This is a genomic window from Haemophilus sp. SZY H35, assembly GCF_018829705.1.
Classification (GTDB): domain Bacteria; phylum Pseudomonadota; class Gammaproteobacteria; order Enterobacterales; family Pasteurellaceae; genus Haemophilus; species Haemophilus haemolyticus_K.
This window is the reverse complement of the sequence record NZ_JAHKJZ010000002.1, coordinates 173,015-403,700: the sequence shown is the minus strand read 5'-3', so window position 1 is coordinate 403,700 and position 230,686 is coordinate 173,015. Positions and strand designations below refer to the sequence as shown.

Annotated in this window: 220 protein-coding genes, 1 tRNA gene, 1 other RNA gene, 3 pseudogenes, 1 riboswitch and 1 other annotated feature (1 of these 227 only partly in view); of the genes and pseudogenes, 146 read left to right on the top strand and 79 right to left on the bottom strand. The window is 37.6% G+C overall.

The window, feature by feature from the left end; all coding sequences use genetic code 11:
• The 16 genes from glnA to rfbB all read left to right on the top strand — a co-directional run.
• Positions 1-544, top strand: partial view of a glutamate--ammonia ligase gene (gene glnA / locus KP710_RS05555; RefSeq protein WP_111407961.1) — the 3' portion only. It extends 875 nt beyond the left edge of the window; 544 of the gene's 1,419 nt are visible here — the last part of the coding sequence; the start codon falls outside the window, past its left edge; its stop codon occupies positions 542-544.
• Between the two features lie 170 nt (positions 545-714).
• Complete coding sequence (locus KP710_RS05550; protein ID WP_111407960.1) at positions 715-1,833, top strand: LPS O-antigen chain length determinant protein WzzB; 1,119 nt, start codon at positions 715-717, stop codon at positions 1,831-1,833.
• Positions 1,834-1,852: 19 nt separating this feature from the next.
• Positions 1,853-3,319, top strand: coding sequence for a flippase (locus KP710_RS05545; protein ID WP_048952741.1), 1,467 nt, complete (start codon positions 1,853-1,855; stop codon positions 3,317-3,319).
• On the top strand, positions 3,319-4,428 hold the full coding sequence (gene glf / locus KP710_RS05540; protein WP_048952742.1) for a UDP-galactopyranose mutase: 1,110 nt from the start codon (positions 3,319-3,321) through the stop codon (positions 4,426-4,428). Before KP710_RS05545 ends, glf begins: the two co-directional genes overlap by 1 nt.
• A gap of 11 nt (positions 4,429-4,439) precedes the next feature.
• Entirely contained in the window at positions 4,440-5,555 is a 1,116-nt protein-coding gene (locus KP710_RS05535) for a glycosyltransferase family 4 protein (protein WP_065422541.1), read from the top strand.
• Positions 5,548-6,348: a LicD family protein gene (locus KP710_RS05530; protein ID WP_048952743.1), complete on the top strand. Its 801-nt coding sequence runs from the start codon at positions 5,548-5,550 to the stop codon at positions 6,346-6,348. The genes KP710_RS05535 and KP710_RS05530 overlap by 8 nt, the downstream gene beginning before the upstream one ends.
• Entirely contained in the window at positions 6,341-7,318 is a 978-nt protein-coding gene (locus KP710_RS05525) for a glycosyltransferase family 2 protein (protein ID WP_111407959.1), read from the top strand. The genes KP710_RS05530 and KP710_RS05525 overlap by 8 nt, the downstream gene beginning before the upstream one ends.
• 23 nt (positions 7,319-7,341) lie before the next feature.
• On the top strand, positions 7,342-8,334 hold the full coding sequence (locus KP710_RS05520; protein WP_048952745.1) for a glycosyltransferase family 2 protein: 993 nt from the start codon (positions 7,342-7,344) through the stop codon (positions 8,332-8,334).
• Between the two features lie 4 nt (positions 8,335-8,338).
• Positions 8,339-9,586, top strand: coding sequence for an O-antigen ligase family protein (locus KP710_RS05515; RefSeq protein ID WP_140476331.1), 1,248 nt, complete (start codon positions 8,339-8,341; stop codon positions 9,584-9,586).
• 1 nt (position 9,587) lies between these two features.
• Positions 9,588-10,295 carry an IspD/TarI family cytidylyltransferase gene (locus KP710_RS05510; protein WP_111407668.1) on the top strand — a complete coding sequence of 236 codons (708 nt, stop codon included), beginning with the start codon at positions 9,588-9,590 and terminating at the stop codon, positions 10,293-10,295.
• Positions 10,296-11,318, top strand: coding sequence for an alcohol dehydrogenase catalytic domain-containing protein (locus tag KP710_RS05505; RefSeq protein WP_048952748.1), 1,023 nt, complete (start codon positions 10,296-10,298; stop codon positions 11,316-11,318). It begins immediately after the preceding gene.
• A complete protein-coding gene (locus KP710_RS05500) occupies positions 11,306-11,722 on the top strand; it encodes a beta-1,6-N-acetylglucosaminyltransferase (RefSeq protein ID WP_215770976.1) in 417 nt (138 codons plus the stop codon). Before KP710_RS05505 ends, KP710_RS05500 begins: the two co-directional genes overlap by 13 nt.
• Before the next feature lie 159 nt (positions 11,723-11,881).
• Positions 11,882-12,274, top strand: coding sequence for a hypothetical protein (locus KP710_RS05495; protein ID WP_215770975.1), 393 nt, complete (start codon positions 11,882-11,884; stop codon positions 12,272-12,274).
• Positions 12,267-13,688, top strand: a complete 1,422-nt coding sequence (gene wbaP / locus KP710_RS05490) for an undecaprenyl-phosphate galactose phosphotransferase WbaP (protein ID WP_048952750.1) — start codon at positions 12,267-12,269, stop codon at positions 13,686-13,688. Before KP710_RS05495 ends, wbaP begins: the two co-directional genes overlap by 8 nt.
• A 23-nt stretch (positions 13,689-13,711) precedes the next feature.
• Positions 13,712-14,812, top strand: a complete 1,101-nt coding sequence (locus tag KP710_RS05485) for an acyltransferase family protein (RefSeq protein ID WP_111407667.1) — start codon at positions 13,712-13,714, stop codon at positions 14,810-14,812.
• A gap of 99 nt (positions 14,813-14,911) precedes the next feature.
• Complete coding sequence (gene rfbB / locus KP710_RS05480; RefSeq protein WP_111407666.1) at positions 14,912-15,934, top strand: dTDP-glucose 4,6-dehydratase; 1,023 nt, start codon at positions 14,912-14,914, stop codon at positions 15,932-15,934.
• Between the two features lie 120 nt (positions 15,935-16,054).
• Here rfbB and hrpA read toward each other — a convergent pair whose 3' ends face one another.
• Genes hrpA through KP710_RS05465 form a run of 3 tightly spaced genes read right to left on the bottom strand, consistent with a single transcriptional unit; the run spans position 16,055 to position 20,790 of the window.
• Entirely contained in the window at positions 16,055-19,966 is a 3,912-nt protein-coding gene (gene hrpA / locus KP710_RS05475; protein WP_111407665.1) for an ATP-dependent RNA helicase HrpA, read from the bottom strand.
• Positions 19,963-20,337 carry a DUF423 domain-containing protein gene (locus tag KP710_RS05470; protein ID WP_106013945.1) on the bottom strand — a complete coding sequence of 125 codons (375 nt, stop codon included), beginning with the start codon at positions 20,335-20,337 and terminating at the stop codon, positions 19,963-19,965. Before KP710_RS05470 ends, hrpA begins: the two co-directional genes overlap by 4 nt.
• A complete protein-coding gene (locus KP710_RS05465) occupies positions 20,338-20,790 on the bottom strand; it encodes a DUF441 domain-containing protein (RefSeq protein ID WP_106013946.1) in 453 nt (150 codons plus the stop codon).
• A gap of 132 nt (positions 20,791-20,922) precedes the next feature.
• Here KP710_RS05465 and KP710_RS05460 point away from each other — a divergent pair, with 132 nt between their 5' ends.
• The gene (locus KP710_RS05460; protein WP_215770996.1) at positions 20,923-22,785 is read left to right on the top strand and encodes a monovalent cation:proton antiporter-2 (CPA2) family protein; all 1,863 of its coding nucleotides are present in this window, start codon (positions 20,923-20,925) and stop codon (positions 22,783-22,785) included.
• A gap of 79 nt (positions 22,786-22,864) precedes the next feature.
• Here KP710_RS05460 and tal read toward each other — a convergent pair whose 3' ends face one another.
• From tal to KP710_RS05440, 4 genes and pseudogenes are all read right to left on the bottom strand, one after another.
• A complete protein-coding gene (gene tal / locus KP710_RS05455) occupies positions 22,865-23,818 on the bottom strand; it encodes a transaldolase (RefSeq protein WP_065265422.1) in 954 nt (317 codons plus the stop codon).
• A gap of 123 nt (positions 23,819-23,941) precedes the next feature.
• Positions 23,942-24,808, bottom strand: a pseudogene (locus tag KP710_RS05450) (VirK/YbjX family protein).
• Positions 24,809-24,966: 158 nt separating this feature from the next.
• Positions 24,967-26,964: a transketolase gene (tkt, locus tag KP710_RS05445; protein ID WP_111407664.1), complete on the bottom strand. Its 1,998-nt coding sequence runs from the start codon at positions 26,962-26,964 to the stop codon at positions 24,967-24,969.
• A gap of 111 nt (positions 26,965-27,075) precedes the next feature.
• Positions 27,076-27,714: a YtjB family periplasmic protein gene (locus KP710_RS05440; protein ID WP_111407663.1), complete on the bottom strand. Its 639-nt coding sequence runs from the start codon at positions 27,712-27,714 to the stop codon at positions 27,076-27,078.
• Between the two features lie 56 nt (positions 27,715-27,770).
• On the opposite strand from KP710_RS05440, the gene serB reads away from it, so the two are divergent.
• From serB to ispC, 6 genes are all read left to right on the top strand, one after another.
• Positions 27,771-28,715 (top strand): phosphoserine phosphatase, encoded by a 945-nt coding sequence (gene serB, locus KP710_RS05435; RefSeq protein WP_111407662.1) that lies wholly within the window; start codon positions 27,771-27,773, stop codon positions 28,713-28,715.
• 17 nt (positions 28,716-28,732) lie between these two features.
• Positions 28,733-29,224 carry a YajQ family cyclic di-GMP-binding protein gene (locus tag KP710_RS05430; RefSeq protein ID WP_005629625.1) on the top strand — a complete coding sequence of 164 codons (492 nt, stop codon included), beginning with the start codon at positions 28,733-28,735 and terminating at the stop codon, positions 29,222-29,224.
• An 83-nt stretch (positions 29,225-29,307) separates the two neighbouring features.
• Entirely contained in the window at positions 29,308-30,189 is an 882-nt protein-coding gene (gene hslO, locus KP710_RS05425) for an Hsp33 family molecular chaperone HslO (RefSeq protein ID WP_111407661.1), read from the top strand.
• A gap of 173 nt (positions 30,190-30,362) precedes the next feature.
• On the top strand, positions 30,363-31,979 hold the full coding sequence (gene pckA / locus KP710_RS05420) for a phosphoenolpyruvate carboxykinase (ATP) (RefSeq protein ID WP_046939458.1): 1,617 nt from the start codon (positions 30,363-30,365) through the stop codon (positions 31,977-31,979).
• Positions 31,980-32,129: 150 nt separating this feature from the next.
• Positions 32,130-32,687 carry a ribosome recycling factor gene (gene frr / locus KP710_RS05415; RefSeq protein WP_005632773.1) on the top strand — a complete coding sequence of 186 codons (558 nt, stop codon included), beginning with the start codon at positions 32,130-32,132 and terminating at the stop codon, positions 32,685-32,687.
• 109 nt (positions 32,688-32,796) lie between these two features.
• A complete protein-coding gene (gene ispC / locus KP710_RS05410) occupies positions 32,797-33,984 on the top strand; it encodes a 1-deoxy-D-xylulose-5-phosphate reductoisomerase (protein WP_111407660.1) in 1,188 nt (395 codons plus the stop codon).
• Between the two features lie 108 nt (positions 33,985-34,092).
• Here ispC and KP710_RS05405 read toward each other — a convergent pair whose 3' ends face one another.
• Positions 34,093-38,607 (bottom strand): S6 family peptidase, encoded by a 4,515-nt coding sequence (locus tag KP710_RS05405; protein WP_140450228.1) that lies wholly within the window; start codon positions 38,605-38,607, stop codon positions 34,093-34,095.
• Between the two features lie 130 nt (positions 38,608-38,737).
• Entirely contained in the window at positions 38,738-40,633 is a 1,896-nt protein-coding gene (gss, locus tag KP710_RS05400) for a bifunctional glutathionylspermidine amidase/synthase (protein WP_111407659.1), read from the bottom strand.
• Positions 40,634-40,861: 228 nt separating this feature from the next.
• On the opposite strand from gss, the gene yedE reads away from it, so the two are divergent.
• From yedE to KP710_RS05370, 6 genes are all read left to right on the top strand, one after another.
• Positions 40,862-41,920 (top strand): YedE family putative selenium transporter, encoded by a 1,059-nt coding sequence (gene yedE / locus KP710_RS05395; protein WP_111407658.1) that lies wholly within the window; start codon positions 40,862-40,864, stop codon positions 41,918-41,920.
• A 103-nt stretch (positions 41,921-42,023) separates the two neighbouring features.
• Positions 42,024-44,372 (top strand): ribonuclease R, encoded by a 2,349-nt coding sequence (rnr, locus tag KP710_RS05390; RefSeq protein WP_111407657.1) that lies wholly within the window; start codon positions 42,024-42,026, stop codon positions 44,370-44,372.
• A gap of 55 nt (positions 44,373-44,427) precedes the next feature.
• Complete coding sequence (gene rlmB, locus KP710_RS05385; protein WP_111407656.1) at positions 44,428-45,171, top strand: 23S rRNA (guanosine(2251)-2'-O)-methyltransferase RlmB; 744 nt, start codon at positions 44,428-44,430, stop codon at positions 45,169-45,171.
• Between the two features lie 211 nt (positions 45,172-45,382).
• Positions 45,383-45,925, top strand: coding sequence for a shikimate kinase AroK (aroK, locus tag KP710_RS05380; RefSeq protein ID WP_048952768.1), 543 nt, complete (start codon positions 45,383-45,385; stop codon positions 45,923-45,925).
• A gap of 20 nt (positions 45,926-45,945) precedes the next feature.
• Positions 45,946-47,034 (top strand): 3-dehydroquinate synthase, encoded by a 1,089-nt coding sequence (aroB, locus tag KP710_RS05375; RefSeq protein WP_048952769.1) that lies wholly within the window; start codon positions 45,946-45,948, stop codon positions 47,032-47,034.
• 1 nt (position 47,035) lies between these two features.
• Complete coding sequence (locus KP710_RS05370; protein ID WP_111407655.1) at positions 47,036-47,890, top strand: Dam family site-specific DNA-(adenine-N6)-methyltransferase; 855 nt, start codon at positions 47,036-47,038, stop codon at positions 47,888-47,890.
• On the opposite strand, the gene KP710_RS05365 is transcribed toward KP710_RS05370, so the two are convergent.
• Positions 47,880-48,209 carry a DciA family protein gene (locus KP710_RS05365; protein WP_048952771.1) on the bottom strand — a complete coding sequence of 110 codons (330 nt, stop codon included), beginning with the start codon at positions 48,207-48,209 and terminating at the stop codon, positions 47,880-47,882. The two genes, KP710_RS05370 and KP710_RS05365, sit on opposite strands and share 11 nt — an antisense overlap.
• A gap of 78 nt (positions 48,210-48,287) precedes the next feature.
• On the opposite strand from KP710_RS05365, the gene secM reads away from it, so the two are divergent.
• From secM to mutT, 3 genes are all read left to right on the top strand, one after another.
• Positions 48,288-48,590, top strand: a complete 303-nt coding sequence (secM, locus tag KP710_RS05360; protein ID WP_048952772.1) for a secA translation cis-regulator SecM — start codon at positions 48,288-48,290, stop codon at positions 48,588-48,590.
• Positions 48,591-48,714: 124 nt separating this feature from the next.
• A complete protein-coding gene (secA, locus tag KP710_RS05355; protein ID WP_111407654.1) occupies positions 48,715-51,420 on the top strand; it encodes a preprotein translocase subunit SecA in 2,706 nt (901 codons plus the stop codon).
• Between the two features lie 64 nt (positions 51,421-51,484).
• Complete coding sequence (gene mutT, locus KP710_RS05350) at positions 51,485-51,895, top strand: 8-oxo-dGTP diphosphatase MutT (RefSeq protein ID WP_111407653.1); 411 nt, start codon at positions 51,485-51,487, stop codon at positions 51,893-51,895.
• An 82-nt stretch (positions 51,896-51,977) separates the two neighbouring features.
• Here the strand turns inward: mutT and holA are convergent, their stop codons facing one another.
• The 4 genes from holA to yggU form a co-directional block, all read right to left on the bottom strand.
• Entirely contained in the window at positions 51,978-53,012 is a 1,035-nt protein-coding gene (gene holA, locus KP710_RS05345; protein ID WP_111407652.1) for a DNA polymerase III subunit delta, read from the bottom strand.
• Entirely contained in the window at positions 53,012-53,515 is a 504-nt protein-coding gene (locus tag KP710_RS05340) for an LPS-assembly lipoprotein LptE (RefSeq protein WP_111407651.1), read from the bottom strand. The genes holA and KP710_RS05340 overlap by 1 nt, the downstream gene beginning before the upstream one ends.
• A 95-nt stretch (positions 53,516-53,610) precedes the next feature.
• A complete protein-coding gene (gene leuS / locus KP710_RS05335; protein ID WP_111407650.1) occupies positions 53,611-56,196 on the bottom strand; it encodes a leucine--tRNA ligase in 2,586 nt (861 codons plus the stop codon).
• Positions 56,197-56,323: 127 nt separating this feature from the next.
• Positions 56,324-56,611, bottom strand: coding sequence for a DUF167 family protein YggU (gene yggU / locus KP710_RS05330; protein WP_111407649.1), 288 nt, complete (start codon positions 56,609-56,611; stop codon positions 56,324-56,326).
• A 152-nt stretch (positions 56,612-56,763) separates the two neighbouring features.
• Between yggU and uppS the strand changes: the two genes are divergently transcribed.
• The 13 genes from uppS (at position 56,764) to KP710_RS05265 (ending at position 69,052) form a co-directional block, all read left to right on the top strand.
• Positions 56,764-57,483 carry a polyprenyl diphosphate synthase gene (uppS, locus tag KP710_RS05325; protein ID WP_111407648.1) on the top strand — a complete coding sequence of 240 codons (720 nt, stop codon included), beginning with the start codon at positions 56,764-56,766 and terminating at the stop codon, positions 57,481-57,483.
• A 21-nt stretch (positions 57,484-57,504) separates the two neighbouring features.
• On the top strand, positions 57,505-58,371 hold the full coding sequence (locus tag KP710_RS05320) for a phosphatidate cytidylyltransferase (protein WP_111407647.1): 867 nt from the start codon (positions 57,505-57,507) through the stop codon (positions 58,369-58,371).
• Positions 58,372-58,380: 9 nt separating this feature from the next.
• Entirely contained in the window at positions 58,381-59,712 is a 1,332-nt protein-coding gene (rseP, locus tag KP710_RS05315) for a sigma E protease regulator RseP (RefSeq protein WP_111407646.1), read from the top strand.
• Positions 59,713-59,733: 21 nt separating this feature from the next.
• Positions 59,734-62,115, top strand: coding sequence for an outer membrane protein assembly factor BamA (gene bamA, locus KP710_RS05310; RefSeq protein WP_048952782.1), 2,382 nt, complete (start codon positions 59,734-59,736; stop codon positions 62,113-62,115).
• 105 nt (positions 62,116-62,220) lie between these two features.
• Positions 62,221-62,814, top strand: coding sequence for an OmpH/Skp family outer membrane protein (locus KP710_RS05305; RefSeq protein WP_111407645.1), 594 nt, complete (start codon positions 62,221-62,223; stop codon positions 62,812-62,814).
• Between the two features lie 15 nt (positions 62,815-62,829).
• Entirely contained in the window at positions 62,830-63,855 is a 1,026-nt protein-coding gene (lpxD, locus tag KP710_RS05300; protein ID WP_111407644.1) for a UDP-3-O-(3-hydroxymyristoyl)glucosamine N-acyltransferase, read from the top strand.
• Positions 63,856-64,000: 145 nt separating this feature from the next.
• Positions 64,001-64,405 (top strand): 3-hydroxyacyl-ACP dehydratase FabZ, encoded by a 405-nt coding sequence (gene fabZ, locus KP710_RS05295; RefSeq protein WP_065265486.1) that lies wholly within the window; start codon positions 64,001-64,003, stop codon positions 64,403-64,405.
• A gap of 14 nt (positions 64,406-64,419) precedes the next feature.
• Positions 64,420-65,208, top strand: a complete 789-nt coding sequence (gene lpxA / locus KP710_RS05290; RefSeq protein ID WP_065265399.1) for an acyl-ACP--UDP-N-acetylglucosamine O-acyltransferase — start codon at positions 64,420-64,422, stop codon at positions 65,206-65,208.
• A 66-nt stretch (positions 65,209-65,274) separates the two neighbouring features.
• Entirely contained in the window at positions 65,275-66,447 is a 1,173-nt protein-coding gene (lpxB, locus tag KP710_RS05285) for a lipid-A-disaccharide synthase (RefSeq protein ID WP_065265398.1), read from the top strand.
• Entirely contained in the window at positions 66,440-67,045 is a 606-nt protein-coding gene (gene rnhB / locus KP710_RS05280) for a ribonuclease HII (protein ID WP_065265397.1), read from the top strand. The genes lpxB and rnhB overlap by 8 nt, the downstream gene beginning before the upstream one ends.
• Before the next feature lie 27 nt (positions 67,046-67,072).
• Positions 67,073-67,666 carry a molybdopterin adenylyltransferase gene (gene mog, locus KP710_RS05275; RefSeq protein ID WP_048952787.1) on the top strand — a complete coding sequence of 198 codons (594 nt, stop codon included), beginning with the start codon at positions 67,073-67,075 and terminating at the stop codon, positions 67,664-67,666.
• Position 67,667: 1 nt separating this feature from the next.
• The gene (gene glnB, locus KP710_RS05270) at positions 67,668-68,006 is read left to right on the top strand and encodes a nitrogen regulatory protein P-II (RefSeq protein WP_005627040.1); all 339 of its coding nucleotides are present in this window, start codon (positions 67,668-67,670) and stop codon (positions 68,004-68,006) included.
• On the top strand, positions 68,006-69,052 hold the full coding sequence (locus tag KP710_RS05265) for an AI-2E family transporter (protein WP_065265396.1): 1,047 nt from the start codon (positions 68,006-68,008) through the stop codon (positions 69,050-69,052). Before glnB ends, KP710_RS05265 begins: the two co-directional genes overlap by 1 nt.
• A 39-nt stretch (positions 69,053-69,091) precedes the next feature.
• Here KP710_RS05265 and priA read toward each other — a convergent pair whose 3' ends face one another.
• Positions 69,092-71,284, bottom strand: a complete 2,193-nt coding sequence (priA, locus tag KP710_RS05260) for a primosomal protein N' (protein WP_111407643.1) — start codon at positions 71,282-71,284, stop codon at positions 69,092-69,094.
• A gap of 84 nt (positions 71,285-71,368) precedes the next feature.
• Here priA and trmB point away from each other — a divergent pair, with 84 nt between their 5' ends.
• From trmB to acrB, 13 genes and pseudogenes are all read left to right on the top strand, one after another.
• Entirely contained in the window at positions 71,369-72,109 is a 741-nt protein-coding gene (gene trmB, locus KP710_RS05255) for a tRNA (guanosine(46)-N7)-methyltransferase TrmB (protein WP_111407642.1), read from the top strand.
• A 117-nt stretch (positions 72,110-72,226) separates the two neighbouring features.
• A complete protein-coding gene (locus tag KP710_RS05250; RefSeq protein WP_065265393.1) occupies positions 72,227-72,571 on the top strand; it encodes a YggL family protein in 345 nt (114 codons plus the stop codon).
• A 188-nt stretch (positions 72,572-72,759) separates the two neighbouring features.
• Complete coding sequence (gene napF / locus KP710_RS05245) at positions 72,760-73,302, top strand: ferredoxin-type protein NapF (RefSeq protein WP_065265392.1); 543 nt, start codon at positions 72,760-72,762, stop codon at positions 73,300-73,302.
• Positions 73,286-73,570, top strand: coding sequence for a chaperone NapD (locus KP710_RS05240; protein WP_252346374.1), 285 nt, complete (start codon positions 73,286-73,288; stop codon positions 73,568-73,570). Before napF ends, KP710_RS05240 begins: the two co-directional genes overlap by 17 nt.
• A 40-nt stretch (positions 73,571-73,610) precedes the next feature.
• Positions 73,611-76,103, top strand: coding sequence for a nitrate reductase catalytic subunit NapA (gene napA / locus KP710_RS05235; protein ID WP_065265391.1), 2,493 nt, complete (start codon positions 73,611-73,613; stop codon positions 76,101-76,103).
• A 106-nt stretch (positions 76,104-76,209) separates the two neighbouring features.
• Positions 76,210-76,773 (top strand): nitrate reductase cytochrome c-type subunit, encoded by a 564-nt coding sequence (locus KP710_RS05230; protein WP_048952793.1) that lies wholly within the window; start codon positions 76,210-76,212, stop codon positions 76,771-76,773.
• Positions 76,774-76,784: 11 nt separating this feature from the next.
• Positions 76,785-77,387, top strand: a complete 603-nt coding sequence (locus KP710_RS05225; protein ID WP_065265390.1) for a NapC/NirT family cytochrome c — start codon at positions 76,785-76,787, stop codon at positions 77,385-77,387.
• 153 nt (positions 77,388-77,540) lie between these two features.
• Complete coding sequence (ftsN, locus tag KP710_RS05220) at positions 77,541-78,365, top strand: cell division protein FtsN (protein ID WP_111407641.1); 825 nt, start codon at positions 77,541-77,543, stop codon at positions 78,363-78,365.
• 35 nt (positions 78,366-78,400) lie between these two features.
• Positions 78,401-79,861, top strand: a pseudogene (locus KP710_RS05215) (DUF3413 domain-containing protein); the annotation flags it as partial.
• A gap of 197 nt (positions 79,862-80,058) precedes the next feature.
• The gene (locus KP710_RS05210) at positions 80,059-81,051 is read left to right on the top strand and encodes an amidohydrolase family protein (RefSeq protein WP_111407640.1); all 993 of its coding nucleotides are present in this window, start codon (positions 80,059-80,061) and stop codon (positions 81,049-81,051) included.
• 195 nt (positions 81,052-81,246) lie between these two features.
• Positions 81,247-81,810, top strand: coding sequence for an efflux transporter AcrAB transcriptional repressor AcrR (acrR, locus tag KP710_RS05205; RefSeq protein ID WP_111407639.1), 564 nt, complete (start codon positions 81,247-81,249; stop codon positions 81,808-81,810).
• Positions 81,811-81,841: 31 nt separating this feature from the next.
• Positions 81,842-83,038, top strand: coding sequence for a multidrug efflux RND transporter periplasmic adaptor subunit AcrA (acrA, locus tag KP710_RS05200; RefSeq protein WP_065265386.1), 1,197 nt, complete (start codon positions 81,842-81,844; stop codon positions 83,036-83,038).
• 19 nt (positions 83,039-83,057) lie between these two features.
• A complete protein-coding gene (gene acrB / locus KP710_RS05195) occupies positions 83,058-86,135 on the top strand; it encodes a multidrug efflux RND transporter permease subunit AcrB (RefSeq protein ID WP_065265385.1) in 3,078 nt (1,025 codons plus the stop codon).
• A gap of 75 nt (positions 86,136-86,210) precedes the next feature.
• Here the strand turns inward: acrB and proB are convergent, their stop codons facing one another.
• A complete protein-coding gene (gene proB / locus KP710_RS05190; protein WP_065265384.1) occupies positions 86,211-87,314 on the bottom strand; it encodes a glutamate 5-kinase in 1,104 nt (367 codons plus the stop codon).
• Between the two features lie 100 nt (positions 87,315-87,414).
• On the opposite strand from proB, the gene folA reads away from it, so the two are divergent.
• A complete protein-coding gene (gene folA, locus KP710_RS05185; protein WP_065265383.1) occupies positions 87,415-87,903 on the top strand; it encodes a type 3 dihydrofolate reductase in 489 nt (162 codons plus the stop codon).
• Here the strand turns inward: folA and tadA are convergent, their stop codons facing one another.
• The 6 genes from tadA to ampD all read right to left on the bottom strand — a co-directional run bounded on the left by tadA (position 87,904) and on the right by ampD (position 92,577).
• The gene (tadA, locus tag KP710_RS05180; RefSeq protein ID WP_111407638.1) at positions 87,904-88,437 is read right to left on the bottom strand and encodes a tRNA adenosine(34) deaminase TadA; all 534 of its coding nucleotides are present in this window, start codon (positions 88,435-88,437) and stop codon (positions 87,904-87,906) included.
• Positions 88,437-89,288, bottom strand: coding sequence for a thymidylate synthase (locus KP710_RS05175; RefSeq protein WP_065265381.1), 852 nt, complete (start codon positions 89,286-89,288; stop codon positions 88,437-88,439). Before KP710_RS05175 ends, tadA begins: the two co-directional genes overlap by 1 nt.
• Positions 89,289-89,297: 9 nt before the next feature.
• Entirely contained in the window at positions 89,298-90,101 is an 804-nt protein-coding gene (lgt, locus tag KP710_RS05170; protein ID WP_252346373.1) for a prolipoprotein diacylglyceryl transferase, read from the bottom strand.
• 8 nt (positions 90,102-90,109) lie between these two features.
• Positions 90,110-90,907 (bottom strand): sulfite exporter TauE/SafE family protein, encoded by a 798-nt coding sequence (locus KP710_RS05165; RefSeq protein ID WP_065265379.1) that lies wholly within the window; start codon positions 90,905-90,907, stop codon positions 90,110-90,112.
• Positions 90,901-91,497 carry an RNA pyrophosphohydrolase gene (gene rppH, locus KP710_RS05160; RefSeq protein WP_065265378.1) on the bottom strand — a complete coding sequence of 199 codons (597 nt, stop codon included), beginning with the start codon at positions 91,495-91,497 and terminating at the stop codon, positions 90,901-90,903. Before rppH ends, KP710_RS05165 begins: the two co-directional genes overlap by 7 nt.
• Before the next feature lie 525 nt (positions 91,498-92,022).
• Positions 92,023-92,577 (bottom strand): 1,6-anhydro-N-acetylmuramyl-L-alanine amidase AmpD, encoded by a 555-nt coding sequence (gene ampD / locus KP710_RS05155; protein WP_065265377.1) that lies wholly within the window; start codon positions 92,575-92,577, stop codon positions 92,023-92,025.
• Between the two features lie 114 nt (positions 92,578-92,691).
• Here ampD and ppdD point away from each other — a divergent pair, with 114 nt between their 5' ends.
• From ppdD to KP710_RS05135, 4 genes are read left to right on the top strand one after another with little or no spacing between them, the layout of a single operon-like run.
• The gene (gene ppdD, locus KP710_RS05150) at positions 92,692-93,132 is read left to right on the top strand and encodes a prepilin peptidase-dependent pilin (RefSeq protein WP_046938705.1); all 441 of its coding nucleotides are present in this window, start codon (positions 92,692-92,694) and stop codon (positions 93,130-93,132) included.
• Entirely contained in the window at positions 93,129-94,523 is a 1,395-nt protein-coding gene (locus KP710_RS05145) for a GspE/PulE family protein (protein ID WP_065265376.1), read from the top strand. Before ppdD ends, KP710_RS05145 begins: the two co-directional genes overlap by 4 nt.
• Positions 94,520-95,737, top strand: a complete 1,218-nt coding sequence (locus KP710_RS05140) for a type II secretion system F family protein (protein ID WP_065265375.1) — start codon at positions 94,520-94,522, stop codon at positions 95,735-95,737. The genes KP710_RS05145 and KP710_RS05140 overlap by 4 nt, the downstream gene beginning before the upstream one ends.
• A complete protein-coding gene (locus tag KP710_RS05135; RefSeq protein WP_065265374.1) occupies positions 95,737-96,426 on the top strand; it encodes a prepilin peptidase in 690 nt (229 codons plus the stop codon). The genes KP710_RS05140 and KP710_RS05135 overlap by 1 nt, the downstream gene beginning before the upstream one ends.
• 259 nt (positions 96,427-96,685) lie before the next feature.
• Here the strand turns inward: KP710_RS05135 and era are convergent, their stop codons facing one another.
• The 5 genes from era to grcA form a co-directional block, all read right to left on the bottom strand.
• Complete coding sequence (gene era / locus KP710_RS05130; RefSeq protein WP_065265373.1) at positions 96,686-97,594, bottom strand: GTPase Era; 909 nt, start codon at positions 97,592-97,594, stop codon at positions 96,686-96,688.
• Positions 97,591-98,274 carry a ribonuclease III gene (gene rnc / locus KP710_RS05125; protein WP_005628729.1) on the bottom strand — a complete coding sequence of 228 codons (684 nt, stop codon included), beginning with the start codon at positions 98,272-98,274 and terminating at the stop codon, positions 97,591-97,593. The genes era and rnc overlap by 4 nt, the downstream gene beginning before the upstream one ends.
• Position 98,275: 1 nt before the next feature.
• Positions 98,276-99,325 carry a signal peptidase I gene (lepB, locus tag KP710_RS05120; RefSeq protein WP_065265372.1) on the bottom strand — a complete coding sequence of 350 codons (1,050 nt, stop codon included), beginning with the start codon at positions 99,323-99,325 and terminating at the stop codon, positions 98,276-98,278.
• A gap of 8 nt (positions 99,326-99,333) precedes the next feature.
• Complete coding sequence (gene lepA, locus KP710_RS05115; RefSeq protein ID WP_065265371.1) at positions 99,334-101,130, bottom strand: translation elongation factor 4; 1,797 nt, start codon at positions 101,128-101,130, stop codon at positions 99,334-99,336.
• A 159-nt stretch (positions 101,131-101,289) separates the two neighbouring features.
• Positions 101,290-101,673 carry an autonomous glycyl radical cofactor GrcA gene (grcA, locus tag KP710_RS05110; RefSeq protein ID WP_005628746.1) on the bottom strand — a complete coding sequence of 128 codons (384 nt, stop codon included), beginning with the start codon at positions 101,671-101,673 and terminating at the stop codon, positions 101,290-101,292.
• Between the two features lie 290 nt (positions 101,674-101,963).
• Here grcA and ung point away from each other — a divergent pair, with 290 nt between their 5' ends.
• Positions 101,964-102,650 carry a uracil-DNA glycosylase gene (ung, locus tag KP710_RS05105; protein ID WP_215770974.1) on the top strand — a complete coding sequence of 229 codons (687 nt, stop codon included), beginning with the start codon at positions 101,964-101,966 and terminating at the stop codon, positions 102,648-102,650.
• Here ung and priC read toward each other — a convergent pair.
• Both priC and KP710_RS05095 read right to left on the bottom strand, forming a co-directional pair.
• Positions 102,638-103,216 (bottom strand): primosomal replication protein PriC, encoded by a 579-nt coding sequence (priC, locus tag KP710_RS05100; RefSeq protein ID WP_065265369.1) that lies wholly within the window; start codon positions 103,214-103,216, stop codon positions 102,638-102,640. The genes ung and priC overlap by 13 nt on opposite strands.
• Before the next feature lie 29 nt (positions 103,217-103,245).
• On the bottom strand, positions 103,246-104,598 hold the full coding sequence (locus KP710_RS05095) for a Na+/H+ antiporter family protein (RefSeq protein ID WP_065265368.1): 1,353 nt from the start codon (positions 104,596-104,598) through the stop codon (positions 103,246-103,248).
• Positions 104,599-104,701: 103 nt separating this feature from the next.
• Positions 104,702-104,824, bottom strand: a sequence feature (His leader region).
• A gap of 116 nt (positions 104,825-104,940) precedes the next feature.
• Between KP710_RS05095 and KP710_RS05090 the strand changes: the two genes are divergently transcribed.
• The 6 genes from KP710_RS05090 to KP710_RS05065 all read left to right on the top strand — a co-directional run bounded on the left by KP710_RS05090 (position 104,941) and on the right by KP710_RS05065 (position 109,718).
• Entirely contained in the window at positions 104,941-105,096 is a 156-nt protein-coding gene (locus KP710_RS05090) for a hypothetical protein (RefSeq protein WP_165818733.1), read from the top strand.
• Positions 105,097-105,213: 117 nt separating this feature from the next.
• On the top strand, positions 105,214-106,167 hold the full coding sequence (locus KP710_RS05085; RefSeq protein ID WP_165818742.1) for an ABC transporter permease: 954 nt from the start codon (positions 105,214-105,216) through the stop codon (positions 106,165-106,167).
• The gene (locus KP710_RS05080) at positions 106,160-107,119 is read left to right on the top strand and encodes an iron chelate uptake ABC transporter family permease subunit (RefSeq protein ID WP_065265366.1); all 960 of its coding nucleotides are present in this window, start codon (positions 106,160-106,162) and stop codon (positions 107,117-107,119) included. Before KP710_RS05085 ends, KP710_RS05080 begins: the two co-directional genes overlap by 8 nt.
• A complete protein-coding gene (locus tag KP710_RS05075; protein ID WP_065265365.1) occupies positions 107,110-107,871 on the top strand; it encodes an iron ABC transporter ATP-binding protein in 762 nt (253 codons plus the stop codon). Before KP710_RS05080 ends, KP710_RS05075 begins: the two co-directional genes overlap by 10 nt.
• 10 nt (positions 107,872-107,881) lie before the next feature.
• The gene (locus tag KP710_RS05070; protein ID WP_065265364.1) at positions 107,882-108,790 is read left to right on the top strand and encodes a siderophore ABC transporter substrate-binding protein; all 909 of its coding nucleotides are present in this window, start codon (positions 107,882-107,884) and stop codon (positions 108,788-108,790) included.
• A gap of 46 nt (positions 108,791-108,836) precedes the next feature.
• The gene (locus tag KP710_RS05065) at positions 108,837-109,718 is read left to right on the top strand and encodes an alpha/beta hydrolase (RefSeq protein ID WP_083071917.1); all 882 of its coding nucleotides are present in this window, start codon (positions 108,837-108,839) and stop codon (positions 109,716-109,718) included.
• 68 nt (positions 109,719-109,786) lie between these two features.
• Here KP710_RS05065 and KP710_RS05060 read toward each other — a convergent pair whose 3' ends face one another.
• A complete protein-coding gene (locus KP710_RS05060) occupies positions 109,787-110,074 on the bottom strand; it encodes a YfcZ/YiiS family protein (RefSeq protein WP_065265362.1) in 288 nt (95 codons plus the stop codon).
• A 135-nt stretch (positions 110,075-110,209) separates the two neighbouring features.
• Here KP710_RS05060 and KP710_RS05055 point away from each other — a divergent pair, with 135 nt between their 5' ends.
• The 5 genes from KP710_RS05055 to tsf all read left to right on the top strand — a co-directional run bounded on the left by KP710_RS05055 (position 110,210) and on the right by tsf (position 114,832).
• Entirely contained in the window at positions 110,210-111,649 is a 1,440-nt protein-coding gene (locus tag KP710_RS05055; protein WP_243583122.1) for an outer membrane protein transport protein, read from the top strand.
• 75 nt (positions 111,650-111,724) lie between these two features.
• The gene (locus tag KP710_RS05050) at positions 111,725-112,264 is read left to right on the top strand and encodes a methylated-DNA--[protein]-cysteine S-methyltransferase (RefSeq protein ID WP_111407636.1); all 540 of its coding nucleotides are present in this window, start codon (positions 111,725-111,727) and stop codon (positions 112,262-112,264) included.
• Positions 112,261-112,926, top strand: a complete 666-nt coding sequence (gene mutH, locus KP710_RS05045) for a DNA mismatch repair endonuclease MutH (RefSeq protein WP_111407635.1) — start codon at positions 112,261-112,263, stop codon at positions 112,924-112,926. Before KP710_RS05050 ends, mutH begins: the two co-directional genes overlap by 4 nt.
• 199 nt (positions 112,927-113,125) lie before the next feature.
• Positions 113,126-113,848 (top strand): 30S ribosomal protein S2, encoded by a 723-nt coding sequence (gene rpsB / locus KP710_RS05040; protein WP_111407634.1) that lies wholly within the window; start codon positions 113,126-113,128, stop codon positions 113,846-113,848.
• 132 nt (positions 113,849-113,980) lie between these two features.
• Positions 113,981-114,832: a translation elongation factor Ts gene (gene tsf / locus KP710_RS05035; RefSeq protein ID WP_005645732.1), complete on the top strand. Its 852-nt coding sequence runs from the start codon at positions 113,981-113,983 to the stop codon at positions 114,830-114,832.
• A gap of 227 nt (positions 114,833-115,059) precedes the next feature.
• Here tsf and KP710_RS05030 read toward each other — a convergent pair whose 3' ends face one another.
• Positions 115,060-116,628, bottom strand: a complete 1,569-nt coding sequence (locus KP710_RS05030) for a phosphoethanolamine transferase (RefSeq protein WP_111407633.1) — start codon at positions 116,626-116,628, stop codon at positions 115,060-115,062.
• Positions 116,629-116,843: 215 nt separating this feature from the next.
• On the opposite strand from KP710_RS05030, the gene pyrH reads away from it, so the two are divergent.
• The 5 genes from pyrH (at position 116,844) to KP710_RS05005 (ending at position 121,650) form a co-directional block, all read left to right on the top strand.
• Positions 116,844-117,557, top strand: coding sequence for a UMP kinase (gene pyrH, locus KP710_RS05025; protein WP_111407632.1), 714 nt, complete (start codon positions 116,844-116,846; stop codon positions 117,555-117,557).
• Positions 117,558-117,768: 211 nt separating this feature from the next.
• On the top strand, positions 117,769-118,716 hold the full coding sequence (gene accA / locus KP710_RS05020) for an acetyl-CoA carboxylase carboxyl transferase subunit alpha (protein WP_005639260.1): 948 nt from the start codon (positions 117,769-117,771) through the stop codon (positions 118,714-118,716).
• A gap of 72 nt (positions 118,717-118,788) precedes the next feature.
• Positions 118,789-119,655 carry a pyridoxal kinase gene (pdxY, locus tag KP710_RS05015; RefSeq protein WP_111407631.1) on the top strand — a complete coding sequence of 289 codons (867 nt, stop codon included), beginning with the start codon at positions 118,789-118,791 and terminating at the stop codon, positions 119,653-119,655.
• On the top strand, positions 119,655-120,953 hold the full coding sequence (gene tilS, locus KP710_RS05010) for a tRNA lysidine(34) synthetase TilS (protein ID WP_111407630.1): 1,299 nt from the start codon (positions 119,655-119,657) through the stop codon (positions 120,951-120,953). The genes pdxY and tilS overlap by 1 nt, the downstream gene beginning before the upstream one ends.
• A gap of 79 nt (positions 120,954-121,032) precedes the next feature.
• The gene (locus KP710_RS05005) at positions 121,033-121,650 is read left to right on the top strand and encodes a MarC family protein (RefSeq protein ID WP_065265355.1); all 618 of its coding nucleotides are present in this window, start codon (positions 121,033-121,035) and stop codon (positions 121,648-121,650) included.
• Between the two features lie 66 nt (positions 121,651-121,716).
• On the opposite strand, the gene znuB is transcribed toward KP710_RS05005, so the two are convergent.
• The gene (gene znuB / locus KP710_RS05000; protein ID WP_065265354.1) at positions 121,717-122,502 is read right to left on the bottom strand and encodes a zinc ABC transporter permease subunit ZnuB; all 786 of its coding nucleotides are present in this window, start codon (positions 122,500-122,502) and stop codon (positions 121,717-121,719) included.
• A complete protein-coding gene (gene znuC, locus KP710_RS04995) occupies positions 122,502-123,308 on the bottom strand; it encodes a zinc ABC transporter ATP-binding protein ZnuC (RefSeq protein ID WP_065265353.1) in 807 nt (268 codons plus the stop codon). The genes znuB and znuC overlap by 1 nt, the downstream gene beginning before the upstream one ends.
• A 177-nt stretch (positions 123,309-123,485) precedes the next feature.
• Between znuC and mepM the strand changes: the two genes are divergently transcribed.
• Together mepM and KP710_RS04985 are read left to right on the top strand one after the other, a co-directional pair.
• Entirely contained in the window at positions 123,486-124,928 is a 1,443-nt protein-coding gene (gene mepM, locus KP710_RS04990) for a murein DD-endopeptidase MepM (protein WP_065265352.1), read from the top strand.
• A 122-nt stretch (positions 124,929-125,050) separates the two neighbouring features.
• Positions 125,051-126,007 (top strand): sigma 54-interacting transcriptional regulator, encoded by a 957-nt coding sequence (locus KP710_RS04985; RefSeq protein WP_065265351.1) that lies wholly within the window; start codon positions 125,051-125,053, stop codon positions 126,005-126,007.
• Between the two features lie 11 nt (positions 126,008-126,018).
• Here KP710_RS04985 and hflX read toward each other — a convergent pair whose 3' ends face one another.
• From hflX to gloA, 5 genes are all read right to left on the bottom strand, one after another.
• Complete coding sequence (gene hflX / locus KP710_RS04980) at positions 126,019-127,380, bottom strand: ribosome rescue GTPase HflX (protein ID WP_215770973.1); 1,362 nt, start codon at positions 127,378-127,380, stop codon at positions 126,019-126,021.
• A 14-nt stretch (positions 127,381-127,394) separates the two neighbouring features.
• On the bottom strand, positions 127,395-127,670 hold the full coding sequence (gene hfq / locus KP710_RS04975) for an RNA chaperone Hfq (protein WP_005641641.1): 276 nt from the start codon (positions 127,668-127,670) through the stop codon (positions 127,395-127,397).
• Positions 127,671-127,761: 91 nt separating this feature from the next.
• Entirely contained in the window at positions 127,762-128,730 is a 969-nt protein-coding gene (gene rluC / locus KP710_RS04970) for a 23S rRNA pseudouridine(955/2504/2580) synthase RluC (RefSeq protein ID WP_140578398.1), read from the bottom strand.
• Between the two features lie 49 nt (positions 128,731-128,779).
• On the bottom strand, positions 128,780-129,448 hold the full coding sequence (rnt, locus tag KP710_RS04965; protein WP_140578399.1) for a ribonuclease T: 669 nt from the start codon (positions 129,446-129,448) through the stop codon (positions 128,780-128,782).
• Between the two features lie 73 nt (positions 129,449-129,521).
• On the bottom strand, positions 129,522-129,929 hold the full coding sequence (gene gloA, locus KP710_RS04960) for a lactoylglutathione lyase (protein ID WP_005634145.1): 408 nt from the start codon (positions 129,927-129,929) through the stop codon (positions 129,522-129,524).
• 232 nt (positions 129,930-130,161) lie between these two features.
• Here gloA and pgtP point away from each other — a divergent pair, with 232 nt between their 5' ends.
• Positions 130,162-131,490, top strand: a complete 1,329-nt coding sequence (gene pgtP / locus KP710_RS04955) for a phosphoglycerate transporter protein PgtP (RefSeq protein ID WP_005634143.1) — start codon at positions 130,162-130,164, stop codon at positions 131,488-131,490.
• A gap of 68 nt (positions 131,491-131,558) precedes the next feature.
• Here the strand turns inward: pgtP and cmoA are convergent, their stop codons facing one another.
• Positions 131,559-132,284 carry a carboxy-S-adenosyl-L-methionine synthase CmoA gene (gene cmoA, locus KP710_RS04950; protein WP_049381649.1) on the bottom strand — a complete coding sequence of 242 codons (726 nt, stop codon included), beginning with the start codon at positions 132,282-132,284 and terminating at the stop codon, positions 131,559-131,561.
• 184 nt (positions 132,285-132,468) lie between these two features.
• Here cmoA and aspS point away from each other — a divergent pair, with 184 nt between their 5' ends.
• The 9 genes from aspS (at position 132,469) to ruvB (ending at position 140,312) form a co-directional block, all read left to right on the top strand.
• Positions 132,469-134,235 carry an aspartate--tRNA ligase gene (gene aspS / locus KP710_RS04945; protein WP_215770972.1) on the top strand — a complete coding sequence of 589 codons (1,767 nt, stop codon included), beginning with the start codon at positions 132,469-132,471 and terminating at the stop codon, positions 134,233-134,235.
• A gap of 63 nt (positions 134,236-134,298) precedes the next feature.
• Positions 134,299-134,694 (top strand): hypothetical protein, encoded by a 396-nt coding sequence (locus tag KP710_RS04940; RefSeq protein WP_215770971.1) that lies wholly within the window; start codon positions 134,299-134,301, stop codon positions 134,692-134,694.
• A gap of 275 nt (positions 134,695-134,969) precedes the next feature.
• A complete protein-coding gene (locus tag KP710_RS04935) occupies positions 134,970-136,238 on the top strand; it encodes an NRAMP family divalent metal transporter (protein WP_215770970.1) in 1,269 nt (422 codons plus the stop codon).
• A 101-nt stretch (positions 136,239-136,339) separates the two neighbouring features.
• Complete coding sequence (gene nudB, locus KP710_RS04930; protein ID WP_215770995.1) at positions 136,340-136,792, top strand: dihydroneopterin triphosphate diphosphatase; 453 nt, start codon at positions 136,340-136,342, stop codon at positions 136,790-136,792.
• A gap of 12 nt (positions 136,793-136,804) precedes the next feature.
• Positions 136,805-137,545: a YebC/PmpR family DNA-binding transcriptional regulator gene (locus tag KP710_RS04925; RefSeq protein WP_048952842.1), complete on the top strand. Its 741-nt coding sequence runs from the start codon at positions 136,805-136,807 to the stop codon at positions 137,543-137,545.
• Positions 137,546-137,561: 16 nt separating this feature from the next.
• Complete coding sequence (locus KP710_RS04920; RefSeq protein WP_215770969.1) at positions 137,562-137,996, top strand: ACP-like domain-containing protein; 435 nt, start codon at positions 137,562-137,564, stop codon at positions 137,994-137,996.
• A gap of 51 nt (positions 137,997-138,047) precedes the next feature.
• On the top strand, positions 138,048-138,620 hold the full coding sequence (ruvC, locus tag KP710_RS04915) for a crossover junction endodeoxyribonuclease RuvC (RefSeq protein ID WP_215770968.1): 573 nt from the start codon (positions 138,048-138,050) through the stop codon (positions 138,618-138,620).
• Between the two features lie 62 nt (positions 138,621-138,682).
• Complete coding sequence (gene ruvA, locus KP710_RS04910; RefSeq protein WP_204713822.1) at positions 138,683-139,297, top strand: Holliday junction branch migration protein RuvA; 615 nt, start codon at positions 138,683-138,685, stop codon at positions 139,295-139,297.
• Positions 139,298-139,304: 7 nt separating this feature from the next.
• Positions 139,305-140,312 carry a Holliday junction branch migration DNA helicase RuvB gene (gene ruvB, locus KP710_RS04905; RefSeq protein ID WP_065265343.1) on the top strand — a complete coding sequence of 336 codons (1,008 nt, stop codon included), beginning with the start codon at positions 139,305-139,307 and terminating at the stop codon, positions 140,310-140,312.
• 7 nt (positions 140,313-140,319) lie between these two features.
• Here the strand turns inward: ruvB and KP710_RS04900 are convergent, their stop codons facing one another.
• From KP710_RS04900 to KP710_RS04875, 6 genes are all read right to left on the bottom strand, one after another.
• Positions 140,320-140,754, bottom strand: coding sequence for a SoxR reducing system RseC family protein (locus KP710_RS04900; RefSeq protein ID WP_215770967.1), 435 nt, complete (start codon positions 140,752-140,754; stop codon positions 140,320-140,322).
• Entirely contained in the window at positions 140,748-141,521 is a 774-nt protein-coding gene (locus KP710_RS04895; protein ID WP_215770966.1) for a class I SAM-dependent methyltransferase, read from the bottom strand. Before KP710_RS04895 ends, KP710_RS04900 begins: the two co-directional genes overlap by 7 nt.
• Positions 141,503-142,594 (bottom strand): tRNA (uridine(54)-C5)-methyltransferase TrmA, encoded by a 1,092-nt coding sequence (gene trmA, locus KP710_RS04890; RefSeq protein ID WP_215770965.1) that lies wholly within the window; start codon positions 142,592-142,594, stop codon positions 141,503-141,505. Before trmA ends, KP710_RS04895 begins: the two co-directional genes overlap by 19 nt.
• 143 nt (positions 142,595-142,737) lie before the next feature.
• Positions 142,738-143,073: a MaoP family protein gene (locus tag KP710_RS04885; protein WP_215770964.1), complete on the bottom strand. Its 336-nt coding sequence runs from the start codon at positions 143,071-143,073 to the stop codon at positions 142,738-142,740.
• 61 nt (positions 143,074-143,134) lie between these two features.
• Positions 143,135-143,752, bottom strand: a complete 618-nt coding sequence (gene dsbA / locus KP710_RS04880; protein ID WP_215770963.1) for a thiol:disulfide interchange protein DsbA — start codon at positions 143,750-143,752, stop codon at positions 143,135-143,137.
• 12 nt (positions 143,753-143,764) lie between these two features.
• Positions 143,765-144,031, bottom strand: a complete 267-nt coding sequence (locus tag KP710_RS04875; protein ID WP_215770962.1) for a YihD family protein — start codon at positions 144,029-144,031, stop codon at positions 143,765-143,767.
• Positions 144,032-144,095: 64 nt separating this feature from the next.
• Between KP710_RS04875 and mobA the strand changes: the two genes are divergently transcribed.
• The 12 genes from mobA to KP710_RS04815 all read left to right on the top strand — a co-directional run bounded on the left by mobA (position 144,096) and on the right by KP710_RS04815 (position 157,142).
• Positions 144,096-144,692 (top strand): molybdenum cofactor guanylyltransferase MobA, encoded by a 597-nt coding sequence (gene mobA / locus KP710_RS04870; RefSeq protein ID WP_215770961.1) that lies wholly within the window; start codon positions 144,096-144,098, stop codon positions 144,690-144,692.
• 2 nt (positions 144,693-144,694) lie between these two features.
• Positions 144,695-146,494, top strand: a complete 1,800-nt coding sequence (locus KP710_RS04865; RefSeq protein ID WP_140526566.1) for an ATP-binding protein — start codon at positions 144,695-144,697, stop codon at positions 146,492-146,494.
• 152 nt (positions 146,495-146,646) lie between these two features.
• Entirely contained in the window at positions 146,647-148,086 is a 1,440-nt protein-coding gene (locus KP710_RS04860) for an alanine/glycine:cation symporter family protein (RefSeq protein ID WP_106014003.1), read from the top strand.
• Positions 148,087-148,161: 75 nt separating this feature from the next.
• A riboswitch (PreQ1 riboswitch) is annotated at positions 148,162-148,206 on the top strand.
• A gap of 1 nt (position 148,207) precedes the next feature.
• Complete coding sequence (gene queC / locus KP710_RS04855) at positions 148,208-148,891, top strand: 7-cyano-7-deazaguanine synthase QueC (RefSeq protein WP_106014004.1); 684 nt, start codon at positions 148,208-148,210, stop codon at positions 148,889-148,891.
• A complete protein-coding gene (gene queD / locus KP710_RS04850; RefSeq protein ID WP_106014005.1) occupies positions 148,884-149,309 on the top strand; it encodes a 6-carboxytetrahydropterin synthase QueD in 426 nt (141 codons plus the stop codon). The genes queC and queD overlap by 8 nt, the downstream gene beginning before the upstream one ends.
• Complete coding sequence (locus tag KP710_RS04845; protein WP_106014006.1) at positions 149,310-149,945, top strand: 7-carboxy-7-deazaguanine synthase QueE; 636 nt, start codon at positions 149,310-149,312, stop codon at positions 149,943-149,945.
• Between the two features lie 174 nt (positions 149,946-150,119).
• Positions 150,120-150,875 (top strand): Nif3-like dinuclear metal center hexameric protein, encoded by a 756-nt coding sequence (locus KP710_RS04840; protein WP_106014007.1) that lies wholly within the window; start codon positions 150,120-150,122, stop codon positions 150,873-150,875.
• A gap of 106 nt (positions 150,876-150,981) precedes the next feature.
• Positions 150,982-153,162, top strand: coding sequence for a DNA helicase II (gene uvrD, locus KP710_RS04835; RefSeq protein ID WP_111407613.1), 2,181 nt, complete (start codon positions 150,982-150,984; stop codon positions 153,160-153,162).
• An 88-nt stretch (positions 153,163-153,250) separates the two neighbouring features.
• Positions 153,251-154,252, top strand: coding sequence for an ABC transporter permease subunit (locus KP710_RS04830; RefSeq protein ID WP_164994225.1), 1,002 nt, complete (start codon positions 153,251-153,253; stop codon positions 154,250-154,252).
• Between the two features lie 14 nt (positions 154,253-154,266).
• A complete protein-coding gene (locus KP710_RS04825) occupies positions 154,267-155,154 on the top strand; it encodes an ABC transporter permease subunit (protein ID WP_111407612.1) in 888 nt (295 codons plus the stop codon).
• A 9-nt stretch (positions 155,155-155,163) separates the two neighbouring features.
• The gene (dppD, locus tag KP710_RS04820; RefSeq protein ID WP_111407611.1) at positions 155,164-156,156 is read left to right on the top strand and encodes a dipeptide ABC transporter ATP-binding protein; all 993 of its coding nucleotides are present in this window, start codon (positions 155,164-155,166) and stop codon (positions 156,154-156,156) included.
• A gap of 2 nt (positions 156,157-156,158) precedes the next feature.
• Positions 156,159-157,142: a peptide ABC transporter ATP-binding protein gene (locus tag KP710_RS04815; RefSeq protein WP_111407610.1), complete on the top strand. Its 984-nt coding sequence runs from the start codon at positions 156,159-156,161 to the stop codon at positions 157,140-157,142.
• A gap of 28 nt (positions 157,143-157,170) precedes the next feature.
• On the opposite strand, the gene KP710_RS04810 is transcribed toward KP710_RS04815, so the two are convergent.
• Entirely contained in the window at positions 157,171-157,977 is an 807-nt protein-coding gene (locus KP710_RS04810) for a DNA ligase (RefSeq protein WP_111407609.1), read from the bottom strand.
• A gap of 206 nt (positions 157,978-158,183) precedes the next feature.
• Here KP710_RS04810 and lpcA point away from each other — a divergent pair, with 206 nt between their 5' ends.
• The 5 genes from lpcA to artM all read left to right on the top strand — a co-directional run bounded on the left by lpcA (position 158,184) and on the right by artM (position 161,714).
• Positions 158,184-158,768: a D-sedoheptulose 7-phosphate isomerase gene (lpcA, locus tag KP710_RS04805; RefSeq protein WP_065265332.1), complete on the top strand. Its 585-nt coding sequence runs from the start codon at positions 158,184-158,186 to the stop codon at positions 158,766-158,768.
• Between the two features lie 125 nt (positions 158,769-158,893).
• On the top strand, positions 158,894-159,625 hold the full coding sequence (gene artP / locus KP710_RS04800) for an arginine ABC transporter ATP-binding protein ArtP (RefSeq protein ID WP_048952863.1): 732 nt from the start codon (positions 158,894-158,896) through the stop codon (positions 159,623-159,625).
• Between the two features lie 17 nt (positions 159,626-159,642).
• A complete protein-coding gene (locus tag KP710_RS04795; protein ID WP_046950422.1) occupies positions 159,643-160,362 on the top strand; it encodes a lysine/arginine/ornithine ABC transporter substrate-binding protein in 720 nt (239 codons plus the stop codon).
• A gap of 3 nt (positions 160,363-160,365) precedes the next feature.
• Positions 160,366-161,031 (top strand): arginine ABC transporter permease ArtQ, encoded by a 666-nt coding sequence (gene artQ, locus KP710_RS04790; protein ID WP_048952864.1) that lies wholly within the window; start codon positions 160,366-160,368, stop codon positions 161,029-161,031.
• A complete protein-coding gene (gene artM, locus KP710_RS04785) occupies positions 161,031-161,714 on the top strand; it encodes an arginine ABC transporter permease ArtM (RefSeq protein ID WP_111407608.1) in 684 nt (227 codons plus the stop codon). Before artQ ends, artM begins: the two co-directional genes overlap by 1 nt.
• A gap of 425 nt (positions 161,715-162,139) precedes the next feature.
• Here the strand turns inward: artM and KP710_RS04780 are convergent.
• From KP710_RS04780 to KP710_RS04735, 10 genes are all read right to left on the bottom strand, one after another.
• Positions 162,140-162,215: transfer RNA gene (locus KP710_RS04780), tRNA-Lys, on the bottom strand.
• 155 nt (positions 162,216-162,370) lie between these two features.
• Complete coding sequence (gene pal / locus KP710_RS04775) at positions 162,371-162,832, bottom strand: peptidoglycan-associated lipoprotein Pal (RefSeq protein WP_048953946.1); 462 nt, start codon at positions 162,830-162,832, stop codon at positions 162,371-162,373.
• Between the two features lie 24 nt (positions 162,833-162,856).
• Positions 162,857-164,140: a Tol-Pal system beta propeller repeat protein TolB gene (gene tolB / locus KP710_RS04770; protein WP_111407607.1), complete on the bottom strand. Its 1,284-nt coding sequence runs from the start codon at positions 164,138-164,140 to the stop codon at positions 162,857-162,859.
• A 41-nt stretch (positions 164,141-164,181) separates the two neighbouring features.
• Positions 164,182-165,369: a cell envelope integrity protein TolA gene (tolA, locus tag KP710_RS04765; protein ID WP_140450230.1), complete on the bottom strand. Its 1,188-nt coding sequence runs from the start codon at positions 165,367-165,369 to the stop codon at positions 164,182-164,184.
• Positions 165,370-165,383: 14 nt separating this feature from the next.
• Positions 165,384-165,803, bottom strand: a complete 420-nt coding sequence (gene tolR, locus KP710_RS04760; protein WP_005634116.1) for a colicin uptake protein TolR — start codon at positions 165,801-165,803, stop codon at positions 165,384-165,386.
• Positions 165,804-165,867: 64 nt separating this feature from the next.
• Positions 165,868-166,554, bottom strand: coding sequence for a protein TolQ (tolQ, locus tag KP710_RS04755; RefSeq protein ID WP_111407605.1), 687 nt, complete (start codon positions 166,552-166,554; stop codon positions 165,868-165,870).
• A 17-nt stretch (positions 166,555-166,571) separates the two neighbouring features.
• Complete coding sequence (gene ybgC, locus KP710_RS04750) at positions 166,572-166,982, bottom strand: tol-pal system-associated acyl-CoA thioesterase (RefSeq protein ID WP_111407604.1); 411 nt, start codon at positions 166,980-166,982, stop codon at positions 166,572-166,574.
• Positions 166,983-167,060: 78 nt separating this feature from the next.
• Complete coding sequence (gene ybgE / locus KP710_RS04745) at positions 167,061-167,354, bottom strand: cyd operon protein YbgE (protein ID WP_111407603.1); 294 nt, start codon at positions 167,352-167,354, stop codon at positions 167,061-167,063.
• Positions 167,355-167,464: 110 nt separating this feature from the next.
• A complete protein-coding gene (gene cydB / locus KP710_RS04740) occupies positions 167,465-168,601 on the bottom strand; it encodes a cytochrome d ubiquinol oxidase subunit II (protein WP_111407602.1) in 1,137 nt (378 codons plus the stop codon).
• A gap of 14 nt (positions 168,602-168,615) precedes the next feature.
• The gene (locus tag KP710_RS04735) at positions 168,616-170,181 is read right to left on the bottom strand and encodes a cytochrome ubiquinol oxidase subunit I (RefSeq protein WP_111407601.1); all 1,566 of its coding nucleotides are present in this window, start codon (positions 170,179-170,181) and stop codon (positions 168,616-168,618) included.
• A gap of 454 nt (positions 170,182-170,635) precedes the next feature.
• On the opposite strand from KP710_RS04735, the gene KP710_RS04730 reads away from it, so the two are divergent.
• The 5 genes from KP710_RS04730 (at position 170,636) to pdxH (ending at position 175,401) form a co-directional block, all read left to right on the top strand.
• A complete protein-coding gene (locus tag KP710_RS04730) occupies positions 170,636-170,923 on the top strand; it encodes a DUF5339 domain-containing protein (RefSeq protein WP_048953940.1) in 288 nt (95 codons plus the stop codon).
• A gap of 92 nt (positions 170,924-171,015) precedes the next feature.
• Positions 171,016-171,531, top strand: coding sequence for a molybdopterin-guanine dinucleotide biosynthesis protein MobB (gene mobB / locus KP710_RS04725; RefSeq protein WP_111407600.1), 516 nt, complete (start codon positions 171,016-171,018; stop codon positions 171,529-171,531).
• Positions 171,528-172,916, top strand: coding sequence for an MDR family MFS transporter (locus tag KP710_RS04720; protein ID WP_111407599.1), 1,389 nt, complete (start codon positions 171,528-171,530; stop codon positions 172,914-172,916). Before mobB ends, KP710_RS04720 begins: the two co-directional genes overlap by 4 nt.
• 153 nt (positions 172,917-173,069) lie before the next feature.
• A complete protein-coding gene (locus KP710_RS04715) occupies positions 173,070-174,713 on the top strand; it encodes an ABC transporter substrate-binding protein (protein WP_048953937.1) in 1,644 nt (547 codons plus the stop codon).
• A 55-nt stretch (positions 174,714-174,768) separates the two neighbouring features.
• Positions 174,769-175,401: a pyridoxamine 5'-phosphate oxidase gene (pdxH, locus tag KP710_RS04710; RefSeq protein ID WP_111407598.1), complete on the top strand. Its 633-nt coding sequence runs from the start codon at positions 174,769-174,771 to the stop codon at positions 175,399-175,401.
• A gap of 86 nt (positions 175,402-175,487) precedes the next feature.
• Here pdxH and KP710_RS04705 read toward each other — a convergent pair whose 3' ends face one another.
• The 3 genes from KP710_RS04705 to KP710_RS04695 all read right to left on the bottom strand — a co-directional run bounded on the left by KP710_RS04705 (position 175,488) and on the right by KP710_RS04695 (position 177,872).
• Entirely contained in the window at positions 175,488-176,033 is a 546-nt protein-coding gene (locus KP710_RS04705) for a YggT family protein (RefSeq protein ID WP_215770994.1), read from the bottom strand.
• Positions 176,033-176,980, bottom strand: a complete 948-nt coding sequence (gene corA / locus KP710_RS04700; protein WP_005629627.1) for a magnesium/cobalt transporter CorA — start codon at positions 176,978-176,980, stop codon at positions 176,033-176,035. Before corA ends, KP710_RS04705 begins: the two co-directional genes overlap by 1 nt.
• Positions 176,981-177,272: 292 nt before the next feature.
• Entirely contained in the window at positions 177,273-177,872 is a 600-nt protein-coding gene (locus KP710_RS04695) for a YajG family lipoprotein (protein WP_048953934.1), read from the bottom strand.
• Positions 177,873-177,964: 92 nt separating this feature from the next.
• Between KP710_RS04695 and KP710_RS04690 the strand changes: the two genes are divergently transcribed.
• The 10 genes from KP710_RS04690 to mnmA all read left to right on the top strand — a co-directional run bounded on the left by KP710_RS04690 (position 177,965) and on the right by mnmA (position 187,122).
• Positions 177,965-178,276, top strand: coding sequence for a BolA family protein (locus KP710_RS04690; protein WP_140450034.1), 312 nt, complete (start codon positions 177,965-177,967; stop codon positions 178,274-178,276).
• Positions 178,277-178,568: 292 nt separating this feature from the next.
• Complete coding sequence (locus tag KP710_RS04685) at positions 178,569-179,912, top strand: Na(+)-translocating NADH-quinone reductase subunit A (RefSeq protein ID WP_140450032.1); 1,344 nt, start codon at positions 178,569-178,571, stop codon at positions 179,910-179,912.
• A 2-nt stretch (positions 179,913-179,914) separates the two neighbouring features.
• A complete protein-coding gene (locus KP710_RS04680; protein WP_005636872.1) occupies positions 179,915-181,150 on the top strand; it encodes an NADH:ubiquinone reductase (Na(+)-transporting) subunit B in 1,236 nt (411 codons plus the stop codon).
• Positions 181,143-181,928, top strand: coding sequence for a Na(+)-translocating NADH-quinone reductase subunit C (locus KP710_RS04675; RefSeq protein WP_111407593.1), 786 nt, complete (start codon positions 181,143-181,145; stop codon positions 181,926-181,928). Before KP710_RS04680 ends, KP710_RS04675 begins: the two co-directional genes overlap by 8 nt.
• Entirely contained in the window at positions 181,928-182,557 is a 630-nt protein-coding gene (locus tag KP710_RS04670; protein ID WP_005633380.1) for an NADH:ubiquinone reductase (Na(+)-transporting) subunit D, read from the top strand. Before KP710_RS04675 ends, KP710_RS04670 begins: the two co-directional genes overlap by 1 nt.
• A 3-nt stretch (positions 182,558-182,560) precedes the next feature.
• Positions 182,561-183,157: an NADH:ubiquinone reductase (Na(+)-transporting) subunit E gene (gene nqrE, locus KP710_RS04665; protein WP_005633378.1), complete on the top strand. Its 597-nt coding sequence runs from the start codon at positions 182,561-182,563 to the stop codon at positions 183,155-183,157.
• A 10-nt stretch (positions 183,158-183,167) separates the two neighbouring features.
• A complete protein-coding gene (gene nqrF / locus KP710_RS04660; protein ID WP_005636875.1) occupies positions 183,168-184,403 on the top strand; it encodes an NADH:ubiquinone reductase (Na(+)-transporting) subunit F in 1,236 nt (411 codons plus the stop codon).
• A 144-nt stretch (positions 184,404-184,547) separates the two neighbouring features.
• Entirely contained in the window at positions 184,548-185,588 is a 1,041-nt protein-coding gene (locus KP710_RS04655; protein ID WP_048953932.1) for an FAD:protein FMN transferase, read from the top strand.
• Positions 185,589-185,590: 2 nt separating this feature from the next.
• Positions 185,591-185,851, top strand: a complete 261-nt coding sequence (nqrM, locus tag KP710_RS04650) for a (Na+)-NQR maturation NqrM (RefSeq protein ID WP_005633372.1) — start codon at positions 185,591-185,593, stop codon at positions 185,849-185,851.
• 116 nt (positions 185,852-185,967) lie between these two features.
• Positions 185,968-187,122, top strand: coding sequence for a tRNA 2-thiouridine(34) synthase MnmA (gene mnmA / locus KP710_RS04645; protein WP_106014025.1), 1,155 nt, complete (start codon positions 185,968-185,970; stop codon positions 187,120-187,122).
• 45 nt (positions 187,123-187,167) lie between these two features.
• Here mnmA and rplS read toward each other — a convergent pair whose 3' ends face one another.
• Genes rplS through rpsP form a run of 4 tightly spaced genes read right to left on the bottom strand, consistent with a single transcriptional unit; the run spans position 187,168 to position 189,153 of the window.
• Complete coding sequence (gene rplS, locus KP710_RS04640; protein ID WP_005626422.1) at positions 187,168-187,518, bottom strand: 50S ribosomal protein L19; 351 nt, start codon at positions 187,516-187,518, stop codon at positions 187,168-187,170.
• Positions 187,519-187,554: 36 nt separating this feature from the next.
• The gene (trmD, locus tag KP710_RS04635) at positions 187,555-188,295 is read right to left on the bottom strand and encodes a tRNA (guanosine(37)-N1)-methyltransferase TrmD (protein ID WP_048953930.1); all 741 of its coding nucleotides are present in this window, start codon (positions 188,293-188,295) and stop codon (positions 187,555-187,557) included.
• Positions 188,296-188,332: 37 nt separating this feature from the next.
• Entirely contained in the window at positions 188,333-188,860 is a 528-nt protein-coding gene (gene rimM / locus KP710_RS04630) for a ribosome maturation factor RimM (RefSeq protein WP_065265330.1), read from the bottom strand.
• A gap of 44 nt (positions 188,861-188,904) precedes the next feature.
• Positions 188,905-189,153, bottom strand: a complete 249-nt coding sequence (gene rpsP, locus KP710_RS04625) for a 30S ribosomal protein S16 (RefSeq protein ID WP_005626429.1) — start codon at positions 189,151-189,153, stop codon at positions 188,905-188,907.
• Between the two features lie 310 nt (positions 189,154-189,463).
• On the opposite strand from rpsP, the gene KP710_RS04620 reads away from it, so the two are divergent.
• Together KP710_RS04620 and nadN are read left to right on the top strand one after the other, a co-directional pair.
• Positions 189,464-190,243, top strand: coding sequence for an amidohydrolase family protein (locus KP710_RS04620; protein ID WP_048953928.1), 780 nt, complete (start codon positions 189,464-189,466; stop codon positions 190,241-190,243).
• A gap of 24 nt (positions 190,244-190,267) precedes the next feature.
• Positions 190,268-192,079, top strand: a complete 1,812-nt coding sequence (gene nadN / locus KP710_RS04615) for an NAD nucleotidase (protein ID WP_048953927.1) — start codon at positions 190,268-190,270, stop codon at positions 192,077-192,079.
• A 228-nt stretch (positions 192,080-192,307) separates the two neighbouring features.
• Here the strand turns inward: nadN and KP710_RS09415 are convergent.
• Positions 192,308-193,065 (bottom strand): annotated as a pseudogene (locus KP710_RS09415) (transposase); the annotation flags it as partial.
• A 310-nt stretch (positions 193,066-193,375) separates the two neighbouring features.
• On the opposite strand from KP710_RS09415, the gene KP710_RS04605 reads away from it, so the two are divergent.
• Genes KP710_RS04605 through fecE form a run of 4 tightly spaced genes read left to right on the top strand, consistent with a single transcriptional unit; the run spans position 193,376 to position 197,005 of the window.
• The gene (locus KP710_RS04605) at positions 193,376-194,266 is read left to right on the top strand and encodes a Fe(3+) dicitrate ABC transporter substrate-binding protein (protein WP_106014026.1); all 891 of its coding nucleotides are present in this window, start codon (positions 193,376-193,378) and stop codon (positions 194,264-194,266) included.
• Positions 194,266-195,255, top strand: coding sequence for an iron-dicitrate ABC transporter permease FecC (fecC, locus tag KP710_RS04600; RefSeq protein ID WP_065265328.1), 990 nt, complete (start codon positions 194,266-194,268; stop codon positions 195,253-195,255). Before KP710_RS04605 ends, fecC begins: the two co-directional genes overlap by 1 nt.
• Positions 195,255-196,238: a Fe(3+) dicitrate ABC transporter permease subunit FecD gene (gene fecD, locus KP710_RS04595; protein WP_106014028.1), complete on the top strand. Its 984-nt coding sequence runs from the start codon at positions 195,255-195,257 to the stop codon at positions 196,236-196,238. The genes fecC and fecD overlap by 1 nt, the downstream gene beginning before the upstream one ends.
• Positions 196,238-197,005, top strand: a complete 768-nt coding sequence (fecE, locus tag KP710_RS04590; RefSeq protein WP_215770960.1) for a Fe(3+) dicitrate ABC transporter ATP-binding protein FecE — start codon at positions 196,238-196,240, stop codon at positions 197,003-197,005. Before fecD ends, fecE begins: the two co-directional genes overlap by 1 nt.
• 65 nt (positions 197,006-197,070) lie before the next feature.
• Here the strand turns inward: fecE and clpB are convergent, their stop codons facing one another.
• The 3 genes from clpB to ssrS all read right to left on the bottom strand — a co-directional run bounded on the left by clpB (position 197,071) and on the right by ssrS (position 200,545).
• Positions 197,071-199,638, bottom strand: coding sequence for an ATP-dependent chaperone ClpB (gene clpB, locus KP710_RS04585; protein WP_048953922.1), 2,568 nt, complete (start codon positions 199,636-199,638; stop codon positions 197,071-197,073).
• A gap of 128 nt (positions 199,639-199,766) precedes the next feature.
• Entirely contained in the window at positions 199,767-200,330 is a 564-nt protein-coding gene (locus KP710_RS04580) for a 5-formyltetrahydrofolate cyclo-ligase (RefSeq protein ID WP_106014030.1), read from the bottom strand.
• 17 nt (positions 200,331-200,347) lie between these two features.
• Positions 200,348-200,545, bottom strand: a non-coding RNA gene (gene ssrS, locus KP710_RS04575) — 6S RNA.
• Between the two features lie 184 nt (positions 200,546-200,729).
• Here ssrS and yaaA point away from each other — a divergent pair.
• The 3 genes from yaaA (at position 200,730) to pfkA (ending at position 203,152) form a co-directional block, all read left to right on the top strand.
• Positions 200,730-201,506: a peroxide stress protein YaaA gene (gene yaaA, locus KP710_RS04570; protein WP_048953920.1), complete on the top strand. Its 777-nt coding sequence runs from the start codon at positions 200,730-200,732 to the stop codon at positions 201,504-201,506.
• Positions 201,499-202,080, top strand: coding sequence for an HI_0983 family protein (locus KP710_RS04565; protein ID WP_048953919.1), 582 nt, complete (start codon positions 201,499-201,501; stop codon positions 202,078-202,080). Before yaaA ends, KP710_RS04565 begins: the two co-directional genes overlap by 8 nt.
• A 106-nt stretch (positions 202,081-202,186) precedes the next feature.
• Positions 202,187-203,152, top strand: coding sequence for a 6-phosphofructokinase (gene pfkA / locus KP710_RS04560; protein WP_048953918.1), 966 nt, complete (start codon positions 202,187-202,189; stop codon positions 203,150-203,152).
• 87 nt (positions 203,153-203,239) lie between these two features.
• Here the strand turns inward: pfkA and KP710_RS04555 are convergent, their stop codons facing one another.
• Positions 203,240-204,010 carry a M48 family metallopeptidase gene (locus KP710_RS04555; RefSeq protein ID WP_048953917.1) on the bottom strand — a complete coding sequence of 257 codons (771 nt, stop codon included), beginning with the start codon at positions 204,008-204,010 and terminating at the stop codon, positions 203,240-203,242.
• A 140-nt stretch (positions 204,011-204,150) separates the two neighbouring features.
• On the opposite strand from KP710_RS04555, the gene mtr reads away from it, so the two are divergent.
• Complete coding sequence (mtr, locus tag KP710_RS04550; protein ID WP_106014031.1) at positions 204,151-205,407, top strand: tryptophan permease; 1,257 nt, start codon at positions 204,151-204,153, stop codon at positions 205,405-205,407.
• An 85-nt stretch (positions 205,408-205,492) separates the two neighbouring features.
• Here the strand turns inward: mtr and ychF are convergent, their stop codons facing one another.
• The 4 genes from ychF to KP710_RS04530 all read right to left on the bottom strand — a co-directional run bounded on the left by ychF (position 205,493) and on the right by KP710_RS04530 (position 209,399).
• A complete protein-coding gene (gene ychF / locus KP710_RS04545; RefSeq protein ID WP_215770959.1) occupies positions 205,493-206,584 on the bottom strand; it encodes a redox-regulated ATPase YchF in 1,092 nt (363 codons plus the stop codon).
• Between the two features lie 47 nt (positions 206,585-206,631).
• Positions 206,632-207,216, bottom strand: a complete 585-nt coding sequence (gene pth / locus KP710_RS04540; RefSeq protein ID WP_106014032.1) for an aminoacyl-tRNA hydrolase — start codon at positions 207,214-207,216, stop codon at positions 206,632-206,634.
• A 126-nt stretch (positions 207,217-207,342) separates the two neighbouring features.
• Entirely contained in the window at positions 207,343-208,650 is a 1,308-nt protein-coding gene (locus KP710_RS04535) for an MFS transporter (RefSeq protein WP_111407592.1), read from the bottom strand.
• Positions 208,651-208,697: 47 nt separating this feature from the next.
• Positions 208,698-209,399, bottom strand: coding sequence for a 7-cyano-7-deazaguanine/7-aminomethyl-7-deazaguanine transporter (locus KP710_RS04530; RefSeq protein WP_215770958.1), 702 nt, complete (start codon positions 209,397-209,399; stop codon positions 208,698-208,700).
• 209 nt (positions 209,400-209,608) lie between these two features.
• Between KP710_RS04530 and KP710_RS04525 the strand changes: the two genes are divergently transcribed.
• From KP710_RS04525 to purN, 3 genes are all read left to right on the top strand, one after another.
• The gene (locus tag KP710_RS04525; protein ID WP_215770957.1) at positions 209,609-211,840 is read left to right on the top strand and encodes a FepA family TonB-dependent siderophore receptor; all 2,232 of its coding nucleotides are present in this window, start codon (positions 209,609-209,611) and stop codon (positions 211,838-211,840) included.
• A gap of 381 nt (positions 211,841-212,221) precedes the next feature.
• Entirely contained in the window at positions 212,222-213,259 is a 1,038-nt protein-coding gene (purM, locus tag KP710_RS04520; RefSeq protein ID WP_111407589.1) for a phosphoribosylformylglycinamidine cyclo-ligase, read from the top strand.
• Positions 213,260-213,357: 98 nt separating this feature from the next.
• Positions 213,358-213,996 (top strand): phosphoribosylglycinamide formyltransferase, encoded by a 639-nt coding sequence (purN, locus tag KP710_RS04515; RefSeq protein WP_111407588.1) that lies wholly within the window; start codon positions 213,358-213,360, stop codon positions 213,994-213,996.
• A 32-nt stretch (positions 213,997-214,028) separates the two neighbouring features.
• Here purN and cpdA read toward each other — a convergent pair whose 3' ends face one another.
• A complete protein-coding gene (cpdA, locus tag KP710_RS04510; RefSeq protein ID WP_111407587.1) occupies positions 214,029-214,853 on the bottom strand; it encodes a 3',5'-cyclic-AMP phosphodiesterase in 825 nt (274 codons plus the stop codon).
• A gap of 9 nt (positions 214,854-214,862) precedes the next feature.
• Complete coding sequence (nudF, locus tag KP710_RS04505; RefSeq protein ID WP_106014038.1) at positions 214,863-215,495, bottom strand: ADP-ribose diphosphatase; 633 nt, start codon at positions 215,493-215,495, stop codon at positions 214,863-214,865.
• Positions 215,496-215,871: 376 nt separating this feature from the next.
• On the opposite strand from nudF, the gene acpP reads away from it, so the two are divergent.
• The 5 genes from acpP (at position 215,872) to hflC (ending at position 220,650) form a co-directional block, all read left to right on the top strand.
• The gene (gene acpP, locus KP710_RS04500) at positions 215,872-216,102 is read left to right on the top strand and encodes an acyl carrier protein (protein ID WP_005627318.1); all 231 of its coding nucleotides are present in this window, start codon (positions 215,872-215,874) and stop codon (positions 216,100-216,102) included.
• Positions 216,103-216,306: 204 nt separating this feature from the next.
• Entirely contained in the window at positions 216,307-217,638 is a 1,332-nt protein-coding gene (locus tag KP710_RS04495; RefSeq protein ID WP_111407586.1) for an anaerobic C4-dicarboxylate transporter, read from the top strand.
• Between the two features lie 60 nt (positions 217,639-217,698).
• Positions 217,699-218,406: a 4'-phosphopantetheinyl transferase family protein gene (locus KP710_RS04490; RefSeq protein WP_111407585.1), complete on the top strand. Its 708-nt coding sequence runs from the start codon at positions 217,699-217,701 to the stop codon at positions 218,404-218,406.
• A 121-nt stretch (positions 218,407-218,527) separates the two neighbouring features.
• Positions 218,528-219,763 (top strand): FtsH protease activity modulator HflK, encoded by a 1,236-nt coding sequence (gene hflK, locus KP710_RS04485; protein ID WP_165818740.1) that lies wholly within the window; start codon positions 218,528-218,530, stop codon positions 219,761-219,763.
• The gene (hflC, locus tag KP710_RS04480) at positions 219,763-220,650 is read left to right on the top strand and encodes a protease modulator HflC (RefSeq protein WP_005639909.1); all 888 of its coding nucleotides are present in this window, start codon (positions 219,763-219,765) and stop codon (positions 220,648-220,650) included. The genes hflK and hflC overlap by 1 nt, the downstream gene beginning before the upstream one ends.
• A 43-nt stretch (positions 220,651-220,693) precedes the next feature.
• On the opposite strand, the gene KP710_RS04475 is transcribed toward hflC, so the two are convergent.
• From KP710_RS04475 to KP710_RS04455, 5 genes are all read right to left on the bottom strand, one after another.
• Positions 220,694-221,128 carry a methyltransferase family protein gene (locus KP710_RS04475; protein ID WP_111407583.1) on the bottom strand — a complete coding sequence of 145 codons (435 nt, stop codon included), beginning with the start codon at positions 221,126-221,128 and terminating at the stop codon, positions 220,694-220,696.
• A 63-nt stretch (positions 221,129-221,191) separates the two neighbouring features.
• The gene (nagE, locus tag KP710_RS04470; protein WP_111407582.1) at positions 221,192-222,655 is read right to left on the bottom strand and encodes an N-acetylglucosamine-specific PTS transporter subunit IIBC; all 1,464 of its coding nucleotides are present in this window, start codon (positions 222,653-222,655) and stop codon (positions 221,192-221,194) included.
• Between the two features lie 88 nt (positions 222,656-222,743).
• Positions 222,744-223,871: an N-acetylneuraminate epimerase gene (locus tag KP710_RS04465; RefSeq protein ID WP_165818739.1), complete on the bottom strand. Its 1,128-nt coding sequence runs from the start codon at positions 223,869-223,871 to the stop codon at positions 222,744-222,746.
• Positions 223,872-223,994: 123 nt separating this feature from the next.
• Positions 223,995-225,845: a TRAP transporter large permease subunit gene (locus tag KP710_RS04460; protein ID WP_215770956.1), complete on the bottom strand. Its 1,851-nt coding sequence runs from the start codon at positions 225,843-225,845 to the stop codon at positions 223,995-223,997.
• A gap of 72 nt (positions 225,846-225,917) precedes the next feature.
• On the bottom strand, positions 225,918-226,904 hold the full coding sequence (locus tag KP710_RS04455; protein ID WP_139989066.1) for a sialic acid TRAP transporter substrate-binding protein SiaP: 987 nt from the start codon (positions 226,902-226,904) through the stop codon (positions 225,918-225,920).
• Between the two features lie 275 nt (positions 226,905-227,179).
• Between KP710_RS04455 and KP710_RS04450 the strand changes: the two genes are divergently transcribed.
• Genes KP710_RS04450 through nanA form a run of 4 tightly spaced genes read left to right on the top strand, consistent with a single transcriptional unit; the run spans position 227,180 to position 230,561 of the window.
• Positions 227,180-227,866, top strand: a complete 687-nt coding sequence (locus KP710_RS04450) for a putative N-acetylmannosamine-6-phosphate 2-epimerase (protein WP_215770955.1) — start codon at positions 227,180-227,182, stop codon at positions 227,864-227,866.
• Positions 227,867-227,910: 44 nt separating this feature from the next.
• On the top strand, positions 227,911-228,813 hold the full coding sequence (locus KP710_RS04445; protein WP_215770954.1) for an N-acetylmannosamine kinase: 903 nt from the start codon (positions 227,911-227,913) through the stop codon (positions 228,811-228,813).
• A complete protein-coding gene (locus KP710_RS04440) occupies positions 228,806-229,672 on the top strand; it encodes a MurR/RpiR family transcriptional regulator (RefSeq protein ID WP_118776840.1) in 867 nt (288 codons plus the stop codon). Before KP710_RS04445 ends, KP710_RS04440 begins: the two co-directional genes overlap by 8 nt.
• A gap of 10 nt (positions 229,673-229,682) precedes the next feature.
• Positions 229,683-230,561 carry an N-acetylneuraminate lyase gene (nanA, locus tag KP710_RS04435; RefSeq protein WP_215770953.1) on the top strand — a complete coding sequence of 293 codons (879 nt, stop codon included), beginning with the start codon at positions 229,683-229,685 and terminating at the stop codon, positions 230,559-230,561.
• Positions 230,562-230,686 lie beyond the last annotated feature (125 nt).

Below are 230,686 nucleotides of genomic sequence, written 5' to 3'. Positions count from 1 at the left end.
TGCAGGTCTTTCTGAAACCGCGCTTTATTACATCGGCGGTATTATTAAGCACGCTAAAGCATTAAATGCCTTCACCAACCCAAGTACTAACTCATATAAACGTTTAGTACCAGGCTTTGAAGCACCAGTTTTATTAGCTTACTCTGCAAGTAACCGTTCTGCATCAATCCGTATCCCGGCAGTAACCAGCCCGAAAGCAATCCGCATTGAAGCACGCTTCCCTGATCCAATGGCAAACCCATATCTGGCTTTCGCTGCATTATTAATGGCTGGCCTTGATGGCGTAGTGAACAAAATTCACCCAGGCGATGCAATGGATAAAAATCTTTATGATCTTCCACCGGAAGAATTAAAAGATATTCCAGCGGTAGCAAGCTCACTAGAAGAAGCGTTGAATTCATTAGAAAAAGACCATGAATTCTTAACGCAAGGTGGGGTGTTTACTAAAGACTTTATTGAAGCATTTATTAATATTAAACGTAAAGAAGTAGAGCGTTTAAATATGACACCACATCCAGTTGAGTTTGAGATGTATTATTCTTAATTAATATAAATAAAAGGATCTCATTAGTACAGGAAGTGCAGCTAATTTTAGCCGCATTTTTCTTATAAATGTATTAGAACTTTACAATATCTTTACGTAACTTTTATTGTTAATAAGAGTTATATTCTGTAAAATTATAAAAAATAAAATATTTAAAATAAGGCATAAATATGAATGATATTAATTATCAAAACAATAATGAAATAGATTTAATCGAGCTAATAAGAACATTATGGAATAAAAAGATTTGGATTTTACTATCGGCTTTTTTGGGTACCGCTATTGCGGGTGTTTACGCATTTACTGCGAAAGAGCAATGGACCTCAACAGCTATTATTGTTGCACCACGTTTAACTGATTTAGGTAATTTATTACCTACACGCGCAGAATATGCTCGTATCATTGGTGATGGTGATTTTTCAGCTGGGAAATTATCTGATTCTCTTTACGGACAATTTAAACATTTCTTACTTTCTAACGATTTAAAACGTCAATTCTTAGAGCAATCTGAGTGGGTTAAAAACTACACCAAAGATATGACGGAAGAACAAAAAAGAAAATATATTGAAGAAACTGTTTCAAAATATCTTATTGTTCACGAAGTGGACCCTAAGAAAAAAGATTTAACTGAATTAGATAAAATTGGTTTAAAACTCACCTTCTCAGCAGAAACTCCAAAAGATGCACAACTTGTATTAGGGCAATACGTTGAATTTATAAACCAATATTTATTAAACCAAACTAATCAAGAATTTAAACTCGGCTTTAACTTGCGTTTAGATGCTTTAAAATTTGCTAAAGAGCAAATGGAAGAAAGTTTAACCGAAACTAAAACGGTTCAAGTAGAAAACTTAACAAATGCGTTAGATATTGCAAAAAAAGCAGGAATTAAAAATTTCTCAAGAGGAAATAATAACATTTCTGTACCAGAATATATGTTAGGAGATGCTCGTTTAAATATCTCTGATTCTAAACTAGCAGACGGTACATATTTATTTATGCTTGGTGAAAAATACCTGCAAGCTCAATTAGATATTGCCAAAAACAGCCCGGTTATTTACCCAACCAACTATTACAGCACAGAAAGACAGCTTGCTAAATTAACAAAATTAGCACCGCAGTTGGAATCTGTTCAAGAAGTAAAAGCGTATCATTATTTAAGCTCGCCGGATTATCCTGTAATAAAAGATAAACCGAAAAAAGCATTAATCTTAATGATTGGTTTATTGATTGGTGGGTTTATTTCAACAATCTCTATTATTTTAGCGGAATTATTTAGAAGAAAATAAAGAAAAAGTGGGAATGTAAATGGTTAAATACAAGTCAGTCAAATTTAATTTCATTATGAATTTTATTTTGACTCTATCCAACTTTATTTTCCCACTTATTACCTTTCCTTATGTTTCACGTATTTTGCAAGCATCGGGATTAGGTAAGGTTGGATTTGCAACTTCTATCATTGCTTATTTTAGTATGATTGCAATGATGGGCATTCCTACTTATGGTATTAAAGCCTGTGCTAAAATTAGGGATGACAGTTATAAATTAACAAAAACAGTTTATGAATTATTAATATTAAATACCATTTTCTTAGCGTTTTCCTTAACCTTATTATTACTATCTGTTATTTTTATTAATAAATTCTATATCGATAAAGAGCTATATATTATCCTAGCATTCTCAATGTTATTTAATGTATTAGGTATTGAATGGTTATACAAAGCTTTAGAACAGTATTCCTATATTACTATTCGTTCAATCTTTTTTAAAATAGCCTCACTTATTTTACTTTTTGTCTTTGTTAAAGAAAGTAACGATATACTCCCTTACGCAATGCTAACTGTGTTGGCATCAGTTGGGGCAGGAATATTAAATTTTTATAATCTAAGAAAGATTATTACATTATATAAAATCACATTTAAACAGTTAGAGATAACAAAACATATAAAACCTTCATTCACATTTTTCTTATTGACAATATCAATTACGATTTATGTTAATCTTGATTCGATCATGCTTGGTTTCATGACAAGTGATGATAATGTTGGCTACTATTCAGCAGCGGTAAAAATTAAACAAATTTTAGTAACTCTTGTAACGTCATTAGGTGCAGTAATGTTACCAAGATTAGCCTTTTATTATGAGCAAAAGCGCTTTGATGAGTTTAAAGATCTTGTTAAAAATGCACTAGGTTTTATTCTTATTGTATCATTACCATTAACGATTTATTTTACGTTATATGCTAAAGATGCCATTTTACTATTATCAGGTGAATCATTTTTAGCTTCAGTTGAACCCATGCAAATCATTATGCCAACAGTGTTTCTTATTGCATTATCTAACTTAATGGGATGGCAAATTTTAGTTCCGATGGATAGAGAGAAGCAGATTGTATTCTCTACAATTATTGGAGCGATAGTTGGCGGTATAATCAATATTTTTGCTATTCCTTATCTGGGTGTTAATGGAGCTGCAATCGCAAATTTATGTGCAGAATGTGCAGTTGTTGTTGTTCAAATTATTTTATTAAGAAAGTTCATTTTCCCTATTTTAGCTAAAATAAACATCTGGAAAATGTTAATAGCATTGTTTATTTCAACAGGCGTAACTTTGTTAATACCATTTAACTCAAATGAAATTATTAACTTATTATTATCATCAATTTTATTTTTTGGTAGTTATCTAATAAGTTTATTGATTTTAAAAGAACCAATGGTATATCAAATTTTTTCATCTGTTTTAAACAAAATTAAATTAAAAAGGAATGCATTGTAATGTCAAATTATGATTATTTAGTTGTTGGTGCGGGATTATTCGGAGCTGTTTTTGCAAGAGAAGCAGCATTAGCTGGCAAAAAAGTAAAAGTGATTGAAAAGCGCGGTCATATTGCAGGAAATATTTACACTAAAGAGGTGGAAGGGATCCAAGTTCACGAATATGGGGCTCATATTTTTCATACGAGCGATAAAGAAATTTGGGATTATGTAAATCAATTTGCAGAATTTAACCGCTATACGAATACTCCTATCGCAAATTATAGAGGTGAAATTTATAACTTACCTTTTAATATGAATACCTTTAATAAATTATGGGGTGTCGTCACACCAGCAGAAGCACTGGCAAAAATTGAAGAGCAAAGACAGGTATTAAAGGAGAAAGAACCTTCAAACCTTGAAGAGCAAGCAATCTCCCTAGTGGGTACTGATATCTATAACAAATTAATTAAAGACTATACAGAAAAACAATGGGGTAAGCCTTGTTCTGAACTCCCTGCTTTTATTATTAAGCGTTTACCTGTTCGATTAACTTACAATAATAATTACTTTAACGATACTTATCAGGGTATTCCTATTGGTGGTTATACACAAATAGTCGAGAAAATGCTCTCGCATCCAAATATTGATGTGGAAACAAGCGTCGATTTTTTTGCAAATAAAGAAGACTACTTAGCAGCTTATCCGAAGATTGTTTTCACCGGTATGATTGATGAGTTTTTTGATTATCAATTAGGGGAATTAGAATACAGAAGTTTACGTTTTGAAACAGAAACCCTAGATATGGAAAATTATCAAGGCAACGCCGTAGTGAATTATACCGATTCAGAAACGCCTTATACCCGTATTATTGAACATAAACATTTTGAATTTGGTACACAGCCTAAAACAATTATTACTAAAGAACATTCAAAAACATGGCAAAAAGGTGATGAGCCTTATTATCCTGTAAATAACGAAGAAAATAATCGCTTATACGCACAATATACAAAATTGGCTGAAGAGCAGAAAAATGTCATTTTTGGTGGACGTTTGGGGATGTATCGCTATTTTGATATGCACCAAGTGATTGCGGTAGCGTTAAAAGCAGTAAGAACCGAATTAAATTAATTGGATTTTTAATGAAAAAAATATCAATACTACACTTATCCCAAGTATCTGGCGGCGGCGTAGAAAAGTATATTAAACTATTCCTAAAATATTCAAATAATGAAAAGTTTGATAATTATCTTGTTGCTCCTAACTTAGATAATTATAAAGAATATAAGATAAAAAAATCTTTTGAATTTAATACAAATCAATCCTTTTCTATCATTCAATTGCTAAAAAATGTACTCTTTATCAGAAAAATTTTTAAAGAAATTAAACCTGATATAGTGTATTTACATAGTACTTTTGCAGGTGTAATAGGAAGGCTAGCTGCTGTGGGTTGTAATTGTAAGGTTGTTTATAATCCTCATAGTTGGTCTTTCAAAATGGACATATTATCTATTAAGAAATTATTCTATAAATCTATTGAATTTTTCTTATCTTTCTTTACTGACAAATATATTTTGATTTCTAAATCAGAATATGAATTAGCCAAAAATATTTGTTTTAATAATAGAAAATTAGAGATCATTTATAATGGTATAGAAATTAATGAAAGACACAATGAAATCAAGGAACTGTCGGCTTCATTAAGTGGTATGTATGTAATAGGGATGGTTGGACGTATTTGCGAACAAAAAAATCCCTTATTTTTTGTAGAATTTGCTAAAGAGCTTTATAAATTAAGGAAAGATATCTTTTTCATTATTGTTGGTGACGGTGAACTTAAAAAAGAGATTGAAAATAAAATTGTTGAATATGGAATGGAGGATCATTTTCTAATTACAGGGTGGGTGAATAACCCTAAAGATTATATTGAATTATTTGATCAAGCGGTTTTATTTTCAAAATGGGAAGGTCTATGCTTATCTATTGCAGAATATATGTTAGCAAGGAAACCTATTTTAGCTACAGATATTGGTGGAATTAATGATTTAATTCAAAATAATGTTACTGGGTTGTTAATTAATAACTTTAATCTAAATGATGCGGTAATAAGTTCATTAAAAATAAGAGAGAATGAAAAACTATCATATAACATATCGAAAAATGCTTATGATTTAGTTATTAATAAATTTTCTATTGAGAAACAAATGGGAAATATTGAAAATTTATTCTTTAATATGTTGGAAAAAGAAAATGAATGATTTAAAAAAAATACAGAAAATTGAGTTAGATATGCTAAAAGTATTCCATTCCATTTGTATAGAGAATAAGCTTCGTTATTATGCTGTGGGGGGGACTCTATTAGGAGCAGTTAGACATAAAGGATTTATCCCATGGGATGATGATATTGATCTTGCAATGCCGAGATCTGATTTTGAAAAATTTATAGAAATAGCGCATGAGGTATTACCTGCTAACTTAGGTTTGCATAGAAGCAAATTAAATTTAAATACATTACAGTTAGTTAATAATAAAACATGTGTAAAAAAAGGAAAAATTGAAACTCCAATATACTTAGATATTTTTCCTTTCGATGGTTACCCATCAAAAAAAATTAATAATATAATTTATAAATATAAGATCTTATTTAGAAGAATGATGTGCAAATTATCTGTAATTAATTTGCTTTCAGACAGGGATCGGGGAACGCTAGAAAATTTAATAGTTTTTCTAGGTAAATTATTTAATACTAATAAATTATTAAATTCAGATAAGCAATTAAATAAATTACAAGAGTTAATTAAGAATTATTCTTATGATACTTCATTTCTAGTTGGAAATATTCTAGGTAGATACAGAGAAAGAGAAATTGTAGAAAAAAGAATAATTGGGGAGGGAAAATTATTAAGATTTGAAGATACTGAGATATTTGTACCTGATGATTATTCAAAATATCTTACAAAAATATATGGAGATTATATGAAGTTACCTTCTTTTAAGGATAGAACTACACAGAATTTAAAAATAGTTTTTATCGGGGAATCATATGAGTAATATTTTAGTAAGTATTATCGTTCCTGTATATAATGTAGAAAAATATTTAGCCTTCTGTGTAGAAAGTTTAGTTAAGCAAACTTATAAAAATATAGAAATATTACTTATTGATGATGGCTCTACAGATAAGTCTGGAAAAATTGCAGATGAATGGGCAGAAAGAGATTCAAGAATAAAAGTCTTTCATAAAGAAAATGGTGGTTTATCAGACGCAAGGAATTTCGGTGTGCGTCATGCATCTTCAGATTGGATTATGTTTATTGACTCTGATGACTATTATGAATTATTTGCAGTAGAATATCTCGTTAGAATTAAAGAAAAATATAATGCGGATTTAATCGCTACTGCATTAAAAGGAGTATCTAAACACAATTCTTTTGAAAATAGAGAAATAACTGAACGCGATATATCTGATGCTTTGCATATGAGCAAATATCAAGCTTTGGAAGAGATGTTTTACTCTAAACGTTTTTCTTCTTCGGCTTGTGGAAAACTTATAAATAAAGAGCTTCTCTTACAAAATGAATATCCTAAGGATAAATTATTTGAAGATATGGCAACTACTTACAAACATATTCATAATGCTAAAAATATTTATATTGCACCAATAAAAATTTATGGATATTTTAAGCGAGAAGGTAGTATTGTTAACAGTAAGTTTAATGAAAAATATCTTTATATTTTAGATATAATAAATGATATTCATTCTTTCTTAAATAAAGAATATAATGATAATAGCATAAAGAAAGCGGCTAATGTAAGAAGTGTTTTCCTGTTATTGGAACTTGGAAATACCTTGCTTCGTTCAGGAATGTATGTTGATTTGAGAGATATTAGAGAGAGAATATGGCGTTATAAATACGATTTCTTTGTAAATAGTAGGGTTTCATTGAAAAACAAAATAAAATCGCTACTTTTTCTCTTTTTTCCAACGTTTTATAACTATATTAGAGTTAAATTATTAAATTAATTATAGGTTTAGAGTTATTAATTATGAATAAAGTTTTGACAATTACCGTCCCCTCCTATAATGCAGAAAATTATCTATTAGAGACAATTCCAACAATGTTATCAGTTTCTAATCCAGAAAAATTAGAAATTATCATTGTCAATGATGGGTCTAAGGATAATACATTAGCTGTTGCACAACAGTTAAAGGAAAATTATCCTGAAACTATCGTAATTGTTGATAAAGAGAATGGTGGTCATGGTTCTACTATTAACGCAGGCATTAAAATTGCGACAGGCAAATATTTTAAAGTCGTTGATGCTGATGATTGGATAGAATCTAAAAATCTAAATGAGCTTATCGGCTATTTAGAAAAATGTAATGATGACGAAGTAATATCCCCATTTGTTAAAGTATATACCGATAAAAATACTGAAGAAGTTTATTCGTATAAGCCTAAGTTAAATCAAAAAACTTATCAATATGATGATTTCTTATCTGAGATAAATGAATTGCCTAAGATGCATGCGATTTGTATAAAAACAGAAATCTTGCAGAAGAATAATATTCATATCGATGAGAACTGTTTCTATGTAGATCTAGAATATAATGTATTTCCTATACCTTATATTAAAACTATTTCATACTTTGAATTGCCTATCTATCGTTATAGATTAGGCTCCCCAATACAAAGTGTGAGTATGTCTAGCTATATAAAAAATATAAAAATGCACGAGAAAGTTCTTTTTTCTTTAATTCATTTTTATAATTCTTATCAAAATATCTCTAAAGTGCAGAAGAATTTGCTTGAAGATTTAATATCTAGTGTTGTAACAACCCAGGCGAATATCTTTTTAGCGAGAGATGACATTAATCAAGCCAAGAAAGAATTTATCGATTTTGAGAAAAAATTAGAAAATGCGAATAATATCTTTGCTAGAAAAAGTATTGGACGTAAGTTGCGTATAGTTCGGGGTTCTAAATATCTATTATTTTCTTTAATTAGTTTAATTTATAAGCGAAAATTAGCATTGTAATATGATGAGTAGAAAACTATCTTCTTTTCTAGAATATTTGTTTTTCTTATTGATAGTAATATCAACAAGAAGTATTTTTATTCATCTTTTAGATGGGGCACATAATGATAGAATAGTAAAAATACTTATCTTAATTGTATCAATGTTTATATTATTATTAAATATTAATAGCTTAAGATTAGAAAAAAAGTCCTTGCTAGGGATTGTGCTGTATTATATAGTATCCGGAGCTTTACTTTTTTATAATGTTCTTATAATAAAAGATGGAATATTGGCTTTTATATTTAATATTATTCTTTTATTACCTATCTTTTGGATTGTTTGTAGAGTATTTTATTTGAATAATAGACTTGTCTATTTATTGCATAAATACTCTGATATTGTTTTTATTATAGCTTCAATTTCATTATTTTTTTGGTTAGCAGGGAGTCTTCTAGATATTATTGAACCAAATTCCTATTTAACTTCAATTTGGGCGGATGAAGATGGTAGGCTAATTAATGGGTATTATTATCTATATTTCGAAACTCAAAAAATTAACCTATTGGGCTTTGAAGGCTGGCGTAATACTTCAATTTTTGTTGAAGGTCCCATATTTAATATTGTTCTTTTAGTTGCGTTTGTTAATCTACTTTTCTTAGATAAACGGAGTAAAAAAAGTATCAATATAAAAGCCTTGATTATTCTTGTTAGTATTTTTAGTGTGTTATCTACAACAGGAATATTCTTATCTATCTTTATATTATTATATAAATTCTACTTTAGGAATAAACTAACCAGAAAGAGAATACGTCTCTTACTTTCATTAAGTCCTGTATTACTTTATGCAACTATATTATTTCTTTATAACCTTGCATTAGATAAAGCGCAAACAGGTTCCGCATCCATGCGTGTTGATGATATTCATGCAGGTATAATAGCTTGGTTAGATAGCCCTATTGTTGGAAATGGTTACACCCATTTAGAAGCGATTTTTAAATATATGAATATGTCTATCCGACCTAATACAGGTTATAGTAATGGGATTTTAAGTACTTTAGTGCAAGGTGGGATAACATTATTTTTGATTTATTTCCTTCCTTTTATCTTGCTTTTTATTAAAAAAGGAAGAGATATGAAATTTGTTATTATTATGTGGTTTGTTATTATGTTTAGTACTATTATTGATAACACACCATTATTTTTATTTCTATGTGCTTTATCTTATTCTGTTTGCTTTGCAAAGAATGATATTAAAAAATTAGGATATTAATATGATCTACGCTGGAATTTTAGCGGGTGGTAAAGGCACTCGTATGGGTATTACAGATATGCCAAAACAATTCTTAGAATTAGGTACCAAGCCAATTCTAATTCATACTGTTGAAAAATTTCTTCTTGTACCTGAGTTTGAAAAGATTGTACTGGGCGTTCACCCTGATTGGGTAAGCTATACTGAAGATCTTATTGATAAATATTTGAGTGCACATACCGAACGTATTTTAGTTACTGAAGGTGGAGTTGATCGTAATTCGACTATTGAGAATGTGATCAATGCCATTAATGCACGTCGTCCTATTACAGATAAAGATATCATTGTGACACACGATTCCGTTCGCCCATTTTTAACATTAAAAACGATTCGGGAAAATATTGAGCTCGCTCAACAATATGACGCTGTTGATACCGTTGTGGAAGCCACAGATACGATTGTAGAAAGCAAAAATAATACGTTTATTACGGATATTCCTGAACGTAAATATTTATATCAAGGGCAAACGCCTCAGTCTTTTAAATGCCAAGAGTTTCTATCGCTTTATCACGCACTTTCTGCAGAGCAAAAAGAAATTTTGACCGATGCTTGTAAAATCTTTGTTATCAGTGATAAGCAAGTTGCTTTGGCGAGAGGCGAATATTCCAATATTAAAATTACGACGATTACGGATCTTAAAATTGCACGTGCGATGCTAGAGGAGGCGTAAATGCTAAATCAAGTTTTTCAGCTTGTTCGTCCTAAAAATATCATGATTAAATATGAAGATATTTCAGTTAATCAAAATGATAAGGTATTAGTTCGCCCTCTTTATATGGCATTGTGTCATGCAGATCAGCGTTATTTTCAAGGAAAGAGAGAACCGAGTATTCTAGCGAAAAAGTTGCCGATGGCGTTAATTCACGAATCTTGCGGTATAGTTGTTTCTGATCCAACCAAAACATTTAGTGTTGGACAAAAAGTGGTGATGATTCCTAATCAACCTCCAGAAGCAAGCGATGAAATTTTCTATGAAAATTACATGAAAGGAACAAAATTCCTTTCTAGCGGTTTCGATGGATTTATGCAAGAAGTTGTGCAACTTCCTCCTGATCGCCTTGTAAAATATGATGACATAGATGATACCGTTGCGGTTATTTCAGAGTTTGTAAGTGTGGCTGCTCATGCGGTTGAACGTTTTAATTGCATTTCTCATCCTGTTAGAGAACAGGTGGTAATTATTGGCGACGGTAGTTTATCCTATGTGACAGCAACGGTGCTTAATGCGTTATTCCCTAAAATTAAAATCACCGTAATTGGGCGTAATCACGAAAAGTTGAGTATGTTTAATTTTGTAGATAAAACCTATTTAACTAGTGAAATCCCTGAAGATTTTTCTTTTGATCACGCTTTTGAATGTTGCGGTGGTACAGGGAGTGAATATGCCATTGACGATATAATTAAATATATTAAACCGCAAGGTACAGTCATTTTGATGGGCGTAAGTGACAATAAAATTGCCGTAAATACACGTGATATTCTGGAAAAAGGGTTAACTGTTGTAGGTTCATCGAGATCTGGACGTACAGATTTTGAAACCGCAATAAACATAATGGCAAATAAACGTCTTCAAAATCGTTTTAAAAATATTATTTTTGAAGATAAACCTGTTCAAAATATCAATGACATTTATCGTGTTTTTGATACCGACTTAACAACATCCTTTAAAACTATTTTCAAATGGAAAGTATGATTAAAAATAAGCATGCTTATTTAATTATTGCTCATAATAAATTTGAACAGTTAGCATTTTTAGTTTCTCTATTGGATTATAAATATCATGATATTTATATTCTCGTAGATAAAAAGTCTAATTTTTCTGCTGAAGTTAAAAATAAGATTACTAAGGTGGCGAAAGAGTCAAATATCTATTTTTCTCAAGAATGCACTATTCATTGGGGCGGGTATTCTCAGATTGAAGCGGAAATGAAACTCTTTTCTTGGGCATTAGAATCTAATGATTATAGCTATTTTCATTTGTTGTCAGGTGTAGATTTACCCTTAGCAAGTAATGATGAAATTTATTCTTTCTTTGAAGCTAATCCTGAAAAAATTTTTTTGTCGTTAGTGAGTGAAGAAATCGCCCTAAAGAATTGAGTTGATGAACGCGTAAAATATGCTCATTATTTCTCTAATATAGGTTCAAGAAGTACGAATAATAAAGTTATAAGAAAAGCAATTAGTCTTTATAGAAAATTAGAAATCACTATTCAAAAAGCACTTAGGATCAATAGGTTAGATAAATACCGAATCGAAGTGGACTATGCGTCCAATTGGCTATCAATAGATCTAGAGAGTACACAATTATTAGTTAAAAATCAGGCTTTAATTAAAGATATATTTTATTACTCTGTTTTTGGTGATGAGATATTTATACCAACAATGATAAATAAATTAAACTTACAACATAAAATTTATTCGCCTATTCGCTTAAAAGATCAACCTGAAGATTTTCAGGGGAACCTTCGTTATATTAATTGGTGGGATGGGGCTCCGCATACTTGGACAGATAGCGAATCAGATAAAGCTCAGCTTTTATTTGCGAAAAAGAGCGGTCATTTTTTCTCAAGAAAATTTGATTTGGATAAGTATCCTAGTATGAAAAGCTTTATTTTAGAATTAACAAATAAAGGTAATGCCAATGACTAAATGGACACAGATTACATTATCAAAGATTATTCTTTTTTTTAGTGATTTTTTATCTTTGTTTTTACCTATTTTATTAATCTTCCCACTGCTTAACTTCTTTGGCGCAGGGCATAGCTATTTCCCTAGTGAACAATCAGATGAATATATTTATATTCATTTAGTTATGTCACTTTGTTGTGTTTCTTGGTTCTGGTTGCGATTAAGACATTATACTTACCGTAAGCCATTTTGGTTTGAATTAAAGGAAGTGATTCGAACACTAATCATCTTCTTTATTATTGAACTTGCCATTGTTGCACTCTCTAAACTCTATGTTTCTCGAACATTTTGGGTATTTACTTGGTTAATCATTTTTATTCTATTCCCAACAGCTAGAGTCTTAATGAAAAAACTCTTGCTAAAGTGGGGAATTTATAAAAAAGAAACGATTATTATTGGGGATGGAGAAAGGTTAAGAGAAGTTTATCAAGCACTAATCACAGAATCTTATCTGGGATTTGATATTAGATATATTGTTTCTCCCAACTTGATAATCAATAAAAAAACAGGGCAAGTTGAAGTAGTCTCTGATAATTTGGATGTGATTTCGTATTTATCCTTAGATAAAGAAACCGTTCAGTTTGTTCTTACTTTAAATGATGAAGATAAATTATATGCTTGGTTAAGATACCTAGCAAAAAATAATTATCGTTCAATCTCTGTTATTCCAAATGTTGCGGGGATTCCATTATATAGCACAGATATGTCGCTATTATTTAGTCACGAAATGTTATTTATGAGAATAAATAATAATCTGGCGAAACGTTCATCAAGAATATTAAAGCGTACTATGGATATTTTTGGATCTTTAGCCATTATCACTATGCTTTCTCCTGTTCTTCTTTATCTCTATTATACAGTTAAAAAAGATGGGGGTAACGCTATTTATGGACACCCTAGAATTGGTCGAAATGGTAAAACATTTAAATGTTTAAAATTTAGATCAATGGTAGTTAATTCAAAAGAAGTCTTGGAAGAACTATTAGCAAATGATCCTGAGGCAAGAGCAGAATGGGAAAAGGATTTCAAACTAAAAAATGATCCACGCATTACCAAAATTGGGGCATTTATTCGTAAAACCAGCTTAGATGAATTACCGCAGTTATTTAATGTATTAAAAGGAGAAATGAGCTTAGTAGGTCCACGCCCTATTGTTGCTGATGAGTTAGAACGCTATCAAGATGATGTAGATTATTACTTAATGGCAAAACCAGGCATGACAGGGCTATGGCAAGTAAGCGGGCGTAATGATGTGGATTATGATACCCGCGTTTACTTCGATTCTTGGTATGTAAAAAACTGGTCACTCTGGAATGATATTGCTATTTTGTTTAAAACGGTAAATGTTGTTTTGAAAAGGGACGGGGCTTATTAGATACTTATTTCGGGAAAATAAAAGTGAAATCATTAAATCTTAATTATATAACACGCTTAGATCATTTACGATTCTTTGCTGCTCTACTTGTTGTTCTTGTCCATATGAAAGGTAATATCAATCTTCTACCTGAAGATACTGGCTTGTTAGGGGCTTTTTCTTCATTGAGCGGTTTTATCAAAAACTGGATTTTTAATGGTTCAGCTGGCGTAAGTTTGTTTTTGGTATTAACGGGGTTCCTCTTCTGTTTAATTAGCGATTTAGGTCATAAGAAAATCAAGTATTCAGGATTTATTTATAATCGTATATTAAGAATATTTCCTATGATGGTTCTGTTAGTCTTTGTTGTAATTACAGCAAGTCGACAAACTTCCACACCCATGGATATTTTTAGGATATTAACATTGCAGCTTAACACTGGACATGAATATACAGGGTGGGGGCACCAGTTTTACCCGAGCGGACCAATTTGGACGATTGGTGTCGAATTCCAATTTTATCTGTTATTTCCTTTTCTTGCTTTATTCTTATCTAGATTTGGTGTCAAGTACTTACTTGGTCTTATATTATTAATAGTATTGATTAAATTCAATCTGGTCGTTCTAAAAGGAGGGGCAATTTATTCTAATTTATATCACTCTATTATTGGTCGTTTAGATCAATTTCTTATAGGAATGTTATTTGCAATAATATATAAAACAAGATTAGTTCAATCTATAAAAAATAATAACGTTATATCACTATTGTTATTAATCTTATCATTGCTAATATTATCGCTAAGTTTTGGTAAAAGAAGTTTCTTATCCTTTACTATTGAAGCTATATGTTGGGGGGGAGTGATTATTTCTTATTTATCTATGAGTCTGTTTAATTCTAAGATCTTAGATAATGTTTTGGCAAGGTTAGGTGAGTTAAGCTTTTCAATTTATTTATTACATCTACCTATCATTGGGATGCTTGATGAAATCCTTGATAGAATATTTTCGTATTCACCTCCAACTACATTAATTGACCTATTTATTGCTTTTATATGGAAGGTACCAATTGTCATTATGATTGCTTTTTTAACTTTTAATGTTGTTGAAAAACCATTTATGTCATTGCGAGTTAAATATACTTCATAATTGGAGAGGTTTTATGATGAAAGAAGTAAGGTTTTCATTTTTACTATATAGTTTCTATAACCTAGTTATAGGTACATAGGGTACTTTCTCTTATAAAAAATGATAAAAAAACTCTTAATCACCGGCGGTTCTGGCTTCATCGGTTCCGCCCTTATTCGATATATCATTAACCATACTCAAGATTCTGTTATCAATATTGATAAACTAACTTATGCAGCAAATCAGTCAGCTTTGAAAGAGGTAGAAAATAACCCTCGCTATACTTTTGAGCAAGTTGATATTTGTGATCTTAAGGCGATAGAAAGTGTTTTTGAGAAATATCAGCCGGATGCAGTGATGCATTTGGCGGCAGAAAGTCATGTCGATCGTTCTATTACGGGAGCAGCTGATTTTATTCAAACCAATATTGTTGGTACTTATACATTGTTAGAGGTTGTTAAGAATTATTGGCATACCTTAGACAAAGCTAAAAAAACGACCTTTCGATTCCATCATATTTCTACAGATGAAGTGTATGGGGATTTATCCTTTTCTGAACCGGCCTTTACTGAACATTCCCCTTATCATCCGAGTAGTCCTTATTCCGCCTCAAAAGCAGCAAGTGACCATTTGGTTCACGCTTGGCATCGCACTTATGGTTTGCCGGTGATTATCACAAACAGTTCTAATAACTATGGGGCTTATCAGCATGCTGAAAAACTTATCCCTTTAATGATTTCAAATGCTGTGATGGGAAAGCCTTTGCCAATTTATGGTGATGGGCAGCAGATTCGTGATTGGTTATTTGTGGAAGATCATGTTCAAGCTTTATATTTAGTTTTGACAAAAGGTCTAGTCGGAGAAAACTATAATATTGGTGGAAATTGTGAAAAAACAAACCTTGAAGTGGTTAAAACAATTTGTCAATTACTCGAAGAACTTGCACCAAATAAGCCTAATCACATTAAGTATTACGAAGATTTAATGACTTTTGTAAAAGACCGACCTGGTCATGATGTGCGATATTCATTGGATTGTTCTAAAATTCATGCAGAATTAGGTTGGCAACCACAAATAACCTTTGAACAAGGACTTCGTAAAACAGTAGAATGGTATTTATCGGATAGTTATTATGTTAAATAGGTTTTCTAATTAAATAAATGAACTATATTTCCAGATAGGTACTATTTGGATAGTAAGATTGTAATTCAGTAAAATAGAGTGATTACATATTGTTTATATTATTTCTATGAGTATCTTTATTTATATTTCTCTCATTATATTCAAAATTCTTTTATCTGATATCTGATACTTCGTTCCTAATTGCTGCGCAAATAAGTTCACACGTAATTCCTCGATCATATAACGAATTTCCGCAACTTCATCAGAAATCGGTTTAGATTTCGGTAATTTGGCAAGAAGCTGTTGGTAGGCTTGTTGTACTTGTTCCACGCGTAGCATCGCTGCACGATCTCGATTTACATCTTGAGCCAGTTTATCAATACGTTTATCAACGGCTTGCAGATAACGCTGTAAATCTGGTAGACGATTGTAACCGCTCTTTTGTACAAAACCTGGATACACCAAGCCTGAAAGTTGTGATTTGATGTCGGATAATGCGAATGCCATAGTGAAATCCATTTTGCCTTTTAAACGTTGGTTTAAGGCATGGTTAAGGGATAGGATTTGCTCCACTTTCTGCGCAATATCCACGGTCACTTCGTTAAGGTTTTCTCGAACGAAATCACGCAATTTTTCAAAGCCTGCTTCATCCCACACAAAACCACCAAAATCGGCAATCAGTTTATCCACGGCACAAGCGATGCAGTCATCAATTAAATCTAACACGCGACCAAACGGGGTAAAATACAGCCCCAATTTGGCTTTATTCGGCAATTTTTCATGTAGATATTTAATCGGAGACGGTACATTGAGTAGCAACAAGCGGCGCAAACCTTGTTGCATTGCCACTGCTTGCTCAAGCTCTGTTTCAAACAGTTTAATACCTACCGCATCTTTTTCATCTACGATGGCCGGGAACGCTTTGACGCTAAAACCACGCTGTTTTTGTTCGTAACATTGTGGTAAATCTGCAAAACTCCAAATATGCAGCCCGCTTTGCTCAATACCATCATGTGCCACAGCAGAAATACTTTCCTGTACACGATCTTTTAAGTTAAATTTCAGCTCGTCCAAATTCATGGATTCGGCAATTTTCTTGCCATTTTCATCCACCACACGGAACGTCATTTTCAAATGGCTTGGAATTTGTTCCCAATTCCAATGTTCCGCCTCTACGGTGACGCCCGTCATGCGACGTAATTCATAAATTAGCGTATCTAATAACGGTTTCTCCAATGGCACGGCTCGACTTAAAAAGGCTTGGGCGTAATTAGGTGCAGGCACAAAGTTCCGGCGATAAGATTTCGGCAGAGATTTAATAAGCGCAATCACCAGCTCTTCACGCAAGCCTGGAATTTGCCAATCAAAGCCGGTCATTTCCACTTGGTTGACCAATGGCAACGGAATATGAACCGTCACCCCGTCCGCATCGGTACCCGGTTCAAATTGATAAGTTAATTTGAGTTTTAAATTGCCTTGATGCCAGAAATTCGGGAAATCCAACTTGCTCACCTGTTCAGCATCATCATTAATCAAGAATGAGCGTTCAAAATTAAGCAGCTCGGGATCTTGTTTTTCCGCCTTTTTCCACCAGGTATCAAAATGTTTTTGCGACACCACGTCAGTGCTAATACGCTGATCGTAAAACTCAAATAAAGTGCGCTCGTCCACCAAAATATCGCGGCGGCGACTTTTATGTTCCAGTTCCTCAACTTCTCGAATCAGCTGCTGATTTTGTTTGAAGAATTTGTGCTTTGTGTTCCAATCCCCTTCCACTAAGGCTGATTGAATAAAGATCTCGCGACTCACCGTTGGATCAATAGAACTGTAATTCACTGGTCGCGCAGCCACAATCGGCACACCGTAAAGCGTGACTTTTTCATCTGCAATCACCGCCCCACGAGATTTCGACCAACGAGGTTCAGAATAGGATTTTTTCGTTAAATGCTCAGCAAGTGGCTCAATCCATTCCGGCTCGATTTCCGCTACCATACGCCCCCAAAGTTTGGAGGTTTCCACTAACTCTGCTGCCATCACCCATTTCGGTTGTTTTTTGAAAAGCACAGAATTGGGGAAAATTGCAAAATGGGCATTACGTGCACCAAGATATTGTTGTTTCTCCGCTTCTTTTAAACCGATATGAGAAAGCAAGCCGCTTAAAAGTGCGGTATGAATTTGCTGATATTCTGCTTTTTCGGAATTAATCGGCAAGCCCATTTCACGCACGGCAAGGCGAATTTGTTGATAAATATCCTGCCATTCGCGAATGCGCAGATAATTTAAAAAATCCTTTTGGCACTGACGGCGGAATTGGTTTTTCGTCAATGCTTTTTGCTGTTCTTGTACATAATTCCAAAGATTCAAGAACGCCAAGAAGTCCGATTTTTTATCGGCAAAGCGGCGATGTTTTTCATCGGAAGCCTGTTGTTTTTCTGTTGGACGTTCACGCGGATCTTGAATGGATAACGCAGAGACGATGATCATCATTTCATAAACGCTGCCAAAATCGACCGCACTTAGAAGCATTTTAGCAAGGCGTGGATCGACTGGAAGTTGGGCAAGTTGGCGACCGATTCTTGTTAATCGACGTTTTTCACACGATTTGGTTTGAATGGTTTCAAACGCCCCCAACTCTTCCAACAACTTCACACCATCTTGAATATGCCGTTTATCCGGCGCATCAACAAACGGGAAAGCTTCAATATCATCCAAACCCAATGCCGTCATTTGCAAAATAACGGAGGCTAAATTGGTGCGTAGAATTTCAGGATCGGTAAACTCCGGACGAGAATTAAAATCATCTTCCGAATAAAGACGAATACAAATGCCTTCGCTCACCCGTCCGCAACGCCCTTTCCGCTGATTGGCGGAGGCCTGTGAAATCGGCTCAATAGGCAAGCGTTGTACTTTGGTGCGGTAACTATAACGAGAAATGCGTGCTGTACCTGGATCAATCACATATTTAATGCCTGGCACGGTTAATGAGGTTTCCGCCACGTTGGTGGCTAATACAATACGATTTAATCCGCTTGGATGGAAAATTTTATTCTGTTCTTGCGCAGACAAGCGAGCAAAGAGCGGTAGAATTTCCGTGTGTTTTAGATTTTGTTTTTGTAAAGCTTCGGCCGTATCGCGAATTTCTCGCTCGCCGTTCATAAAGATCAAAATATCGCCTCGACCTTCTGCTTGCAGTTCATCCACCGCATTGAGAATGCCTTGTAGCTGATCTTGATCGTCTTCTTCCACTACGGGACGATAACGCACTTCAACAGGATAGGTTCTGCCCGACACTTCGATAATCGGCGCGTTATTAAAATGTTTAGAAAAACGTTCCACATCAATGGTGGCGGAGGTGATAATGACTTTTAAGTCCGGACGACGTGGCAGAAGCTGTTTCAGATAACCGAGAATAAAATCGTTGTTCAAGCTACGTTCGTGTGCTTCATCAATAATCAGGCAGGAATATTGATTGAGGAAACGATCCGTTTGAATTTCAGCCAGCAAAATCCCGTCCGTCATCAACTTGATTTGGGTGTTATCGCTAATCAGATCGTTAAAACGAACCTTATAACCAACTAAACCGCCAAGCTCCGTTTCCAGTTCTTCCGCAATACGCGCAGCCACAGAACGCGCGGCAATACGGCGTGGTTGAGTATGACCAATCATGCCCAAATTGCCGAAACCTAATTCCAAACACATTTTCGGCAACTGCGTGGTTTTACCCGAACCGGTTTCCCCTGCTACCACAATGACCTGATGTTCAGAAAGCAGTTTTTGAATTTCTGCTTTGCGTTGGCTAACCGGCAAACTCTCTGGAAAAACAATCGGATGTTTAACCGCACTTTTACGATTTTCTACACGTAATTGAGCCTGTTCAATCTGCAGTTGGATTTCAGCGGCAACAGCTTGTTGAGCCTCTTGGCTTTTAATTTTTCCAATACCATGAATGCGGGCGGATAAACGACGTTTATCCACCAGCATGATGTCATTTAATTGAGAAAAAAGAGATTGTTGTAAAGGAGTTAATGTGTGTTTTACCGATCTGTTTTTCATAGCGATTTACTTTTGAAACTTCCGTAAGCTAAGCTAATCCATCCGATTAAAAATAAAGTCCCGCCAATAGGCGTAATCCACACGATTACATTGCTTGCTCCGAAAGCGAGGGCGTATAAACTTCCACTAAATAATAAGGTTCCAATTAACCAAGAAGACATGGATAATCGGGCGAATTTTTTGTCACGTAAAGCAGATAATGCAACGGCAAGTACTGTAATAGTATGGAACATTTGATATTTTAAACCCGTATCAATCCATGATAATGCTTTGGCTTCTAATACATGGCTTAAGCCATGAGCTGCAAATGCGCCTAGTGCGACGCAGAAGAATCCGCTTAAAGCGGCAAGAGTAAGGTATTTGTTTTTCATTTAAATTTTCCCTAAAAGTAAAGCTAATATACCTGCAGCAATAAGTGGACCAACGGGTATGCCACCAAAGAAAGATACGCCGATAACCGTACCAATCATAAGCCCTGTGACGAGAACGGGTTGATTTGTCATTAAGTCAACACCTTGGCCTGCAAGCCAGGCTACAAAAATACCAACGCCGATAGAGGAAAACATTTTCCAGTGAATAAAGGCAGAAAGTTCAGGCAATGGAATTTTCCCTGACACTAAAGGGCTGAGGACACCGAGGGTTAAAACCATAATTCCCAGTTTTAAACCATATTGATCGATCCAAGGAATATACTGTGATAAAAAAGTTTGCTGCATAATGAGCAAGACGGCAGCAGAAATTGTGATTGCGCTATTATGGCTGAGTAATCCGAGAATAATTAAAATCACCAATAATAAGGCGACGATATTAAATTGTAACGTCATAAGTAAAAGTGCGGTTAAAAGTGGTGAAGAATTATAGCAAGTTTAGATAATTGATGTGTTCTTTATTTCAATAAAACAGGCTAAAATACAAGCTACATTTCAGTTTTATTGAGCGTTTTTATGTCGAATACTATTGAGCATCTAGCTAACCATGAACTCATCAAAACCGTTATTTTACTCGCTTCCAGTGTAACCATTGTACCACTATTTAAACACCTTGGTCTTGGTAGTGTGTTAGGTTATTTGGTGGCTGGTTGTCTAATTGGGCCTTCTGTATTTGGCATAATTCAAGATCCTGCTGCAGTGGTGCATTTGGCTGAACTTGGTGTGGTAATGTTTTTATTTATTATTGGTCTTGAAATGCACCCTGAACGCCTTTGGGCAATGAGAAAAGCAATTTTTGTACGTGGTTTTTTGCAAGTGGGATGCTGTGGTGCATTACTTACTTTAGCTGGAATTTATTTGCTCGATTTACCAAAAGAAGTCGCGTTTATAGCAGGCATGGGATTTACACTTTCTTCAACTGCTATTGTGATGCAAACTTTGGAAGAACGTTGTATTACCAGCACATCTAAAGGTCAGCGAATTATTTCGACTTTAATTTTTGAAGATATTGCTATTGTACCATTATTGGCATCAGTGGCGTTTCTTGCGCCTCATTCTGAAGAAAGCACTCATACCGATTGGATGTCAATCGGCATAGCATTAGGCGCGGTAATCGGCTTGATTGTTGCGGGTAAATGGTTAATGAATCCGTTATTCCGATTAATTTCTAAAGCACATATTCGCGAGATGATGACAGCAGCCGCTTTATTAGTTGTACTTGGCGCGGCATTAGCCATGGAAATAGGTGGACTTTCAATGGCAATGGGGGCATTTGTAGCGGGCGTTATGCTGTCAGAGTCTTCGTTCCGCCATCAATTAGAAGCGGATATCGAGCCATTTCGTGGTTTATTGCTTGGCCTGTTTTTTATGGGCGTGGGTATGTCATTGGATTTGAGGTTAGTGTTTAATCACTGGTTATTACTACTCGGAATTGTATTCCTTTACATTATTGGCAAAGGGCTTTCCGTTTATGTCGTTGCCCGAATCACTCGCTTAGAACATAGAGAAGCAGTAGGAAGAATGTCACTCTTGGCGCACGGTGGTGAATTTGCTTTCGTACTTTTCTCTGCCGCAACAACAGCAGGCGTAATGAGCAACCATGAAAACGCTACTTTTACTGCAGCGGTAATTATTTCCATGTTGTTTTCTCCATTTATTACACAAATTACTCGTAAATTAGCGCAATGTGGAGAGAGAAAATCGGTGACTCAACCAGATACGAGCGATCTGTCGCCTATTGATGATTTAGAAGATAACGTGCTTGTAATTGGTTTTGGGCGTTTTAGCCAGATCGTATGTCAAACATTATTAATCCGTGGCATCAGCGTTTCAGTGATTGATCGTAATATAGAAAATATCCGTGCTGCGGCAAAATTTGGTTTTAAAGTCTATTATGGTGATGGTATTCGTTTGGATGTACTTTACGCCGCTGGAATTGAAAAAGCTAAATGTGTGGTGATTGGTATTAATGATACAGATCGCATTGAAACGATTGTGAGCCAACTTAAAGGGGCTTATCCAAACTTGCCGATTTTAACCCGCACTTATGATAGAAAAACGACCGTGAGCCTAATTAAGCAAGATGTGGATTTTATTGTGCGTGAAACTTTTGAATCCGCCATTGCGCTTAGCCAAGCAACATTGATGAAACTTGGCATTGATAAGATTGAGGCTGATGAAGTCATTAAAGAAGTGCGAGCATTGGATCAAGAACGTCTAAATGAGGAGGTTCTGCATGGTTTTTCTAATGAAATTGTGAAAAAGTATTGGACGCCAAAACCTTTTATTAAACCTTATGCTGATGCTCAGGCTTTAAATGATGAAACGGCAGAATTGTTAATCGATGAGGATGATTTACATCAAGACAGAGAAGAAACAATACAGAAATAATTTATTTTTAATTTTTCAATAAAAAACTCGCCATATATGGCGAGTTTTGACATAAAGATATGTTAGCACTTTCATGCAACTAAAGTTTTGCTGAAAGCATGGTTTCCAATTTTTCTTGATCAACAGCAAATTTACGAATACCATCTGCTAATTTTTCAACAGCCATAGCATCGCTGTTATGTTGCCAGTAGAACTCAGCTTCTGTTAATGGTTGTGGTTTCGCTTTTACTTCGCCTTTGTATTCTAGTTTGCGTACAAGTGCGGTTGAATTTTCTTGTAATTCTTTCAGTAATGCTGGAGCAATAGTTAAACGATCACAACCTGCAAGTTCAGTAATTTCACCTACATTACGGAAGCTTGCGCCCATCACAACGGTGTTGTAGCCATATTCTTTGTAGTAATTATAGATTTTGGTAACAGAAATAACACCTGGGTCTTCTGCTGGCGCATATTCTTTTTTATCGGAGTTTGCTTTGTACCAGTCTAAAATACGGCCTACGAATGGAGAAATTAAGTAAACGCCTGCTTCTGCACAAGCACGAGCTTGAGCTTCAGAGAATAATAAGGTTAAGTTACAGTTGATGCCTTCTTTTTCAAGGATTTCTGCAGCACGAATTCCTTGCCATGTTGATGCAATTTTGATCAGAATTCGATCATTTGAAATACCTGCAGCATTGTAAAGTGCAATTAATTTACGTGCTTTTTCAACTGTTGCTTGCGTGTCATAAGAAAGACGGGCATCCACTTCAGTAGAAATACGTCCTGGAACGATTTTTAAAATTTCTAAACCAATGTTTACCGCTAATTTATCTTCTGCATCAATGAGTTGTTGGGATTTGTCATTGCTTTGTGCTTTTGCATAAGAAACAGCTTCGTCAATAAGTGGTGAATATTGTGGTAGGGCAGATGCACTTAAAATTAAAGATGGGTTAGTTGTTGCATCTTGTGGTTGGTATTTTTTTATGGCCTCAATATCGCCAGTATCAGCAACCACAACGGTCATATTACGAAGTGAATCTAATTGAGTTGTCATCAGTCTCTCCTATTCAAATGAAATGGAATAAATAATCTCAGCTACGATAGCATAAATTTATGACGAAAAGGAAAAATTTTTCAATAGAAAAAATAGGTGCAGACATTGATCTGCACGGAAGATTTACATTTGAAGTTTATTTTTAAGTGTGGTTTCAATTTCATCTAACATAGCATAACGTTTACGATACATTGAGCGTTTTTTACTTGGAACATCGTCTAGGTTTGTATCTCTAATAAGAGGTAACATCCAATAATTTTTTCGTTCACCACCAGCTTCTGAAAATATGGCGTCATAATCAACCACAAAATGTTTACTTTGAACAAAGCGAGATTTGTTTTGGTATTTTTGAGGAATACCATAAAGTTTGTCATAGCCTAATATTTTTGTGAGCGATTTCATTATTTCAACCATTAGATAGGCTGGGCGTAATCCGTGGCAAGTTTTAGTGAGTTGTTTTACCATTTCTTTAGCGCCTTCAAAATTTGGGCCTTGCACAACAGAAATAAGCAATGCCTCCTCTAACTTCCCAAATGTGAGTAGATAAACTTCAGTATCAGTGGGTTTATAACGTAACTCTAATGTCCAAAAACCTTCCATTGGTTGGTGATTGCTTAGCATGAATAGCAATTCAAAATCAGGAATAATTTCACCAAAAGAAATTGGGGTTTCTAAAATAGAAGGAGATAGGTTTGATAATTTTTGTGGTACAAATAGAAAATTATCACAAATGGTTGATAAACGTTTTTGGGTATTGAAACGTTTATCTAAAAAACGATGAACTAAGGGATAGCTATAATTGGGACGTTGTGTTAGCAAGCTAATCAGAACTGGAGTTTGATTAACGAAGGCTTCAAATTTTTTTATTGTTTAACAATGTAAGAGTGAACGAAGACGATAACGTAAACGTTTTGCTGCATAAGATTTATTAGGTCTATCAGGATAAATCAATTCGGCTTTAGGCCACTGATATAAGGTTGGTACAGTCATGTGGATTCCTTAAAAGTGCGGTCAAAAATAAATGATGAATACCGATCCGCAAAATGCAATGAATTTTGACATAATTTTGGAAATATTGCTATTTGATATGAAGTTTAGGAAAATCAAAAGCGGCCAGTTTTTGCTGACCGCTTTTTATCATGAGGGAATTATAAAATCTCTTTCGCTTTCTCTACCACGTTTTCAACAGTGAAACCAAAGAGTTTGAATAATTGATCAGCAGGTGCTGATTCGCCGAAGCTATTCATGCCTACCACATGACCTTCAAAGCCAACGTATTTATACCAGAAGTCGGCAATACCCGCTTCAATCGCAACACGTTTAGTTACTGCTGCAGGTAATACGCTTTCACGGTACGCTGCATCTTGTTTATCAAAACGGTTAGTGCTTGGCATAGAAACGACACGTACTTTTTTACCTTCACCGGTTAATACATCCGCTGCTTTCACTGCTAATTCCACTTCAGAACCTGTCGCGATGAAAATTAATTCAGGTGTACCTTCGCAGTCTTTTAATACATAAGCGCCACGTTTAACGGCATCTAATTGTGCAGAAGTGCGGTCCATTTGTGCAAGATTTTGACGAGTGAAAATTAACGCACTTGGACCATCTTGACGTTCAACCGCTTGTTGCCATGCAATGGCTGATTCCACTTGGTCACATGGGCGCCATGTTTCAAGGTTTGGAATTAAGCGTAGTGATGCAGTTTGTTCCACAGGTTGGTGAGTTGGACCATCTTCACCTAAACCGATAGAGTCGTGAGTATAAACGAATAATGAGCGTTGTTTCATTAATGAAGCCATACGCACCGCATTGTGTGCATATTCGTAGAACATTAAGAAGGTTGCGCCGTAAGGAATGAAACCGCCGTGCAAGGCAATACCGTTCATAATGGCAGACATACCAAATTCACGAACACCGTAGTTGATGTAGTTACCACCTACGTTTTCATGCGCACGAATCGGTTTAGAACCACTCCATAACGTTAAGTTAGAGCTTGCTAAGTCTGCAGAACCACCTAAGAATTCAGGTAACACATGAGCATATGCTTCGATTGCATTTTGTGATGCTTTACGGCTTGCAATACTCGCTGGATTTGCTTGTAATTTTTCAATGAACGCTTTAGATTCTGCCGCCCAGTTTGCTGGTAATTCACCGTTTACACGACGTGTAAATTCTGCGGCAAGTTCTGGATATGCTTTTGCATAAGCAGCAAATTTTTCTTCCCAAGATTTTTCTGCTGCAGCTCCTTTCTCTTTTGCAGACCATTCAGCATAATATTCAGCCGGAATTTCAAATGGTGCGTAATCCCAGTTTAAGGCTTTGCGGGTCAATGCAATTTCTTCATCGCCTAATGGTGCACCGTGACAATCGTGTGACGCTGATTTATTTGGTGAACCGAAACCAATGATCGTTTTACAAATAATTAAAGTCGGTTTTTCTTTTTCTGATTGTGCAAGTACAACAGCCTGACGAATTTGTTCTGCATCATGGCCATCCACATTACGGATTACTTGCCAGCCATAAGCTTCAAAGCGTGCTGCGGTATCATCGCTGAACCAACCATCTACATGACCATCAATTGAAATGTTGTTGTCATCGTAGAATGCGATTAATTTACCTAGGCCTAATGTTCCCGCTAAAGAGCAGGCTTCATGAGAAATCCCTTCCATTAAACAGCCATCACCTAAAAACACATAAGTATGGTGGTCTACGATTTCATGGCCTTCACGGTTAAATTGGCCTGCTAAGGTTTTCTCAGCAATCGCCATACCCACTGCATTAGTGATACCTTGACCTAAAGGACCGGTTGTGGTTTCCACACCTGGTGCATAACCATATTCTGGGTGGCCAGGGGTTTTAGAATGTAATTGACGGAATTGTTTTAAATCTTCGATAGAAATATCATAGCCAGTTAAATGCAAAAGGCTATAAATCAACATAGAACCATGGCCGTTAGAAAGTACAAAACGATCTCGGTCAGCCCATTTAGGATTGGTTGGATTGTGTTTTAAAAAGTCGCGCCATAATACTTCGGCGATATCCGCCATCCCCATCGGTGCACCAGGGTGACCAGATTTAGCTTTTTGCACAGCATCCATTGATAAGAAACGAATTGCATTGGCTAATTGTCTACGAGTTGCCATTTTGTTCTCCTGTTATAATTCGCTTTGAAAAAATAATCTTGCGCATTCTACCTTATTTCTGAAGGAAATTTAGCAAAAATCCGCACTCAATTTAATAGTTTGTGACAATAATCAAATTCTATGGCGACGCTGGTGAAAACGCGTGCTACTCGATTTTGCTTTCAAATTTACCGCACTTTTTTTCTCTTTGGATTTGCGGTAAGTCCGTCGATAGTGACTTAAAAAATAATGAATAGAGCTTGCCATCACCGCGCCAAGTAAAAAGACAATAATGAGTTCACCATATAATTGATGAAAAATTTGATTGATTTTTGATTGGTTAGATTGCGTATATTGAGCATCAATGGTGACACGTAAAAATCCTTTAATGCCACTTTGGGCGTAAAGTGGCTCTACAATTTGTTGATTGTTTGCATCCGGTGAATTGCGCATTTCGCGACTTTGAGCCAGTAATTTTCCTTCGCCATCATATAAGCTCGCATCTAAAATAAAGTCTTCTTTGACTATTTGATCAAGATTGTCCGTTAATTGCTCTGTTTTAGCATTGTTTGTGAGTAAAACTGAAAATAAATTGGCTTGTTGACGAACCAAAATATGTGAGATATTCGCCACTTGGTTTACGCTCGCAAATTGTGAACTTAGCTTAAATTGTTTTACACCAAATAAGATAACGCCAAGTGCAGTTAGGCTTAGCACAATAATCGTTGCAAGCATGGTTGATTTGATTAGTTTTTCTTTAATTATTTGCACTTTTTCAACTCACATCGGTTAAAATCTTTTCAGTCGCCACAATTTACAGGATTTTTATGCAAATTCAACGTTTCGAAAGCATTACACAAAAATACCCACAATTTCCTACCGCACTTTTAGTTAACGAGGAGCCTATACAGAATGGGGAACCTTTTATCTTATACGGCACAAAGTTGGACATGACTAATCTGGAAAAATTTCAACAAAAGTGCGGTCAAAATTTTCAGATTTTTGATGTTTGGATGGTAGAGCAAAATATTGTCGTTTTATTGAAAGGCCAGTGGTTTGTTGATTTCGTTAACTTTGCTCATGATGTTGAAGTGGATATTGCTAAATTAGATTTTAGCCCTAAATTGTCTCAGGCTGGGTTATTGGTGATGGATATGGATTCTACCGCTATTCAAATTGAGTGTATTGATGAAATTGCGAAACTAGCGGGTGTTGGCGAACTTGTTTCTGCGATTACGGAAAGCGCAATGAGAGGCGAATTAGATTTCGAGCAAAGTTTGCGTCGTCGAGTTGGTACATTAAAAGGTGCGCCAGAAAGCATTTTGCAGCAAGTTAGAGAGAATTTACCGCTAATGCCTGGATTGGTTGAAACGATCGAGACTTTACAGAAATATGGTTGGAAAACCGCAATCGCTTCAGGCGGATTTACTTATTTTGCGGATTATTTGAAAGCCTTATTGCAGCTTGATTTTGCTGCATCAAATCAATTTGATATTGAAGATGGAAAACTCACTGGCTTAGTTAAAGGCGATGTGGTTGATGCCCAATACAAAGCTAAAACATTGCAACGTCTGTTAGAGAAATACGGTATTGATTCACAATATTCTATTGCTATCGGAGATGGGGCAAATGACTTGGCAATGATGAATGTAGCCGGGTTAGGCGTTGCATTCCATGCTAAACCTAAAGTGCAACAACAAGCGCAAATTGTGGTAAACTTCGCCGACTTAACCGCACTTTTATGCCTTTTAAGTGCTAATGATCGAATTTAATAAAATGGGAGAAGACTATGCCATCTTTTGATATTGTTTCTGAAATTACTTTACATGAAGTCCGTAATGCAGTGGAAAATGCAAACCGAGTGCTTAGCACGCGTTATGATTTTCGTGGTGTAGAAGCGGTAATTGAATTAAATGAAAAAAATGAAACGATTAAAATCACCACAGAATCTGATTTCCAACTTGAGCAATTAATTGAGATTTTAATTGGATCTTGTATTAAACGTGGTATTGAGCACAGTTCTTTAGATATTCCTGCAGAAAGCGAACACCACGGTAAACTTTACAGTAAAGAAATCAAACTTAAACAGGGTATTGAAACAGAGATGGCGAAGAAAATTACTAAATTAGTAAAAGATTCTAAAATCAAAGTTCAAACTCAAATTCAAGGTGAGCAAGTGCGAGTGACAGGTAAGTCACGCGATGACTTACAGGCAGTCATTCAACTTGTTAAAGGCGCTGAATTAGGTCAACCATTCCAATTTAATAATTTTAGAGACTAGGATATAGTTATTAAGGTTTAAACTCATAGAAGTATGCAAAATTACCGCATATTTTTCAATGTATTATCGATGAGAAATAGTTAATGACAGAACAGGAAAAACATATTCAAGACAATGACAAGCTTTACCGTTATCTTTTCCAAAATCGTGCGGTTCGTGGGGAATGGGTTCGCTTAAATAAAACATTCACTGATACATTAAATACCCATCACTATCCTAAAGCAGTACAGGATTTATTGGGTGAAATGATGGTGGCGACTAATTTGCTTACTGCCACACTAAAATTTGACGGCAATATCACCGTACAAATTCAAGGCGATGGTCCATTACGCTTAGCATTAGTAAATGGCAATGATCAACAACAAATCCGCGCCCTTGCTCGAGTGGATGGCAACATCACTGAAAATATGAGTCTGCATAATATGATTGGTAAAGGCGTATTGGTCATTACTATTGCACCAAAAGAAGGCGAACGCTATCAAGGTGTAATTAGCTTGGATAAACCGACGATCACAGAATGCTTAGAAGATTATTTTGTACGTTCAGAACAGCTTCAAACTCAATTAATTATTCGTACTGGTGAATATGAAGGAAAACCAGTGGCAGCAGGTATGCTATTACAGATTATGCCTGATGGTTCTGGTACACCAGAAGATTTTGAGCATTTAACTACGCTCGCAGCAACAATAAAAAACGAAGAATTATTTGGTCTCCCTGCAGAAGAGTTACTCTATCGTTTGTATCATGAAGAAACCGTCAATCTTTATCCAGCACAAGATGTACAATTTTTCTGTGGCTGCTCTGCTGAGCGTTCTGGTTCTGCATTACTGCTCATCTCTGATGAAGAAATTGACGAAATATTAGCCGAGCATAAAGGCAGTATTGATATGCAATGTGAGTGCTGTGGCACACACTACTTTTTTAATAAAGAAGCAATTGAAAAATTAAAATCAACAAAACTTTAAAAACAATCCCGACGCCATGTCGGGATTTTTGATCTACATCATCAATACACCTAAAAATAGGTAATGAAGAGCTATAATTTTTCAAAAATGAGATCTAGTTAACATTTTTTTGCATTGACATTCTTTAGAATAGGCGACAGTTAAATTTTAATCTTAAATATTAGAGGTGACTTATGACAGACTTAAACAAAGTAGTAAAAGAACTTGAAGCTCTAGGCATTTATGACGTAAAAGAAGTTGTCTACAATCCAAGTTACGAGCAATTGTTCGAAGAAGAAACCAATCCAGGTTTAGAAGGCTTTGAAAAAGGTACTTTAACTACGACTGGTGCAGTAGCTGTAGATACTGGTATCTTCACTGGCCGTTCACCAAAAGATAAATATATCGTGTTAGATGAAAAAACCAAAGATACTGTTTGGTGGACATCTGAAGCAGCAAAAAATGACAACAAACCAATGAATCAAGCTACATGGCAAAGTTTAAAAGACTTGGTGACTAACCAACTTTCTCGTAAACGCTTATTTGTGGTTGATGGCTTCTGTGGCGCTAGCGAACACGACCGTATTGCAGTACGTATTGTCACTGAAGTTGCATGGCAAGCACACTTTGTGAAGAATATGTTTATTCGCCCAACTGAAGAACAACTCAAAAATTTTGAACCAGATTTCGTTGTAATGAACGGTTCTAAAGTAACCAATCCAAACTGGAAAGAACAAGGTTTAAATTCAGAAAACTTCGTTGCCTTCAACTTAACTGAGCGCATTCAATTAATCGGTGGTACTTGGTACGGCGGTGAAATGAAAAAAGGTATGTTCTCAATGATGAACTACTTCCTACCACTTAAAGGTGTAGGTGCAATGCACTGCTCAGCTAACGTTGGTAAAGATGGCGATGTAGCTATCTTCTTCGGCTTATCTGGTACAGGTAAAACAACACTTTCAACCGATCCAAAACGTGAATTAATCGGTGACGATGAACACGGTTGGGATGATGTGGGTATCTTTAACTTTGAAGGTGGTTGCTATGCGAAAACCATTCACCTTTCAGAAGAAAATGAACCTGATATTTACCGCGCTATCCGTCGCGATGCATTATTAGAAAACGTGGTTGTTCGTGCAGATGGTTCTGTTGATTTCGATGATGGTTCAAAAACAGAAAATACCCGCGTGTCTTATCCAATTTATCACATCGATAACATTGTAAAACCAGTTTCTCGTGCTGGTCACGCAACTAAAGTTATTTTCTTAACTGCAGATGCATTTGGCGTATTACCACCAGTATCTAAATTGACACCAGAACAAACTAAATACTACTTCTTATCAGGTTTCACTGCAAAATTAGCAGGTACTGAACGTGGTATTACTGAACCAACTCCAACTTTCTCAGCATGTTTCGGTGCAGCGTTCTTAACCCTTCACCCAACTCAATATGCAGAAGTGTTAGTAAAACGTATGCAAGCAGCCGGTGCTGAAGCTTACTTAGTGAATACTGGTTGGAATGGTACAGGCAAACGTATCTCAATCAAAGATACTCGCGGAATTATTGATGCAATCTTAGATGGCTCAATTGAAAAAGCTGAAATGGGCGAATTGCCAATCTTCAACTTAGCAATTCCTAAAGCATTACCAGGTGTAGATTCTGCAATCCTAGATCCTCGTGATACTTACGCAGATAAGGCACAATGGCAATCAAAAGCTGAAGACTTAGCAGGCCGCTTTGTGAAAAACTTTGTTAAATATGCGACTAACGAAGAAGGCAAAGCTTTAATTGCAGCTGGCCCTAAAGCTTAATTAAAAATACTAAAAATATTAACCGCACTTTGGGTGACTGAAGTGCGGTCATTTTTTATCTGTTTTCAAGCTGATAAATGTATTCAAAAATTGACAAAAATCCAGTAAAATCACTGCGTTTTAACTTTCGTCAATTAAAAGGACAATGCAATGCTTAACCAAATTAAAAAAGATGCTCAAGATCGTATGGAAAAAAGCCTTGAAGCATTAAAAGGCCATATTTCGAAAATCCGTACAGGTCGTGCACAACCAAGTCTACTTGATGCAATTCAAGTGGAGTATTATGGTGCAGCGACGCCACTTCGCCAATTAGCAAACGTAGTGGCAGAAGATGCACGTACTTTAGCTGTAACTGTTTTTGATCGTTCTTTAATTTCTGCGGTAGAAAAAGCAATTTTAACCTCAGATTTAGGTTTAAACCCATCTTCAGCGGGTACCACAATCCGTGTTCCACTTCCGCCATTAACAGAAGAACGTCGTCGCGATTTAATCAAAATTGTAAAAGGCGAAGGTGAACAAGGTAAAGTTGCGGTTCGTAATGTGCGTCGTGATGCGAATGATAAAATCAAAGCATTATTAAAAGACAAAGAAATTAGCGAAAACGAACAACATAAAGCAGAAGAAGAAATCCAAAAAATCACAGATATTTACATTAAAAAAGTAGATGAAGTATTAGCGGATAAAGAAAAAGAATTAATGGATTTCTAATCATAAAAAATGCGAAAGGCAGACAGTTTTGTCTGCCTTTATTTTATTAGGTATGCGAATTTAGACGTACCAATGAAAATATAATCAACAAAAGTGCGGTAAAGATTCTATGCAAAAACAAAACATTGTCATTCTTGGTTCAACGGGATCGATCGGTAAGAGTACCCTTTCAGTTATCGAAAATAACCCTCAGAAATATCATGCATTTGCACTCGTAGGCGGAAAAAATGTAGAAGCAATGTTTGAACAATGCGTAAAATTCCGACCGCACTTTGCGGCTCTTGATGATGTAAATGCGGCTAAAATTTTACGTGAGAAATTAATTGCACATCATATTCCAACAGAAGTGTTGGCAGGACAACAAGCTATTTGTGAACTTGCTGCACATCCAGATGCCGATCAGATAATGGCATCGATTGTTGGTGCAGCAGGATTGTTACCGACTCTTTCAGCAGTTAAGACTGGTAAAAGGGTATTACTGGCAAATAAAGAATCTCTGGTAACCTGCGGACAGCTTTTTATTGATGCCGTAAAAAACTATGGTGCGAAGCTTTTACCAGTAGATAGTGAACATAATGCTATTTTTCAATCATTACCGCCAGAAGCACAAGAAAAAATCGGTTTTTGCCCACTTTCTGAATTAGGTGTAAGTAAAATTATACTCACCGGTTCTGGCGGGCCATTTCGTTACATACCACTCGAACAGTTTGCTAGTATCACACCAGAACAAGCAGTTGCGCACCCTAATTGGTCTATGGGTAAAAAAATCTCTGTCGATTCAGCTACAATGATGAATAAGGGCTTGGAATACATTGAGGCTCGCTGGCTTTTCAATGCAAGTGCGGAAGAAATGGAAGTCATTATTCATCCACAATCAATTATTCATTCTATGGTACGTTATATTGACGGCTCAGTCATTGCTCAAATGGGAAATCCAGATATGCGTACACCAATTGCAGAAACTATGGCATACCCTCACCGCACTTTTGCCGGAGTAGAACCTCTCGACTTCTTTAAAATTAAAGAGCTGACCTTTATTGAACCTGATTTTAATCGCTATCCAAATTTAAAACTCGCTATTGATGCCTTTGCTGCAGGTCAATATGCGACAACAGCAATGAATGCAGCTAATGAAATTGCCGTACAAGCATTTTTAGAGCGTCAAATTAGCTTTATGGATATTGCAAAAATTAATGAGCGTACTATTGAGAAGATTACACCGCAATCTATTCAATATATTGACGATGTATTGGAAATTGATCATTTAGCGAGAAAGATTGCTGCAGAACTAATATAAAAGTGTGATGTTGCGTTTATATTCTTATTATGGATAGAGTTTGTTTACTACTACTAATAAAAAAGTACGGCAAAACATAGCCGTACTTTTTTTATTTACTAGATAACGCTACCAAGTAAAACCGACCTTTAATGAAGCAAATTTCTGTGGTGCCACATCAGAGCCCTTAAGTATTCCAACATTTGTGCTAATATTCCACTGTTTCATCTGCGCATTAAAACTAAGTTCATGAGTAAAATAACGCCCGAATTGTTGTTTTAATGCAACATCATTGACACTTAATATACCATCAAGGGCAAGTTTTTGTTGAGTGGCATCATAGTAGTTGCTTGAGAAACTTGGGGTGAATTTTACACCATTTATATCAAAGGTTTTATCTAACATTATACCTGCTCGGTAAGTAGTTAAATGTAACGTTTTACTGTTGATATTGGCACCATCTAATTGGTAGTTTGTGCTAGATAGACGGTAGTAGCGCATACCAACTGAAGGTGTGACGTGAATTCCCGAGTCCAAAGAAGCCCCAATATTTCCGCCTGCACTCAAAATATTACGGTGGAACGTTTGGTTTTCTTCGTCAAATTTTACATTGTTACGGCTGCGTCCATAACCTAAGTCAAAACTTGCAAAGACACCATTATTCCACTCACCTTTAACAAAACCATTTATGCCTGTTAGTCGGCTTGTACCCGATACATTTTCATCAAACTCATTATTCGCACGAGAATGAGAAAGCAGCGCACCAATTTGTATGGTCGAATTTAATGCCTGTGCTACACCGATTTGAGTTAAAGTTAAATTTTGCTTATATGGTCGATTATAGTCGGAGCGATAAGTTCTCTGACTTGCTTCCGTATTCACCCAAACATTCGATTTATCTTGGCTTAATAAATGACGATCTAAATTTCGTCCAATTTGTAATACCGAATTAACGTTTGAAGAAAGCTCTGATAAAGCCGTATTGGAATAACGACTGATCAATTGAGCCTGTACAGGTATTGCCACATCTTCAGGTATCTCACCTAAGAAATGATTAATATCACCTAAAGTTGCATAAGTATCTTCAAGCGCATTAACGAGAGAACGTATAGCTTGATCTAAATTTTCTTGCGCAAAATGAACCGCACTTTCATCACCTGATGCTTTAGCATGTTCTAATGCTTGTTGAGCAAATTCTACTTGTTCAATATTTGCATCAAGTTCCGCTTCAAAAGCCACTAGATCACTATTATTTGCGACTTTAGCAACTTTTCGACATACATCAGATGAAAGCCCTTGGGCTGTGCAAAGTTTTTGCGCTTGTGCAATTTTATTTGCATAACCCACTTGTAAACGATTTAATTCTGCTTGCAAATTACCTTGTTGAGATGAAAGTGAATTAACTTCATTTTTTATCGAATTAACACCATTAAGTACCGAAGATACTTGTTGCGTATAATAATTTGCTTGAGAATTAAGGTTGCGATATTCATTACGTTGATTTTCTAATTTAGACTTATATTGCGTAAATTGCTCATATAATCGTCGACGTTTAATAAAACGGATACGAGGCGTACGATTGTATTCATTAAAAGCATTATCAATTTGATTATTGGTTTGGTTTATATCTGAAAGCAATCGTGCAACATGTGATTTATAAGTATTTTCTTTTGCTTTCACATCCTCGTATTGAGCATTTAATCGATTTAGCTCTTGTTGTTTTTGATTAAGTAATTGGTGCACTTTCTCAAATTCACGCTGACTATTTGCAATAAGTTGCTCGTTACCTTGAAAAGACTGTTCAGCCTCACGCAATGGGTTATATAGTCGATAGTCATTGTTGCGATTAGCTAGAATATAACGATATGCCCCTAAATCAATATAACCATTTTCAAGCGCAAAGCGAGCTTGCCCTATTCGCTGATTTGGATGATTTAATTTAACAAGGCTTAATGGATTTACTTCATTAGGTTCTTTACCCGTATTTTTTACAGAAAGGATATAAGAACCCGAGGCAAGCCCATTTACTGTAATATGATCGCCTCTACGTTCCGCCACATTCGTTAAGAAACGGAAGTGACCATTCCCTGTCAATTTGCCATTAATTGTTAACTCATTAAATTGAATCCAACCACGATAGTTTTTATTTACATCATCATAATTGGCATTTAATGTGATCTGGCTATTAGGTAAAAGCTCTAAATTTCCTACTGTACTATTTCCGTTGAGTGACCACTGGCTATTAGGTTGTAAGTAAATTTGTGTCGTAGGGGCTGCATTAATACGCCCAACTAAATGCGCTTTACCTAAATTAAGCTGGCTATTATTTTTTAAATCAATGTTACCGAATACAACTGTAACAGGCATACTATTAAAAGCTAAATGCCCTAAAGTCTTATTCTCAGAACAAGCTGTGTAACCTGTATAAGATGCACGAATGCATTCATTGGATTTACCTTGGGTAAAACCTAGCTGAATTTGGGCTTGATGTCGAGCGTTGAAATTTCCTTCTAGTAAGCTTACATTACGACTACTTTCTAGTTTTGCATTGCCTGAAACATTAAATTCACGCGCTTTGAATTGGCGATTAATCCAACTATTTTCATCTATAACTTCTTTTTTGTTTAAATGATCATAAGCGTGAGGAGTAGGAATGCCTGAAAGTACTAAGTGCCCTGCTGATACGTTTAAATTACCATTTAAATTCGTACCGCCGTTCAATACAAGCACACTATTGTAATAGTTAGGGTTGTAATTAAACGTTAACGCACCGTTATAACGTTGAGAATCATACTCGCCAAGGAAACCACTAAACGTATCTAAACGTTTTTTCGAATTTTCTTTTTCGACCGCGTTTCTTATAACTTTTTGTTTGTCGTTACCTAAAAATTCCCAATCATTGGCGGTTGTCATATCCAAAGGGAAATAAGCTCGAGGATTTTTCCCATCTTTTAGACGGAAATAATCTAATCGGTTATTTCTGTGGATGTTTTTATATTCATAAAGCGCAAATGAAGTGGTTGGTTCCTCTCCCCACTTTACCCATTCTATGTTTTGAGCTGTTACATCATTACGACCAATTACATTAATTTCAGCGGCGTAAGTGCGGTGATTATTGACAATTTTTGCACCGTCATCAGTATTTTGAATACGATGAAAAGTAAGCGAATTTCCATTAACATCTAATCGCCCACCTCGGAAACCAAAGTAAATATTGTCTGGATTGACCTGCTTATTATTGGCAAGAATAACCGTTCCTCGGCCACTTGTTATCCCAACTTGATTAAAAGCTTGCTGCTGTCCATTAAACGGCTTTTGATCAAGTACTACAGTTCCATCGCCTACACTAATATCACCTAGGTTTTTGCCTTGCCCATCAATATAAAGTGTGCCTGAACCTAATTTTGAAAGGCGGTCATTAATAGGATTTTTTACACGCCAATGAACTGTTTTATCACCGTTGACGACAATTCCCGCTCCTAGCCAAGTCGTATCATTATTTTCTGCGCGAACAATGGCATTTTGATTGAAGTATAAAGCCCCCGCACCTTGGTTAATACTATCTTTAAGGATTAGAGTTGAACCATCACCACCTTGGAAATGAATAGTCTTACCGTTATCTAAAGAAGGGCGTTGCGTATTTTGATCTAATGATTTTTTAGATGAACTTTCTAATGCTAAATGAATATTTTCAGTACCATTTTTTAATACACTATCGCCATTACCTAAATTCCACCATTGAATCTCTTTGGCACGAAATGGAATCTGAATCTCATCGTTCTGAAAAGCTTGTGCTATGACATCAGGTTGAATAATCGTATAAATGTTCTCTGTGCGATCATAATTTGCAAAAGTAGATAACACCGCTGCTAATACCCAGCGTTTCTCTTTAGCATCATAAGCAAATAGTGGTGAGCCACTATCACCAGGCAAACCATAAGTTGCTAATCCATCATAAATATCACCATTGAATAACACCCAATTATCCATTGATGAGCGCGGTGTAAGTGGTATACCACCTGTAAGATAGTTGTATGCTGAGGTTAAAGACGTTTTTTCCTTGCCATCTTTACTTCTTAAATATTGACGTCCAGAACCTACTCGTACAAAGTACGGATAACGATTTTTATCTAAAAAAGCGCCATTATGTGGCCCTGTTTTTTTAGCATTATCAAAAGCAATATTATTTAGAGGTATCGGTGCAACTTCGGTCACTAATTTATGTAACCGAGGGGCGTGAAAATCCAATCTGCTATGATTATTTCGCTCTGTAATAAGATAATTAAAATAATGACTATCTGAATTATTGCCACTATCACCAAATTGTACAGAACCATAACCTGAGTTATGTTTTACACTGGCGATATACTGAGGATTAAACAAGGTTGCAATACCACTTACCCTATTTGCCACATGTAAATCAGGCATAGGTAAATTAGGTAATACAGTTGCAATCTTCTGACCTTGTTTATTAAAAACGGGAATATTGCTAGAACCGACTGAAAATTGTCCTTTATTTTCAGCAAAATCGCGGAAGAATTGGTAGTCCACATCATTACGGACCATTGAGGCTTGCGCGTAAGAATTCGCAAAAGCAAGACTTAATGCCAAAAGTGTTGGACGAAACAAATTGATTTGATGCATTATGGTTGCCTTATAACTTATAAATAGAAAAATATAAATTCGAGTAAAGTGCGGTAAAAATTCCGTAAATCTTTAAAAATTAGATCCGTTAATTTTACCCTATTTTCGTAGGTAATGCACGGTAACCTGATTATTTCTTTTGTCCAAAAAATACTTTATCCTTCAACACCCTCAAAGGCTGCATATCACTATTTCCCATGATGACACGACTCGAATCAGAACGTAGGCAAGTGCCACCATAATGCCCTCCCACGGTAAAAGTACAGATTTGCAAATATTGATCTTCCACTTGCGGTAAGCACCAAAGCTGTTGATAAATACTATCTTGCTGACCAAACTGCCCATCGGTTGTATCCAGCGTAGAATTATTTTCACCAATCAATTTAACATTATCACCTCGACGACCTGCAATTGGTTTTTGTGCGTAGCCGTTTTGGATTAAATTTGGTGTGAGATGAAAACTTGCCTCTAATAAATAACGATGATTAGGGAATAAAGACCAAAGCACAGGCAAAATCGCCTTATTACTTGGAATTGCCGTCCAAAGTGGTTCATAAACCAACACTTCTGGGCGAAGTAGTACATCAATTAACCGTACTTTATCTTCAGGATAACCAGTGCGAATAGGTGGTGCGACTTCCATTCCTGTTGCATCTTCACGAAGTTGTTCCAGCATAGTTTCCCACGCCCATGTTTTCCAAACGGTTTGAACTTGGTTATTTTCATCATCAATCAGGCGACCACGATTATCCCAATGCAATCCTTCTGTGCCGTGAATAATTTTAGCTTGAAATCCCGCTTGTACCAATGCTTGTTGCATAAACATAGCGTGGTAATCTTCTTCATCATCGTGATCTTGCAAAATATGAACTAATTTTGAGGCTTGACTATGTTGCCAACAATCAGCTAACGCATTACGTAAACCATCGGATGGATTTTCCCCCAATACGCCACCAGCTTGTTTTGCCCAACGATTCATAATATCGCCTGCCTCAGCATGGCAAGAAGCTGAATCTGCATTATATTCATAGACTTTCAAACCTCGTTTACTCATACAAAAATCTAAACGACCTGTAATCGTCTGATAACGGCGATTTTGCCAAGAAAGCCTTAAGCGTGGCCAAAGGAGTTTCGGAATATTGAAATACTGCAACAGATTATCATCTTTAAGTACCTTGTCTGTCGCATGCAAATACATTAAATGCAGTTCATTAGTGGCGTGAATTAATTCCTGTTGAGCACTTTCAGACATAGCAAAATAGCGATATTGATCAGAATGGCTCACTTTATGTCCGCTCATTGCCTTAATATATGCTGCATCAAATGGCTCATTTTCATTTAACCATTTCCCATTAAATTGACCGTGATTGTCAACATGATGAGCTTGTAACCGAAGTGCGGTGGATTTTGGGAAAGGTTGGGGTTCTGAAAATTCAGTATCGTTTGTTTGAATCATCCAGCCAAGAATTTTAGTATCATCAAAAGTATCTTGTAGAAAATAACCTTGTTCTGAAACAATCATCGGCAATTCACGCGTCCATTGCTGACCACTTGGCAAGCGGGAATGAATTACATTTTGCTCGGCGATTCTAACGCTATCAGGCAACACCTCGGTGATAATTGCCACATGCCCCGTGTGTTTAAATTCTCCCCCTTCTTGCCAAATTAATAAGGAACCTGCTTGAGGTTTACGTTTACAACCATTAGAAAATGCCTGCAAGGGCAACAAGGCATCGTTCACCACTTGGCGTAAAAAACGTAAAGAAAAGATCTCGTACGCCATACCAACATCGGCAAACACAACGCCATGATTGAGATATAAATAACGACGTGCAAATTCCACACACTGCCATTTATAGCCCATATATTCTCGCCCTAGATAACTCCGAAATGCAGCATCATTCGGGAACTCTTTATCATCTGCAGTATTGTAATCTGAGGAATAAATTGCCACGCCACCAGGTGCATATCCAAGCAAGCTACCAAAAGGATCGTGGGTAATGATATTGGCTGAACGTTCTGTCATAGTATCTTCCGAGTAAAAAATGAACGTAGTTAGTATAGATCTTTTATTTTCATTACGGAAATCAATAAAAATTTTACCGCACTTTTTTCGTGGCAAATTTTTGATTTATCTCATCTTTTCATCAAAACATTCTTTACCATTTAACTTCTTAGATTAAAATGAACGTGCTTTTCGAGTATTCGAGAGTACACAATTTAGTTTAACTTTAGATATCACAAGGGTTTCATTATGAAAGGATCAAAATGGCCTGTGGTTGCAGGTGCTGCACTTGGTATCATCGCTCCACTACTTACTTATAGCGGAAATCCTGGTAATATGGGATTCTGCGCAGCCTGTTTCTTACGCGATACAGCTGGCTCCATTGGCTTACATCAAGCCGCTCCACTTCAATATATTCGCCCAGAACTCATCGGATTAATTTTCGGTGCATTAGTGAGTGCGTTATTTGCAAAAGAATTCCGTGCTCGTGGTGGTTCATCGCCATTCATTCGCTTAATTTTAGGGGCATTTGCCATGATTGGTGCACTAACATTCTTAGGCTGCCCATGGCGGGCATATTTGCGTTTAGGCGGTGGCGATTTATCTGCAATTGCCGGTATTGTCGGTTTATTTGTCGGTGTACTAGGTGGAATTTTCTTTAGTAATCGAGGATTTTCTCTCGGCAAATCAAAAGAACAAGCTCCCATCAGTGGATGGATTTCTGTCATTATTGCGGGTTTATTACTTATTGGTGTTATCACACAATTTAGTTTTGGCGAAGGCTTACCCCTTTATTTCTCACAAAAAGGCCCTGGCACACAACATGCATTTTGGGCATTATCTTTAGCAGGCGGGCTAATCATAGGCGTATTAATGCAAAAATCACGTTTCTGCTCAATTGGCGCATTCCGTAATTTTATTCTATTCCGTGATTCTTCGTTATTGAACGGTGTCATCGCTTTAGTGGTATTTGCTACTATTACCAATGCTTTACTTGGTCAATTCCATTTAGGGTTTGAACAACAACCTGGTGCACATAATCAATATCTTTGGAACTTCCTCGGCATGGCTCTTTGCGGATTATGCTTCTCCCTTGGCGGTGGTTGTCCTGGCAAACATTTAGTTCATCTTGGTGAAGGCGATAATGACTCCGCTATTTTTGTACTTGGTATGCTTTTAGGTGCAGCCGCTGCACATCGCTTAAGCCTTGCTGCTTCAGGCTCTGGCATTGGTGAATTCACGCCTTATGCTTTAGTTCTTGGATTTATATTCTGCGCCTATATTGGCTTTACAAAAAAATCGGCTTAACTCACTTTCTATCTGCACTCATCACGAGTGCAGATTTTCTTTTCCTTGCATTATCCCCCTTACAGTGTCAAACTCTCCGCACTTTTTAAAACTGTAAAAAATAATGACAAAAAAACGTAAAAACTTAATCAACCAAGATCCGCATTACAAACGAGAATTGGAAAAATACGGCAATCCAATCCCGAGCCGTGAATTCATTTTAAGCGTTATTCGAGACAATAATGCACCGATGAATCGGGATGAAATTTTGACCGCACTTTCCATTCGAAATGAAGATCAAATAGAAGCGATGCGTCGCCGGTTACGAGCGATGGAAAATGACGGACAATTAGTGTTCACCAAACGTAAACGCTATGCCTTACCAGAAAAATTAGATTTATTTAAAGGCACGGTAATTGGTCATCGCGAAGGTTTCGGTTTTTTACAGGTCGATGGCAAAAAAGATGATTTATTCATTCCGAACCATCAAATGCAAAAAGTCATGCATGGAGATTTTGTCTTAGCGCAACCTGCAGGTTTAGATCGTCGTGGTCGACGTGAAGTGCGAATTGTGCGCGTATTAGAAAGTCGTAAAAAACAAATTGTGGGCCGTTTTTTCTTAGAAAACGGTTTTAGCTATGTAGTGCCTGATGACAACAGAATTGGCCGAGATATTCTCGTGCCAAATGAACATCGTAATGGCGCTCGCATGGGACAAGTTGTCGTTGTCGAATTGCAAGAACGCTCTGCCAGTTTTAACCAGCCAATTGGCGTGATCACTGAAATTCTAGGCGATAATATGGCGAAAGGAATGGAAGTGGAAATCGCCTTGCGTAACCACGATATTCCCCATAAGTTTCCAAGTACGGTGGAAAAATATGTAAAAAAATTCACTGAAGAAGTCCCTGAAGAAGCAAAAAAAGGTCGTGTGGATTTACGCAATTTATCGCTTGTGACCATTGATGGTGAAGATGCTCGCGATTTTGACGATGCTGTTTATTGTGAAAAACATGGCAAAGGCTGGAAACTTTGGGTAGCGATTGCAGATGTCAGTTATTACGTACGTTTACGTTCCGCTTTGGATGTAGAAGCGCATAATCGTGGTAACTCGGTCTATTTTCCGAACCGAGTTGTACCAATGCTACCTGAAATTTTATCAAACGGCTTATGCTCTCTTAACCCACAAGTGGATCGTTTGTGTATGGTGTGTGAGATGCAAATTTCTGCCAAAGGTAAGCTCACAGATTATCGCTTTTATGAAGCGGTGATGAATTCTCACGCCCGCCTCACTTATACCAAAGTAGCAAAAATGCTTGAAGGCAATGAAGAATTACGCGCTCGTTATTCTACGCTTGTGCCTCATTTGGAAGCTCTTTATAAACTCTATCAAGCTTTGCTTGGTGCGCGTCATCAACGTGGTGCGATCGATTTTGAAACCATTGAAACTAAGTTTATTTTCAATGCAATGGGGAGAATTGAGCGCATTGAACCCGTTGTTCGAAATGATGCCCACAAAATCATTGAGGAATGTATGATTCTTGCGAATATCGCAGCAGCCAATTTTATGGAAAAACATAAAGAGCCTGCGTTATATCGTATTCATGCCACCCCGAGCGAAGAAAAATTAACATCTTTCCGCACTTTCTTAAGTGAGTTTGGTTTAACTTTAGAAGGCGGATTAAAACCAACCACAAAAGACTATGCTGCGCTCTTAGAAAAAGTTAAAGAACGACCTGATCATGAACTTATTCAAACAATGTTGCTACGTTCATTAAGCCAAGCTGTCTATCATGCTGATAATATTGGGCACTTTGGTTTGGCTTTGGAAGAGTATGCACACTTTACTTCGCCAATTCGCCGTTATCCAGACTTAACACTTCATCGAGGCATCAAGTATTTACTCGCTAAAGAACAAGGAGCAAAACGTAAAACAACTGATACTGGCGGTTATCATTACTCTTTTGATGAAATGGATTTACTTGGCAATCACTGTTCAATGACGGAACGCCGTGCTGACGACGCAACTCGTGAAGTGGCAGATTGGTTGAAATGCGAATATATGCAAGATCATGTTGGCGGTGAATTTAGCGGTGTTATTTCATCTGTGACTGGATTTGGTTTATTTGTACGCTTAGATGACTTATTCATCGATGGTTTAGTCCATATTTCCACCTTAGAAAACGATTATTACCAATTCGATGCAACAAAACAGCGTTTAATTGGAGAAAATAGCGGAATACAATATCGCTTAGGCGATAAAGTTCGCATCAAAGTTGAAGCAGTACATTTAGAAAATAAAATGGTCGATTTCTCGCTGATGGGGAGTGAACGTAAACCTCGTCGAGCTGGAAAAACCGCGAAAGAAAAAGCCAAGAAAGTCTTTAAAGAGCTACCGTCTAAAGCATCCAAAAAACGGAAAAGTGCGGTAAAAAAGAAAGAAGTTTCGAAGAAAACATCTAGAAAACGAAAATAATTCACTTCCTATTTTAAGAATGAATTAAAAATTCAAATAAGAAAAAGAGAAATTTATGTCAGAACAAATCTATGGCATTCATGCTGTTAATAGTATTTTAACCCATTCACCAGAACGTTTAATTGAAGTCTTCGTGCTTAAAGGCCGTGAAGATAAACGTCTACAGCCACTCTTAAATGAGCTTTATTCCCTAGGAATTGGTGTGCAATTCGTTAATCGACAAACACTTGATAAAAAAGCCGATGGTGAGGTTCATCAGGGTGTCATTGCTCGAGTACAAGCGGCAAAAGAACTTAATGAAAATGATCTTGATGAAATTCTTGCGAATAAACAAAATCCGCTTTTATTAGTTTTGGATGGTGTGACGGATCCACACAACTTAGGAGCATGTTTGCGAACAGCTGATGCAGCGGGCGCAGCAGCCGTGATCGTACCGAAAGATAAATCGGCACAATTAACATCTATCGCGCGTAAAGTTGCTTGTGGTGCTGCAGAAACCGTACCGTTAATTCGTGTAACCAATCTTTCTCGCACACTACGCGATTTACAGCAAAATCATAATATTTGGGTGGTTGGCACTGCTGGCGAAGCCACTGAAACCATTTATCAAAGCAAACTGACAGGGCCACTAGCACTTGTTATGGGAGCTGAAGGCGAAGGAATGCGTCGTTTAACGCGTGAACATTGCGATCAACTGATTAGCATTCCAATGGCTGGTTCAGTTTCATCATTAAATGTATCTGTCGCAACAGGGGTATGTTTATTTGAAATTGTGCGTCAGCGTTTAGCATACATTTAAGTTAGAAGCGTTGTAAATTTCACCGCTATTTTATTTTCCTTTTTCGTTAAAGAAAATAAATTCCCTCAAAAGGTTGAAAAATAGGGGGATTTATTGCGATAATTTAAACCATTTCGGGAAAATCTTTTTAACTGCTGAAGTTTATTTTGGCTTGTTTATTTTTTGTTAGAAAGATTAGATTTTTATTTCACCTTTAAATTAGATAAGAACAATGGCGGAAAAACGTAATATTTTTTTAGTCGGGCCAATGGGGGCAGGAAAAAGCACGATTGGTCGTCAGTTAGCGCAACAGTTAAATATGGATTTTGTTGATTCGGATGCTGTAATTGAAGAACGTGCTGGCGCAGATATTAGCTGGATTTTTGATCTGGAAGGCGAAGAGGGCTTCCGCAAACGTGAAGAACGTATTCTTAACGAACTCACTCAAATGCAGGGGATTGTCCTGTCTACTGGTGGAGGAGCAGTGCTTTCTAAAGATAGCCGTAATTATTTATCTGCACGTGGTATTGTAATTTATTTAGAAACTACTGTAGAAAAACAATTTCAACGTACTCAGCGTGACAAAAAACGTCCGCTGTTGCAAGGCGCAGAAGATCCTCGTCAAGTATTGGAAGAGTTGGCAAAAATTCGTAATCCACTTTATGAGGAAGTAGCTGACATCACCCTACCTACAGATGAGCAAAATGCCAAAGTAATGGTAAACCAGATTGTTGAACTCATCGATAATATGAATGGATTAAATGGCGCACTTTAAGTGTGTCTAAGGATAAATTTATGCTGTGCGTAAACGTGGAATTACAGGAGCGTCGTTACCCAATTTTAATTGGTAATGGACTATTGCAAGATGAACGCAGTTATCCGGTTAAGCGAGGAGAGCGCGTGATGATTGTGACGAATCCCACGGTTGCACAGTTTTACTTAGATACGGTAACATTTGCGCTAAAAAAACGCGGATGCGAAGTCGATCATGTTCTTTTGCCCGATGGTGAGAAGTATAAAACGCTTGAATCCTTAAATTTAATTTTTACTGCGCTTTTACAAGGTAATCATGGGCGTGATACAACAATTATAGCACTAGGTGGTGGTGTGATTGGTGATGTGGCAGGATTTGCCGCAGCCAGTTATCAACGAGGAGTACGATTAATTCAAATTCCAACCACTTTACTTTCCCAAGTGGATTCTTCTGTTGGAGGAAAAACAGCAGTGAATCATGAACTTGGGAAAAATATGATCGGTGCATTTTATCAGCCCTCTATGGTTATTATTGATACGCATACTCTTGGCACGTTACCAAAACGTGAAGTAAATGCAGGGTTGGCTGAAGTAATAAAATATGGCGCAATTTTAGATTACGAATTTTTTGAATGGCTTGAAGCTCATATTGATGAGCTTGTTGCATTAAATAACGAATCCCTACAACATTGTATTGCTCGTTGCTGTCAAATTAAAGCGGATGTAGTTGCTCGTGATGAAACAGAAAAAGGTGATCGAGCTTTACTTAATCTTGGTCATACCTTTGGACATGCGATTGAAACTCATCTCGGCTATGGTAACTGGCTCCATGGTGAAGCGGTATCTACCGGAATGATGATGGCAGCCGCGCTTTCCGAGCAGTTGGGTGATATTTCTGTAGCAGATGTTTCACGCTTAGAAAAATTACTCGCACGCGCTAATTTGCCCACCTTATCACCGGATTCGATGCAGCCGGAGGACTATTTACCGCATATGATGCGAGATAAAAAAGTTCTAGCAGGTAAGTTGCGTCTGGTGTTACTTAAATCACTAGGTCAAGCTTATATAGTAACTGATACTGATAAGGATCTTGTGTTAAACGCTATTAAGCGTTGTACCCAAATGGACTAAGATGTTACGTCCAAAAAAACATTCCCTAAAACCGAAACTTAAACACCGTCCATTTTTGAAATGGGCTGGTGGGAAGTTTCGTTTAACAGATGAAATTAATAATATCTTTCCTAAGAGAAAACAATGTCTTATTGAACCGTTCGTCGGAGCAGGGGCCGTTTTTTTAAACTCGAATTTTGAGCGCTATATTTTGGCTGATATTAATCCTGATTTAATTAATCTTTTTAATATAGTGAAAGAAAATGTAGATGTTTACATTGAGGCTTGTAAAACCATTTTTTTTGCCCCTAATGCGAATGATCCTGATTACTACTATGACAAACGTCGCCAATTTAATGCTTCAACTGATCCTTTTGAACGATCTGTACTTTTTCTCTACTTAAATCGCTTTGGGTTTAATGGACTATGCCGTTATAACAGCAGAAATGAATTTAATGTGCCTTTTGGCGCATATAAAACGCATTATTTCCCAGAGGACGAGTTACGTTATTTTGCACATAAGGCACAAAGTGCAATATTTTTATGTAGCGATTTTCAGCAAACATTTGCATTAGCTGATAAAGATTCGGTGATTTACTGCGATCCACCTTATGCTCCCTTACTGCAGGATTCAAATTTTACGAGCTATGCGGGTAATGAGTTTAGTTGTGAGCATCAACTCATTTTAGCTGAACTCGCAAAATTTACACAAAAAGAAAAACAAATTTCGGTTTTAATATCTAACCACGATACCAAATTTACCCGAGAAATTTATAAGGGGGCTAAATTTAAACGTGTGAAAGTACAACGCTCGATTAGCCAGAGCTCAGAAAAACGAGTAAAAGTAAGAGAGTTGATTGCGATTTTTAAGGTATAATTTTTGATAGCTCAGGGTTTATAACGATATCCAATTTTATGATTTGTGGAAAATCCTCTTGAATTAATTTTATAAGTTCAGTTTGACGAAATAAGATTCCTTGACGCACTATTGCATTCGATACTTCTAAAAAAAGACTATTACCGTTAACGGAACCAATACGAAATTTGCCGTGAAATTCCTGTGGAAAAATGCGGTTAAATTTTTGATTCAGTTCATTGATAGCAAGACCTTTTTTCATTATTTTGGCAAAGGGCGATTGCTCAAGCACATCCATAATATTGACTGCTTTTTGATAACGCTCAGCCTTGTTTTCCATAAAGTCTGCCCCCAGTAAATGACATTAGTTTAGATTTCCGCTACAATACACGCAATTTTCATAATAAACAACGAGATGATGATTTCAGGCACTGTCAAACCGAATTTTTGGTCGCGATTACTTTTAAGTATCATCGCGATTTTTGCTTTGCCTAACGCACAAAGTTTTGAAAATCAAAATAATGCAGAAAATTATTCTTCAAGTGTTTCCATTCAACAAGCGTTAGAGACGGTAAAAGTTGCACGTGAAGTGCAACGACAAGCCATTCCTCAACCTTCAATTTCCCACCAAACTGAAAAACAACTTAAAATTCAACCGCACTTTTTGGTTGAAGTGTTGAATCCTAGTGCGCCAATTCGAGCAGGCCCTTTGCTTATTTAATTTTCTGTTTTCTGTAAAGAATATTGCTATTGAAATAGCGATATTTTTAAAAAATTATTGTGCATGAAATAAAGTATTTCATACGCATTTAACTATTTAACTTATATATTTAAAAAGAGAAATTATGAGCATTTTAACGAAAATTTTTGGCAGCCGTAACGACCGTATTTTACGTAAATTAAGAAAACAAGTTGCAAAAATCAATAAATTAGAACCTGAGTTTGAAGCCCTCACAGATGAACAACTTCGTGCAAAAACAGATGAATTCCGTCAACGTTTAAGTGCGGGCGAAACTTTGCAACAAATTTTACCAGAAGCATTCGCAACGGTACGTGAAGCAAGTAAGCGCGTGCTTGGTATGAGACATTTTGATGTTCAGCTTATTGGCGGAATGGTATTGACTAACCGCTGTATCGCAGAAATGCGTACTGGTGAAGGTAAAACATTAACGGCGACTTTGCCTTGTTATTTAATCGCACTTGAAGGTAAAGGCGTTCATGTTGTGACGGTGAATGATTATCTTGCTCGCCGAGACGCAGAAACCAACCGTCCGTTATTTGAATTTTTGGGCATGAGTGTAGGCGTAAATATTCCTGGTTTACCGCCGGAAGAAAAACGTGCCGCTTATGCAGCAGATATTACTTATGCAACCAATAGTGAACTTGGTTTTGACTACTTACGTGACAACTTAGCTCACTCAAAAGAAGAGCGTTTCCAACGTACTTTAGGGTATGCGCTGGTGGATGAAGTAGATTCCATCTTAATTGATGAAGCCCGTACGCCATTGATTATTTCTGGTCAAGCGGAAGACAGTTCTGCGCTTTATATTGCAGTCAATAAACTGATTCCAAACTTAATTAAACAGGAAAAAGAAGATACAGAAGAATATCAAGGCGAAGGGGACTTTACTTTAGATCTTAAATCTAAACAGGCACATTTAACGGAACGTGGCCAAGAAAAAGTGGAAGATTGGTTGATTGCGCAAGGTTTAATGCCTGAAGGTGATTCTTTGTATTCTCCAGGTCGAATTGTATTGCTTCATCATGTTATGGCTGCCTTGCGTGCACACACATTGTTTGAAAAAGATGTCGATTACATTGTGAAAGATGGTGAAATCGTGATTGTTGATGAACATACTGGTCGAACAATGGCAGGGCGTCGCTGGTCAGATGGTTTACACCAAGCTATTGAGGCAAAAGAAGGGGTTGAAATTAAGAGCGAAAACCAAACTGTTGCGTCAATTTCTTACCAAAACTACTTCCGTTTATATGAGCGTCTTGCGGGTATGACGGGGACTGCGGATACCGAAGCGTTTGAGTTCCAACAAATTTACGGATTGGAAACCGTTGTGATTCCAACAAACCGCCCAATGATTCGTGATGATCGCACAGATGTGATGTTTGAAAATGAACAATATAAATTTAATGCGATTATTGAAGATATCAAAGATTGTGTAGAACGCCAGCAACCAGTATTAGTGGGGACGATTTCAGTAGAAAAATCGGAAGAGTTATCTAAGGCTTTAGATAAAGCGGGTATCAAACACAATGTGTTGAATGCGAAATTCCACCAACAAGAAGCGGAAATCGTGGCAGAAGCGGGTTATCCTGGTGCGGTGACTATCGCAACGAATATGGCGGGGCGCGGTACGGATATTATCCTTGGTGGTAACTGGAAAGCGCAGGCTGCCAAATTAGAAAATCCAACTCAAGAACAAATTGAAGCGCTTAAAGCTGAGTGGGAAAAGAACCACGAGATTGTAATGAAAGCAGGTGGTTTGCATATTATCGGTACGGAGCGTCATGAATCTCGCCGTATCGATAACCAGTTGCGTGGTCGTTCTGGTCGTCAAGGTGACCCAGGATCTTCTCGTTTCTACCTTTCTTTGGAGGACGGCTTAATGCGCATTTATTTGAATGAAGGTAAACTCAATTTAATGCGTAAAGCGTTCACCGTGCCTGGTGAGGCTATGGAATCGAAAATGTTGGCGAAAGTGATTGCATCTGCTCAAGCAAAAGTTGAGGCTTTCCATTTCGATGGCCGTAAAAACCTACTTGAATATGATGATGTTGCAAATGACCAACGTCATGCAATTTATGAGCAACGCAATTATTTGCTTGATAATGATGATATTTCTGAAACTATCAACGCCATCCGCCACGATGTATTTAATAACGTGATTGATCAATATATTCCACCGCAATCTTTGGAAGAACAATGGGATATTAAAGGGCTTGAAGAACGCTTAGCTCAAGAGTTTGGTATGGAATTACCAATTTCTCATTGGCTGGAAGAAGATAATAATCTGCACGAAGAAAACTTGCGTGAACGCATCGTAGAAGTCGCCGAAAAAGAATATAAAGAAAAAGAAGCGCTGGCTGGTGAAGAAACCATGCGTAACTTTGAAAAAGGTGTCATGTTACAAACCTTAGATGAGCTTTGGAAAGAGCACTTAGCGGCGATGGATTATTTACGCCAAGGTATTCATTTACGTGGCTATGCGCAAAAAGATCCAAAACAAGAGTATAAAAAAGAATCTTTCCGTATGTTTACGGAAATGCTGGATTCTTTAAAACACCATGTTATCACGACTTTAACGCGTGTACGTGTGCGTACTCAAGAAGAAATGGAAGAAGCTGAACGAGCTCGTCAGGAGATGGCTGCTCGTATCAATCAAAATAATTTACCTGTGGATGAAAATGGTCAGGCAATCCAAAATTCAGATTCTGAAGATTATTCAGATCGTCGCATTGGACGCAATGAGCCTTGTCCTTGTGGTTCGGGTAAAAAATATAAGCATTGTCATGGTAGTCGTGCTGCTCGCCATTAATGATTAGCCAAAGTGCGGTGATTTTTCACCGCACTTTTTTCATAGATGCTATTGGATAGAAGAAATGGATAAAAAAATTATACAAGTTTCTGCAGGTATTATTCGTAATGAGTTTGGTCAGATCTATTTAACGCAGCGTTTAGAAGGACAGGATTTTGCGCAATCTTTAGAATTTCCAGGTGGAAAAGTGGATGCGCGGGAAACCCCAGAACAGGCTTTAAAACGTGAACTGGAAGAGGAAATTGGCATTGTGGTATTAAATGCTCAACTTTACGAGCGCTTCCAATTTGAATATCCAACAAAGATTATTTCTTTTTTCTTTTATGTCGTAGATGAATGGATTGGTGAGCCTTTTGGGCGAGAAGGGCAAGAAGGTTTTTGGGTTGAGCAACGTGCATTAGATGCAGGACAGTTTCCTCCCGCTAATGCAAAATTAATTCAGCGATTACTGAATGAAACAAATAATTCTCTTTAAAATAAACCCCAGTTTTTAGCTGGGGTTTATTTTTAATCTATTGATTGCAAAGAATGTGAATTCACGGCTGAAAAATAGTGCTCTACAAACAAATTTTTACAGATAAATCAGCAAGTTTAATCCACACTTCATCTCTAAATTCTTGCTTAGCAAGACGTTCTATATTGGCGAGCTCTTGAATAATTTCGTAGAGCTTTTGGTAGGTTAAACGTTGAATCGCACTTAAAAAGAGCGGTCGGCGATTTTGCCAGATTTTTAGACGGTCAAATTCAAGCTTAATTTGTTGAGTTGGAAGTTTTTCCGTTGTCATAATACGTTGCTGTGGTTTTGTGAGTTCAAGCAACGTAAATAATTCTCGCTGTAGTGTGCGTAATAAAATAACAGGTTGTACATCTTCAGCTTGTAACCCTTTTAAAATACGTTTAGCGCGATTTGCTTTTCCCATTAACAAAGCATCAATCCATTGAAATGGTGTAAAAATTGAGGATTGTTCTACTACGCTAATAACACGATTGTAGTTAAGTTTATGATCAGAATAGAGCAAATCTAAAAGCTGAAGAGCTTGTTTGAGCGCAAGCAGGTTATTCTCATAACTGTAACAAAGTTGTTGAATTGCTTCATCATCAGCTTCTAATTCCATCGCTTTGATACGATTTTTTACCCAACGAGGGAGATTTTCTGCTGTAGGTGTTTGACAATTTACAAGAATCGCATTGGTTTCATATTGGTTTAGTTCAACAAACCATGCTTGGTTTTCATTTGCTTTTGCTAGCTTTGCAATTTGTAAAATCAGCAAGATATCGTCATGTAGAACCGAAATAAATTCTTGCAGATTTTTCTGTAAAAGTGCGGTGAAATTTTCAGGTAAATTTAATACCATGACTTGTTTATTAAAAAACAATCCCATGGACTGACAGGATTCTATGAGTTGTGCCCAGTCAGTTTGACTATCAATCTGAATGTTATTTTTCTCATCGAATCCTTGTTGGTTGGCTGTTTTATAAATGGCATCTTCACTTTCACTCAGTAACAATGGATCTTGTCCTACCAAAAAGTAAACTTTGGCTAAACGTTGGGAAAGATGTTGATTGAGTTGCTCAGGGACGATGCGATTCATTATTTGTTTTTCACTTGTTTTTCTAATGCAACCATTTTAGTAATGAGCTGACGAGCAGCTTGTTCCCGCATATCATTCCAAATTACTTCTCGTTCGCTAGATTTAGCTAATGCTGCGCGAGAGTTATCAAAGAAAGTGCGGTTGACTTTTGCCGTGATTGGATGGCTTTCACCATTCGCTAAACGAATGCTAGCTTCCACTTCTAACATCAATACTTTTTCAGCTTCGCGTCCGCGTTTAAAGACGGAGGCAACTTCATCATTTGTGCGGAATTTATTTATGCGCAAAACAGGAATGCCTTGAGTAGAATTGACGAGTTGAACATTATTCGCTTGTAACTGATTGCGCATCGCTACTGACATTTCGCTGTATGGATCGGGGCTTTCAAATGTAAGAGTACGTAATTCTTGTGGAATTAATGTACCGTTTTGAAAATGCCAGCCGCAAGCAGAAAGCGCGGTAAAACCTGCTACAATAAACACTACTTTGATTGATTTAATCATAAAAATTACCTTTATTGTGGAGTGTACAAATTTAAAATCCATACACTAATAAAGATAGAATCTGTGAAATATCAATATTCCACAGATTCTACGGATTATGGTTTAACCACAAAATTCAACATTTTTAATGGAATATAGATCTCTTTAAGAATTTCTTTTCCATCAAGGAATTTTGCAACATTAGGATCTGCTTTAGCTGCTGCTTTAATTTCTTCTTCTGAAGATGTTGCAGGAACAGTCACTTTTCCACGAACTTTGCCATTTACTTGCACTACAATGAGTTTTTCATCTTCTACCATTGCGGCTTCATCAGCCTTCACCCATTCAGCGGTATCGATGTTGCTTTCATTTCCTAGCGCTTGCCATAATTCAAAGCAGATATGTGGTGTAATTGGATAAAGCATACGAACAACTGCACTTAATGCTTCCGCCATGACAGCACGATCTTGATCACTTTCTAAGGAAGCCTTAGTGAGTTTATTCATCAACTCCATTACTGCTGCAATCGCAGTATTAAATGTTTGACGGCGACCAATATCATCGCTCACTTTCGCAATCGTTTTATGTACTTCACGACGAAGCGCTTTTTGCGCTGCTGAAAGTGCGGTGATATCTAGGCTAGTTTTTGCTGGGTTTTGTTGATATTGATATACCAAATTCCAAACACGCCCTAAGAAACGTTTCGCACCTTCTACGCCAGATTCTTGCCATTCCAAGGTCATTTCTGCTGGAGAGGCAAACATCATGAACAGACGAACAGTATCGGCACCATATTTTTCTACCATTTCTTGTGGGTCAATACCGTTATTTTTCGATTTCGACATTTTGGTCATGCCACTGTGGACTAATTCACGCCCTTCAGGATCGGTGGCTTTAATGATGCGACCTTTCTCATCACGCTCAAGGGTCACTTGAGTTGGGCTTACCCAAATACGCTCATTGGTTGGACTTGTGTAGTAGAAGGCATCTGCAAGCACCATACCTTGACACAATAATTTATCGGCTGGCTCGTCACTGGTTACAAATCCCGCATCGCGTAATAATTTGTGGAAGAAACGGAAGTAGAGCAAGTGCATTGTTGCGTGTTCAATACCACCGATATATTGATCCACTGGTAACCAATAGTTTGCTTCTTCCGCATCAAGCATGCCATTTTGATATTGTGGACAAGTGTAGCGAGCGTAATACCAAGAGGATTCCATAAAGGTATCAAAGGTATCCGTTTCTTTGAATGCTGGTGCACCGTTAAGCGTTGTTTTTGCCCAGTTAGGATCAGCTTTAATTGGGCTTTTCACGCCATCCATTACCACATCTTCAGGAAGAATAATAGGTAAATCTTCCATTGGTGCAGGTACTACATCGCCATTTTCAAGGGTTAGCATAGGAATTGGCGCCCCCCAATAACGTTGGCGAGAAACACCCCAGTCACGTAAACGGTAATTCACTTGACGTTTTCCAACACCTAATTTTTCTAATTTATCTGCAATGCCATTGAAAGCGCCATCAAAATCTAAACCATCAAACTCAGCTGAGTTCACTAATTTACCGTGCTCAACGAAAGCTTGTTTGGTTAAATCAATTTCTTCATCTGCAAGAGGTGCGATCACTTGTTTAATTGGCAAACTGTATTTTTGAGCAAATTCAAAGTCACGTTGGTCGTGTGCAGGAACCGCCATGACAGCACCTGTGCCATAGTGCATTAACACGAAATTCGCAACCCAAATTGGTAATTTTTCCCCCGTCAATGGATGAATGGCAAACAAGCCCGTTGCCATTCCTTTTTTCTCCATTGTTGCAAGATCAGCTTCTGCTACTTTGGCGTTTTTCGCTTCTTGGATAAAGGCGGCTAATTCGGGATTGTTTTGAGCAGCCAAACTTGCTAATGGATGTGCTGCCGCAATGCCTAAATAACTCACGCCGTAAAAGGTATCTGGACGCGTGGTGTAAACCGCTACTTTTTCGTTGGTATCTGCAACATCAAAAGTAATTTCTACCCCTTCAGAACGACCGATCCAGTTACGTTGCATAGTTTTTACCATGTCTGGCCATTGTGGAAGGGTATTTAAACCACCTAATAATTGCTCTGCGTAGTCAGTAATTTTGATAAACCATTGTGGGATTTCTTTTTGTTCAACAGGTGTATCACAACGCCAGCAACAACCTTCGTGTACTTGCTCGTTTGCAAGTACGGTTTCATCATTCGGACACCAGTTTACGGTTGAGGTTTTTTTATACACTAAGCCTTTTTTGTAAAGCTCAGTGAAGAACCATTGTTCCCATTTGTAGTATTCTGGTTTACAGGTTGCGATTTCACGATCCCAGTCGAAACCAAAACCTAAAAGCTGAAGTTGTTTTTTCATGTAGGCAATGTTTTCGTATGTCCATTTAGCAGGTGCAGTTTTGTTTTTGATCGCAGCACCTTCTGCCGGTAAGCCGAAAGCATCCCAACCAAATGGTTGTAATACGTTTTTGCCTAGCATGCGTTGATAACGAGAAATTACATCACCAATAGTGTAGTTACGCACGTGCCCCATATGTAGGCGACCAGAAGGATACGGGAACATAGAAAGACAGTAATATTTTTCTTTAGATTCGTCTTTGATTGCTTTGAAAACTTTATTTTCTGCCCAATATTGTTGAACCTTTGGTTCGATCATATCGGGGCGATATTGTTCTTGCATAAAATCACCTTAAATTTTAACCGCACTTTTGCAGTATTTTGACAATAGAAAATGTGGCATAGAATACCGTAAAACGGCATAAATTGATAGCTTGAGAGTCCAAAGTGCGGTGATTTTTTCTTTGTTTTTACAATAGATTTTGAATTTCTTTTGGAATTAATTTGGGTTCAGGAATCCAAACTTGTTTGTGTCGGCTCAATTCCCCTTTTTCTAAAATAATACTGCTTTTGGGTACTTTGAAGGATTTACTTAAAAATTTCAATAAATGCGCATTTGCTTGACCATCAATGGGTGGTGCAGTAATGGTAATTTTTAATTCATCATTGTGAATGCCAGCAATATGATCTTTACTGGCTTTTGGCTGTAAGAATATTCTTAATCTAATACCGTCTTTATTTTGTTCAATCGCAGACATAAATTCTTCGTTTTTCTTATTTTTATTTATTATAAAAATGAATTATGTAAAAAATAAAGTGTAGATTAGGGCCCGCTAATCCATAGCAAGCAAATACAACTTATGATATAGTTCACAGCCGAATTTATAGGGATCTTTTTATAATAAAAATAATGATAGAACTCGATCAAAACAATATTCCAAAACACGTTGCCATTATTATGGATGGTAATGGTCGGTGGGCTAAACAGAAAAATAAAATGCGTATTTTTGGCCATACCAATGGCGTATCTGCAGTTCGCAGAGCGGTAAGTTATGCTCGCCAAACTGGAGTAAATTTTCTTACACTTTATGCCTTTAGCAGCGAAAATTGGAATCGACCAGAGCAAGAAGTCAGCGCGTTAATGACGCTTTTTATGCAAGCTTTAGATCGCGAAGTAAAAAAATTACATAAAAATAATATTCGCCTGAAAATTATTGGCGATGTATCTCGTTTTAGTGAATCTTTGCAAGAAAAAATTTCAAAAGCGGAAAATTTAACAGAAAAAAATACCGCACTTACGCTCAATATTGCGGCAAATTATGGCGGTTGTTGGGATATTGTACAAGCGACAAAACAACTCGCAGAAAAAGTAAAAAATAATGAAATGAGCGTTGAAGAGATTGATGAAATTGCTTTTCAGCGTCATTTGGTTACACAAGATGAACCACCAGTAGATCTGTTGATTCGTACCAGTGGTGAACAACGAATTAGTAATTTTTTATTATGGCAAATTGCATATGCGGAACTTTATTTTTCCGATGTGCTGTGGCCAGATTTTGATGAGGCGGAATTTAACCGTGCCATCGCCTGTTATCAACAACGTCATCGCCGTTTTGGTGGGACAGAATAATTCAATAAATGGATTAAAATTATGCTTAAACAACGAGTTTTATCTGCCATTGTGTTAATCGCAGCGGTGTTATGTGCGCTATTTTTATTCACGCCTTTTTATTTTGCCCTCGCTTTAGGGGCAGTAGCGACTTTAGGTGTTTGGGAATGGACTCAGTTTGCTCGCCTTAAACAGCCTTTAGCACGTTTTTGTGTTGCTGCTTTTTTAGGTGCTTTTATTTTTTTATGGCTCTACACTGAGAGCAACTATTTAGATGCAGGTCGTGTGTTTGAACAGCATCTTCAGCTTCTTTTGATGAACGCTGTTGGTTGGTGGATTTTAGCTTTATTGCTTGTGGTGAGTTATCCTAAATCAGCTAAATTTTGGTCTAAAAATCCTCTTTTACAGCTTTTATTTGCCTTTTCTACTTTAATCCCATTTATAGCGGGGGTATTACGTTTACGTTTAGAACACTATACCCATGATCCTTATCACGGCTTATTTTTATTACTTTACGTGTTTGTGCTTGTTTGGGCAGCTGATTCAGGCGCTTATTTTAGCGGACGCGCATTTGGTAAACGTAAACTTGCGCCAAAAGTTTCACCGGGTAAAAGCTGGGAAGGCGTTGCTGGTGGTTTAATTACTGCGTTAGTGCTTGCTTTTGTGTTTATTCATTTCTTTGGTGATGCTTTAGTTGGTGAGCGAAATATCACTGGATTCGTTATCCTTTCCGTTGCAACAGTTGCAATTTCGGTATTGGGTGATTTAACTGAAAGCATGTTTAAACGTGAGTCTGGTGTGAAAGACAGCAGCCAATTGATTCCTGGTCATGGTGGTGTATTAGATCGTATTGATAGCTTGACTGCCGCGGTACCTTTTTTCAGCTACTTCTATTTCTTTGTGTTATAAGGATTCTGAATGTCATTTTTGTGGTCGCTAGGTTCTTTTATCATTGCTATTGCGGTATTAGTATCCGTTCACGAATATGGTCACTTTTGGGCTGCTAGAAAGTGCGGTATAAAAGTCCATCGTTTTTCAATTGGCTTTGGTAAAGTCATTTGGAAACGTATTGATAAGCATGGTACAGAATTTGCGGTTTCAATGATTCCTTTAGGCGGCTATGTAAAAATGCTTGATGGACGCAATGAAGAGGTTCCAGTTGAACAAAAGCCACAAGCATTTGACAGTAAAAGCGTATTACAACGCGCATTTGTGATTATTGCAGGCCCTTTGGCGAATTTTATTTTCGCGATTTTTGCCTATTGGGTCATCTACCTTTATGGAATGCCAAGTGTTAAACCTGTAATTGAATCGATAACGCCAAGTTCAATCGCTGCACAAGCGCACATTGAACCTAATACACAAATTCTAGCGGTTGATGGCGAAAAAACTCAAGATTGGGAAACCATCAATATGCTACTTGCCACAAAAATGGGGGAGCCTAATGTTGAGATTACCCTTTCTTCTTTTGGTTCCAATATTGAACAACAACGAACTTTAAATCTTACAAATTGGACTTTTGATCCTGAAAAAGAAAGTTCGTTTGAGGCATTAGGCATTATGCCTATGCGTCCTAAAGTGGAAATGGTGCTTTCTAAAGTTGTTCAAGGTTCTCCAGCTGAGAAAGCAGGTTTACAAATCGGTGATAAAATTTTAAAAGAAAATTTAACCGCACTTACTTGGCAAGATTTTATAAAACAGGTCGAACAAGGCGAATCTTTTTCTATTAAAGTTGAACGTAATGGGGAAACGCTTGACAAAATTATCAGTCCAGTGCGTAATCAGAGTGGAAAATGGTTTGTAGGCGTGAGTCCTACTTTTATAAAATTAGGTGATGAGTACCGCACAGAGTTAAAATATGGTATTCTTGAATCAGTTCAAAAAGGTATTGAAAAAACAACTCAGCTTTCTCTTTTAACATTAAAAGTATTAGGAAAACTGATTAGCGGTGATTTGTCATTAAATAATTTAAGTGGGCCAATTTCTATTGCTAAAGGTGCGGGAGCATCATCAAGTATTGGATTCATTTATTTTTTGAGTTTTATGGCATTAGTCAGTGTTAATTTGGGTATTATGAATCTATTTCCATTGCCTGTGTTAGATGGTGGCCATTTGGTTTTTCTTGCAGTTGAAGCAATAAAAGGAAAACCTATTTCTGAACAGGTACAAAATGTCTGTTATCGAATTGGTGCGGCGTTGTTGCTAACATTAACAGCGTTTGCGTTATTTAATGATTTTTTACGTCTATAATTTTTATATAGGATACAGTCGATGAAAAAACTTCTCATAGCAAGTTTATTATTCGGTACAACGGTAAGCGCATTGGCTGCGCCTTTCGTTGCTAAAGAAATTCGTATTGAAGGTGCGCAAGGTGACCTAGAGCAGTCTATTCTTGCAAGTTTGCCTGTGCGAGCAGGACAGCGTGTAACAGATCAAAATGTTGCTAATATTGTTCGCTCGTTATTCGTTAGTGGACAGTTCGATGATGTTAAAGCTCGTCAAGACGGGGATGCGTTAGTTGTCAGTGTGGTTGCAAAACCGATTATTGCGGATGTTCAAGTTAAAGGAAGTTCTGCAATTCCAGCTGATGTAATTAAACAGAATTTAACCCAGAGTGGTATAGCAACTGGTGCGGTACTTAATAGAACAATATTAAATGAGTTTGTTAAAGCCGTTAAAAGAGATGGTTATGAAGCCAAAGGGCGTTATAACGCAAAAGTTGAAGCGATAGTGAATACATTACCGAATAACCGTGCAGAAGTTATTGTTCAAATTGATGAAGATGATACTGCAAAATTAGATTCGGTTACTTTTAATGGAAATGAATCAGTAAGTAGTAGCACACTTCAAGAACAAATGGAATTACAGCCTGATGCTTGGTGGAAATTGTGGGGCAATAAATTTGAAGGTGAGCAATTTGGTAAAGATTTGCAAGCAATTGAAGAGTATTACCATAATAACGGTTATGCAAAAGCGCACATTACCAAGCAAGATGTTCAGCTAAATGATGAAAAAAAACGTGTTACTGTTTCTATTGATATAAATGAAGGGCAGAAATATGATTTACGTGGGGCCCGTATTGTCGGTAATGTTGGCGGTATGGCAACAGAACTTGAGCCTTTACTTTCAAAATTGCATTTAAATGATACTTATCGTCGTAGCGATATTGTTGATGTAGAGAATGCTATCAAAGCAAAATTAGGAGAGCGAGGCTATGGCAGTGCAACGGTTAATTCAGTGCCTGATTTTGATGAAGAAAATAAAACGTTAGCCATCACTTTTGTAGTTGATGCAGGTCGTCGTTTAACGGTTAGAGAGGTTCGTTTTGAAGGTAATACTGTTTCCGCGGATAGCACATTGCGCCAGGAAATGAGACAACAAGAAGGTACTTGGTATAATTCCCAACTTGTTGAATTAGGAAAAGTTCGTTTAGATCGTACGGGCTTTTTTGAAACTGTAGAAAGTAAAATTATCCCAGTTCAAAACAGTTCTGATGAAGTCAATGTTATTTATAAAGTAAAAGAACGTCAAACAGGTAGTATCAATTTTGGTATTGGTTATGGTACAGAAAGTGGTATTAGTTATCAGGCAAGTGTTAAACAAGATAACTTTTTGGGTACTGGTGCGGCAGTAAGCCTTGGTGGAACCAAAAATGATTATGGCACAAGCCTTAATCTTGGTTATACAGAGCCTTATTTTACTAAGGATGGTGTAAGCCTTGGTGGTAACGTATTCTTTGAAAATTATGATAATTCAAAAAGTGAGACTTCATCTACTTATAAACGTACTACCTATGGTGGAAACCTTACTTTAGGCTTCCCTGTTAACGAAAATAATTCATATTATATGGGTTTAGGCTACACCTATAATAAGATTAGTAATTTTGCGAGAGAATATAATCGTGATTTGTATCTATCATCAATGAATTTTAACGGGAACTCTATTAAAACAGATGATTTCGATTTTTCATTTGGATGGAACTATAACAGTCTGAATAGAGGTTATTTCCCTACAGAAGGGGTAAAAGCAACGCTTGGCGGCCGTGTTACGGTACCTGGTTCTGATAACAAATATTATAAATTAAGTGCAGATATCCAGGGATTCTATCCACTCGATCGAGATCATCGTTGGGTTATTTCTGCAAAAGCATCAGCGGGTTATGCGAATGGGTTTGGTAATAAACGTTTACCGTTTTATCAAACTTATACCGCAGGTGGTATTGGTTCATTGCGTGGCTTTGCTTATGGCGCAATAGGGCCTAATGCTATCTACTATCGAAATGATGCTTCAGGACGTCATCCAGAATGGGTTCCAAGTACCGATGTCGTTGGTGGTAATGCGATTACAACAGCAAGTGCTGAATTAATTGTGCCAACACCATTTGTCGGAGATAAGGGGCAAAATTCGGTGAGAACATCTTTATTTGTAGATGCAGCAAGTGTGTGGAATACTAAATGGAAAGCTGAGGATAAGGCTAAATTTGCTAATTTGCCAGATTATAGTTCACCTAGTCGTATTCGAGCATCTGCTGGTGTAGGTTTCCAATGGCAATCACCAATTGGACCGTTGGTTTTCTCTTACGCAAAACCGATTAAGAAATATGAATATGATGATGTAGAACAATTCCAATTTAGTATTGGTGGTTCATTTTAATAAATTGAACTTTTTGTTGTATCATCATTCAAAGAAAACGTTCTATGCTAAATTTATTTTAGTGTAGAAAGTATTAATAACTCATTGTTTAAGGAAATTTATAAAATGAAAAATGTTGTAAAAGTAACCGCACTTGCATTAGGTATTGCACTTGCTTCTGGCTACGCTGCTGCTGAGGAAAAAATTGCTTTCATTAATGCAGGTTATGTTTTCCAAAACCATCCAGATCGTCAAGCTGTTGCAGATAAATTAGATGCAGAATTTAAACCTGTTGCTGATAAATTAGCTGCAAGCAAAAAAGAAATTGATGATAAAATTGTTGCAGCACGTAAAAAAGTAGAAGCAAAAGCAGCTGCATTAGAAAAAGATGCGGCACGTTTAAGTAAAGCTGATATTCAAAAACGTCAAGATGAAATTAATAAACTCGCTTCTTCTGAAGACGCTTCATTACAAAAATTGATGCAAGAACAAGATAAAAAAGTGGCTGAATTTCAAGCTCAAAATGAAAAACGTCAAGCTGAAGAGCGTGGTAAATTGCTAGATAGTATTCAAACTGCAACAAATAATTATGCAAAAGCAAATGGTTATAGCTATGTGCTTGATGCAAATTCAGTCGTATTTGCAGTAGAGGGTAAAGACATTAGTGATGCTGTGTTAAAAACAATTCCTGCAACACAAAAAACAGAAGAGAAAAAATAATAGGCTTTATTAATCATGTTAAAAACCTATTCTTTACAAGAATTGGCAACTCAAATCGGCGCTACCGTTCGCGGTAACGCCGATGTCGTTGTAGAAAATATCGCTCCTCTTGATAAGGCTCAATGTCATCAGCTTACCTTTATTTCTAATGCAAAGTTCCGTTCTTTATTAAAAGATTCTAAGGCTGGTATCTTGGTTGTATCCGAAGCAGATGTAGAGTTTTGTTCACCTGAAAGCAATTTATTAATCGTAAAAGATCCTTATGTTGCCTATGCCATTTTAGCCCAATATATGGATACTACACCTAAAGCAGCTCAAGGTATTGCACCTAGCGCGGTAGTCTCTGGTCATGCATCTTTGGGAGAGAATGTCTCCATCGGTGCAAATACTGTTATTGAAGATGGCGTTGTTCTTGGCGATAACGTTATTATTGGTGCAAATTGCTTTGTGGGTAAAAATACAAAAATCGGTGCGAATACACAGCTTTGGGCAAATGTAAGTATCTATCATGATGTAGAAATTGGTATAAATTGTTTAATTCAATCGGGTGCAGTGATTGGTAGCGATGGTTTTGGTTATGCAAATGATCGTGGACGTTGGATTAAAATTCCACAAGTTGGTCAGGTAATTATTGGTAATAATGTTGAAATAGGTGCTTGCACTTGTATTGATCGTGGTGCTTTAGATGCAACTGTTATTGAGGATAATGTTATTATTGATAATCTTTGTCAAATTGCCCATAACGTACATATTGGTACCGGCACCGCGGTTGCGGGAGGGGTCATTATGGCTGGAAGCTTAACAGTTGGGCGGTATTGCTTAATTGGTGGTGCGAGTGTAATCAATGGTCATATGGAAATCTGCGATAAGGTAACTATTACAGGTATGGGAATGGTGATGCGTCCAATTACTGAGCCTGGCGTCTATTCATCTGGTATTCCATTGCAAACGAACAAAGCATGGCGTAAAACTGCGGCATTAACTTTGGGAATTGATGAAATAAATAAACGTGTGAAAGCGTTAGAAAAGAAGATTAATTAATTTATTGTAGAGCGCACCAACTTTTATGGTGCGTTTTATTTTTAGCCGTAAATATCGTATAATCCGAGTGATTTTATTTGTTTATTTTTTGTAAGGTGTCAACGTGTCAGAACAACAACCAAGAGTGATCGAATCAAAAGAAATTATGACTTTATTACCACATCGCTATCCATTTTTATTAGTGGATCGCGTATTGGATTTTAAAGAAGGCGAATGGTTAAAAGCGATTAAAAATATCAGCGTCAATGAGCCTTGTTTCACAGGTCACTTCCCTGGCGAACCTATTTTACCGGGCGTTTTAATTTTAGAAGCTTTGGCACAAGCAATGGGCATTTTAGCCTTTAAAACTCACGAATTAAAAGGCGGTGAACTATTCTATTTCGCAGGTATTGATGAAGCGCGCTTTAAACGCCCAGTGTTACCTGGAGATCAAATGGAATTAAACGTTCAAGTGATTAAAGAACGCCGTGGCATCACTGCATTTACTGGTGTTGCAACCGTAAACGGTGAAATTTCTTGTGAAGCAAAACTAATGTGCGCTCGTCGTTAATTAAGGGGGTAAATATGATCCACCCAAATGCAAAAATCCATCCTACAGCCTTAGTTGAAGAAGGCTCAGTTATTGGTGAAGGTGTTGTTATTGGGCCTTTCTGTATTGTTGAAGGCACCGTTGAAATTAAAGCTCGCACTGTATTGAAATCTCACGTTGTCGTACGTGGTGATACGGTTATTGGCGAAGATAACGAAATCTATCAATTCGCTAGCATTGGTGAGGTGAACCAAGATTTAAAATATAACGGCGAAGCAACTAAAACTATTATTGGTAATGGCAACCGAATTCGTGAACATGTGACAATCCATCGTGGAACCATCCAAGGCGGTGGCGTAACCTCTATTGGCAATAACAATTTATTAATGGTGAATGTTCACGTTGCACACGATTGCCAAATTAAAAACAACTGTATTTTAGCAAACAATGCAACGCTTGCAGGTCACGTAGAATTAGATGATTTCGTCATTGTTGGTGGCATGTCAGCAATTCACCAATTTGTGATCGTTGGCGCACACGTCATGTTAGGCGGCGGTTCTATGGTAAGCCAAGATGTACCTCCTTACGTTATGGCACAAGGCAACCACGCCCGTCCATTTGGCGTAAACTTAGAAGGTTTAAAACGTCGTGGTTTTGATAAACCAACCATGCACGCAATCCGTAACGTTTATAAGATGATCTATCGTAGCGGCAAAACGCTCGAAGAAGTATTGCCAGAAATTGAGCAAATTGCGGAAACCGATTCAGCAATTAGTTTCTTTGTTGAATTTTTCAAACGTTCAACTCGCGGTATTATTCGTTAATAAAGTATCTCTGTTTTCAACCGCACTTTGCACACCAAGGTGCGGTTATTTTTTAGGATAAATTTGATGAACAAAACAAATCCAACCATTGCTCTTGTTGCAGGAGAAGTATCTGGTGATATTCTCGGTGCTGGTTTAATTCGCCAGCTCAAAGCTCATTATCCTAATGCTCGCTTTATTGGCATTGCTGGCCCAAGAATGTTGGCTGAAGGCTGTGAGACGCTTGTCGATATGGAAGAGCTTTCAGTCATGGGGTTGGCTGAAATTTTGAAACATCTTCCTCGTCTGTTGAAAATTCGCAAAAATGTCATTCAAACCATGTTGCAAGAAAAACCTGATGTTTACATCGGCATTGATGCACCTGATTTTAATTTGGATGTAGAACTCAAGCTCAAAGCAAACGGAATTAAAACTATTCATTACGTAAGCCCCTCTGTATGGGCGTGGCGTCAAAATCGCATTCACAAAATTGCCAAAGCGACTCATCAAGTTCTTGCCTTTTTGCCTTTTGAGAAAGCCTTTTACGATAAATTTAATGTGCCTTGCCGTTTTATTGGACACACAATGGCAGATGCTATTCCTCTCAAACCAAACCGTGTCGAAGCTTGCCAAATGCTACAGCTTGATCCCGCAAAGCGCTATTTAGCTATCTTAGTTGGAAGTCGTGGTTCAGAAGTGGAGTTTTTGACTGAGCCTTTCTTGAAAACCGCTTTATTGTTAAAAGAACAATTTCCTGATTTACAATTCCTAGTCCCTTTGGTGAACGAAAAACGACGAATTCAATTTGAAGCTATTAAAGCTAAAATTGCGCCAAACCTAGACCTGCATTTAATTGATGGCAATGCACGACAAGCAATGATCGTAGCTGATGCAACACTTCTTGCTTCAGGAACAGCAGCGCTTGAAGCAATGCTTTGTAAATCCCCTATGGTGGTTGGCTATAGAATGAAACCACTGACCTATTTCTTAGCAAAACGTTTAGTAAAAACTGATTATATTTCTTTACCAAACTTGCTTGCGAATGAAATGCTCGTTCCTGAAATGATTCAAGAAGAATGCACGCCAGAATTGCTCGCTGAAAAACTATCTGCTTATCTTTCTGATGATGAAAGTGCAGTAAAAAATCGCCATGTTTTAATTCAGCACTTCATAGATTTACACCAAAAAATTCAATGCAATGCCGATAAGCAAGCGGCTCAAGCAGTCATTGATTTATTAGAAGGAACAGAAAATGTTTGAATATCCACAAGGCTATGAATTGATCGCTGGCGTTGATGAAGTTGGGCGAGGCCCTCTAGTTGGGGCTGTTGTCACGGCAGCCGTTATTTTAGATCCGAATAAGCCAATTGAAGGCCTCGCTGATTCTAAAAAACTTTCTGAGAAAAAACGTTTAGCCCTTGCTGAAGAAATCAAAGAAAAAGCTCTTGCTTGGGCATTAGGTCGAGCTGAAGCTAACGAAATTGACGAGATAAATATCCTGCAAGCCTCCTTATTAGCAATGACTCGAGCAGTAAAATCTTTAAAAATTCAACCGCACTTTGTGTTGGTTGATGGCAATAAGATCCCAAAAGATTTAGATATTCCAGCGCAAGCCGTCGTAAAAGGCGATAGCCTTGTGGCGGAAATCAGTGCAGCCTCTATTTTGGCGAAAGTGGCACGAGACCAAGAAATGGAAGAATTAGACAAGCAATATCCAGAATACGCTTTCGCCCAGCATAAAGGCTATCCAACCAAATTACATTTAGAAAAATTAGCTGAACTTGGCGTGTTACCGCAACATCGTCGTAGTTTTACACCTGTTAAAAAGGTATTGGAAACTAAATTTACTGATAAATAGATATATACACTTAAAATAAGGAAAAATATGACCGCACTTTTAAAAATTGGTCTGGTGTCTGTTTCTGATCGCGCATCAGCAGGCGTGTATCAAGATCAAGGCATCCCAGAATTACAGGCTTGGTTAGAACAAGCTCTTGTTGATCCTTTCCATTTGGAAACAAGATTAATCCCCGATGAACAGCCAGTTATTGAACAAACATTAAAAGATCTGGTGGATGAACAAGGTTGCCATTTAGTGCTGACAACTGGTGGGACAGGGCCTGCAAAACGCGATGTAACGCCTGATGCTACCCTTGCGGTAGCAGATCGAGAAATGCCGGGTTTTGGCGAACAAATGCGTCAAGTGAGTTTGCATTTTGTGCCTACCGCAATTTTATCCCGCCAAGTAGGTGTGATTCGTAAGGAAAGCCTGATTTTAAATCTTCCGGGACAGCCTAAAGCGATTAAAGAAACCTTGGAAGGCGTGAAAGATAAAGAGGGAAATGTGCTTGTAAAAGGCATTTTCAGCGCGGTGCCTTATTGTTTGCAATTGATTAACGGCTTATATATTGATACCAAGCCTGAAATCATCGAAAGTTTCCGGCCTAAATCCGCAAGACGTGAAAATCTGGAGAAATAACATGAAAAAAATCGAAGCAATGATCAAACCGTTTAAATTAGACGATGTGCGCGAAAGTCTTTCAGATATTGGTATTTCAGGTATGACAATCACGGAAGTACGCGGATTTGGTCGCCAAAAAGGTCATACGGAACTTTATCGTGGTGCGGAATATATGGTGGACTTTCTGCCGAAGGTGAAATTGGAAGTGGTAGTTCCTGATGAGCTTGTGGATCAATGTATTGAAGCTATTATTGAAACGGCACAAACAGGCAAAATTGGTGACGGCAAAATTTTTGTTTATAACGTTGAGCGAGCGATCCGCATTCGCACGGGCGAAGAAAATGAGGATGCGATTTAGTGCAAAATAATTTAAATTTACACCGCACTTTGCTTGGCATTGCTGCGGTAATTATTATCTTAGCTGGCGTAAAATTGGCGGCAGAAATTGTCGTGCCATTCTTGCTATCGCTATTTATCGCGATCATTTGTTCACCGATGATTAAGGCGATGACACAACGCCGAATTCCTCATTGGTTAGCCATAACTTTGCTTTTCTTCTTGATTTCTTTGGTGTTTTTCTTTTTAGTCGGGCTGATTAACAGCACTGCAAGAGAATTTACCCAATCTATTCCACAATATAAAGTTTTACTTTCACAACGTGTGAGTGATCTAACAGGATTGTTGCAACGTTTCAATCTGCCTTTCACGCTTTCGCGTGAAACCATCCAAGAAAATTTTGACCCAAGCATCATTATGAATTTTGTGAGTCGAGTATTGCTGAATTTCTCTGGTGTGGTGAGCAATGTGTTTGTTTTAGTGTTGGTCGTAATTTTTATGCTTGCTGAAGCGCCAACGATGAAACATAAATTTGCTATGGTGATTAGTTCAACCCCTCATGATGCAGCCAAAGAAGAATGCCATATTGACCGAGTTTTGCAAGGCGTAATTGGTTATCTCGGCATTAAAAGTATCACCAGCTTGCTTACTGGCGTTGGTATTTTTATTTTGTTGGAAGCCTGTGGGGTTCAATATGCAATTTTGTGGGCAACCTTGAGTTTCTTGCTGAATTATATTCCCAATATTGGTTCTATCATTGCGGCTATTCCGATTATTGTGCAAGCCTTATTACTGAACGGTTTTGGAATTGGCTTTGGCGTAGCAGTTGGTGTTATTGCGATCAATATGATTGTCGGTAACATTATTGAGCCTAAAATGATGGGACAACGATTAGGGCTTTCAACCTTAGTAGTATTCCTTTCATTATTGTTTTGGGGATGGTTACTTGGAACAGTGGGAATGCTACTGTCAGTTCCTTTGACGATGGCATTAAAAATTGCCTTGGAGTCCAGTCCAAATACGGCGAAATATGCTTGTCTATTGGGTGATGTCGAAGATTTCAAATAGATTTTATAGAGAAAGTGCGGTGAATTTTCACCGCATTTTTTATGATAAGTCTTGTGGATCAACATCCAAAATTAATCGCACTTGGCTGTTTTTTTCAAGTTCGGCTTGTTGATATTCTCTTAATGCTTTTTGCAATGTCATTCTTGATGGATGCTGCAATAATAACTGCCAACGATATTGCCCTGCTTTTTTGCTGAACGGTGCAGGCATTGGGCCAAGCATTTGTAATCCCGCAATTTGTTTCGATTGAAAAAAATCTGCAATCTGGTTTAAGCAATTTTCTGCAAGCTCAGAATGTCTAGCCTGTGCTTTGAATAACGCCTGAAAAGTGAAAGGTGGCAATCCCATTGAATGGCGTAATTGTAAGGTTTCTTTTGCAAAAGCTTGGTAGCCATTCGCTAATAACGTAGTGAGCAAAGGATGATCAGGATAATGTGTTTGTAGCACGACTTCGCCTTGTTTATCGGCACGACCAGCACGTCCAGCAACTTGAACATAAAGTTGAGCTAAACGTTCTTCTGCACGAAAATCTAGTGAAAATAATGCACTATCTACATTCACTAAGGCAACGAGGGTAACATTCGGAAAATGATGTCCTTTTGCCAGCATTTGTGTGCCAATCAAAATTTGACTTTTGCCTTGTTGAATATCTTCTAAATAACCTTCCAATTTTCCTTTACGCGAAGTGCTATCGCGGTCGATTCGCGCTACAGAATAATGAGGAAATAGCGTTTTCAAGGTTTCTTCTAATTGTTCCGTGCCGAGACCTGTGGTGACTAAATGAGTCGAACCGCAATCACCACATTGTCGAGGAATAGTTTTCTGTGCACCACAATGATGACAACGCAATACATTTTGATGCTGATGATAGGTATAAGGTTTTTCACAATGAGGGCATTGTGCAATCCAACCACATTCATGGCAAAGCAATACGGGCGCAAAGCCACGACGATTTAAGAAAAGCAGAACTTGATTGCCTTTTTCTAGGTGAGCTTTCATTCGCTCCAATAAGGGTTTTGAAAGCCCGTTTTGTATGTTTTGATTTTTCAAATCAATAACGAAATGACGAAGTGCGGTAGAATTCCCCGCTCTTTTTGATAACACTAAATGTTGGTATTTGCCGTTTTGTACATTATTAATACTTTCTAAACTTGGCGTGGCGGAACCCATTAATACCGCAATATTTAGTTTTTGAGCCAGTACAATCGCCAAGTCTCGCGCGTGATAACGCCAACTGTCTTGCTGTTTGTAAGACGCGTCGTGTTCTTCGTCCAAAATAATTGCACCAAGATTAGAAAATTGTGTGAACAATGCCGATCTCGTACCAATCACAATGGCACTTTGTCCAGAGCGGGCGCGATCCCATACATAAAGCCGTTGCGTATCGGTTAAATTAGAATGAAGAACATCAATTTCTACATTGAAACGCGCTTTGAAACGGTGCACCGTTTGTGGTGTTAGCCCAATTTCGGGCACAAGCACTAATACTTGCTTATCCGATTTTAAAATTTCTTCAATATACTGCAGATAAATTTCTGTTTTGCCTGAACCAGTTACCCCATCGAGCAGCCATACATTGAAACCAGAATGAAAGAGCAATTGACTGAAGGCTAAGGCTTGCTGCTTATTTAAGGTTAAACGATTTTCAGCATTGACAATTGGGTTATCGCCTAAGCTTTGTTGCCAGCTTAGGGGCTTTGTTTGGATAGTAATTTCCTCAATAAACCCTTTGGCTTTTAAGACTGACCAAATCGCAGAGGAAAACTCATTATTGCCTTTTTCAAGATCAGTTTCAGATAAGCATTGTAGGGCTTCAACTTGCTTTTTCGAGCGTTTTAACAGGCCTTGTTCAAGCGCATTTTTCCCCGCATCTGTAATTCGCCAAAAAGTACAGTCATTTTTCACCGCACTTTCTCCGTTACGCAATTTCACAGGCAAGGCTTGAAATAACACATCGCCTAATCCTGCTTGATAATAATTTGCTGCCCAATGAAGCCAATCCCAATAAATTGGGGTGAAGAGCGGTGCTAAATCTAATGGTTGAAGAATGGTTTTGAGCTTATCTTCTGGCACGTCTGATTTTGTCGGGAAATCAGCCACAATGGCGACGCGTTTTTGCGTACCAAAAGGCACAAGAACACGTGTGCCGATTTGTAATGAAACATCATCGGGGAAGAGATAATCAAATAAACGAGGAAGCGGCACAGCCAGTGCCACTCGGACAATTTTCATAATCAACCTTGGGAAAAAATTTGCCCTATTATACGAGAAAAACGTGTATAATCGCCGCCAATTTTTTTCACGAACAAGATTTTTATGATACAAACTTTTGCTGATCAAAAACGTAAAACCGTTGAAACCGCAGAATTTACCGAAGATGGCCGCTATAAACGCAAAGTCCGTAGTTTTGTTCTCCGCACTGGTCGTTTGAGCGAATTTCAGAAAAACATGATGAATGATAACTGGGGAACACTTGGTTTAGACTATCAAACGGAACCTTTTGATTTTGCGAAGATTTATGGCAATGATAATCCAGTTGTATTAGAAATTGGCTTTGGAATGGGAAAATCGCTCGTGGATATGGCTTTTGCTAATCCTGACAAAAATTATCTTGGCATTGAAGTTCATACCCCGGGTGTTGGTGCTTGTATTGCTTATGCTGTGGAAAAAGGCGTAACGAATTTACGCGTGATTTGTCATGATGCAACGGAAATTTTACGAGACAGTATTGCAGATGGTGCGCTTGGCGGTTTACAGTTATTTTTCCCCGATCCTTGGCATAAAGCAAAACATCATAAACGTCGTATTGTTCAACCGCACTTTGTGGCACAAGTGGTACAAAAATTAGGTGAAAATGGTTTTATCCATATGGCTACAGATTGGGAAAATTATGCAGAACAAATGCTAGAAGTATTAAGTGCAAACACCGATTTAGTGAATACCTCGAAAAATGGCGATTATATTCCAAGACCAGATTTTAGACCTTTAACTAAATTTGAAGCCAGAGGCCACAGACTTGGTCATGGTGTTTGGGATTTATACTTTGTGAAGAAATAAGCCTATTTTGGGCAAATTAACTTTTGGGTGAAGATTGATGTTGGGGAAATCCGATGCCAAATTCACGAATTTAATATAGAATACTGATTTGAATACGACCTTAATAGGAGAAATACCATGTCTAAATCTTACAATCAACGTCAACGCAAAAAACTTCACCTTGCTGAATTCCAAGAACTCGGTTTTCTTGTAAATTTCCAATTTGCAGAAGGTACTGCGATTGAAACTGTAGATGAAATCGTTGATCGTTTTATTAACGAAGTGATTCAACCAAATGGTCTAGCTTATGAAGGTAGCGGGTATTTACATTGGGAAGGTTTAGTTTGCCTAGAAAAAATTGGTAAATGTGATGAAAGCCACCGTGAAACTGTGAAAAAATGGTTAGAAAAAAATGGTTTGCAACAAATTGAAGTAAGCGAATTATTTGATATTTGGTGGGAATATCCAGCAAAAGCAGAGTAGTTTTGTTAAAATATTGTGGTAAAAAACAACTATGTCGAGTTATTTTTTATTACGATTTAAATTTGATCTATCACAAAGAAAGTTCAAAAAAAGTAAATAACTACCTATTATGGGTGGTTCCTATTTCTAGTTAGGAACTTCATAATCACCACCCCAAAAGTACTGACGGATTTATAGAAGGCACCTGGATGACTGTTGAAAACTTGCCCCGCAGACAATTTTTACGAGGTAAATTTTTAACATCTTTGCATACGAAAACTGAGCAGAAACAAGGCTTTGATGGAGTCCGCCCTCCTTGGGCTGTTGAAAATTCTATTTTTGTAGAGCAATGTACGCGCTGTGGTGATTGCCTTTCTATATGTGAAACCAATATTTTGGTAAAAGGTGATGGTGGATTCCCCGAAGTGTGTTTCGATAAGGGGGAATGTACTTTTTGTGGAAAATGTGTAGATATATGTAAACAACCAATTTTTCGTTCTTGTTCTGAGCAACCTTGGAACCATAAAATTGAGATTGGTAAAGATTGTTTAACTGAAAAAAATATAGCTTGTCGTAGTTGTCAAGATAATTGCCCAAAGAACGCAATTAAATTTCGTTGGCAAGCAGGTGGAATAGCCAAGCCTGTATTAGATGTGGATGCTTGTAACGGTTGTGGCGCTTGCATTCAACGTTGTCCTGTTGATGCGATAACTTTGTTTTACCCATCTCACAATAATGAAAATGAAAATTAACGATTTAATAAAAACAGATACAGTTGAGAAATGGCAGGTTTGTGGCATTGTTGTGCAATGTATGGTGTCAAAACTTGGTATAATTCAAAGTGAGCTTTCCAAATTACCTGATACTGAAATTCATGCAGTCAATGAGGAAAATGGTAAAATTGTTGCAGTAATGCAAGCAAATAGTCAGAAAGAATTAGCTAATCGTATGGAATTGGCTAGAGATATTGATGGTGTTATTACGGTTTCGTTAGTTTATCATCAAGTAGAAGATAATTAGTTTTTTATTTTTTAGTGTTAATAATAGTGGGGGAAACACTATGAGCATAAGTCGTCGTGACTTTATGAAGGCAAATGCTGCTGCAGCGGCAGCAGTTGCTGCTGGTATTAGTATTCCAATCAAAAATGTTGCAGCGGAAGAAAATATCAATAAAGATATTCATTGGGAAAAAGCACCTTGCCGTTTCTGTGGTACAGGTTGTAGTGTAATGGTTGGTACACAAGATGGCCGTGTTGTTGCTACTTATGCCGATCCAGATGCTGAAGTAAACCGTGGATTGAATTGTATTAAAGGGTTGTTCTTATCTAAAATTATGTATGGTAAGGATCGTTTAACCCAGCCATTGCTTCGAATGAAAGATGGTAAATATGATAAAAATGGTGAGTTTACGCCAGTAAGTTGGGAAACTGCATTTACTGTATTTGCGGATAAAACGAAAGAAGCAATTCGTAAGAAAGGTCCAAGTTCTGTTGCACATTACTGCTCTGGTCAAACTACAGTTATTGAAGGCTACGCAAAATCTAAATTCTATAAAGCTGGTTTACGTTCAAACAATATTGATCCAAATGCGCGTCAATGTATGGCATCTGCCGCAACTGGCTTTATTCGTACCTTTGGTGTTGATGAACCGATGGGATGTTATGATGACATCGAGAATGCGGATGTTATGGTGCTTTGGGGCTCTAATATGGCTGAAATGCACCCAATTTTATGGTCACGTATTGCCGATCGCAAATTAAACCACCCAGATCTGAAAATTTTTGTTCTTTCAACGTTTGAACATCGTTCATTTGAATTAGCAGATTATGGCATTGTATTCATTCCTCAAACAGACCTAGCTATTGCTAACTATATTTCAAACTATATCATCCAAAATGGTGGTGTAGATGAGAAATTTGTTGCAGAAAATACTAAATTTAAAAAGGCTACAACAGATATTGGTTATGCACTTAGACCCGATCATGCTTTAGAAAAAGCTGCGAAAAATGCGGGGAAAGGTGCAGGTAAAATGCTTGATTTTACTTTTGATGAATATAAGAAGTTTGTATCAGAGTATGATCTTGAGTATACCCATAAACTAACAGGGGTTCCTAAAAATCAATTAGAAGCACTTGCACAGGCATATGCTGATCCAAAAACAAATGTTACTTCATTCTGGACAATGGGTGTTAACCAGCATACTCGTGGTGTGTGGTTAAACCAAATGTTACATAGTTTACATTTATTAACAGGCAAGATTTCTAAACCAGGTAACCACCCATTCTCTTTGACTGGTCAACCATCTGCTTGTGGTACTGCTCGTGAAGTTGGAACATTCCCACACCGTTTACCTGCGGATATGGTTGTTACCAACCCACAACATGTGGCAAAAGCAGAAAGTATTTGGAAATTACCGGCTGGTGCGGTACAAACGCAAGTTGGTTTGTCAATTAATGAAATTGACCGTGCGATGAAAGATGGCAAAATCAATGTTTACTGGCAAATGTGTAATAACCATATGCAGTCGGGTCCAAATAGTAATCAGGAACGTATGCCAGCTTGGCGAGATCCACAAAACTTTATTGTTGTATCGGATCCTTATCCAACAGCAAGTGCAGTAGCGGCTGACTTAATTTTACCAACTGCAATGTGGGTGGAAAAAGAAGGAGCTTTTGGTAACGCTGAGCGTCGTACCCAAGCATGGAAACAGCAAGTAAAAGCACCCGGTGAGGCAAAATCTGATTTATGGCAAGTTCTTGAGTTTTCTAAATATTTTAAAACTGATGAAGTTTGGCCAAAAGAATTGCTTGACGCTAATCCGCAATTTAAAGGTAAAACGTTATATGAAGTGCTTTATTTAAATGGCAACGTGAATAAATTTGAAAAACCAACAGATCATTTAAATGATGATGCTGAACATTTTGGCTTCTATTTACAAAAAGGTTTATTTGAAGAATATGCTGAGTTTGGGCGCGGTCACGGACACGATTTAGCACCATATGATATGTATCAAAGTGAAGAAGTTCGTGGATTACGTTGGCCTGTCGTAAATGGTGTTGAAACACGTTGGCGTTATCGTAAGGGCTATGACTTCTTTGCTTCTAAAGACCGTGAAGTTGATTTCTATGGTCAAAAAGATAAACGAGCAGTTATTTTTGCCGCACCTTATGAGGCTCCTGCAGAATCACCAGATGAAGAATACGATATGTGGTTATGTACTGGCCGTGTTTTAGAACATTGGCATACAGGTACTATGACACGTCGTGTACCAGAAATTCACCGTTCATTCCCAAACAATGTTGTATATATGCATCCGCTAGATGCTGAGGCACGTGGAATGCGTCATGGCGATAAAATTAAATTGATTACTCGTCGTGGTGAGATGGTATCTTATTTAGATACACGTGGACGTAATAAGCCACCTCGCGGTTTAGTTTTCACTATGTTCTTTGATGCGGGTCAGCAAGTTAACCGCTTAACCTTAGATGCGGCAGACCCAATTTCAAAAGAAACTGACTATAAAAAATGTGCAGTTAAAGTAGTAAAAGCGTAAAACGTATGCGGTCATAGTAAAATAATAGAAATATGGCCGCACTTTATCGTATTTTTTAACGGCTTATGCCAATTTTGTGAAAATAAATTCACAAATGGAGTGAAAAATGAAAAAGATGATGGCCATGATTATGGCATTATTGGGATGTTCAGCCATGCTTCATGCTGAAGTTTATCCGAATACTAATGTAGAAGTGGTGAAATCAGGTGTTGAAAATGCACATGAAGCAATTCAACCTGAGTTTAAAAATAACCTAAAAGATACAGGTATCCAACCTCGTGATATGCTTTTTGCACCGCCTGTAGTACCACACAGTATTAAAGGGATGCAAGTGAGTAAAAACACAAACCGTTGTTTAGAATGCCATAATGCTGATGTAGCTCAACTTGTTGGCGCTACTGTACCAAGTAAAACTCACTTTTATGATCGTGAAGGGCATTTAGGCGATACAGTCTCTGCACGTCGTTATTTCTGTTTACAATGTCATGTTCCACAAACTGATGCAAAACCGATTGTTGAACAAACATATCGCTCTACACCAGGTTATGATAGAAAAGCAGATCAACCGTTACCACAAGTGACTAAAACGCCTGAATATAAAGAAAAATTTGAGGAAACGCTCAAAGAATTTGGTCATTCTTCAGATAAATATTTGAACCAACATCATTAAGGTGAGCAAAAATGAAAAAATTAACAAATTTAATTAAATCTTTTTGGCATTGGTTCAGAACACCAAGCCGAATTGCAGTGGGAACAATCATTTCACTTGCATTTATTGCAGGAATTTTGGCTTGGGTGGGCTTTAATTATGGTCTAGCTGAAACCAATACAGAAAAATTCTGTTCAAGCTGTCATACAAATGATGTTTATCCTGAATATTTGCATAGTACCCATTTTCAAACACGTACAGGTGTAGGCGCGAGCTGTCCAGATTGTCACGTTCCACATGAGTTTGGTCCAAAAATATTACGCAAAATTGTTGCAGCAAAAGAAGTTTATGCATTTTATACTGGTAAAGTGGATACTATTGAGAAATTCAATGAACGTCGTTTACATATGGCCGAAAATGAGTGGGCACGTATGAAGGCGAATGATTCTCAAGAATGTCGTAACTGCCATAAAATGGATCGTATGGATCGTTCTCAACAAAAAGAAGTAGCGGCGAAGATGCATAAGTTCGCTGAAGAAAATGGTAAAACTTGTATCGACTGTCATAAAGGTATTGCACATAAGTTACCTGATATGAAAGATGTCGAATCAGGATTTAAGAAAGAAGAGAAATAATTCTTTCAGCAATGTATAGGAAAATACCGTACTCTGTAAAAGTACGGTATTTTTTTATCTGATTTTTATCCTAGAAAAAAAGTGAATTTTTCAGTAAAATCGTCGAGTTTTATAAAATGATTAAAAAAATTACTCAAAGTTTAGGGATTTATCGTGGCTCATCGAGATTTTGTTGCGCGTCGTGGCGTAAATAAGAAAAAAGGAAAAAATAAGAATATTTTAATTGGGATGATGATTGCAGTTGTCTTTGCATTTGGTATTGGGCTTTATTTCCTGAAAAATAAAACAGAGGAAAAAGTAGTGAAAGAAATTATTCCTCAAACAGAAAAAACGCAGCCTAAAAGTATTTTACCTAATCGTCCTGAAGAAGTTTGGAGTTATATTAAAGCGTTAGAAACGCGTACGGTGCCTGTTGATGATAAGCCATCTAGTGTAGAAAAAAATATGCGTTTAACAGAAGAACAACGTCAAGTTTTAATCCAAATGGAGAAAGATCAAAAAGCAGCAGAGGAAGCTCGTAAATTAGCTGAACAACAAGCAGCTCAAGAATCTACTAAGGTTGATAATCTATCAAAAAGTACGGTGGTTCAGCAATCATCACCGGTTAAAACAGAGCAAGTTAAAAAAGTAGAAACCGTAAAAATTGACACTCTTAGCATTGAAGCCGAAAAAAAAGCTAAACAAGCTAAATTAGATACAGCGAAGAAAGTGGAATCTATTAAAACTGTTGAGCCGGTTAAAACTACAGAGAATGAAAATGGCAGTAAGAAGTTTGGTTTACAGTGTGGTGCTTTTAAGAACCGAGCCCAGGCTGAAAGTTTACAGGGAAGATTGGCAATGACAGGTTTTAATGCACAAGTACAAGTAAATGGTGAATGGAATAGAGTACGAATTGGAAATTTCGCCAATCGAGATGCAGCAATGCAAGCTCAGAGTAAAGCAAAGGGTGTTGCAGATTGCGTGGTGATTGGTATGTAATCAATCAGTTAATTTTACAGGTTAAGTGCGGTGATTTTTCCACGATTTGTACAACCTTATTATTATTTGATACCGCCGTTTTCAATCGTTTTAATCTGCATTTATCCTCTGTTGTATGGAATTTACTGGTCAATCCCAGAAAATGGTGAAATGTCAAGCGATTGGCAAATATTCTTTGCACCAATGCCAATAATTTTACTGGCTCAAATGTTATTTTCTCGCTGGAGTTGGGAAAAATTACGCAGTCTTGAACGACAAAAATGGCTAAAAGGCACAGGCATATTCTTAACCGCAACGTTCATTACGACGCATTTAATTTATGCTTAGGCAGATGCTTATTTGTATCGTCCTATCATGTAACGCTCTAATTTCCCTTTATCTTATCCAATGACAGCTCGTTCTTTTTTAGAAAAACACGGTTTCTTGGATGGAGAAGAATATACGCAAAAATTGGCACAAGAAGGCCGTTTAGATGCCTTAAAAATTGATTATCCGAAAAAAGCACTCTCTTACGCACCCATTACGTACAAACCTAATGTTCTGATCGTAACGGTTTCGGGTTTGCGCCATGATGCGATTTCTAATGAAAAGATGCCAAAACTTGCTGAATTTGCAACAAGTTCAACCGAATTCACTAATCATTACAGCATAGGTAATAGTAACAACGCAGGCTTGATTGGGTTATTTTACGGGCTAAATGCAAATTATACCGATAGCATTTTAAGCAATCATACCCAATCTGTTTTAATCGAAAAATTACGTGCTGAAAATTATCAACTGGGTTTATTTTCTGCTACGAATTCAAAGATAGCGTCTTCCGCCAAGCATTATTTCGTGAAATGAAACTTTCGTCGAATAAAACCAACAAGCCAAATAATGAAAGTGCGGTAAAAAATCTCAATGATTTTATTAAAGCACAAAAAACAGACTCCCCTTGGTTTGCTTATTTGGATTTAGCCTTGGAGGTTAAATCCCTATCAGACTATGACCGCACTTTGCAAGACATTGATTCTCTTTTAGCAAAAGCGTTAGAAAGTACACCGCTTGAAAATACATTAGTCATCATCACGTCAGAGCATGGTTTAACCTTTAATGAAATGAATGAAAAAGAGCGAGAAAACTACTTTGGGTGCGATGAGGTTCAAGTGCCATTGCTTGTATATTGGAAAGATTTACCGGTAGGCAAACAAAATGGATTAAGTAATCATGCGGATATTTTCTCTGCATTAATGCAAACGGTGTTCGGCGTAGAAAACTCGTTGATGGATTATAGTCAGGGACGCAATCTCTTTGATCTTAAGGGTGATGACTGGGTGCTTGCCTCTAATTTCCACTGGAATGTGGTGATTCAACCAGATGGAACACAATATCACATTGCTCGCAAAGGTAATTACAAAAAATTCTATAAAGATTATATTGAGCAATCGTCAGATAGACCGCCACTTGGAATCTTCTTAGAAGCCTTCCAATTACAAAATTTTTTCTTTGAAAAATAGTCTATAAGGGCATAAAAGAATAGATTTTTTGCCCTTAAGCCTTTATACTCGTAACTCAGTTTAAGACTGAAAAATGTTATTAATGAAAATCCGTGAGTTTTTCATAACATTATCATAATGCTTCTCGCCGTACTTACAGTACCTTTCAATTAATATACATTCTCGTCTTTTTATCCTTTCTTTTTTACGGAGTTTGTATGAAAAGCCACGTTTGTAGTTTTAAAACCTATATTTGCGATGAAATTATTAAAAAAGGCGGATGGGTAAATGCCCATGCACATGCTGATCGCGCTTTTACGATGACGCCAGAGAAAATTGGGATTTATCATAGTAGTAATTTGCAACAAAAATGGGATTTAGTGGATGAAGTAAAACGCACTTCCAGTGTTGATGATTATTACGCACGTTTTTGCCAATCTATTGAATTAATGATATCCCAAGGTGTTACCGCATTTGGCACCTTTGTCGATATAGACCCAATTTGTGAAGATCGTGCAATTATTGCCGCACACAAAGCTCGCGAAGTGTATAAACATGACATTATTTTGAAATTTGCCAATCAAACTTTAAAAGGGGTAATTGAACCCACTGCGCGTAAATGGTTTGATATTGGTGCAGAAATGGTAGATATGATTGGTGGCTTACCATATCGTGATGAATTGGATTATGGTCGCGGCCTAGAGGCGATGGATATCTTGTTAGATAAGGCCAAATCTCTTGGAATTATGTGTCATGTACATGTCGACCAATTCAATAATCCAAGTGAAAAAGAAACTGAGCAACTTTGCGACAAAACCATTGAACACGGAATGGAGGGACGAGTTGTGGGTATCCACGGTATTTCCATTGGCTCACATTCAAAAGAATATCGCTACAAACTGTACGAAAAAATGCGTAAAGCTAAAATGATGATGATAGCCTGTCCTATGGCATGGATTGACAGCAATCGAAAAGAAGATCTTATGCCATTCCATAATGCACTCACGCCAGCAGATGAAATGATCCCCGAAGGTATCACTGTTGCCCTAGGCACGGATAATATTTGTGATTATATGGTTCCTCTATGTGAAGGCGACTTATGGCAAGAATTAAGCCTATTAGCTGCGGGCTGCCGTTTCCCTCACTTAGATGAAATGGTCAACATCGCAAGTATTAACGGTCGTAAAGTGTTAGGACTAGAGCCAATTTAGCTTTTTATTCTCCCAATCAAAAGTGCGGTCAAAATGGGCAACATTTAAAAGTTGATTACAAAATCTAGCTTTTAAATGTTGCCCATTTTCGTTGTGCTTTTGTGTTTTTTAACTTGCTAAAAAACAAAAAATAAATAAAATGAACACTCATTCATTTTTGAGCAATTATTGCTCCTTATTTTACTCAAGGATCTTATGCGACAAGCTAAAACAGACTTAGCTGAACAGATTTTTTCAGCGACAGATCGTTTAATGGCAAAAGAAGGGTTGAATCAACTTTCTATGCACAAACTTGCGAAAGAAGCGAATGTAGCCGCAGGAACGATTTACCTTTATTTTAAAAACAAAGATGAGTTGCTTGAACAATTTGCACACAGAGTGTTTTCAATGTTTATGGCAACGCTTGAAAAAGATTTTGATGAATCTAAGCCTTTTTTCGAACAGTATCGACAAATGTGGAAAAACATTTGGTATTTCTTACAAGAAAATCCCACCATTCTGTCTAATTTAAAACAGCATGAATCCTTACCTAATTTCAAGGATATTTGTAAAAACATTAAAAATTGCCGTTGGGATTTATTTTGTCATCAAGCACAAAAAGCTGGCTTATTAGCGGAATTATCTGAAGATATTCTCTTTTTATTAAGTTTGAAAACTGCAATAAATTTAGCCTCTGATGCAAAATTTATCGATTTCGATCTTAATCCTGAAATTTTAGAATCTGTGATCGAATGCTCTTGGCGTGCGATTCAGAAATAATTGTTGTTATTTTTATAACGGAGCTTTAAACATGAGTCAAACTCAATCTCAGAGACCGAAACGTTCACATACTTTCTTTATGAAAGTGATTTTGGCTGTTTTTGTCTTAATTTTTGCGGGCGTTATTGGTTTTAGTTTTATTCGCAACATGATGATTGGAAAATTTCTAGCCAATATGCCTGAGTCAACGAATCCAGTAACCGCCTTAGAGATTAAGCCTAGCGAATGGACACCTGTAATTAATACAACGGGTCTTGTTCGTCCAAATCAAGGAGCAATGTTAAGTGCACAAAATGCGGGGAGCGTTTCACATGTATTTGTTCAAAATGGACAATCAGTGAAAAAAGGTGATCGTTTAGTGGAGCTAGATAGTTCTGTTGAACGTGCAAGTTTACAAGCTGCAGAAGCTCAACTTCCAGCACTTCGTCAGACTTATCAACGTTATGCAAATCTTTTAAAAAGTAATGCGGCATCTCGTCAAGATGTTGATAATGCAAAATCAGCATATGATGCTCAACTAGCCAATATTGAATCTCTAAAAGCGACCATTGAGCGCCGTAGTATTGTTGCTCCATTTGATGGAAAAGCAGGTATTGTTAAAGTTAATGTAGGGCAATATGTCAATATTGGTACAGAAATTATTCGTGTAGAAGATACGAGTTCAATGAAGGTTGATTTTGCTATTTCTCAAAATGAATTAGATAAATTACATATTGGTCAACGTGTTACAGCAACGACTGATGCGCGTAAAGGCGAAACATTTTCAGCTCATATCACGGCTATTGAACCAGCAATTAATTCATCAACGGGTTTGGTTGATGTACAAGCTACTTTTGAACCCGAAGATGGTCGCCAATTACTTTCTGGTATGTTTTCTCGATTACGCATAGCCTTACCTACAGAGAAAAATCAAGTTGTCGTTCCCCAAGTCGCAATTAGTTACAATATGTATGGTGAAATTGCCTATTTATTGATGCCATTATCAGACAAAGATAAAGAAAAATTATCAGGTAATGATAAATTCGATCGTTTGTATCGAGCTAAACAAATCACTGTATTTACGAAAGATCGTCAAGGTATTTATTCTCAGTTACAAGGTAATGAGATAAAACCAGGTGATAAAATTATTACAGGGGGGCAGCAAAATATTAGCAATGGTAGCCTTGTAGAATGGATTGAAAAAGACATTGTTGGTGGCTCTGAGCCCGCTAAAAAGACTAATCTTTAATTCAACTTAGGAAATACGAATGAAATTTACTGATATCTTTATTCGTCGCCCTGTTTTAGCGATTTCAATTAGCTTGCTTATTATTATTTTAGGATTACAAGCGATTTCAAAACTGGCCGTGCGTGAATATCCTAAAATGACAACTACCGTAATTACGGTAACGACAGCTTATCCAGGTGCAGATGCAAACTTAATTCAAGCTTTTGTGACATCTAAACTTGAAGAGTCTATTGCTCAGGCGGACAATATTGATTATATGTCATCATCAAGTTCACCTAGTGCATCTGTCATTACAGTGAAAATGAAATTAAATACCGATCCTGCAGGAGCATTAGCTGATGTGCTTGCTAAGGTAAATGCGGTACGTTCTGAATTGCCACAGGGTATTGAGGATCCAACAGTGGCTTCCTCTTCAGGTGGTACGGGGATTATGTATATTAGTTTCCGTTCAAAAAAATTAGATTCTAGCCAAGTTACCGATTATATTAATCGTGTGGTGAAACCTCAGTTCTTTACAATAGAAGGTGTTGCCGAGGTACAAGTATTTGGTGCGGCAGAGTATTCGTTACGTATCTGGCTTGATCCTGAAAAAATGGCTGCGCAAAATCTTTCTTCTCCTACAGTGATGTCAGCGTTATCTGCAAACAATGTACAAACTGCCGCCGGTAATGATAATGGCTATTTTGTTACTTATCGTAATAAAGTTGAAACTACAACAAAATCAGTTGAGGATTTAGGCAATTTAATTGTTAGTGCTAAAGGTAATGAGCTTGTTCGGTTACGAGATATCGCCACGATAGAATTGAATAAAGAAAATGATAACTCACGTGCAACAGCGAATGGTTCTGATTCTGTGGTATTAGGGATTAATCCTACTTCAACAGCGAATCCATTAACTGTTGCTGAAAAAATTCGACCGCTCTTTGAAACGATTAAGCAGCAACTCCCTGATAGTATGGAAACCGATATTCTCTATGATCGTACGATTGCGATTAATAGTTCCATACATGAAGTGATTAAAACGATTATAGAAGCGACAGTTATTGTATTAGTCGTCATTTTGATGTTTATTGGCTCACTTCGTGCAATTTTAATTCCAGTATTAACCATTCCAATTTCATTAATTGGCGTGCTAATGATGTTACAAAGTTTGAATTTTTCTATTAACTTAATGACATTGTTAGCTCTTATTCTTGCAATTGGTTTAGTCGTAGATGATGCGATCGTTGTACTTGAAAATGTGGATCGTCATATTAAAGAAGGTGAAACGCCATTTCGAGCGGCAATTATTGGAACACGTGAGATTGCTGTGCCTGTTATTTCAATGACGATTACATTAATTGCGGTTTATTCGCCGATGGCGCTTATGGGAGGAATTACAGGAACGCTGTTTAAAGAGTTTGCATTAACGCTTGCTGGAGCAGTGTTTATATCCGGTATTGTAGCATTGACACTTTCACCAATGATGAGTAGTAAGTTACTTAAAGCTAATGTCAAACCAACGAAACTGGAACAACGCGTAGAACATACACTAAGTAAAGTAAATAAAATTTACGATTATATGCTTGATATTGTTATGCTAAATCGTAAATGTATGCTTACATTTGCTGTGGTAATTTTTGCAACACTACCTTTCTTATTTAATTCACTGTCCAGTGAATTGACACCAAAAGAAGATAAAGGCGCATTTCTGGCAATTGGTAATGCCCCATCTAGTGTTAATGTTGACTATATTCAAGATGCAATGAAGCCATATATGAAGAATGTGATGGATACACCTGAAGTTTCATTTGGTATGAGCATTGCGGGGGCGCCAAGTTCTAATGGCTCACTTAATATTATTACCTTAAAAGATTGGAAAGAAAGAGATCGTAAACAAGCAGCAGTAATGAATGAGCTGAATACAAAAGCAAAATCGATTCCTGAAGTGTCGGTATCGGCGTTTAATTTCCCTGAAATAGATACAGGAGAGCAAGGCCCACCAATTGCTATTGTGTTAAAAACAGCACAGGATTACAAAGCATTAGCAAATACAGCTGAAAGCTTGGAAAAGGCTATGAAAGCATCAGGTAAATTTATTTATACTAATCTGAATTTAGCCTATGACACGGCGCAAATGACAATTTCAGTCGATAAAGAGAAAGCTGGAACTTATGGTATTACGATGCAACAAATAAGTAACACGTTGGGGAGTTTCTTATCAGGTGCAACGATTACTCGAGTGGATGTTGATGGTCGTGCTTATAAAGTGATTTCGCAAGTAAAACGTGATGATCGTTTATCTCCAGAAAGCTTCAAAAACTATTATTTAACAGCATCAAATGGACAATCTGTACCATTAAGTAGTTTAGTTAGTATGAAACTAGAAACGCAACCAATGTCATTAGCTCGTTTTAGTCAATTAAACTCAGCTGAAATTGGTGCAGTTGCGATGCCAGGTACATCTACAGGTGATGCTATAGCGTGGTTGCAGGATTATTTAAAAAATAACTTACCGCAAGGATATACTTATGATTTTAAATCAGAGGCTCGCCAGCTTATTCAAGAAGGGAATGCACTTGCGGTGACATTTATTTTAGCCGTTATCATTATTTTCCTGGTTCTTGCGATTCAATTTGAATCAATACGAGATCCAATGGTTATTATGATTTCGGTGCCTTTAGCAGTAAGTGGAGCATTACTCACATTAAACTTATTGTCTTTTTTCCAAATTGACGGAACGACATTAAATATCTATTCGCAAGTTGGATTAATTACATTAGTCGGTTTAATTACCAAACATGGTATTTTAATGTGTGAAGTGGCAAAAGAAGAGCAGTTGAATCATGGTAAAACGCGTATTGAAGCAATTACATCAGCTGCGAAAGTACGTTTGCGTCCGATCCTTATGACTACTGCAGCCATGGTTGCTGGATTAATTCCATTACTTTATGCTACGGGCGCTGGGGCTGTATCTCGTTTTAGCATGGGGATTGTTATCGTAGCAGGATTATCTATTGGGACAATTTTCACTTTATTTGTCTTACCAGTAGTTTATAGCTACATTGCAACAGAACATAAGCCATTACCAGAATTTAAAGAAGATTTAACAAATTGATACACATAAAAATTATGTAAAAAAAACCGCACTTTGGGTCAATGAGCAAAGTGCGGTTTTTTTAGTTAAAACATTTTATAAAATAATCAAATCATCACGGTGCATCGCGACAGAGCCATATTCATAACCAAGAATAAATTCAATCTCGGTCGATTTTTTACCTTTAATAAGTTGTAATGCATCACTATTATAACGAGGCATACCAAGCGCAATATCTTTACCGGACTGCGTACGAATCTTTACAACCTCACCACGAGAAAAACATCCTTCAATTGCAATAATACCAGCAGGGAGAAGCGATTTGTTTTGTATTAACATTGCATGTTCTGCACCATCATCAATTGTAATAATGCCAACGGAAGGGGCTGCAAAAAGCCATTGTTTCCGACTTTCTAAACGATCAGATTGATGAGCAATAAATTTTGTACCAATATTATGGTCATAAGCTAAATCAGCGATTACATTTAGCTGATTACCTGGCGCAATAATTGTTTCAATACCTGAACGCGTTGCAACATCAGCAGCGATAATTTTTGTCATCATTCCACCTGTACCAAGATTTGTCCCTGAATCTCCTGCAATAGCACGAATATGATCGGTGATTTGTTCTACGATTGGAATTAATTTTGCATCTGGATTTTTACGCGGATCACTATCAAATAATCCTTGCTGGTCTGTGAGTAGATAAAGTTGTTCAGCTTGAACAAGAATAGCCACTAATGCAGATAAATTATCGTTGTCACCAACCTTAATTTCCGCTGTTGCAACAGCATCATTTTCATTTATCACAGGAATAATTTGATTATCTAACAGGGCATGTAACGTATCGCGAGCATTGAGAAAACGTTCACGATCTTCAATATCCGCACGGGTTAATAAGATTTGTCCAATATGAATATCATAAATAGCAAATAATCTTTCCCAAGCTTGAATTAATTGGCTTTGACCTACTGCAGCAAGTAATTGTTTTGATGCGATTGTTGGGGGTAAGCTCGGATGATTTAAATAGTGTCTGCCAGCCGCAATTGCACCCGAAGTAACGATAACGATTCGAAATCCATCATGGTGTAATTGCGCAATTTGACGAACAATTTCCATCATATGCGGTGAATTTAATTTTGGAGTACCTTGTGTTAGTGTACTTGTTCCAAATTTCACAACTATTGTTTTTTTAGTCATAAGTTTTTCCAAGTTTTTTATTTATATTTTTACGTTATCACTAAATCAATGAAAAATCACTTAATATCAGGTATAGTAAAGTAAATTTTAGGGGAAATTTATGACATTGAGTTTAATTGTAGCGACAACCTTGAATAATGTGATTGGTAAAGATAATCAGATGCCTTGGCATTTACCTGCAGATTTGGCATGGTTTCGCCGTAATACAACAGGTAAGCCTGTAATAATGGGGAGAAAAACTTTTGAAAGTATCGGGAGGCCCTTGCCAAAACGAATAAATATCGTACTTTCTCGTCAACCGTTTGAACATGAAGGGGTAATTTGGAAAAATAGTTTTGAAAGTGCGGTTAATTTTGTGAATGATTGCGATGAAATTATGCTAATCGGTGGTGGTGAATTATTTAAACAATATTTACCAAAAGCGGATAAACTTTATCTTACACAAATTCAATCTGAAATTGAAGGAGATACATTTTTTCCCACACTTGATTGGAACGAATGGATCGTTGAATTTGAAGAATATCGTCAGGCTGATGAAGATAATGAGTATGACTGTCGATTTTTGATTCTTGTTCGTAGCGAAAAATAATTATCTTTCTTCATAAGATACTACATGCAATTGCTGCTTTTGTTTTTCTGCTTTTTTCTGTTCACGGCGTTTCTGAAAAAATGCGCTTAATTTATGACTACACTCTTCTGCTAATACACCAGATGTAATCTCCAGAGTATGATTCATCTTGTAGTCATCAAAAAAATGGAAACGCGATCCAACAGCCCCAGTTTTATAATCAGAAGCGCCGAACACAAGGCGTTTAATTCTACTATGCAAAATCGCCCCTGCACACATTGTGCAAGGCTCCAATGTCACATAAAGCGTGGTATTCAGTAAGCGATAATTTTGGAGATGTTTTGCTCCGTCTCGCAAAGCGATAATCTCAGCATGTGCAGTAGGATCGCTTTGAAAAATGGAGAGATTCCAACCTTCTCCAATAATATTTCCAGCGTCATCAACCAAAACCGCCCCCACAGGAATCTCACCTAACGCTTCCGCTTTATCCGCAAGATCAAGGGCATGGCGCATCATTTTCTCGTCAAATTCTGACCGCACTTTTGCTACATCCATTAGACGGAAAAAGGATATTTAATCGGCTCATGAGATTGATAGCCAATGACTTTGAAATCATCCATCGTGACCCAAGTTTCTAAATCCTCAAGGCTTTTTATATATGGATTGATTTCTAATTTTGGCAATGGGAAAGGCTCGCGTTTAAGTTGTACATCACGCATTAACTCAAGCTGATCTTCATAAATATGTGCATTTACAATTTTATGATATGCCTTGCCTGGTTTTTTACCCGCAATCTGTGCCATAAGCGCCAAGAAAGTAAACACCTGAATTTGATTGAAATTCAATCCAAGTGGAACATCACAGGAACGTTGATAACTAGTAAGATGTAAAGTATCGCCCACAAGAGAAAAAGTATGCGTATGCATACAAGGACGAAGACAACCAAGATCAAACTCCCCTGGGTTAAAGAAGGTTAAAATTTCCCCTCTATCATCAATTCCCTTGGTCAAATTATTAACAATTTTGCGTAGCTGATCGATGGTTTCACCATTAGGTTTACGCCATGCTCTGCCTTGCACACCATATACGCGTCCCATATCATCAACGCCTCTACGGTGAGGATTCGCGAGCCATGCGGCATTTTCATTCGCATTGGCATCCCAAGTTTTAGTACCAAGTGCGCGGAAATCAGCAGCATTGTTATATCCACGAATATAACCTAAAAATTCAGCAATGGCTGCTTTCCAATAACTTTTACGCGTGGTTATCAACGGAAATTGATTATTCGCCACATCATATTCTAAATCTGCATTAATAACTGTGAGACAACGCTTACCTGTACGCTCATTGGCAACCCATTCACCTTCATTAACAATGCGACGACAAAGATCAAGATATTGCTTCATAAAAATCTCCTATTTTATTACCGCACTTTTGCGTGAATACGCCCAAGACATAATTAAAACTCCACCAATAATCATTGGCAAGCAAAGCGCTTGTCCTCGCGTAATAACTCCAAAGAAATTTTCAACTTCAGGTTCACGTACATATTCCACAATAAAACGGAAGATGCCATAACCAATTAAGAATAAGCCGGCTACAGAGCCCATTGGACGTGGCTTTTTAATAAAAATATTCAGAATGGCAAACAACACTATGCCTTCTAGAAAAGCTTCATAAAGTTGTGATGGATGGCGAGGAAGTAATAGAGGATCATTCGGGAAAATCATTGCCCAAGGTACATCCGTTTCGCGTCCCCACAGCTCAAGATTAATGAAATTACCAATTCGGCCTAAACCTAAACCAAACGGAATCAAAGGCGCAACAAAATCAGCCGTTTGCCAAAAATTACGTTTTTGTGAATAAGACGTCCAAATCATGGCAACAATGACGCCTATTAATCCGCCATGGAAAGACATTCCACCTTCCCAAACACGGAACAAATAAAGTGGCTCTTGTAAGAAACGATCCAAATTATAAAAAAATACATCGCCAACACGTCCGCCAATAAATACGCCCATAAAACCGTTGAAAAGTAAAGTATCAACTTGCTCCACTGTCCAACCGCTATTTGGGCGACTAGCACGGCGAACCGCAAGCCAGCGTGCAAAAATAAAACCCAAAAGGTACATCAAACCATACCAACGTAAGCCGATATTGCTATCACCAAGAGTAAAAATGGTTGGATCAAAATGTGGAAGTGTTAGGTATTGATTCATAATTTCCCTTATTTTAGAAACATATTAATAGCAATAGCGATTAGTAATACTGCAAAACCTTTTTTCAATGTAGTTACAGGCAGTTTTGCAGTGGCATTTGCACCAAGTTTTGAAGTGAAAAATGATGTCGTAGTAATACCTGCAACAGCAGGTAAGTAAATATAGCCTAAAGAATATTCAGGCATACTAGGATTACCTAAGCCTCCTAGCATAAAACTAAACATCCCAGATGTGCCGAGTAGCATGCCACAAAATGCCGAAGAACCAATAGCCTTTTTCATATCAATACCACGTGAAGTTAAAAATGGTACGATAAAGCCGCCTCCGCCGATACCCGCGGCACTGGATGCGATACCAATTAAAATGCCACCAATAATGGAAGATAAGGTAGTTAAAGGTTTTATTTTCTTGTGTGATTTAGGTTTAATAGATAACACCATTTTTATGGCAAGATAGATAACTAGGCAGGCAAATAATTTTGATGAAATATCACGATCCAGTTTTCCGATAAAAAAACCGAAAATAAAGACAGTTAGCATGATGGAAGGTGCAAGAATCTTCACTGCTTTCCAGACAACATTACCTAATTTATGGTGACGTTGAGCTGATGAAAATCCAGTGATAACAATAGTGGCAAAAGAAGTACCAAGTGCAGTAGACATGAGAAGCGGTTCAGGTACTCCCATAATGGGTAGCAGATAGACTAACGTAGGAACAATGACTAATCCACCACCAATACCAAAAAGACCCGCTAAAAAGCCTACAACAGCGCCAACTAACAAGCAAAGTATGAGAAAAGTTAGCATGAATCATTCCTTGTTTTATAAAACGGACGTTTAGAATATTTCGATGTATTGCGCTTTTTATTATATGAATAATGCTTTTGTTCTGTATCATATATAGTCGTATGAATAGGAGGATTATCTGAGAACAATATGTTAGAAAATTCCTTCATTGCCTTACGATATACATCCTTTTTAAAGGATACAACTTGGCGAACAGGATACCAAAAACTCACCCAACGCCATCCATCAAATTCTGGCGATTTGGTTGTTTGCATATTGATATTTTTTTCATCGCCGACAAGCTGTAACAAAAACCAGCGTTGTTTTTGCCCTATACACATCGGTTTGCTGTCATAACGCAACAAACGTTTTGGTAATTTATAACGCAACCAATGCTTAGATACATATAAAATGCGCACATCTTTAGGCTGTAGACCAACTTCTTCGTACAGTTCACGATACATCGCTTGCTCGGCACTTTCATTATCATTAATGCCACCTTGTGGAAACTGCCACGAATTTTGCCCACAGCGCTTCGCCCAAAGCACTTGCCCGTTGCGATTACAAATCACAATACCCACATTTGGACGGTAGCCATCAAAATCGATCACTATCGTTTTACCTTAAATTTTTCATATAAAAATAGTCTGCAGATTGTTTCATAAATCAGTGTTTTTATCAACCAAAGGGCTGATTACACAATAAAATACACAGATTGTGGATAACATTGTGAATAATGGATTTCTGATTGTGAATTGATTAAGTAAAAACAGGAAAGGATCCTTATCACATAGAACTTGAAAATAAATTGAGTTATTTCCAATCAAAAGATCTAAAACAAAAATAAACCGCACTTTTTACACACAAAAATGCAAGAAAGTGCGGTAAAAAAATACAATTTTTAAAGCGATTCCATTCATCAAAGATCTTTTGGTCATCTCTTTGAGTTATTCAATATTTCTGTGGATAAAATTGTGGTTGAGAAAATCCATAATGTTGTATAACTCAAACAAACCTTTCCAAGATAATTCCAAGGTAAAATTTATCCATTTAAATTCAAGTATTTAGCAGCAAAATATGACAATGTTTGTAATACACAAAAGTCTCTAAATTTTAATGTCTAATTTTTGAACAAATTATTTTAGTCTAGCAAAATAACGCTCCCAATCAAAATATTGACCTGGATCGATCTTACGTCCTGGCGAAATATCACAATGCCCAACAATTCGATCTTTCGTAATCTTAGGATAACTTTTCATGATTAGGTTAGTTAATTCTTGCAATGCCAAATACTGCTCATTAGTAAAAGGTTGTTCATTACTACCTTCCAACTCAATTCCAATGGCAAAATCATTACATTTTTCTCGCCCTTGAAAGCTAGATAATCCAGCATGCCAAGCCCTTTGGTTAAAATTAACATATTGCGTGATTCGCCCATCTCGTTCAATCAAACAATGGGCTGACACACGCATTTGATGAATTTCTTTAAAATAAGGGTGAATCTTAGGATCTAATTTCCCTTGAAAAAAATCATCCACATATCCGCCACCAAATTGTTCTGGCGGTAAGCTAATGTAATGGATCACAAGAAGTGAAATATCCTGTAAATCTGGACGTTCATCAAAATGCGGAGATGGAATTTGTCGACAATCAGTCAGAAATCCTTTCTCAATATCTTTTATTTTTCGCATACATTTTTCCTATTTTTGCGATCAGGATCGCAGAAAAAGTGCGGTTTGTTTTACAAAACCATTTTCCCTTTTCACAATATTTCAGCCAATAAAGGCTTAACGAAAGGAAAATAAATGAAACTAACTACACAAACTACCTTGAAAAAAGGCTTTACATTAATTGAATTGATGATAGTCATCGCCATCATCGCGATTTTAGCTACTATCGCTATTCCTTCTTATCAAAATTATACCAAAAAAGCCGCGGTATCCGAATTACTGCAAGCATCTGCACCTTATAAGTCAGATGTGGAATTATGCGTTTATAGCACAGGTAAACCTTCCAGTTGCTCGGGAGGAAGCAATGGAATTGCGGCTGATATTACAACAGCAAAAGGCTATGTAAAATCAGTGACAACAAGCAACGGTGCAATAACAGTAGCGGGTAATGGTACATTAGACGGAATGAGTTACACACTTACTGCTGAAGGCAATAGTGCAAACGGCGTTACATGGAAAACTACCTGTGGTACAACGAATGCCGATATTTTCCCTGCTGGATTCTGTTCAAAATGATCGACTTAACTAGTGCAAAACCTCGTGTAAAAGCACAAAATGGCGAGATATTTACGATCTCGCCAGAATTATGGGGGCGTAATCAGCAACAACAGTCGCTACTCTTACGTTATTTTGCGTTACCACTCAAAGAAGAAAATAATCGTCTTTGGTTAGGTGTCGATTCCCTTTCTAATCTTTCTGCCTGTGAAACTATTGCGTTTATAACCGGTAAACTTGTTGAGCCTGTTTTATTAGAAAGCACTCAACTTAAAGAACTATTACAACAACTTGCCCCTAATCAACTTCAAGTGGAAGAGCAAGTTAAATACTACCAACATCAAGAACAGTCTCATCTTGAACAACAAGATGACGAGCCCGTCATTCGATTACTTAATCAAATTTTTGAATCCGCTTTACAAAACAATGCCTCAGATATTCATTTGGAGACTTTATCGGATCATTTCCAAGTGCGGTTTAGAATTGACGGTGTTTTACAAGCTCAGCCTCCACTTAGCAAAAATTTAGCGAATCGAATTATTTCTCGCCTAAAACTGCTCGCTAAATTAGATATTAGTGAAACCCGCCTTCCACAAGATGGACGATTTCAATTTAAAACTACGTTTTCTGATATTCTTGATTTCCGTCTTTCAACGTTACCAACTCATTGGGGAGAGAAAGTTGTCCTGAGAGCACAGCAAAATAAACCAGTAGAACTCAGCTTTTCTGAACTAGGCATGACTGAAAATCAACAGCAAGCATTTCAATGCGCACTTAGCCAACCACAAGGATTAATTTTAGTAACTGGCCCAACAGGAAGTGGGAAAAGTATCTCACTTTACACCGCACTTCAGTGGCTGAATACACCAGATAAACATATTATGACCGCTGAGGATCCCATTGAAATTGAGCTTGATGGCATTATTCAAAGCCAAATTAATCCACAGATTGGATTAGATTTTAGCCGTCTATTGCGCACTTTTTTACGTCAAGATCCCGATATCATTATGCTAGGTGAAATTCGAGATGAAGAAAGTGCAATGATTGCACTACGTGCCGCTCAAACGGGGCATTTGGTGCTTTCAACTTTACATACCAATGATGCAATATCTGCCATTTCTCGCTTACAACAACTCGGTATTCAACAACATGAAATTGAAAACAGTTTACTGCTCGTCATTGCGCAACGTCTTGTACGAAAAATCTGTCCAAAGTGCGGTGGAAATTTAATAAATTCTTGTGATTGCCATCAAGGTTATCGAGGTCGAATCGGCGTGTATCAATTTCTACATTGGCAGCAGAATGGTTATCAAACGGATTTTAAAAATTTACATATGAGTGGTTTAGAAAAAGTGAGCCAAGGTATAACAGATGAGAAAGAAATTGAACGTGTGTTAGGTAAAAACTCATGACTAAAAAACTCTTTTATTATCAAGGTAGTAACGCATTAAATCAGAAACAAAAAGGCTCAATTATTGCGGATACGAAACAACAAGCATACTTTCAATTAATAAGCCGCGGGCTTACTCACATCAAATTACAACAAAACTGGCAATTTGGGGCAAAGCCCAAAAATTCAGAAATTAGCGAATTACTCAATCAATTAGCGACATTGCTACAGTCCGCAATTCCGTTAAAAAACAGCCTGCAAATTTTGCAACAAAATTGTACTCAAATTATGCTCAACGAATGGCTTGAGCGACTGCTTCAATCTATTGAATCTGGTTTAGCATTCTCACAAGCCATTGAACAACAAGGGAAATATCTCACTCAACAAGAAATTCAACTGATTCAAGTGGGAGAAATGACGGGAAAACTTTCCGTTGTTTGTAAAAAAATAGCCACACATCGTAGCCAATCTTTAGCATTACAACGCAAATTACAGAAAATTATGCTGTACCCCTCAATGGTGTTAGGAATTTCTCTATTATTGACGCTCGCATTACTGCTTTTTATCGTGCCTCAATTTGCTGAAATGTACAGTGGTAATAATGCTGAGTTACCAACAATAACCGCAATATTGCTCTCTATATCTAATTTTCTTAAGCAAAATATTGGGATTTTGCTATTTTTCGCTTTTAGTTTTTTTCTATTTTATTACTTCTATCTAAAACGCCAGACTTGGTTTCATCAAAAGAAAAATCAACTCCTCTCTATTACGCCTATTTTTGGCACAATTCAAAAGCGTTCACGTTTAGTGAACTTTAGTCAAAGTTTACAAATTATGTTGCAGGCCGGCGTACCGCTTAATCAAGCACTAGACAGTTTTCTCCCTCGCACACAAACGTGGCAAACCAAGAAAACGCTTGTAAATGACATCGTATTAGATAAAGAAGTGCGGTCAATTTTACAATGGGTTTCTCAAGGCTATGCGTTTTCTAATAGCGTAAGTAGCGAGCTTTTCCCAATGGAAGCACAACAAATGCTCCAAATTGGTGAGCAAAGCGGAAAACTCGCTTTGATGCTAGAGCATATTGCGGATAATTACCAAGAAAAACTTAACCATCAAATTGACTTACTCTCACAAATGTTAGAACCATTAATGATGGTGATCATCGGCAGTCTGATTGGGATTATTATGATGGGAATGTATTTACCTATCTTTAATATGGGCGCAGTGATTTAATGATTTACTTAGCCTCATTTTTATTCGGTGGGATTAGTGGCGTAGTTTTATGGTGCTATGTATCGGAGTTTATTACTTGTTTACAGAAAGATATTTATGATGCTTATATTGAATTGTTCCCAGAAAATGCCCCATTTTTTCAACCTGATGCTTCTACAATTCAACAGAAAAAGTGCGGTCATATTTTAGTTTACTTTTTTAGTGTCGGTTTTTTATTTCTCTTTTTGCATTTGATATTAAAAAATGAATCTCTCTTATTATGGGCTGGAGTAGTACTTCTTATGCTTTGGACAATGAGTTACCTTGATTGGCATTATCAACTTATTTCTCCAACGCTTTGCTTAGCATTATTTGCTTTAGGCGTATTAGGGGCTTATTTCTATTTTTCCCCTTTATCGTTAATCGAAAGCTTGCAAAGCTCAGCTGGTTTCTTCTTTGTTTTTGGGCTCATTTATGGAGGGGCAAAAGTTTATTATGGTAAGGAAGTTTTTGGTAAAGGTGATTGGTGGTTGTCATTAGGGTTAGGTAGTTTTACTCCATTGTCACATTTACCACACTTTTTACTCATAGCGTGCTTATTAGGAATCGTTTTTACATTGGTTTATCGACGAAAATCCCGATTCTTACCCTTTGCACCTTTTATGTGTATATCGGCAATCGTGTTATTTATTGTCCAAATTTATACTTAATTTGTACTATTTATGCCAAATAATTTAAATATAGGATGTTTATTTACCACATTTTATAATCAAAGCTTGTTAGTTGGATTCCTCCGCAATTTTGATCCCTATATAGTAGATAAAAGATTGAAAAAGTAGTTGCTAAATTGAATCAATAGGAAAAATAAAAGGATATTTTTTATGGAAAATTTATAACTGTTATAAATAGAAAAATCGCATTATGCCTAGCATAATGCGATTTTAAGAATATCAGAAATATTACCGCACTTTATTCATCCATATATCCTAAACTACGCAGTGCACGTTCATCATCTGCCCAACCTGACTTCACTTTCACCCAAAGTTCAAGATGGACTTTGTTATCAAATAAACGTTCCATATCAGCGCGTGCTTCCATACCAATAGTTTTAATTTTTTGACCGCCCGCACCAATTACCATTTTTTTCTGGCCTTCACGTTCAACGAGAATTAGTCCATTTATTTCATAAGTGCCACGTTCATTCACTTTGAACTGTTCGATTTCAACAGTAACAGAATAAGGTAATTCTTCACCGGTAAAACGCATTAATTTTTCACGGATTATTTCCGATGCCATGAAACGTTGCGAACGGTCTGTGACATAATCTTCTGGAAAATGATGGACACCTTCGCGTAAAGATTGGCGTACAATTTTCTCTAATTCATGAACATTATTACCACGCTGTGCAGAAATTGGCACAATGTGAGCAAAATTAAATTTACTGCTAAGTTCCGTAATAAACGGTAACAAATCATCTTTATTTTTGATGTTATCTACTTTGTTAATAGCTAACACAACTGGTGCTTTTGCATTGCGTAATTTGTTTAGCACCATCTCATCATCTGCATTCCAGTGTGTGCCATCTACGACAAAAATAATTAAATCAACATCGCCGATAGCACTACTTGCTGCGCGGTTCATTAAACGGTTAATCGCACGCTTCTCTTCAATATGAAGTCCTGGAGTATCCACATAGATTTCTTGATACGCCCCTTCAGTTTTAATCCCAACAATACGGTGACGTGTAGTTTGAGCTTTACGCGATGTAATTGAAATTTTTTGTCCTAAAATTTTATTTAAGAGCGTTGATTTACCCACATTTGGGCGACCTACGATAGCAATAAAGCCGCAATAGGTTTTGTCGAATTTTTCGGTCATTTGATGTCCAGTTCTTTTAAAATTTGTTCTGCTGCCGCTTGTTCAGCTTTACGACGGCTAGATCCTTTTGCCACAAAAGTGCGGTCAATTTTATCCGCACTTTTCACTTTGCATTCAACAGTGAAAATTTGACAATGGGCTTCCCCTTGAATATTGACCACTTCATAAGTTGGCAATGGTAGATGTTTACCCTGTAAATATTCTTGTAAACGAGTTTTCGCATCTTTTTGGTTATCACCAGGTTTAATTTCAGCCAATAATTGTTGATACCAATTTCGAATCACTTGGGTCGTCACAGCCAATCCTTGATCCAAAGACATTGCGCCAATAATCGCTTCTACACAATCGGCAAGAATAGATTCTCGGCGAAAACCACCGCTCTTTAGCTCACCAGAACCAAGCGACATATAATCGCCCAATTCAAATTGACGCGCTAAAATCGCTAAAGTGGGCTCTCTCACCAAAGTAGCTCGCATACGGCTCAGTTCACCTTCATTACAACGTGGAAACTGATGATAAAGCGCCTCAGCGATAGTAAAATTAAGAATAGAATCGCCTAGAAATTCTAGGCGTTCATTATGTTGAGTCGCCGCACTTCGATGCGTAAGTGCCTGCTTTAAAAGCGCAATATCATTAAAACGATAACCGATTTTACGCTCAAGTCGATCTAAATGATTCATCTTATTTTATTGCTGTAAAGAAACGATCAAAGCGGAAACCGGTTGGCCATTCATTCGCTTCTTTTTCTAAGCTCATCCAAATATAAGTGGCTTTACCCACAATATTTTTTTCAGGCACAAAGCCCCAGAAACGGCTATCATCGCTGTGATCACGGTGATCCCCCATCACAAAATACTGCCCTTCTGGCACAAGCCATTCTGCAGTTTGCATACCTTCTTGTGGGAAAAACTCAGGACCTGAATAACGACGATATTCACTAATTAATACATTGTGTGTCACATCACCTTTTTCAGTCAATTCTAATTCATTCGGAAAGGCTGGATTTGTTGGATTTTGTGTATATTCAAACGCTTTGGTTTCACAATCAATTTCACAAGGTTTACCTTCTTTTCCATATACCACTTTTAACGTTTTTTGTTCCGCATCAAAAATGACGCGGTCTCCGCCTTTTCCAACAATACGTTTAATATAATCGACACCAGACATATTATCTTTTGAACTTAACGCAAGATTTTCTGCAAAAGCAGCTCGAGTTGCACCTAGGCCCGTGCGAATTAAAGCTTGTTCAGGTGCCTTGAATACAATGACATCTCCACGTTGAGGTTTATTTCCAGCAATAATTGTATTTTGGAAAATAGGATCTTTGATGCCATAAGTATATTTGTTTACGATTAAAAAATCGCCCACTCGTAGGGTTGACTCCATTGAGCCAGAAGGAATTTGAAATGGTTCGAATAAAAAAGAACGCACTAAGAATACGACAGAAAGTACTGGAAAAAGAGATGATAAAAATTCAGAAGCCTCAGAAACCGGTTCAATTTTTGCTTTTTCTTCATCTGTTAATGCCTGACCTGAACGCTGTTCAGCACGTGCGATTTTACGATTCCGTTTTGGCGTTACCACAAAATAATGGTAGCACCATAAGACCCCTGAAAGTGCGGTCAAAATTAGCAGTACAATACTGAATGTGTTTGGTAATTGGAAATAATCCAATAATTTCCATACTCCAAAACCAACAGCTAGTAAAATTACAAAAAATAAATTTGACATAATTTCCCTTATTTATCTTTTCCTACATGTAAAATTGCTAAAAACGCTTCTTGTGGTACTTCTACATTACCTAAAGATTTCATACGTTTTTTACCTTCTTTCTGTTTCTGTAAGAGTTTTTTCTTACGGCTCACGTCTCCACCATAACATTTTGCTAATACGTTCTTACGTAATTGTTTTACCGTAGAACGAGCAATAATGTGGTTTCCAATTGCCGCTTGAATAGCAATATCAAATTGCTGACGAGGAATTAACTCACGCATTTTTTCAACCAATTCACGCCCACGATATTGTGAATTATCTTTATGAACGATTAAAGCCAAAGCATCTACTCGTTCACTGTTAATCATAATATCCACGCGAACCATATCTGCAGCTTGGAAACGTTTAAAACCGTAATCTAACGAAGCATAACCACGCGATGTTGATTTTAATCGGTCAAAGAAGTCTAGAACAACTTCGCCCATTGGAATTTCATAAGTCAGCGCAATCTGATTACCGTGATATACCATATTAGTTTGCACGCCACGTTTTTCCACACAAAGAGTAATGACGTTACCTAAATATTCTTGCGGCACTAACATATTACATTCTGCAATCGGCTCGCGGATTTCAGCAATATTATTAAGCGGAGGCAATTTTGATGGACTATCGACGTAAACAACATCACCATTCGTTAACTGCACTTCGTAAATTACTGTTGGTGCAGTAGTGATAAGATCTAAATCATACTCACGTTCTAGACGCTCTTGAATGATTTCCATATGTAAAAGGCCAAGGAAACCACAACGGAAACCAAAACCAAGTGCGGTAGAATTTTCTGGCTCATAGAAAAGTGAGGCATCATTTAAACTTAATTTGCCGAGAGCATCGCGAAACGCTTCATAATCATCAGAACTTACAGGGAAAAGTCCAGCATAAACTTGCGGTTTTACTTTTTTAAAGCCTGGTAAAACTTCAGTTGCAGGATTATGTTGAAGCGTTAAAGTATCCCCAACTGGCGCACCTAAAATATCTTTAATCGCACAAACTACCCAACCAACTTCACCACATTCTAAAATAGTAGTATCTTCTTGTTTTGGCGTGAAAATCCCTAAACGGTCTACATTGTAAGTTTGTCCGGTAGACATCACTTTAATTTTATCGCCTTTACGTAATACCCCGTTTTTAATGCGAACTAAAGATACCACGCCCAAATAGTTATCGAACCAAGAATCAATAATCAATGCTTGTAATGGCGCATTAGGATCACCTTCTGGTGCAGGAATTTTTGCAACGATTTCTTCTAATACATCTTCGATACCGACACCCGTTTTAGCTGAGCATCGAACCGCTTCCATCGCATCAATTCCCACGATATCTTCAATTTCTTCCGCTACGCGTTCAGGATCTGCGGCAGGCAAGTCGATTTTGTTTAAAATCGGTACCACTTCTAAATCCATTTCGATTGCGGTATAACAGTTTGCTAAGGTTTGAGCTTCTACTCCTTGACCTGCATCGACTACCAACAACGCCCCTTCACAAGCAGCAAGAGAGCGAGACACTTCATAGGAAAAGTCCACGTGTCCCGGTGTATCGATAAAGTTTAATTGATAAGTTTCGCCATCTTTGGCTTTATAATTTAAAGTAACACTTTGTGCTTTGATGGTAATTCCACGCTCACGCTCAAGATCCATAGAATCTAGCACTTGCGCTTCCATTTCGCGATCCGAAAGGCCACCACAAGTTTGAATCAAACGGTCAGAAAGCGTCGATTTACCGTGGTCAATATGGGCAATAATAGAAAAGTTGCGAATATTCTTCATAAAAGATAGTTTTTCTCAAAAAAATCAATAAATTTAACTGGCGGATTGTACCTGAAAAGCATGGAAATCGCTAGGGATGAAAGGGAAAAGTGCGGTCAAATTTTAGATAAAACAAAACCCCGAATTAATTCGGGGTTTCTTTTTTCATTCAAGCTGAAATTATAGGCTTTCAGTGAAAGTACGAGTGATAACGTCGCGTTGTTGTTCCGGAGTTAAAGAGTTGAAACGTACTGCGTAACCAGAAACACGGATAGTTAATTGTGGATATTTATCTGGGTTATTTACCGCATCTTCTAAAGTTTCACGACGTAATACGTTTACGTTTAAATGTTGGCCACCTTCAACTTTAACAGTTGGTGCTACGTTTACTGGTAATTCACGGTATTCGATTTGACCTAATTCGCTCACTGCAACAACTTGGTCTTCAGCGAATTCGCCTTTTGCACATAAGCAACGAGCTTCATTTTTTTCGCTGTCTAACAACCAGAATGAATTAAGCAAATTGTCATTTGCCGCTTGAGTAATTTGAATACCTTTAATCATAATAGCCTCCTAATTGGCATTGAATAATCATAAAAACTGTATAAATTTTATCAAATAATTTGAAGGTTTCAAATTATTTTAGATTTTTTTGATAAAGAACAGGTTATCTTTTTAGGATAATTTTAAAAACTTGATCTAAATTAAGTTTTGGTCATTTCTATAGAGGTTTATTTAAAATTGTTTAACATTAATTTAACTTTTAAGCTTTTTATTACCTTAATTTTTTTGTTTATAATAAGAACATAAGAACATAAGAACATAAGAACAAACTTATTAATAGGATCACAATAATGAAAACCTGGACAGATGTTATCGGAAAAGAAAAAGAACAACCTTACTTTCAACATGCACTACAACAGGTTCATCTTGCAAGAGCAAGCGGGAAAACGATTTATCCCCCACAAGAAGATGTATTTAATGCATTCAAATATACCGCTTTTGAAGATGTGAAAGTGGTGATTCTAGGTCAGGATCCTTATCATGGTCCAAACCAAGCTCATGGATTGGCTTTTTCTGTAAAACCAGAGGTAGTCATTCCCCCTTCCCTATTAAATATGTATAAAGAACTCACACAAGATATTTCTGGATTTCAAATGCCATCACATGGTTATTTAGTCAAATGGGCAGAACAAGGAGTATTGTTGCTCAACACTGTGCTTACCGTGGAGCGTGGTATGGCTCATTCACATGCTAATTTCGGTTGGGAGACATTCACCGATCGTGTTATTGCTGCGCTTAATGAACATCGTGAAAAACTCGTATTTTTACTTTGGGGTAGTCACGCACAAAAAAAAGGGCAAATTATTGACCGCACTCGTCACCTTGTTTTAACGGCTCCGCATCCTTCCCCGTTGTCAGCACATCGAGGTTTCTTTGGCTGTCATCATTTTTCCAAAACGAATAAATATTTAGAAGAAAATGGGATAAATCCCATTGATTGGCAGATTAAATATGATAATCCCCATTATAAAGAGTGATTTTCTTGTTCTTCTTTGAATGCCAAATATTCTTCTAATAAATCTATCGCATCTTGGCATTTTTGATGGCGTTGCTTATAACGTTCTGCGAGCTGTGTATGGCGAATCACATCATCGTGAAGGGGAGATGTTCGTGCTAAATCACATTGTTCCTGGTAAAGTTTATTTAGTTTTTCTAATGCTTCATAATATTTTTCTAGACGTTCTCTTGGCGGTAACCTGTGAATGTTATGTTGTGGACTTTTAACGGGCGCGAATGTAGCTGATGAGGATTGAGTATTTAACGTATTTTTTTTGCGTGCTAATGCTTCTGAAAGCACCGTACACTGAACCACTAAACGTTCTGCTAGATAGGCATAGTGAGTGGGAATGTCTGATTCTAACATTTTAATCTTATCAAGCGTTTGTTTTAGCTCAGTTAGATAAAAACCGACAGTTTGCCCGTACTCACTAAATAAAGAGCGGTCAAATTTAGCAAAGATTTTTTCTTCACGTTGAGGTAAATAATCCTGATAAAGATGTTGAACTTTTTGTTCCAGACGTTGAATAAGTAATTGAATCGACATAAAAATCCCCCAACGGGGGATTATAATCGCTAAAGATACATGGCTGCAATCCAGCCAAACACTAATAATGGAATATTATAGTGAATAAAGGTTGGAACAACGGAATCCCAAATATGATCGTGTTTGCCATCCATATTTAATCCTGATGTTGGACCCAATGTTGAATCAGAGGCGGGGGAGCCTGCATCTCCTAAGGCGGCAGCAACACCTACAATGGCTACAGTGGCTAATGGAGAAAAACCGAAAGATAAACAAAGTGGCACATAAATAGAAGTAATAATCGGCACTGTAGAGAATGACGACCCAATTCCCATGGTAATTAATAACCCGACTAGTAACATTAGAAACGCCGCTAACCCTTTGCTCTGTACCGCACCATTACTTAAACCTTGAACCAAATCCGTGACGCCTGTTGTTGCATTAATGACATTCGCAAAACCAGATGCGGCAATCATCACAAAGCCGATCATCGCCATTAAATGTAACCCTTTTTGAAAAATATCATTACTTTCTTTAAGTTTAAAAATACCAAATACAGCAAAAATAATTAACCCGACTAGCCCACCAATAATAGTTGAACTTGTCATTAATTGCGTGGTAAATGTGGCTATAATCGCAATGACACTGGCAATAATTTGTTTTGATTTAATGTTTGCAATGTGAGCTTCAATTTCTTTTGTCGTGGGTTCTTCAATAGTAACATCATATTCACGTGGCTTGCGATAACTAATAAATACAGCAATAAACAGGCCTAAAATCATACCGCTTACAGGCAAGAGCATCGCAAGAGAAACTTGTGTAACATCAGTATGTAATCCAAGAGCTTCACCCGCTTGATTAATATTTTTTACCAAAATACTTTCAATAAAAATTTTACCGAAACCAACGGGAAGCAACATATAAGTAGCGGTTAAACCAAAGGTGAGTACACAAGCGATAGCTCGGCGATCGATTTTTAAACGATTAAAAATAGAAAGTAGTGGCGGCACAACAATAGGAATAAAGGCAATATGTACGGGAAGAAGATTTTGTGATGAAATGGCAAATAAGGCGAGCACCCCAAAAATAAAATATTTAAACCATACTAAGTTGCTAGAAGTAGGCTTTTTATTCATTTTGGTAATAATTTTATAAGCAATTAAATCAGTGATACCTGATTTAGAAATCGCAATAGCAAACGCACCAAGCATCGCATAATTCATCGCCACCTCAGCACCGCCACCTAAGCCACCAGTGAAGGTTTCAATAGTTTTACTTAAACTTAGATCACCGCAAAGCCCAGCTGTGAGAGAGGCAATCACAAGAGCAATAATTACATTAATACGCAGTAAGCTAAGAGTGAGCAAAACAATGATCGAAATAACAACAGGATTTGATAACATTTTGTTTTTCCTTATAAATTAAATAGTGAATACTGTACTGTAAAAATTTGATGTGTTGAATAAATAATGATGTTGCATAGTATAATCTCCTTTTATCGTCATAAAATAAAACCCCTCGAAAGTTGCCTTCCGAGGGGTAACATTTAGATTATCCTGTCAGCTCGGAAGAAATCTTCCAAGCACACCAAAAACCTGAAAGATTATTCAGTTAAAATGGTGATGATAGTGACGACGGATAATAAACATATTAAATCTCCAAATAGATACTAGCCGCCAAGTTACTGGAAAAATAAGGAGAATGCAACAAGTTTTTATATTTTTATAGAATAGCTATGTGAGGTGATGATTCGTCAGCTACAACCGACAGAGCAGGTTTACCAGTTGGATCGATTATTTAATCAACTAAATAGTGTTGAAAGAGATAAATTAATTTCGTTAATTGAGCAAATAATCGAATGGAAAAATAGCGGAAAAAACTACCGCACTTTTATTGAGTAAAGTGATGTATTATTTTCCTGCTCTGAAAAGATAAACTAGACACGTATTTAATTTAAATTTCTTTTAATCATTCAATATGCTATCCTCTTATAATCAATAATTATTCTCATTATAATGATGTTTAAACGGCGATATTGGATTTTTCTGCTTATTTTGCTTTCGGTTATTTCACTTTTTCTTGGGGTAAGTTCCGTCACTATGAGGGGCTTATTCAATTTGGAAGATAGTCAATGGCAAATATTTCTAGATAGTCGAGTGCCTCGTTTAGTGAGTATTTTGATTGCTGGTGCTTCTTTAAGTATTTGTGGGTTGGTGATGCAGCAATTAAGCAGAAACCGTTTTGTTTCTCCCACAACTGCAGGCACAATGGATAGTGCGCGTCTTGGCATTTTATTGGCCATTCTCTTTTTTCCAGGTGCATCAATGCTTTTAAAAACAGCTATTGCTGTGCTTGTTTCTTTTATTGGTTCGCTATTATTTATGAGCATTCTTTCCCATTTAAAGTTTAAAGATACTATTTTTGTGCCATTGGTGGGAATGATGTTTGGCAATGTGATCAGTTCAATCACCGCATTTATTGCATATCAACAAGATTTATTGCAAAACCTCTCTGGTTGGCTTCAAGGGGACTTTTCACTAGTGATGAGTGGGCGCTATGAATTGCTTTATTTTAGCCTGCCGATGCTGATTATTTCTTATTTATTTGCACAGCGTTTTTCGATTGTAGGAATGGGAAAAGATTTCGCTACTAATCTTGGGTTAAATTATAACCAAGTGCTTTATATAGGTTTGCTTATTGTATCGACAGTTTCATCGATTATTATTGTTTCTGTAGGGGTAATTCCTTTTCTGGGTCTTATCATTCCAAATTTAGTCACACTATATTTGGGCGATAATCTCAAAAAAATTCTTTCTCACACCACACTTTTAGGTGCTGTTTTTGTATTGTTTTGCGATATTTTGGGGCGTTGTTTGATTTACCCTTATGAAATTTCTATTAATGCAGTGGTTGGTGTGATGGGGAGCGGTATTTTCTTGTATTTTTTATTGAAAAGGTACCGTCATGCGTAAATCATCCTTACTTCGTATTGCGATTTTAGGCATATTAGCACTTGTCAGTATTGTATTATTTCTTGGGTATCATTTACCAAATCGTTGGCAATATGCTTTAAATAATCGGGCATTAACGATATCCGCTATTGTGATAACCGGCATTGCTATTGCCCTTGCAACGATGCTATTTCAAACAGTGGTGAATAATCGTATTCTCACACCAAGTATTTTAGGGCTAGATTCATTGTATTTACTGATTCAAACTGGGATTTTATTTTTATTTGGTTCAAAGACATTGTTGTCTATCAATCCTTTTGTTCTATTTCTTATGAGTACAGGTGTAATGATTGGTTTTATGCTTGTGCTTTATCATTTCTTATTTAAAAGAGAATCACAAAATATTTTCTTTTTATTGCTCGTTGGTATTGTTTTTGGCAGTTTTTTCGGTAGCTTAACCACCTTTATGGAGGTGTTGATTGATCCAAATGAGTTTCAAATTTCGCAAGATTTTGGTTTTGCGAGTTTTAATCGGATTAATACTAAGATTCTTTGGCTGGCGTTAGCGATGTTAGTGGCGGTGATTTTATATAGCCTACGTTACTGGAAGTATCTTGATGTGTTGGCACTAGGGCGAGAACAGGCACTGAATCTGGGTGTGGATTATCAACATATGGTTAAAAAATTGTTGATTATTGTAGCTATTTTAACATCTGTCTCGACCGCCCTTGTCGGCCCCTTAGTTTTTTTAGGGCTTCTTGTGATGAATATCACCTTTGAATTCATGCAGGATTATCGCCATAAACTCTTGATTCCTGCTGCGATGTTACTTGCTGTATTTACATTAGTTTGTGGGCAATTTTTATTGACACAAGTCTTTACATTCAGCACGCCGCTGAGCGTTATCATTAATTTTGTAGGCGGATTATATTTTCTTTCTTTGTTATTAAGAGCAAATAAAAAATGGCAGTAGAAATTAAGCATATTTGTAAATCTTATGGCGAAAAAAAAGTGGTGGATGATGTTTCACTCGTGATCCCAACAGGAAAAATCACTTCATTTATTGGGCCAAATGGGGCGGGGAAAAGTACCGTACTGGGTATTATCAGCCGCTTATTAACAGCTGATAGTGGCGAAGTCTATTTGAATCATTTGCCATTAAAAGAACAAAAAAACACTGATATTGCGCGCAAAATGGCGATATTAAAACAATCGAATCACGTTAATCTACGAATTACGGTGGAAGAATTAGTGGCATTTGGTCGTTTTCCTTACTCGAAAGGAAACCTAACAGAAATTGACCGCACTTTTATTGATAATGCCATTAAATATATGAACTTAGATGATATTCGTGAGCAATATATTGAAAACCTGAGTGGGGGACAACGACAACGGGCTTATATTGCCATGACACTAGCACAAGATACTGATTATATTTTGCTTGATGAACCACTGAATAATTTAGATATGAAACATTCAGTACAAATTATGCAAGTATTGAGAAAGCTTGTGACGGAACTGAACAAAACAGTAGTCATTGTGATTCATGATATTAATTTCGCCTCTTGCTATTCTGATTATATGGTTGCGATGAAGCGAGGAAAACTGGTCGCTCAAGGTTCAGTAGATGAGATAATGCAGTCAGAGGTGTTGCTGAATATTTATGATATGGAAATTCCAATTCAAGAAATTAACCAACAAAAAATTGCCGTGTATTTTAAATAGGAGATCCTTTATGAAAACATTAAAAAAATTAACCGCACTTAGCTTTGTTTTGTTTGCTTCTACGATGGCAAATGCGCAGGATATTATTGTTAAAAATGCAGCAGGAGAGCAAACCGTGCCGCAAAATCCACAAAAAGTAGTTGTGTTAGATTTTGGTGTAGCTGATACCCTACGAGCATTAGGAGAAACTGATAAAATAGTGGGCTTCCCTAAAGTAGGACATATTCCAACTTATTTAGATGAGTTTAAACAAGATAAATTTAAAGATGTTGGTTCATTACCTGAGCCAGCATTTGAGTCGATTAATGAACTGAATCCTGATCTGATTATTGCCGCACCGCGCCAACAAAAATTATTGGATAAATTGAAAGAAATTGCGCCCGTGTTCTATGTGGAAAATGATTACTCGAATTATTATCCAAGCTTCCAAGAAAATGTTACTGCATTAGGTAAAATCTTTAATAAAGAAGCACTAGCAAAAGCAAAATTAGATGCATTAGATGCTAAAGTGTCACAAGTCGCGAATGAGACGAAAGGAAAGACTGCCTTACTTGTGTTAGTGAATGAAAGTAAAATTAGTACCTTTGGTGATAATTCACGTTATAGTATGGTCTTCCAGAAATTTGGTTTTAAACCTGCTGATCCCAATATTAAGTCATCGACACATGGTATGAGTGTTGGATTTGAGTATCTTTTAGAAAAAAATCCAGATTATTTGCTTGTGGTAGATCGTACGGCGGCGGTGACAGATAAAGTCAATAATGCACAAAAGGTATTAGATAATGCTATTGTTCAACAGACTAATGCTTATAAAAATAAGCACATCATATATTTAGATGCGGCGAATTGGTATTTGGCGTTTGGTGGACTAGAATCAATGGAAGTGATTGCCGCAGAACTTGAGAAAGCCATAAAATAATTTCGACTATATCATCGGCCGTAGTAGTACGGTCGATATTTTAATCATGAAACGAATCTTCTTAACTCTTTTGACATGTATTGGTGCGTTTTTGAGTGTTTTTTATACGCCCATGATTCTTGCGACTCCTGATTTTATCATTCCTAAAATTAACGAAAATATGAATACACTTTATAAGATTCATCAAAAAGACCTTCTTTTTGAAAGTAAGCCATATCGTTTATTTATTGCGGAACCTAAGGTTAACAATAAACCATTATCAGTGCTTTATATGCTTGATGGTAATGCACAATTTCCCATTGCGGTTAATACGGTGGATCCTACTCAAGAGTTACCGCTTATTGTCGGAATTGGTTATGTGTCAGAGAATGCCTATGCCATAGCGGAACGTCAACGGGATTATACTTTTCCTGTGAATGGGGAGGATTTTAAAAATGGTGGAGGGGCTTCAGATTTTTTGCGTTTTATCCAAACCCAAGTTAAACCAGAAATTGAACAGCAATACCATATTAATCCTGAGAAACAGTTTTTCTTCGGGCATTCATTTGGTGGCCTATTCGGTTTATATGTATTATTTCACCAACCTAATTTATTTCAATATTACACATTAGCAAGTCCATCACTTTGGTGGGGGAATGGTTCATTTTTACCGCAAACAATGCCTTGGATTAAGTCAAGTCCTAAGCATATATTGATCACTTTAGGTGAATATGAAGAATATCCTGAGCGAGATCCAAAGCTTACATCAGAACAACTTCAACGTATTGAACAGCGTAAGAAAATGCGACCATTTAATGCGCCAAAATTGGCAGAGAAATTAGTACAGCAGGGTTATCCTGTGATATTTCGATGGATTTCTCATAAAAATCATGGGGATTCAATTGAGGATGCAATAAAACAAATGATGGAAGATTTACAATCAAAATAGGAAGAAGAAATTAACCGCACTTTAAAAAGTGCGGTTAATTTTTTGAGTATTTAGTGTGTTATTAAATACTAACGATTCGCCAGTTCAAAAATCATTGCCTCAGCTTGGCAACTAAAAGTGAAAGAGGCATTTAATTGAACGCCGTTTTTAGCTGCCACGATTTCGCTTTTAATTTCGCAAGGATCACTTTCTGTATCGCGAGCTTTCTTTGTTAATCGTTCAAGAGCTGCATTGGCATCAGCTTCAGTACTATAAAATTGATGTACTTCTACAGTGCAGTCAGAACCATCAATAATTGTGCCCACATCAACGCAGCTACAGGTTAAGGATTCTTCTGCTTTACATTTTACGGTCATTTTCTTTTCCTTATATGAATTTTTGTACATTTTATCATTTTTCTTATGAATGACAAAAATTGAACAAAATAGCCCATTAAATGCAAAAAGTTCCCGATAACTGGTCGGAACTCTAATGAAAACAAGGAAATGGATTTGCACTCAATAGATTCGGGTTTTAGAATCGCCCAGATTTTTATTCATAACAAAGGTTTCCAAATGAAAAAATTTAATCAATCTGTCTTAGCAACCGCAATGTTATTCGCTGCTGGTGGGGCAAGTGCGGCAGCGTTCCAATTATCTGAAGTATCGACTTCTGGTTTAGGTCGTGCCTATGCGGGTGAAGCGGCGATTGCAGACAATGCCTCTGTCGTGGCAACTAACCCAGCGTTGATGAGTTTATTTAAAACGAATCAATTTTCTGTGGGTGGTGTTTATGTTGATTCTAAGATTAATATGAGTGGTAATACCGATATTACTGCGTTAGGTAAAAATGTGGGTGCTCGTTTACCAAGTACTTCAACTAATCTTCATCAAAAAAATGTAGTTCCAGGTTCTCTTGTACCAAATATGTATTTTGTTGCACCGGTTAATGACAAAGTAGCGATTGGTGCAGGCATGAATGTGAATTTTGGTTTGAAAAGTGAGTATGATAACAAATATAACGGCGGTGTGTTTGGCGGCACAACAGATTTAACGGCGTTAAATTTAAACCTAAGCGGTTCTTATCGTATTACTGAAGGATTTAGTGCTGGTTTAGGCTTGAATGCGATTTATGCTCAAGCAAAAATTGAGCGTAGAGCTGGTGCTCTGGCTGATGCGGCTCAATATGTTGGTAATGCTGTACGCGCAGGAGCTATACAATTACCTCCTACAGCTGGTCCATTATTGGCTTCATTAAGTCGCGTTCAAAAAGATACTATTCTAACTCAATTACAAGACAAAGCAGCTTGGGCTTTTGCTTGGAATGCCGGTGTAATGTATCAATTTAATGAAAATCATCGAATTGGTTTAGCTTACCATTCTAAAGTAGATATTGATTTTACAGATCATACAGCAACTAGTTTACAAGCTCATCGTATTGGGCAAGAAGGTGGTTTAAAGCTTAATTTGCCTGATTACTTAGAGTTTTCAGGATTCCACCAATTAACTGAAAAATTTGCGATGCACTATAGTTATAAATATTCTCATTGGAGCCGTTTGAAAAACTTATATGCAACTTATCATGCTGATGGTGTAGAGGCATTTCATAAGAAAATGTACTACAGAAATAGTTCGCGTGTAGCATTAGGTGGAACTTATAATGTAGATGACAAATTAACTTTACGCGCAGGTATTGCTTATGATCAAGCTGCAGCAACTGAACATGCTAGTGCGGCAATTCCTGATACAGATCGTACTTGGTATAGCGTAGGTGCTACATATAAATTTACTCCAAATCTTTCAGTTGATTTAGGCTATGCTTATTTGAAAGGTAAAAAAGTTCATTTCAAAGAAGAGCAACGTATTAGTAATGGTGCGGTGGTTGTTACAGGCAATTACAGCTCTAAAGCAAGTGCTAACCTTTACGGTTTAAACTTAAATTATAGTTTCTAATCCGTTAAAAAATTTAGCATAATAAAGCACACTTCCACACGAAGTGTGCTTTTCTTTTATAAAATAAGGCGAAAAATGACCGCACTTTATTACACTTATTATCCTTCACCCGTCGGGCGGCTTTTGATTTTATCTGATGGTGAAAGTATTACACATATTGATTTTGAAAAAGAGCAATATGAGCCTAATCCGAAATGGCACAAGCAAGATGAATTGCCTGTTTTTCAAAAAGTGCGGTTAGCTCTTGAACGATATTTTAATGGGGAAGTTGAGCGGTTTGCAGACATTCCCTTAAAACCAGAAGGCACAGCGTTTCAACAAGCCATTTGGCAAGCCTTGCGCGAAATTGATTATGGCGAACTTTCAACTTATGGAGAGCTGGCGTTACGGATTAATAACCCGAAGGCTGTTCGTGCCGTGGGAGGCGCGATAGGGAGTAATCCGATTAGTATTATTATTCCTTGTCACCGCATTTTAGGCAAAGATCGTACTTTAACTGGTTTTGGTGGTGGCTTAGAGGCAAAACGTTTTTTATTACAGTTAGAGAAAATTCCCTATATTGATAAAGGCACTGAAAACACGAAGCCTCGCTTTTTTAAGAAATATCACGAATGATTCCACAGACCCTTGAACAATTGCTTTCCCAAGCGCAATCAATTGCTGGCTTAACTTTTGGAGAGTTAGCTGATGAACTGAATATTCCTATCCCGCCTGATTTAAAACGTGATAAAGGCTGGGTAGGAACGTTATTAGAGCGTGCTTTAGGCGCAACGGCAGGGAGTAAAGCTGAACAGGATTTTTCTCATTTAGGTGTTGAACTTAAAACGTTACCGATTAATGCGGAGGGTTATCCTCTTGAAACGACCTTTGTGAGCCTTGCCCCATTGGTACAAAATTCAGGAGTTAAATGGGAAAACTCCCACGTTCGTCATAAACTTTCTTGTGTACTTTGGATGCCTATTGAAGGCAGCCGTCATATTCCATTACGTGAACGCCATATCGGTGCACCAATTTTATGGAAGCCAACCGCTGAGCAAGAACGTCAATTAAAACAAGATTGGGAAGAATTGATGGATTTAATTGTACTTGGCAAATTGGATCAAATAACGGCTCGAATTGGTGAAGTGATGCAACTTCGCCCGAAGGGGGCAAATAGTCGGTCGATAACGAAAGGAATTGGGCGAAATGGTGAAGTGATAGAAACTTTACCTTTAGGATTTTATTTAAGAAAAGCATTCACAGCGGGTATTTTAAACGATTTTTTATTAAATCATTAGGCTTGCTAAAGTCGCCTAAATGCCAAAATTAACTAGCATTCTATTGTGCTTTATGATATAAATCGCACCGCTGTTTTTGCCTTTCAAAAGCAGCTTTTTAATTACTAACAACACACACATATCAACAAGGCTTAATCGGGGTGCCAAACGGTCGATTAGCTGATATGTGGAGGCTCAACCCCAACAAAAGGAAAATATTATGGCACAAGTTTCAATGCGCGACATGATCAACGCGGGCGTACACTTCGGACACCAAACTCGTTACTGGAACCCACAAATGAAACCTTTCATTTTTGGTGCTCGTAACGGTGTTCACATCATCAATCTTGAAAAAACTTTACCTTTATTCAACGAAGCTTTAGCGGAATTAACTCGCATTGCTAGCAACAACGGTAAAGTATTATTTGTTGGTACAAAACGTGCAGCGTCTGAAGCAGTTCAAGCAGCAGCATTAGATTGTCAGCAATATTACGTAAACCACCGTTGGTTAGGTGGTATGTTGACTAACTGGAAAACCGTTCGTCAATCAATTAAACGTTTAAAAGATTTAGAAACTCAATCTCAAGACGGTACTTTTGACAAATTAACCAAAAAAGAAGCGTTAATGCGTACCCGTGAGATGGAAAAACTTGAATTAAGCCTTGGCGGTATCAAAGATATGGGTGGCTTACCTGATGCGTTATTCGTTATCGGTGCTGATCACGAACATATCGCAGTTAAAGAAGCAAACAACCTAGGTATTCCTGTATTTGCTATCGTTGATACTAACTCAACTCCAGCTGGCGTAGATTTCGTTATCCCAGGTAACGATGATGCGACTCGTGCTATCCTACTTTACGTTTCTGCAGCTGCAGCAGCGGTTAAAGAAGGTCGTGGTAACGAAGCTCAAGTTGCTGAAGAATTAGCAGCTGACGCAGAATAATTTAAGTTTTGCAATAAGGCGAAGCCCTTAATAATCAAACGATTAATTGGCATAGGGGCTAAATTTAGCCCCTATATTTTTATCTAAAAGTGCGGTCAAAATAAATCGTACTTTCGACAGAGGATTTTAAAAATGGCTGAAATCACAGCATCATTAGTAAAAGAACTTCGTGAACGTACCGGTGCAGGTATGATGGAATGTAAAAAAGCATTAGTTGAAGCAAACGGTGATATCGAGTTAGCAATCGACAATATGCGTAAATCTGGTCAAGCTAAAGCAGCTAAAAAAGCAGGCCGTGTTGCAGCTGAAGGTGTTATCCTTGCTCGTGTAGAAAATGGTTTCGGTGTATTAGTTGAAATGAACTGTGAAACTGACTTCGTAGCAAAAGATGCTGGTTTCTTAGGTTTAGCAAACGAAGTAGCTGATTTCGCAGCAGCAAACAAAGGTACCACTATCGAAGCATTACAAGCACAATTCGAAGAAAAACGTGCTGCATTAGTCGCTAAAATCGGTGAAAACATGAATATTCGTCGTGTTGCTTACTTAGATGGTCAAGTTATTGCTCAATACTTACACGGTGCAAAAATCGGTGTATTAGTTGCGGGTGAAGGTTCAGCTGACGAACTTAAAAAAGTAGCAATGCACGTAGCAGCATCTAAACCAGAATTCGTAAATCCAGAAGATGTATCAGCAGAAGTAGTTGAACACGAACGCCAAATCCAAATCGACATCGCAATTAACTCTGGCAAACCAAAAGAAATCGCAGAGAAAATGGTTGAAGGTCGTATGAAGAAATTCACTGGTGAAGTTTCATTAACAGGTCAAGCATTTGTAATGGATCCTTCTGTATCTGTAGGCGACTTCTTAAAATCAGTAAATACTTCTGTTTCTAACTTCATCCGTTTAGAAGTTGGTGAAGGTATCGAGAAAAAAGAAGAAGACTTTGCTGCTGAAGTAGCGAAAATCACTGGCGGTAACGCATAATTTATTTTCATATTTCATGTTGAAAAAGCGGACATTATGTCCGCTTTTTTTATATAGAGAAAAAGGTTATAAAAGTTATTCTTATTTGTTCTCACAAGCGAGTTTTGTATTTTTAGTAAAGAAAAATCCTCTTGAGAGGAAAGTTTTTATGTCTATCCAGTCAAAAGGATTTAAGTATATAGATATTTTATGTATAAATATCATCGAAATTATGTATGGTATTGATATTACTGAGCGTTAATGTTTGGGCGAATATCTATTGCTGGGTCATCATCTTTCCGATATTTCTCGTTAATTCGTTTTTGTAAACCAAAATCATCCTTATCGCTTTCATTAGAAAATAAGTCTTCCTCATGATTCAATTTTGGATTTTTAATTCCTACCCAATGTGCAATGCCTTCGAGGAAATTTAGTCCAGATTTAAAAACCTTGTATTCTTTACGTTCAGTATCGTCAGAAGATACTTTAAACAATGGAATATTGTGATGTTCACGGCTGAAACAATTTTGGTTAAACAACAAAATATTTTGTTTTTCATCTTGTTGGTGGCATAAACCATGATCAGAGAAATAAATCATAGAGAAGCTGCGGTGATTTTTTAGATTGTTTTCTTTCAGTTGCTCATATACGCGTTTTAAAAATTCATCAGTTTTTTTAATTGAGGAGATATAACAATTTAAGTAGCCATATTTAGGCGCAATCTTATTATCATCAAAGATTTTTGGGTAATCCTCTACACGATCGCATGCTAATGGGTGTGACCCATAGATATGGAGTACGATAAAACGTTTTCCCTGAATAGGGTTTTCTAACACTTTGGCAAATTTTGGTAATAAATCAAAATCGCTGAAGTTGGTTGAATTAAAGCTTCCTCCTTTTTTTAAAAATATCGTTTCATCTGCTTTTGAGGCCAGTGATGAAACGGGGGTATCGAATTCTCCTAACATACCTTGATTTGAAAGCCAGTATGTTTTAATTCCTGCTGATTTTACTAAATCAATAAGACTTAAATTATAATTTGGTTCCCATTTTTCTTTGTTTGGTAAGGTTAGCATGAGACGAAGTGATGATACGGTATTGGTTCCGGCAGAACGAAAACCATCAATTAATATCCCTTTTGAATTTGACATAAAAGGGGTATTTTCAATTGGATACCCATAAGCATGATGATAATCTTTACGGGCACTTTCACCCAATACAATGACGTAATCATCATAAGGAGAATTTTCCAAAGTAGATTTTCCCCAATCATCTGATTGAGACATTTTTTTGAGTTTTTGCACCTCATCGAGAATTTTGACAGTGGAATCAACGGTTGCTTTTAATGGGGCTGAAATAGGTAAATGATAAGCAAAGAGTAAGGTAGTAAAAACAATAAAGGTTTTATTTTGATAAAATTTTATGTCAAATTTGACCGCACTTTTATATTGCACAAAGATAAGAATAGGAATAGAAAAAGCAATTAAATAGCTACTTATAGGAATCTGTAAGAGAAATTCTTTAGTTTCTAACATATCTGTGGCAAAAAGAGAGGCGATATATTGATAACTTGGTGCACCAAAATTTAACCCCGTAGGCGTGTAAATTGCATGAAGTAATGAAAGAGGAAGTAAAATAAAATAGAATGTTTTTTTACTGCTACTAAGTAAAATAATGACCGCTGCCGTTAGTAAAATGAGCGTCAAATTTGGTTGGTTAAACATGCCAGAACCAATCAAAATAAAATAGCCCGCAAGTAATGCACAAATGAGTATAAAAAGTGCGGGAAAAACTAGCCATGTTTTTTTAGTGTTCATAATTACCTTCTGTTAAAAGAAAAGTGTAGGGTTTGTTGGTATATCAAAACTATTTGTATTGGTTGCTTGAAATAGCCCTATCGTAAATATTTTAGATTAGACTTATGCGCTCAATATTATCCACCTTTTACACATAAATTCCATCTTAAACTTCTTCACTCTTGCTAGGTTATTTTATAAAATAAGCCGATTTTTAAAGCCAAAAGGAAAAAATAATGAGCCAACCAATTTACAAACGTATTTTATTAAAATTAAGTGGTGAAGCATTACAAGGGGAAGAAGGTTTTGGCATTGATCCATCAATTCTTGATCGTATGGCATTAGAGATTAAAGAGCTTGTAGAAATGGGGGTTGAAGTCGGTGTTGTCCTTGGTGGCGGAAATTTATTCCGTGGCGCGAAATTAGCAAAAGCCGGAATGAATCGCGTTGTAGGCGATCATATGGGAATGCTTGCTACCGTAATGAATGGTTTAGCAATGCGTGATTCGTTATTTCGTGCGGATGTAAATGCGAAATTAATGTCTGCATTTCAGTTAAATGGAATTTGCGACACTTACAATTGGTCTGAGGCGATCAAAATGTTACGTGAGAAACGAGTTGTGATTTTCTCAGCGGGGACTGGAAGCCCATTCTTTACAACCGATTCTGCAGCTTGTTTACGTGGTATTGAAATTGAAGCAGACGTGGTATTAAAAGCGACAAAAGTCGATGGGGTTTATGATTGTGATCCAGCAAAAAATGCTGATGCAAAACTTTATAAGCAACTAAGTTATGCAGAGGTTATTGATAAAGAATTACAAGTGATGGATTTAGCCGCATTTACACTTGCACGAGATCATCATATGCCGATTCGAGTGTTCAATATGGGAAAACCTGGTGCATTACGCCGTGTTGTAATGGGAACAGAGGAAGGAACAAACATTTCTTAATCATTTAAAAAGATAGAATATAGCTTCATATAAAAATGGTATATGCGTATAAGCAATACCATTTTTGCTTTTTAATGTGTGGTTATAGATCTGTTTTTTTCCTATTATTTTCTCCGCTACTTATCTCCCCCAACCAGTGAAAACCATTTGCGCCACAGTTTAATTCTTGATAAAGTGCGGTCGATTTTTACGGTCTTTTTAGGATAAGAAAATGAGCCAAGAATATTTAGATTTTGAATTGCCGATTGCAGAATTAGAAGCAAAAATTGAAGCATTACGAGCAGCATCGGATGATAAAGTTGATTTAACTGATGAAATCAAACGCTTACAAAAGAAAAGTAACGAACTCACTAAAAAAACCTTTGCTAACCTCGATGCTTGGCAGGTTTCACGTATGGCGCGTCATCCAAACCGCCCTTATACATTAGATTATATCGAACATATTTTTACTGAATTTGAAGAACTTGCAGGCGATCGCGCATTTGCTAATGATAAAGCGATTGTTGGTGGCTTGGCTCGTTTAGATGGTCGCCCAGTGATGGTGATTGGTCATCAAAAAGGTCGTTCCGTAAAAGAAAAAGTACAACGAAATTTTGGTATGCCAGCACCTGAAGGTTATCGTAAAGCGTTACGTTTAATGGAAATGGCCGAACGCTTCAAATTACCGATTATCACATTTATTGACACACCGGGAGCTTATCCGGGTATCGGCGCAGAAGAACGTGGTCAAGCGGAAGCTATCGCCCGTAACTTACGCGAAATGGCACAGCTTACCGTTCCTGTTATTTGTACCGTTATCGGTGAAGGCGGTTCTGGCGGCGCACTAGCTATTGGCGTGGGCGATAAAGTGAATATGTTACAGTATTCGACCTATTCTGTTATTTCTCCAGAAGGCTGTGCTTCTATTCTTTGGAAAAGTGCAGAAAAAGCATCAACCGCAGCTGAAGTAATGGGATTAACCGCAAGTCGCTTGAAAGAATTAAATCTCATCGATAGTATTGTGCAAGAACCTTTGGGTGGTGCACATCGCAATTATGCGAAAATGGCTGAAAACTTAAAACTTCGTTTAAAAGAAGATTTAGCAGAACTCGATGGGCTAAGCAAAGAAGAATTATTAAATCGACGCTATGAACGTTTAATGTCTTACGGTTATTGCTAATTAACATTCTAAAAGAGCGGTGATTTTTGCCGCTCTTTTTTGATCTAAATATACAACAAAGGAGCAAACATAATGAAAAACGTACTTTCGATCCAATCCCACGTGGTCTATGGTTTTGCAGGTAACAAATCCGCGACTTTTCCAATGCAGTTGTTAGGTGTAGATGTGTGGGCATTAAATACTGTTCAATTTTCCAATCACACGCAATACGGAAAATGGACAGGCATGGTTATTCCGCAAGAACAAATCCGAGAAATTGTGACCGGACTCGATAACATTGAAAAACTACAAGAATGTGATGCCTTGTTATCGGGTTATTTAGGATCTGCGGAACAAGTTGATCAAATTCTTTTTGCATTAGAACAAATCAAACTTCGTAATCCCAATGTACTTTATTTATGCGACCCCGTAATGCCACATCCGAAAAAAATCTGCGTTGTTGCCAATGGTGTTCGCGAAGCACTCATTGAAAAAGCGATTCCAGTGGCAGATATTATGACGCCAAACTTACATGAATTGCGTCAGCTCACTGAATTTCCAATTAATACCTTTGACGATGTATTAAAAGCAGTGAATGCGTTGATTGCAAAAGGCGTGAAGAAAGTTCTCGTTAAACATTTAGGTAGTGCGGGTAAAATCAACGATCCTGATACATTTGAAATTATTATGGCAACCACTGAGGGTGTTTGGCATTTAAGCCGTCCGCTTTATCAATTCAACTTTGAACCAGTGGGCGTGGGCGATTTAATTGCGGGTACATTCTTAGCAAATTTACTCAATGGAAAATCTGATGTAGAAGCCTTTGAAGCGATGAATAACGAAGTAGCAGGCGTAATGAAAACTACCTTTGAACTAGGTTCTTACGAATTACAAACCATTGCTGCGCGTTTTGAAATTCTCAATCCAAGCAGCAATTATAAAGCTGAAAAAGTTGCCTAATGGACTTACTTTCAGACATTGAAAACCAACTCAAACAAACCTCTGCTCAAGGATTTCTTATCGCCTTGAGCGGTGGTTTGGATTCCACTGTACTTCTTTCTTTATTTGCAAAACTTCGTCAAAAACGACCGCACTTACAACCTTTATCTATACGAGTAATCCACATTCATCACGGATTAAGCCCAAACGCCGATAATTGGGCTAAGCACTGCCAAAACTTATGCGATCAATTTCAAATTCCGTTGATTGTCGAGCGAGTACAAGTAGATAAAAACAATGGTATTGAGGCTGGGGCGCGTGAAGCACGCTATCAATCCATAAAAAAACATCTTCAAACGCAAGAAATGCTGGTTACTGCGCATCATCTAAACGATCAAACAGAAACGTTTTTCTTAGCGCTAAAACGTGGCAGTGGGCTACAAGGCTTAGGCGCCATGCAACAACAAAGTGTATTATTCGGCATGCCAATTTTACGCCCTTTGTTAGGCTTTACTCGCCCACAGTTAGAAGATTATGCGAAAAAAGAAAAACTCAACTGGATTACAGATGAAAGTAATGAGGATAATCGATACGATCGTAATTTCTTGCGCAATGAAATTTTGCCAGAATTACGTGAGCGCTGGGCTCATTTTGATTTAGCCGTACAACGTTCTGCTCAACATTGTTTTGAACAACAACAGCTAATTAATGATTTATTGAGAGAAGTTTTTGCAGAACATTGTCAAATTAAAAACCAATTTAAACTGCTCCAATTTCGCCAATATTCACCAGCAAAACAGACCGCACTTTTGCGTATGTGGCTTGCAGGAAACCAACTTGAAATGCCAAGTAAACGCCAGCTTACACAACTTATTAATGATGTTATTTTAGCAAGGGAAGATGCGAATCCTCAGTTTCAGCTTGTAAATAAAGTCATTCGACATTATAAGGACAGTTTATATTTAACTAAGCCGTTTTCTGATCTAACCAAATGCATCCTAAAATTAGAACAAAACACGCTAAGTTTACCCGATGATTTAGGCAATCTCACTGTTCAAGAAAATGAACGTAATCTGATTTTCTACTGGCAGAATTACTCTGTTATGCTAGACAAAACGGACTTACCTATTTCTATCCGCTTTGGCTATTCAGGTAAAGTTAAACATCATCCGAAACGCCCAAGAGAAGATATAAAAAAAATCTGGCAATCACTTGATATTCCCCCTTGGCAGAGAAATCGAATTCCACTTATTTTTTATGGTGATGAATTAAAAAGTGCGGTAGGTTTTTTCTGTGTTTTTAAATCAAATGAAAAATGATAGAAAACCAACCGCACTTCATGTCATTTCTTTGATAGAATCAGAAACTATGGTTTTTAGTGATAAATAAGGAACGTAAATGTTTGATTCTCTTGTTGTTCAGTTTGTCGTGTTATGGGCTGTGATTGATCCTATCGGTTCCATTCCTGTTTATCTTTCGAAAACGATTGGTTTTTCATTAGATGAACGTAGGAAAATTGCGCGTAATGCGGTGATTATTTCAGCCGGTATTTTGCTTTTCTTTTTGATTGGTGGGCAAATTCTTTTTGAAGCGATGAAGGTGCCTTTACCTGCATTCCAAATTGTGGGTGGTTTAGTGCTTTTTTTATTTGCTTTAAGTATGATTTTTGGTGAAAGTAAGCCAGAACAAGAAATAAAGATGAAGGTGAATATTACGGAAATTGCGGTTTATCCTCTTGCGGTTCCGTCTATTGCCTCGCCGGGTGCAATGATGGCAATCGTACTTTTAACTGATAATCATCGTTTTAATCTTACCGAACAATTTATTACGGCGGGAATTATGTTAGCAGTATTATTAATCACTTATTTATTATTACTTGGTGCAAATCGCATTCAACATTTTATTGGTAATGCCGGGGCTGCAATTATTAGTCGTGTGATGGGATTAATTTTAGCGACAGTTGCCGTGAATAATGTGTTAATTGGTTTAAAAGATTTTTTTGTACAAATAGCATAGTTAGCAATTTTCTTTCATAATTTTAGGACAGACACCGAATTTGGTGTCTGTCTTTTTTATTATGTTTTATAAGCGTTCTTTTTTAATCAAGGATAATACAAATAAAAATGCAGAGCATATTACAACAGAAGGACCTGCCGCAGTATCGTAAAATACTGAGAGTATTAAACCACCAATAATGGAAAGCATGCTGATTATGGTGGCATAACACACCATTGATTCAGGGGTTCGTGCAAAACGACGTGCAGTAGCGGCAGGGATGATCAAGAGTGATGTAATGATTAATGCGCCAACAAATTTCATACTAAGTGCGATTGTAAGAGCGGTTAAAATCATTAAAACAAAGCGCATTTTTTTTATATTGATACCTTCTACTTGGGCAAGTTCAGGCGATACGGTTGTAGAAAGTAAGTCATGCCAAAAATATACTAAGGCCACCAGTACAATGATAACACCTATACCAATATAAATAAGATCGGTATAGTTAATTGCTAGTAAATCACCAAATAAATAACTCATTAAATCAACACGAACATTTTTTAATAATCCTACCGTTACTACCCCAAGAGATAAACAGCTGTGAGCAATAATTCCAAGTAATGTATCAATAGAAAATTGTGTGTTGCTTTCTAACCATACCATTGCAATGGCGAGAATGAGGGTAAGTATAATGATTGCGATATAGGGATTTACTTGAAAGAAAATACCTAAGGCCACGCCAAATAATGCGGAGTGAGATAGCGTATCACCAAAGTAAGCCATTTTCCGCCATACCACGAAAACACCGAGTGGGGCAGTAATAAGTGAAAGTAAAATGCCTGTTAGAAAAGCGGGAAATAAAATTTCAAACATTATTTATCCTTATTTTGACAATGCACAGCTGATGAATTACAACCGCACACATCCCCGTGTAAGGTGTGGTGATGATTGTGATGATGGGTATAAAAGCCGACATTTTGTGTGAGCTGATTTCCCCATAAACGCATAAATGTTGGATCATTTGAGAGAACATCGGGTGTACCTGCACAGCAAATATGTTGGTTAATACACAATACTTCTTTACTATCCGCCATCACAATGTGTAAATCGTGTGATACCATCAATACGGCACAATTTAATTTTTGTTGGGTCTGATGAATGAGCTGATAAAGCTCTGCTTGACCCGTAATGTCTACACCTTGGGTGGGTTCGTCTAGTACAAGTAAATTCGGTTTATTTAAAATTGCACGTGCTAATAATACGCGTTGCATTTCACCGCCAGAAAGTTTTTGCATATTACTTTTGCGTAAATGTGAAATCGAAAGTTGCTCAAGTGCGGTAGATATTTCTTGTGTTTTGAGACCTTTTTTTAGTGAAAGAAATCGCTCAACCGTAATAGGCAAACTATGATCCAAATGGATTTTTTGTGGCACATAGCCAATGCAAACATTTTTACTATAAATCACTTCACCGGAAGTGGGTGTTTGTAGTTTTAACAAAGTTTTTAATAACGTTGATTTACCACCACCATTTGGCCCAACAATAGTGATAATAGAATTTGGATAGATATTTAAATTGATATTTTGTAATGCTGTTTTTTGTGAAAAAACGACACTAATGTTTTTTAGCTGAATTAATGGGGGGAAATCAGGTTGACTGTGAATAGCTGTTATATTCATAAAATCGCCGTGCTTTTGAGATTAGCTAGTCAAAATAGCGCATTTTGATCGATTCCTCAAGAACTTATGCTTTATGATGAATATTTAGGCGTTTGATTGAGACTTTTTCAGGTAAAATGAATTTTCTTTTTAATTTGCAGTCTGAGTGCTGAAAACTTTTTAATTTTAGGAAATCCTGTGCAACACGTAAAATTAGCTCGAGATAGACGGAAAAAGCGTTCTCGCATTAAAGCGGGCGTTTTTTTTATTGCTATTTTGCTGATTTTTACTGGGATTTTACTTACGCTTAAAGATAATGTTGAAAACCATTCTGAATCCAGTCAAATGATGCCGACTGTTGTTGATGGTGTGGCATATCAATCTTTGAACTCATCACCTAAGGATGAGACGATTACAACGCATCCAGTTTCTCATGATGAAGCAACCTCTTATGATGATGAATTACAGGCTCATGATGATGAGGTTGAAGAAATAAAACCATTCTTAGATGATTTGGATGATCTTCCACAAAATGCCCAAGATGCACTAAGTGGTTTATTAGATGCAGCTGATCAGGCTATTCGAATTACCGATCAATTTAGCCATACCGTTACAAGTGGTGATACTTTAAAAGATGTACTTGAACTTTCTGGTTTGGAAGATGATACTGCAAAGCGTTTAATTGACACGGATTCTCAATTGTCCCATTTGAATGCAGGCCAACAAATTTATTGGATTTTAGATAAAAATGATAATTTAGAATACTTAAATTGGCTTGTTTCAGAAAAAGAAGAGCGAGTTTATGAGCGTTTAGAAAATGGAACGTTTAAACGTCAAGTTATTGAGAAGAAAAGTGTTTGGCGGAAAGAAGTATTAAAAGGTGAGATTAATGGTACTTTTTCCGCAAGTTTGAAAGCGCAAGGATTGGATAACCGTCAGATTAATCAACTAACAACTGCACTTCAATGGCAAGTGAGTATTCAGAAATTGAAAAAAGGAACTAAATTTGCAATTTTAGTTTCTCGTGAATATTTAGGTGATAAATTAACTGGACAAGGTAACGTTGAAGCGTTGCACCTTTCATTTGAAGGTAAGAGTTATTATGCTGTGCAAGCAACAAATGGCCGTTATTATAGCCAACAAGGGGAGACTCTAGGCAAAGGTTTTGCTCGTTATCCATTGCAACGCCAAGCGCGGGTTTCTTCACCATTTAATCCGAATCGTCGTCATCCGGTAACTGGACGTATACGACCACATAAAGGTGTGGATTTCTCTGTTCCACAAGGCACACCGATTATCGCCCCTGCAGATGGCGTAGTTGAAAAAGTAGCTTATCAAGCTGGTGGTGCAGGTCGTTATATTGTTGTTCGACATGGTCGAGAATATCAAACGGTTTACATGCATTTAAGTAAGCCACTTGTGCGTGCAGGACAAGAAATCAAAAAAGGGGAAAGAATAGCACTTTCAGGTAACACTGGCATTTCAACAGGCCCACATTTGCATTATGAATTTCATATTAATGGGCGAGCAGTTAATCCGTTGACGATTAAATTGCCAGGCACAAGTAGTGGAATGGGCACTGCTGAACGGAAACAATTCCTTGTTCGCGCACGTGAAGCAGAGCGAATGTTAAAATTATAGTCATATAAAGTGCGGTCAAAATAGACCGCATTTTTATTTTTTTTGATGTGTAAAATAATATTTACACTTTGCTGTAAACAAACTATCATAACCACATATTATTTCTCTCATATTTCCGATATATGACAACCTTCAAATTTGATCCTCAAAAACCTTTCGATTGTTTTATTGTGCAAAGTGAATCCATGAGAAGTGCGGTTGAAAACGCAAAACGTTTTGCTATGTTTGATGCGCCTTTGTTAATTCAAGGTGAAACTGGGACTGGAAAAGATTTGTTGGCTAAAGCCTGCCATTATCAGAGTTTACGTCGTGATAAAAAATTTATTGCAGTAAACTGTGCGGGTTTGCCTGATGAAGATGCCGAAAGTGAAATGTTTGGTCGAAAAGTCGGAGACAGTGAAACCATCGGTTTTTTTGAATATGCGAATGAGGGAACTGTATTACTAGATGGCATTGCTGAACTTTCATTGGGTTTGCAGGCTAAATTATTGCGTTTTTTAACGGATGGATCTTTCCGGCGAGTGGGTGAGGAGAAGGAACATCATGCAAACGTACGAGTGATTTGCACATCACAGGTTCCACTTCATTTGCTTGTTGAGCAAGGTAAAGTTCGTGCTGATTTGTTTCATCGCTTAAATGTTCTCACTATTAATGTGCCACCATTACGTGATCGAATTGCGGATATTGAGCTACTGGCACAAGGTTTTTTACAGGAAATCAGTGAAGAATTAAAAATTGCAAAACCAACTTTCGATAAAGATTTTCTTCTTTATTTGCAGAAATATGATTGGAAAGGGAATGTTCGTGAGCTTTATAACACTCTTTATCGCGCTTGTTCGTTGATAAAAGATAATCACTTAACTACGGAAAGTTTAGATCTTGCTCCTCCACAAAGTGCGGTGATTTCTTTGGATAAATTTGAGAATAAAACCTTAGATGAAATCATTGGTTCTTATGAGGCACAAGTCCTAAAATTATTTTATGCAGAATATCCAAGCACGAGAAAATTAGCTCAACGTTTAGGTGTTTCGCATACTGCGATTGCGAATAAATTGAAACAATATGGAATTGGAAAATAATTTTCTATAAATTAGCCATTGTCTGATTGTATTTTAACATCTGCTAACTTAGAAAATTGCTTACATAACTTTAACCACATAATTTTATCAATCTGTATATCTAACAAGAATTCTCCTTGTTCAGAAATTTGTTCATGGCGTACACAATCAAGTTGATAAAAAGCATGGCGAAGTTTGCCTTCATGTGGTTGTAAAGTTAAAGAAAGAGAAAGTATCTCGTTTTTTAACCGCACTTTAATGGCTTCAAACAATAAATGAATACCCAGCTCATCTTGCGCGGAGAGATAGACTGCAACGGGCTGATTTTCATCATTGTATTCGATATGCGGTACAACATTTTCCAACAAATCAATTTTGTTATATACCAATAGAACAGGCACTTCTCCTGCACCAATTTCTTCTAGCACATCATTGACTGCATCGATATTTTCTTGTTTTCGCGAGTCAGCCGCGTCAATCACATGGAGTAATAAGCTGGCCTCTACCGTTTCTTGTAAAGTCGATTTAAAGGCTGAAACAAGATCATGAGGAAGCTGTCGAACAAATCCTACCGTATCCGCTAAAATTGCCGTGCCTACATCTTGAATCTGTAATTTTCGTAAAGTGGGATCTAATGTTGCAAACAGTTGATCAGCCGCATAAACCTCTGCATTGGTTAAACGATTAAATAAGGTTGATTTCCCTGCATTGGTATAGCCAACAAGTGAAATTGTCGGGATATCTGCTTTTTGGCGTGTTTGGCGATTTTGATTGCGCTGTTTCTCCACTTTTGCCAATCGATTTTGTAATTGAGAAATGCGCACTTTAATCAATCGACGATCGGTTTCTAATTGAGTTTCACCCGGTCCACGTAATCCTACTGCCCCTTTTTGTTGATCTAAGCCTGTTTTTCGACGAACTAATCGAGTAGATAAGTGTTTTAGTTGAGCAAGTTCAACCTGTAATTTTCCCTCATGAGAGCGTGCTCGTTGAGCAAAAATATCTAAAATGACGCCAGTGCGATCAACCACTCGGCAATGACATAAACTTTCTAAGTTACGTGTTTGTGCGGGCGTTAATTGATGGTTAAAAAGCACAACATCAGCATTATGTGCTTGCACCGCATCTGCAATTTCTTGAGCTTTTCCCTCACCTACAAAATATTTGGCTTGAGGAGTGGTGCGACTGGTCGTGATTGTATCCAATACATCTACATTGGCAGAATCAGCGAGCAGTAAGAACTCTTGTAGATCGTCAGTGTTTTTATCTTGTGCAAAGAAAACGTGAACCATGATGGCAGTGTCACGAGTATTTTCAGATTGTTGAGATGAAGAAAGTGCGGTTGAAATTTCCTGAGAATTTTCAACCGCACTGAATAAATATTGATTATCCATTGATGGAGCTGTGATTATTCTGCTTGAGTTTCCACACTTTCAACGGCTTCAGGTGTTGCTACATGATGGCTGCTATTGTGATGAGAAACAGAGCGAGCAGGCACAACGGTTGAAATTGCGTGTTTATATACCATTTGGTTCACAGTATTTTTTAATAAAATCACGAATTGATCGAATGATTCAATTTGACCTTGAAGTTTGATTCCGTTTACAAGGTAGATTGATACAGGAATGCGTTCGCGACGAAGCGCATTTAAATAAGGATCTTGTAAAGATTGTCCTTTTGCCATTTTGCTATCCTTTGTTGTCGTTATTATGAAATTTTGATGATAGAAACGAGTTGTCTCCGTGCGCAAGTGTAGCAATAAACACAAATATTGTCTATTTGCTTTCCCGTAACTTTTGCAAAATTGCTTTCATTTTATGATCCAGTGGTGCATTGAAGCGTAGTGTTTCGCCATTTTTAGGATGCTCAAACCGAATTGAAAAAGCATGTAAGAACAAACGGTTCAATCCCAATTCGCTCATTTGCTTATCAAAATCTTTATCACCGTATTTATCATCTAATGCAATGGGATGTCCGGCATATTGTGTATGTACGCGAATTTGATGTGTACGCCCGGTTACTGGTGAAGCCTTTATGAGCGTAGCATTTGTATAGCGTTCTTCAATGCTAAATCGGGTTTCAGATGGTTTGCCTTGCTCGCTGACACGCACAATGCGTTCTCCGCTGGATAATTCATTTTTCAAAAGCGGTGTTTGAACAATTTTCACATGGGATTGCCATTGCCCACGTACTAACGCTAAATAATCTTTTTGAACGGTTTTGACGCGAAGTTGTTCATGCAAATTACGTAATGCTGAACGTTTTTTAGCAATTAATAAAATGCCTGATGTATCGCGATCCAAACGATGAACTAGTTCTAAAAAACGCGCCTCTGGACGCAGTGCTCGTAAGGCTTCAATCACACCAAAATTTAAACCACTCCCGCCATGCACAGCGATTCCTGAAGGTTTATTTAAAACAATTAAACAATCATCTTCAAATAAAATTTGGTTTTCAAGTGCGGCGACTTTATTGAGATTTTTTGAAATTGATGCGTCGTTTTTTTCAGCCACACGCACTGGCGGAACGCGAACGATATCACCTGTTTGCAGTTTATACTCTGGCTTAATCCGGCCTTTATTTACCCGCACTTCACCTTTACGCACAATGCGATAAATTAGACTTTTTGGCACGCCTTTGAGTTTTGCTAATAAATAATTATCGATACGTTGGCCACTTTCATCTTCACTAATTGTCAGCATTTTTACTGATGAATTAATGATTTTTTCGTTTTGTTCAGTCATATTTTTCTCTTTTGGCAGACTAAGTGGAGTTTGTTCCTTGAATTTATTCTTATTTGTTATTTACTTCACTGTCTGGAATGATATGGGGATAACCACCCAAATCCTTTAAATGATTGACCATATAACAGAATAATTCTGCTGTACGTTCGGTGTCGTATAGCGCGGAGTGCGCTTGCTTTCCATCAAACGGAATTTTAGCGGCAAGACACGCCTTAACAAGAACAGTCTGACCAAACATTAAGCCTGCTAAACTTGCGGTGTCAAACATTCCAAAAGGATGGAAGGGATTTCGCTTTACGCCAGTACGTTCAGCGGCAGCCATCACAAAACTTTGGTCAAAAGCAGCATTGTGCGCCACAATGATAGAACGTTGGCAATCTGCATCTTTTTGTCCTCGACGTACCATTTGAAATAACCCCGTGATTGCATCGAGTTCAGACACTGCGCCACGTAGTGGATTGTGAATATCAATGCCATTAAATTTCAAGGATTCTAGATTAATATTTGCCCCTTCAAAAGGCTCAATATGAAAATGGCACTTCTGATCAGGATGCAAATAACCATGTTCATCCATTTTTAATGTGATTGCGGCTAGTTCGAGTAACGCATCTTTTTTTGCATCAAAACCTGCAGTTTCAACATCAATAATGACCGGGAAATAGCCACGAAAGCGATTTTTTAATTGGTTGTGATAAGGGATTTCTTGAGAATCGGACATAATCTATCTCTTAAAAATAAAATAACGTAGGAATCCCTACGTTATTAAAAATACAATAAAAATTGACCGCACTTTAGTTGCCTAAACCAGATTTAGTACTTTTGTTTTCGATAAATTCAATTTTATAACCATCTGGATCTTCAACAAAGGCAATGACGGTTGAGCCACCTTTAACTGGTCCAGCTTCGCGAGTAACGTTACCGCCGCTTGCGCGAACTGCTTCACAAGTCGCATAAATATCATCTACGCCGATAGCAATATGTCCATACGCAGTGCCCTGTTCATATTTATCTACGCCCCAGTTGTATGTTAATTCAATTTCTGCAGCGCTTTCGCCATCTTCGTAACCTAAAAATGCAAGCGTATATTTATATTCCGGGTTTTCACTCGTACGCAATAAACGCATACCTAAAACATCTTGATAAAATTTAATAGAGCGGTCTAAATCACCTACTCGAAGCATTGTGTGTAAAATTTGCATTTTGTTTTCCTTTTTTATTGGGTTGGTCGGTATTATAACATAGAAATTTTTAAATAGACTTAGGACGTAATTCATCCCAGAAATTAGAGTCGTTTAAATAACGAAAATGAACTAATCATTTGAAGTGGTCGGAGCTCTGTTCCATATTCGGCTTTGGTAATCTGTTTCTCGTTGTAGTGGCCTAGCTATTACAAGGATACGACAAGTTGTAAATTATTATAGGAGAACAAAGATGTTTTCATTCTTAAAAGCATCTCCTCCAGCACCAAGAATTGAAAGTTCTAGAACAGATGCCGAGTATAAAAAATTACGTTGGCAGGTATTTGCTGGAGTATTTATCGGGTATGCGGCTTATTATCTTATCCGCAAAAACTTTTCTTTAGCCATTCCTTATCTTATTGATGAATATGGCTTTACTAAAGCTGATTTAGGTACAGTTGGGGTAGCGTTATCACTGGCTTACGGTTTTAGTAAGTTCATTATGGGGAATATTTCTGACCGAAGTAATCCTAAATATTTTATTACCATTGGTTTATTAGGTTCAGCATTAGTGAGCTTAATTTTCGGTTTAGTGCCAGGCGTACTATCCTCTATTCCATTGATGATTGTGTTAGCTGCATTAAATGGCTGGTTCCAAGGAATGGGATACCCGCCAGGTGCAAAAACAATGACCAACTGGTTCTCAGTTTCTGAACGTGGTGTGTGGTGGAGCTGGTGGAACGTATCACATAACTTAGGTGGTGGTTTAATCGGCCCATTAGCGCTCCTCGGTTTATCGATTTTCGGCGTATGGCAATCTTTATTCTATTTACCCGCCTTAATCGCCATTGTATTAGCATTCATTATGTTCTATTTAATGCGCGATACACCTGAGTCTCAAGGATTACCGCCGGTAGATGAATGGAAAGGTGAAAAAATCGTAGAGAAAGTTGAATCAGCTCACACGCTTTCTTCTAAAGATATTTTTATGAAATACATCATTAATAATAAGTTTTTATGGGCGATTGCACTTGCGAACGTATTTGTGTATTTCATTCGTTACGGCATTATTGACTGGGCACCAACGTATCTAAAAGAAGTGAAACATTTCTCTGTAGATAAACAAAGCTGGGCATATTTCCTTTACGAATACGCAGGTATCTTTGGTATGCTTGCTAGTGGTTATTTAAGCGATAAAGTCTTCAAAGGCCACCGTGCACCGCCGATGTTATTATTCCTAACCGGTGTATTAATCGCGATTATTGTTTATTGGAAAAATCCAGAAGGAAATCCACTCGTAGATAATATTTGTCTTGTTGCTATCGGTTTCTTAATTTATGGTCCAGTAATGATGATCGGGCTTCAAGCAGCAGACCTTGTGCCACGTGTTGCAACAGGTACAGCGACAGGTCTAACTGGGCTATTCGGTTACTTATTAGGTTCTGCAAGTGCAGGCTATGTAATGGGTAAATTGGTCGACTTATTTGGCTGGGATGGTGGTTTTTATGCCTTGATCGTTTCTTGCTTCTTAGGATTTGGCTTCATTGCTTTTACCTTACTCCATAAGCCGAATGCGGCATAATTAAGGTTAATTACATATAAAAAGTGCGGCCAAAAAACATGATGTTTTTGACCGCACTTTATTTTTGTTTATTTTACCGCAATCATTGAACCAAAATTAAAACATTGGAACCATAATTCGACGTGTGAAAATCCGATGTTTTTTAACCGCTCTTTGTGGATGTTAATCGAGTCAGTACGCATGACATTTTCAAGTGCGGTGCGTTTTTGGCTCACTTCAAGCTCACTGTAACCGTTAGCACGTTTGAATTGGTGGTGGAGGTCAATAAGCAACTCATTCACTTTTTCATCTTCAAAACGGAATTTTTCAGAGAGTACCAACACACCGTTTGGGTTTAAACCTTGGTAGATTTTGGTGAGCAAGGCTACACGATCTTCTGGTGGTAAAAATTGCAATGTGAAGTTGAGCACTACCATTGAGGCGTTCTTAATTTCTATTTGACGAATATCATCGCAAAGAATTTCTACGGGGACATCACTATGATAAGCCGCAACGTGCTGACGGCAGCGTTCCACCATTGGCAAAGAATTATCGACACCGATAATTTTCACATTCGGTTGTTTAATATTACGTCGCATAGAAAGAGCTGCCGCACCGCGTGAACAGCCTAAATCATAGACTTGGCTGTCAGCCGTCACAAAACGTTCAGCCAACATACCAATCGCCGTGATAATGTTGGAGTAGCCCGGAATCGAGCGTTGAATCATATCGGGGAAAACTTCCGCCACGCTTTCATCAAAAGTAAAATCGCCCAGTTTTTCGATCGGGGCGGCAAAAATTGTATCTTTCATCATGATTGAATTCTGTTGTTGTATTGAGAGGGCATTTATTTAGATAAAATGCAAAAAACTGCGGTCATTTTAGTGAAAGTTTTTAAAGGATCAAATAAATTTCGCTTTTCAATTTAAAAGGCATGTCTTTTTCCGTATAATCAACGCGTTAATTATCCATTTTTAGAAAAATGAAAGGAATATAGAAATGATGCGTACACATTATTGCGGTGCATTAAACCGCAACCATATTGGACAAGAAGTAACATTAAGCGGTTGGGTTCATCGTCGTCGCGATTTAGGTGGTTTAATTTTTATTGATATGCGTGATCGTGATGGTGTCGTACAAGTTTGTTTTGACCCGAAATATCAAGAAGCATTAACTGCAGCTTCAGGCTTACGTAATGAATTTTGTATTCAAATTAAAGGTGAAGTGATCGCGCGTCCTGATAATCAAGTTAATAAAAATATGGTGACAGGCGAAGTGGAAGTGTTAGCGAAAGAATTACACATCTACAATGCTTCTGACGTTTTACCATTAGACTTCAACCAAAACAACACCGAAGAACAACGTTTAAAATATCGCTATTTAGATTTACGTCGTCCAGAAATGGCACAACGTTTGAAAACCCGTGCAAAAATCACCAGCTTTGTGCGTCGTTTTATGGATGACAATGGGTTCCTTGATATTGAAACCCCAATGCTTACCAAAGCAACGCCAGAAGGTGCGCGTGACTATTTAGTGCCAAGCCGTGTGCATAAAGGCAAATTCTATGCGTTGCCGCAATCACCACAGCTTTTCAAACAGCTTCTAATGATGTCTGGTTTTGATCGTTATTATCAAATTGTGAAATGTTTCCGTGATGAAGACTTACGTGCAGATCGTCAACCGGAATTTACTCAAATCGATGTGGAAACTTCTTTCTTAACTGCGCCGGAAGTACGTGAGATCATGGAACGCATGGTACACGGTTTATGGCAAAACATCATTGGTGTGGATTTAGGCAAATTCCCACAAATGACCTGGCAAGAAGCGATGACGCGTTTTGGTTCAGATAAACCAGATTTGCGTAACCCGCTTGAATTAGTCGATGTAGCAGATATCGTTAAAGATGTTGAATTTAAAGTATTTAATGAGCCTGCAAACAATCCAAACGGCCGTGTGGCAGTCATTCGTGTACCAAATGGTACTGAAATCACTCGTAAACAAATTGATGAATATACACAATTTGTTGGTATTTACGGTGCAAAAGGTTTGGCTTGGGCGAAAGTAAATGACATTAATGCGGGCCTTGAAGGTGTACAAAGCCCGATTGCGAAATTCTTAAATGAAGATGTATGGAAAGCGTTATCTGAACGTGTGAAAGCTCAAACTGGCGATATCTTATTCTTCGGTGCAGACAAATGGCAAACCACCACTGATGCAATGGGTGCGTTACGTTTGAAATTAGGTCGTGATCTTGGCTTAACTCGTTTAGACGAATGGCAACCGCTTTGGGTGATTGATTTCCCAATGTTTGAACGTGATGAAGAGGGTAATCTTGCAGCAATGCACCACCCATTCACTTCACCAAAAGATTTTACACCAGAACAATTAGAAGCGAATCCAACCGATGCGGTAGCAAATGCTTACGATATGGTGATCAACGGCTATGAAGTGGGTGGTGGTTCTGTCCGTATTTTCGACCCCAAAATGCAACAAACCGTCTTCCGCATTCTTGGTATCAATGAACAAGAGCAACGCGAAAAATTCGGCTTCTTGTTAGATGCATTAAAATTCGGTACACCGCCACATGCAGGTTTAGCATTTGGTTTAGACCGTTTAACCATGCTTTTAACGGGCACTGAAAATATCCGTGATGTGATTGCATTCCCGAAAACAACAGCAGCAGCTTGTTTAATGACAGAAGCGCCAAGTTTCGCGAATCCGCAGGCGTTAGGTGAGTTGAGTATTGCAGTGACTAAGGCTGAGTAGTTTTTTCAATATTTAAAAATAAAGAAGTGCGGTCAATTTTGGCCGCATTTTTGTGGAGAGTAAATGAAGCAACCTACATCATTAAAAGTAATTGCAGGGATTAATATCCTTGCTTCAGTGATTGGATTTTGTTCAGTTTTCTATATTTTATGGGATGGGTGGCGAACTTTAGGATATGTAGTTTCTGAAGCTATCCCATATTTAATTTTTGCATTTGTAGTTTCTTCCCTTGTATTTTTATCTTCTATTGTAATGCTGGAAGGTAAATCATGGGGAAGAACACTTTATATAGTTATAGGATGTTTGTTTGTTGCCATTGGTTTTATCGATGGCGGATATGCAGATAAAGATGCGATTAGAAGTCTAATTAAATTATGTATTTTGGGATTTTTCCTATATCGTCCAATTATTAATGAATATTTCAAGTCTTCAAAAATAAAAAACGCTCAAAGTAATTAGTTTCATTATTCTATGGTGCGGTTAAAAATTCCACTGATTTTGAGCGCACTTTCTTTTTATTGAAAAAATTTTATTCACTTAAATACATCACTTTTTGGGTATGAATATGATGTGGTTTTATTTGTTTTGAAGTTATATCCTGAAATTATCAAAATAATTAGATTTTTACTCTTTTATTCTTCTTTAAATGGAACCTTATTTACTTTACTCAAGGATAAAATTTTATTATAAATAAGTCCTTTTAAATTTATGGTCAATTTATAAGAGAAAGTTTTATGAGTGAAGTTTCAACTCCAGTAGAAAAATCAACATGGGCGAGTAAATTCTCAGCCTTAGGTCCTGGCATCGTGATGGCATCAGCAGCTGTTGGTGGTTCGCATATTATTGCATCTACCCAAGCTGGTGCGATCTATGGTTGGGAATTAGTGAGTATTGTTATTCTTGCTAACTTATTTAAATATCCTTTCTTCCGTTTCGGTGTTCAATATACCCTCGATACCGGTAATACGCTGTTAGAAGGTTACCGTCAAAAAGGGAAGTTCTACCTTTGGTTATTCCTTGCTTTAAACGTTTTTGCCACAGTAATTAATACTGCGGCAGTGGGATTATTAACGGCAGCAATTTTAACGTTTATTACACCAATTCCACTTCCAATGCCAGTATTAAGCTCATTAGTGATTCTTGTGACAACCGGCATTTTATTGTTGGGTAAATACCGTTTATTAGATAGTTTATCGAAAATCATCATGATTGCTTTAACGGTAACAACCGTGAGCGCTGTCGTGATTGCTTTTATGCGTAATGGTATCAATGGCGTAGCCGCACCTGATTTTGTAGCGCCTTCTCCATGGGAATTAAGTAAATTAGCGTTTTTAGTGGCCTTAATGGGCTGGATGCCTGCACCAATTGAAATTTCTGCTGTTAACTCTATGTGGGTGGTGGCAAAACGTCGTCTAACGAAAGTATCTTATGAAGATGGTTTATTTGACTTCAACGTGGGTTATATCGGTACAGCAATTTTAGCTGTCGTATTCTTAGCGCTTGGCGCATTGGTACAATATGGTTCTCCTGAAACCGTCGAGATGGTGGGCGGAAAATATATCGCACAACTTATCAATATGTATGCAAGTACTATCGGTGAATGGTCTCGCTTATTAATTGCAGTCATTGCGTTCATGTGTATGTTTGGTACAACAATTACAGTAATTGATGGTTACTCTCGTACCAACGTTGAATCTTTGCGTATCTTATTCGGTAAACAAGAAAGCTCTGTGAGAATTCTTAATATCGGTATGATTTTTGCGGCGTTATCTGGTTTAGCGATTATTTTCTACTTTAATAATGCAGTAGGCCCAATGCTGAAATTCGCGATGATTGCTTCATTTGTTTCTGCACCAATCTTTGCTTGGTTGAATTTATCTTTGACTAAGCACGCGAAACACAGTGTAAAAGGTGGATTATTGTGGTTATCCATTATCGGTTTATTCTACTTAACCGCCTTTGCAGGATTATTTATCGCCCAACAAGCTGGCTGGTTAAACTAAAATAATTGAGATAATTACCGCACTTTAGTTTTAAAGTGCGGTAATTTTTTTGAAAGTTTTTAGTAGAAAAGGTATGATGCTGCTCATTCTCAATTATGCAGATGACGAGCTTGAAATATAAAAATAATCAATCGGTTCTCGTGATAATTTATGCGGAAAGCACGTATCGCATTCTGATGCTCCAGCGCCAAGATGATCCTGACTTTTGGCAGTCTGTTACTGGCACCATTGAAAGTGGTGAAACACCAAAAAACACAGCAATTCGTGAGCTTTGGGAAGAAGTGCGGTTAGAAATTTCGGAAAATTCTCCTGCACTTTTTGATTGCAAAGAGAGCATAGAATTTGAAATTTTTCCACATTTCCGATATAAATACGCACCGAATGTGACGCATTGCCGTGAACATTGGTTTTTATTGGCAATGGAGCAAGAATTCGAACCAGTATTAAGTGAGCATTTGGCATATCAATGGGTTTCCCCTGAACAAGCAATCCAAATGACAAAATCTTCCAATAATGCGGAAGCAATTAGAAAATATATTCTTAAAGATAAATAGAAGGAAAACAACATGGCAGGCCATAGTAAGTGGGCTAATATTAAACACCGCAAAGCAGCACAAGATGCACAACGCGGTAAAATTTTTACTAAATTAATTCGTGAACTTGTTACCGCAGCTAAAATTGGTGGTGGCGATGTGAGTGCTAACCCGCGTTTACGTGCAGCAGTAGATAAAGCACTTAGCAATAATATGACGCGTGATACTATCAACCGCGCCATTGATCGTGGTGTAGGTGGTGGCGATGACACTAATATGGAAACCAAAATTTATGAAGGTTATGGTCCAGGTGGAACTGCTGTGATGGTTGAGTGTCTAAGTGACAACGCAAACCGTACGATCTCACAAGTTCGCCCAAGTTTCACTAAATGTGGTGGTAATTTAGGGACTGAGGGATCGGTTGGTTATTTGTTTAGTAAAAAAGGTTTAATTCTAATTACTGAAGCAGACGAAGATGCGTTAACTGAAGCAGCAATTGAAGCTGGAGCTGATGATATTCAACCACAAGATGATGGTTCATTTGAAATCTACACCGCTTGGGAAGATTTAGGTTCGGTGCGTGATGGTATTGAAGCAGCTGGCTTTAAAGTTCAAGAAGCTGAAGTGACAATGATTCCATCAACTACCGTCGATCTTGATCTTGAAACTGCGCCTAAATTGTTGCGTTTAATTGATATGTTAGAAGACTGTGATGATGTACAAAACGTATATCATAACGGTGAAATTAGTGATGAAATTGCAGCTCAGCTGTAATTTTAAGGAGATAATAATGAAATTAGTAAAAGTATTGCCTGTAATGGCTGCGTTTGTTGTATTATCCGCTTGTGCAAGTGAAACAGCAAAAATGGAATCAAAACCAGCTCAAGCTGCAATACCAACCGTAACAGATAAAACAGTTGTTTATTCTTGTAATAAAAAAACGGTTACGGCAGTTTATCAATTTGAGAATCAGGAAGCCACAGCTGCAATGGTGATGGTTGGTAACAAAGTTATCGCGAAAGATTTTTCTCGTGATACAGCGCAAAAAGATTTTACTTCATTTACTTCAGGTAAATATGTTTGGAACGTAGATAGTGGTTTAACGTTAAATAAATTTGATTCTGTAGTGCCTGTAAATCTTTTAGAAAAAGGTGAAAAATCAGACAAAATTCTAGTAAAGAATTGCGATGTTAATGTAAAAGCTACAGTAAAAGCAAACAGATAATAAAAAATAAAACGGCTAGTGTTAATAGATTAGCCGTTTATTTTTATTCTTATGAGTATTATTTTAGGCATTGATCCCGGTTCTCGTGTGACAGGTTATGGTGTGATTCGTCAAACAGGAAGACATTTGGAATATCTCGGTAGTGGCGCAATTCGTACTCAAGTTGAAGATTTACCAACCCGTTTGAAACGCATTTATACTGGAGTAACTGAAATCATCACGCAATTTCAACCTGATATGTTTGCAATTGAGCAAGTGTTTATGGCGAAGAATGCGGATTCAGCTTTAAAACTCGGGCAGGCTCGTGGTACGGCGATTGTTGCAGCAGTAAATCATGATTTACCTGTTTTTGAATATGCCGCTCGTTTAGTAAAACAAACAGTGGTGGGCATTGGTTCCGCAGATAAAGTACAAGTTCAAGAAATGGTGACTCGTATTTTGAAGTTGTCAGACAAACCTCAAGCCGATGCAGCGGATGCGTTGGCTATCGCGATTACACACGCGCATTCTATTCAACATTCTTTACATATTGCCAATTCTGTGAAAATGACAGAAACGCAAGAAAAAATGACCGCACTTTTAAAGACTAGATATAGCCGAGGACGCTTTAGATTAAAAATTTAACTGGATGTTCGTCCAGTTTTATTTTATTCTATGCGTTAAGTTTTTTATCATTCGGAAGAATTATGATCGGTCGCTTACAAGGCATTCTTTTAGAAAAACAACCTCCAGAAATTTTACTTAATGTGCAAGGCGTAGGCTATGAATTGCTTTTGCCTATGACGAGTTTCTATGATTTACCAGAAATTGGTCAAGAAACTACTTTATTCACCCATCTTGTTGTTCGGGAAGATGCTCACTTACTCTTTGGATTTGCCCAAAAAACAGACCGCACTTTATTTCGTGAATTAATTAAAACAAATGGGGTGGGGCCTAAATTAGCCTTAGCGATTTTATCCGCCATGTCGGTCGAACAATTTGCTTATGCAATTGAGAGAGAAGAGCTTTCTAAACTCACTAAAATTCCTGGTGTTGGCAAAAAAACAGCTGAACGTTTGTTAGTTGAACTCAAAGGTAAATTCAAAGGCGTAAAACAAAGCGATTTCTTTGTCGAAAGTACTCATATTCCATCAGCGTCATCTATTGAATCGCGTGCAGAAAATTCATCCGATGAAGCTATTTCAGCCTTGATTGCTTTAGGTTATAAATCTTCAGAAGCAGAAAAAATGGTGAAACGAGTAGCTAAACCTGATTTAACAAGCGAGCAAGTTATTCGCGAAGCTTTAAAAGCCGCATTGTAGGTGAGACATGATTGAAGCAGATAGAATTATTAGCGGGCAAGCTAAGATTGATGAAGATGTTATCGACCGCGCTATTCGTCCGAAATTATTAGCAGATTATGTTGGACAGCCACAAGTGCGCGAGCAGATGGATATTTTCATCAAGGCAGCCAAATTACGTCAAGATGCCTTAGATCATTTATTGATTTTTGGCCCTCCAGGTTTGGGAAAAACAACCCTTGCTAATATTGTGGCAAATGAAATGGGCGTGAACATTCGTACGACGTCAGGGCCTGTATTAGAAAAAGCGGGAGATTTGGCTGCAATGCTAACCAATCTTGAACCGCATGATGTGTTATTTATTGATGAAATTCATCGACTTTCCCCTGCTATTGAAGAAGTCCTTTATCCAGCAATGGAAGACTATCAATTGGATATTATGATTGGTGAAGGGCCAGCTGCTCGTTCTATTAAATTAGATTTGCCACCTTTTACTTTGGTTGGCGCGACGACTAGAGCGGGTTCTTTGACTTCACCATTGCGTGATCGTTTTGGTATTGTGCAACGTTTGGAATTCTATTCTGTAGAAGATTTAACATCTATTGTTGCAAGAAGTGCGGGGTGTTTGAATCTTGAATTAGAACAGCAAGCTGCTTTTGAGGTGGCTCGTCGTTCACGAGGCACTCCTCGAATTGCAAACCGTTTATTACGACGCGTGCGTGATTATGCTGATGTGCGTAATGGTGGCATCATTTCTGTAGATGTAGCAAAACAAGCGCTTTCAATGCTGGATGTAGATGATGCCGGATTTGATTATTTAGATAGAAAATTATTGTCTGCTGTTATTGAACGTTTTGACGGCGGGCCAGTAGGGCTAGATAATCTTGCAGCTGCAATCGGTGAAGAACGCGATACTATTGAGGATGTTTTAGAACCTTATTTGATTCAGCAAGGTTTTTTACAACGTACCCCACGTGGGCGAATTGCTACATCACAGACTTATCGACATTTTGGTTTGCAGAAGTTAACAGATTAAATATTATTTATGAGAGAACGCGTAATAAAGTTGGATGAAACTCCGTTTTTTGTGCTAAATTTCTGCTATATATTTTCACAACGATAAATGAAATAGCGGTGGAAAAAAATATTAATATTGTACGAAGAATTTCATTGTGGCTAATATAATCAGAAATTAATGTACTTAATACCAGTGTTAAAAGTGGCGCAATATACATTAATAAGGCAGAAAGTAGCATTGATTTTTCTTCTAATCCAATTTCAACAATTTGACCTTCGCGTAATGGCATTAATGTTTCTACATTAAAAATATGCTCGCCACGTTTACCGTTTAATTCGGAAAGGCTTGATGTCCCACAACTGTTTTTAGCTGTGCATTGGCCACAGGCACTTTGGGATTGGCATTTCACTTTGGCAATGCCATTTTCATAGCTAATAACAACGGCACTTTCTCTTAGCATTGGGATGCTCCCATATAAATATCAAAGCGATGATTTTTCGTTTCACGGCTAAAGTGCGGTTGTTTTCCACCAAGAAATTCTGCATAGTCAGGACGCTTCACGACCACACGTTTTTTAGCTAATTGTAGTGCAGGTAAAAGTAATTCATCGGCATCTAGATCTGCTCCAACTAAATGCTGGAATACGCGCATTTCTTTTTTTACTAACGCAGATTTTTGTTTATGCGGATACATTGGATCGAGATAAACCACATCGGCATAATCAGCATTAGGATCAAGTTCATTAATATGCTGAACATTCAGTAAGCGCAAATTTTGTTGCAACATCTCACCGATTTCCTCATCTTGATAAGCACGATTTAGACCATCTTTCAGAAGTAAAAAAACAACAGGATGGCGTTCCACTAAACAAACTTGACAGCCAATCGAGGCTAGCACAAAGGCATCTCGTCCTAGACCTGCTGTTGCATCAATAACGGTTGGCAATTCCGAACCTTTAATCCCTACCGCTTTCGCTACAGCTTCACCGCGGCCACCACCAAATTTACGACGATGAGCCATTGTGCCGCCTACAAAATCAACATAAACCGCCCCGAGTTTAGGTTCATCTAATTTACGAAGCTCTAAACGTTCATCGGTTTGAACAAGCGCAAGTGGGCTTTGTTCATCATGAATAATGTTATGTTCAGCACAAAGTGCGGTCAATTCTGCTAATGTTTTTTCTCTCGATTCAGAAATCAGCTGAATTCCTACTTGCGAATGAGCCATAAGCCGCTTTCCATGTGGTCAGTGTAAGGGAATTGGTCAAATAACGCTGCTTTTTCAATGCGGTGCGTTTTTGAAAGTTCAACAAGATTATCGCACAGCGTATGCGGATTACAGGAAATATACAAAATACGATCGTAATTTTGTACAAGTTTCACTGTATCAGGATCAAGCCCTGCGCGAGGTGGATCGACAAAAATGGTATTACATTCGTAAGATTTTAAATCAATCCCTTTCAAGCGGTTAAAGGCTCTAATCCCATTCATTGCCTGCGTAAATTCCTCTGCCGACATACGGATAATTTGTAAATTATCAACTTTATTTTTAGCAATATTAAATTGTGCGGCGGCTACGGAAGGTTTGGCGATTTCTGTTGCCAATACCTTACGGAAATTTTGTGCAAGTGCGATAGAAAAATTACCGTTTCCGCAGTAAAGTTCTAATAAATCACCTTCGCTATTTTGGGTACAATCAATTGCCCATTCAAGCATTTTGCAGTTTACTGTTGCATTTGGCTGGGTAAAACTATTCTCGACTTGGCGATAAACATAATTTCTGCCATTCACAGGTAAAACTTCATCCACATAATCTTGCTCAAAACAGATTTTTTGTTTACTTGCACGTCCGATTATTTGCACATCAAAACCTTGCTTTTCGAGTAAATCTTTCAAATTTTTAGCCGCACTTTCCCATTCTTCAGTGAGCGTTTTATGATAAAGCAAGCTCACAATAATCTTATTACTCAAGGTGCTAAGGTAATCGATTTGGAATAATTTTCTGTGTAGCACCTCTTGTTGTTTTAACAAAGGTAATAAGGTGCACATCATACGATTAATCAGCGTGCTGGCGATTGGAAACTCATCCACTCGATAACGCTGTAGCGTCGATTGATCAAACATAATATGGTAAAAATCATCTTGCTCATGCCAAATACGAAACTCCGCACGCATACGATAATGGCTTGTTGGAGAGTCAAAAACTTGAATATCCGGCGCATTAAAAGGGCGCAAAAGTGCGGTTAACTTTTCAAGTTTTTTTTGTAGCTGTTCGTTGTATTGAGAAATCGGTAATTGCATAGAAATTAGTATTCATAGGGTGTATGAAGATGAATCGTTCATACAAAGATAGGAGAATAAAGTTATCAGCCGTGAATTATGCGTGATTTTACAAGCTCTTCAAAAACAAAAGGCAGACTTCCGCCTGCCTTGTTCAACATATCTTATTCGCCGGAATAATCTTCACCGCCAGAGGCAGCTTCACTCACATCACCAGATAAGGTGTAAACACGTTTTTTAGTATTAATACGAGTACGATATTTATTCCAAGTTTTTTCAAAGAAAGTCTCTGCTGCACGCTCACCATGGCAAAACGCGACGAAATCTTTTTCTTCTTTAGTCGCTGGTTCACGTTCCCCTAAGTCTAATGCTTTGAACGCTTGGCCATATTGCTCAAGCACCTGTGATTCTTTGATTGTGTAATCACCGTGACGGGAAAAACCACGTGGGTAGTTTTTGTCGTCAAAGAAACGACGCGTTACGCTAAAACTTGCAGCCATAATATTCTCTCTTCTTTCATTAATATTTACAAAATAGGGCAGGCATTAAACCAATTTTTCGTTATTTTTGCAATAAACCTTTTACAGTTTCAACATAATCTTTCACGAAATCATCGTAATTTAACCCTTCAGGGTTTACACGGAATTTACCATTGACATAAAAATCAGGTACGCCACGCACTTTAAATTGTTCTGCGGCATTCACTTGTTTATTGACCAAACCATTCACGGCAAAACTATTAATGCCACCATCAAATTGCTCGGCGGTTATACCATTCGATAAGAAAATAGTTCGAATATCATCCATTGATTTCAAAGCATCCTTTTGAGCCGCTTCAAACAATGGTGCCTTTACTTTGCTTTCAGAACCTAATGCCATTGCTAATGCCCAAGCACGCGTTAAGTTTTCAGACTGGCGACCTAAGAAATTTACATGATATTGTTTAAATTTCACGTCTTTTGGTAAAGCATCTGCAACTTGTTGTGGAATTTTGTATTCCATTTCAAACGCGTAACAATGCGGACAGTAGAATGAGAAAAACTCAATCACTTCTTTTTGCTGTGAAGCCTGTTGACTCACTTGAACATATTGTTTGCCTTCTTGTAAATCTGCCGCAAAACTATTTACAGACATAAGCGTACTGACACCTAAACCTAACGCAAGTAATACTTTTTTCATTTGCTTTCCTTCTTATTTAATGATACCGCGAGCACGGAGCAATGCAGTTTTAAAATCTTCTTCGTAATCTTTTTTGAGACCAGGAATTGGCTCATGTTTATCTGTACCATCCATTTTTAACTGATAAATAATCACTTCATCAGTTAATTCATTTAATGGCTTTTGGAAACCTGATTCATTGGAAATTTTTTGCAAAATTTCCATTAAGCTCAAGTCTGGGTCTTTAGACCAATAAGGCTGTAAAAGTTCCAAAACTTCATTTAAACGCTTACATTTCATTGCTATTTCCTTTTTAATCGTAAAAAATAGGCAAATGATACTTGAAATAACGATAGATTAAAATATGACAATCACAATAAGCGCGGTAATTTTGGCAGGTGGCAAAGCACGCAGAATGGGTGGGCAAGATAAGGGATTACAGATTTTAGGTAAACAATCTTTAATTCAACATGTTATTAATCGCTTGCAACCACAAATTCATGATATTTCAATTAACGCTAACCGAAATCAAACAGAATATGCAAAATTTGGCTTTCCTATTTTTTCCGATGAACTACCCGATTTTCAAGGGCCATTGAGTGGCATGCTAACAGCCCTAGAAAAGACAAAAAGTGACTTTATCCTTTTTACACCTTGTGATACACCTTTTTTCCCTACGAACCTTTTAGATAAACTCAAAAGTGCGGTTAAAAATGACCGCACTTTAATTGCGTATGCTTGCGATGAGGAGCGTGAACATCCCGTTTTTTGTTTGATATCCGTTCAACTAAAGGAAAAATTACGATACTACTTAGCATCGGGTGGACGACGCCTTTTACGGTTTATGAAAGAAAATGGTGGGATTTCAGTGAAATTTACGAAAGAGGAAGGCAACTTTGAAAATTTTAATACTCTAGATGATTTAAATTCTTATAGTTTGGATGATTTTAAAGAGGGCTAATAATGAAAAATATAAAGCATTTTGCACAGCGTTACGTTGATTGGGTCATTCGTTTAGGACGAATTCGTTTTTCTTTATTAGGCGTAACGATTTTGGCTATTTTTGCACTATGTACCCAAATTTTATTTAGTTTTTTTATTGTGCATACTATCTCTTGGGGCGATATTATTCGATCAGTTACATTTGGATTGCTCACTGCACCCTTTGTGATTTATTTTTTTACGTTGCTTGTTGAAAGATTGGAACGTTCACGTTTAGAGCTATCTTGTTCTGTTAATCGATTAGAAAAGGAAGTAAATGAGCGAATCATTGCTCAGCAAAAACTTTCCGATGCGCTAGAAAAATTAGAAAAACATAATAGAGATAAAAGCACTTTACTTGCTACTATTAGCCATGAGTTGCGTACACCATTAAATGGTATTGTGGGTTTAAGCCAAATTTTACTTGATGATAAATTAGATGATAAACAACGCAATTATTTGAAAACGATCAATATAAGTGCGGTAAGCTTAGGGTATATTTTTAGTGATATTATTGATTTAGAGAAAATTGATGCAAGCCGGATAGAGTTAAATCTACAACCAACAGATTTTCCTGCATTATTGAATGATATTTATAATTTCGCTAGTTTTTTAGCAAAGCAAAAACATCTTACCTTTCATTTGATTACAGAGACAGGTTTACCTAATTATTTAACCTTAGATCGTGTTCGTTTAAGCCAGATTTTATGGAATTTAATTAGTAATGCAGTGAAATTTACTGAACATGGGGAAATTACATTAAAAGTAAGTAGGGAAAAAGATTATTATTATTTTAATGTGATTGATACAGGAATGGGGATCGCACCAAAAGAGCAGTCTCGTATTTTTGAACTTTATTACCAAGTAAAAGAGAGTCGTCAGCAAAGTGCGGGCAGTGGTATTGGGTTAGCAATATCTAAAAATCTTGCTAGATTAATGCGGGGGGATTTGATAGTTGAAAGTGAATTAGGAAAGGGATCAACATTCTATTTATCTATTCAGGCGGAAGAAACGCAAATTAACACAATTAATCATCAAGTTATTCCTCATTTACATATTCTTTTAGTTGAAGATGTTGAACTCAATGTTATTGTTGCAAAAACAATTCTAGAGAAGTTAGGGCATCGGGTAGATGTGGCGATAAATGGTCAGCAAGCCATCGCACTATTTGAAAAAAACTCCTATGATTTACTATTGCTTGATATTAAATTGCCAGATATGACGGGGTTTGATATTGCGCAATATTTACGAAAAAATTATGAAGAAGGGATTTATGATTTTTTACCACCGATGATCGCATTCACGGCTAATGTGATGCATAGTGAGAAAGACTATCTTGAAATGGGGATGGATGGTGTATTGCGTAAACCTATTTTAATTAAAGACTTACAGCATTGTCTGCAATACTTTTTCTCAGATGAATCTCATTCTATTGTAAAAATACAAGAAAATGATAATACAGAAGTATTTGATTTGGATCTCATTGAAACTTTAGGTAAAGCACAAGTTTTGGCTAATTTAGATATTTTTAAACAAGTAATGCCCACCTATTTGTCTAAACTATCAGTTAATAATTTAAAAGAAACGGAATCCTTTGCTCATAAAATTAAAGGAGCTGCAGCATCGGTAGGACTCATTCAATTACATAAGTTGGCTGAAGATTTAGAAAAGGCAGCTCAGGTTTCTAATAAGATTATTATTGAGAAATGGATTGAATTAATGAATAAGAACTGGAAAGATGAGGTGGATAGTTTAATTCAATTTTTAAATTATAAACGTTAACTTCAATTTTGATTTTTGAAAATATCTAAAATATTTCTCATTTATTAGATTTTTTCTTTGTTATTGCTGTTTTTTTTGTTGGGTCGCTTAAAAATTATCGAAATTATACCTTGAATTCATATAATTAGATTTTTACTTTTTGAGGGGGTTTTATGGAGTTTGAATTTTCTAAAATTTTGGAACTAGCATTAAGTTGGATTGTTTCACACATTGATGCTCCTTTATGGGATATCACTATTATTATTTTATTAGGTACAGGATTGTTTTTTACTATAACAACTGGATTTGTACAGTTTCGCCTTTTCCCAGCAAGTATTCGAGAAATGTGGTTTGGTAGAGCAACCGAGGGGAATTCTCTTACACCATTTCAAGCCTTTGCTACAGGATTAGCTAGCCGTGTAGGAGTAGGCAATATTGGTGGGGTAGCAACGGCTATTGCATTGGGTGGAGAAGGTGCAGTATTCTGGATGTGGGTGACTGCATTTATTGGTATGTCAAGTGCTTTTGCTGAATCAACCTTGGCACAATTATTTAAAGTTCAAGATAAAGATGGCTCATTTCGCGGTGGCCCCGCATACTACATTATTCAAGGATTACAATCACGTTGCATGGCAGTCTCATTTGCCGTGGCATTAATTTTTACCTTCGGTTTCGCATTTAATTCTGTTCAGGCTAATTCTATTGTTGAAGCAACTCAAAATGCTTGGAATTGGCAAGGTGAATACGTTGGTCTTGCATTAGTGATTTTAACTGCGCTTATTATTTTTGGTGGAATTAAGCGTATTGCAGTAATTTCAAGTAGCTTAGTCCCAATGATGGCACTTTTTTATCTCATTATGGCTGTGATCATTTTGGGAATGCATACAGAAATGATTCCCAGTGTTTTAAGTAATATTATTAAAAGTGCATTTAATTTTGATGCTGCAGCAGGAGGCATGTTTGGAGCATTAGTGTCAAAAGCTATGATGATGGGGATTAAACGTGGGTTATTTTCGAACGAAGCAGGAATGGGATCGGCACCAAATGCTGCAGCCGCAGCCCATGTAAAACACCCAGTTAGTCAAGGATTAGTTCAAATGCTGGGAGTGTTTGTTGATACCATGATTGTTTGTACTTGTACGGCAATTATTATTTTGCTTTCCAATAATTATGGTAATGAAACACTTAAAAGTATTTCTCTTACGCAAACGGCATTACAATATCATGTCGGTGAATTTGGCGTGCATTTTCTTGCTTTTATTTTATTGTTATTTGCTTATTCTTCCATTATTGGGAACTATGCCTATGCGGAGAGTAATATTCGTTTTATTAAGAATAAACCTTGGTTTATTTTTTTATTCCGATTAATGGTACTCTTTTTCGTTTATTTTGGTGCAGTGCGATCAGGAAATGTTGTTTGGAGTTTTGCGGATACTGTGATGGCGGTGATGGCTATTATTAATTTAGTGGCTATTTTAATGCTTTCTCCTATTGTATGGAAATTAATGAAAGACTATCAATGTCAACTTAGATCTGGAAAAACACCTGAATTTAATATCAGTAATTATCCAGAGTTAAGTAAGAGAGTATTAGATTATCGTATTTGGAAGTAAATATTTAAATGGCTACTCAATTAGGTAGTCATTTTTATTGTAAAAGATCTTATTTAGCACTAGAATGCTCGCCCTCAATTCGTAGTTCGCAAACCTCCTACATAAAAAAACTAGGTAAAATATGAATATTTCCAATCCAAATTATAATCGTAAAGCGATTGTTATCTTTTCTGGTGGGCAAGACTCCACCACCTGTTTGTTTCAAGCTATTGCTGAATATGGCAAAGAAAATGTTGAAACTATGACATTTCAGTATGGACAACGTCATTCAATTGAATTAGAAAAAGCAAAATGGATTGCACAAGATTTAGGCGTGAAACAAACATTTATTGATACTTCTGTTATTAAAGCTATCACTCACAATGCTTTAATGGATGAGAACATGCATATTGAACAAAAAGACAATAAATTACCCAATACTTTTGTTGATGGCCGTAATGCATTGTTTTTGCTTTATGCTGCAATTTATGCCAAGGGACAGGGTATTCAGGATATTATTACCGGTGTTTGTGAAACGGATTTTAGTGGTTATCCTGATTGTCGAGACGTGTTTATAAAGTCTATGAATGTCACATTAAATCTTGCAATGGATTATCAATTTAACATCAAAACGCCATTAATGTATCTCACCAAAGCACAGACTTGGCAACTTGCTGATGAATTAGGAGTGCTAGACTATGTGCGTAACTATACTCATACTTGTTATGAAGGTGTAGATGGAGGATGTAGTCAATGCCCAAGTTGTATTTTACGCGGTAAAGGTCTGAAGGAGTATTTGGCTCAGAAAGGTGGAAAAAATGTTTAAAATTTCCAAAGAATTTAGCTTTGATATGGCTCATTTATTAGATGGGCATGATGGGAAATGTCAAAATTTACATGGACACACATATAAATTACAAGTTGAAATTTCGGGTGATTTATATGAGTCTGGTGCAAAAAAAGCAATGGTCATTGATTTTTCAGATCTAAAGTCTATTGTGAAAAAAACTATTTTAGATCCGATGGATCATGCATTTATTTATGATCAAACCAGTGAGCGAGAAAGTCAAATTGCCGCGCTATTGCAAGAGTTAAACTCAAAAACCTTTGGTGTTCCTTTTAGAACAACGGCAGAAGAAATGGCTCGTTTTATTTTTAATCGTTTAAAACATGATGAACAACTGGCTATATCAGCCATTCGTTTATGGGAAACTCCAACTTCGTTTTGTGAGTATCAGGAGTAAGTGTTGGTGGAAAAATATCATGAGTTTGAACCGTACTTTAATATAGTTGAGATTTTTGAAAGTCTGCAAGGAGAAGGGTTCAATACGGGAATGCCAAGTATTTTTGTTCGATTTGGTAAATGTAATCTGGACTGTCCTTGGTGTGATACGCCTTATAATGATTTTAAACGCTGGTCTGCATCACAGATTTTGGAAAAAGTGCGGTCCTTTCCATCAAGAAATATTATCATCACTGGTGGTGAGCCAACAATTGTGCCAAAAATTGAATACTTACTTGAGCAATTTAAAGCAGATGGCTATTTTCTTGCAATTGAAACTAATGGTCTAAAGACAGTTCCTGCTCAAATAGATTATATTGCGGCGAGTCCTAAGAGCCTTTATGCGCATAAGTATGAAAAGCGCTGTATTCCATTTGCAAATGAAGTACGTATTGTCATGGATGGTAATGTATCATCATTTTGTGAATTGATTGAGAAAAAAATAAAAGCAGAGAATTACTATCTTTCACCTTGTGAAATTGCGGGGGAAATGAATTTACTTGAGACTATCACTTTACTTGGTCAGTTGAATCAACGCCCAAATAAACCTAAATGGCAGCTAAGTTTACAAACACATAAATTGATTGGTATTGAGTAATAGAAAGAAATATTATTTTTTTATTGATCGATATATAATTTAGTATATAATGATTCCTGTTTTAGATAGTAATCATAATCAAACCTGGCTAGCACACTTCCCCCACTCCTTTGTGCTAGCCATTTTTTTTGGAATTTTGTACCATATCTTATCTTTTTCCTATTTATATTAATTATGAATAACATTGAACTTGAGCAACTTCTTAACCTAAAACTTAATTCTGAAAAAATCACTGACTATGCGCCAAATGGTTTGCAAGTAGAAGGCAAAGCAAATGTTCATAAAATCATTACAGGAGTTACAGCAAGTCAAGCATTGATTAATTATGCCATTGAGCAAGATGCTGATGCTATTATTGTTCATCATGGCTATTTTTGGAAAAGCGAAAATCCTTGTATTCGAGGAATGAAAGGTAAACGAATAAAAAGTTTGCTTGTGAATGATATAAATTTATATAGCTATCATTTACCATTAGATATTCATTCTGAATTAGGAAATAACGCCCAGTTAGCAGAATTACTTGGTATTGAACAGTTACACCCACTAGAAAAGCCGCCGATGAGCATTCCTGTTTGGGGGGAATTGCGATCCCCTATGACGGGAGAAGAATTTGCAGAGAAAATAGAAAAAGTTTTGAATAGAAAGCCATTAATTTGTATTGAAAATGGTCCGTGCCTGATTCGAAAAGTAGGAATTTGTACAGGAGGAGGACAAGGTTATATTGATCTTGCTGCTGCGCAAGGCTGTGATGCATTTGTTACAGGTGAAGTATCTGAGCAAACTATTCATTCTGCACGTGAACAGGGCATTCATTTTTTTGCCGCGGGTCATCACGCAACAGAACGCTATGGTATAAAAATATTAGGAGAATGGCTTTCTAAAGCATATGGTTTTGATGTTGAGTTTAAGGATATAGATAATCCTGCTTAATATTATTCGAAAATGTTTTACCCCACTTTTGATATACCTACAAATCTTATTGTTTCAAAAGAGAAATAGGATTATAATAACTGTAAATTTGAACAGTTTAATTGTTATGGATATTTCTGAATTACTTGACGGACTTAACGATAAACAACGCGAAGCCGTAGCTGCTCCTCTAGGTAATCACTTAGTGCTAGCTGGTGCAGGCTCTGGTAAAACGCGTGTATTGACGCACCGCATCGCTTGGTTAATTGCGGTAGAAAATATTTCTGAAGGCAGTATTATGGCGGTGACGTTTACCAATAAAGCGGCAGCAGAAATGCGTCATCGTATTCAAGCAACACTTGCCAAACACGCCCAACATCAATTATTTGGTATGTGGATTGGAACCTTTCACAGCATTGCCCATCGTTTATTGCGAGCTCATCATTTAGATGTAGGATTGCCACAAGATTTCCAAATTTTGGATTCAGAAGATCAACTTCGTTTAATTAAACGGTTATTAAAATTACATAATTTTGATGAAAAAGCTTTTCCTCCTAAACAGGCTTGTTGGTACATCAATAACAAAAAAGATGAAGGCTTGCGCCCAAACGATATTGAAGATTTTAATGATCGTCAGGAGCGTGAATGGATTAAAATCTATAAGATCTATCAAGACACCTGCGATCGCGCAGGATTGGTCGATTTTGCTGAATTATTAATTCGGGCCTATGAATTATTTGAGAAAAAACCATTAATTTTGCAACGTTATCAACAACGTTTTCAGCATATTTTGGTGGATGAATTTCAAGACACCAATAAAATTCAATATAAATGGATCAAAATTCTCGCAGGAGAAACAGGCAAAGTCATGATCGTAGGTGATGATGATCAATCTATTTATGGTTGGCGTGGCGCACAAATCGAAAATATTCAAAAATTCTTGAAAGATTTCAAAGCGGAAACAATCCGCCTTGAACAAAACTATCGTTCTACCGCCAATATCCTAAACAGCGCAAATGAATTGATTGCTAATAATAGTGATCGTCTTGGTAAAAATTTATGGACAGAGGGTGAAAAAGGCGATCCTGTAGGCATCTATGCCGCCTTTAATGAATTGGACGAAGCTAAATTTGTTGCCTCACAAATTCAAGATTGGGTAGAACATGGTGGAAAACTGGATGATTGTGCTGTACTTTATCGTAGTAATAGCCAATCACGCGTTATTGAAGAAGCCTTAATTCGTTGTCAAATTCCATATCGTATTTATGGTGGTATGCGTTTCTTCGAACGCCAAGAAATTAAAGATGCTTTGGCCTATCTTCGTTTGATTAATAATCGTCAAGATGATGCCGCTTTTGAGCGTGTAATTAATACGCCCACCCGTGGCATTGGCGACCGCACTTTAGATATATTGCGTAACTTAACACGCGAACGCCAAATTACCTTATGGCAAGCAGTACAAGTCGCAACACAAGAAAATATGTTGGCTGGGCGAGCCTCAACAGCATTATTACGTTTCCAGGAATTAATTAATTCACTACAACTTGATACCGCAGAAATGCCGCTTTTCGCACAAACTGATTTTGTGATTAAACATTCGGGTTTATATGAAATGTATAAACAAGAAAAAGGTGAAAAAGGTGAAGTGCGTATTGAAAACTTGGAAGAGTTAGTTACCGCAACCCGTGAATTCATCAAACCTGATGATGCAGAAGATATGACGGAACTCACCGCCTTTTTAACTCACGCCTCTTTAGAAGCTGGGGAAGAACAAGCCTCTCCGCATCAATCTTGTGTAGAAATGATGACATTACACTCCGCTAAAGGCTTAGAATTTCCTCGTGTATTTATGGTTGGCGTAGAAGAAGGTTTATTCCCAAGTTTCCGTTCTTTTGAGGAACCTGGACGTTTAGAAGAAGAACGTCGTTTAGCTTATGTCGGCATTACTCGAGCGAAGAAAAAACTGACCATCTCTTATGCGGAAAGCCGTCGGTTATATGCAAAAGAAGAACGCCATTTGCCATCACGCTTTATCGCAGAATTACCGAGAGAATGTATCCAAGAAATTCGTTTACGAGGAACAGTTACTCGCGCTATGAATCTAGCAAAAGTCGGTTCATTGTCTAATACAAGTGCGGTCGAAAATGAATGGAAAATGGGTCAAAAAGTCAAACATGAAAAATTCGGTTTTGGCACAGTCATTAATGTTGAAGGCTCAGATAACAATACTCGCCTCCAAATTGCCTTCCAAGCGCAAGGCATTAAATGGCTCATTGCACATTTGGCAAAACTGGAAAAAGTGCGGTAGAATCCAAGAGAGTTTTACTTCTACCGATTAATTTCTTTGAAAAGTGCGGTGAATTTTAACTGCACTTTTTTTGTATTTGAGTGATTGAATGTTTAAATTTTTCTTCAAACGTATCTTAATGGTAATTCCAACTTTTATTGCCATTACTTTTATCACGTTTGCCCTTGTGCATTTTATTCCTGGCGATCCAGTTGAAATAATGATGGGGGAACGTGGCTTAACACCTGAAATACATCAACAAATGATGCATCAATTAGGATTAGATCTTCCTTTGCATGAACAATATTTTCATTATATTGCTAAAGTGCTACAAGGTGATTTTGGGGCATCATTCCGCACTCAACAATCTGTTCTTACTGAATTTTTTACACTTTTCCCTGCCACAGCTGAATTAGCATTTTTTGCGTTATTTTGGTCGTTATTAGGCGGGGTGATTTTAGGGACGATTGCAGCAGTAAAAAAAGATAGTTGGATTTCTCACACGGTTACAGCTGCATCGCTCACAGGTTATTCTATGCCAATTTTCTGGTGGGGATTGATTTTAATTTTATACGTTTCACCACAACTCGGTTTACCGCAAGGCGGACGTTTAGATAATGAATTTTGGATCGATACACCAACAGGATTTATGCTCATTGACAGCTGGCTTTCTGGTATGCCAGGCGCCTTCGAAAATGCAGTTAAATCATTAATTCTTCCTGCAATCGTCCTAGGCACAGTTCCTTTGGCTATTATTACTCGTATGACACGCTCTGCGATGTTGGAAGTATTAGGCGAAGATTACATTCGCACGGCAAAAGCAAAAGGCCTAAGTTATACTCGAATCGTCATTGTTCATGCATTGCGTAATGCGTTAATTCCTGTTGTCACTGTGGTCGGATTAATCATTGGTCAATTGCTTTCCGGTGCCGTACTCACAGAAACCATTTTTTCATGGCCGGGAATTGGAAAATGGATTATTGATGCGATTCAAGCGCGCGATTATCCGGTATTACAAGGTTCTGTACTGATTATTGCGACAATTATTATTGTGGTGAATTTAACCGTCGATTTACTTTACGGCGTGGTCAATCCGCGTATCCGTCATTAATTGTGGGAGAGATTATGTCTGACACGCCTTCAACTTTCGCGCCGAAAACGCCCTTACAAGAATTTTGGTTTTACTTCAAACAAAACCGAGGCGCGCTAATCGGTTTAACCTTTATTGTGATTGTTGCCTTAATCAGCATTTTCGCACCTTATATTGCGCCTTTTGATCCAACAGAACAAAATCGTACCGCACTTTTACTTCCTCCCTCTTGGTATGAAGGAGGCAATCCGGCCTATTTACTCGGCACAGATGATATTGGGCGAGATATCCTTTCTCGCATCATTTACGGAACGCGAATTTCTGTCTTTGCGGGATTTGTTATCGTATTGCTATCCTGCGCCTTTGGTACTAGCCTTGGCTTGATTTCTGGCTATTATGGCGGTGTGCTAGATACAATTATTATTCGCCTAATTGATATTATGCTCGCGATTCCAAACTTACTCTTGACGATTGTAGTCGTCTCTATTTTAGAGCCATCACTCGCCAATGCCACTTTAGCGATCGCCGTTGTATCAATTCCTAGCTATGTGCGTTTAACTCGAGCAGCGGTGATGAATGAAAAAAATCGTGATTATGTCACCTCCTCTAAAGTCGCTGGCGCAGGTGTTCTTCGCCTCATGTTTATTGTGATTTTACCCAACTGTTTAGCACCCTTGATTGTGCAAATGACGATGGGGATTTCTAATGCAATCTTAGAACTCGCAACACTTGGTTTCTTAGGCATTGGAGCAAAACCACCGACACCTGAGCTTGGCACAATGCTTTCAGAAGCACGTGGTTTTATGCAAGCAGCAAACTGGTTGGTTACAATTCCTGGCTTAGTTATTTTATCTTTAGTGCTCGCCTTTAACTTAATGGGTGATGGCTTGCGTGATGCACTTGATCCGAAACTCAAACAATAGGAAAACAGAATGGCATTATTAGACGTAAAAGAACTTTCTGTTCACTTTGGCGATAAAAATACGCCATTTAAAGCAGTGGATCGCATCAGCTATCAAGTCGCACAAGGTGAAGTGCTTGGCATTGTGGGAGAATCGGGGTCAGGTAAATCTGTGAGTTCTCTCGCAATTATGGGGCTAATTGATCATCCAGGACGTGTATCTGCAGAATACTTGCAATTTGAAAACACAAATTTACTCACTTTAGAGAGTAAAGCTAAACGCCAGCTTATTGGTGCTGATGTTGCGATGATTTTCCAAGATCCAATGACAAGCTTGAATCCAGCTTATACTGTGGGTTTCCAAATTATGGAAGCGTTAAAAACTCATGAAGGCGGTACAAAAAAGGCAAGAAAAGACCGCACTTTAGAGCTTTTAAGATTGGTCGGTATTCCTGATCCTGAATCTCGGATTGATGTTTATCCCCATCAGCTTTCTGGCGGAATGAGTCAGCGTGTGATGATTGCGATGGCAATAGCTTGCAGACCTAAATTATTGATTGCTGACGAGCCAACTACTGCATTGGACGTAACCATTCAAGCACAAATTATGGAGCTCTTACTCGAATTGCAGAAAAAAGAATGCATGTCACTGATTTTGATTACCCATGATCTTGCGCTTGTTGCTAAAGCTGCAGATCGAATTATCGTGATGTATGCGGGACAAATCGTTGAAGAAGGCACCGCAAAAGATATTTTCCGCGAGCCAAAACATCCTTACACTCAGGCCTTGTTACGCTCATTACCTGAATTTGCAGAAGGAAAATCTCGCTTAGCGTCGTTACAAGGTGTGGTACCTGGAAAATACGATCGCCCAACAGGCTGCTTATTAAATCCTCGCTGTCCTTATGCCACTGAATATTGCCGCCAAGTCGAACCTCTATTACATCAGATCGGTTCACGTAAAGTAAAATGCCATACTCCGCTGAACGAGCAAGGCAATCCTGTTGAATATCAAGGAGCTTAATAATGACGAATGAAGTAAAAGAAAATACGCCATTATTAAATGCGATTGGCTTAAAAAAATATTACCCTGTAAGAAAAGGCTTGTTTGCAAAACCACAGCAAGTAAAAGCGTTAGATGGTGTCTCTTTTCAGCTTAAACGAGGTAAAACTTTAGCTATCGTGGGGGAGTCAGGTTGTGGAAAATCAACGCTAGGGCGTTTGCTAACCATGATTGAACAACCAACCGAAGGCGAATTGTATTACAAAGGGCACAATTTTTTAGAAAATGATTCCGAAACAAAGGCGCTACGTCGTAAAAAAATTCAAATAGTTTTCCAAAATCCTTATGCGTCATTAAATCCACGTAAAAAAATTGGTTCAATTTTGGAAGAACCATTGATCATCAATACAAAACTTTCTGCCAAAGAACGTCGAGAAACAGTTTTATCAATGATGGAAAAAGTAGGGTTGCGTGCTGAATTTTATGATCGTTATCCTCACATGTTCTCTGGCGGACAACGTCAGCGTATCGCCATCGCTCGTGGTTTAATGTTAGATCCCGATGTTGTTGTTGCCGATGAACCTGTTTCTGCATTGGATGTTTCCGTGCGTGCGCAAGTACTCAATTTAATGATGGATTTACAAGATGAATTAGGCTTGTCTTACGTGTTCATTTCACACGATCTTTCTGTGGTAGAACATATCGCTGATGAAGTGATGGTAATGTATCTAGGTCGTTGTGTCGAAAAAGGAACAACAGAACAAATTTTCTCTAATCCTCAACATCCTTATACCAAAGCGTTACTTTCAGCAACGCCACGTTTGTCACCAAACTTGCGCCGTGAACGTATAAAGCTAACGGGCGAATTGCCAAGTCCGATTAATCCACCTAAAGGCTGTGCATTTAATCCTCGTTGTTGGAAAGCGACAGAAAAATGTCGTGAAAATCAACCGCACTTGGAACAATATACTGATGGCAAATTAATCGCTTGTTTCCATATTGATTAAATTCATTTTGTCAGATTTATAAATAGGCTCATTTTTTCTCTCTCCAATAGGTTGCAAATCGAGGTTTTCCACGACTCGTGAGACCTCGATATTTATAAGTAATCACAGATCCTATCGGAGGGGGATTTTCTCGTTCGCTTAAATTAAAACCCGAACCGATTTTAAATTCTCCCCGATGATTTTTACAGGTTAAAGCGCCCATCATATTTTCAAATTGTCCTTTGCCTTTATGGTGTGCAATGACCGTACATTCTTCATCTTGAGTCGTTTTTAATTTTAAAATCCGATTGCTACGTTTTCGTTCGTAAGGTGCATTAGGATCTCGAACAACGACGCCTTCCCCCTTCAAAGATTCTATTTGATTAAGAAACTCATATAAATGCGCTTTATCTCTCACTGGAATTTGTTCAATAATTTCAATATAAGTTGTTGGATGTTCAAGTAAATACGTTTTCAATTTAGCTAAACGCTCAAATAAATTGCCTTCTGCATCAGGGACATCAAAAACATATAATTTAAGTTTTTCCCAACCATCGCCTTTAAAGGATTTTGTGATTGATGAAATTTCCTCAAAATGATTCTGCTCACTAAATAGTTCACCATCAATCGCAAAAGGCGGAAAATCTTTAATGAAATAGGCTGGAGGAGATAAATGTTGCCCCTGCCTGGTTAATAATTGCTTTCCATCCCAATAACCTCGTACACCATCTAATTTTTCAGACATGACCCAACCTTCTATTGATTGATTATCGTAAGTATGAAGAAGCATTAAATCTGGGCTAGACAAAGTAAAAGAACTCACGAAGAAAAGTAATAAAGTGCAGTAAAATTTCATGATATTTTTGTAAATTTTAGTACTGTTCATTTTCCTCAGAATAAGTGTATCTGAAATAATCTAAAAGCACGCAAATTCACTATTACGATCTAAATCGCAAAAATCATCACTTCATCGGGAAAAGATGAATTTTTATTTACGCTAGCGAAGAATGTTTATCTGCTATACAATGCCATCGCGATTTTATTCCCAACAAGGAGCAATCAATGTATTTAGAGCAAATCAAAGCAGAACTTGTGGAAGCACAAGATGTGTTAAACAAATTTATTTCTGATGAAAATAACATTAAATTAATTCAAGAAGCCGCATTATTAATTTCAAATAGCTTCAAACAAGGAGGCAAAGTGCTTTCTTGTGGTAATGGCGGTTCGCACTGTGATGCGATGCATTTTGCAGAAGAATTAACGGGTCGTTATCGTGAAAATCGTCCTGGCTACCCCGCTATTGCGATTTCAGATGTAAGTCATTTAAGCTGTGTAAGTAATGATTTTGGTTATGAATATGTCTTTTCACGCTATGTTGAAGCGGTGGGTCAAAAAGGTGATGTGTTATTCGGTTTATCAACCTCTGGCAATTCAAAAAACATTTTAAACGCCATTGAAGCTGCAAAAGCAAAAGGCATGAAAGTTATTGCGATGACAGGTAAAGACGGCGGAAAAATGGCTGGATTAGCAGATGTTGAAATCCGTGTACCACATTTCCGTTATGCAGATCGTATTCAAGAAATCCATATCAAAGTCATTCATATTTTAATGATGTTAATTGAGTTTGAAATGGCTAAAGAAGCTTAAAGTGCGGTTGATTTCAATCGAATTTCTAAAATCCCAAATTTTTTTGGGATTTTTTATTCACACCACTTGCATAATTATTCATAAAAATGTAATATTTTTTCATCTTAAAAGACGAGAAAATTGAAATGACTATTCGTGTTAAAAATCTAAATTTCTTTTACGGTTCATCTCAAGCATTATTTGATATTAATCTTGAAGCTAATGAGGGTGATACCGTTGTATTGCTTGGCCCAAGTGGCGCAGGTAAAAGCACATTGATTCGCACATTAAATTTATTAGAAGTACCAAAATCTGGCGAATTAAGTATTGCAAATAATGATTTTAATTTATCCAATGCAATGGCAAATCCCAAAGCAATCCGACAATTACGCCAAGATGTAGGAATGGTATTTCAACAATATCACCTTTGGCCGCACTTAACTGTTATTGAAAACTTAATTGAAGCGCCAATGAAAGTGCGTGGCGTAAGTGAAAATGAAGCCAAAGCAGATGCAATGGAGTTGTTAAAACGTTTACGTTTAGAACAATTTGCAGATCGCTTTCCATTACACTTATCAGGCGGTCAGCAACAACGTGTTGCAATAGCCCGCGCACTGATGATGAAGCCACAAGTTCTACTATTTGATGAACCAACGGCTGCATTGGATCCTGAAATTACGGCACAAGTTGTAGATATTATTAAAGAATTACAAGAAACCGGCATTACTCAGGTGATTGTGACCCACGAAGTCAATGTTGCACAAAAAGTAGCAACGAAAGTAGTATATATGGAACAGGGAAAAATTGTCGAAATAGGCTCGGCAGATTGTTTTGAAAACCCGAAAACTGAACAATTTAAACAATATCTTTCTCACTAGAGAATAAGGATTTTATTATGAAAAAAACATTATTAACTGCAATTTTATTCGGCGCATCCGTAACAGCAAGCGCACAAGAGCTTACTTTTGCAATGGAACCTAGCTATCCACCATTTGAAACCACAAATGAAAAAGGCGAGATTATTGGTTTTGATGTCGATGTGGCGAATGCAATTTGTAAAGAAATCCAAGCAACCTGTAAATTCAAAGGCGAAGCTTTTGATGCATTAATTCCAAATTTAAAAGCAAAACGCTTTGATGCATCCATTTCCGCTATTGATATTACCGATGCAAGAGCAAAACAGGTTTTATTCTCTGATGCATATTACGATAGCACTGCAAGCTATGTAACCCTTAAAGGAAAAGCAACGTTAGAAAGTGCAAAAAATGTTGGCGTTCAAAATGGAACCACATTCCAACAATACACAGTAGCAGAAACCAAACAATATACAACTAAGGCTTATGCTAGCTTACAGAGCGCAATTTTAGACTTAAAGAGCGGTAGAATTGATATGATTTTTGGTGATACCGCAGTACTTGCAGATATGATTAGCAAAGAACCAGAAATGCAATTTGTAGGCGAAAAGGTAGCAAATAAAAAATATTTTGGTAATGGTTTAGGCATTGCAATGCATAAATCAAATAAAGAATTAGCGGAGCAATTAAACAAAGGTTTAGCTGCAATTAAAGCAAATGGTGAATACCAAAAAATCTATGATAAATGGATGACAAAATAATCTATGAGTTCTGATTTTCTTTCTTTAATGTTTACCGCAGCCCTAATGACTTTAGGGCTTGCGGTCTGTTCATTAATCCTAGGGTTATTTTTAAGCCTAATTTTTGCCGTACTTGAAGCAAATCGTTTTGTTGGAAAACCAACGGCAGTATTCATTGCCTTATTGCGTGGCTTACCTGAAATTCTCGTTGTATTACTCGTATATTTTGGTTCCACTGAATTAGTAGAAATGCTAACAGGAGAATACATTGAATTTGGGGCATTTGGCTGCGGTGTATTTGCGCTTTCTCTCATTTTTGCAGCTTATGCTTCACAAACATTACGCGGCGCAATTCAAGCTATTCCGAAAGGTCAATGGGAGTCTGGTGCGGCGTTAGGCTTAAGCAAAAGTTATACGTTCATCCACATTGTCATGCCACAAGTATGGCGTCATGCCTTACCAGGTTTAAGCAATCAATGGCTTGTATTACTAAAAGATACAGCATTGGTTTCATTGATTGGTGTGGACGATTTGATGCGCCAAGCGGATCTGATTAATACCAATACACATCAACCCTTTACTTGGTACGGTATTGCTGCGTTAATTTATTTAGCGGTAACATTAATTAGCCAAGTTGGTATTCGAAAATTAGAGCTACGTTTTACTCGTTTTGAAAGGGGCGTGAAATAATGTTTCAAGAATATTTAAGCGTGATCGCACAAGGGATTCCAACGAGTTTGTTGCTTACAGTCGTATCATTACAGATTGCCTTCTGTTTGGCATTATTTCTCACTTTTTTACTTTCAATGGAAAATAAATGGGTAAAAAGAGCGATTAATTTATACCTTACTTTATTCACTGGCACGCCACTGTTAGTTCAGTTCTTTTTAATTTATGCGGGGCCGGGCCAATTTCAGTGGATTATTGACAGCCCATTATGGTATCTCTTATCCAATGCCTGGTTCTGTGCAGCATTAGCTTTAGCGCTAAACAGTGCAGCCTACTCCACACAATTATTTCATGGTGCAGTGAAAGCCATTCCAAAAGGACAATGGGAAAGTTGTGCAGCATTAGGATTAAACCGCATACAAACTTTAAAAATTTTAATTCCTTATGCCTTAAAACGTGCTTTGCCGTCTTACAGTAACGAAATTATTTTGGTATTTAAAGGCACGGCATTAGCCTCCACTATTACAATTATGGACATTATGGGCTATGCTCGCCAACTTTATGGTACAGAATATGATGCACTGACAATTTACGGCATTGCGGGAGGCATCTATTTAATTATTACGGGTATTGCGACTTTATTGCTACGTAAATTAGAGAAAAAAGTATTGGCATTTGAACGTTTTGAAGTAAGCAAAGCATAAAGTGCGGTAGAATCTTTAGTCATTTTTAAATCCCAACCTAGGTTGGGATTTTTTAATTAAATTTATTTATAAGTCTTAAATTCATTGAAATTGAGAGCAAGCTTAAGTCTCAAAATAGTTACTCTGATATTAATTAGTAATACAGGGAGCCAGAATTCTTTATATTAATAGAGAAGAGGATTTTGAAAGTATTGTTGATTATTGTGGACAGTAAAAAAGAGGGGTGAGTAGAGCAAGAGAGAATGTTTGAACAATAATATAAATAATTTTAAATAGAAGCCGCTAAACATAATCAATTCATAATCTTTTTTTAGAAAGGATTTAATGATAAGACTCTTAGTTATAGAAGATAAATAGACACTAATAATCTGACGCATGGAAGAAGTATTGATTTAGATTTTAGAGATGTAATATGAGTAATTATTTGGTGGGTCGTGAAGGATTCGAACCTTCGACCAACGGATTAAAAGTCCGCTGCTCTACCGACTGAGCTAACGACCCATAAAAATAAAGAGTGTCCATCATATCTAGTTTATTTTTATATGCAAGAATAAATTTATCTTTTTTCTATGAGTGAGTAAATTATAATCAGAAAATAAAACAGGACCTATCATTTGATAGACCCTGTTCCTGATTAGTATTAAGAATACTAAAAATTAGTATGCTAACACTGCACGACGGTTTTTAGAGTATGCAGCTTCATCGTGACCTTGAACTGCTGGTTTTTCTTCACCGTAAGATACAGTGCTTAATTTACCTGCTTCTACGCCTTTACCTGCTAAGTAACCCTTAACAGCATCAGCACGACGTTGACCTAACGCAATATTGTACTCAGGAGTACCACGTTCGTCGGTGTTACCTTCAACTAATACTTTAGCTGATGGCGTTGCTGTTAAGTATGCTGCGTGTGCGTCTAAGATTTGAACGTATTCACCTTCGATGTTGTATTTGTCAAAACCGAAATACACGGTGTTGTAACGTTGTTGAAGATCAGCAACAGAGTATCCACCGAAAGTTTGACCAGCACCGTTGCCTGCAGCATCGTTGTTAGATGAGCTACAAGCTGCTAATGCAGCTACAGAACCTGCAACTAATAATGATTTAACAAATTTGTTCATTAGATTTCTCCTCAATGAGTTTTTTTATTTAGTTAAGTATGGCGACCAAGCTGGAAATTTTACTTGGCCATTACTTCCTGGAAGGCTCGCCTTAAAGCGACCATCTGCAGAAACCAATTGTAACACCTTTCCTAGGCCTTGTGTAGAGCTATAAATAATCATAATTCCATTTGGTGAAAGACTTGGACTTTCGCCTAAGAAAGACGTACTAAGTACTTCTGATGCACCAGATGTGAGATCTTGTTTAACTACATTATTATTTCCATTAATCATCACAAGGGTTTTACCATCAGCGCTAATTTGTGCACTACCACGACCACCAACAGGCGTTGCACTACCACCATTCGCACTCATGCGATAAACTTGTGGTGAACCACCTCTATCAGAGGTAAAAAGAATTGAACTACCATCTGGTGACCAAGATGGTTCAGTATTATTACCTGCCCCACGAGTTAATTGAGTTGGTGTACCACCATGAGAATTCATCACATAAATATTTAATAGTCCATCTTGCGAAGAGGCAAACGCTAAACGTGAACCGTCCGGTGAAAATGCTGGTGCACCATTATGACCAGGGAAAGATGCTACCACTTTACGAGCACCAGAATTTAAATCTTGTACAACAAGTTGTGATTTTTTATTTTCAAAAGACACATAAGCTAAACGTTGACCATCTGGAGACCAAGCTGGTGACATAATTGGTTGAGAGCTACGATTTACGATAAATTGATTATAGCCATCGTAGTCTGCAACACGAACTTCATAGGGCTGTGAACCACCATTTTTTTGCACAACATAAGCGATACGAGTTCTAAATGCACCACGGATCGCAGTTAATTTTTCAAAAACTTCATCACTAACAGTATGAGCACCATAGCGTAACCATTTATTTGTCACTGTATAGCTATTTTGCATTAATACCGCTCCAGGCGTACCTGATGCACCAACGGTGTCAATTAATTGATAAGTAATACTATAACCATTACCAGATGGAACAACTTGTCCGACCACAATTGCGTCAATTCCAATATTAGACCAAGCTTCAGGATTTACCTCTGCTGCTGAAGTTGGACGTTGAGGCATCTGAGATACTGCAATAGGATTAAATTTACCGCTGTTACGTAAATCATCAGCAACAATTTTGCTAATATCTTCTGGTGCAGATCCAGCAAACGGCACAACAGCTATAGGACGTGCACCATCAACCCCTTCATCAATTACAATGCGAACTTCATCATCAGCGAATGCATTGTTTGCAACAGCAAGTACAATCGCTAATACGCTCACTAAACGTTTTAATAATTTCATTTTATTACCTTTAAAATTTAACAATAAATTTTTCTAAAGAATTATCGAATATCAAAATCAATAATTGGCGATTTATATTTCTCATAGATAGCATCCGATGGGGCTGCTGGAACTTTTTTCGTTCTAGCCACCGCACTTAATGCAGCTGTACAAATATCATCAGGACCTGAAATTTTTTGATATCCCAAGATTGTTCCATCTCGACTCAATTGAATTTTAATACGACAAACTTTTCCTGCAAAACTTGGATCTTTTAAGAAACGACGTTGAATCTCTTTCTTAATTACTCCAGCGTATTGATCTCCTACTTTGCCACCATCGCCAGAACCAAGAGCAGCACCGCTACCTTGAGTTCCACCTTTATTCGCATTTCCGCCTTTAGATGCACTACCGCCACCAATATCTCCGCCATTTAAGAAATCATCTAAACTGGCTTGGTCCGCTTTTCGTTTTGCTGCATCTGCTTTAGCTTTTGCATCGGCAGCAGCCTTAGCTTTCGCCTCTGCATCAGCTTTTGCTTTAGCATCAGCTGCGGCTTTAGCTTTTGCATCGGCTTCAGCTTTTGCCTTAGCATCAGCAGCGGCTTTAGCTTTGGCATCTGCTTCTGCTTTCGCTTTAGCATCAGCTTTTGCTTTAGCAGCGGCTTCAGCTTTTGCCTTGGCTTCTGCCTCTTGCTTTGCTTTTTGTGCTGCAAGTTCTGCTGCTTTAGCTTTCGCCTCTTCTTCAGCTTGTTTTGCTGCTGCAGCTAAACGTTTAGCCTCTGCATCTGCTTTTAATTTTGCAGCTTCAGCAGCTTGTTTAGCCTTAGCCTCTTCAGCTTGCTTCTGTTTTTCCAACGCTTCTTGACGAGCTTGCTCTTGTTGTTTTTTTATTTCTTGCTGACGTTGCTGTTCTTGCTGACGTTTTAACTCTTCTTGTCGTTGAACTTCCTGTTGACGCTTAATCTCTTCTTGATTAGGTTGTGGCGGTTTTTCTTCAACAACGGGTTCTGGACGTTTCTGTTTATCCGCTTGCCCTTTTTTCTGTTGTTGGATTCTACCCCATTCTTGCGCTGCAGAGCCAGTATCGACCATTACTGCCCCCATAGCATCACCATCACCTTCGCCACCACCCATAATTTCAACTGTATGGTAGAAAGAGCTGACAATCAACAATCCAAACAAAACAAGGTGCATCACTATAGAAATAACAAATGCATTTGCGCCTTTTTTTTGTCGATTATTTTGCACGGTTACCTACTTAGTTAAATTGGGTTTGTCATTAAACCAACAGATTTAATTCCAGCAAGGTGGAGCAGATTAAGTGCTTTAATCACTTCTTCATAGGGAACTTCCTTAGCTCCACCCACTAAAAATAGTGTGTTATTATCTTTATCAAATTCTTGTCGAGATAACTGTGTCACCATTTCTTCCGTTAACCCTTCTTGACGTTCTCCGCCAATAGAAATCGCATATTGTCCAATCCCTGAAACTTCAAGAATTACCGGCACTTTATCTTCATTAGATACATTTTGACTTTGCACTGAATCCGGCAATTCCACTTGTACGCTTTGGCTAATAATTGGTGCGGTTGCCATAAAGATCAACACAAGCACTAATAATACATCCAAAAACGGTACAATATTAATTTCAGATTTAATATCTTTACGCTGACGACGAGCCATAATTCAAATCTCTCTTATTTTTCACCGCACTTAACGAAAGAGTGCGGTGTATTTTTTCTATATTTTAGTGTGGTGCTTTGCCGAAAGCTTGGCGATGTAAAATCGTCGTAAATTCATCAATAAAGTTACCATAATTCTGTTCGATAGCATTCACGCGTAAACTTAAACGGTTATAAGCCATTACAGCCGGAATCGCAGCAAACAAACCGATTGCAGTAGCAATCAAAGCCTCAGCGATACCAGGAGCAACCATTTGTAAAGTTGCTTGTTTAGCGCCACTTAATGCCATAAAAGCGTGCATGATACCCCAAACAGTTCCGAATAAACCAATATAAGGGCTAACAGAAGCTACTGTAGCCAAAAATGGTACGCGACTTTCAAGGCTTTCAACTTCACGATTCATTGTAAGATTCATTGCTCGCGTAGTTCCTTTAATAATCGCCTCAGGCGCATCAGGATTCACTTGTTTCAAGCGAGAAAACTCTTTGAAACCAACAAAGAAAATCTGTTCACTACCCGTTAAAATATCACGACGATTTGATAATCCTTCATATAGCTTATTCAAATCCTCACCAGACCAAAAACGGTCTTCAAAAGTATTCGCTTCTTTTAAAGCTGCCGTTAAAATTCGGCTACGTTGAATAATAATTGCCCAAGAAATAATTGAGAATGAAATCAAAATCACAATTACAAGTTGAACAACAATACTTGCTTTTAGAAAAAGATCTAAAAAATTCAATTCTGCAGTCATTGCATACTCCGAAAAGTTTATTTTAGGTTGTTAAACGCAGCTTTTACTTCTTTAGGAAGCGCCACAGGTTTCATATTGCCAAGATGAACACTGGCTACCTTGACTGTAGCCTTTGATAACATCACCGTATCACGCATAAGTCGTTGCTCAAAAAGGATTGTTGCACCTTTTATCTCTATGACATCTGTTTCTACCGTGAGTAAATCATCCAGTTTTGCCGCAACGCAATAATCAATAGCGAGCGATTTGACAACAAACGCGAGTTGTTGTTCTTGTAATAAAGTTTGCTGCGTAAAATTTAACGCTCGCAAATATTCTGTTCTAGCCCTCTCAAAAAAATGCAAATAACGAGCATGATACACAACGCCACCAGCATCAGTATCTTCATAATACACTCGAACGGGAAGATAGAAGGTTTTTTCTGACATTATTAAGCTTTGCCCACCGCAATAGGTCGGATATTTTAGAACCTGTTTTTTAGATAAGCAATATGCCGAAGAAAAAAATCATCCTCGTAAATAAAAATGCTCTACAGCACTAATCAATATAATGATATAAGCAATATAAGGTAAGAAAATTAATTTCCAAATTACGCTTTTAATTTCAAATCCGATTCCATGAATCCAAGCCGTAATCAATCCCCAAAAGATCATCAAAATCCACCAAGGAGAATCATTTCGTAACAATGTTGAAAAATTATCAACATTAAAGAAAAATACGGCTGTTAATCCTAGCGCTAAAATAAATGAAAGGGTTCGAAACGAACCCTTATTAATTAATTGATAGAGTGAATGAATCATATTACTCGTCAAATTTTCCTGCTGTTTCTTTGCCAATAGTTAATTTTGCACTAGCAAATATAGCTAATAACACACCCACTACCCAAATTATATATAACATATTAATCTCCTTAGTATAATGAGTGTTTATTTTCGTCAATGAAGTTTGCGTCTAAACGACCGAACATTTTTGTATAGGACCAAATTGTGTAACACAACGATATGGTGACAAAAATAAGTGCTAAGAAGAACATCAATGTTAATGTTAATTCACTCGATGTCGCATCCCACATTAACAAACTTTGTTCAGGATTTGAGCTTGAAGGCATCACAAATGGGAACATAGATACTGCAGCAGTAATAATCACGCCAGCCATTGTTAATGCAGAGAAAAAGAATGCGAAACCACAACGATTAGCTTTAGAAAATGCCGCATTTAATAATGCAGCAACTACTGCTAATACTGGGAAAATCCAAAGAATTGGCATTTCATTGAAATTTCTAAACCACGCACCAGTTTCAACAGCAACTTCTTTATTCATTGGAGATGATGGCGCATAATGATCCACAACACTCGTTACTACATAACCCTCTTTAAAGTATAACCATGCTCCAGCTAATACAAATGCAATTAAAGTTACAATAGCACCGATTTGGCTCACTGAGCGAGCACGATCACGCAATTCTTCGGTTGTTTTCATTTGTAACCAGTTCGCACCGTGAGTCACGAGCATTGATAAGCTAATAACACCACACAATAATGCAAATGGATTTAATAATTCGAAGAATGAACCGGTATAAGTTACTTGAGTCAATTCGTTGAAATGGAATGGAACGCCTTGTAATAAATTACCAAAAGCCACCCCAAATACTAATGATGGAACAAAACCACCTGAAAATAGTCCCCAATCCCAAACAGAACGCCAAGTCGGGTTATCAATTTTTGCACGATATTCAAAACCCAATGGACGTAAGAATAATGCTGCTAAAACCAATACTAAAGCGATGTAGAAACCTGAGAATGAAACTGCATATACAATTGGCCATGCCGCAAATACTGCGCCGCCTGCAGTTAACAACCAAACTTGGTTACCATCCCAATGTGGGGCAATAGAGTTGATCATAATACGGCGTTCCACTTCTTTTTTACCTGTTACTGGTAAAAGTGCGGTCACTCCCATATCAAATCCGTCGGTAACAGAAAAACCGATCAACAATACAATAACTAACACCCACCAGATAAAACGTAGAAATTCATAATCAATCATTGTTTATCTCCTGTTTATTTAGATGATTGCTCAAAGTAGTATTTACCGGTTTTTAATGCACTAGGACCTAAGCGTGCATATTTAAACATTAAATACATTTCAACAATGATGAATGCAAGATAAAGCGCACAAATTAAACCAATAGAGAACCATAAATCCCCAGTTGTTAATTTTGATGCAGAGACGCCCACAGGTAATACTTCATAAATCGCCCACGGTTGACGACCAGACTCAGCTAAGAACCAACCAAATTCAATTGCTAAGATTGGCAATGGGATACCCCAAAGTAATGCTTTAAGCAATAAGCGAGAAGAAGTGACTTTGTTACGTAAATTTTGAACAAATGCGCCGAAGGTCAGTAAAATAATTAAACCACCTGCAGCTAACATTCCACGGAATGCCCAGAAGTTAGGACCTACGTTTGGAATAGTATCGCGAGCAGCTTGTTTAATTTGTTCATCTGTTGCATCTACAACTTTATCTGTGTAACGTTTTAATAATAAACCAAAACCTAAATCACCTTTTACTTCATCAAATTTTGCTTTAGTTTCTGGATTTACGTGGCCTGCTGATTTTTTCTCTGCTTTTAATTGCGTGAATAAATCGTAAGCTACCATACCGTTACGAACACGACCTTCATTTTTCGCTTGAATATCTTTTAAACCAACAATTTCAGTATCTAAAGAACGCGTTGCAATTAAACCACCCAAATATGGGATCTCAATCGCAAAATCATTTTTCATTTCTGCAGTATTTGGAATTGCAACTGGATGAAATGGCGCTGGCGCAGGATGAGTTTCAAACTCGGCTTCCATTGCAGCCAATTTCACAGGTTGTGCTTTACCAATGTCGTAACCTGATTCATCCCCCATAATTAACACAGCTGATGCCGCAATAAAACCAAAGGTTGCCGCAACAGAGAATGAACGTTTGGCAAAACCAATATCACGACCTTTTAATAAATAGAATGCACTAATACCTAATACAAACATAGCACCAGTCGAATAACCTGCTGTTAACGTGTGCAAGAATTTACTTTGGGCAACTGGATTTAGCCAAAGGTCTAAGAAGCTCGTCATTTCCATACGTACTGTCTCAAAATTAAATTCTGAACCAGCTGGAGACTGCATCCAACCATTAGCAACTAAAATCCACATTGCAGATAAGTTCGAACCGAAAGCTACGCAATATGTAGCAAGTAAGTGTTTACCTTTAGTTAAACGATCCCAACCAAAGAAGAATAACCCCACAAAAGTTGATTCTAAGAAAAAGGCTAGTAACGCTTCAATCGCTAATGGCGCACCAAAAATATCACCTACATAATGAGAATAATAAGACCAGTTAGTACCGAATTGGAATTCCATAATGATACCTGTGGTCACCCCAAGGGCAAAGTTAATACCAAATAACTTCCCCCAGAATCTTGTCATATCTTTATAAACTTCTTTGCCTGTCGCCACATAGATGGTTTCCATAATCACAAGGACGAATGACAAACCTAATGTCAGCGGCACGAAAATGAAGTGATACAACGCAGTTAAAGCAAACTGCAAGCGAGAAAGGTCAACAACGTCCAACATTCTCAACTCCTCTGTATAAACAACATTAGTTCCAACAATGATTAAAAAGGCAGAGCCTTAAATAACCCCTAATCACTCAACTTAATTAGTTAAGCCTAAATTGGTTTATCTACATAATCACTACACAACGATGAAAAATAGAAAATCACTACAAAGATAACCCAAATTGGTGGCTATTTTACTACTAAACGTAAGGATAAAAAATACTAAAAAACGTTATCTGGTTCATATTTTTGATGTAAGTTATGAAATACCTATTATTTGTTAAAGTTTATAAAATTGATCTATATCAAATTTGTGACTTTTTCAAAAAAATATAGCTCTAGTTTAGATTCTATTATTAATTAGCATAGTAAAATCCGTTTAAGTCTGGACATATTGATTGTATTTTGTTATTTTCTTACTATCTTCAGTTTTGAAATTTTCTAGGATAAAGAGAAGAAAGGATCTAAAAATGAAAAAAACATTCCTTATTTTGACTGCATTTTTCTCTGTCATATCACCTACTGTTTTAGCTGTGCCTAACTCGGTTCCACAGCAATGTGAACAGTTGTTTAAAGAAACAGAAAGTTTAATAAATCAGGCCGAGAGACAGCCTGGTACACATATTCAGGTAAATAAAATTAAAAGTAAACTTAACCAGAGTAAACAACAAATTCTACAAATGGAACTTGCTACTCAATTGAAAAGCTGTGAGCTTGGTTTAGCAAAATTAAGTAATTTGAAAAGTTATAGTGAATAGTAAAAAGCCTTATTGAATACAATAAGGCTTTTTATATTGGAGTTTATTCCACTTGGTTAAAACTCGAGTAATTAGAATTTAAGGATTACATGATGAATAGAGCAATACCTTTGTTAGGGATTACCGGTTATAGCGGTAGTGGTAAAACAACATTATTAGAAAAACTTATCCCAGAACTTATCGCTCGTCACATTCGCGTTTCGGTGATTAAACATAGCCATCATAATATGCAAGTTGATAAAGAAGGAAAAGATAGTTGGCGCATGAAAGAGGCGGGTTCTTCTCAAGTCATTTTAGCGAATGATGAACGCTGGGCGATCATGACGGAAACACCAAAACCTGTTTCATTGGATTATTTAGCAAAACAATTTGACCGAACTTTAACGGATTTAGTGTTGGTGGAGGGCTTTAAACAAGAGCCTATTCCAAAGATTTTGCTTCACCGTCAAGAAATGACAAAACCTTTGCCTGAAATTGACGAATATGTCGTGGCGGTTGCGACTAATTATCCCCTTGAAATTGACCGCACTTTGTTGGATATTAACCGCATTCCGCAAATTGCCGATTTTATTGAAAATTGGTTGCACCATTTTCACGGAGCACGATGACTGAATCCAATGCCTATCGCGGTTTAGCTTGGGTCGCTGCAATGGCGCTTTTTATGCAAAGCCTAGATGCCACCATTCTTAATACCGCCTTACCGGCGATATCCTCCGATTTACATAAACCCGCCTTTGAAATGCAAATGGCGATTATTGCTTATTCTTTAGCCGTTGCGTTATTTATTCCTCTTACCGCTTGGGCGGCAACAAAATTTGGGACATTGACCGTTTTTCGCGCAGCTGTGTTGACTTTTATTTTAGGTTCTATCGCTTGTGCTGTAGCTCCTAATTTAGAAAGTTTAATCTTAGCCAGAGTGATTCAGGGGATAGGTGGTGCCTTTATGATGCCAGTGGCGCGTTTAGCTATTATTCAAGCTGTTCCCAAACAACAATTAGTTAATGCTTGGAATTTAATGGCAACTGCAGGTTTGATCGGACCAATTCTAGGGCCTATTTTAGGTGGATGGTTAGTCATTCACGCTAGTTGGCACTGGATTTTTTTAATTAATATTCCAATTGGTGCACTAGGAATTTTGGCATCAGGCAGCGTGATGAACAATATCAAAGGCGAGTCAGAGAAACTGGATTGGACTGGTTTTTTACTCTTTGCATTAGGGTTAGTTGGCATCACACTTGGTTTGGATTTACTAGGCGAAAGTCAGCATAGTGCAATTACAACCTATAGCGTGTTAGTTGTTGGTGTTCTGTTACTTGTGGCGTATTGTAGCTATGCTAAAAACAATGAAGATGCCATTTTACCTTTATCCCTTTTCCGAACTCGTACATTTAGATTAGGCATTATTGCCAATATTTTTATCCGATTATCTGCATCTGGTGTTCCCTTTTTATTGCCTTTGATGTTCCAATTATCTTTCGGTTACAGTGCTGAAATGTCAGGCTGGCTATTAGCACCGATTGCGCTAATTTCTGTGATTTTAAAAATATTAATCGGACGAATTTTAAATCGTTGGGGCTATAAAACAACGCTAATTTCATCCGCACTTTTGATGGCTGGCTCTGTGATTTCAATGGCTTGGTTAGATAAACAAAGTTCTCTGACTTGGATTATTTGTAATCTTATGTGGTACGGTGCCTGTATGTCGATGATTTTTACTTCAATCAATACTCTGACTGTGGGGGATCTTTCAAAACAACAGGCTGGCACAGGTTCTACAGTATTAAGTATTGTGCAGCAAGTTGGGATTGGATTTGGTATTGCTATTTCATCGATAATTTTAAATCTCTATAGACATTTCTTTAGCGAAAGTGATGGTTTACAACGGGCTTTTAGCTATACGTTTTTAACCTCATCGCTTTTTGCAATCGCCTTAGTTTGGTCGCTTATGAAATTACATAAAAATGATGGCGATCATTTACGGAAGAATCCTTAGATTAATTTGTTATAATCCATGGAATTTTTTTATTTAAAAAAAGCGACATTTGCTTATATCTTATTAAACATTTATTTTAGATAGGATTTATCTAGCATCTTGGTTATATGACAAGGCTCGAATAAATCTCTGCCAACAAAGTGAGGAACTATCATGAAGCTAAAAGCTACACTAACTCTTGCGGCTGTAACGCTTGTATTAGCCGCCTGTGATCAATCAGGTTCAGCAAATAAACCGACCGCACAAGCTGAAACTAAATCAGCATCTAACAACACTTTCGTTTACTGTACAGCAAAAGCACCTTTAGGATTTAGCCCTGCACTTGTGATGGAGGGAACATCTTATAATGCAAGCTCACAACAAGTGTATAACCGCTTAGTTGAATTTAAAAAAGGCTCAACAGATATTGAACCAGCCTTAGCTGAAAGCTGGGAAATTAGCGATGATGGTTTAACTTATATATTCCATTTAAGAAAAGGTGTTAAATTCCATACAACAAAAGAATTTACCCCAACACGTGATTTTAATGCGGATGATGTTCTATTCTCATTCCAACGTCAGTTAGATCCAAATCATCCATATCACAATGTATCTAAAGGGACCTATCCATATTTCAAAGCAATGAAATTCCCTGAATTGTTAAAATCAGTGGAGAAAGTAGATGACAACACAATTCGTATTACCTTGAACAAAAAAGATGCGACTTTCTTGGCAAGTTTAGGTATGGATTTTATTTCTATTTATTCCGCAGAATATGCGGATGCAATGTTGAAAGCAGGTAAGCCTGAAACAATTGATAATCGCCCAGTGGGAACGGGGCCATTTGTTTTTGTTGATTACAAAACGGATCAAGCTGCTCAATATGTAGCAAACGAAAACTATTGGAAGGGTAGAACACCATTGGATCGTTTAGTTATCAATATTGTGCCAGATGCGACAACACGTTATGCAAAATTACAGGCGGGCTCTTGTGATTTAATTTTATTCCCGAATGTAGCGGATTTAGCCAAAATGAAAACAGATCCAAAAGTACAACTTTTGGAACAAAAAGGTTTGAACGTGGCGTATATCGCATTCAATACCGAAAAAGCACCGTTTGATAATGTCAAGGTTCGTCAAGCACTGAACTACGCAGTAGATAAAAAAGCGATTATTGAAGCGGTTTACCAAGGCGCAGGTACACCAGCTAAAAATCCACTTCCTCCAACAATTTGGAGTTACAACGATGAAGTTCAAGATTATCCGTACGATCCAGAAAAAGCAAAACAACTTTTAGCAGAAGCAGGTTACCCAAATGGTTTTACAACAGATTTTTGGATTCAACCTGTTGTGCGATCTTCTAACCCAAATCCCAAACGTATGGCTGAACTTATCATGGCTGACTGGGCAAAAGTTGGTGTAAAAACCAACCCAGTTACCTATGAATGGGCTGATTACCAAAAACGTGCGAAAGCAGGGGAATTAACTGCTGGTATCTTTGGTTGGTCTGGTGATAATGGTGACCCTGATAACTTCTTATCTCCATTATTGGCAAGTTCAAATGCGGGTAATTCCAATATGGCTCGTTTTAAAAATCCAGAATTTGATGCATTACTAGATAAAGCAATCGGATTAACAAATAAGGAAGAACGCACCGCACTTTATAAACAAGCGCAAGTTATCGTTCATAATCAAGCACCTTGGATTCCAGTGGCGCATTCTGTTGGTTTTGCACCACTTAGTCCACGCGTAAAGGGCTATGTACAAAGCCCATTTGGCTATGATTCATTCTACGGTGTGAGTGTTGATAATAAGTAAGTAATATTTTAAAGCCTTAGTTTTATACTAAGGCTTTTATTTTGACGGAGAGAAAATGGATTTACATCATATTCGTGAAGAATATAGAAAACGTGTGTTATCACAACAAAATTGTCAAGATAATCCGATTTCGCAATTTGAATTGTGGATGAATGAGGCTATTAATAGCCAGGTTTGCGAACCGACAGCAATGAATATCTCGACAGTAGATAAAGAGGGGAGACCTAGTAGTCGAGTCGTCTTGTTGAAAGAAGTTAATTCAGAGGGTTTTGTCTTTTTTACGAATTATCATAGTCATAAAGGACAAGATATAGCCAATAATCCCAATGTGGCAATTGCTTTTTTCTGGCCAGAGTTAGAGCGTCAAGTTCGAATTGAAGGGAAAGCGGAAAAAATTCCTACAGAACAATCAGATGAGTATTTTGCTAGTCGTCCTTATACCAGTCAGATAGGGGCTTGGGCAAGTGAGCAAAGTACGGTTATTTCGGGCTATAAATTTTTATTAAGCAAAGCAGCATTAATTGCCGCTAGATATCCATTTCATGTACCTCGGCCGATGCATTGGGGAGGCTATTTAATTCGTCCAGAAATAGTTGAGTTTTGGCAAGGTCGTCCAAGTCGTTTACATGATCGGATTTATTATAGGAAAGGAAATGGCAATTGGATCCGTGAAAGATTATCACCTTAAATTTTGAATTTGGTTGCTTTAGGAGAAATTAGGTTAAGTATAAAAATGCTTAACCTAATTAATATAAATAATTTTTGAGTAATTGTTTAACCAGAGATCATCCAAAGTCCACCTAACATATCAAGCATTAGGTTATTTAAGAACAATAAGATAAATACGACGACCATAGGGGAAAAATCAATCATGCCTAATGTTGGCAAGAATCGACGGATAGGTCTTAAAAGTGGTTCTGATAGTTGATAAAACGCATAAATCACAGGGCTATTGCTACGATTAAACCAACTTAGAACAGCGCCAATAAAAAGCACATAAAAAATTGCTAAACCAATGCTTTTTAATACAGTTAATACACCCAATATTAAGAGAAAATTAACTGATAAACCAAAATAAAAAATACCTTTCAACATACCGATAATAAATATTAGCAGTAAAGCAGAAGTATCGATATTTTTCACTGTAGGCGCAATTTTACGCAGAGGTTTTAATACTGGATCAGTCATTTTTACTGTAAATGTTGAAACAGGATTGTAATAATCCACTCGAGCAAACTGTAACCAAGCTCGTAAGATTAAGACTAGTGCATAAAGATTAATAATTGATCCGATAAATAATGCGGTTTGGGATAATTCCATCATAACCATCCTTTTCTTCTAAAATAAATATATGGTGTCAATGCGGCTGCGATCATTAATCCAATTGCCATTGGATAGCCATATTTAAAATGTAATTCAGGCATAAAATCAAAATTCATACCATAGGTAGACGCGACCAATGTTGCAGGAAGGAACATCACAGAAACAACTGAGAAGAATTTCATAATTTTGTTCTGTTCAATATTGATGTAGCCCATTGCAGCTTGCATTAAAAAGTTTACTTTTTGGAACAAGGATTCATTATGCGGTTGCAAAGATTCGATATCTCGTAAGATTTCTCGAGCTTGTTCTAACTGGTTTGTTGGTAAGCGAGTTTTGCGAACCAAGAAACCTAATGCTCGTTGGGTATCCATCAAGCACAAACGAACTTTTGAGCTCGTATCTTCCTGTTCCGTAAGCGTATTTAATGCTTCATCAAAGGCTTCATCTTGTTTCCCGTTTAAAATAACGCGACTCAACTCTTCTAAATCTGCATAAACGTTTTCAATCACGTCCGCTAATTGCTCAATTTTCGTTTCAAATAAATCCAGTAAAACTTCATAGGAATTACATTCTAACAAACGCTGGCTACGTGAACGCATACGATATAAACGGAATGCGGGTAGTTCGCGATCGCGCAACGTAAATAAACGACCATCACGAATAGTAAAAGCGACGCTCGCTAAATCAGCATAATTGTCTTCATCTTCGCAATAAAAAAATGAGTGAAGGTGTAAACCATCTTCATCTTCAAAGAAACGGGCGGAAGCTTCGATATCTTCCAATTCTAGAAAAGATGCTAAGCTTTGGCCTAAGCCTTCTTGTAGCATTTCACGTTCTTCGCCTGTCGGCTCAAGTAAATCAAGCCAAATGGCAGTATTGAGATCGGTTTGGTCTTCGTCAATGCGAACCAAGCGGGAATCATTGATAGCAAACGCGTTGATCATTTCATACTCCTTATAGGATTATGAACAGCTAACAGTGAACAAATTAAAGAAGAAACGAAAGTGCGGTGAAAAATCGCAAAGTTTTCGTTAAGAGATGCCGAAACAACGGTAAATTTACCGGCGAACGCGCGCCGATAATAAAAAAGGCGGGCGTCTAGAGCGATATTCGGTATCGACTATGACTGTCCAAAGTGTGTGTCCTTCTCGTTAAAAAATCGGGCGAATGTTACGCTTGAAAGCGGTGTTCGTCAAGTTTTAATCTTAATAAAAAAGGGCAAAATTGCCCTTATAATTAGTTTGTATATTGATTAATCGCAGCGGATACTTCTTGATCTTGATAAATGTTATTCACAATATCGTTAAATGTTTGAGACAGAACTTTTTGAATTTCGTCATTATCCGCGTTTAATGCGCCTTCTTGTGAACGAGTAGCATTAAATGCTTTGTTATATGAGCCTTTCGCGCCTTGAACATAAACAGTTGCTTGAATTTTGGTATTAAGTTTATAACGAAGATTACCTTGTTCTACTTGCGTAGCAAATTCACGCACATCCACAGTTACCCACGCATTTGATCCATTGGATTGCCCAATTCTGAAACCTTTACTAATAAGATTTTGTTGCATCACTTGTTGGAATAATTGTGTAACACTCGGTGATGAATTTAATTTAATGAGTTCTCCACGCTTGGTATAGCTCGCGATATCTTGCGTTGTGCGGCTATCTTTCGTTGTTACATACACAATCGCATTTTGATTAATGTTCATTGTGGCATTCGGTGCTGGTGGTGTGAACGTTAATGTATTTGATTGTGCTTGGCAGCCAGCAAGGAACAGCGTGGCGGCTGCAATACTTACTGCTGATAATGTTTTGATTTTGTTTGATAATGTCATAATTTCCCCAATGAGCCAGTTAAAACTGTGTTATTCTTGCAAACTTCATTGCTAATGTATAGCGTTTCATTGTGATTTTGTGGAGATTTATGATGTCTGTTCAACAAACTATCGAACAAAAAATTCAACTAGAATTTCAACCGCACTTTTTTAGTGTAGAAAATGAAAGCCACTTACATAGTTCTGGTCGTGGCGAGGAATCTCATTTTAAATGTGTGATTGTGAGTAATGTTTTTGAAGGAATGCGTAAAGTACAGCGTCATCAACGTGTTTATCAATTGCTTGCAGATGAGCTTAATGGCGGTGTTCATGCGTTAGCGTTGCATTTGTTTACTGTAGAAGAATGGCGCGAATTAAGTGAGAAAATTCCCGCTTCAACGAAATGCGCAGGCGTTGGGCATTAATTTTTATGTTATGAAGATGTAACATTTTTTTGATATATCGCAAAAGGTTTTTACAAAAAAGTAGGCGTTTAAGTAGCGAAAAAAGCAGATTTTCGCTAAAATAAGGCGTTTAATTTTATCCAAATTCAATTTCTCGATAAGCATGTTTATCGTGAAGTTAACCGATTTGAGTTTTTTATTTTTGTGACATTAATATCTTTTTAAAGGTGTTTTGTCACGCTCAAACACGAGATTGCATTTAACTTGTTTATTTGCAATTGTATTTTTAACCTTGAAAAGTAGTGCAAACAGTATGATTACAATTAAGAAAGGCTTGGATCTCCCAATTGCGGGAAAACCAGCACAAGTAATCCACAACGGAAATGTTGTGAATCAAGTTGCGATTCTAGGTGAGGAGTATGTGGGGATGCGTCCTTCGATGAAGGTGCGCGAAGGCGATGTTGTAAAGAAAGGCCAAGTGCTTTTTGAAGACAAGAAAAATCCAGGTGTGATTTTTACAGCCCCTGCAAGTGGTACTATCACTGTAATCAATCGTGGTGAGAAGCGCGTATTACAATCTGTCGTAATTAATGTGGAAGGAAATGACCAAATCACTTTCGCAAAATATAGTGCGGAACAATTGAATACGCTTTCTTCTGAACAAGTAAAACAAAACCTTGTTGAATCAGGTTTATGGACTGCATTACGTACTCGTCCATTTAGCAAAGTACCAGCGATTGATAGTGAACCAGCCTCAATTTTCGTGAATGCAATGGATACCAATCCATTAGCCGGAGATCCTGCAATCGTGCTAAAAGAATTTTGGCAAGATTTCACGAATGGTTTAACAGTATTAAGTCGTTTATTCCCTTCAAAACCGTTACACTTGTGTAAAGCAGGTGATACCAATATCCCAACTGTTGATCTTGCAAATTTACAGATTCATGATTTTGGTGGCGTCCACCCAGCTGGTCTTGTTGGTACTCATATTCATTTTATTGATCCTGTTGGTGTAAATAAAACTGTATGGCACATCAATTATCAAGATGTGATTGCAGTGGGTAAATTATTTACAACAGGTGAGCTTTATGTTGAACGTGTAATTTCTCTTGCTGGTCCGCAAGTGAAAGAGCCTCGTTTAATTCGCACTGTAATTGGCGCTAATCTCTCTCAATTAACCCAAAATGAATTAAGTGCGGGTGAAAATCGCGTAATTTCTGGTTCAGTGCTTTGTGGACAAACCGCAAAAGGTGCTCATGACTATTTAAGTCGCTATGCATTGCAGGTATCGGTAATCGCTGAAGGTAATGAGAAAGAATTCCTTGGCTGGATTACACCTCAATCAAATAAATATTCAATTACTCGTACAGTGTTAGGTCACTTCGGTAAGAAGTTATTCAACTTCACTACGGCTGAAAACGGTGGTGAGCGTGCAATGGTTCCAATTGGTAGCTATGAGCGCGTGATGCCGTTGGATATTTTACCGACATTATTATTACGTGATTTAATCGTGGGCGATACGGATGGTGCACAAGCATTAGGTTGTCTTGAGTTAGATGAGGAAGACTTAGCATTATGTTCTTTCGTTTGCCCGGGCAAATATGAATACGGTTCAATCTTGCGTCAAGTATTAGATAAGATTGAGAAGGAAGGTTAAAAATGGGTTTAAAAAATCTTTTTGAAAAAATGGAACCCGCGTTTTTACCAGGTGGTAAATACAGCAAGCTTTATCCGATCTTTGAATCGATTTATACCTTGCTTTATACACCAGGTACGGTAACGCACAAAAATACTCACGTTCGTGATGCGTTAGACTCAAAACGTATGATGATTACGGTTTTCCTTGCGTTGTTCCCTGCGATTTTCTACGGGATGTACAATGTGGGTAACCAAGCGATTCCAGCCTTAAATCAATTAGGCAATTTAGATCAACTAATTGCTAACGATTGGCACTATGCACTTGCAAGTTCATTAGGTTTAGATTTAACTGCCAATGCAACTTGGGGCTCGAAAATGGCGCTGGGAGCGATCTTCTTCTTACCAATTTACTTAGTGGTTTTTACCGTTTGTACAATTTGGGAATTGTTGTTCTCAGTGGTGCGTGGTCATGAAGTAAATGAAGGGATGTTCGTTTCAACCATTTTATTTGCGTTAATCGTTCCGCCAACATTGCCATTATGGCAAGCCGCATTAGGTATTACTTTTGGTATCGTTGTTGCAAAAGAAATTTTTGGTGGCGTTGGTCGTAACTTCATGAACCCTGCACTTGCAGGCCGAGCTTTCTTGTTCTTCGCCTATCCAGCTCAAATTTCAGGTGATACTGTTTGGACTGCTGCTGATGGTTTCTCTGGTGCAACCGCACTTTCACAATGGTCACAAGGTGGTCAGGGAGCATTACAACATACAGCCACTGGCGCTCCAATCACTTGGATGGATGCTTTTGTTGGTAACTTACCTGGTTCAATGGGTGAAGTTTCTACGCTTGCAATTTTAATCGGTGGTGCAGTGATTGTGTTCACTCGTATTGCAGCGTGGCGCATTATTGCTGGTGTGATGATTGGTATGATTGCAACTTCAACGCTATTCAATTTAGTGGGTTCTGATACTAACCCAATGTTCTCAATGCCTTGGCATTGGCACCTTGTTTTAGGTGGATTTGCATTAGGTATGGTATTTATGGCAACAGACCCTGTTTCAGCATCCTTTACCAATGCAGGTAAGTGGTGGTACGGTGCATTAATTGGTGTAATGGCTGTATTAATTCGTACTGTAAACCCAGCTTATCCGGAAGGAATGATGTTAGCGATTTTATTTGCAAACTTATTTGCACCGATTTTCGACTACATCGTTGTTCAAGCAAATATCAAACGTCGGAGAGCAAGAACAAATGGCTAAGTTTAATAAAGACAGCGTTGGTGGTACAGTTACCGTTGTTGTATTGCTAAGTTTAGTGTGTTCTATCATTGTTTCCGGTGCCGCGGTGGCATTGAAATTGAAACAAGATGAGCAAAAAGCACTGGACGTTCAACGTAATATTTTAACGGTTGCTGGCTTAATGAAAGAAGATAATGCTTCCGTCATTAAAGACACTTATAACAAGTTTATTGAACCACGTTTAGTGGATTTGCAAAGTGGTGATTTTGTTCAAGCATCAAAAGAGGATGTAGAAAAATTTGATCCAAAAACAGCAGTAAAATCGACCGCACTTAGTCAAGCCATTCCGGTGGAACAAGATAAAGCCGGAATTAAAGTGCGTGCCAATCAAGCGCGAGTTTATCTTGTAAAAGATGAACAAGGTCAAGTCAATCAAGTCATATTGCCGATGTACGGTCGTGGTTTATGGTCAACAATGTACGGTTTTGTTGCGGTTGCCCCAGATGCCAATACCATCAAAGGCATTACTTACTATGATCAAGGTGAAACAGCAGGTCTTGGTGGTGAAATTGCCAATCCGCGTTGGCAAGCACTTTTCGTAGATAAAAAACTGTTTGATGATGATCAACGTGTGGCTATTCGTATTGCTAAAAATGCTTCTTCTAACAAAGAATACGGTGTTGATGCTTTATCAGGTGCAACTTTAACCTCAAATGGTGTGCAAGGTTCCTTTGATTATTGGTTTAGTCAAAACGGTTTTGGTCCATTCTTAGCAAAATTTAAAGCGGGGGCAAGATAATGGCTGATGCAAAAAGCAATTTAAAAGCACTTTTGCTTGATCCGATCGTAAAAAATAACCCGATTGCGCTGCAAATTTTGGGTATTTGTTCTGCATTAGCGGTCACAACTCAATTACAAACCGCGATCGTTATGGCCATTGCGGTAAGTTTAGTAACTGGTTTTTCCAGTATGTTTATTTCAATGATTCGTCATTACATTCCAAATAGTATTCGTATCATTGTACAACTGGCAATTATCGCTTCTTTGGTAATCTTAGTTGACCAAGTATTGAAAGCTTTTGCTTATGGTTTATCTAAGCAGCTCTCGGTATTTGTAGGCTTGATTATTACTAACTGTATCGTGATGGGCCGGGCAGAAGCTTTTGCGATGAAATCTCGTCCACTTGAGAGCTTTGTTGATGGTATCGGTAACGGTTTAGGTTACGGTGCAATTTTATTAATTGTTGCAACGTTACGTGAGTTAATCGGTTCTGGTCGTTTACTTGGCTTTCCAGTATTCCAAACCATTCAAGACGGTGGTTGGTATCAACCAAACGGCTTGTTCCTTCTTGCACCAAGTGCGTTCTTTATTATCGGCTTCATCATTTGGGGTTTAAGAACGTGGAAACCTGAGCAACAGGAGAAATAATCAATGGAACATTATATTAGCCTATTTGTGAAGGCGATCTTCATTGAAAATATGGCGCTTTCTTTCTTCTTAGGGATGTGTACTTTCCTTGCTGTATCAAAAAAAGTGTCAACCGCATTCGGCTTAGGGGTTGCAGTAACAGTTGTGCTTGGCATTTCTGTGCCAGCGAACCAATTTGTATTTGAACATGTGTTAAAAGATGGCGCCTTAGTTGAAGGGGTAGATTTATCCTTCTTAAGCTTTATTACGTTTATCGGTATTATCGCGGGTATCGTTCAAATTCTTGAAATGACGCTCGATAAATTCTTCCCAGCACTGTATAACGCATTGGGGATTTTCCTTCCGCTTATTGCCGTAAACTGTGCGATCTTTGGTGGCGTATCCTTTGCGATTCAACGTGAATATACCTTCGCAGAATCTGCCGTGTACGGTATTGGTGCAGGCTTGGGGTGGATGTTAGCAATTGTTGCGCTTGCAGGTTTAACTGAAAAAATGAAATATGCTGATGTACCAGCAGGCTTGAAAGGATTAGGAATAACCTTTATTTCTGCTGGATTGATGGCGCTTGGCTTTATGTCATTCTCTGGTATTCAATTATAAGGAGGCATAAATGAGCGAATCTTCAATTTTATTATTAGGTGTTGCAGCATTTACCGCTATTATTTTAGTACTCGTTGCGATTATCTTGTTTGCCAAGTCAAAACTAGTCGATTCTGGTGATATTACTATTGGTATCAATAACGATCCAGAGAAAGCGATTACATTACCTGCAGGTGGCAAATTATTAGGTGCTCTAGCGAGTAAAGGTATTTTCGTGTCTTCTGCTTGTGGTGGCGGCGGCTCTTGTGGTCAATGTGTGGTAAAAGTGAAAAATGGTGGCGGAGAAATTCTTCCAACCGAACTTTCTCACATTAACAAACGTGAAGCAAAAGAAGGTTATCGTCTAGCTTGTCAAGTTAACGTGAAAGGTAATATGGAAGTTGAACTTCCAGAAGAAATCTTCGGCGTGAAAAAATGGGAATGTACTGTTATTTCTAACGATAACAAAGCAACCTTTATCAAGGAGCTTAAATTGGCTATTCCTGAAGGCGAGGAAGTGCCATTCCGCGCGGGTGGATATATCCAAATCGAAGCTGATCCACACGTGGTGAACTATAAAGATTTCGATATTCCTGAAGAATACCACGAAGACTGGGATAAATATGATTTATGGCGTTATGTCTCTAAAGTTGACGAGCATATTATCCGTGCTTACTCAATGGCTTCATACCCAGAAGAGAAAGGCATTATTATGCTTAACGTTCGTATTGCAACGCCTCCTCCGCGTCAACCTGATGCACCTCCAGGTCAAATGTCTTCATACATTTGGTCATTAAAAGCGGGTGATAAAGTCACTATTTCTGGTCCATTTGGTGAATTCTTTGCGAAAGAAACTGATGCTGAAATGGTATTTATCGGTGGTGGTGCGGGTATGGCTCCAATGCGTTCTCATATTTTTGACCAGTTAAAACGTCTTCATTCTAAACGTAAAATGTCGTTCTGGTATGGTGCACGTTCTAAACGTGAAATCTTCTATCAAGAAGACTTTGACCAATTACAAGCTGAAAATCCAAACTTTGTATGGCATGTTGCATTATCGGACGCATTGCCTGAAGATAATTGGACCGGCTATACAGGCTTTATTCACAATGTGCTTTATGAAAACTACTTGAAAAATCATGAAGCACCAGAAGATTGTGAATACTATATGTGTGGACCTCCGGTGATGAATGCAGCTGTAATTAAAATGTTGAAAGATCTTGGTGTTGAAGATGAAAACATTTTATTAGATGACTTTGGTGGCTGATTTTAGTTAATCAATTCATCATAAAAACTGACCGCACTTTGTGATGAAGTGCGGTCAAAATTTAAGGTGTTTTTAGAAAATTTTCTATGATTACAGGTAAGTTTTGTTGAGTTTGCCAGTAATTCACAGATGTAGGAAATCCAGATGAAAAAATTAATAAGCGGTATCATGGCGGTAGCAATGGCATTAAGTCTTGCAGCCTGTCAAAAAGAAACAAAAGTTATCTCATTAAGTGGTAAAACAATGGGAACAACTTATCATGTTAAATACCTTGATGAAGGCTCAATGAAAGCAACATCTGAAAAGACGCATGAAGAAATTGAAGCAATCTTAAAAGATGTAAACGCGAAAATGTCCACTTACAAAAAAGATTCGGAACTGAGCCGTTTCAATCAAAATACCCAAGTGAATACACCGATTGAAATTTCAGCAGATTTTGCCAAAGTATTAGCTGAAGCGATTCGTTTAAACAAAGTGACTGAAGGTGCATTGGATGTAACTGTTGGTCCTGTTGTGAATTTATGGGGATTTGGTCCTGAAAAACGCCCAGAAAAACAACCTACGCCAGAACAATTAGCTGAACGCCAAGCTTGGGTTGGTATTGATAAAATTGCCCTCGATATGAGTGGTGCAAAACCGACATTAAGCAAAGCACTTCCTCAAGTTTATGTCGATTTGTCCTCGATTGCTAAAGGCTTTGGCGTTGATCAGGTGGCTGAAAAGTTAGAACAACTAAATACTCAGAATTATATGGTTGAAATCGGTGGTGAAATTCGTGCGAAAGGAAAAAATATTGAAGGCAAACCTTGGCAGATCGCAATCGAAAAACCAACTACAACAGGTGAAAGAGCGGTTGAAGCTGTAATTGGATTAGACAACATGGGAATGGCAAGTTCTGGCGATTATCGTATTTACTTTGAAGAAAATGGTAAACGCTTTGCTCATGAAATTGATCCGAAAACAGGTTACCCAATTCAGCATCATTTAGCCTCAATTACGGTCCTTGCGCCAACCTCAATGACTGCAGATGGCTTATCAACAGGTTTATTTGTGCTGGGTGAAGACAAGGCGTTAGAAGTGGCAGAGAAAAATAATATTGCCGTTTACTTAATCATTAAAACAGATAATGGTTTTATCACAAAATCATCCTCTGCTTTCAAAAAATTAACAGAAACAAAAGAATAGTTATGCAAACTTTATTTTTTACTTTAATCGCTTTTGTCGCAATTATATTGTTGATGTCTATCGGATTTATTATCAAAAAACAAAGTTTAAAAGGCAGCTGCGGTGGTTTATCTGCCCTTGGTATTGCCAAAGCTTGCGATTGTGATAAACCGTGTGACACGCTTCAATCAAAATTAGATGCGGGCGATGAACAAGCGAAAGCTGAATATGAGCAAAAATTTGCGAAAAAAGATGATGATTCGCAATTTTATGAAGTGAAATAACTTGCTCAAAAATGACCGCACTTTATGTGCAAAATAAAATTAACGGCAAAATTATTTTGCCGTTTTCTCATTCAATGACCAATGTGCTTCGCCTTAACCGAAGTTACGGGAGAACTATGTTAATTTCAAATACTTATAATCAACACTTTCCTCAACTGACGCAAGAGCAGCTTGCGAGAAATGCGACAAAAAAAGTGATTTGTGGTATGTCTGGCGGAGTGGATTCTTCTGTGTCAGCTTTTATTCTTCAACAGCAAGGCTATCAGGTGGAAGGCCTGTTTATGAAAAACTGGGAAGAAGATGATGATACGGATTACTGCACTGCAGCAGCTGATCTTGCAGATGCTCAGGCTGTATGTGATAAGTTGGGTATTAAACTACATAAAATTAATTTTGCGGCAGAATATTGGGATAATGTCTTTGAGCATTTTCTGACTGAATATAAAGCAGGGCGCACGCCGAACCCAGATATTTTGTGTAATAAAGAAATTAAATTTAAAGCATTTTTAGAATATGCAGCTGAAGATCTTGGTGCCCATTACATTGCAACAGGACATTATGTACGTAGAGCTGGTGATGATGAAAATGTAAAATTATTACGTGGTCTAGACGCCAATAAAGATCAAAGTTATTTTCTTTATACCTTAAGCCATAAACAAGTAGGGCAAAGTTTATTCCCCGTTGGTGAAATCGAGAAGCCCATTGTTCGCGCTATTGCTGAAGATCTTGGTTTAATTACAGCGAAGAAAAAAGACTCTACAGGTATTTGTTTTATTGGTGAGCGTAAATTTAAGGATTTCTTAGCTCGTTACTTACCTGCTCAACCTGGCGATATTCGTACTGTTGATGGTGAAATTATTGGTCGCCATGATGGTTTGATGTATCACACGTTGGGACAGCGCAAAGGATTAGGCATTGGTGGTTTGAAAAATGCGGGTGATGAGGCTTGGTATGTGGTAGATAAGGATGTGGAAAATAATGAACTTATTGTCGCTCAGGGGCATGACCATCCTCGTTTATTTTCAAAAGGTTTGATTGCTAGCCAATTACATTGGGTTGATCGTGAACCAATTCGAGAGTTATTACGTTGCACGGTGAAAACACGTTATCGCCAACAAGATATTTCTTGTGTGATTGAACCGATTGATGATGAAACTATTCGAGTGATTTTCGATGAACCTCAATCAGCCGTCACACCAGGGCAATCTGCCGTATTTTACCTTGGTGAGGTTTGTTTGGGCGGCGGGATTATCGAAGAACGGATTAAATAACCTAACAAAAAAGGCTTGGAATTCCAAGCCTTTTTCTTTGCGAAATTATTCGCCCAAACGCTCTTTAATACGAGCAGATTTACCTGAACGTTCACGTAAGTAGTAAAGTTTAGCTTTACGTACTGCACCTTTACGTTTAACAGCGATAGAATCTACAGCTGGAGAGTGAGTTTGGAATACACGCTCAACGCCTACGCCGTTAGATACTTTACGTAAAGTAAATGCTGAGTGCAAGCCACGGTTACGAATTGCAATAACCACGCCTTCGAATGCTTGCAAACGACGTTTGCTACCTTCAACTACCCATACTTTAACTTCTAAAGTATCACCAGGGCGGAAGCTAGGTACGTTTTGTTTTAATTGTTCTTGTTCAAGTTGTTTGATAATGTTAGACATTGTTTGATCCTTTATTGATCCTAGATGTAACTGAAACTAACTGCTATGCTCGGCTTGCGCCTCTTTTAACAGTTTACGTTGTTCGTCAGTCAGAGCTAGGCCCTCTAAGAGCTCAGGGCGTCGGAGCCACGTTCTTTTTAGCGATTGTTTTAATCGCCATTTCCGAATTTCTTCGTGGTGTCCCGACATCAGCACGGGTGGTACAGTTAATCCTTCTAACACTTCCGGTCTGGTGTAATGCGGGCAATCTAATAAACCATCTGCAAAAGAATCTTCTTCTGCGGAGGCTTGCTTGCCTAGTACACCGGGAATAAAACGCGCAACAGCATCAATTAATGTCATTGCCGGCAACTCCCCACCGGTCAGAACGTAATCGCCGATTGACCATTCTTCATCGATTTCAGTTTGAATCAATCGCTCATCAATACCTTCGTAACGTCCACATAACAAAATCAATTTCTGATTTTGAGCAAGCTCGGTTACGCCGCCTTGATCGAGTTTACGTCCTTGTGGCGAAAGGTAAATCACCTTTGCGCCTTCTCCTGCAGCTGCTTTCGCAGCATGAATCGCATCCCGTAAAGGTTGCACCATCATCAGCATTCCCGGGCCACCACCATAAGGGCGATCATCCACGGTTTTATGCTTGTCGAATGTAAAATCTCTTGGATTCCAACATTCCACTTGCAGAAGATTATGTTTTACAGCTCTAGCTGTAACCCCAAATTCCGTAATCGCTTTAAACATTTCGGGGAATAATGAAATCACCCCTATCCACATAAAAAGCCTACTACATTACGTTTGTGCATACTTGAGATTAGAAACCAGCGTCCCAATCCACTTCAATTGTTTTCGTGGTGAGATCGACTCTTTTAACTACTTGTTCATACAAAAACGGAATTAACCGCTCTTGTTTTCCAAAAGCATCTTTCGTATTGGCTTTAACTACTAACACGTCATTAGAACCGGTTTCCATCATTTCTGTTACCGTTCCCATTGTATAACCTTCTAGGTTTACGACTGAGCAACCAATTAAATCGTGCCAGTAATAATCACCCTCTTCTAGTTCTGGGAAAACAGATAAATCCACACCAATTTCAACATTTGCTAAAATTTGTGCGACTTCACGATCATCAACGCCTTTTAATTTCACGATGATTTCGTGGTTATGATGACGCCAGTTTTCTAATTCTGTTGGCTGCCACTCACCTTTGATTTTTAAAAACCAAGGCTGATACTCAAAAATGCTTTCAGCTTGTTCTGTTGATGAATAAATACGTAACCACCCACGGATACCGTAGGTTGAGCCTAATTTGCCCACAACTTCAATACGTTGTTGTTCCATATTTCTCACCTATCTTAGTTTAAGAACTAAATCAAAAAGCAAAATTATGCTGCTTTTTGAGCTTCTTTTACCAAGCTCGCAACACGATCAGAAAGTGATGCACCTTGACCAACCCAGTGGTTAACACGGTCTAGGTCGATACGAACACGTTCTGCGTTACCTTGTGCGATTGGGTTGAAGAAACCTACACGCTCAATGAAACGACCGTCACGTGGTGAACGGCTGTCAGCTACTACGATTTGATAAAATGGGCGTTTTTTAGCTCCGCCACGAGATAAACGAATGGTTACCATAACCTTCCTCTAAATGTTTAATTACTAAAAGAATATTCCCAAACTCGAAAGCGATTTAAGAATATAGCTTACTTTTTTCTCTGTATATATAGACAAAAAGCTTAAAGATTTTATACTTTTTGAACAAAATTGCAAGTTTTGGATGACCATTATAATAGGTACGTTATTTTCTCTTGAAAAGGTAAATATTATCATTCACATACAATTTTGTTTTACGTATAATCTAAGAAACTCTCAAGCAGTTTTAGGTCAAGTTTACGCGTTAAGCGGTATTTCACATTGATAAAATATCAGTTAAATGAGGTTTATTATGAAAATCGGTTTTCATTCAGTGTTACTTGGATTAGCGTCATGTATTGGCATTCAACAATCTGTGGTAGCGAGTCCTCCTTCGTCTTCTCAACAATCAGTATCTGCTGAGTCACCTGAAGCTTTAAAGCAACAATTTTCAATCGCTTTAGCCAAACAAGAAAAGCAACAAGTTTCGATTTTACAGAAAAAACTCACCGCGCTTTTTTCTTTACCTCCTCAATTCCTAGATAATCAGATCCAAATAAGCGAAAAAATCCTCACTCGCATTTTTAAAACAGATAAAAATCTCACCCCTAAATTTCTTGATTATTTATACTTTGAACCGATAAATACTGGCGATGCTAATTTAATTCAGGAAATGAAGAAAAACTTGCTAGTGTCTTTTTTGGCGAATGAGCAGGCAAAAATTTATATTCGTCAAACAGATAATTCGGAGCAATTTGTTCAGGCTTTGCTAGAACGGGGAGCCAAACCAGATCAAATCATATTATTGTCTTTGGATGCTAAAGGCATATTTCAAAAAATTATTGAACAGATACATCAAGATTTTCCTAATCAAACAACTTTTTCTATTACTGAGAATCGAGTGAGTTTGATAACCCCATCTTCTGAAATTAAGCCCCGCCTCGCTCTAGCTAATATGATGTTTGCTCGCCAATTTAAAGGGGTGGAGGTTGATGATTTTTCGTATTTAGATCAAGCGCGTGAAAATCTTCAACACAATAACTATACTATTCGTTATAAGACTTTCCAAGCAATGCTTGAAGGCTTAAATTAATCCGTTTACTCATAAGGAGCCATTATGTTTTTATCTAAAAAATCAGTTACCTTTGCAGTTAGTGCATTAGCAATGCTTTGCTCAGGCACAACCTTTGCTAAAGAAGTGCCGCAAGCACATAAAGCTGTGGAGTTAAGTATCTTGCATATTAATGACCATCATTCTTACTTGGAACCGCACGAAGCGAGAATTAATTTAAATGGTCAACAAACAAAAGTGGATATTGGTGGTTTTTCTGCTGTGAATGGAAAACTTTATGAGTTACGCAAAAAGTATAAAAATCCATTAGTGCTACATGCTGGTGATGCGATTACTGGTACGCTGTATTTCACCCTTTTTGGTGGTTCCGCTGATGCGGCTGTCATGAATGCAGGTAATTTTGATTATTTTACTTTGGGTAATCATGAATTTGATGCGGGTAATGAAGGTTTATTAAAACTACTCGAGCCATTAAAAATCCCAGTACTTTCAGCTAATGTTATTCCTGATAAAAATTCAATTTTATATAACAAATGGAAACCTTACGATATTTTCACTGTGGATGGAGAAAAAATTGCTATTATCGGTTTAGACACCGTGAATAAAACGGTTAATTCCTCTTCACCAGGTAAAGATGTGAAGTTCTATGATGAAATTGCTACCGCACAAATTATGGCAAATGCGCTAAAACAACAAGGTATTAATAAAATCATCCTACTTTCACACGCAGGTAGTGAAAAAAATATCGAAATCGCGCAAAAAGTTAATGATATTGATGTGATCGTTACTGGCGATTCGCATTATTTATACGGAAATGATGAATTACGTGGTTTAAAATTACCAGTAATCTATGAATATCCGCTTGAATTTAAAAATCCGAATGGCGAACCGGTGTTTGTAATGGAGGGTTGGGCTTATTCTGCTGTTGTGGGGGATTTAGGTGTTAAATTCAGTCCTGAAGGTATTGCGTCTATTACTCGTAAAATTCCTCACGTGTTAATGAGTTCTCATAAACTTCAAGTGAAAAATGCGGAGGGTAAATGGACTGAATTAACTGGCGATGAACGTAAAAAAGCACTTGATACTTTAAAATCAATGAAGAGTATTTCACTTGATGATCATGATGCAAAAACAGACATGCTTATTTCAAAATATAAAAGTGAAAAAGATCGTTTAGCACAAGAAATTGTTGGTGTTATCACTGGTTCTGCAATGCCGGGTGGTTCAGCAAACCGTATCCCAAATAAAGCAGGCTCAAATCCAGAAGGTTCTATCGCAACGCGTTTTATTGCAGAAACAATGTATAACGAACTCAAAACAGTGGATTTAACCATTCAAAATGCAGGTGGTGTGCGTGCGGATATTTTACCGGGCAATGTGACTTTTAATGATGCTTATACTTTCTTGCCTTTCGGTAATACGTTATATACCTATAAAATGGAAGGTTCGTTAGTGAAACAAGTGCTTGAAGATGCGATGCAATTTGCTTTAGTTGATGGTTCTACAGGGGCATTCCCTTATGGAGCAGGTATTCGTTACGAAGCGAATGAAACACCAAATGCGGAAGGTAAACGCTTAGTGAGTGTGGAAGTCTTGAATAAACAAACCCAACAATGGGAACCAATTGATGATAATAAACGTTATCTTGTTGGTACCAATGCTTATGTAGCTAGCGGTAAAGATGGTTACAAAACTTTTGGTAAATTATTTAATGATCCAAAATATGAAGGCGTTGATACATACTTGCCTGATGCGGAAAGTTTCATTAAATTTATGAAAAAACATCCGCACTTTGAGGCTTACACTTCATCAAATGTAAAATTTAATGCTTCGACTGATGCGTTACCTAAAAAATAAAATTTAAAAATAGCGTGTATTTAACACTCGATTTTATACCTCAGGCAAACCCACTTTATAGACCATCTGGTATAAAGGTGGGTTTTGTCTCTTTCTATTACATTTCACTTTAGATTGCCATTCAAGCAGTCAGTTTCGTAGAGTTTTTCCCTTGCTCCGATGACTTAACTGTATCGACGTTTTCTATCGTAGCTTGATAAGTGTGTCAGGTAATCAGCCTTTCGGTTTTTTGATTTTGCTCGGGCGATGATAATCAAATACACTAATAACCTCTCGGCGAGCCAAGCTTTCTGTGATAGGGGCGGTAAAATAGTCAGCATCAAGCCTGACGGCTTTTTTGGGAGGAGCTGAAAGCGTTATGTCGAGGAATTAAGGTGAGCAATATAGGGTTAGTTGTCATTGATATTACCTGCCCGAGGCAAAGGTATTTAAAATAATCCTATGCTTGCCTTGATGTCTTTGATTTCTGCCACTTTTTCACTCGCTTTTAACGGCTTCTTTCCTTTTTTCGTATTTTCACCACATCTTGGGTGAGCATATCAATATACTGACTGACTTGTACCTTATACTTTTTATTATGTTTTTCGTTCTTATTAGCGCTAGCTTTAAATGGGTACTGTCTGTAAACGGATACTTGCCCCCATCAAGCCTTTTTCAATTGCTTTCCATACGATACAAGTAAAAAATATGCTCAAATACATCCGCACCATTAAAACGACGAAGATTATTTTGGCTAAGTGTGCTGGTGTCAATCACTTTTTTGTTAAGGACATCCCTAAAACCAGTGGTAAACCACATTGGCTTATCCATTGCCGTTCACTTTTAATACCAAAGAGATAGCCCAACAGTATTATTTTAAACTATCAAATAGGGTCAACAGCTGGATGACCGTTATCCTGACAATAAAGATGAGCGCCCTCATCATGGATAAATTCAAAATCAATGGATCTCGCTACTTTGTGAACAAGATGGTCTTGTTGAACCAATTGCTAAAGACTTATCATCTTGAGTTCATATAGAGGAGGGGCAGTATTTTTAAGCATAGGCATTTTCTTGTTTGATATGTCTATTAGATCAAACTTCTAGAGCTATGTTAGCGGTCTAAAATAACACGTATTTAACGCGCTATTTCTGTTTTAAAGTAGCCTCTTAGTAATTAATATTTAGATGTTATTAGAAATAACAAAATGCTATATAGCAAGAATTCAGTAATTTTAGGATTCAATCAAAAGAAAATCATTATCAATTCATTTTTTTGTGTATAATTACCTCGTTTTTATTACTGGAGGACATGTCATGAAAAAATTATTAAAAACAACTCTCACTTCTGTATTGTTAATGGCATCTACTTTCGCCGGTGCAGTAACGGTAAAAGATGCTAATGGTGAGTTTACCCTTGATAAAACCCCAACCAGAGTGGTGGCATTAGAGTATTCTTTCGTAGATGCCCTAGCACAAGTGGGGGTAAGTCCTGTGGGAGTGGCTGACGATAATAAAGTTGAGCGTATTTTGCCGCAAGTACGCGAAAAAATTGCTGCATGGCAATCCGTTGGTACGCGTTCTCAACCGAGTCTTGAAGTGATTGCTTCTCTCAAACCAGATTTAATTATTGCTGATCCTTCCCGTCACACAGCGGTGTTTGAAGAATTGAAAAAAATTGCGCCAACAGTGATGTTCGATTCTCGTCATGAAAGTTATCAAGAAAATCTTGAAACTGCGCAAAAAATTGGTGATTTAGTGGGTAAAAGTGCTGAAATGAAAGCAAAAATTACCGAACACAATGATTATATTGCGAATATTGCGAAACATTTGGGAGTAAAGGATAAGAAAGCATCATTCGGTACATCACGAGAAGATAAATTTAATATTCAAAGTTCAAATGGTTATGTCGGTAGTTTCTTAACTGCTCTTGGATTTGCCCCAACTAAACTTGATGGAAATAAATCGTTAGTAGAAATTAACCTTGAACAATTAGTAATAGAAAAACCGGAATATCTCTTTATTGCTCATTACCGTGATGAAAGTATTGCGCGAAAATGGGAAGCTGAGCCACTTTGGAAAGCCATTCCTGCCGTAAAAGCAAACCATGTTTACAGCGTTGATGCCGACATGTGGGCTCGCGGTCGTGGCTTAGAAGCGAGCAAAATTATGGCAAAACAAATTGAAGGTTTCGTGAAACAAAAATAATGATGAAGTCCACTTTCCGTTGGGGACTTCCCCTTATCATTCTGGCTTTACTATTATGGGGAAGCCTGTTTTTGTATTATCCCATCGAAATTCGACCGCTTGCAGCTTTACAAGCGCTCCTCCCCGATGGCGATGAAATTGCCAAAATTACGGTAACCGATTTACGCTTACCGCGCGCATTAGTTGGCATGATTTTAGGTGCCAATCTTGCGGTGGCAGGTGCGTTGTTACAAACCATTACGCGCAATCCACTAGCCTCCCCTACATTACTCAGCGTGAACTCAGGAGCCAGTCTTTCCATGGTGACCGCCAGTGCGTTTAGCCCCTTAATTCTTTCTGGTTATAGCATTGCTTTAGTGGCTAGTATCGGTGGCGGTCTGAGTTGGCTTGTGGTGATGCTGATCAGCAACGGATGGAAAGACAACAGCGGGGATCGTAGCCGGGTGATTTTAGCGGGGATTGCCGTATCACTACTTTGTGCCGCGCTCACGAAATTGGTGCTGATTATCGCGGAAGATCATGCCTTCGGTATTATGAGCTGGCTAGCTGGTGGCATTGCACATGCCCGTTGGAATGAATTATTGACATTATTTCCGTTCTTTATTTTGACCGCACTTTTCTGCCTGTTTTTTGCCAGCCGTTTAAATTTACTCAATTTAAGCGATGAATCCGCTCGTTCACTAGGCATCAATCTCTTCCGTTTACGTTGGTATGCTAACATCATGGCGTTATTGATTGTAGGTTCAAGCGTAAGTGTTGCCGGCCCCGTGGCCTTTATTGGCTTACTAGTGCCCCATCTTGCCCGCTATTGGATTGGTTATGACTTGCGAAAATCGCTCCCCATGGCGATGCTACTCGGCGCAATTTTAATGCTCGCTGCAGATACCATTGCCCGCGCGGTCAACTTCCCTAGTGAAGTGCCTGCCGGTGCGGTGCTTGCCTTAATCGGTGCCCCAGTTTTTGTATTATTTGCCAGAGGAAGACACTAATGCGAACCTCTCATGTATCTTTTCGTGTTATCGGCTTTTATGTCGTCACGCTCAGTCTGATGGTACTACTCTTTGGATTGAGTATTCGCCTTGGCACTTATACGCTTTCCTTTGAGGAAATTTGGGTGGCCTTTCAGCCTGATGATAAAAACTATTTTACCTTGATGGAATATCGCCTCCCCCGTGCTGTGTTAGCCATTTTATTAGGCGGAGCCTTAGCAATTTCTGGTGTATTAGTACAAAGTGTGGTGCGCAATCCACTTGCCTCTCCCGATATTTTAGGGATTAACAATGCGGCAGGGTTGGTTGCCGTTTCGGTATTGATGTTCTTGCCAAACTTAGCATTTTACTGGATGCCAATTTTTGCCTTTTTAGGCGGTGTACTCTCTTTTGTCATTTTATGGGTCGTGTGCGGTTTTAACTTCCGCCCTATCAAAATGGCAATTATTGGGGTCGCACTATCCGCGTTATGGGCAGCCATTAGTCATTATCTGATGCTTACTAATCCAGTCGAGATCAATACGGCAATGTTATGGCTCACAGGAAGCCTGTGGGGGCGCAGCTGGTCTTATTTAAATGTGGTATTACCATGGTTAGTAGTGTTGCTACCCTTGCCATTTATTTTCTGTCGCGATCTCGATACCCTTGGTTTAGGTGAAAACAAAGCTTCCACCTTGGGGGTGACCGTAAATAAAGTGCAAATTAGCGTTTTAGTGCTAGCGGTAGCCCTTTCTACTACAGCCGTGGCAATTTGTGGTCCGATTGCCTTTTTAGGCTTAGTTGCTCCGCATCTTGCTCGCCGTTTAGTCGGTGGCAGGCATCGCACCCTATTACCGGCAGCCTTGATTATTGGCGCCCTCTTATTACAACTTTCGGATATTTTGGCGCGGGTAATTGACCCACCAACTGAACTCCCAGCGGGTATTCTGACTGCAATTATCGGTGCGCCATATTTCTTCTACTTATTGATGAGAACTAAATAATGAGCATTGAAATCAATAATTTATCTTTGGGTTATCAAGATAAACTCGTGGTTAAAAATCTGTCGCTAAAATTCCCGAAAAATAAAGTGATTGCATTAATCGGCCCAAATGGTTGCTGTAAGTCCACCACATTAAAAGCGGTGGCTCGCTTGCTCAAACCGAAGCAAGGTTCAATCACCCATAAAGGTCAGGATATTTGGCAAAAAAGCCCTAAAGAATATGCCCAAGAATTGGCTTTTCTCCCGCAGCAACACCTGGTACTAGAAGGGATTAAAGTGCGAGAATTGATCGCCTACGGGCGTTCGCCTTACTTAAATCTCTGGGGCAAACTCAGCCAAAAAGATGAAGAATTGGTCACTTGGGCGATGGATCAAACACAAACTGCCGAACTTGCCGAACAGTTGGTTTCTGATTTATCTGGTGGTCAGCAACAACGCGTCTTCTTAGCCATGACTCTTGCGCAAGATGCTGAATTAGTGCTACTCGATGAGCCTACCACTTATCTGGATTTAAACCGCCAAGCTGAACTCATGGGCATGATGCGACAAATGCAGCAGAATGGAAAAACAGTGATTACTGTATTGCATGATCTTAATCAAGCTTGTCGTTATTGCGATTATTTAATTGTGATGAAAAGAGGTGCTGTAATGGCACAGGGAGCCCCGGATGAAGTGATGACAGAGGATTTGTTAAAAGAAGTGTTTGATTTGGACGTCATTATTCACCGTGATCCAATCAGTGATACGCCGATGTTTATATTAAAATAAATCGAAATTTGGTTGTACTTATGATAAAGCCATTTAGTATTAACTAAATGGCTTCTTTTAATTGGTTATTGTCTTGTTTGGACTTTGTTATCTATATAATCAACAATGACTTGTCCTGGCAATAAGTGACCTGATAATATTTCCTGAGCTAAACCATTTTCAATTTCTTGTTGAATTGCACGTTTCAATGGACGTGCACCATAAATTGGGTCGTAACCCACTTCACCAATGAAATCTAATAAAGCGTCAGTAAACACCAATTCATAGCCGCGAGTTTCCATACGTTTTGCTAAGCGCTCTAATTGAATATTTGCAATCGCACGAATATTCTCTTTACCAAGCGGATGGAATACCACTGTCTCATCAATACGGTTGATAAATTCCGGACGGAAATGTTGGCTAACAACCGACATCACTAAGGACTTCATTTCGCTATAGCTTTCCTCTTTGTTACCTTGGATTAAATCAGAACCTAAGTTAGAGGTCATGATCACCACGGTATTACGGAAGTCCACGGTACGACCTTGCCCATCAGTTAAACGGCCATCATCCAATACTTGTAACAAGATATTGAATACATCCGTATGGGCTTTTTCTACTTCATCTAACAAGATCACTGAATACGGACGACGGCGAACAGCTTCAGTTAAATAACCACCTTCTTCATAACCAACATAACCTGGAGGTGCCCCGACTAAGCGAGAGACACTGTGTTTTTCCATAAACTCAGACATATCAATGCGCACCATGGCATCTTCACTATCAAACAAGAATTTAGCCAAAGTTTTGCAAAGCTCTGTTTTACCTACACCTGTCGGACCGAGGAACAAGAAAGAACCAATTGGGCGGTTAGGATCGGAAAGACCAGCACGACTACGACGAATCGCGTTTGCGACGGCATCAACTGCTTCTTCTTGGCCAATCACTCGTTTATGTAGTTCATCTTCCATACGCAAGAGTTTTTCTTTCTCGCCTTCCATCATTTTTGATACTGGAATGCCTGTAGCTTTAGAAAGCACTTCTGCGATTTCTTCATCCGTGACGCGATAGCGTAAAAGCGTCATTTCTTTTCCTTCACTGGTTTCAGCTTGCTCGAGTTGCTTTTCAAGAGCAGGGATGCGGCCATATTGCAACTCAGACATTTTAGCTAAATCACCCGCACGACGAGCTTGTTCTAGTTCGGTTTTTGCAGTATCTAATTCTTGTTTAATATGTTGAGAGCCAGAAAGCGTTGCTTTTTCAGATTTCCACACTTCTTCAAGTTCAGCATATTCACGTTCTTTTTCGGTCAATTCTTTCTCTAACATTTCTAAACGTTTGCGACTTGCTTCGTCTTCTTCTTTTTGTAACGCCTGTTGTTCCAATTTTAGTTGGATAATACGACGTTCAAGACGATCAAGCGGTTCAGGTTTAGAATCTATTTCCATACGAATGCTAGACGCCGCTTCATCGATCAAATCAATGGCTTTATCAGGTAACTGACGATCAGAAATATAACGGTGTGAAAGCGTTGCTGCAGCGACAATCGCAGGGTCAGTAATATCTACATGGTGGTGAATTTCATAACGTTCTTTCAAACCACGTAAGATCGCAATAGTATCTTCTACACTTGGTTCGTCCACAAAGACTTTTTGGAAACGACGCTCAAGTGCGGCATCTTTTTCGATATATTGACGATATTCGTCTAACGTTGTTGCACCCACACAATGTAATTCACCACGCGCTAAACTTGGTTTTAATAAGTTACCCGCATCCATCGCACCATCGGTTTTACCCGCGCCGACCATAGTATGAATTTCATCAATAAAGAGGATAACGCGACCTTCTTCTTTCGAAAGTTCATTGAGAACCGCTTTTAAACGCTCTTCAAATTCACCACGATATTTCGCACCAGCAATCAACGCCCCCATATCTAATGAAAGTACGCGTTTATTTTTCAAACCTTCTGGAACTTCACCATTTACAATGCGTTGTGCCAAACCTTCCACGATAGCGGTTTTACCTACACCCGGTTCACCAATTAACACAGGGTTGTTTTTGGTACGACGTTGTAATACTTGAATCGCTCGACGGATTTCTTCATCACGCCCAATCACAGGATCAAGCTTGCCACTTTCTGCACGAGCAGTTAAATCAATCGTATATTTTTCTAATGCTTGTCTGCTTTCTTCTGCATTTTGATCATTCACGTTTTGTCCCCCTCTAATTTGCTGGATGGCTTGCGAAATTTGTTCTTTTTTCGCACCGCACTTTTTCAAAATATCGCTGAGCGCTCCTCGTTCTTCTAAAGCTGCAAGCAAAAATAATTCGCTTGAAATAAATTTATCTTGGTTTTGTTGTGCAAATTTATCGCATAGATTGAGTAAATTAATGAGCTGGCGTGAAAGTTGTACATCACCGCCATTGCCAATCACTTGCGGCAATTTATTTAGTTCAGTCTTTAACTCATTACGCAATAAAGTTACATTTACGCCACTTGCAGTTAAAATTGGTGCAATTGAGCCGCCCTGTTGATTTAAAAGTGCGGTCAATAAATGCACGGGTTCAATAAATTGATTATCTTTTCCGATAGCAAGTGATTGTGCTTCGCTTAAAGCTTCTTGGAACTTTGTTGTAAATTTTTCAATGTTCATACACTTTCCTCAATTTGGTTTTGGCTTTCGCCGTTTGCCTAAATTAAGTAAGATCGTTTAAAGGGATTTCAAGAGAAAAATTGAAATATTTTTGATTTTATCTATCAATAAAAATTTGATGATAGGTTTCAACCCACCAAAATATCGAATAGTGGGACATCCCAATGCTCAGTGGGAAGATTTTCTACTTGCTGACATTGATGTGCTAAACCTACTGGAATAAAAGATTTATCTTGCCAATTCTGTAACGTGCGATCATAAAACCCACCGCCCATGCCAAGGCGATTTCCCTGTTTATCAAAAGCCACTAATGGCGTGAATAAAATATCCAGTTCATTTAATGGTAAAACATTTTGAACATTCAGCTTCGGCTCCCAAATACCAAACTGATTTTGTTTCATTGGCGTATTAGGTAAATAGTGTAAAAACAATAAATGATGTTGAGTAAAAGGATGTAAAACAGGCAAATACACATTTTTGTTTTGTATCCAAAGGGATTGTATTAAGGTTTTTGTCGAAATTTCACCATCAAAAGAAAAATATAATGCAATATTTTTGGCTTGTCGTTGATCGATAAGATTTAACGCCTGTTGAGTCACTGATTGTTCAGCTTGTTGCTGTTGAAGTGCGGTTAAATTTGCTCGTATTTTTCGAATTTCAGAGCGGATTTGCTGGCGTTTTTGAATATTCATAGAAATGAAAGGAGAAGATAGGACCCAGAGTGCCGCTGCGGGCAGTAGTCCTTGAACCCGACGGTTCAAGGAAATCAGTTGATACCGTTTTCAGGTTTCTTAGCCCAATGAACGAGTCAAAGGTTAAGCCTACACACCAACGATAGGAAACCAATTTATAAGATTTAAAGTATCGGCTCAGGGACATAGCCCACTGACGAACACCCCAGGTAATTCTTATGGGATTATACTAGCCCAATTTTATTAGCTTGACTAGCATTTATTTTTTTATGTTGTAGAGTTGGTTATAAAATGAACCTTGGTGTTTGTGATAGTTTCAAAAAAGACCAAATCATTGTCTGCCTCAGACTATTAACTTATGCTAAAATACCGAGGATTATCTCTGATAAAAGGATGACTATGTTAGCTATTATTTCTCCCGCTAAAACTCTTGATTTTGAAAGTGCGGTAAAAAATTTTTCTGTTTCTCAACCGCACTTTACTGATTACAGCGAACAGCTTATTGAAGTTTGTCGTAAACTTTCTCCGCAAGATCTTTCATCACTTATGTCTATCAGCGATAAGTTAGCCGGTCTAAATGTTGCACGCTTTGCTGAATGGACAAAAATTCACAATGAAAACAATTCCCGTGCTGCATTATTTGCATTTAAAGGAGATGTTTATACTGGTTTAGATGCTGATTCACTTTCTGAGGATGATGTTGCCTTTGCACAATCCCATTTACGTATGCTTTCTGGCCTTTATGGACTTTTAAAACCGCTTGATTTAATGCAACCTTACCGATTAGAAATGGGCACAAAATTAGTCAATCCAAAAGGAAAAGATCTGTACGCCTTTTGGGGAAATGTGATTACCCAAGCGGTTCAACAAGCTATTGATGAACAAGGTGATAATATTCTGATAAATTTAGCCTCAGATGAATATTATAAATCGGTTAAAGAAAACCATCTTAATGCCCAAATTATTAAGCCTGTTTTCTTAGACAATAAAAATGGCAAATACAAAGTAATTAGCTTTTATGCTAAAAAAGCTCGAGGCTTAATGTGCCGTTATCTTATTCAAAATCGTTTAACCGAAATTGAACAATTAAAAGAATTTGATTTAGGTGGTTATTGGTTTGATTCAACATCATCAACTGAAACCGAATTTGTATTTAAGCGAGATATCAATGAATAAAATTTTTATCATATTGACCGCACTTTTACTTTCAGGCTGTGCAACTAAATTAACACAACTTAATATTCCTACCCAAATTGAGCATAATGGAAAAAATTATGTACTTGCGGGTAGTCAAGATTTAGATACGATAGCTCGATATGTTTATGTTGCGAAGCCAGATACCTTAGAAAATTGGCAGTCACAAATAGAAGTGCTTTTTGATCGTAATCATCCTCCGCGTTCAATAACATCGCGTATTGCGTTACGTGAGCGTATTTATCGCAATACGGGGGTAAAGCATTTTCATTTTGATATTGTTCCTGACAAATCTCCTAATGCGACTGAACTAGAGGGGTATGTTGTGTATTCACCAACAAAAGAAAATCCCTCTTGGCAGGTAAATATGATGAGGGGCCGTGATTTGCCTCAGTGTGGTTTTGTGCAGTTTCAATATGCTCAAAAAGTACAACAACCTTATCTTTCAGCTCGTTTTTCTGATGAAAAAGTACGTAAATATATCCAAAAATATATTGTCGAAAAAGAGATTAAGCATTTGCAAGATCTAGAATGGTTATGGGATTGTAAGCATTAATATAAGTGTTACACATAATCAAAATCTTGTAAGATTTCACTAGAGTAGATACCTCAAATGGTGTAATCTTAACAGCATTTTCAATTGAGATTAGAAGTAGAAAATTATGATTAAAAAAATTGCAGTATTAACAAGTGGAGGCGATGCGCCAGGTATGAATGCAGCAATCAGAGGGGTTGTTCGTTCAGCACTTGCCGAAGGCTTGGAAGTGTTTGGAATATATGATGGTTATCAAGGTTTATTTAATAATAAAATTAAACAACTAAACCGTTATAGTGTTTCTGATATTATTAATCGAGGCGGTACGTTTTTAGGTTCCGCCCGTTTTCCTGAATTTAAAGATTCTACTGTAAGAGCAAAATGTGCGGAAATTTTGCGTTCTCATGATATTGATGCATTAGTTGTTATTGGTGGTGATGGATCTTATATGGGGGCAAAATTATTAACAGAAGAGCATGGTTTTCCTTGTGTTGGTTTGCCTGGTACGATTGATAATGATGTAGCGGGTACTGATTATACAATTGGTTATCAAACTGCTTTGCAAACAGCTGTTGATGCTATCGACCGCTTACGTGATACATCAAGTTCTCATCAACGTATTTCAATTGTAGAGATTATGGGACGCCATTGTAGTGACTTAACAATTTCTGCGGGGATTGCGGGCGGATGTGAATATATTGTGGCGTCAGAAGTTGAATTTAATCGAGAAGAACTTATTCAACAAATAGAACGTAGTATTATCCGTGGTAAACGTCACGCAATTATTGCGATTACAGAACTATTAACTGATGTGCATTCTCTTGCGAAAGAAATCGAAGCGCGTGTAGGGCATGAAACTCGTGCAACCGTATTAGGTCACATTCAGCGTGGTGGTTCACCTTGTGCATTTGATAGAATACTTGCATCTCGTATGGGCGCATATGCCGTTGATTTGTTACTTCAAGGCAAAGGTGGTTATTGCGTGGGAATTCAAAATGAACGACTTGTTCATCATGATATCATTGATGCTATTAACAATATGCAACGTGAGTTTAAAGCTGATTGGTTAGAAGTAGCAAAACGTTTAGAATAATCTTTTATTTTATCTTGAGCAGGCGCATATTGTGCCTGTTTTTTTATATTTCAGGGTTAATAATAGAATTTGATTAGTCTATTCTATCTACTTAGAACTTTTATAAAGTTCAATCGCTTTCGGCAATAAACGTCTCAAATTTTCTTGTCGAGACTCATCAGTAGGATGCGTTGATGACAGTGCTGCCAATACACCACCTGTATGGTCAGATGCCGTTTTCATTTTATCCCATAGCCCTGGCGCAGCCTGAGGATTAAAACCTGATTTAGCCATTAACATTAATCCAACTTCATCTGCTTCTGTTTCTGCACTACGTGAATAAGGTTTATCTAAAGCGTAATCTTTTACTAATCCGACAGCCAATCCGCTAGCCTCTTCTCCAATGGTTGTTGAAAGAGCTACATGAGTAAGCTGTGCAGCAATATTGGTGACTATTCCAAAATTTGTTTGAGATTTACCATGTTCTTTTAATGCATGTGCCATTTCATGTCCCATAACAGTCGCGATTTCATCATTAGTAAGTTTTAAACGATCCACTAATCCTGTATAGAATGCCATTTTTCCACCAGGCATTGCCCATGCATTGAGTTGATCCGATTTAATAACATTTATTTGCCATTTGAAAGGCAGATTAGTGTGATTTTCACGATCCGCATAAGGCACCATTTTTTCAAAGATTGAGTGAATACGTTTTGCTGTTGTGGAGCTATAGTCTATTTTACCTCTTACTTTCATTTTATTAATTTCTTGAGTGTAGTTGTGTTCTGATTGTTGGTTAACTTCAGCTGAACTTACGCAAGCAGCAAGAACAAAAGAGTTGAGAAGGATAAAAAACGGCTTTTTATAGTCTTTAAGCATATTGAATAATCTTATAAAAATATCTAGTAAACAATATAGATTGATTATAGGGATATTGTAACCATTTTACGAGAGATAAAATATTGCGTTTTATCATTGCACTACTATAATAGTGCGAATTTTTATTTTGAGAAAAGATTATGACACAAAAAAAACATCCTTCTTTGCTTGGTGGAGCGATGATTATTGCCGGAACAGCAATTGGTGCAGGTATGTTAGCCAATCCAACTTCAACAGCTGGTGTATGGTTTATTGGTTCCATTTTAGCTTTGATTTATACCTGGTTTTGTATGACTACGTCAGGATTAATGATTCTAGAGGCTAACTTGCATTATCCGACGGGCGCAAGCTTTGATACGATTGTGAAAGATTTGCTAGGCAAGGGATGGAATCTTATAAATGGCTTATCGGTTGCTTTTGTTCTTTATATTTTAACTTATGCCTATATAACTTCTGGTGGTGGTATTACGCAAAGTTTATTAAATCAATTTTTGAGATCACCAGAAAGTGCGGTAGAAATTGGGCGTACTTCAGGTTCCTTAATTTTTTGTGTTGTTTTGGCTGTATTCGTTTGGTTTTCTACAAAAGCCGTAGATCGATTTACGACGGTTTTAATTGCGGGAATGGTTGTTGCTTTTTTTCTTTCAACGACGGGATTGCTTAGTTCGGTAAAAACAGAGGTGTTATTGAATACCGTAAGCTCTGGTGAACAGCAATATTTACCTTATATATTGACCGCACTTCCTGTGTGTTTAGTCTCTTTTGGATTTCATGGCAATGTACCAAGCTTAGTGAAATATTATAATCGAGATGCTCAGCGAGTAATGAGAGCGATTTTTATTGGAACCAGTTTAGCGCTCGTTATTTATATTTTATGGCAATTAGCGATTCAAGGTAATTTACCGCGTACAGAATTTGCACCAGTAATAGAAAAAGGCGGTGATGTATCTGCTTTACTGGAAGCGTTACATAAATATATTGAAACTGATTATATCGCGATTATTCTGAATTTTTTTGCTTATATGGCGATTGCAAGTTCATTTTTAGGGGTAACATTAGGGTTATTTGATTATATTGCTGATTTATTAAAGTTTGATGATAGCTTTCTCGGACGAACAAAAACAACAATAGTGACATTTATTCCGCCTTTGTTGTTAAGCCTCCAATTTCCCTATGGATTTGTGATTGCGATTGGTTATGCTGGGCTTGCTGCAACAATTTGGGCTGCTATTGTGCCTGCCTTATTGGTTCGTGCAAGTCGTAAAAAATTTCCAATGGCAGATTATAAAGTCTATGGGGGAGGTATGATGATTGGTTTTATTATTTTGTTTGGATTATTAAATATAATTGCTCAAGTTGGTATAAATTTGGGATGGTTATCTAGCTTTACAGGCTAGTATTAAAAGGTATTAGAATTAAATAAAATGGTCGATAATTTTGTTTATCGACCATATAAATTTTTAATAGAGTGATATTAACGGCTTACACGTTAAAACGGAAGTGCATTACATCGCCATCTTGTACGATGTAATCTTTGCCTTCTAAACGCCATTTACCCGCTTCTTTTGCACCATTTTCACCGTTGAATTGGATAAAGTCTTCATAAGCGATAACTTCTGCTCGGATAAAGCCTTTTTCAAAGTCGGTGTGGATTACTGCTGCTGCTTTTGGTGCGGTTGCTCCAACTGAAACTGTCCAAGCTCGTACTTCTTTTACGCCAGCAGTAAAATAAGTTTGAAGATTTAAAAGTGCGTAACCCGCACGAATTACGCGGTTCAATCCCGGTTCTTCAATGCCTAAATCTTGTAAAAATTCGACTTTTTCTTCATCATCAAGTTCCGCAATTTCAGATTCAATCGCCGCACATACTGGAACAACAACTGCACCTTCTTTTGCAGCAATTTCACGAACGCGATCTAAGTATGGATTATTTTCAAAACCATCTTCATTTACGTTTGCGATATACATTGTTGGTTTTAAAGTTAAGAAGTTGTAACTCTTGATTGCTTGCAATTCTTCTTTATCTAACCCAACAGAGCGAATCATTCCCGCATTTTCAAGTACAGGAAGGATTTTTTCCATAACGGAAAGTTCAAATTTAGCCTCTTTGTCGCCACCTTTGGTACGTTTTTGTAAACGTTGGATCGCGCGTTCGCAGCTGTCTAAGTCTGCTAAGGCTAATTCGGTATTTATGGTATCAATGTCATCTTGTGGGTCAATTTTCCCCGCAACATGCACGATATCGTCATTTTCAAAGCAACGAACGACGTGACCAATCGCATCGGTTTCACGAATATTAGCGAGGAATTTGTTACCTAAGCCTTCACCTTTACTTGCTCCCGCAACTAAGCCTGCGATGTCCACGAATTCCATCGTGGTGGGTAATACACGTTCAGGTTTAACGATTTCTGCCAATGCATCTAAACGCGGATCTGGCATTGGTACGACACCAGTATTTGGCTCGATAGTACAGAATGGATAGTTTGCGGCTTCAATACCAGCTTTAGTGAGCGCGTTAAAAAGAGTAGATTTGCCCACATTTGGCAATCCCACAATACCACATTTGAATCCCATAATTTTTCCTTATTTTGAGTAAAACGGTTGTAAAACTAACCGCACTTTTAAATTTTAAAACTGTTTAAACGGTTGGTCGCTTTGACCACTCCATCTTTGAAAATCATTTCTACACAATCAGTCGCTTCATCTAGCACTTTTTCAAGTGCATCGCGATCTGCCGGTGAGGGTTTATTTAAGACGTAACCTGCCACTAAATCACGATGGCCTGGATGCCCAATGCCAATACGTAAACGGTAGAAATTATTGTTATTGCCTAGTTGAGCCACAATATCTTTTAAGCCGTTGTGTCCACCGTGCCCGCCACCTTGTTTGAGTTTTGCTGTGCCTGGCGGTAAATCTAATTCATCATGAATCACTAAAATTTCTTCAGGTTTAATACGGTAAAAACTTGCCAATGCCCCAACCGCTTTACCACTTAAATTCATAAAAGTTGTCGGTACTAAAAGGCGCACTTCTTTTCCATTCACTAAAGTGCGGGCAGTTTTTCCGAAGAATTTACTTTCTGGATTTAGCAAAACGTTAAAACGACGTGCCAAGCGTTCAATAAGCCATTCGCCCGCATTGTGGCGTGTATCGGTATATTTATCGCCAGGATTTCCTAAACCAACAATAAGTTTTATTTCTGACATTTTTATTTGATGATGTAAAAAATAGTGGCGTATTGTAGCGAAAAAGAGAATGTTTTGAAAGGATAGTCTGTATTGGTAAAGACTGTTATATCAAAGAAAACCCGCTCAAGTGAGCGGGAGATTTGATTAATGGCGACGTTTTAAAAAGAAGAGGGCAATAGTGGAAATTAAGAGGACAAATCCAACACCAATATATAAATTTTGTTTTTCCCAACCACTATCTAAAAGTTTACCTGCAACAGTAGGGGCTAAAATTGCGCCAATACGCCCAACACCGATCGACCAACCTACACCAGTACCACGAATATCAGCATCATAGGTGAGCGGATTTAATGTATATAATCCGCTAATACATCCATTCATTAATGCACCAACAAGAATGCCGAATACCATTGCTAACCATAAAATAGAGGCTGAACCAATGAATAACATCACCGATGCAGAAGATAATAGGGTAAATAAAATTAATACAGAACGGGCCGTCCAACGACTTGCAAGTAAGCCATAAATTAATGCGCCACAGGTTCCGCCTAGTGAGATCATCATGCCCACACTAACACTTTGTTCGGTGGTCATTCCAGCCTCTTTTAGTAGGGCGGGTGTCCATGAGCTGACAAAATAGAAGCTGAACATAATGGCAAAGAACGAAGTCCAAATTAATAAGGTTGAACGCAAGTATTTTTCGCTGAATAACTGAGTAATAGGTAATTTAGTTTTTGTTTTTTCTATTTTAGATGGTAATACCCATCCTTCACCTAAACCAATTTTTTTGGCTATCATATTTAAGCGTATTTCTGCATTTCTAGGCTGCTTGTTCGTTAAGAAATCAATTGATTCAGGTAACCAAATAAGCAAAATAAGAAAGCATAAGGCGGTTAAAATCGCCCCTGCCAAAAAGACGGAACGCCAGCCATACTCACTTTGTAGCATAACGGAAAACATTCCACCCAATACGGCACCAATACCAAAACCCGCAGCGTATACACTAATGGCAAAACTACGCCATTTTTTTGATGAATATTCACTGGTAATCACATTGGTTCCAACTAAAATTCCACCTACACCAAGGCCTGTAATGACTCGCCAGAAACCGAGCATTTCATATTGGGCAATAAATGCCGATCCTAACATACCAACAGCTGATAAAAATACCGCAATTAAAAGTAATGGGCGGCGACCGATTTTATCTGCTAGTGGAGCAAGGAAAAGTGATCCCGCCGTCATGCCAAATAACCCCGCACTTAATAAATAACCTAACTCTATGCCAGATAGACTAAATTCGCCACGAATGGCAGTTGCAGTAAAGGCAAGTGCGAGGACATCAAAGCCATCTAATAAGTTCATAATGGCAGCCATCACGACAATTAACCATTGATAACCGCTCATCGGGCTTTGTTCAATTTTTTCTCGAAGAGAAAGAGAATGTTGTGTCATTATTGTTCCTTTTTGTTGTTATAAAAAATTATGTGCATATTGCTATATTAAAGGTGCGCAGCGGTAAGTTTTTGCAGTTTTCGTAAAATTATATTTAGCACAATGCCATAAGCTGGCACAAATAGCATAATACCGACAAATAGCTTAAATAAATAATCGACAAAACCAAGTTGAGCCCAGTGTTCAGCCATAAATGGATCGACACTTTCATAGAATGCAACGCTGAAGAAGACGAACGTATCAGCCATGGAGCCAAATGTCATTGAGCTAGTTGGTGCTATCCACCATGTTTTTAATTGGCGTAAACGGTTGAATACGATGACATCTAATAATTGTCCAACAACATAAGCGGCAAAGCTGGCAATTGCGATGCGAAATACAAATATATTAAATTGGGTTAATGCGTTAAAGCCTTGGAATTGGCTTTCGGAAAATAAAACAGAGACAACATAACTGACAATTAATGCCGGAAACATAACAACGAAAATAATTTTCCGCGCATCTTTTGCACCAAATACGCGCACTGTGAGATCTGTTGCTAAAAATATAAAAGGAAAAGTGAGGGTTCCCCAGGTGCTATGAAAAGAAAAATCATTAGCTGCACCAAGTGCGGTTAATTTTAACGTTATTTCGAAAGGAACTTGCACAAAATAATTGCTGGCTGCAATGATCAGAATATGAAAAAAACTCAGCCAAATAACGGCTCGATATTTTTGTTGTGCATTAAAGATTGGTATATTTAATTTCATTTTATACCTTTTTAAACTAAGAATCGGGGTGAGGGAACCCGAGATGTTCAGATGAGGCGGTAGATAATACGCAGATTTATTTGGATTGCAAGATAGTATCAGCGAAATAGCATGACAAAAATTTTCATTTTTTCTATGAAATTTATTACTTGACAGAAAATACAAAAAAAAACGATAATTTTTATCAATTATCTGCTTAAGGAAATAATATGAAAAAAACTAAATTTGCATTACTGCCTTTATCTGTTTTTATTGCAACTGTTAGCTATGCAAATCAGACCGAATCTTTAGATGAAATTAAAATTACTGCTGAGAATCAGGTAAAACAATCACTTGGTTCTTCTCTTGTTACTGCAAAAGATTTAGAGAAACGCCCAGCGACAAATGATATTTCTGAAGTATTACGTACCATGCCTGGTGTGAATTTAACGGGTAACTCTTCTACTGGACAACGTGGTAATAAACGTCAAATTGATATTCGTGGTATGGGGCCTGAAAATACATTGATTCTAGTGGACGGAAAACCAGTCACCTCTCGTAATGCAGAACGTTATGGTGTACGTGGTGAGCGTAATTCTCGTGGTGACAGCAACTGGGTGCCGGTTGAGGCGATTGAAAAAATTGAAGTATTACGTGGTCCTTCAGCAGCACGCTATGGCTCAGGTGCAATGGGTGGGGTAGTTAATATCATCACTAAACCTGTTACCAATGATTTACACGGTAGCTTAAGCTATTACACTAACCAGCCGGAAGATAGCGACGAAGGCGCAACGAATCGTGTTGGTTTTAATTTAAGCGGGGCATTAATTAAAGATATATTGCAATTCCGTTTATATGGTAACTGGAATAAAACTCAAGCGGATGAAGTCGGTATTAATGGTGATCCTGCGATTGCTGGTCGTGAAGGTGTTCGTAATAAAGATATTAATGGCCGTTTAGTGTGGAATATCAATGAGAAAAATAAATTAACCTTGGATTCTGGTTTCAGTCGCCAAGGCAATATTTATAACGGTGATACACAAAATAGCTCAGCAGGGCTTTACAATAATAAAAACTATCCTGAAACAAAAACGTTGGCAGGAAGCAAAGCTGAAACCGCTCGTTTATATCGTCAGAATTATGCTTTAACCTATGATGGTAAATTCGATCATTTCGACAATAGAACTTATATTACTTTTGATAAAACTAAAAACAGCCGTTTACCAGAATATTTAGCGGGTGGTCCAGAGGGCAGTTATTCGAGCACATCAGCTTTTAGCGATTCTATTCTTAAAAATACGCGTTTTAGTTCTGAATTTTATATCCCATTTACCTTGGGCGTAGATCATATGCTAACAGTTGGTTTTGAAGGTGTGCACAGCAGTTTAGATGATGATGCTTCTATGACGCAGTTACTCGGCGGACGACGCGTAGGTAATAAAGTGGTTTATGATTTGAAAGAACGTTTACCAAGTGGTATCTCAAATGTACGAGGTGGTCATAGCAGTCAAACAGAATGGGCAGTATTTGTTGAAGATAATATTTCAGCAACCCAATCTACGATTTTAACGCCATCTTTACGTTATGATTATAATACTTATTCAGGTTCTAATGTAAGTGGTGGTTTAAACTTCTTACAAAGTCTCAATGATGATTGGAAAATCAAAGGTGGGATTGCAAGAGCTTATAAAGCACCTAACCTTTATCAAACTAACCCAAATTACTTGTTGTTTACTTTAGGTCAAGGTTGTCCAACGAATGTACCGAATAAGAAAACCTGTTATTTCCAAGGTAATAGCGACATTAAGCCGGAAACCAGCTGGAATAAAGAAATTGGTATTGAATATAATAAAGATGGACTTCTTGTTTCTATGGCTTACTTCCGTAATGACTACCGTAACAAGATCGTGTCTGATGGTGAATTTATCGGTTTAACCAACTTAGGTAACTATGTGTATAAATGGGGTAATGCAAACCGAGCAGTGATTGAAGGCTTTGAAGGTAATCTGACATTACCATTAATCCAAGATAAATTAAACTGGGTGAATAACTTCACTTATATGCATAAAACCAAAAATAAAGATACAGGTAATCCTCTTTCTATCGTGCCAAAATATACCTTGAATTCAAGCTTAAGTTATCAAATTACAGATAGCTTGGATGCAATGTTGACTTATACGCAATACGGTAAACAAAAATCCCGTAAAAATCCGGAAAACCGTATGGAAAATGGTAACGACAAGTACGTTAATCAGCTAGCTGACTCAGACGATATTGGTAGTTATGCTGTTTGGGGATTAAGTGCGGGTTATAATTGGAAAGATACAATCAGTATTCGTGTTGGCGTAAGTAACTTATTTGATAAACGCATTTATCGTTCATCAAGCAGTAAAAATTACAATGCCCACACTTATAACGAACCTGGTCGAGCTTATTACGCAACAGTAAAATATACTTTCTAAGTAAGAATAGATGATTCAAGCCCTGTTTATACAGGGCTTTTTTTATGTGTAGCCAACTTAGATCACAAAAACGCAAAGAGATTTTGATTTAATACACAAAATAAATAACAAATATTATCGAAGCCACAGCCAACGTGCAGGTGTGTCAACATTGCCTGAACCTGGTCGTGATATTCGCTTTAATGTAAATTATACATTCTAGATTAATTTTTAATTATTCAATACTCATAACTATCTGCACCTCAAGAGCCTTAACTTAGGAAACTTTTGAGGTGCAGATTTTTTATTATTGAATCATAAAAATTTTATCGCAAACGTTTGCTTAACCTGTTAAAATCAATTTCGATTTTATTTCTCCAATATCTCAATAGGAAAAAAATAGTGAGTAAACCATCATTAAGCTATAAAGATGCCGGTGTAGATATTAATGCTGGCAATGCCTTGGTTGACCGAATTAAACCGGAAGTAAAACGCACAACACGGCCAGAAGTCATTGGTGGATTAGGTGGGTTCGGTGCCCTATGTTCAATTCCAAGTAAATATAAAGAACCTATTTTAGTTTCTGGCACAGATGGAGTTGGTACGAAGTTACGTTTAGCCATTGATTTAAAAAAACACGATACTATTGGTGTAGATTTAGTTGCTATGTGTGTGAATGATTTAGTTGTGCAAGGTGCCGAACCGCTGTTCTTCTTAGATTATTATGCCACGGGTAAACTTGAAGTAAACATAGCTACTGATGTTGTGAAAGGTATTGCAGATGGTTGTGTACAGGCTGGTTGTGCTTTAGTGGGTGGTGAAACAGCTGAGATGCCTGGCATGTATCACGAAGGTGATTACGATTTGGCTGGCTTCTGCGTAGGTGTAGTGGAAAGATCTGAAATAATTGATGGTAGTCAGGTACGTCATGGAGATGCTTTAATTGCATTAGGCTCTAGTGGACCACATTCCAATGGATATTCTTTGGTACGTAAAGTTATTGAGGTTGCAGATGTTAATCCTGCGACAGCGCTGCTTGAAGGAAAGCCATTGAGTGAACATTTACTTGCTCCAACCAAAATCTATGTGAAATCAATATTAGCTTTAGTTAAACAAGTCAATGTTCATGCTATTGCGCATTTAACTGGTGGAGGCTTTTGGGAAAATATTCCTCGTGTTTTGCCCAAAAATGCTAAAGCGGTCATCTGCGAAAAAAGTTGGCAATGGCCTGTAATCTTTAAATGGTTACAAGAAAAGGGTAATATTGATACCTATGAAATGTACCGCACTTTTAATTGTGGTGTTGGAATGGTAATAGCTTTACCTCAAGATCAAATTGATACAGCATTGGCGATATTAAAACAAGCTGGTGAGAATGCGTGGTTAATTGGCCACATAGAAGATGCTAAAGAAAATGATGAAAAGGTTGTGATCTTATAGCATATTATTATTCGAGTTTAGGGGCAGATTTTATATCTGCCCTTATGTTTTAGATATTAAAACTGAAACTTATCCTATACTATTTTATTGATAATATTATGAAAAAAATTGCCGTTTTAATTTCTGGTCAAGGTAATAATTTACAAGCGATAATTGATGCTTGCCAAACACAGAAAATACTAGCGGAAATTGTTTGTGTTATAAGCAATAAAGCAAATGCTTTTGGTTTAATTCGGGCTCAAAGTGCAGGTATTTTTTCACGTGTTTTTTTACGCAATAATTTTGAGAGCAATTTGGCAATGGATCAATCTATTGCTGATGAGTTGGATAAATTTGATGTTGATTTAATTGTGCTGGCTGGTTATATGAAAATCCTGACACCTGAGTTTATACAACGTTTTGAGGGAAAGGTTATTAATATTCATCCTTCACTTTTACCTAAATATCCGGGCTTGAATACTTATCAAAAAGCTTTAGAGGCAGGCGATAGAGAGCATGGTACGACAGTACATTTTGTCAATGAGGAAGTTGATAATGGTGCAATTATATTACAATCCAAGGTGCCTATTTTTGATAATGATACGGTGGAAGTTATTGAAGCTCGTACTCGTGAACAAGAATATCGTATTTATCCGATCGTGGTGAAATGGTTTGTGGAAAATCGTTTAAAGCTTCAAAATGGCGTGGCTTATTTGGATAATATTCCTTTACCAGATCAAGGCTATGCAAATAATTAAAAACGACAGAGTTTGTTCTGTCGTTTTATGTATTAGTAGCCTTCTTCTTGCATATTAGGTAAAAATTGAGTTTCTTGGATCCGCTTTACTTGAGTGTAGATTGAACCATTTTCATGTAGATCAATTTCACGCCAACCCGGTTGTAGATTATCTAGTGTAAAATGATGGCTATCCGGTTTAAACTGGATACTTGTGGCGGGTGTCGCCATCACTTGGTAGCCATTCCAAATTGCATTAACTTCTTGATGAATATGCCCATATAAAATACCTTTTACATTGCTAAATTTCCCAAGTACTTCTGCCAGTTCATGTGAATTGCGCAAGTTATGTTGATCAAGCCAAGCAGAATTTGTTGGCAATAAGTGGTGATGTAGAACTACCAACGTATAGCGATTAGGATGTTGTGCAAGTTTTTCTTCTAATAAATTTAATTGGTGTTGGCTGAGCTGACCATGAGGAACACCATAAACTTGACTATCCAATAATAATACTTGCCAATATTTACCCAACAAAAGATGCTTTGCACTTTCCATTGGTGTCTTGTTTAGGTGTTCTACCATTTTAGGTTGAAAATCATGGTTACCTGGTATCCAAAAAATAGGTTTATTTAGAGGTGTCACCATTTCTACAAAACGGCGGTATCCCTCATCACTCCCATCTTGAACCAGATCACCAGTAGCAAGGATAATATCAAATGTATTATTTTCTTGTTGGATTTCTTTTAATACTTGAGTAAAGCTTGCTTGTGTATTTACACCCAAAAGGGCAGTTTCTTTTTCTTTGAATAAATGCGGATCAGTAATTTGTAATAATTTTATGATAGATTTCTCTGTTTGATAGACAAAGGTATTTTTCATCGATGCCACCTAATTACGTAACCAACGTTTTTGTAATTGAGCATAATTTAATTGAAGCCACTGCAATCCAATGACCGCAATGCCGTTATCAATTTTCCCCTCGCACATCCATTGATACGCTTGCTCGCGCTTTACAACATGTACGCGAATGTCTTCATTCTCATCAGCCAAGCCGTGAATGCCTTTTGCCTGTGAGCTATCTACCTTTCCAACAAATAAATGAAGCCTTTCTACCGTGCCACCTGGGCTATCCCAAACACTTAAGCAATGAGTTAAATTTTTTACGGTTATTCCTGCTTCTTCTTTGCTTTCACGTAAAGCGACTTCCTCTGGTTTTTCATCTTTCTCCACCATACCCGCAATTAATTCGAGTAACCAAGGTGAACGCATGGGTTCTGGGTGATAAGCTGCACCAATACGTACTTGTTCAACTAAAACGACAGAATCAGCTTTAGGATCATAGGCAATAACTGCAGAAGCGGCACCTTTAATGAGTAACTCTCGCGTGACAATCTCGCTTTCACCACCAGCAAATAGCTTATGTTTAAATTGAATTTGTTTTAGCGTGAAAAAGCCTTTATATAGCGTTTTTTCCGCCACAATTTCCATATCTTCTTGACTAAATTGTTGAATGTCAGACATCTTTTTCTCCAATACTTATCTGGAGATAATACGCTTAAAAGCTGATAAAAAAAATAGAACGGGCTTACTTTTTACTGAAAGTTTGAAGTGAGTCACAAAATATTATTAGGTATTGAGCAGAAAATGTTCATTGATAATCACCTTTCCTGTTTTTGAGCGTTATCTAGAACAGACAGTAAAATTCAGACTATAGAATGTGGTAAAGTGTGATAGATAGTGATAGAATCAGACCTGCTATGCAGCTTTTTTCTCGGTGTATGTTTTTTTATTGTCTATTTCGTGGTGCGACCAGCCTATAAAATAGTTGCAAGTTGATAAAAAATACATACACTAACCGCTCTTTTATGAGTTAAAACCAACAAAATAGGAAAAACAAATGAGTATTGAAGAACGCGTGAAAAAAATCATCGTTGAACAATTAGGTGTTAAAGAAGAAGATGTTAAATCTGAAGCTTCTTTCGTTGAAGATTTAGGTGCGGACTCTTTAGACACAGTTGAATTAGTAATGGCTTTAGAAGAAGAATTCGATATCGAAATTCCAGATGAAGAAGCTGAAAAAATCACAACTGTTCAATCTGCGATTGACTACGTGCAAAACAATCAATAATTTCAAGTTGGGCGACTTTTAAGTCGCCTAATTTTTTTCAAAAATTTCTTTCTAATATCACCGCACTTTTCCCTTATTCCTGCATTGTAAAATTGATCTGAATTACCTTTTAATTCAATTCTTGCTCTAAAATTATAAAAAATATTTAGTTTTATGCCTCAAAAAGGGTATTATTCTTACAGTTTTTTTATTTTTGAGGTACTTATGCTTTATTTAGAATTTTTATTCTTATTATTAATGCTTTATATGGGAAGCCGTTACGGTGGTATCGGATTAGGCGTTGTTTCTGGTATCGGTCTTGCTATCGAAGTTTTCGTATTCCGTATGCCTGTAGGGAAAGCACCGATTGATGTAATGCTCATCATTCTTGCTGTGGTGACTTGTGCATCCGTACTTGAGGCTGCAGGCGGTTTGAAATTTATGTTACAAATTGCCGAACGCATTCTCCGTAAAAATCCAAAACGTGTAACTTTACTCGGCCCATTAGTCGTGTATTTATTAACGTTTATGCTTGGTACTGGTCACTCTGTTTACACAATTATGCCAATCATCGGTGATGTTGCATTGAAAAACAAAATTCGTCCAGAACGTCCAATGGCAGCGTCTTCAGTGGCATCTCAATTAGCGATCACATCTAGCCCGCTCTCTGCAGCAGTTGTCTTCTATTTAGGTAAAATTACTGCAATGCCTGGCTTTGAGCATATTAGTTTGTTAGATATTATTTGTGTGACGGTTCCTGCCACTTTAGCTGGTACGATAGCGCTTTCTTTATATAGTATACGTCGTGGTAAAGAGTTAGAACAAGATCCTGAATATCAACGTCGTTTACAAGATCCCGTATGGCGCGAACGTATTTTAAATACCACAAGCACAACATTGAATGAAGCCCTTCCACAAGGTGCTAAAAAATCAGTTTATTTGTTCTTATTAGCATTGGTGGTGATTGTTACAATTGCGATGATTCCTGAAATTCGTACTATCGGTAGCGGAAAAGCAATTTCCATGTCGCTAATCATCCAAATGATGATGCTTTGCTTTGGTGGTGTTATTTTACTTGCAACGAAAACAAATCCTCAAATCGTGCCAAATGGCGTGGTATTTAAGTCTGGTATGGTGGCCGCTATTGCGATTTATGGTATTGCTTGGATGAGTGATACTTACTTCCAATATGCAATGCCAGAATTTAAAGCCGCGATTACTGATATGGTTCAAACTTATCCTTGGACATTCGCATTGGCATTATTTGCAGTTTCTGTCGTAATTAACAGCCAAGCAGCAACAGCTGTAATGTTATTACCAGTTGGTATTGGTTTAGGTATTCCAGCACCAATCTTGGTTGGTTTGATGCCAGCAACTTATGCCTATTTCTTCATCCCAAATTATCCATCAGACATTGCAACAGTAAACTTTGACGTAACGGGTACAACAAAAATTGGTAAATATTATTTTAACCACAGTTTCATGGTGCCAGGTTTAATTGGGGTTGTTGTTGCTTGCTTAGTCGGTGTTTCTGTGGCGGAATTAGTGATTCGCTAATTTACACATAAACTAAATCCTTTTAATATAAAAGCACCTTTGAATGGTGCTTTTATTTTTATGACAACCTACATCGCCTACGGCAATATAAATCAACCTTTTTCTTTGGAGTCGTTACCTGATGAACTGATTCCAGAAAATCTATATCAAATTGAAACGGATAACTTGCGTGTTTTTCAGCGTCATCAGTGCCGTCGGCTTGCTCACTTATTGCTTTTCCAACTTCTAAAAATCTCAGGAAAATCCACCGCACTTTTATCTCAAATTTATCGTACTGAAAGTGGCAGACCTTATTTTCTTGATGAGCGAATAGATTTTAATATTAGTCATTCTGGCGATTGGGTGGCGGTAATATTAGATATTAGAAATGAAGAAAAAAGCGCGGTGGGAATTGATATTGAATTTCCTAAAATAAGAAATTTTACGGCGTTGATGGAACATATTGCACCAAAAGAAGAAATTGATTGGTTTCATCATCAGCAGGATTCTTTGAAGGCTTTTTATCGTTGTTGGTGTTTGCGCGAAGCTGTATTGAAATCTCAAGGATTTGGGATCGTAAAATTATCCAATGTTCGTCATTTTCCTGAACAACAAAAAATTTTTTCAGATTATTGTCCGCAAGGCCAGTTGTCGTTTACTGATGAACTCCCTGTTTATTTAGCCGCTTTTGTCAATCATCAAGAAAAATTACCGCACTTTTATGAGTGGAGTGGTGAAAGTTTACAGATAAAAGAACTTCAAAAATGCGTTCTTTATGAGGTGAATTAATCAAGAAAATCCTTGTGTAAAATCAAGGATTTTTTATTGCCTAAAAAGCCTTGCATTTTCATAGACGCGCCCCATTTATTTAGCTAAACTCTTAACAATTTTTTGACAAATGGAGAATGAAATGTCACAGAACGGTTCAGATCGCGATCCTTGGAGTAAACCAGGGCAAAACAACGACCAACAGCCGGGAAATTCATCCAATAATAATGGATGGAATAACAATCAAAATCGTGGGAATCAAGAACAATCTCCGCCAGATATTGAGGAGATTTTTAATAACCTTCTCAGAAAATTAGGTGGTGGAAATAAAAAGAGCGGTCAAAATAATGGTAGTTTTCAAAACAGTACGCCATTTAATTTTGGAAAAGTGGTGCCGCTTGCTGTGGCGATTGGTGCGATTATTTGGGGCGTAAGTGGTTTCTACACTATTAAAGAGGCTGAGCGTGGTGTGGTGCTTCGTTTTGGTGAATTGCATTCTATTGTTCAACCTGGTTTGAACTGGAAACCAACATTTGTAGATAAAGTATTGCCGGTGAATGTAGAGCAAGTTAAAGAACTTCGCACACAGGGTTCAATGCTGACTAAAGATGAAAATATGGTTCGTGTAGAAATGACTGTGCAATATCGAGTGCAAGATCCTGCTAAATATCGTTTTAGTGTGACGAATGCGGATGATAGTTTAGGTCAAGCGACTGACAGTGCATTGCGTTATGTGATCGGCCATATGTCAATGAATGATATTTTAACAACAGGCCGTGCGGTTGTTCGTGAAGATACGTGGAAAGCATTAAATGACATTATCAAATCCTATGATATGGGACTTGAGGTTATTGATGTGAACTTCCAATCTGCGCGCCCACCTGAAGAAGTAAAAGATGCGTTTGATGATGCGATTAAAGCTCAGGAAGATGAACAACGTTTTATTCGTGAAGCGGAAGCCTATGCCCGAGAGAAAGAGCCGATTGCGCGTGGTGATGCACAACGTATTATTGAAGAAGCGACAGCTTATAAAGATCGTATTGTGTTAGATGCTCGAGGCGAAGTGGAACGTTTGCAGCGTTTATTGCCTGAATTTAAAGCTGCGCCAGATTTACTGCGTGAGCGTTTATATATTCAAACCATGGAAAAAGTCATGGCAAATACGCCAAAAGTGATGCTTGATGGCAATAATGGTAACAATTTAACTGTGTTACCCTTAGAACAAATTATGGGTAAAAAAGTATCAGCTAAAGCGCCAGCCGTAACAGAAAGAGCGGTAGAATCTGCGCCTGTTTTATCTCAGCCAGAGCGCATTAATCATTCTTCAAGCCAACTACCAAGCACTGTTGAGCCGATTCGCCAAGGGAGATTTAACTAATGCGTAAATTTTTATTACCAGCTATTTTTGTCATTGCGGCAGTGGTGTATTCCAGTGTCGTGGTCGTGACGGAAGGTACACGCGGTATTATGTTGCGATTCAACAAAGTACAACGTGATGCAGATAACAAAGTGGTTGTCTATGAACCAGGCTTACATTTTAAAGTGCCTTTGATTGATAGCATTAAAGTTTTAGATGCGCGTATTCGCACCTTAGATGGATCAGCAACACGTTTTGTTACTGTTGAGAAAAAAGACTTGCTAGTAGATTCTTATGTGAAATGGAAGATTAGTGATTTTGGTCGATTCTACACATCTACTGGTGGTGGCGATTATACTCAAGCTTCAAGCTTGTTAAGCCGTAAAGTAAATGACCGTTTGCGTTCTGAAATTGGTACAAGAACCATTAAAGATATCGTTTCTGGTACGCGTGGTGAATTAATGGAAGGGGCAAAAAAAGCTTTAAATTCAGGGCAAGATAGTACGGCGGAATTGGGTATTGAAGTAATTGATGTACGTGTAAAACAAATTAATTTACCGGACGAAGTATCTTCTTCAATTTATCAACGAATGCGTGCAGAACGTGATGCAGTCGCGCGTGAACACCGTTCTCAAGGTAAAGAAAAAGCAGCATTTATCCAAGCAGATGTAGATCGTAAAGTGACCTTGATTCTTGCTAATGCAAATAAAACTGCACAAGAATTACGAGGCTCAGGCGATGCAGCGGCGGCAAAATTATATTCAGATGCTTTTGCTCAAGAACCACAATTCTTTACTTTTGTACGTAGCTTAAAAGCCTATGAAGCAAGTTTTGCAAACTCTGACAATATGATGATTTTAAAACCAGATAGTGATTTCTTCCGCTTTATGCAAGCTCCGAAGAAATAGATTTAAAATTGATAAAAACACCTTCCTTGTGAAGGTGTTTTTTTTATAGCCAGCGTCTTACTTTTTGTTTGTAACGACGATATTCATCGCCAAATTTACTTTCCAAATAGGTTTCTTCTCGGGCTATTTGAAAGCGATTCATAACTAGTATAAAGGCAAGCACGCCTAACCAAGCTAAACTATTACCCAACCAAAGAGACCAAGCAATTAACATTAACAGCAAGCTTAAATACATTGGATTACGGCTAAATTGAAATATGCCTGTAGAAACTAATTGTGTTGTGTGTTTAAAGTCATGAGGATTAATGGTCGTTTTGCGGATAAAAAATTGAAGCACACTGCCTCCAGCAATCAAAAATGAAAGCGTAATGACAAAGGCAATAACTGCAAAATAGACAGAATAACTCGCTACTTTTGGCAAAAAATACATTACAGTGCCAATTAATAAACAGAGTAGTGGTGGTGGAATAAATAACATCGCTAAATCTCATTAATAAAAATGCCGCCTAGTGATAGACGGCATGTAAAGTGCGGTCAAAATTTATTTTAATTTTGCTTTAATTGCTTCTGCTACAAGTTCAGCTTCAGGCCCTAAAATGACTTGCAATCCATCATTGCCTAATTTTACATTACCTTTTGAACCAAGCGCTTTAAGTTGATCTTCATTAATATTGTGATGGTCAACTAAAGTTAAGCGTAAACGAGTGATGCAAGCATCCACAGTTTTGAAGTTTTCTGAACCACCTAAAGCAGCGATAAATTTCACCGCTCTTTCTTCGCGAGATTGGTTACTTTGTGTTGGGGCTGCAGCTGTTTCTGCTTTATCTTCACGTCCTAGCGTTTTGAGATTAAAGGTATTAATTGCAAAACGGAACACAAAATAATAGATAGCAAAGAATACAATACCTTGTACAAGTAACATATACCAGCTAACGGCAAGTGGGTTGCGGCTAGAAAGTACCATATCCACTAAACCAGCACTAAAGCCGAAGCCAGCAATCCAGTGCATTGTGGCTGCAATGAATACAGAGATACCCGTTAATAATGCATGCAATACATAAAGTATCGGTGCAACGAACATGAATGAGAATTCAAGCGGTTCGGTGATCCCTGTAAAGAAAGAAGCTAGTGCACCCGCAAGCATAATTGAGGCCACTTGTACTTTTTGATTTGGTTTTGCGCAGTGATAAATCGCAAGAGCAGCACCTGGTAAACCAAACATCATCACTGGGAAGAAACCAGCTTGATACATACCAGTTACCCCTACAGTTGCAGTGCCTTCGGCAATGGATTTAGCACCGCCTAAGAAGTTTGGAATATCATTGATACCTGCTACGTCAAACCAGAATACAGAGTTTAAGGCATGGTGTAAGCCAACAGGAATTAATAAGCGGTTGAAGAAACCGTAGATCCCCGCACCGACTGCACCTAAATCTTTGATGGATTCACCAAATGAAACGAGCGCGTTAAAAATATGCGGCCAAATATAGAGTAAGGCAAATGATACAGCGATCATCACGAAAGAAACCAAAATTGGGACGAGGCGTTTTCCGCTAAAGAACGAAAGTGCCTTTGGTAATTCAACTTGATAGAAACGGTTGTAAAGTTCAGCTGAAATCACACCAATTAAAATCCCGATAAATTGGTTATTGATTTTTTTGAATGCGGCAGGCACTTCACTAATATCAATGTGTTGTAATTGTGCTACACCTGCAGGGGAAAGTAGGGTGGTTACTACATAGAAACCAACAAGGCCTGAAAGTGCGGCGGAACCGTGTTTGTCTTTTGCAAGACCAAACGCGACGCCCACAGCGAAGAGTAAGCCCATGTTATCAATAATTGCTGCACCAGATTTAATTAATAATGCTGCTAATTGACTGTTTGCCCCCCAACCATCTGGGTCGATCCAATAGCCAATACCCATTAATAATGCCGCAGCAGGTAAGGCTGCCACAGGCACCATTAAGGCTTGACCGATTTTTTGTGCGTAACTAAGTACACTCATATAATCTCCTTAATTTTTATATTTTGATGAAATCAAAAGGCTTGAGCCCATTCTTTGCCTCAAGCCTTATACATTATTCTATGCCAAATTATTCAACGGTCAATTTTTTACCATCGTAGCTAATGGCTTTAACGCTGGTTAACGCTTTACCACCGTCAGTTTCACCACCGATGAGCAATACTTTATTGTTGTAAGACACAGAGAAACCATAGCCAATATTCATTGGTAATTCACCAACGATACTCCATTTACCATTATTTAAAGTATAAACTTCGTTATGCCATGTTTTGGTTAAACCTTTATGCGCATGGAGTTTGCCTTCCTTGAATTGTTTAATTGAACCAGGGAAGTTTGCGCCACCAGTCACTAAATAATGGCCATGGCTATATCCTGCGAGTGCGCCAGCTAAACCATCTTGTGATTTACCTTTTGGCGCAGGTAAGTCAGGTAAGTTTTTCCATTGCACACCTTTAGCAGTGAATTTGCCTTGGTGAGTTTCTGCGGTGCGAAGGCCAGGTTTCACTTCACCATTGACAACCACTAAGTCATTACCTTGAATGGTGAATGCCGCACCTGCACGACCAGAGAATGGAATACGACCTTCATTGCGCCATTTATTGGTTGATGGTTCATAGCTCAATAATTCTGTTGTGAAGAAATAATCTTCTGGACGTTGATCGAAATAAGCTGCTGCGATTTCATCTTTTTTCGCTTTATCTTCACCCGCTGCCACGGTGTCTTGGAAGAAACCATTAAATATAGAGAGGTTAGAACCACCTAAAATATAAACTTTATCACCGTGAGATGCGCTGCTTGAACCGACTAAACCACGCGGAGAGCGAGTAGGAAGTTTCACCCAAGTATTATCAGCTGGATTGTAGCTGTAAGCATCATTAACAAGTTGAAGTTCGCCCTTTTCATTTTTTTGCAAACCACCGAATACATAAAGTTTTCCATCTACGGCTGCTGCAACAGGTTGATTACGTTCACCACCAGGGAATGCTGCAATTTCTTTCCATTGTGCAGCAGGATCTTTTAAGTCTAAAGAATAGAATTTATTGCCACCCGAACCTAAGCCTACATATACGGTATCACCGATGAGTGCGCCAGTTCCGCTTTTGATGCCTACTGGTAAATCTGGATAGACTTGTGCGTTAGCTGAAAATGCAACAGTTGCAAAAAGTGCGGCGCATAATGCTGTTTTTGTCAATTTCATAATAAACCTCATTTATTAAGTTATGTTTATGGTTTGCTATTCATAAAACCGCATTGAATAGGATTTATTTTATAAAAAAAGTGCGGTTATAAAAGCCTTGCTTTTTTTAACCGCACTTTAGTGTTAAGACATCAATAGATTTGGCACAAAAGTAATGATTTGTGGGAAAATCGTAATTAATACTAATGTTAAGAATATCGGTATTAAGAACGGCAATACACCTTTTGTTACAGTGGATACTGACATATTACCCACACGCGCCACCACAAAGAGAGCCATACCCATTGGTGGTGTTAAGATACCGATCATCATATTCAATGTAGTCATTACACCGAAGAATACTAAGTCGATATTAAATTGCATTGCGATTGGAATTAACATTGGTAACACTAAGAATTGCAATGCTAATGCATCAATGAACATACCCAAGAAGAGCAAGAGGGCATTGATCATGACTAATACCATAAGTGGAGAATCAGCTACGGCAACGAATATATCTGCTATACGCATTGCAACTTGTTCACGTGCGATCATATCTCCGAAGAAGGTCACGGTCATAATCATTAATGCAACCACACCAGTAATTGCCATAGCTTCAATGCAGCTATTAAAGAGCATTTTCATTGTTAATTCTTTATAAACGAATTTACCAATGATGACGGAGTAAGTTGCAGCAACAACGGCAGATTCTGTTGGGCTAAATAAGCCAGAGAAGATACCACCGATGATGAGTAATGGGGTTAAAATTGCCCAGAACGCTCTTTTGAATGATGTGCAAAGTTCTTCACGAGTTGCTTTTGGTGTTCTTGGATAACCACGTTTTTTAGATACGTAGTAGTTCATGATCATCAAGGCAATCGTTACAAGTACGCCTGGTACAAAACCTGCAACGAAGAGTTTCGCAATAGATTCGTTGGCAATTACACCGTAAATAATCATGGCGATACTTGGTGGAACTAATGGACCGATGATACAAGATGCTGCAGTGATACCACCACAAATATCATCATCATAGCCTGCATCGCGCATAGCCTTGATTTCTAACTGACCTAAGCCACCCGCATCAGCAAGTGCAGAACCTGACATACCTGAGAACAATAAACTTGCGCCAATATTTACATGCCCCATACCACCAGTGTAGTGACCGAGTAAGGCTTTCGCGAAATTAAAGATGCGTTCTGTGATACCGCCAGTATTCATTAAAATACCCGTTAGGATATAGAACGGCACAGCAAGTAATGAGAAACTATCTAAACTCATGGTTAGTTTTTCAGCTGCTGCGTTTACCACGTTCCATCTAGTCATTGAGAAATAGAGTAATGTGGTGATGAATAATGACCAACCTACCGGCACACCAAGGAACATAATAACTAGCCAGAATATTAGGGCAATGTATACAGAGTTAGAACCAAATTTCACATATTCTGTAATGCGTAATACTTTGTACCACTCAGGGAACGTAAATAAAATGCTTAATAAAATGACCGCACTTACAATAAAGAACGTCGCCGGTAAATAGCTTTTATCTTCTTTAAAATTGTCTGCTTGCGCTTGGAAGAAGCGCACTAACATTAGGATAGAAATGATCGGCAGAGAAGCATAAATCCATTTCTCTGAAATTCCGCCTAATGCGTCAATAGGGAAATCTGCACCAAGGAACGTTTTAATACCAAAATGGATAAAGAAAATGATGCCAAGGAAAATCACTAACTGTACAAAAGAGTTTGTTACTTTTTTGATAGAAGCAGGCATTAAATTGGTTAAGAAGTCGATGTAAACGTGTTCTTGTTTGCGGATAGCCACACTAATACCGAGCATACCTACATATACAAACAATAATTTAGCGAGTTCTTCACTCCAAATTAATGGTGATTGGAAAGCTTGGCGGAATAGGATTTGAGCAATAAGAATACCGAAGATGGCAAGGAATAGCGCGCCGCCAATCCATTCTTCAAGTTTGTTAAAAAATTTCATACTTCACTCCGAGAGATTGTGGAGAACGAAAATGAATGCGCCAACTAAATTGCTGGCGCATATAATAGGCGGTTATTTAATCGCTTGGATTTCTTTTAATGCTTTTTCACCTTTCTCACCAGTTTGTTTCACAAACTCAGCATAGAATGGTTTCATCGCATCTTTGAATGGCGCTAAATCCGGATGGGTTACTTTTACACCTTGTTTTTCAAAGAATTTCACCAAATCTTTTTCGCCATCTACGAATAATTTAGTGTGGTATTTTGCTGCATTTTCAGCGGCGTCTTTGACTACTTTTTGAAGATCTTCCGGTAATTCTTTATAAGTTTCGTTACTCACTAAATAAAGTTGGTCATTCAAAATGTGGTTAGTCATCGCTAAGAATTTTTGCACCTCATAGAATTTTTGTGCTTGTACGGTCGCTAATGGGTTTTCTTGACCATCGACAGAGTTAGTTTGAAGAGCAAGATATACTTCAGAGAACGCCATAGGTGTTGGCGATGCACCTACATATTTTGCGTATGCTAAGTTAGTTGCAGCATTGGGTACACGAAGTTTTAAACCTTTCATATCTGCAATGCTATTGATTGCTCTATTTGAAGTTGTTTGGCGAGTCCCATTATAAGCCTGAGAAAGTAGCGTGATGCCAAGCTCTTTATTCATTTTTTGAATTAAATCTTTACCAAATGCGGTGTCAAATAAGGCTTTTTGCGCTACGTTGTAGTCGGTGATGACATATGGTAACGCGAACACTGCGGCTTCAGGATAGAATAATTGGAAACGAGCTGATTCAGCAAAAGTGAAGTCAAGAGAACCGTCTTTTAATTGTTTTAACATTGCACGGTCGTCACCAAGTTGTGAACTAGGATAAAGTGAAACTTCAATTTTACCATGTGATTTTTCTTTTACTTCTTTTGCAAACATTTCAGCTGCTTTGTACTCATTAGATGAAGTACCTGCATTCATACCAAATTTTAAGTCATAATCTGCGGCAAAAACGGCTGAAGAAACGCCTAATGTGATAGCAGTTGCAAGGAAAAGTTTAGTAAATTTCATAATGTTCGCTCCTGTGTGAACCTATGTTGATATAAGCCATAATTGGCTTGGATTGAAAGTGAATGCTCGATGTTTTAGACATCAAAAAACTACTCGGGCGCTATTCTAAAGTAAAAAAATACTTTTTGAACTGCTCTTTGAAGTTTTATTTCAAAATTGAGAGGTGGATCACATTTGTAAAAAAATACTTCAAAAAAACTTTTAAAATGGAGTTATGTTTTTATATAATGCTGAGCACTGACGAAAATGCAGGCTCAGTTATATTTAGGAGTGATATTATGTCGAAATTATCTCATCAAGATGTGCTTTCTCAAATTCAATATGGTCTCATTGCTTCTTGCCAACCCGTTGATGATGGTCCAATGGATAAACCTGAAATTGTTTCTGCTATGGCCCAAGCTTCCGTTGCAGGTGGCGCATCAGGTTTACGTATTGAAGGTGTAGATAACCTTAAAGCGACACGTGCTTTTGTAAACATTCCAATTATTGGTATTGTAAAACGCGACTTACCTGATAGTCCGATTCGTATTACGCCATTTCTGCAAGATATTGAAGATCTTGCCAATTCTGGGGCAGATATTATTGCGGTAGATGGCACTAGCCGTCCTCGTCCAGTTGATATTGAAAGTGCGGTGAAAAAAATCCATGAAATGGGCTGCTTGGCTATGGCAGATTGCTCTAATTTAGAAGAAGGCTTGTATTGTCAAAAACTCGGTTTTGATATTGTGGGTAGCACAATGTCTGGTTATACAGGTGGAGCAGTTCCTGAAGAGCCTGATTATCAATTAGTGAAAGATTTAAAAGCTGCGGGCTGTTTTGTGATGGCAGAAGGTCGCTATAACACGCCTGAATTGGCAAAAGTGGCGATTGAAATTGGCGCAGATTGCGTCACTGTTGGTTCAGCTTTAACTCGCCTTGAGCATATCGTGAGTTGGTTCGCTAATTCTGTGAAATCTGCAAGATAGTCGTAAGACGTGTGAGAAAATACTTCATACTATAAGGATAAGTTATGCGTTGTTTAGCTCTAGATATTGGCGGTACAAAAATCGCAGCGGCTATCGTAAAAAATGGCGAAGTTGAACAACGCCAACAAATTCATACGCCGCGTGAAAATGTGGTAGAAGGAATGCATCAAGCATTGGAACAACTTCTTACTCATTATGCGGGGCAATTTGATTATGTGGCGGTGGCTTCAACAGGCATTATAAATGACGGTATTTTAACCGCACTTAATCCTAAAAATTTGGGTGGTTTGAATCAATTTCCACTAAAAGAAAGTATTGCTAAACACACGGATAAACCAATTGGTTTATTAAATGATGCACAAGCCGCGACTTATGCTGAATATCAACTTCAAGATCCAGAGAAAGTATCAAACTTTGTTTTTATTACAGTTTCTACTGGCGTGGGTGGTGGTGTCATATTGAACCAACAATTACAAACTGGCCCAAAGGGAATCGCAGGACATATCGGGCATACATTAGCGGATCCAAATGGCCCAATGTGTGGTTGTGGTCGTCGAGGTTGTGTAGAAGCCGTTGCTGCGGGTCGTGCTATTGAAGCGGTGTCTTCTCAATGGGACGATCCTTGCGAACCAAGAGAAGTTTTTGAACGTTTTAGAAAAAATGATGAAAAAGCTACCGCACTTATAGAACGTTCAGCCAAAGCTATTGCCAATTTAGTGGCGGATTTAGTGATTGGATTGGATGTGCAAAAAGTTGTTATAGGTGGTAGTGTCGGGTTGGCTGATGGTTATTTGCCGTTAGTCAAATGTTTCTTACAGGCTATGCCTGCTGTATATAGCTGTGACATTGAATCTGCTAAATTTGGTCAAGATGCAGGATTAGTCGGCGCAGCTTATTGGGTGAAAGATGTTCTGCTTGATAAACCAAAAGGAACAATTTATGGCTAAATCCGGAAATGTGTTAAATACCATTAGTTCGCTTTACCATAGTCTAACCAAGTCAGAGAAAAAAATTGCTGATACGATTTTACGTTCGCCTGATTTGGTGTCTCAATGTCCCCTTTCAGAAATCGCTAAACATTTGGAAGTTGGAGAAGCTACGCTAGTCCGTTTTTGTCGAACCATTGGTTTTAAAGGTTTCAGCGATTTTAAATTAGAACTTTCCATTGAGCTTGCCACAAAAGATAACAATGATGAAACTGTGCTCGAAACAGAAATTATGCCGAGCGATGATTCTTTAACGATTGCACAAAAGTTGCAAGCGGCAGTTTCTAATGTAATGGAAGAAACGGTTAATTTATTAGATTTGAAACAGCTTGAACAAGTGGTTAAAGCCATTAAAAAAGCACGTCGTATCTTTTTATTCGGCGTGGGATCATCTGGCGTGACAGCTGAAGATGCGAAAAATAAATTGATGCGCATCGGTTTCCAAGTGGATGCAACAGGCAATAATCATTTTATGTATATGCAGGCGGCATTACTTACGTCTTCTGATGTAGCAATTGGTTTGAGTCATTCCGGCTATTCCGCTGAAACAGCACATACACTCAAAATTGCTAAACAAAATGGTGCAACGACAGTGGCATTAACTCATAGTTTGCGTTCACCTGTTACGGAATATGCTGATTATGTTTTGGTAAATGGTAATAAACAAGGGAAGCTACAAGGTGACTCTATTGGTACCAAAATTGCACAGCTTTTTGTATTAGATTTAATTTATGCTTTGTTAGTGCAGGGCGAAGAAGAACTTGCAGTTCAAACCAAGCAAAAAACCCTCAATGTGATTCTTGAACAACGTATAAAATAGGAGAAAACTTATGCGTGATTTAAAAGGTATTTTTAGTGCATTATTAGTGTCATTTAATGAAGATGGCACAATTAATGAAAAAGGTTTACGTCAAATTATCCGCCACAATATCGACAAGATGAAAGTTGATGGTTTATATGTAGGTGGTTCAACAGGCGAAAACTTTATGCTTTCAACTGAAGAGAAAAAAGAAATCTTCCGTATTGCAAAAGATGAAGCAAAAGATCAAATCGCGCTAATTGCTCAAGTGGGTAGCGTAAACTTAAAAGAAGCAGTTGAATTAGGTAAATATGCAACAGAATTAGGCTACGATAGCTTATCTGCAGTTACTCCGTTCTACTACAAATTTAGTTTCCCTGAAATCAAACATTATTACGACACCATTATTGCAGAAACGGGTAATAATATGATCGTGTATTCTATTCCGTTCTTAACTGGCGTGAATATGGGAATTGAACAATTTGGTGAACTTTACAAAAACCCGAAAGTATTAGGGGTAAAATTCACAGCAGGTGATTTCTATTTATTAGAGCGCTTGAAAAAAGCTTATCCAAACCACTTAATTTGGGCAGGTTTCGATGAAATGATGTTACCTGCGGCCGCACTTGGTGTAGATGGTGCAATCGGTTCAACTTTCAACGTAAACGGTGTTCGTGCTCGTCAAATTTTTGAATTAACCAAAGCGGGTAAATTAGCCGAAGCGTTAGAAATTCAACATGTAACCAACGATTTAATCGAAGGCATTTTAGCGAATGGTTTATATTTAACCATCAAAGAATTGCTTAAATTAGAAGGTGTGGATGCGGGTTATTGCCGTGAGCCAATGACAGTAAAAGCCACAGATGCTCAGCTTGCTAAAGCAAAAGAGTTGAAAGCGAAATTTTTATAATTAATGGAATATCGTGAGAACCTAGGGGAGTGATTTACCTAGGTTACTCGTAATTTATCCCTATTGGGGTAGCAATTCTCGTTTCCTGCTTCTCAGTTTTTCTATTTCGTAGTGGGGAACCATTA

What these genes read in the sequence shown, in the direction of transcription:
- KP710_RS04920 (WP_215770969.1), top strand. Translation starts at nt 137,562, where the DNA reads ATGAAATTAGTAAAAGTATTGCCTGTAATGGCTGCGTTTGTTGTATTA.
- KP710_RS04735 (WP_111407601.1), bottom strand. Translation starts at nt 170,181, where the DNA reads ATGTTGGACGTTGTTGACCTTTCTCGCTTGCAGTTTGCTTTAACTGCG.
- KP710_RS05500 (WP_215770976.1), top strand. Translation starts at nt 11,306, where the DNA reads ATGGAAAGTATGATTAAAAATAAGCATGCTTATTTAATTATTGCTCAT.
- yggU (WP_111407649.1), bottom strand. Translation starts at nt 56,611, where the DNA reads ATGTCTGCGATTGAACAAAATAAAGACGGTATTAGATTAAGAATATTC.
- hflK (WP_165818740.1), top strand. Translation starts at nt 218,528, where the DNA reads ATGTCACAGAACGGTTCAGATCGCGATCCTTGGAGTAAACCAGGGCAA.
- KP710_RS05320 (WP_111407647.1), top strand. Translation starts at nt 57,505, where the DNA reads ATGCTTAAACAACGAGTTTTATCTGCCATTGTGTTAATCGCAGCGGTG.
- secM (WP_048952772.1), top strand. Translation starts at nt 48,288, where the DNA reads ATGATTTCAGGCACTGTCAAACCGAATTTTTGGTCGCGATTACTTTTA.
- dsbA (WP_215770963.1), bottom strand. Translation starts at nt 143,752, where the DNA reads ATGAAAAAAGTATTACTTGCGTTAGGTTTAGGTGTCAGTACGCTTATG.
- ruvB (WP_065265343.1), top strand. Translation starts at nt 139,305, where the DNA reads ATGATTGAAGCAGATAGAATTATTAGCGGGCAAGCTAAGATTGATGAA.
- rnt (WP_140578399.1), bottom strand. Translation starts at nt 129,448, where the DNA reads ATGTCCGATTCTCAAGAAATCCCTTATCACAACCAATTAAAAAATCGC.
- KP710_RS05135 (WP_065265374.1), top strand. Translation starts at nt 95,737, where the DNA reads ATGATTTACTTAGCCTCATTTTTATTCGGTGGGATTAGTGGCGTAGTT.
- hrpA (WP_111407665.1), bottom strand. Translation starts at nt 19,966, where the DNA reads ATGAAAAACAGATCGGTAAAACACACATTAACTCCTTTACAACAATCT.
- trmD (WP_048953930.1), bottom strand. Translation starts at nt 188,295, where the DNA reads ATGTGGATAGGGGTGATTTCATTATTCCCCGAAATGTTTAAAGCGATT.
- aspS (WP_215770972.1), top strand. Translation starts at nt 132,469, where the DNA reads ATGATGCGTACACATTATTGCGGTGCATTAAACCGCAACCATATTGGA.
- pth (WP_106014032.1), bottom strand. Translation starts at nt 207,216, where the DNA reads ATGTCAGAAATAAAACTTATTGTTGGTTTAGGAAATCCTGGCGATAAA.
- KP710_RS04460 (WP_215770956.1), bottom strand. Translation starts at nt 225,845, where the DNA reads ATGAAATTTTTTAACAAACTTGAAGAATGGATTGGCGGCGCGCTATTC.
- artQ (WP_048952864.1), top strand. Translation starts at nt 160,366, where the DNA reads ATGAGTTCTGATTTTCTTTCTTTAATGTTTACCGCAGCCCTAATGACT.
- secA (WP_111407654.1), top strand. Translation starts at nt 48,715, where the DNA reads ATGAGCATTTTAACGAAAATTTTTGGCAGCCGTAACGACCGTATTTTA.
- ybgE (WP_111407603.1), bottom strand. Translation starts at nt 167,354, where the DNA reads ATGATTCATTCACTCTATCAATTAATTAATAAGGGTTCGTTTCGAACC.
- purN (WP_111407588.1), top strand. Translation starts at nt 213,358, where the DNA reads ATGAAAAAAATTGCCGTTTTAATTTCTGGTCAAGGTAATAATTTACAA.
- KP710_RS04695 (WP_048953934.1), bottom strand. Translation starts at nt 177,872, where the DNA reads ATGACATTATCAAACAAAATCAAAACATTATCAGCAGTAAGTATTGCA.
- KP710_RS04825 (WP_111407612.1), top strand. Translation starts at nt 154,267, where the DNA reads ATGTCTGACACGCCTTCAACTTTCGCGCCGAAAACGCCCTTACAAGAA.
- KP710_RS05530 (WP_048952743.1), top strand. Translation starts at nt 5,548, where the DNA reads ATGAATGATTTAAAAAAAATACAGAAAATTGAGTTAGATATGCTAAAA.
- tilS (WP_111407630.1), top strand. Translation starts at nt 119,655, where the DNA reads ATGGACTTACTTTCAGACATTGAAAACCAACTCAAACAAACCTCTGCT.
- KP710_RS05465 (WP_106013946.1), bottom strand. Translation starts at nt 20,790, where the DNA reads ATGACGTTACAATTTAATATCGTCGCCTTATTATTGGTGATTTTAATT.
- mutH (WP_111407635.1), top strand. Translation starts at nt 112,261, where the DNA reads ATGATTCCACAGACCCTTGAACAATTGCTTTCCCAAGCGCAATCAATT.
- KP710_RS05365 (WP_048952771.1), bottom strand. Translation starts at nt 48,209, where the DNA reads ATGGAAAACAAGGCTGAGCGTTATCAAAAAGCAGTCAATATTATGGAT.
- KP710_RS04705 (WP_215770994.1), bottom strand. Translation starts at nt 176,033, where the DNA reads ATGGAATTATCCCAAACCGCATTATTTATCGGATCAATTATTAATCTT.
- napF (WP_065265392.1), top strand. Translation starts at nt 72,760, where the DNA reads ATGACTGTTGAAAACTTGCCCCGCAGACAATTTTTACGAGGTAAATTT.
- bamA (WP_048952782.1), top strand. Translation starts at nt 59,734, where the DNA reads ATGAAAAAACTTCTCATAGCAAGTTTATTATTCGGTACAACGGTAAGC.
- KP710_RS04875 (WP_215770962.1), bottom strand. Translation starts at nt 144,031, where the DNA reads ATGAAATGTAAGCGTTTAAATGAAGTTTTGGAACTTTTACAGCCTTAT.
- holA (WP_111407652.1), bottom strand. Translation starts at nt 53,012, where the DNA reads ATGAATCGCATCGTCCCTGAGCAACTCAATCAACATCTTTCCCAACGT.
- KP710_RS04720 (WP_111407599.1), top strand. Translation starts at nt 171,528, where the DNA reads ATGACTGAATCCAATGCCTATCGCGGTTTAGCTTGGGTCGCTGCAATG.
- KP710_RS05550 (WP_111407960.1), top strand. Translation starts at nt 715, where the DNA reads ATGAATGATATTAATTATCAAAACAATAATGAAATAGATTTAATCGAG.
- KP710_RS04620 (WP_048953928.1), top strand. Translation starts at nt 189,464, where the DNA reads ATGAAAATCGGTTTTCATTCAGTGTTACTTGGATTAGCGTCATGTATT.
- KP710_RS05165 (WP_065265379.1), bottom strand. Translation starts at nt 90,907, where the DNA reads ATGCTAACTTTTCTCATACTTTGCTTGTTAGTTGGCGCTGTTGTAGGC.
- priA (WP_111407643.1), bottom strand. Translation starts at nt 71,284, where the DNA reads ATGAAAATTGTCCGAGTGGCACTGGCTGTGCCGCTTCCTCGTTTATTT.
- KP710_RS05305 (WP_111407645.1), top strand. Translation starts at nt 62,221, where the DNA reads ATGAAAAATGTTGTAAAAGTAACCGCACTTGCATTAGGTATTGCACTT.
- mnmA (WP_106014025.1), top strand. Translation starts at nt 185,968, where the DNA reads ATGTTAATTTCAAATACTTATAATCAACACTTTCCTCAACTGACGCAA.
- lpxA (WP_065265399.1), top strand. Translation starts at nt 64,420, where the DNA reads ATGATCCACCCAAATGCAAAAATCCATCCTACAGCCTTAGTTGAAGAA.
- KP710_RS05005 (WP_065265355.1), top strand. Translation starts at nt 121,033, where the DNA reads ATGTTTGATTCTCTTGTTGTTCAGTTTGTCGTGTTATGGGCTGTGATT.
- hflC (WP_005639909.1), top strand. Translation starts at nt 219,763, where the DNA reads ATGCGTAAATTTTTATTACCAGCTATTTTTGTCATTGCGGCAGTGGTG.
- rfbB (WP_111407666.1), top strand. Translation starts at nt 14,912, where the DNA reads ATGATAAAAAAACTCTTAATCACCGGCGGTTCTGGCTTCATCGGTTCC.
- KP710_RS04535 (WP_111407592.1), bottom strand. Translation starts at nt 208,650, where the DNA reads ATGACACAACATTCTCTTTCTCTTCGAGAAAAAATTGAACAAAGCCCG.
- KP710_RS05030 (WP_111407633.1), bottom strand. Translation starts at nt 116,628, where the DNA reads ATGAACACTAAAAAAACATGGCTAGTTTTTCCCGCACTTTTTATACTC.
- KP710_RS04450 (WP_215770955.1), top strand. Translation starts at nt 227,180, where the DNA reads ATGTCGAAATTATCTCATCAAGATGTGCTTTCTCAAATTCAATATGGT.
- KP710_RS04730 (WP_048953940.1), top strand. Translation starts at nt 170,636, where the DNA reads ATGAAAAAAACATTCCTTATTTTGACTGCATTTTTCTCTGTCATATCA.
- aroK (WP_048952768.1), top strand. Translation starts at nt 45,383, where the DNA reads ATGGCGGAAAAACGTAATATTTTTTTAGTCGGGCCAATGGGGGCAGGA.
- tolR (WP_005634116.1), bottom strand. Translation starts at nt 165,803, where the DNA reads ATGGCTCGTCGTCAGCGTAAAGATATTAAATCTGAAATTAATATTGTA.
- wbaP (WP_048952750.1), top strand. Translation starts at nt 12,267, where the DNA reads ATGACTAAATGGACACAGATTACATTATCAAAGATTATTCTTTTTTTT.
- acrR (WP_111407639.1), top strand. Translation starts at nt 81,247, where the DNA reads ATGCGACAAGCTAAAACAGACTTAGCTGAACAGATTTTTTCAGCGACA.
- lepB (WP_065265372.1), bottom strand. Translation starts at nt 99,325, where the DNA reads ATGTCAAATTTATTTTTTGTAATTTTACTAGCTGTTGGTTTTGGAGTA.
- KP710_RS04465 (WP_165818739.1), bottom strand. Translation starts at nt 223,871, where the DNA reads ATGAAATTGACAAAAACAGCATTATGCGCCGCACTTTTTGCAACTGTT.
- KP710_RS04495 (WP_111407586.1), top strand. Translation starts at nt 216,307, where the DNA reads ATGCTTTATTTAGAATTTTTATTCTTATTATTAATGCTTTATATGGGA.
- yedE (WP_111407658.1), top strand. Translation starts at nt 40,862, where the DNA reads ATGAAAGGATCAAAATGGCCTGTGGTTGCAGGTGCTGCACTTGGTATC.
- KP710_RS04940 (WP_215770971.1), top strand. Translation starts at nt 134,299, where the DNA reads ATGAAGCAACCTACATCATTAAAAGTAATTGCAGGGATTAATATCCTT.
- rpsP (WP_005626429.1), bottom strand. Translation starts at nt 189,153, where the DNA reads ATGGTAACCATTCGTTTATCTCGTGGCGGAGCTAAAAAACGCCCATTT.
- znuB (WP_065265354.1), bottom strand. Translation starts at nt 122,502, where the DNA reads ATGTTTGAAATTTTATTTCCCGCTTTTCTAACAGGCATTTTACTTTCA.
- acrB (WP_065265385.1), top strand. Translation starts at nt 83,058, where the DNA reads ATGAAATTTACTGATATCTTTATTCGTCGCCCTGTTTTAGCGATTTCA.
- tkt (WP_111407664.1), bottom strand. Translation starts at nt 26,964, where the DNA reads ATGGCAACTCGTAGACAATTAGCCAATGCAATTCGTTTCTTATCAATG.
- artP (WP_048952863.1), top strand. Translation starts at nt 158,894, where the DNA reads ATGACTATTCGTGTTAAAAATCTAAATTTCTTTTACGGTTCATCTCAA.
- uppS (WP_111407648.1), top strand. Translation starts at nt 56,764, where the DNA reads ATGATAGAACTCGATCAAAACAATATTCCAAAACACGTTGCCATTATT.
- proB (WP_065265384.1), bottom strand. Translation starts at nt 87,314, where the DNA reads ATGACTAAAAAAACAATAGTTGTGAAATTTGGAACAAGTACACTAACA.
- pgtP (WP_005634143.1), top strand. Translation starts at nt 130,162, where the DNA reads ATGTTTTCATTCTTAAAAGCATCTCCTCCAGCACCAAGAATTGAAAGT.
- KP710_RS05225 (WP_065265390.1), top strand. Translation starts at nt 76,785, where the DNA reads ATGAAAAAATTAACAAATTTAATTAAATCTTTTTGGCATTGGTTCAGA.
- KP710_RS05240 (WP_252346374.1), top strand. Translation starts at nt 73,286, where the DNA reads ATGAAAATGAAAATTAACGATTTAATAAAAACAGATACAGTTGAGAAA.
- uvrD (WP_111407613.1), top strand. Translation starts at nt 150,982, where the DNA reads ATGGATATTTCTGAATTACTTGACGGACTTAACGATAAACAACGCGAA.
- ruvA (WP_204713822.1), top strand. Translation starts at nt 138,683, where the DNA reads ATGATCGGTCGCTTACAAGGCATTCTTTTAGAAAAACAACCTCCAGAA.
- KP710_RS04885 (WP_215770964.1), bottom strand. Translation starts at nt 143,073, where the DNA reads ATGGCTGCAAGTTTTAGCGTAACGCGTCGTTTCTTTGACGACAAAAAC.
- ampD (WP_065265377.1), bottom strand. Translation starts at nt 92,577, where the DNA reads ATGCGAAAAATAAAAGATATTGAGAAAGGATTTCTGACTGATTGTCGA.
- KP710_RS05085 (WP_165818742.1), top strand. Translation starts at nt 105,214, where the DNA reads ATGTTTAAACGGCGATATTGGATTTTTCTGCTTATTTTGCTTTCGGTT.
- era (WP_065265373.1), bottom strand. Translation starts at nt 97,594, where the DNA reads ATGACCGAAAAATTCGACAAAACCTATTGCGGCTTTATTGCTATCGTA.
- pckA (WP_046939458.1), top strand. Translation starts at nt 30,363, where the DNA reads ATGACAGACTTAAACAAAGTAGTAAAAGAACTTGAAGCTCTAGGCATT.
- KP710_RS05430 (WP_005629625.1), top strand. Translation starts at nt 28,733, where the DNA reads ATGCCATCTTTTGATATTGTTTCTGAAATTACTTTACATGAAGTCCGT.
- KP710_RS04440 (WP_118776840.1), top strand. Translation starts at nt 228,806, where the DNA reads ATGGCTAAATCCGGAAATGTGTTAAATACCATTAGTTCGCTTTACCAT.
- cpdA (WP_111407587.1), bottom strand. Translation starts at nt 214,853, where the DNA reads ATGAAAAATACCTTTGTCTATCAAACAGAGAAATCTATCATAAAATTA.
- dppD (WP_111407611.1), top strand. Translation starts at nt 155,164, where the DNA reads ATGGCATTATTAGACGTAAAAGAACTTTCTGTTCACTTTGGCGATAAA.
- KP710_RS05050 (WP_111407636.1), top strand. Translation starts at nt 111,725, where the DNA reads ATGACCGCACTTTATTACACTTATTATCCTTCACCCGTCGGGCGGCTT.
- glf (WP_048952742.1), top strand. Translation starts at nt 3,319, where the DNA reads ATGTCAAATTATGATTATTTAGTTGTTGGTGCGGGATTATTCGGAGCT.
- KP710_RS04810 (WP_111407609.1), bottom strand. Translation starts at nt 157,977, where the DNA reads ATGAAATTTTACTGCACTTTATTACTTTTCTTCGTGAGTTCTTTTACT.
- KP710_RS05510 (WP_111407668.1), top strand. Translation starts at nt 9,588, where the DNA reads ATGATCTACGCTGGAATTTTAGCGGGTGGTAAAGGCACTCGTATGGGT.
- clpB (WP_048953922.1), bottom strand. Translation starts at nt 199,638, where the DNA reads ATGAACATTGAAAAATTTACAACAAAGTTCCAAGAAGCTTTAAGCGAA.
- mobA (WP_215770961.1), top strand. Translation starts at nt 144,096, where the DNA reads ATGACAATCACAATAAGCGCGGTAATTTTGGCAGGTGGCAAAGCACGC.
- fabZ (WP_065265486.1), top strand. Translation starts at nt 64,001, where the DNA reads ATGACTTTATTACCACATCGCTATCCATTTTTATTAGTGGATCGCGTA.
- KP710_RS05535 (WP_065422541.1), top strand. Translation starts at nt 4,440, where the DNA reads ATGAAAAAAATATCAATACTACACTTATCCCAAGTATCTGGCGGCGGC.
- KP710_RS04530 (WP_215770958.1), bottom strand. Translation starts at nt 209,399, where the DNA reads ATGAAATTAAATATACCAATCTTTAATGCACAACAAAAATATCGAGCC.
- queC (WP_106014004.1), top strand. Translation starts at nt 148,208, where the DNA reads ATGAATATTTCCAATCCAAATTATAATCGTAAAGCGATTGTTATCTTT.
- corA (WP_005629627.1), bottom strand. Translation starts at nt 176,980, where the DNA reads ATGATCAACGCGTTTGCTATCAATGATTCCCGCTTGGTTCGCATTGAC.
- ybgC (WP_111407604.1), bottom strand. Translation starts at nt 166,982, where the DNA reads ATGTCAGAAAAAACCTTCTATCTTCCCGTTCGAGTGTATTATGAAGAT.
- cydB (WP_111407602.1), bottom strand. Translation starts at nt 168,601, where the DNA reads ATGATTGATTATGAATTTCTACGTTTTATCTGGTGGGTGTTAGTTATT.
- hflX (WP_215770973.1), bottom strand. Translation starts at nt 127,380, where the DNA reads ATGGATAATCAATATTTATTCAGTGCGGTTGAAAATTCTCAGGAAATT.
- pfkA (WP_048953918.1), top strand. Translation starts at nt 202,187, where the DNA reads ATGATTAAAAAAATTGCAGTATTAACAAGTGGAGGCGATGCGCCAGGT.
- KP710_RS05340 (WP_111407651.1), bottom strand. Translation starts at nt 53,515, where the DNA reads ATGATTAAATCAATCAAAGTAGTGTTTATTGTAGCAGGTTTTACCGCG.
- KP710_RS05065 (WP_083071917.1), top strand. Translation starts at nt 108,837, where the DNA reads ATGAAACGAATCTTCTTAACTCTTTTGACATGTATTGGTGCGTTTTTG.
- KP710_RS04675 (WP_111407593.1), top strand. Translation starts at nt 181,143, where the DNA reads ATGGCTAAGTTTAATAAAGACAGCGTTGGTGGTACAGTTACCGTTGTT.
- aroB (WP_048952769.1), top strand. Translation starts at nt 45,946, where the DNA reads ATGCTGTGCGTAAACGTGGAATTACAGGAGCGTCGTTACCCAATTTTA.
- KP710_RS05230 (WP_048952793.1), top strand. Translation starts at nt 76,210, where the DNA reads ATGAAAAAGATGATGGCCATGATTATGGCATTATTGGGATGTTCAGCC.
- ruvC (WP_215770968.1), top strand. Translation starts at nt 138,048, where the DNA reads ATGAGTATTATTTTAGGCATTGATCCCGGTTCTCGTGTGACAGGTTAT.
- rimM (WP_065265330.1), bottom strand. Translation starts at nt 188,860, where the DNA reads ATGGAACAACAACGTATTGAAGTTGTGGGCAAATTAGGCTCAACCTAC.
- KP710_RS04605 (WP_106014026.1), top strand. Translation starts at nt 193,376, where the DNA reads ATGAAAAAATTATTAAAAACAACTCTCACTTCTGTATTGTTAATGGCA.
- KP710_RS04565 (WP_048953919.1), top strand. Translation starts at nt 201,499, where the DNA reads ATGAATAAAATTTTTATCATATTGACCGCACTTTTACTTTCAGGCTGT.
- nudB (WP_215770995.1), top strand. Translation starts at nt 136,340, where the DNA reads ATGACGAGCTTGAAATATAAAAATAATCAATCGGTTCTCGTGATAATT.
- rplS (WP_005626422.1), bottom strand. Translation starts at nt 187,518, where the DNA reads ATGTCTAACATTATCAAACAACTTGAACAAGAACAATTAAAACAAAAC.
- KP710_RS05515 (WP_140476331.1), top strand. Translation starts at nt 8,339, where the DNA reads ATGAGTAGAAAACTATCTTCTTTTCTAGAATATTTGTTTTTCTTATTG.
- KP710_RS04925 (WP_048952842.1), top strand. Translation starts at nt 136,805, where the DNA reads ATGGCAGGCCATAGTAAGTGGGCTAATATTAAACACCGCAAAGCAGCA.
- KP710_RS05405 (WP_140450228.1), bottom strand. Translation starts at nt 38,607, where the DNA reads ATGCATCAAATCAATTTGTTTCGTCCAACACTTTTGGCATTAAGTCTT.
- KP710_RS04490 (WP_111407585.1), top strand. Translation starts at nt 217,699, where the DNA reads ATGACAACCTACATCGCCTACGGCAATATAAATCAACCTTTTTCTTTG.
- trmA (WP_215770965.1), bottom strand. Translation starts at nt 142,594, where the DNA reads ATGCAATTACCGATTTCTCAATACAACGAACAGCTACAAAAAAAACTT.
- KP710_RS05090 (WP_165818733.1), top strand. Translation starts at nt 104,941, where the DNA reads ATGATTCGTCAGCTACAACCGACAGAGCAGGTTTACCAGTTGGATCGA.
- KP710_RS05145 (WP_065265376.1), top strand. Translation starts at nt 93,129, where the DNA reads ATGATCGACTTAACTAGTGCAAAACCTCGTGTAAAAGCACAAAATGGC.
- KP710_RS05505 (WP_048952748.1), top strand. Translation starts at nt 10,296, where the DNA reads ATGCTAAATCAAGTTTTTCAGCTTGTTCGTCCTAAAAATATCATGATT.
- pdxY (WP_111407631.1), top strand. Translation starts at nt 118,789, where the DNA reads ATGAAAAACGTACTTTCGATCCAATCCCACGTGGTCTATGGTTTTGCA.
- KP710_RS04900 (WP_215770967.1), bottom strand. Translation starts at nt 140,754, where the DNA reads ATGCTAAGAGAAAGTGCCGTTGTTATTAGCTATGAAAATGGCATTGCC.
- KP710_RS04580 (WP_106014030.1), bottom strand. Translation starts at nt 200,330, where the DNA reads ATGAATATTCAAAAACGCCAGCAAATCCGCTCTGAAATTCGAAAAATA.
- rseP (WP_111407646.1), top strand. Translation starts at nt 58,381, where the DNA reads ATGTCATTTTTGTGGTCGCTAGGTTCTTTTATCATTGCTATTGCGGTA.
- KP710_RS04525 (WP_215770957.1), top strand. Translation starts at nt 209,609, where the DNA reads ATGAAAAAAACTAAATTTGCATTACTGCCTTTATCTGTTTTTATTGCA.
- serB (WP_111407662.1), top strand. Translation starts at nt 27,771, where the DNA reads ATGCAAATTCAACGTTTCGAAAGCATTACACAAAAATACCCACAATTT.
- ychF (WP_215770959.1), bottom strand. Translation starts at nt 206,584, where the DNA reads ATGGGATTCAAATGTGGTATTGTGGGATTGCCAAATGTGGGCAAATCT.
- glnB (WP_005627040.1), top strand. Translation starts at nt 67,668, where the DNA reads ATGAAAAAAATCGAAGCAATGATCAAACCGTTTAAATTAGACGATGTG.
- pdxH (WP_111407598.1), top strand. Translation starts at nt 174,769, where the DNA reads ATGGATTTACATCATATTCGTGAAGAATATAGAAAACGTGTGTTATCA.
- KP710_RS04795 (WP_046950422.1), top strand. Translation starts at nt 159,643, where the DNA reads ATGAAAAAAACATTATTAACTGCAATTTTATTCGGCGCATCCGTAACA.
- KP710_RS04685 (WP_140450032.1), top strand. Translation starts at nt 178,569, where the DNA reads ATGATTACAATTAAGAAAGGCTTGGATCTCCCAATTGCGGGAAAACCA.
- folA (WP_065265383.1), top strand. Translation starts at nt 87,415, where the DNA reads ATGACATTGAGTTTAATTGTAGCGACAACCTTGAATAATGTGATTGGT.
- gss (WP_111407659.1), bottom strand. Translation starts at nt 40,633, where the DNA reads ATGACAGAACGTTCAGCCAATATCATTACCCACGATCCTTTTGGTAGC.
- mobB (WP_111407600.1), top strand. Translation starts at nt 171,016, where the DNA reads ATGAATAGAGCAATACCTTTGTTAGGGATTACCGGTTATAGCGGTAGT.
- acrA (WP_065265386.1), top strand. Translation starts at nt 81,842, where the DNA reads ATGAGTCAAACTCAATCTCAGAGACCGAAACGTTCACATACTTTCTTT.
- KP710_RS04670 (WP_005633380.1), top strand. Translation starts at nt 181,928, where the DNA reads ATGGCTGATGCAAAAAGCAATTTAAAAGCACTTTTGCTTGATCCGATC.
- accA (WP_005639260.1), top strand. Translation starts at nt 117,769, where the DNA reads ATGAGCCAAGAATATTTAGATTTTGAATTGCCGATTGCAGAATTAGAA.
- fecD (WP_106014028.1), top strand. Translation starts at nt 195,255, where the DNA reads ATGCGAACCTCTCATGTATCTTTTCGTGTTATCGGCTTTTATGTCGTC.
- yaaA (WP_048953920.1), top strand. Translation starts at nt 200,730, where the DNA reads ATGTTAGCTATTATTTCTCCCGCTAAAACTCTTGATTTTGAAAGTGCG.
- KP710_RS05470 (WP_106013945.1), bottom strand. Translation starts at nt 20,337, where the DNA reads ATGAAAAACAAATACCTTACTCTTGCCGCTTTAAGCGGATTCTTCTGC.
- KP710_RS04815 (WP_111407610.1), top strand. Translation starts at nt 156,159, where the DNA reads ATGACGAATGAAGTAAAAGAAAATACGCCATTATTAAATGCGATTGGC.
- KP710_RS04680 (WP_005636872.1), top strand. Translation starts at nt 179,915, where the DNA reads ATGGGTTTAAAAAATCTTTTTGAAAAAATGGAACCCGCGTTTTTACCA.
- tolB (WP_111407607.1), bottom strand. Translation starts at nt 164,140, where the DNA reads ATGAAATTATTAAAACGTTTAGTGAGCGTATTAGCGATTGTACTTGCT.
- hslO (WP_111407661.1), top strand. Translation starts at nt 29,308, where the DNA reads ATGACAGAACAGGAAAAACATATTCAAGACAATGACAAGCTTTACCGT.
- KP710_RS05545 (WP_048952741.1), top strand. Translation starts at nt 1,853, where the DNA reads ATGGTTAAATACAAGTCAGTCAAATTTAATTTCATTATGAATTTTATT.
- KP710_RS05080 (WP_065265366.1), top strand. Translation starts at nt 106,160, where the DNA reads ATGCGTAAATCATCCTTACTTCGTATTGCGATTTTAGGCATATTAGCA.
- rnhB (WP_065265397.1), top strand. Translation starts at nt 66,440, where the DNA reads ATGTTTGAATATCCACAAGGCTATGAATTGATCGCTGGCGTTGATGAA.
- KP710_RS04860 (WP_106014003.1), top strand. Translation starts at nt 146,647, where the DNA reads ATGGAGTTTGAATTTTCTAAAATTTTGGAACTAGCATTAAGTTGGATT.
- nanA (WP_215770953.1), top strand. Translation starts at nt 229,683, where the DNA reads ATGCGTGATTTAAAAGGTATTTTTAGTGCATTATTAGTGTCATTTAAT.
- znuC (WP_065265353.1), bottom strand. Translation starts at nt 123,308, where the DNA reads ATGAATATAACAGCTATTCACAGTCAACCTGATTTCCCCCCATTAATT.
- fecC (WP_065265328.1), top strand. Translation starts at nt 194,266, where the DNA reads ATGATGAAGTCCACTTTCCGTTGGGGACTTCCCCTTATCATTCTGGCT.
- KP710_RS05525 (WP_111407959.1), top strand. Translation starts at nt 6,341, where the DNA reads ATGAGTAATATTTTAGTAAGTATTATCGTTCCTGTATATAATGTAGAA.
- pyrH (WP_111407632.1), top strand. Translation starts at nt 116,844, where the DNA reads ATGAGCCAACCAATTTACAAACGTATTTTATTAAAATTAAGTGGTGAA.
- KP710_RS04830 (WP_164994225.1), top strand. Translation starts at nt 153,251, where the DNA reads ATGTTTAAATTTTTCTTCAAACGTATCTTAATGGTAATTCCAACTTTT.
- nqrM (WP_005633372.1), top strand. Translation starts at nt 185,591, where the DNA reads ATGCAAACTTTATTTTTTACTTTAATCGCTTTTGTCGCAATTATATTG.
- pal (WP_048953946.1), bottom strand. Translation starts at nt 162,832, where the DNA reads ATGAACAAATTTGTTAAATCATTATTAGTTGCAGGTTCTGTAGCTGCA.
- tolQ (WP_111407605.1), bottom strand. Translation starts at nt 166,554, where the DNA reads ATGACTGCAGAATTGAATTTTTTAGATCTTTTTCTAAAAGCAAGTATT.
- KP710_RS04865 (WP_140526566.1), top strand. Translation starts at nt 144,695, where the DNA reads ATGAAAAATATAAAGCATTTTGCACAGCGTTACGTTGATTGGGTCATT.
- grcA (WP_005628746.1), bottom strand. Translation starts at nt 101,673, where the DNA reads ATGATTAAAGGTATTCAAATTACTCAAGCGGCAAATGACAATTTGCTT.
- KP710_RS05520 (WP_048952745.1), top strand. Translation starts at nt 7,342, where the DNA reads ATGAATAAAGTTTTGACAATTACCGTCCCCTCCTATAATGCAGAAAAT.
- tal (WP_065265422.1), bottom strand. Translation starts at nt 23,818, where the DNA reads ATGACAACTCAATTAGATTCACTTCGTAATATGACCGTTGTGGTTGCT.
- mtr (WP_106014031.1), top strand. Translation starts at nt 204,151, where the DNA reads ATGACACAAAAAAAACATCCTTCTTTGCTTGGTGGAGCGATGATTATT.
- rlmB (WP_111407656.1), top strand. Translation starts at nt 44,428, where the DNA reads ATGTCAGAACAAATCTATGGCATTCATGCTGTTAATAGTATTTTAACC.
- napA (WP_065265391.1), top strand. Translation starts at nt 73,611, where the DNA reads ATGAGCATAAGTCGTCGTGACTTTATGAAGGCAAATGCTGCTGCAGCG.
- KP710_RS05370 (WP_111407655.1), top strand. Translation starts at nt 47,036, where the DNA reads ATGTTACGTCCAAAAAAACATTCCCTAAAACCGAAACTTAAACACCGT.
- KP710_RS05095 (WP_065265368.1), bottom strand. Translation starts at nt 104,598, where the DNA reads ATGTTATCAAATCCTGTTGTTATTTCGATCATTGTTTTGCTCACTCTT.
- acpP (WP_005627318.1), top strand. Translation starts at nt 215,872, where the DNA reads ATGAGTATTGAAGAACGCGTGAAAAAAATCATCGTTGAACAATTAGGT.
- nadN (WP_048953927.1), top strand. Translation starts at nt 190,268, where the DNA reads ATGTTTTTATCTAAAAAATCAGTTACCTTTGCAGTTAGTGCATTAGCA.
- hfq (WP_005641641.1), bottom strand. Translation starts at nt 127,670, where the DNA reads ATGGCAAAAGGACAATCTTTACAAGATCCTTATTTAAATGCGCTTCGT.
- KP710_RS04445 (WP_215770954.1), top strand. Translation starts at nt 227,911, where the DNA reads ATGCGTTGTTTAGCTCTAGATATTGGCGGTACAAAAATCGCAGCGGCT.
- frr (WP_005632773.1), top strand. Translation starts at nt 32,130, where the DNA reads ATGCTTAACCAAATTAAAAAAGATGCTCAAGATCGTATGGAAAAAAGC.
- KP710_RS04895 (WP_215770966.1), bottom strand. Translation starts at nt 141,521, where the DNA reads ATGGCTCATTCGCAAGTAGGAATTCAGCTGATTTCTGAATCGAGAGAA.
- KP710_RS04655 (WP_048953932.1), top strand. Translation starts at nt 184,548, where the DNA reads ATGAAAAAATTAATAAGCGGTATCATGGCGGTAGCAATGGCATTAAGT.
- nudF (WP_106014038.1), bottom strand. Translation starts at nt 215,495, where the DNA reads ATGTCTGACATTCAACAATTTAGTCAAGAAGATATGGAAATTGTGGCG.
- ung (WP_215770974.1), top strand. Translation starts at nt 101,964, where the DNA reads ATGAAAACCTGGACAGATGTTATCGGAAAAGAAAAAGAACAACCTTAC.
- queD (WP_106014005.1), top strand. Translation starts at nt 148,884, where the DNA reads ATGTTTAAAATTTCCAAAGAATTTAGCTTTGATATGGCTCATTTATTA.
- KP710_RS04690 (WP_140450034.1), top strand. Translation starts at nt 177,965, where the DNA reads ATGTCTGTTCAACAAACTATCGAACAAAAAATTCAACTAGAATTTCAA.
- mog (WP_048952787.1), top strand. Translation starts at nt 67,073, where the DNA reads ATGACCGCACTTTTAAAAATTGGTCTGGTGTCTGTTTCTGATCGCGCA.
- KP710_RS04555 (WP_048953917.1), bottom strand. Translation starts at nt 204,010, where the DNA reads ATGCTTAAAGACTATAAAAAGCCGTTTTTTATCCTTCTCAACTCTTTT.
- KP710_RS05210 (WP_111407640.1), top strand. Translation starts at nt 80,059, where the DNA reads ATGAAAAGCCACGTTTGTAGTTTTAAAACCTATATTTGCGATGAAATT.
- tsf (WP_005645732.1), top strand. Translation starts at nt 113,981, where the DNA reads ATGGCTGAAATCACAGCATCATTAGTAAAAGAACTTCGTGAACGTACC.
- KP710_RS05060 (WP_065265362.1), bottom strand. Translation starts at nt 110,074, where the DNA reads ATGACCGTAAAATGTAAAGCAGAAGAATCCTTAACCTGTAGCTGCGTT.
- KP710_RS05070 (WP_065265364.1), top strand. Translation starts at nt 107,882, where the DNA reads ATGAAAACATTAAAAAAATTAACCGCACTTAGCTTTGTTTTGTTTGCT.
- lgt (WP_252346373.1), bottom strand. Translation starts at nt 90,101, where the DNA reads ATGAATCAATACCTAACACTTCCACATTTTGATCCAACCATTTTTACT.
- rluC (WP_140578398.1), bottom strand. Translation starts at nt 128,730, where the DNA reads ATGACTGAACAAAACGAAAAAATCATTAATTCATCAGTAAAAATGCTG.
- artM (WP_111407608.1), top strand. Translation starts at nt 161,031, where the DNA reads ATGTTTCAAGAATATTTAAGCGTGATCGCACAAGGGATTCCAACGAGT.
- nagE (WP_111407582.1), bottom strand. Translation starts at nt 222,655, where the DNA reads ATGAGTGTACTTAGTTACGCACAAAAAATCGGTCAAGCCTTAATGGTG.
- KP710_RS04475 (WP_111407583.1), bottom strand. Translation starts at nt 221,128, where the DNA reads ATGTTATTTATTCCACCACCACTACTCTGTTTATTAATTGGCACTGTA.
- ispC (WP_111407660.1), top strand. Translation starts at nt 32,797, where the DNA reads ATGCAAAAACAAAACATTGTCATTCTTGGTTCAACGGGATCGATCGGT.
- tadA (WP_111407638.1), bottom strand. Translation starts at nt 88,437, where the DNA reads ATGGATGTAGCAAAAGTGCGGTCAGAATTTGACGAGAAAATGATGCGC.
- KP710_RS04935 (WP_215770970.1), top strand. Translation starts at nt 134,970, where the DNA reads ATGAGTGAAGTTTCAACTCCAGTAGAAAAATCAACATGGGCGAGTAAA.
- rnc (WP_005628729.1), bottom strand. Translation starts at nt 98,274, where the DNA reads ATGAATCATTTAGATCGACTTGAGCGTAAAATCGGTTATCGTTTTAAT.
- gloA (WP_005634145.1), bottom strand. Translation starts at nt 129,929, where the DNA reads ATGCAAATTTTACACACAATGCTTCGAGTAGGTGATTTAGACCGCTCT.
- KP710_RS04985 (WP_065265351.1), top strand. Translation starts at nt 125,051, where the DNA reads ATGACAACCTTCAAATTTGATCCTCAAAAACCTTTCGATTGTTTTATT.
- ppdD (WP_046938705.1), top strand. Translation starts at nt 92,692, where the DNA reads ATGAAACTAACTACACAAACTACCTTGAAAAAAGGCTTTACATTAATT.
- lpxD (WP_111407644.1), top strand. Translation starts at nt 62,830, where the DNA reads ATGTTAAAAACCTATTCTTTACAAGAATTGGCAACTCAAATCGGCGCT.
- KP710_RS05075 (WP_065265365.1), top strand. Translation starts at nt 107,110, where the DNA reads ATGGCAGTAGAAATTAAGCATATTTGTAAATCTTATGGCGAAAAAAAA.
- rpsB (WP_111407634.1), top strand. Translation starts at nt 113,126, where the DNA reads ATGGCACAAGTTTCAATGCGCGACATGATCAACGCGGGCGTACACTTC.
- fecE (WP_215770960.1), top strand. Translation starts at nt 196,238, where the DNA reads ATGAGCATTGAAATCAATAATTTATCTTTGGGTTATCAAGATAAACTC.
- leuS (WP_111407650.1), bottom strand. Translation starts at nt 56,196, where the DNA reads ATGCAAGAACAATATCGCCCCGATATGATCGAACCAAAGGTTCAACAA.
- priC (WP_065265369.1), bottom strand. Translation starts at nt 103,216, where the DNA reads ATGTCGATTCAATTACTTATTCAACGTCTGGAACAAAAAGTTCAACAT.
- KP710_RS05140 (WP_065265375.1), top strand. Translation starts at nt 94,520, where the DNA reads ATGACTAAAAAACTCTTTTATTATCAAGGTAGTAACGCATTAAATCAG.
- nqrE (WP_005633378.1), top strand. Translation starts at nt 182,561, where the DNA reads ATGGAACATTATATTAGCCTATTTGTGAAGGCGATCTTCATTGAAAAT.
- lpxB (WP_065265398.1), top strand. Translation starts at nt 65,275, where the DNA reads ATGAACAAAACAAATCCAACCATTGCTCTTGTTGCAGGAGAAGTATCT.
- cmoA (WP_049381649.1), bottom strand. Translation starts at nt 132,284, where the DNA reads ATGATGAAAGATACAATTTTTGCCGCCCCGATCGAAAAACTGGGCGAT.
- lpcA (WP_065265332.1), top strand. Translation starts at nt 158,184, where the DNA reads ATGTATTTAGAGCAAATCAAAGCAGAACTTGTGGAAGCACAAGATGTG.
- lepA (WP_065265371.1), bottom strand. Translation starts at nt 101,130, where the DNA reads ATGAAGAATATTCGCAACTTTTCTATTATTGCCCATATTGACCACGGT.
- KP710_RS04840 (WP_106014007.1), top strand. Translation starts at nt 150,120, where the DNA reads ATGAATAACATTGAACTTGAGCAACTTCTTAACCTAAAACTTAATTCT.
- trmB (WP_111407642.1), top strand. Translation starts at nt 71,369, where the DNA reads ATGATACAAACTTTTGCTGATCAAAAACGTAAAACCGTTGAAACCGCA.
- rnr (WP_111407657.1), top strand. Translation starts at nt 42,024, where the DNA reads ATGACAAAAAAACGTAAAAACTTAATCAACCAAGATCCGCATTACAAA.
- mutT (WP_111407653.1), top strand. Translation starts at nt 51,485, where the DNA reads ATGGATAAAAAAATTATACAAGTTTCTGCAGGTATTATTCGTAATGAG.
- nqrF (WP_005636875.1), top strand. Translation starts at nt 183,168, where the DNA reads ATGAGCGAATCTTCAATTTTATTATTAGGTGTTGCAGCATTTACCGCT.
- KP710_RS05175 (WP_065265381.1), bottom strand. Translation starts at nt 89,288, where the DNA reads ATGAAGCAATATCTTGATCTTTGTCGTCGCATTGTTAATGAAGGTGAA.
- KP710_RS05250 (WP_065265393.1), top strand. Translation starts at nt 72,227, where the DNA reads ATGTCTAAATCTTACAATCAACGTCAACGCAAAAAACTTCACCTTGCT.
- KP710_RS04715 (WP_048953937.1), top strand. Translation starts at nt 173,070, where the DNA reads ATGAAGCTAAAAGCTACACTAACTCTTGCGGCTGTAACGCTTGTATTA.